The 197,023-nt window shown below is 69.8% G+C and carries 184 protein-coding genes, 1 tRNA gene and 1 pseudogene; 98 read left to right on the top strand and 88 right to left on the bottom strand.

The window, feature by feature from the left end; all coding sequences use genetic code 11:
- From JI739_RS21840 to JI739_RS21830, 3 genes are all read left to right on the top strand, one after another.
- Positions 1-467: hypothetical protein (locus JI739_RS21840; protein WP_201686121.1), on the top strand; the 467-nt coding region annotated here is incomplete at its 5' end.
- A gap of 10 nt (positions 468-477) precedes the next feature.
- Positions 478-858, top strand: coding sequence for a hypothetical protein (locus JI739_RS21835; RefSeq protein WP_201686120.1), 381 nt, complete (start codon positions 478-480; stop codon positions 856-858).
- 79 nt (positions 859-937) lie between these two features.
- Positions 938-1,702 (top strand): hypothetical protein, encoded by a 765-nt coding sequence (locus tag JI739_RS21830; RefSeq protein ID WP_201686119.1) that lies wholly within the window; start codon positions 938-940, stop codon positions 1,700-1,702.
- A gap of 148 nt (positions 1,703-1,850) precedes the next feature.
- On the opposite strand, the gene JI739_RS21825 is transcribed toward JI739_RS21830, so the two are convergent.
- The 4 genes from JI739_RS21825 to JI739_RS21810 are packed head-to-tail and all read right to left on the bottom strand — an operon-like array spanning position 1,851 to position 4,808.
- Positions 1,851-2,774 carry an AEC family transporter gene (locus JI739_RS21825; RefSeq protein WP_201686118.1) on the bottom strand — a complete coding sequence of 308 codons (924 nt, stop codon included), beginning with the start codon at positions 2,772-2,774 and terminating at the stop codon, positions 1,851-1,853.
- A 33-nt stretch (positions 2,775-2,807) separates the two neighbouring features.
- On the bottom strand, positions 2,808-3,827 hold the full coding sequence (ku, locus tag JI739_RS21820) for a non-homologous end joining protein Ku (RefSeq protein ID WP_201686117.1): 1,020 nt from the start codon (positions 3,825-3,827) through the stop codon (positions 2,808-2,810).
- Positions 3,820-4,605: a non-homologous end joining protein Ku gene (gene ku, locus JI739_RS21815; RefSeq protein ID WP_201686116.1), complete on the bottom strand. Its 786-nt coding sequence runs from the start codon at positions 4,603-4,605 to the stop codon at positions 3,820-3,822. Before ku (JI739_RS21815) ends, ku (JI739_RS21820) begins: the two co-directional genes overlap by 8 nt.
- Positions 4,602-4,808 (bottom strand): hypothetical protein, encoded by a 207-nt coding sequence (locus JI739_RS21810; protein WP_201686115.1) that lies wholly within the window; start codon positions 4,806-4,808, stop codon positions 4,602-4,604. Before JI739_RS21810 ends, ku (JI739_RS21815) begins: the two co-directional genes overlap by 4 nt.
- Positions 4,809-4,975: 167 nt before the next feature.
- On the opposite strand from JI739_RS21810, the gene JI739_RS21805 reads away from it, so the two are divergent.
- Positions 4,976-5,482, top strand: coding sequence for a GAF domain-containing protein (locus tag JI739_RS21805; RefSeq protein ID WP_201686114.1), 507 nt, complete (start codon positions 4,976-4,978; stop codon positions 5,480-5,482).
- 82 nt (positions 5,483-5,564) lie between these two features.
- Here JI739_RS21805 and JI739_RS21800 read toward each other — a convergent pair whose 3' ends face one another.
- On the bottom strand, positions 5,565-6,488 hold the full coding sequence (locus JI739_RS21800) for a LysR family transcriptional regulator (protein WP_201686113.1): 924 nt from the start codon (positions 6,486-6,488) through the stop codon (positions 5,565-5,567).
- A gap of 72 nt (positions 6,489-6,560) precedes the next feature.
- Here JI739_RS21800 and JI739_RS21795 point away from each other — a divergent pair, with 72 nt between their 5' ends.
- The 3 genes from JI739_RS21795 to JI739_RS21785 all read left to right on the top strand — a co-directional run bounded on the left by JI739_RS21795 (position 6,561) and on the right by JI739_RS21785 (position 10,113).
- Complete coding sequence (locus JI739_RS21795; protein ID WP_201686112.1) at positions 6,561-8,180, top strand: FAD-dependent monooxygenase; 1,620 nt, start codon at positions 6,561-6,563, stop codon at positions 8,178-8,180.
- 67 nt (positions 8,181-8,247) lie between these two features.
- Positions 8,248-8,631 carry an aspartate 1-decarboxylase gene (gene panD, locus JI739_RS21790; RefSeq protein WP_201686111.1) on the top strand — a complete coding sequence of 128 codons (384 nt, stop codon included), beginning with the start codon at positions 8,248-8,250 and terminating at the stop codon, positions 8,629-8,631.
- 54 nt (positions 8,632-8,685) lie between these two features.
- Positions 8,686-10,113 carry a mannose-1-phosphate guanylyltransferase/mannose-6-phosphate isomerase gene (locus tag JI739_RS21785; RefSeq protein WP_201686110.1) on the top strand — a complete coding sequence of 476 codons (1,428 nt, stop codon included), beginning with the start codon at positions 8,686-8,688 and terminating at the stop codon, positions 10,111-10,113.
- Here JI739_RS21785 and JI739_RS21780 read toward each other — a convergent pair.
- Positions 10,110-10,589, bottom strand: a complete 480-nt coding sequence (locus JI739_RS21780) for a MarR family winged helix-turn-helix transcriptional regulator (protein ID WP_201686109.1) — start codon at positions 10,587-10,589, stop codon at positions 10,110-10,112. The genes JI739_RS21785 and JI739_RS21780 overlap by 4 nt on opposite strands.
- Positions 10,590-10,714: 125 nt before the next feature.
- Here JI739_RS21780 and JI739_RS21775 point away from each other — a divergent pair, with 125 nt between their 5' ends.
- The 3 genes from JI739_RS21775 to JI739_RS21765 are packed head-to-tail and all read left to right on the top strand — an operon-like array spanning position 10,715 to position 13,713.
- Positions 10,715-11,869, top strand: coding sequence for a Rieske 2Fe-2S domain-containing protein (locus tag JI739_RS21775; RefSeq protein ID WP_201686108.1), 1,155 nt, complete (start codon positions 10,715-10,717; stop codon positions 11,867-11,869).
- Between the two features lie 33 nt (positions 11,870-11,902).
- Positions 11,903-12,712, top strand: a complete 810-nt coding sequence (locus tag JI739_RS21770; RefSeq protein ID WP_201686107.1) for an SDR family NAD(P)-dependent oxidoreductase — start codon at positions 11,903-11,905, stop codon at positions 12,710-12,712.
- A gap of 26 nt (positions 12,713-12,738) precedes the next feature.
- Complete coding sequence (locus tag JI739_RS21765; RefSeq protein ID WP_201686106.1) at positions 12,739-13,713, top strand: Bug family tripartite tricarboxylate transporter substrate binding protein; 975 nt, start codon at positions 12,739-12,741, stop codon at positions 13,711-13,713.
- Here JI739_RS21765 and JI739_RS21760 read toward each other — a convergent pair.
- On the bottom strand, positions 13,700-14,878 hold the full coding sequence (locus JI739_RS21760) for an FAD-dependent oxidoreductase (RefSeq protein ID WP_201686105.1): 1,179 nt from the start codon (positions 14,876-14,878) through the stop codon (positions 13,700-13,702). The two genes, JI739_RS21765 and JI739_RS21760, sit on opposite strands and share 14 nt — an antisense overlap.
- A gap of 165 nt (positions 14,879-15,043) precedes the next feature.
- Between JI739_RS21760 and JI739_RS21755 the strand changes: the two genes are divergently transcribed.
- Positions 15,044-16,135 carry a hypothetical protein gene (locus tag JI739_RS21755; protein ID WP_201686104.1) on the top strand — a complete coding sequence of 364 codons (1,092 nt, stop codon included), beginning with the start codon at positions 15,044-15,046 and terminating at the stop codon, positions 16,133-16,135.
- Between the two features lie 157 nt (positions 16,136-16,292).
- Positions 16,293-17,078, top strand: coding sequence for an SGNH/GDSL hydrolase family protein (locus tag JI739_RS21750; RefSeq protein ID WP_236589952.1), 786 nt, complete (start codon positions 16,293-16,295; stop codon positions 17,076-17,078).
- Here JI739_RS21750 and opgC read toward each other — a convergent pair.
- The 6 genes from opgC to JI739_RS21720 form a co-directional block, all read right to left on the bottom strand.
- The gene (gene opgC, locus JI739_RS21745) at positions 17,047-18,198 is read right to left on the bottom strand and encodes an OpgC domain-containing protein (protein ID WP_201686103.1); all 1,152 of its coding nucleotides are present in this window, start codon (positions 18,196-18,198) and stop codon (positions 17,047-17,049) included. The genes JI739_RS21750 and opgC overlap by 32 nt on opposite strands.
- A 79-nt stretch (positions 18,199-18,277) precedes the next feature.
- Positions 18,278-19,654: an alkaline phosphatase PhoX gene (locus JI739_RS21740; protein WP_201686102.1), complete on the bottom strand. Its 1,377-nt coding sequence runs from the start codon at positions 19,652-19,654 to the stop codon at positions 18,278-18,280.
- A 437-nt stretch (positions 19,655-20,091) separates the two neighbouring features.
- A complete protein-coding gene (locus JI739_RS21735) occupies positions 20,092-21,054 on the bottom strand; it encodes a D-2-hydroxyacid dehydrogenase (RefSeq protein ID WP_201686101.1) in 963 nt (320 codons plus the stop codon).
- A gap of 2 nt (positions 21,055-21,056) precedes the next feature.
- Positions 21,057-22,256 carry a mandelate racemase/muconate lactonizing enzyme family protein gene (locus tag JI739_RS21730; protein ID WP_201686100.1) on the bottom strand — a complete coding sequence of 400 codons (1,200 nt, stop codon included), beginning with the start codon at positions 22,254-22,256 and terminating at the stop codon, positions 21,057-21,059.
- A gap of 1 nt (position 22,257) precedes the next feature.
- A complete protein-coding gene (locus tag JI739_RS21725) occupies positions 22,258-23,217 on the bottom strand; it encodes a tripartite tricarboxylate transporter substrate binding protein (RefSeq protein WP_201686099.1) in 960 nt (319 codons plus the stop codon).
- A 12-nt stretch (positions 23,218-23,229) separates the two neighbouring features.
- Positions 23,230-24,579, bottom strand: coding sequence for an aromatic ring-hydroxylating oxygenase subunit alpha (locus JI739_RS21720; RefSeq protein WP_201686098.1), 1,350 nt, complete (start codon positions 24,577-24,579; stop codon positions 23,230-23,232).
- Positions 24,580-24,635: 56 nt separating this feature from the next.
- Here JI739_RS21720 and JI739_RS21715 point away from each other — a divergent pair, with 56 nt between their 5' ends.
- Entirely contained in the window at positions 24,636-25,244 is a 609-nt protein-coding gene (locus tag JI739_RS21715) for a MarR family winged helix-turn-helix transcriptional regulator (RefSeq protein ID WP_201686097.1), read from the top strand.
- A gap of 49 nt (positions 25,245-25,293) precedes the next feature.
- Here the strand turns inward: JI739_RS21715 and JI739_RS21710 are convergent, their stop codons facing one another.
- The gene (locus JI739_RS21710) at positions 25,294-25,812 is read right to left on the bottom strand and encodes an aromatic-ring-hydroxylating dioxygenase subunit beta (protein ID WP_201686096.1); all 519 of its coding nucleotides are present in this window, start codon (positions 25,810-25,812) and stop codon (positions 25,294-25,296) included.
- The gene (locus JI739_RS21705) at positions 25,809-26,711 is read right to left on the bottom strand and encodes a TauD/TfdA dioxygenase family protein (protein WP_201686095.1); all 903 of its coding nucleotides are present in this window, start codon (positions 26,709-26,711) and stop codon (positions 25,809-25,811) included. The genes JI739_RS21710 and JI739_RS21705 overlap by 4 nt, the downstream gene beginning before the upstream one ends.
- Before the next feature lie 165 nt (positions 26,712-26,876).
- On the opposite strand from JI739_RS21705, the gene JI739_RS21700 reads away from it, so the two are divergent.
- The 3 genes from JI739_RS21700 (at position 26,877) to nadE (ending at position 30,407) form a co-directional block, all read left to right on the top strand.
- Positions 26,877-28,466: a sulfatase family protein gene (locus JI739_RS21700; RefSeq protein ID WP_201686094.1), complete on the top strand. Its 1,590-nt coding sequence runs from the start codon at positions 26,877-26,879 to the stop codon at positions 28,464-28,466.
- Positions 28,467-28,484: 18 nt separating this feature from the next.
- The gene (locus tag JI739_RS21695) at positions 28,485-29,471 is read left to right on the top strand and encodes a Bug family tripartite tricarboxylate transporter substrate binding protein (RefSeq protein ID WP_201686093.1); all 987 of its coding nucleotides are present in this window, start codon (positions 28,485-28,487) and stop codon (positions 29,469-29,471) included.
- Between the two features lie 114 nt (positions 29,472-29,585).
- Positions 29,586-30,407, top strand: coding sequence for an NAD(+) synthase (gene nadE, locus JI739_RS21690; RefSeq protein ID WP_201686137.1), 822 nt, complete (start codon positions 29,586-29,588; stop codon positions 30,405-30,407).
- A 171-nt stretch (positions 30,408-30,578) separates the two neighbouring features.
- Here the strand turns inward: nadE and JI739_RS21685 are convergent, their stop codons facing one another.
- The 3 genes from JI739_RS21685 to JI739_RS21675 are packed head-to-tail and all read right to left on the bottom strand — an operon-like array spanning position 30,579 to position 32,220.
- A complete protein-coding gene (locus tag JI739_RS21685; RefSeq protein ID WP_201686092.1) occupies positions 30,579-31,133 on the bottom strand; it encodes a hypothetical protein in 555 nt (184 codons plus the stop codon).
- Between the two features lie 23 nt (positions 31,134-31,156).
- Positions 31,157-31,729, bottom strand: a complete 573-nt coding sequence (locus JI739_RS21680) for a hypothetical protein (protein WP_201686091.1) — start codon at positions 31,727-31,729, stop codon at positions 31,157-31,159.
- An 11-nt stretch (positions 31,730-31,740) separates the two neighbouring features.
- Positions 31,741-32,220 carry a tetratricopeptide repeat protein gene (locus tag JI739_RS21675; RefSeq protein WP_201686090.1) on the bottom strand — a complete coding sequence of 160 codons (480 nt, stop codon included), beginning with the start codon at positions 32,218-32,220 and terminating at the stop codon, positions 31,741-31,743.
- A gap of 170 nt (positions 32,221-32,390) precedes the next feature.
- Here JI739_RS21675 and JI739_RS21670 point away from each other — a divergent pair, with 170 nt between their 5' ends.
- The 13 genes from JI739_RS21670 to JI739_RS21610 all read left to right on the top strand — a co-directional run bounded on the left by JI739_RS21670 (position 32,391) and on the right by JI739_RS21610 (position 45,340).
- On the top strand, positions 32,391-33,629 hold the full coding sequence (locus tag JI739_RS21670) for an MFS transporter (RefSeq protein ID WP_201686089.1): 1,239 nt from the start codon (positions 32,391-32,393) through the stop codon (positions 33,627-33,629).
- 85 nt (positions 33,630-33,714) lie between these two features.
- A complete protein-coding gene (cysK, locus tag JI739_RS21665) occupies positions 33,715-34,635 on the top strand; it encodes a cysteine synthase A (protein ID WP_201686088.1) in 921 nt (306 codons plus the stop codon).
- A 174-nt stretch (positions 34,636-34,809) separates the two neighbouring features.
- On the top strand, positions 34,810-36,009 hold the full coding sequence (locus JI739_RS21660; protein ID WP_236589951.1) for a cytochrome P450: 1,200 nt from the start codon (positions 34,810-34,812) through the stop codon (positions 36,007-36,009).
- Positions 36,006-36,335: a 2Fe-2S iron-sulfur cluster-binding protein gene (locus tag JI739_RS21655; RefSeq protein WP_201686086.1), complete on the top strand. Its 330-nt coding sequence runs from the start codon at positions 36,006-36,008 to the stop codon at positions 36,333-36,335. Before JI739_RS21660 ends, JI739_RS21655 begins: the two co-directional genes overlap by 4 nt.
- Entirely contained in the window at positions 36,332-36,892 is a 561-nt protein-coding gene (locus JI739_RS21650) for a MarR family winged helix-turn-helix transcriptional regulator (RefSeq protein ID WP_201686085.1), read from the top strand. Before JI739_RS21655 ends, JI739_RS21650 begins: the two co-directional genes overlap by 4 nt.
- A complete protein-coding gene (locus JI739_RS21645) occupies positions 36,889-38,571 on the top strand; it encodes a dihydroxyacetone kinase family protein (RefSeq protein ID WP_201686084.1) in 1,683 nt (560 codons plus the stop codon). Before JI739_RS21650 ends, JI739_RS21645 begins: the two co-directional genes overlap by 4 nt.
- A gap of 48 nt (positions 38,572-38,619) precedes the next feature.
- On the top strand, positions 38,620-39,621 hold the full coding sequence (locus tag JI739_RS21640; protein ID WP_201686083.1) for a Bug family tripartite tricarboxylate transporter substrate binding protein: 1,002 nt from the start codon (positions 38,620-38,622) through the stop codon (positions 39,619-39,621).
- Between the two features lie 152 nt (positions 39,622-39,773).
- Positions 39,774-40,709, top strand: coding sequence for an alpha/beta fold hydrolase (locus JI739_RS21635; protein ID WP_201686082.1), 936 nt, complete (start codon positions 39,774-39,776; stop codon positions 40,707-40,709).
- A complete protein-coding gene (locus tag JI739_RS21630) occupies positions 40,706-41,578 on the top strand; it encodes an alpha/beta fold hydrolase (protein WP_201686081.1) in 873 nt (290 codons plus the stop codon). The genes JI739_RS21635 and JI739_RS21630 overlap by 4 nt, the downstream gene beginning before the upstream one ends.
- 18 nt (positions 41,579-41,596) lie before the next feature.
- Positions 41,597-42,457, top strand: a complete 861-nt coding sequence (locus JI739_RS21625; protein ID WP_201686080.1) for a polysaccharide deacetylase family protein — start codon at positions 41,597-41,599, stop codon at positions 42,455-42,457.
- Between the two features lie 37 nt (positions 42,458-42,494).
- Complete coding sequence (dctP, locus tag JI739_RS21620; protein WP_201686079.1) at positions 42,495-43,523, top strand: TRAP transporter substrate-binding protein DctP; 1,029 nt, start codon at positions 42,495-42,497, stop codon at positions 43,521-43,523.
- The gene (locus JI739_RS21615) at positions 43,524-44,039 is read left to right on the top strand and encodes a TRAP transporter small permease (protein WP_201686078.1); all 516 of its coding nucleotides are present in this window, start codon (positions 43,524-43,526) and stop codon (positions 44,037-44,039) included.
- Entirely contained in the window at positions 44,036-45,340 is a 1,305-nt protein-coding gene (locus tag JI739_RS21610; protein ID WP_201686077.1) for a TRAP transporter large permease, read from the top strand. Before JI739_RS21615 ends, JI739_RS21610 begins: the two co-directional genes overlap by 4 nt.
- Positions 45,341-45,418: 78 nt before the next feature.
- Here the strand turns inward: JI739_RS21610 and JI739_RS21605 are convergent, their stop codons facing one another.
- Positions 45,419-46,408: an ABC transporter substrate-binding protein gene (locus JI739_RS21605; RefSeq protein ID WP_201686076.1), complete on the bottom strand. Its 990-nt coding sequence runs from the start codon at positions 46,406-46,408 to the stop codon at positions 45,419-45,421.
- Between the two features lie 17 nt (positions 46,409-46,425).
- The gene (locus JI739_RS21600; RefSeq protein WP_201686075.1) at positions 46,426-47,745 is read right to left on the bottom strand and encodes a Rieske 2Fe-2S domain-containing protein; all 1,320 of its coding nucleotides are present in this window, start codon (positions 47,743-47,745) and stop codon (positions 46,426-46,428) included.
- A gap of 205 nt (positions 47,746-47,950) precedes the next feature.
- Here JI739_RS21600 and JI739_RS21595 point away from each other — a divergent pair, with 205 nt between their 5' ends.
- The 7 genes from JI739_RS21595 (at position 47,951) to JI739_RS21565 (ending at position 57,123) form a co-directional block, all read left to right on the top strand.
- Complete coding sequence (locus JI739_RS21595) at positions 47,951-48,442, top strand: HAD family hydrolase (RefSeq protein ID WP_201686074.1); 492 nt, start codon at positions 47,951-47,953, stop codon at positions 48,440-48,442.
- A gap of 156 nt (positions 48,443-48,598) precedes the next feature.
- Entirely contained in the window at positions 48,599-49,660 is a 1,062-nt protein-coding gene (locus JI739_RS21590) for a glycosyltransferase family 2 protein (RefSeq protein WP_201686073.1), read from the top strand.
- A 19-nt stretch (positions 49,661-49,679) separates the two neighbouring features.
- Entirely contained in the window at positions 49,680-51,176 is a 1,497-nt protein-coding gene (locus tag JI739_RS21585) for a glycosyltransferase family protein (protein ID WP_201686072.1), read from the top strand.
- A 5-nt stretch (positions 51,177-51,181) separates the two neighbouring features.
- Complete coding sequence (locus tag JI739_RS21580) at positions 51,182-51,574, top strand: GtrA family protein (RefSeq protein WP_201686071.1); 393 nt, start codon at positions 51,182-51,184, stop codon at positions 51,572-51,574.
- Between the two features lie 325 nt (positions 51,575-51,899).
- Positions 51,900-52,847, top strand: a complete 948-nt coding sequence (locus JI739_RS21575) for a hypothetical protein (protein WP_236589950.1) — start codon at positions 51,900-51,902, stop codon at positions 52,845-52,847.
- 471 nt (positions 52,848-53,318) lie between these two features.
- Positions 53,319-54,485: a hypothetical protein gene (locus JI739_RS21570; RefSeq protein WP_201686069.1), complete on the top strand. Its 1,167-nt coding sequence runs from the start codon at positions 53,319-53,321 to the stop codon at positions 54,483-54,485.
- Positions 54,486-54,702: 217 nt separating this feature from the next.
- On the top strand, positions 54,703-57,123 hold the full coding sequence (locus JI739_RS21565) for a hypothetical protein (protein WP_201686068.1): 2,421 nt from the start codon (positions 54,703-54,705) through the stop codon (positions 57,121-57,123).
- A 49-nt stretch (positions 57,124-57,172) separates the two neighbouring features.
- Here JI739_RS21565 and JI739_RS21560 read toward each other — a convergent pair whose 3' ends face one another.
- Positions 57,173-57,652 carry a hypothetical protein gene (locus JI739_RS21560; protein ID WP_201686067.1) on the bottom strand — a complete coding sequence of 160 codons (480 nt, stop codon included), beginning with the start codon at positions 57,650-57,652 and terminating at the stop codon, positions 57,173-57,175.
- Positions 57,653-57,961: 309 nt separating this feature from the next.
- Here JI739_RS21560 and JI739_RS24790 point away from each other — a divergent pair, with 309 nt between their 5' ends.
- Positions 57,962-59,389, top strand: a complete 1,428-nt coding sequence (locus JI739_RS24790; protein WP_201686066.1) for a sensor histidine kinase — start codon at positions 57,962-57,964, stop codon at positions 59,387-59,389.
- Here JI739_RS24790 and JI739_RS21550 read toward each other — a convergent pair.
- From JI739_RS21550 to pcp, 7 genes are all read right to left on the bottom strand, one after another.
- Positions 59,368-59,961: a response regulator transcription factor gene (locus JI739_RS21550; protein WP_201686136.1), complete on the bottom strand. Its 594-nt coding sequence runs from the start codon at positions 59,959-59,961 to the stop codon at positions 59,368-59,370. The two genes, JI739_RS24790 and JI739_RS21550, sit on opposite strands and share 22 nt — an antisense overlap.
- A 101-nt stretch (positions 59,962-60,062) precedes the next feature.
- A complete protein-coding gene (locus JI739_RS21545) occupies positions 60,063-61,352 on the bottom strand; it encodes a tryptophan--tRNA ligase (protein WP_201686065.1) in 1,290 nt (429 codons plus the stop codon).
- Positions 61,352-62,029 carry a site-2 protease family protein gene (locus JI739_RS21540; protein ID WP_435531634.1) on the bottom strand — a complete coding sequence of 226 codons (678 nt, stop codon included), beginning with the start codon at positions 62,027-62,029 and terminating at the stop codon, positions 61,352-61,354. Before JI739_RS21540 ends, JI739_RS21545 begins: the two co-directional genes overlap by 1 nt.
- 8 nt (positions 62,030-62,037) lie before the next feature.
- Entirely contained in the window at positions 62,038-62,676 is a 639-nt protein-coding gene (locus JI739_RS21535) for an L-threonylcarbamoyladenylate synthase (RefSeq protein WP_201686063.1), read from the bottom strand.
- Between the two features lie 10 nt (positions 62,677-62,686).
- Positions 62,687-63,607 carry a DMT family transporter gene (locus JI739_RS21530; RefSeq protein ID WP_354003781.1) on the bottom strand — a complete coding sequence of 307 codons (921 nt, stop codon included), beginning with the start codon at positions 63,605-63,607 and terminating at the stop codon, positions 62,687-62,689.
- Positions 63,604-64,452, bottom strand: a complete 849-nt coding sequence (locus JI739_RS21525) for a 3',5'-nucleoside bisphosphate phosphatase (protein WP_435531632.1) — start codon at positions 64,450-64,452, stop codon at positions 63,604-63,606. Before JI739_RS21525 ends, JI739_RS21530 begins: the two co-directional genes overlap by 4 nt.
- A gap of 20 nt (positions 64,453-64,472) precedes the next feature.
- Positions 64,473-65,138, bottom strand: a complete 666-nt coding sequence (gene pcp, locus JI739_RS21520; RefSeq protein WP_201686062.1) for a pyroglutamyl-peptidase I — start codon at positions 65,136-65,138, stop codon at positions 64,473-64,475.
- Between the two features lie 166 nt (positions 65,139-65,304).
- Here pcp and JI739_RS24610 point away from each other — a divergent pair.
- Positions 65,305-65,517, top strand: a pseudogene (locus tag JI739_RS24610) (neutral zinc metallopeptidase); the annotation flags it as partial.
- A 196-nt stretch (positions 65,518-65,713) separates the two neighbouring features.
- On the top strand, positions 65,714-67,069 hold the full coding sequence (locus JI739_RS21510) for a DEAD/DEAH box helicase (protein ID WP_201686132.1): 1,356 nt from the start codon (positions 65,714-65,716) through the stop codon (positions 67,067-67,069).
- Positions 67,070-67,091: 22 nt separating this feature from the next.
- Here the strand turns inward: JI739_RS21510 and JI739_RS21505 are convergent, their stop codons facing one another.
- Positions 67,092-67,934: a symmetrical bis(5'-nucleosyl)-tetraphosphatase gene (locus JI739_RS21505; RefSeq protein ID WP_201686061.1), complete on the bottom strand. Its 843-nt coding sequence runs from the start codon at positions 67,932-67,934 to the stop codon at positions 67,092-67,094.
- 27 nt (positions 67,935-67,961) lie between these two features.
- Between JI739_RS21505 and JI739_RS21500 the strand changes: the two genes are divergently transcribed.
- A complete protein-coding gene (locus JI739_RS21500; RefSeq protein ID WP_201686060.1) occupies positions 67,962-69,275 on the top strand; it encodes a hemolysin family protein in 1,314 nt (437 codons plus the stop codon).
- A gap of 1 nt (position 69,276) precedes the next feature.
- Here the strand turns inward: JI739_RS21500 and JI739_RS21495 are convergent, their stop codons facing one another.
- Positions 69,277-70,374 (bottom strand): glycoside hydrolase family 5 protein, encoded by a 1,098-nt coding sequence (locus JI739_RS21495; protein WP_201686059.1) that lies wholly within the window; start codon positions 70,372-70,374, stop codon positions 69,277-69,279.
- 132 nt (positions 70,375-70,506) lie between these two features.
- The gene (locus tag JI739_RS21490; RefSeq protein ID WP_236589949.1) at positions 70,507-72,168 is read right to left on the bottom strand and encodes a hypothetical protein; all 1,662 of its coding nucleotides are present in this window, start codon (positions 72,166-72,168) and stop codon (positions 70,507-70,509) included.
- Positions 72,169-72,291: 123 nt separating this feature from the next.
- Here JI739_RS21490 and JI739_RS21485 point away from each other — a divergent pair, with 123 nt between their 5' ends.
- Genes JI739_RS21485 through JI739_RS21440 form a run of 10 tightly spaced genes read left to right on the top strand, consistent with a single transcriptional unit; the run spans position 72,292 to position 81,838 of the window.
- Positions 72,292-73,836: an acetolactate synthase large subunit gene (locus tag JI739_RS21485; protein ID WP_236589948.1), complete on the top strand. Its 1,545-nt coding sequence runs from the start codon at positions 72,292-72,294 to the stop codon at positions 73,834-73,836.
- 17 nt (positions 73,837-73,853) lie between these two features.
- The gene (locus JI739_RS21480) at positions 73,854-74,648 is read left to right on the top strand and encodes an SDR family NAD(P)-dependent oxidoreductase (protein WP_201686056.1); all 795 of its coding nucleotides are present in this window, start codon (positions 73,854-73,856) and stop codon (positions 74,646-74,648) included.
- A gap of 14 nt (positions 74,649-74,662) precedes the next feature.
- Complete coding sequence (locus tag JI739_RS21475) at positions 74,663-75,700, top strand: WD40/YVTN/BNR-like repeat-containing protein (protein ID WP_201686055.1); 1,038 nt, start codon at positions 74,663-74,665, stop codon at positions 75,698-75,700.
- Between the two features lie 7 nt (positions 75,701-75,707).
- Positions 75,708-76,175, top strand: coding sequence for a VOC family protein (locus tag JI739_RS21470; protein WP_201686054.1), 468 nt, complete (start codon positions 75,708-75,710; stop codon positions 76,173-76,175).
- 11 nt (positions 76,176-76,186) lie between these two features.
- Complete coding sequence (locus JI739_RS21465; RefSeq protein ID WP_201686053.1) at positions 76,187-76,789, top strand: amino acid synthesis family protein; 603 nt, start codon at positions 76,187-76,189, stop codon at positions 76,787-76,789.
- On the top strand, positions 76,786-77,652 hold the full coding sequence (locus JI739_RS21460; RefSeq protein ID WP_435531631.1) for an alpha/beta fold hydrolase: 867 nt from the start codon (positions 76,786-76,788) through the stop codon (positions 77,650-77,652). Before JI739_RS21465 ends, JI739_RS21460 begins: the two co-directional genes overlap by 4 nt.
- Positions 77,642-77,938 carry an NIPSNAP family protein gene (locus tag JI739_RS21455; protein ID WP_201686052.1) on the top strand — a complete coding sequence of 99 codons (297 nt, stop codon included), beginning with the start codon at positions 77,642-77,644 and terminating at the stop codon, positions 77,936-77,938. Before JI739_RS21460 ends, JI739_RS21455 begins: the two co-directional genes overlap by 11 nt.
- A gap of 11 nt (positions 77,939-77,949) precedes the next feature.
- A complete protein-coding gene (locus JI739_RS21450; RefSeq protein ID WP_201686051.1) occupies positions 77,950-79,620 on the top strand; it encodes a bifunctional 3-(3-hydroxy-phenyl)propionate/3-hydroxycinnamic acid hydroxylase in 1,671 nt (556 codons plus the stop codon).
- On the top strand, positions 79,605-80,960 hold the full coding sequence (locus JI739_RS21445) for an NAD-dependent succinate-semialdehyde dehydrogenase (protein WP_201686050.1): 1,356 nt from the start codon (positions 79,605-79,607) through the stop codon (positions 80,958-80,960). Before JI739_RS21450 ends, JI739_RS21445 begins: the two co-directional genes overlap by 16 nt.
- 5 nt (positions 80,961-80,965) lie before the next feature.
- Positions 80,966-81,838, top strand: coding sequence for an alpha/beta fold hydrolase (locus tag JI739_RS21440; protein WP_201686049.1), 873 nt, complete (start codon positions 80,966-80,968; stop codon positions 81,836-81,838).
- Positions 81,839-82,749: 911 nt separating this feature from the next.
- On the opposite strand, the gene JI739_RS21435 is transcribed toward JI739_RS21440, so the two are convergent.
- From JI739_RS21435 to JI739_RS21425, 3 genes are all read right to left on the bottom strand, one after another.
- The gene (locus JI739_RS21435; protein WP_201686048.1) at positions 82,750-83,259 is read right to left on the bottom strand and encodes an IS110 family transposase; all 510 of its coding nucleotides are present in this window, start codon (positions 83,257-83,259) and stop codon (positions 82,750-82,752) included.
- Positions 83,260-84,293: 1,034 nt separating this feature from the next.
- Positions 84,294-85,874: a sulfatase-like hydrolase/transferase gene (locus tag JI739_RS21430; protein WP_201686047.1), complete on the bottom strand. Its 1,581-nt coding sequence runs from the start codon at positions 85,872-85,874 to the stop codon at positions 84,294-84,296.
- Positions 85,875-85,876: 2 nt separating this feature from the next.
- Positions 85,877-87,526, bottom strand: coding sequence for a thiamine pyrophosphate-binding protein (locus JI739_RS21425; RefSeq protein WP_201686046.1), 1,650 nt, complete (start codon positions 87,524-87,526; stop codon positions 85,877-85,879).
- A 150-nt stretch (positions 87,527-87,676) separates the two neighbouring features.
- Here JI739_RS21425 and JI739_RS21420 point away from each other — a divergent pair, with 150 nt between their 5' ends.
- From JI739_RS21420 to JI739_RS21410, 3 genes are read left to right on the top strand one after another with little or no spacing between them, the layout of a single operon-like run.
- Positions 87,677-88,417, top strand: a complete 741-nt coding sequence (locus JI739_RS21420) for an IclR family transcriptional regulator (protein WP_201686045.1) — start codon at positions 87,677-87,679, stop codon at positions 88,415-88,417.
- 48 nt (positions 88,418-88,465) lie between these two features.
- Complete coding sequence (locus JI739_RS21415; RefSeq protein WP_201686044.1) at positions 88,466-89,437, top strand: Bug family tripartite tricarboxylate transporter substrate binding protein; 972 nt, start codon at positions 88,466-88,468, stop codon at positions 89,435-89,437.
- A complete protein-coding gene (locus JI739_RS21410) occupies positions 89,430-90,872 on the top strand; it encodes a sulfatase family protein (protein WP_201686043.1) in 1,443 nt (480 codons plus the stop codon). Before JI739_RS21415 ends, JI739_RS21410 begins: the two co-directional genes overlap by 8 nt.
- Before the next feature lie 3 nt (positions 90,873-90,875).
- On the opposite strand, the gene JI739_RS21405 is transcribed toward JI739_RS21410, so the two are convergent.
- Positions 90,876-91,274 (bottom strand): VanZ family protein, encoded by a 399-nt coding sequence (locus JI739_RS21405; protein WP_201686042.1) that lies wholly within the window; start codon positions 91,272-91,274, stop codon positions 90,876-90,878.
- Positions 91,275-91,334: 60 nt separating this feature from the next.
- Here JI739_RS21405 and JI739_RS21400 point away from each other — a divergent pair, with 60 nt between their 5' ends.
- Positions 91,335-91,763, top strand: coding sequence for an NUDIX domain-containing protein (locus JI739_RS21400; RefSeq protein ID WP_201686041.1), 429 nt, complete (start codon positions 91,335-91,337; stop codon positions 91,761-91,763).
- A 9-nt stretch (positions 91,764-91,772) separates the two neighbouring features.
- Here JI739_RS21400 and JI739_RS21395 read toward each other — a convergent pair whose 3' ends face one another.
- Positions 91,773-92,342, bottom strand: a complete 570-nt coding sequence (locus tag JI739_RS21395) for a carboxymuconolactone decarboxylase family protein (RefSeq protein ID WP_201686040.1) — start codon at positions 92,340-92,342, stop codon at positions 91,773-91,775.
- A gap of 46 nt (positions 92,343-92,388) precedes the next feature.
- Positions 92,389-93,711, bottom strand: coding sequence for a hypothetical protein (locus JI739_RS21390; RefSeq protein WP_201686139.1), 1,323 nt, complete (start codon positions 93,709-93,711; stop codon positions 92,389-92,391).
- 169 nt (positions 93,712-93,880) lie between these two features.
- Here JI739_RS21390 and JI739_RS21385 point away from each other — a divergent pair, with 169 nt between their 5' ends.
- Positions 93,881-94,291, top strand: coding sequence for a carboxymuconolactone decarboxylase family protein (locus JI739_RS21385; protein ID WP_201686039.1), 411 nt, complete (start codon positions 93,881-93,883; stop codon positions 94,289-94,291).
- A 27-nt stretch (positions 94,292-94,318) separates the two neighbouring features.
- Here the strand turns inward: JI739_RS21385 and JI739_RS21380 are convergent, their stop codons facing one another.
- Genes JI739_RS21380 through JI739_RS21365 form a run of 4 tightly spaced genes read right to left on the bottom strand, consistent with a single transcriptional unit; the run spans position 94,319 to position 98,527 of the window.
- The gene (locus tag JI739_RS21380) at positions 94,319-95,029 is read right to left on the bottom strand and encodes a DUF2894 domain-containing protein (RefSeq protein ID WP_201686038.1); all 711 of its coding nucleotides are present in this window, start codon (positions 95,027-95,029) and stop codon (positions 94,319-94,321) included.
- Positions 95,026-95,667, bottom strand: coding sequence for an OmpA family protein (locus tag JI739_RS21375; RefSeq protein WP_201686037.1), 642 nt, complete (start codon positions 95,665-95,667; stop codon positions 95,026-95,028). Before JI739_RS21375 ends, JI739_RS21380 begins: the two co-directional genes overlap by 4 nt.
- Complete coding sequence (locus JI739_RS21370; protein WP_201686036.1) at positions 95,664-97,835, bottom strand: DUF802 domain-containing protein; 2,172 nt, start codon at positions 97,833-97,835, stop codon at positions 95,664-95,666. The genes JI739_RS21375 and JI739_RS21370 overlap by 4 nt, the downstream gene beginning before the upstream one ends.
- Positions 97,832-98,527, bottom strand: a complete 696-nt coding sequence (locus tag JI739_RS21365; RefSeq protein WP_201686035.1) for a DUF3348 family protein — start codon at positions 98,525-98,527, stop codon at positions 97,832-97,834. Before JI739_RS21365 ends, JI739_RS21370 begins: the two co-directional genes overlap by 4 nt.
- Positions 98,528-98,991: 464 nt before the next feature.
- On the opposite strand from JI739_RS21365, the gene JI739_RS21360 reads away from it, so the two are divergent.
- On the top strand, positions 98,992-99,402 hold the full coding sequence (locus JI739_RS21360) for a hypothetical protein (RefSeq protein WP_201686034.1): 411 nt from the start codon (positions 98,992-98,994) through the stop codon (positions 99,400-99,402).
- Between the two features lie 22 nt (positions 99,403-99,424).
- Here the strand turns inward: JI739_RS21360 and JI739_RS21355 are convergent, their stop codons facing one another.
- Positions 99,425-100,339 carry a TauD/TfdA dioxygenase family protein gene (locus JI739_RS21355; protein WP_201686033.1) on the bottom strand — a complete coding sequence of 305 codons (915 nt, stop codon included), beginning with the start codon at positions 100,337-100,339 and terminating at the stop codon, positions 99,425-99,427.
- Between the two features lie 591 nt (positions 100,340-100,930).
- On the opposite strand from JI739_RS21355, the gene JI739_RS21350 reads away from it, so the two are divergent.
- Entirely contained in the window at positions 100,931-102,370 is a 1,440-nt protein-coding gene (locus JI739_RS21350; protein ID WP_201686032.1) for a DUF4116 domain-containing protein, read from the top strand.
- A gap of 74 nt (positions 102,371-102,444) precedes the next feature.
- Here JI739_RS21350 and JI739_RS21345 read toward each other — a convergent pair whose 3' ends face one another.
- Both JI739_RS21345 and JI739_RS21340 read right to left on the bottom strand, forming a co-directional pair.
- Positions 102,445-103,413 carry a Bug family tripartite tricarboxylate transporter substrate binding protein gene (locus JI739_RS21345; RefSeq protein ID WP_201686031.1) on the bottom strand — a complete coding sequence of 323 codons (969 nt, stop codon included), beginning with the start codon at positions 103,411-103,413 and terminating at the stop codon, positions 102,445-102,447.
- Between the two features lie 25 nt (positions 103,414-103,438).
- Positions 103,439-104,563 (bottom strand): FAD-dependent oxidoreductase, encoded by a 1,125-nt coding sequence (locus tag JI739_RS21340; protein WP_201686030.1) that lies wholly within the window; start codon positions 104,561-104,563, stop codon positions 103,439-103,441.
- A gap of 145 nt (positions 104,564-104,708) precedes the next feature.
- Here JI739_RS21340 and JI739_RS21335 point away from each other — a divergent pair, with 145 nt between their 5' ends.
- From JI739_RS21335 to JI739_RS21290, 10 genes are all read left to right on the top strand, one after another.
- Complete coding sequence (locus JI739_RS21335; protein WP_354003778.1) at positions 104,709-105,914, top strand: alpha/beta hydrolase family protein; 1,206 nt, start codon at positions 104,709-104,711, stop codon at positions 105,912-105,914.
- Between the two features lie 158 nt (positions 105,915-106,072).
- Positions 106,073-106,408 (top strand): subunit of meta cleavage enzyme, encoded by a 336-nt coding sequence (locus JI739_RS21330; RefSeq protein WP_201686028.1) that lies wholly within the window; start codon positions 106,073-106,075, stop codon positions 106,406-106,408.
- Positions 106,401-107,237 (top strand): DODA-type extradiol aromatic ring-opening family dioxygenase, encoded by an 837-nt coding sequence (locus tag JI739_RS21325; RefSeq protein ID WP_201686027.1) that lies wholly within the window; start codon positions 106,401-106,403, stop codon positions 107,235-107,237. The genes JI739_RS21330 and JI739_RS21325 overlap by 8 nt, the downstream gene beginning before the upstream one ends.
- Positions 107,234-108,025, top strand: coding sequence for an alpha/beta fold hydrolase (locus JI739_RS21320; RefSeq protein ID WP_201686026.1), 792 nt, complete (start codon positions 107,234-107,236; stop codon positions 108,023-108,025). The genes JI739_RS21325 and JI739_RS21320 overlap by 4 nt, the downstream gene beginning before the upstream one ends.
- Before the next feature lie 51 nt (positions 108,026-108,076).
- Complete coding sequence (locus tag JI739_RS21315; RefSeq protein ID WP_201686025.1) at positions 108,077-109,045, top strand: helix-turn-helix domain-containing protein; 969 nt, start codon at positions 108,077-108,079, stop codon at positions 109,043-109,045.
- Between the two features lie 400 nt (positions 109,046-109,445).
- Positions 109,446-114,038: a MupA/Atu3671 family FMN-dependent luciferase-like monooxygenase gene (locus JI739_RS21310; protein WP_201686024.1), complete on the top strand. Its 4,593-nt coding sequence runs from the start codon at positions 109,446-109,448 to the stop codon at positions 114,036-114,038.
- Positions 114,039-114,074: 36 nt separating this feature from the next.
- A complete protein-coding gene (locus JI739_RS21305) occupies positions 114,075-120,440 on the top strand; it encodes a type I polyketide synthase (protein WP_201686023.1) in 6,366 nt (2,121 codons plus the stop codon).
- Positions 120,441-121,005: 565 nt separating this feature from the next.
- Positions 121,006-123,543: an ABC transporter permease gene (locus JI739_RS21300; protein WP_201686022.1), complete on the top strand. Its 2,538-nt coding sequence runs from the start codon at positions 121,006-121,008 to the stop codon at positions 123,541-123,543.
- A 71-nt stretch (positions 123,544-123,614) separates the two neighbouring features.
- Positions 123,615-123,992, top strand: a complete 378-nt coding sequence (locus JI739_RS21295) for an antitoxin Xre/MbcA/ParS toxin-binding domain-containing protein (RefSeq protein WP_201686021.1) — start codon at positions 123,615-123,617, stop codon at positions 123,990-123,992.
- The gene (locus tag JI739_RS21290; RefSeq protein WP_201686020.1) at positions 123,989-124,690 is read left to right on the top strand and encodes an RES family NAD+ phosphorylase; all 702 of its coding nucleotides are present in this window, start codon (positions 123,989-123,991) and stop codon (positions 124,688-124,690) included. The genes JI739_RS21295 and JI739_RS21290 overlap by 4 nt, the downstream gene beginning before the upstream one ends.
- A gap of 8 nt (positions 124,691-124,698) precedes the next feature.
- Here JI739_RS21290 and mtgA read toward each other — a convergent pair whose 3' ends face one another.
- Genes mtgA through JI739_RS21265 form a run of 5 tightly spaced genes read right to left on the bottom strand, consistent with a single transcriptional unit; the run spans position 124,699 to position 129,817 of the window.
- Positions 124,699-125,436 carry a monofunctional biosynthetic peptidoglycan transglycosylase gene (mtgA, locus tag JI739_RS21285; protein ID WP_201686019.1) on the bottom strand — a complete coding sequence of 246 codons (738 nt, stop codon included), beginning with the start codon at positions 125,434-125,436 and terminating at the stop codon, positions 124,699-124,701.
- Positions 125,433-126,287: a shikimate dehydrogenase gene (gene aroE, locus JI739_RS21280; RefSeq protein ID WP_236589947.1), complete on the bottom strand. Its 855-nt coding sequence runs from the start codon at positions 126,285-126,287 to the stop codon at positions 125,433-125,435. Before aroE ends, mtgA begins: the two co-directional genes overlap by 4 nt.
- 12 nt (positions 126,288-126,299) lie before the next feature.
- Complete coding sequence (locus tag JI739_RS21275; protein ID WP_201686018.1) at positions 126,300-127,154, bottom strand: energy transducer TonB; 855 nt, start codon at positions 127,152-127,154, stop codon at positions 126,300-126,302.
- The gene (locus tag JI739_RS21270) at positions 127,151-129,196 is read right to left on the bottom strand and encodes a ribonuclease catalytic domain-containing protein (RefSeq protein ID WP_201686017.1); all 2,046 of its coding nucleotides are present in this window, start codon (positions 129,194-129,196) and stop codon (positions 127,151-127,153) included. Before JI739_RS21270 ends, JI739_RS21275 begins: the two co-directional genes overlap by 4 nt.
- A gap of 12 nt (positions 129,197-129,208) precedes the next feature.
- Positions 129,209-129,817, bottom strand: a complete 609-nt coding sequence (locus JI739_RS21265) for a YqiA/YcfP family alpha/beta fold hydrolase (RefSeq protein ID WP_201686016.1) — start codon at positions 129,815-129,817, stop codon at positions 129,209-129,211.
- A gap of 35 nt (positions 129,818-129,852) precedes the next feature.
- On the opposite strand from JI739_RS21265, the gene rodA reads away from it, so the two are divergent.
- From rodA to JI739_RS21250, 3 genes are all read left to right on the top strand, one after another.
- Positions 129,853-131,007 (top strand): rod shape-determining protein RodA, encoded by a 1,155-nt coding sequence (gene rodA, locus JI739_RS21260; RefSeq protein ID WP_201686015.1) that lies wholly within the window; start codon positions 129,853-129,855, stop codon positions 131,005-131,007.
- Positions 131,008-131,102: 95 nt separating this feature from the next.
- Positions 131,103-132,566, top strand: a complete 1,464-nt coding sequence (gene tldD, locus JI739_RS21255) for a metalloprotease TldD (RefSeq protein ID WP_201686014.1) — start codon at positions 131,103-131,105, stop codon at positions 132,564-132,566.
- Between the two features lie 211 nt (positions 132,567-132,777).
- Complete coding sequence (locus tag JI739_RS21250; RefSeq protein ID WP_201686013.1) at positions 132,778-133,899, top strand: 3-deoxy-7-phosphoheptulonate synthase; 1,122 nt, start codon at positions 132,778-132,780, stop codon at positions 133,897-133,899.
- Positions 133,900-133,912: 13 nt separating this feature from the next.
- Here JI739_RS21250 and mpl read toward each other — a convergent pair whose 3' ends face one another.
- A complete protein-coding gene (gene mpl / locus JI739_RS21245) occupies positions 133,913-135,283 on the bottom strand; it encodes a UDP-N-acetylmuramate:L-alanyl-gamma-D-glutamyl-meso-diaminopimelate ligase (protein WP_201686012.1) in 1,371 nt (456 codons plus the stop codon).
- Positions 135,284-135,357: 74 nt separating this feature from the next.
- Here mpl and JI739_RS21240 point away from each other — a divergent pair, with 74 nt between their 5' ends.
- The 7 genes from JI739_RS21240 (at position 135,358) to JI739_RS21210 (ending at position 141,532) form a co-directional block, all read left to right on the top strand.
- The gene (locus JI739_RS21240) at positions 135,358-135,963 is read left to right on the top strand and encodes a hypothetical protein (protein ID WP_201686011.1); all 606 of its coding nucleotides are present in this window, start codon (positions 135,358-135,360) and stop codon (positions 135,961-135,963) included.
- Positions 135,950-136,489 (top strand): TlpA family protein disulfide reductase, encoded by a 540-nt coding sequence (locus JI739_RS21235; RefSeq protein ID WP_201686010.1) that lies wholly within the window; start codon positions 135,950-135,952, stop codon positions 136,487-136,489. The genes JI739_RS21240 and JI739_RS21235 overlap by 14 nt, the downstream gene beginning before the upstream one ends.
- Before the next feature lie 79 nt (positions 136,490-136,568).
- Positions 136,569-137,021 (top strand): acetyl-CoA carboxylase biotin carboxyl carrier protein, encoded by a 453-nt coding sequence (gene accB / locus JI739_RS21230; RefSeq protein WP_201686009.1) that lies wholly within the window; start codon positions 136,569-136,571, stop codon positions 137,019-137,021.
- 7 nt (positions 137,022-137,028) lie between these two features.
- A complete protein-coding gene (accC, locus tag JI739_RS21225; protein WP_201686008.1) occupies positions 137,029-138,378 on the top strand; it encodes an acetyl-CoA carboxylase biotin carboxylase subunit in 1,350 nt (449 codons plus the stop codon).
- Between the two features lie 98 nt (positions 138,379-138,476).
- Positions 138,477-139,388 (top strand): 50S ribosomal protein L11 methyltransferase, encoded by a 912-nt coding sequence (gene prmA, locus JI739_RS21220; protein ID WP_201686129.1) that lies wholly within the window; start codon positions 138,477-138,479, stop codon positions 139,386-139,388.
- A 57-nt stretch (positions 139,389-139,445) separates the two neighbouring features.
- Positions 139,446-140,579: a zinc-ribbon and DUF3426 domain-containing protein gene (locus JI739_RS24900; RefSeq protein ID WP_201686007.1), complete on the top strand. Its 1,134-nt coding sequence runs from the start codon at positions 139,446-139,448 to the stop codon at positions 140,577-140,579.
- Between the two features lie 59 nt (positions 140,580-140,638).
- A complete protein-coding gene (locus JI739_RS21210) occupies positions 140,639-141,532 on the top strand; it encodes a carbohydrate kinase family protein (RefSeq protein WP_201686006.1) in 894 nt (297 codons plus the stop codon).
- Positions 141,533-141,817: 285 nt separating this feature from the next.
- Here the strand turns inward: JI739_RS21210 and JI739_RS21205 are convergent, their stop codons facing one another.
- The 9 genes from JI739_RS21205 to JI739_RS21165 all read right to left on the bottom strand — a co-directional run bounded on the left by JI739_RS21205 (position 141,818) and on the right by JI739_RS21165 (position 154,018).
- A complete protein-coding gene (locus tag JI739_RS21205; protein WP_201686005.1) occupies positions 141,818-142,828 on the bottom strand; it encodes a branched-chain amino acid ABC transporter permease in 1,011 nt (336 codons plus the stop codon).
- Positions 142,828-143,712: a branched-chain amino acid ABC transporter permease gene (locus tag JI739_RS21200; protein WP_236589946.1), complete on the bottom strand. Its 885-nt coding sequence runs from the start codon at positions 143,710-143,712 to the stop codon at positions 142,828-142,830. Before JI739_RS21200 ends, JI739_RS21205 begins: the two co-directional genes overlap by 1 nt.
- 155 nt (positions 143,713-143,867) lie before the next feature.
- On the bottom strand, positions 143,868-145,073 hold the full coding sequence (locus tag JI739_RS21195; RefSeq protein ID WP_201686004.1) for an ABC transporter substrate-binding protein: 1,206 nt from the start codon (positions 145,071-145,073) through the stop codon (positions 143,868-143,870).
- A 44-nt stretch (positions 145,074-145,117) separates the two neighbouring features.
- On the bottom strand, positions 145,118-145,825 hold the full coding sequence (locus tag JI739_RS21190; RefSeq protein ID WP_201686003.1) for an ABC transporter ATP-binding protein: 708 nt from the start codon (positions 145,823-145,825) through the stop codon (positions 145,118-145,120).
- Positions 145,825-146,598 (bottom strand): ABC transporter ATP-binding protein, encoded by a 774-nt coding sequence (locus tag JI739_RS21185; RefSeq protein WP_201686002.1) that lies wholly within the window; start codon positions 146,596-146,598, stop codon positions 145,825-145,827. The genes JI739_RS21190 and JI739_RS21185 overlap by 1 nt, the downstream gene beginning before the upstream one ends.
- Positions 146,599-146,727: 129 nt before the next feature.
- Positions 146,728-150,024: a fused isobutyryl-CoA mutase/GTPase IcmF gene (gene icmF, locus JI739_RS21180; RefSeq protein ID WP_201686001.1), complete on the bottom strand. Its 3,297-nt coding sequence runs from the start codon at positions 150,022-150,024 to the stop codon at positions 146,728-146,730.
- Positions 150,025-150,163: 139 nt separating this feature from the next.
- On the bottom strand, positions 150,164-152,182 hold the full coding sequence (locus JI739_RS21175) for a TRAP transporter large permease (protein WP_201686000.1): 2,019 nt from the start codon (positions 152,180-152,182) through the stop codon (positions 150,164-150,166).
- The gene (locus tag JI739_RS21170) at positions 152,179-152,796 is read right to left on the bottom strand and encodes a TRAP transporter small permease subunit (RefSeq protein WP_201685999.1); all 618 of its coding nucleotides are present in this window, start codon (positions 152,794-152,796) and stop codon (positions 152,179-152,181) included. The genes JI739_RS21175 and JI739_RS21170 overlap by 4 nt, the downstream gene beginning before the upstream one ends.
- A 100-nt stretch (positions 152,797-152,896) precedes the next feature.
- A complete protein-coding gene (locus tag JI739_RS21165; RefSeq protein ID WP_201685998.1) occupies positions 152,897-154,018 on the bottom strand; it encodes a TRAP transporter substrate-binding protein in 1,122 nt (373 codons plus the stop codon).
- 158 nt (positions 154,019-154,176) lie between these two features.
- Between JI739_RS21165 and JI739_RS21160 the strand changes: the two genes are divergently transcribed.
- Genes JI739_RS21160 through JI739_RS21145 form a run of 4 tightly spaced genes read left to right on the top strand, consistent with a single transcriptional unit; the run spans position 154,177 to position 157,196 of the window.
- Complete coding sequence (locus JI739_RS21160; RefSeq protein ID WP_201685997.1) at positions 154,177-154,599, top strand: rhodanese-like domain-containing protein; 423 nt, start codon at positions 154,177-154,179, stop codon at positions 154,597-154,599.
- 19 nt (positions 154,600-154,618) lie between these two features.
- Positions 154,619-155,848: a bifunctional glutamate N-acetyltransferase/amino-acid acetyltransferase ArgJ gene (gene argJ / locus JI739_RS21155; RefSeq protein WP_201685996.1), complete on the top strand. Its 1,230-nt coding sequence runs from the start codon at positions 154,619-154,621 to the stop codon at positions 155,846-155,848.
- On the top strand, positions 155,845-156,711 hold the full coding sequence (locus JI739_RS21150) for an ATP-binding protein (RefSeq protein WP_201685995.1): 867 nt from the start codon (positions 155,845-155,847) through the stop codon (positions 156,709-156,711). The genes argJ and JI739_RS21150 overlap by 4 nt, the downstream gene beginning before the upstream one ends.
- Positions 156,708-157,196 (top strand): NUDIX domain-containing protein, encoded by a 489-nt coding sequence (locus tag JI739_RS21145; protein ID WP_435531630.1) that lies wholly within the window; start codon positions 156,708-156,710, stop codon positions 157,194-157,196. Before JI739_RS21150 ends, JI739_RS21145 begins: the two co-directional genes overlap by 4 nt.
- Positions 157,197-157,276: 80 nt before the next feature.
- Here JI739_RS21145 and JI739_RS21140 read toward each other — a convergent pair whose 3' ends face one another.
- The 8 genes from JI739_RS21140 to JI739_RS21105 all read right to left on the bottom strand — a co-directional run bounded on the left by JI739_RS21140 (position 157,277) and on the right by JI739_RS21105 (position 164,028).
- On the bottom strand, positions 157,277-157,489 hold the full coding sequence (locus JI739_RS21140; RefSeq protein WP_201685994.1) for a DNA gyrase inhibitor YacG: 213 nt from the start codon (positions 157,487-157,489) through the stop codon (positions 157,277-157,279).
- Positions 157,490-157,502: 13 nt separating this feature from the next.
- Positions 157,503-158,258, bottom strand: a complete 756-nt coding sequence (gene zapD, locus JI739_RS21135) for a cell division protein ZapD (protein ID WP_201685993.1) — start codon at positions 158,256-158,258, stop codon at positions 157,503-157,505.
- 10 nt (positions 158,259-158,268) lie between these two features.
- Positions 158,269-158,868 (bottom strand): dephospho-CoA kinase, encoded by a 600-nt coding sequence (gene coaE, locus JI739_RS21130; RefSeq protein WP_201685992.1) that lies wholly within the window; start codon positions 158,866-158,868, stop codon positions 158,269-158,271.
- 12 nt (positions 158,869-158,880) lie between these two features.
- Complete coding sequence (locus JI739_RS21125) at positions 158,881-159,720, bottom strand: prepilin peptidase (protein WP_201685991.1); 840 nt, start codon at positions 159,718-159,720, stop codon at positions 158,881-158,883.
- Entirely contained in the window at positions 159,720-160,937 is a 1,218-nt protein-coding gene (locus JI739_RS21120; RefSeq protein WP_201685990.1) for a type II secretion system F family protein, read from the bottom strand. Before JI739_RS21120 ends, JI739_RS21125 begins: the two co-directional genes overlap by 1 nt.
- A gap of 38 nt (positions 160,938-160,975) precedes the next feature.
- Positions 160,976-162,712, bottom strand: a complete 1,737-nt coding sequence (gene pilB / locus JI739_RS21115) for a type IV-A pilus assembly ATPase PilB (RefSeq protein ID WP_201685989.1) — start codon at positions 162,710-162,712, stop codon at positions 160,976-160,978.
- A 273-nt stretch (positions 162,713-162,985) separates the two neighbouring features.
- A tRNA-Pro gene (locus JI739_RS21110) sits at positions 162,986-163,062 on the bottom strand.
- Positions 163,063-163,098: 36 nt separating this feature from the next.
- Positions 163,099-164,028 carry a polyprenyl synthetase family protein gene (locus tag JI739_RS21105; protein ID WP_236589955.1) on the bottom strand — a complete coding sequence of 310 codons (930 nt, stop codon included), beginning with the start codon at positions 164,026-164,028 and terminating at the stop codon, positions 163,099-163,101.
- Positions 164,029-164,222: 194 nt separating this feature from the next.
- Here JI739_RS21105 and rplU point away from each other — a divergent pair, with 194 nt between their 5' ends.
- The 4 genes from rplU (at position 164,223) to proB (ending at position 167,179) form a co-directional block, all read left to right on the top strand.
- Positions 164,223-164,534, top strand: a complete 312-nt coding sequence (gene rplU, locus JI739_RS21100; protein ID WP_201685988.1) for a 50S ribosomal protein L21 — start codon at positions 164,223-164,225, stop codon at positions 164,532-164,534.
- 9 nt (positions 164,535-164,543) lie between these two features.
- Positions 164,544-164,804, top strand: coding sequence for a 50S ribosomal protein L27 (gene rpmA / locus JI739_RS21095; protein WP_201685987.1), 261 nt, complete (start codon positions 164,544-164,546; stop codon positions 164,802-164,804).
- Positions 164,805-164,916: 112 nt separating this feature from the next.
- A complete protein-coding gene (gene cgtA, locus JI739_RS21090; RefSeq protein ID WP_201685986.1) occupies positions 164,917-165,987 on the top strand; it encodes an Obg family GTPase CgtA in 1,071 nt (356 codons plus the stop codon).
- A 34-nt stretch (positions 165,988-166,021) separates the two neighbouring features.
- The gene (proB, locus tag JI739_RS21085; protein ID WP_201685985.1) at positions 166,022-167,179 is read left to right on the top strand and encodes a glutamate 5-kinase; all 1,158 of its coding nucleotides are present in this window, start codon (positions 166,022-166,024) and stop codon (positions 167,177-167,179) included.
- 32 nt (positions 167,180-167,211) lie between these two features.
- On the opposite strand, the gene JI739_RS21080 is transcribed toward proB, so the two are convergent.
- Positions 167,212-167,856, bottom strand: coding sequence for an RNA pyrophosphohydrolase (locus tag JI739_RS21080; RefSeq protein WP_201685984.1), 645 nt, complete (start codon positions 167,854-167,856; stop codon positions 167,212-167,214).
- A gap of 95 nt (positions 167,857-167,951) precedes the next feature.
- On the opposite strand from JI739_RS21080, the gene JI739_RS21075 reads away from it, so the two are divergent.
- Complete coding sequence (locus JI739_RS21075) at positions 167,952-169,697, top strand: proline--tRNA ligase (RefSeq protein WP_201685983.1); 1,746 nt, start codon at positions 167,952-167,954, stop codon at positions 169,695-169,697.
- Between the two features lie 29 nt (positions 169,698-169,726).
- Entirely contained in the window at positions 169,727-170,320 is a 594-nt protein-coding gene (locus tag JI739_RS21070; protein ID WP_201686125.1) for a lytic transglycosylase domain-containing protein, read from the top strand.
- A gap of 21 nt (positions 170,321-170,341) precedes the next feature.
- Here JI739_RS21070 and JI739_RS21065 read toward each other — a convergent pair whose 3' ends face one another.
- From JI739_RS21065 to hemA, 5 genes are all read right to left on the bottom strand, one after another.
- Positions 170,342-171,340 carry an AAA family ATPase gene (locus JI739_RS21065; RefSeq protein WP_201685982.1) on the bottom strand — a complete coding sequence of 333 codons (999 nt, stop codon included), beginning with the start codon at positions 171,338-171,340 and terminating at the stop codon, positions 170,342-170,344.
- Between the two features lie 233 nt (positions 171,341-171,573).
- Entirely contained in the window at positions 171,574-171,903 is a 330-nt protein-coding gene (gene grxD, locus JI739_RS21060; RefSeq protein WP_201685981.1) for a Grx4 family monothiol glutaredoxin, read from the bottom strand.
- A gap of 55 nt (positions 171,904-171,958) precedes the next feature.
- Positions 171,959-172,792: a peptide chain release factor N(5)-glutamine methyltransferase gene (gene prmC / locus JI739_RS21055; protein WP_201686124.1), complete on the bottom strand. Its 834-nt coding sequence runs from the start codon at positions 172,790-172,792 to the stop codon at positions 171,959-171,961.
- On the bottom strand, positions 172,792-173,874 hold the full coding sequence (gene prfA / locus JI739_RS21050) for a peptide chain release factor 1 (RefSeq protein WP_201685980.1): 1,083 nt from the start codon (positions 173,872-173,874) through the stop codon (positions 172,792-172,794). The genes prmC and prfA overlap by 1 nt, the downstream gene beginning before the upstream one ends.
- Positions 173,875-173,977: 103 nt before the next feature.
- Entirely contained in the window at positions 173,978-175,249 is a 1,272-nt protein-coding gene (gene hemA, locus JI739_RS21045; protein ID WP_201685979.1) for a glutamyl-tRNA reductase, read from the bottom strand.
- 61 nt (positions 175,250-175,310) lie between these two features.
- Here hemA and JI739_RS21040 point away from each other — a divergent pair, with 61 nt between their 5' ends.
- From JI739_RS21040 to queF, 4 genes are read left to right on the top strand one after another with little or no spacing between them, the layout of a single operon-like run.
- Entirely contained in the window at positions 175,311-175,592 is a 282-nt protein-coding gene (locus tag JI739_RS21040) for a hypothetical protein (RefSeq protein WP_201685978.1), read from the top strand.
- A gap of 21 nt (positions 175,593-175,613) precedes the next feature.
- Positions 175,614-176,396 (top strand): peroxide stress protein YaaA, encoded by a 783-nt coding sequence (gene yaaA, locus JI739_RS21035; RefSeq protein WP_201685977.1) that lies wholly within the window; start codon positions 175,614-175,616, stop codon positions 176,394-176,396.
- Positions 176,397-176,398: 2 nt separating this feature from the next.
- Positions 176,399-177,256, top strand: a complete 858-nt coding sequence (locus tag JI739_RS21030; RefSeq protein WP_201685976.1) for a 2OG-Fe(II) oxygenase — start codon at positions 176,399-176,401, stop codon at positions 177,254-177,256.
- Between the two features lie 31 nt (positions 177,257-177,287).
- Positions 177,288-178,139: an NADPH-dependent 7-cyano-7-deazaguanine reductase QueF gene (queF, locus tag JI739_RS21025; RefSeq protein WP_201685975.1), complete on the top strand. Its 852-nt coding sequence runs from the start codon at positions 177,288-177,290 to the stop codon at positions 178,137-178,139.
- 58 nt (positions 178,140-178,197) lie between these two features.
- Here queF and JI739_RS21020 read toward each other — a convergent pair whose 3' ends face one another.
- The 6 genes from JI739_RS21020 to JI739_RS20995 are packed head-to-tail and all read right to left on the bottom strand — an operon-like array spanning position 178,198 to position 184,448.
- Positions 178,198-181,395, bottom strand: a complete 3,198-nt coding sequence (locus JI739_RS21020) for a pilus assembly protein (RefSeq protein WP_201685974.1) — start codon at positions 181,393-181,395, stop codon at positions 178,198-178,200.
- Between the two features lie 10 nt (positions 181,396-181,405).
- Entirely contained in the window at positions 181,406-181,972 is a 567-nt protein-coding gene (locus JI739_RS21015) for a PilX N-terminal domain-containing pilus assembly protein (protein WP_201685973.1), read from the bottom strand.
- Positions 181,969-183,021, bottom strand: a complete 1,053-nt coding sequence (locus JI739_RS21010; protein ID WP_201685972.1) for a PilW family protein — start codon at positions 183,019-183,021, stop codon at positions 181,969-181,971. The genes JI739_RS21015 and JI739_RS21010 overlap by 4 nt, the downstream gene beginning before the upstream one ends.
- A complete protein-coding gene (locus tag JI739_RS21005) occupies positions 183,018-183,563 on the bottom strand; it encodes a type IV pilus modification PilV family protein (RefSeq protein WP_201685971.1) in 546 nt (181 codons plus the stop codon). Before JI739_RS21005 ends, JI739_RS21010 begins: the two co-directional genes overlap by 4 nt.
- Complete coding sequence (locus JI739_RS21000; RefSeq protein WP_236589944.1) at positions 183,560-184,024, bottom strand: GspH/FimT family pseudopilin; 465 nt, start codon at positions 184,022-184,024, stop codon at positions 183,560-183,562. Before JI739_RS21000 ends, JI739_RS21005 begins: the two co-directional genes overlap by 4 nt.
- Positions 184,025-184,028: 4 nt before the next feature.
- Entirely contained in the window at positions 184,029-184,448 is a 420-nt protein-coding gene (locus JI739_RS20995; RefSeq protein ID WP_201685970.1) for a type IV pilin protein, read from the bottom strand.
- 282 nt (positions 184,449-184,730) lie between these two features.
- Here JI739_RS20995 and JI739_RS20990 point away from each other — a divergent pair, with 282 nt between their 5' ends.
- Together JI739_RS20990 and JI739_RS20985 are read left to right on the top strand one after the other, a co-directional pair.
- Positions 184,731-185,126: a response regulator gene (locus JI739_RS20990; RefSeq protein WP_236589943.1), complete on the top strand. Its 396-nt coding sequence runs from the start codon at positions 184,731-184,733 to the stop codon at positions 185,124-185,126.
- A 24-nt stretch (positions 185,127-185,150) separates the two neighbouring features.
- Complete coding sequence (locus JI739_RS20985; RefSeq protein WP_201685968.1) at positions 185,151-185,942, top strand: helix-turn-helix domain-containing protein; 792 nt, start codon at positions 185,151-185,153, stop codon at positions 185,940-185,942.
- A 131-nt stretch (positions 185,943-186,073) separates the two neighbouring features.
- Here the strand turns inward: JI739_RS20985 and JI739_RS20980 are convergent, their stop codons facing one another.
- Complete coding sequence (locus JI739_RS20980; RefSeq protein ID WP_201685967.1) at positions 186,074-188,122, bottom strand: amylo-alpha-1,6-glucosidase; 2,049 nt, start codon at positions 188,120-188,122, stop codon at positions 186,074-186,076.
- 88 nt (positions 188,123-188,210) lie between these two features.
- Between JI739_RS20980 and JI739_RS20975 the strand changes: the two genes are divergently transcribed.
- Together JI739_RS20975 and JI739_RS20970 are read left to right on the top strand one after the other, a co-directional pair.
- Entirely contained in the window at positions 188,211-189,464 is a 1,254-nt protein-coding gene (locus JI739_RS20975) for an MFS transporter (RefSeq protein ID WP_354003777.1), read from the top strand.
- Positions 189,461-190,087 carry a class I SAM-dependent methyltransferase gene (locus JI739_RS20970; RefSeq protein WP_201685965.1) on the top strand — a complete coding sequence of 209 codons (627 nt, stop codon included), beginning with the start codon at positions 189,461-189,463 and terminating at the stop codon, positions 190,085-190,087. Before JI739_RS20975 ends, JI739_RS20970 begins: the two co-directional genes overlap by 4 nt.
- A gap of 8 nt (positions 190,088-190,095) precedes the next feature.
- On the opposite strand, the gene JI739_RS20965 is transcribed toward JI739_RS20970, so the two are convergent.
- The 6 genes from JI739_RS20965 to JI739_RS20940 form a co-directional block, all read right to left on the bottom strand.
- Positions 190,096-190,290 carry a hypothetical protein gene (locus JI739_RS20965; protein WP_201685964.1) on the bottom strand — a complete coding sequence of 65 codons (195 nt, stop codon included), beginning with the start codon at positions 190,288-190,290 and terminating at the stop codon, positions 190,096-190,098.
- Positions 190,287-190,826 carry a dTDP-4-dehydrorhamnose 3,5-epimerase gene (rfbC, locus tag JI739_RS20960; RefSeq protein ID WP_201685963.1) on the bottom strand — a complete coding sequence of 180 codons (540 nt, stop codon included), beginning with the start codon at positions 190,824-190,826 and terminating at the stop codon, positions 190,287-190,289. Before rfbC ends, JI739_RS20965 begins: the two co-directional genes overlap by 4 nt.
- Entirely contained in the window at positions 190,823-191,713 is an 891-nt protein-coding gene (gene rfbA, locus JI739_RS20955) for a glucose-1-phosphate thymidylyltransferase RfbA (protein ID WP_201685962.1), read from the bottom strand. The genes rfbC and rfbA overlap by 4 nt, the downstream gene beginning before the upstream one ends.
- Positions 191,710-192,624, bottom strand: coding sequence for a dTDP-4-dehydrorhamnose reductase (gene rfbD / locus JI739_RS20950; RefSeq protein WP_201685961.1), 915 nt, complete (start codon positions 192,622-192,624; stop codon positions 191,710-191,712). Before rfbD ends, rfbA begins: the two co-directional genes overlap by 4 nt.
- Entirely contained in the window at positions 192,621-193,685 is a 1,065-nt protein-coding gene (rfbB, locus tag JI739_RS20945) for a dTDP-glucose 4,6-dehydratase (RefSeq protein WP_201685960.1), read from the bottom strand. Before rfbB ends, rfbD begins: the two co-directional genes overlap by 4 nt.
- Before the next feature lie 84 nt (positions 193,686-193,769).
- Positions 193,770-193,991 carry a hypothetical protein gene (locus tag JI739_RS20940; protein WP_201685959.1) on the bottom strand — a complete coding sequence of 74 codons (222 nt, stop codon included), beginning with the start codon at positions 193,989-193,991 and terminating at the stop codon, positions 193,770-193,772.
- 159 nt (positions 193,992-194,150) lie between these two features.
- Here JI739_RS20940 and JI739_RS20935 point away from each other — a divergent pair, with 159 nt between their 5' ends.
- A complete protein-coding gene (locus JI739_RS20935; protein ID WP_201685958.1) occupies positions 194,151-194,570 on the top strand; it encodes a hypothetical protein in 420 nt (139 codons plus the stop codon).
- Between the two features lie 35 nt (positions 194,571-194,605).
- Here the strand turns inward: JI739_RS20935 and JI739_RS20930 are convergent, their stop codons facing one another.
- Positions 194,606-195,391: a WecB/TagA/CpsF family glycosyltransferase gene (locus tag JI739_RS20930; protein WP_201685957.1), complete on the bottom strand. Its 786-nt coding sequence runs from the start codon at positions 195,389-195,391 to the stop codon at positions 194,606-194,608.
- A 197-nt stretch (positions 195,392-195,588) separates the two neighbouring features.
- Here JI739_RS20930 and JI739_RS20925 point away from each other — a divergent pair, with 197 nt between their 5' ends.
- Positions 195,589-195,780 carry a hypothetical protein gene (locus tag JI739_RS20925; protein ID WP_201685956.1) on the top strand — a complete coding sequence of 64 codons (192 nt, stop codon included), beginning with the start codon at positions 195,589-195,591 and terminating at the stop codon, positions 195,778-195,780.
- Positions 195,781-195,801: 21 nt separating this feature from the next.
- On the opposite strand, the gene JI739_RS20920 is transcribed toward JI739_RS20925, so the two are convergent.
- Positions 195,802-196,611 carry an alpha/beta fold hydrolase gene (locus JI739_RS20920; protein ID WP_201685955.1) on the bottom strand — a complete coding sequence of 270 codons (810 nt, stop codon included), beginning with the start codon at positions 196,609-196,611 and terminating at the stop codon, positions 195,802-195,804.
- 271 nt (positions 196,612-196,882) lie between these two features.
- On the opposite strand from JI739_RS20920, the gene JI739_RS20915 reads away from it, so the two are divergent.
- Positions 196,883-197,023, top strand: a 141-nt coding sequence (locus JI739_RS20915) for an FAD-dependent oxidoreductase (protein ID WP_435531633.1), incomplete at its 3' end; no start/stop codon positions are given.

The raw sequence follows: 197,023 nt of genomic DNA, 5'->3' as shown, positions 1-197,023 counted from the left end.
ATGAGGTGACGATTCACGAGTCGCCCATTGCGGTGGAGGGGTGGAGCGGGGCGGGGTTGACCGTCATTGATCCGCAGACGGGGGCGGGGGGGTATTTGATTGAGGGTGGGGCGCGGGGTGGGTGGCTGATAGTTGCTTTTGTAATAGCGGTCCTAGTGTTGGCAGGATTTGTACTCGTGAGCTTACTTATGGCTGGAATGATTGGGTTGCCCGGTTTTCTGATTGGAATGGTTGGGCTGGTTGGCGCTTACATAGATCTCCTCTCCGAACTTGCTAAGGTAGAAAGCGCTGACGACTTCAATAGACTTCTGAGTCTCACGGCACTTCGAGGTTTTTCCTCGCTGGTTTTAATGGGGATAGGCGCTGCCTTCTATGCGTCTCTGCAGTCGGTCGCAGGTTTGAGTCAGCTTACGCCGTTTTCTTTACTAAACGCAGCGCTCTTGTTGATGACTGGCTGGTTTATTTGAAGGAATCGCAATGGGTGCGAAATATCTTATATCGTCATTCTCGATCTTCCTCCTTGCGGAGCTAGGCTGGGCAGCGAGCATTTCTGGTGGATCGCGGATCAATTCAATGCTGATGCGCCTTGCGCTTTCCGTGGTTTGTCCCTTCGCCATAATGATTTCTGGTTTTGACCAACTTAATTTTGTCTGGATTGCGGGCATGATGGCGCTGTATTTGGCCCTCTTGCCGATAACTAACATCTGGGCAGTCGGCGTCATTGCCAAGCGCGGCAAAGAAGGTCTGTGGGAGCTTCCTTGGTTAGATCCCGAAAGGTGGCCGGTACGCACCGCGATTGCAATTATTTCGTTGTACTGGGGTGCGGTTATCTATCTCATCAGTGTGGTCCGAGGATAGGTCGTAAGCAGTCTGAATACGTGGCATCAGCGCCGATCCGGCCGCGCTGCAATCAGGCGATACCCAGACCATCGGCGCCTTGAGCGGAGAACAACTCTCGGGCGACCTGCTCACCGCCATGGCCTGGAGCTGGTTCACCGCTGCCCAGGCCCACGGCCAACTGGCCCAGCGCACGGCCGGCATGGTCGAAGTGCCGGCAATGTCGTACGGCCTGGTGCACGCGGTGGTGCAACCGGTGGTCAGCTGGGGCGTGGTGCGTCAGGTGAGCTTCCCGGGCGTGAACGTGGACATCGGGCACTACCGACTGCTGGCATGGTCACGTGACCACGACGAAAGCCGCTGGGTCGCCTACAACCGCCTGCGCGGCCAAGCGTTGAGCGCGCTGGAACATGCGGTGCCCGAGGCGTTCTTCAGCGACCCGGCGCAATGCAATCGGGTGGGGGTGGCACGTTCCAATCCGGCCTTGCCGGCGTGCCCCGAGGGCGTCTCAGCCGTGAAGGCGCTGGCGATTGCGGCGCAGGCGGGGCAGAAGGTGTTCACCATCACCGGGCAGGTGTATGCGAACAACCCGGGCATCGTGCGGCAGTTCCTCGGGCAACACAGTCCCGACACGCAAGACCGGGTGCAGCAGGCGCTGGATGCGGGGTATGAGGTGACGATTCACGAGTCGCCCATTGCGGTGGAGGGGTGGAGCGGGGCGGGGTTGACCGTCACGGCGCGGCCACCGCTGCCGTCCCCTCGGCGCGCCAGCACCGCTTCACCTACCGCCTGCACGATGGCGAGCGCATCCTGCTCACCTACACCGAAAAAACCAGCCAGCTCGCCGCCCGGCGCCTCAGCCTGAGCTATGCCCCGGCCACGCAGGCCGACGCAGACCTCATTGCCAGCTACCTGCCTGCCCCGCGCGCCGATGGCACCCCGATGTAGCCCGGCGAGCTGCCCACCAGCTGAAGCCCCGGCTCGGCGCAATGCCATCGGATGGGGATTGCTGGTCACCCCCTCGGCAGCAGCGACAGCGCCGTCGTCACCGACACCAGCGCCAGCAGCGTCGATAGCGCCACCGCCGCCGTGACCTGTTCGTCGGCCACCTTGTAGCGCTTGGCCAGGATGAACACGTTGGCACCGGTGGGCAGGCAGGCGGCGACGACCATCACCGCGAAGGGCAGGCCCGAGAGACCGGCCGCCAGGCCGACGGCCAGCACCAGCAGCGGGTGCACCACCGTCTTGAGCAGGGCCAGCGTGAGCGCGCCGCGCCATTGATCGCCCACGCGGATGCTGGCCAGCGACACGCCCACCATCAGCAGGGACAGCGGCCCCACGGCCTGCGACAGCAGGCGCAGCGAGGTGTCGATCAGTTCCGGCAAGGCCCAGCCGGTCTGGCCCCAGGCCAGGCCCGCCAGGATGGGCAGCGGCACCGGGTGGATGATGGAGCTGCGGACCGCCTGCAGCACGGCGCGTGCCGGGTGTCCGGCCCTGGAGGCACCGGGCGCGAGTTCCAGCGCCAGGGTGCCGGCGGTCAGCAGCACCACCGCGTGCAGCGTGATCAGGGCCAGCAGGTGCGCCAGGCCGGCCGGTCCGTAGACGAAGGTGACCACGGGCACGCCGACCAGGAAAGTGTTGCTGAAGCTGGCGGTGAGACCCTGCATGGCCGACTCGCGTGTCCAGCCGCGCACCAGCAGCGTGGACAGCATCAGCACCAGACTGGCCGCGAAATAGACGACCAGCGGCGCCAGCGCCACCTGCGCCGGCTGCACGCCGCTCATGGTGCGGAAGAACAAGGCCGGCGCCAGCACCAGGAACACGAGGTTGGACAGGTCCACCAGTCCTTCGGCCCGGATCAGGCGAAGCTTGCCGCTGGCATAGCCGATGGCGGTGAGCAGGATGACCGGAAACAGCGCGGAGAGAACGGGGAGCATGGGGTCGCCACTGTACCCAGCCCCGGTCGGGGTTCAGCCGCGGCGTCGCGCGCGCTTCGGTTGCAGGGCCTCGAGCAGTTGCGCCTTGTTCATGCGGCTGCGTCCGGGCAGCTGCCGTTCGGCGGCCATGCGGTACAGCTCCTCGCGGGTCTTGTCCGCCAGCGACCCGGTGGGCGCGGGCGGTGCGGGAGGGCTCTCGGTCCTCGCGGCCTTGGCGGGCGCCTCCCCGGACCGGCCCGCCAGGCTGCGCCGCAGCAGTTGCACCAGGTCGACCACCTTCGCTGCGCCGCCCTCGTCCGCGTCCGCGTCCGCGTCCTCGGCAGCCGGCGCGTCCTCCACCACGTCGCGTCCCTGGCGCGCCTTGCGCTGGGCCAGGGCCTGCAGGGCCTCGGCCTCGCGGTCTTCCAGCTCGTGCAGGTCCAGGCGCTTCTCGATGAGCGCGCCGACCTCGCGGGCGAAGGCATCGAGCAGCTTGCGCGGCGGCTCGACGGGGGCCGGCAGCCCCACCGCCTCGGGCGTGCGCAGTTCGTCGAAGGTGCGCAGCGTTTCGGCCCGCAGCACGCCGCCCTCGGCGATCAGGGCGACCAGGTACTCGTGGCTGCGCATCACCAGGCGGCCGATGCCCACCTTGCCGCTGCGTTCCATGGTCTGCGCGAGCAGGGTGTAGGCCTTGCCCGAGCGCGCGGCGGGCGCGAGGAAGTAGGGCCGCACGAAGTAGGCCGGCGCGATCTGCGCCAGCGGGACGAAGCGGTGCAGGTCGATGTCGCGCGAGGTCTCGGGAGCGGCCGAGGCGAACTCCTCGTCGGTGACCACCACCAGGCGGCCGTCGTCGGTCTCGTAGCCCCGGACGATCTCGTTCCTGGACAGCGGCTTGCCGTCGGACTCGCGCGTGTATTGCCGGCCCAGCGGATGGCCCTGGGCGTCGACCAGCTTCAGGGCTTTCTGGCGCGGGCGCGCCGCCGCGTAGAAGTCGACCGGGATGCTCACCAGGCCGAAGGTGATGGTGCCGGACCAGAAGGATCGCACCGGCGCAGGAGCGGTGGCTTCAGGCAACGCGCCGCTCCCGGTGGGCGGCCAGGCTGGCCCGCAGTGCATCGGCCAGGTCGGTGCCGGAGGCGCGCTCGCGCGGCTTGAAGGGCTTGACCTTGTCGCCCTGCGCCTTGGCGGCGACCAAGGCACGCAGGCGCTCGCGGTGCTCGTTGGGCCAGGCCTGGGGTTCGAACTCGCCGGAGATCGACTCCACCAGCTGCATCGCCAGCTTGAGCTCGGCCTCGGACGGCGCGCGCGAGCGCGCCGGCTCGATGGCGGGCATGGCGAGCACCTGCTCGCTGCGGCGCAGCGTCACCAGGGCCAGGTGGTCGCCGGACGCGAGCAGCGCCCCCAGGTAGCGCTTCTTGCGCATGACCCAGCGGGCGATGCCGTGCACCTGCTGCCGGGCCACGGCGCGTGCCAAGGCGAAGTAGGGCTGGTCGGCGTCCTCGTCGGGGCCGAGCCAGTAAGGGCGGTCGAACCAGGGGTCGGCCAGCAGCCCGGCCGGAACGAAGCGGCACAGGTGGATCTCGCGGCTGGCCGGCGGCACCAGCGACTCCAGCTCGTCGGGCTGCAGGATCACGGCGCGGTCGCCGTCGATCGGAAAGGCCTTGCGCTGCTCCTCCCTGGGGACCTCGGTGCCGGTGTCCTTGCGCACGATGCGCTGGTGCACCGGGGCCTGGCCCTGGCGCGACAGCAGCTTGAAGTGCACGGCCTGGTCTTCCACCGCCGAATACATCTTGACCGGCACTTCGTGCGGGCCGAGCAGGATGCGGCCCTTCCAGATCGCCCGCGCCGTCATCGGTCCCGCGCCTCCTCGCCCGACGGACTGCAGTCCCTCTCATGCGCCGCATGGCAATGGGCGCAGCTGGGCGAGTCGCAGGCGCCGCAGCGGCGCTCGGTTTCCAGGTGGTAGAGCTGGCCGCAGTGCGGACATTCCTCGGTGCCGCCGTGCAGCCACCAGGGCGGCGCATCGGCAACGGACGGGCGATCGTGCTCGGCCATTCGGGCTTGCCTTTCGACGATGGACAGGACACAAGCGTGTCATTCCAGCACGAGCCCGGCGAGCCGTGGGGAGCTTGCCCGGGCGACGGGTTGAAGTGGGGAGGGCATGGTGCTAAACCCGCGCGATGAGTGCTGTACTTCCCCCGCCCCCCGAACGTGAGCAACGGTTGAGCGAGATCGCTCGCGGCATCGAGACCAGCGTGCGCGAGCGCGACCCGCGCCGGCTGACGGGGTTCTTGTGCGAAGTGCGCGAGGTGCTCGGCATGGACGTGGTGTTCGCGTCCCAGCTGGTGGGCGACCGCCGCGTGTTCCGCTGCGTCAGCGCGGCAGGGCCCTTCGACGTGGCGGTGGCGCCCGGGCTGTCGGATGCGCTGATCGATACCTATTGCCGGCTCATCATCGAAGGCCGCATTCCGGCGATCGTGCACGACTCGTCCGTGCGGCCCGAGCTGGTGGCGCTGGAGGTCACCCGAAGGTTGCGGATCGCCGCCTACATCGGCGTGCCCATCGTGCTGGCGGACGGCAGCGTGTTCGGCACGCTGTGCTGCATCAGCCATTCACCGCGCCGCGACCTGGTGGACAGCGACACGGCGGCGCTCCGGCTGATCGCGCAGGCGATCGCCGGCAGCGTGGTGGATGGGCAGATCGCGGGCGGGATCTGGGGAGCCATCTGACCCCCCGAGGCGGCCCGGCGAAGCCGGTTCCGTGGTGGCACTGGAGGGGGCCACTTCGACGACACACCCGCAGGGCGGCAGGTCATGACGTGAGCCTCGTCGCCGCCTGCCGGACGGCTGCGATGAAATCGGCCGCCGCCGGCTTGGGGGGATGGCCTCGGCGGGTGACCAGGTGCAGCTCGATCTGGACCATGGGTTCGCGCAGCAGGGCGACGTCGAGTTGCTGGCGCAGGCATTCGGCCAGCGCGAAGGACGGAATGACGGCGTGGCCGGCGCCGGCGCGGACCATGCCGATGATGGTGCCGATGAGGTTGACGCGCGGGCGGTCTTCGTGGGGACGGCCGCTGCGGGCGAGCTGCTTTTCGATCAGGGCCTGGATGGGGTTGTCCGGCGGCAGGCTGACCAGCGGCAGGCCGGCGAGGCTGCTCCAGGGCTGGCTGGGCTGCAGGCCGCTCGCGCCCGGGCGGGGCGGGCCGATGCGCATGAGCCGGAACTTGCACAGGGGCTGGCGCACGAGGCCGCTGGCGGGCTTGACGAAGAAGCCCAGGCCGAGGTCGGCCTCGCCTTCCAGCACGCGGCCGCGCACCGCGCCGACGTCGACATCGGCCAGCTGCACGCGCACCTGCGGATGGCTGCGGGCGAAGGCCTGCAGCACCTCGGGCAGCAGGCTGGCCGCGACCATCGGCGTGGCGGCGACATGAAGCCGCGAACGCACGGCCGCCTCGGTGCCGCCGATCACGGCCTGCAGCGTGCGCAGCTCGCCGACGATGCGCTCGGCCACCGGCTGCAGGCGCCGGCCCGCGTCGGTCAGGCTCACCGAACGCGTGGTGCGCTCGAACAAGCGGGCGCCCAGCTGGTCCTCCAGCTCCTTGACCAGCATGCTCATGCCCGAGGGCGACAGGTGCACCTGCTCGGCCGCCTTGGCGAAGCTCTGCAGCCGCGTGACCTCCAGGAAGGCCAGCAGCTGCCGGGTGCTGACATTGATCAATTTGATTGAAGAGTTCATCAGAATGTTCCGTTTGATCAACGGCTTCGGGGTTGCTGTAATTCTGGGTCAACCGAACACGGGGCGAGAACAATGGACACGAACAGTCGAGAGGGCGCGGCGCTGGACGCCGAGGTGGTGATCGTCGGCGGCGGCCCGGTGGGCATGGGCCTGGCCATCGAGCTGGGCCAGCGCGGCGTGCGCTGCGTGGTGGTGGAGCGTCACGCGAAGCCGCAGCCCATTCCCAAGGGCCAGAACCTCACCCAGCGCACCATGGAGCACTTCCACTTCTGGGGTGCCGAACAGGCCCTGCGGGCAGCGCGCACCATCCCGCCGGAGTACGGCATCGGCGGCCTCACCGCCTATGGCACGCTGCTGGGCCCGCATACCTACGACTGGCTGCAGCGCGACCTGGTCAAGTCCTACTACTACACCGCCAACGAACGACTGCCGCAGTACGCCACCGAGGCCGTGCTGCGCAGCCGCGTCGCCGAGCTGCCGGCGGTGCAGGCGCTGGTTGGCTGGAGCGCGCAGGCCGTGTCGCAGGACGCCGATGGCGTGACGATCACCGTGGCCGAGCGCGGCGGCGCGGGCCGGCGCGTGCTGCGGGCGGCCTATGCGGTGGGCTGCGATGGGGCGCGCTCGCTGGTGCGCGAGCAGGCGGGCATCACCCAGACCCGCACCGACCACGACCGCGTGATGGTGCTGCTGGTGTTCCGCTCGCGCGAGCTTCACGAACTGCTGGCCCGCTTCCCCGGCAAGTCCTACTACAACGTGCTGCAGCCCCAGCTGGAGGGCTACTGGAAGTTCTTCGGCCGCGTGGACCTGGGCAGCACCTGGTTCTTCCACGCGCCGGTGCCGCCCGGCACCACCGCCGACAACTTCGATTTCGTGGCCTACCTGCACGAGGCGGTGGGCGCGAGCTTCGACGTGGAGTTCGAGCACATCGGCTTCTGGGACCTGCGCTTCATGCTGGCCGACAGCTACCGCAAGGGCCGGGTCTTCGTGGCCGGCGACGCCGCGCACAGCCACCCGCCCTACGGCGGCTACGGCGTGAACTCGGGCCTGGAGGACGCGCGCAACCTGGGCTGGAAGCTCGCGGCCACGCTGCAGGGCTGGGGCGGCCCGGGCCTGCTGGACTCGTACGACGCCGAGCGGCGGCCCGTGTTCGGTTCCACCATCCGCGACTTCATCGCCCGCTCCATCGAGTCGGACAAGCAGTTCCTGGCCAGCCACGATCCCGCGCGAGATCCGGCGGGCTTCGAGCAGGCCTGGCAGGCCCGTGCCCAGGGCGCGGTGGGCGAGGTGCATTCCTTCGAGCCGAACTACGAAGGCTCGCCCGTGGTGTGGCCGGGGGCGGGCGAAGGCCGCAGCTGCAGTGCGGTCGGTTCGCACCGCTTCGAAGCCCGCGCCGGCCACCACCTGGCGCCGGCCGTGCTCGGCACCACGCGCAACGTGTTCGAGGAGCTGGGCCACGGCTTCACGCTGATGGCCTTCGGCGCCGATCCGTCCGCGGTGCAGGCCTTCCATGACGCGGCCGCGAAGATGGGCCTGCCCCTCACCGTGGTCAGCGATGCCTTCGAGGGCGAGCCCGCCCGCTACGAGGCGCGGCTGGTGCTGGTGCGGCCCGACCAGTTCGTGGCCTGGGCCGGTCGTGAGCCGACGCTGGACGCGGACCAGGCCGAGGCGGTGCTGCGGCTGGCCCGGGGATGAGGCCCGCGGGCTGACCCTAGAATTGCCGCGCTGCAACATGCATACGCCCATTCCAGGAAGCCAGCCCGTGTTCCGAACCCTGCTCAAGTCCAAGATCCACCGCGTGGCCGTCACCCACTGCGAACTGCACTACGAGGGCTCCTGCGCCATCGATGAAGACCTGATGGAGGCGTCCAACATCGTGGAGAACGAGCAGATCCACGTCTGGAACGTCGACAACGGCGAGCGTTTCGTCACCTATGCCATCAAGGGCCAGCGCGGCAGCGGAATGATCTCCGTCAACGGCTCGGCCGCACGCCGGGCGGCGGTGGGCGACCTGCTCATCATCGCGTCCTTCGCCCAGGTGCACGAGGACCAGGTGGCCGCCCACAAGCCCGAGCTCGTGTTCGTGGACGAGGCCAACCGCCGCATCGGCCAGCGGCAGTTCGTGCCCACCCAGCAGCTGACCTGACCCCCGCGGACGCGGGCGCGGCGTCACAATGGCCGCGAACAGGAATCCTTCCGCATGGATCCCATCACACCGGTCGTGTTGTGCGGCGGCTCGGGCACCCGGCTCTGGCCGCTGTCCCGCCGCACCTTCCCCAAGCAGTTCGTCCCGATGGTCGGGGGGCGCAGCCTGCTGAGGCTTACGCTCGAGCGCCTGAGCCGGTTCAGCCGGGTGCAGGCCATCGTTTCCGGCGAGGAGCACCGCTTCCTGGTCACCGATGCGATGGCCGAGGCCGGCACCTCGGGCGACCTGATCCTGGAGCCGGCTCCGCGCAACACCGCGGCCGCCATGGCGCTGGCGGCGCTGCACCTGGGCGAGGACGATCGCCTGCTGCTGTTCTGTCCGGCCGACCACCATATCCAGGACGCCGCCGCCTTCGAGCAGGCGGTGCGCCGCGGCGCACCGGCGGCGCGGGCCGGATCGGTGGTGACCCTGGGCGTGAACCCGAGCTTTCCGGCCACCGGCTACGGCTACATCGAGCCCGGCGAGGAGGCCTTGCCGGGCGAGGGCGTGCGCCGGGTACGGCGTTTCATCGAGAAGCCCGACCGCGCCACCGCCGAGCGCCTGCTGCTGGCCGGCGGCGTGCTCTGGAACGCGGGCGTGTTCCTGTGCCGTGCCGACGTGCTGGTGGCGGCGCTCGAGCGGCATGCGCCGGACATCCTGCAGGCCTGCCGCGCGGCCATGGCCGCCAGCACCGCCGAGGATGCGCCATCAGGCAGCGGTTGCTTCATCCGCCCGGAGGCCAGTTCCTTCGAGGCTTGCCGCAGCGAAAGCATCGATTTCGCCGTCATGGAAAAGCTCGACTCCGTGGGCATGGTGCCGTTCGCGGGTGCCTGGTCCGACGTGGGCAGCTGGAACTCGGTGGCCGAACTCACGCCGGCCGACGACTGCGGCAACCGCGTCGTCGGCAACGGGCTGGTGCAGGCGGCGCAGGGCACCTACGTGCACGCCCCCTACCGCACGGTGGTGGCGCTGGGCACGCGCGACCTGCTGATCATCGACACCGCCGACGCGGTGCTGGTGGCCGACCGCTCGATGGCCGAACAGGTGAAGGACGTGGTGGCCCGCCTCGACGGCGCCGCGCGCTCCGAGGTGGTGAGCCACCGCAAGGTGGCGCGCCCCTGGGGCTGGTACGACAGCGTCGATGCCGGCGAGCGCTTCCAGGTCAAGCGCATCGGGGTCAAGCCCGGGGCCTCGCTCAGCCTGCAGATGCACCACCACCGGGCCGAGCACTGGGTGGTGGTGCGCGGCACGGCCGAGGTCACCTGCGGGGACAGGTCCTTCCTGCTGACGGAGAACCAGTCCACCTACATCCCCATCGGCGTGCGCCATCGCCTGCGCAACCCGGGGAAGGTGGAACTCGAGCTGATCGAGGTGCAGTCGGGGAGCTACCTGGGCGAGGACGACATCGTTCGTTACCAGGACAGCTACGGGCGGGCGGCCTAGCGCCGCCGTGTTCCGCGCGAATACCAGCGGTTGTTCACCCCCACCAGCTTGGACAGCAGCCGCAGCAGCTGCTCGCGTTCGCGCGCGGTGAGCGGGTGCAGGATCTGTTGCTGGGCCCGTTCGACGGCCGGCTGCACCTGCTCCAGCAAGGCCTGGCCCTGCGCGCTGAGGGTCAGGCGCCGGTGCCGCCCATCCACCCGGCGCTGCAGCAGCCCCCGTTGTTCCAGCCGGACCACCACGTCGCCCAGCGTGGAGCCGTCGAGCGCGACCCGCTCGCCGAGTTCGTTCTGGTCGATGTCGGGGTGCAGCAGCGTGGCTTCGAGGATCGCGTACTGCTGCGGGGTGAGCTTGTGGCCGGCGGTGATCGGCTCGAAGCAGTTGGTGGTCTTCTGCTTGGCGCGGCGGATCAGGTAGCCGGGCATGTCCTGCAGGTCGGGCGGCAGGCGGTCGGCGGGCATCGGTTCGTGGGTGGTCATGGTGGTGCGCAGCGCCACTGTAAACGGCGTCCGCAATAGTCCGTGTACGGCCTGTGACGTCCTTGCACATCAAGGGTTTACGCTGAATCGTGGTCCAGTTTCAACTCCTATAGTGGGCGGGTTCCGTGCCCTCTTTCCACCTGCCCATGGACCTCTCCGACGCGACCCGCGAGCTGGCGCCGCTGCTGCCGGCCGGCCTGCCCGACGGGCTGCCCCACTACTGGTACCCGCTGCTGCAAAGCGAGGAGTTGCCGGCCGACCGGCCGGTGGGCGCGCTGGCGCTGGGACAGCGGCTGTCGCTCTGGCGCGATGGCGCCGGCCAGCCGCAGGCGGTGCAGGACCGCTGCCCGCATCGCAGCATCAAGCTGTCGGTGGGGCGGGTGCTCGACGGCGAGCTGCAGTGCCTGATGCACGGCCTGCGCTTCGACGGCCAGGGTCGCTGCACCCTGGTGCCCTGGGAATCCGGGCGCTCGCGCCTGCACGACCGGCTGGCGGTGCAGGCGTATCCGGCCCGTGAGCTGGGCGGCTATGTCTGGGTCTACCTCGGCGACGCCGATCGCTTCCCGCCGCCGCCGCTCGAGACGCAGGTGCCCGAGGAACTGCTGCAGCCCGACCAGTACCTCTGCATCCGCCTGCCCACCTCGATCTGGAAGGCCAACTGGCTGCCGGCCATCGACGGCAGCGACGGCTTCCATGCGGTGGTGATGCACACCGATTCGCAGGCCGTGCACCGCGCCGAGCGCGCCCCGGGCAGCACCGAGGTGCCCCTGGAGGACCGGCGCGTGAAGATCATCAAGACCTCGCACGGCATCCGCGGCGTCTCGGTCGACCTGCAGGGGCGGCCGTTGAACCATGGCCACTTCGACGTCGACGTGAAGGGCCAGCGCTTCAACCTGCCCTGCCTCACCTCCAACCCCATCAAGCCCGCGCCCGGTGCCGCGCCCTATGTTTCCCGCCTGTGGCAGTTTCCGCAGGACCGAGGGCACACGCAGGTGGTGCGCTACCTGGCCTGGCGCGCCGGCACCGAGGCGGAGCGGGCCGAGGCCCGGCGCGTGTTCGAGGTCGTCGCGCGCCAGCGGCTGGAGCAGGTCAACCTCGAAGACGCCTTCGCGGCCGAGGCCATGGGCGACGTGGTCGAGGCCAGGGCCAGGGAAGTCCTGATGACGCCTGACGAAGACGTGGTGAAGGTGCGGCGCCTGCTGAACGACGCGTACCTGCAGCCGCTGACCACCGGCAAGCGCCTGGACAACCCGCCCGGCGCGCTGGCATTTCCCATGTAGCCCACGTCGCCGAAGGAAGCACCTGGAGACCTGATGAACCCACCTGAATCCGCCGCCGTTCCTTCGCGCCCGCCGCGCCTGCAGGGGCGCAGGGCACTGGTCACGGGTGCGGCCGGCGGCATCGGCCAGGCCATCTCGCGCCTGTTCCTGGCCGAGGGCGCCAAGCTGGTGCTGGTGGATCGCGACGCGGCCGCCCTGCGGCTTGCGGCGCAGGCGCTGGGTGGCGGGGTGTCCGTGCTGCCGCTGGACCTGGCCGACGCCGGCGCATTGCCCCGGGTGGCGGACCACCTGAAGGAAACCGGCGACCGGCTGGACATCCTGGTCAACAACGCCGCCGTGCGCGAATACCACCGGCTGGCCGATGCCGATGCGGCGTCGTGGCAGCGCATCCTGGCGGTGAACCTGGTGGGGGCGCAGCTGCTCACGGCCCAGGTGCTGCCTTGGCTGCGGCGCAGCGGCCGTGGGGCGGTGGTCAACGTGTCCTCGGCCTTCGGCATCGTGGGTCGCGCCGGCATGGGCCAGTACGACGCCACCAAGGCGGCGCTGGTGGCCGCCACCCGCGTGCTGGCGATCGAGGAGGCGCGCCACGGCGTGCGCGCCAACGCGGTGTGCCCGGGCTCGGTGCTGACCGGCTTCACGCTGTCGCGTGCGGCGGCACGCGGCCTGAGCGAGCCCGAACTGCGCGAACGCGGCTTCGTGCCCGCGCCCATCGCGCGCTGGGGCGAGCCGCAGGAGATCGCCGCGCCGGTGCTGTGGCTGGCGTCGGACGAAGCGTCCTTCATCACCGGGGCGGTGCTGCCGGTGGATGGCGGGCTCTCTGCCGCGGCCCAGCGCATCGCCTGACCCCCCCGGACCCCTCGAGGAACCCCATGAACCGCAAGCAAGCCCTCGCCACCCTGATCGCCCTCGCGCTGCCCTGGACCGCCCTGGCCCAGGGCACCGAGCCCAACTTCCCCACCAAGGCCATCACCATCGTCGTGCCCTTCCCCCCGGGCGGCAGCCCCGACGTGCTGGCGCGCGTCATCGGCGACAAGCTGTCGGCGCGCTGGGGCCAGCCGGTGGTGGTGGAGAACCGGCCCGGCGCCAGCGGCGTCACCGGGGCCCAGCACGTGATGCGGGCCACCCCCGATGGCCACACGCTGCTGATGACGCCCAACACCTTCGTGCTGGCGCCGCTGGTGATGTCGGCGCAGGCGGCCAACTACGACCCGCAGGCCGACTTCGCCCCGGTGGCCTTGCCCTCCAAGACGGTGCTGGTGCTGGCGGCGCACCCCAGGCTGGGTGTGAAGAACATGGCCGAGCTGGTGCGCCTGGGCAAGGACAGGCCGATCACCTACACGGGCTCGGGCAACGGTTCGCCCCAGCACATCGCCGGCGAGATGCTGCGGCAGGCGGCCGGCCTGAACCTCACCTTCGTGCCGCACCGGGGCCTGGCGCCGGCGCTGGCCGATACCGTGGCCGGGCACATCGACCTGGTGTTCGTGCCCTACGGCGCGGCGGCCGGCCACCTCAAGGGCGGAGCCCTGGTGGGCCTGGGCACGCTGGACGAGGAGCCGCAGGCGGCCACGCCCGGGCTGCAGCCCCTGGCGCGCCAGGGCTACCCCGACCTGGTGGTGAGCGTGTGGTCCGGCCTGTTCGCGCCGAAGGGCACGCCGCCGGCGGTGATCGCCCGGCTCGACCGCGAGATCAAGGCCGTGCTGCAGATGCCCGACGTGCGCGCGCGCCTGGAACAGTCGGGGCAGATCATCACGGCCGGCGGTCCCGAGGAGCTGGCCGGCGCCGTCAAGCGGGACCTCGCCAGCTTCACGCCCATCGTGCGGGCGAACCGCATCAAGGCGGAGTAGGGCGCTCGGCCGCGGCGGCTGGATCGAGCCGCGCCAGTTCGGCGTAGAAGCCGTCCACGGCCCGCTGGCCGCCCTCCACCAGCGAGCGCAGGTTGGCTTCGTGGGCCTCGGCCTGGGCGCCCGACTCGCCCACGCGGCGCGACACGTCCTGCACGAACCGGCACACCGGCGCGCGCAGTTCGCCGAAGGTGCGCAAGGCGGTGTCGACCGGGCCGCCGGCGAGCAGCCGGCCCAGCACCACCGCGTCCTGCACGGCCATCGCGCCGCCTTGTCCCATGAACGGGGTGGAGGCGTGCGCGGCGTCGCCGATCAGGACCACGCGGCCCTGGTGCCAGGGCAGCGGCATCACGATTTCCTCGACGGCCGTGTAGAGCACCTCGGCGTCGTCGGCGCCGGTCAACTGCTCGAGGAAAGGCCGGGCCGGTCCGCCGAACCCGGCGAAGCGCTCGTGCATGGTCCGTGGCCAGTCGGCCGGGTCGAAACGCGCGTGGCGGCTCTCGGGCAGGGTGCCGAACAGGTACAACCGGTCGGCCGAGATGGGCATGATCCCCAGCCGCTTGCCCGGCGCCATGAGCATGATCTTGTCGACCAGCCCGGGCGGGCGCCGGTGCACGCTGCGCCAGACGCCGAAGCCCGAATAAGCCGGCTGCACCTGCGGCCACAGCAGGGCGCGCACGCCCGAGCGGATGCCATCGGCGCCGATCACCAGGTCGAAGCTGCGCGTGCTGTCGTCGGACAGGCGCACCTGCACGCGCCCCGGCTCCGGCTGGTCCAGCGCCTGCACGGTGGTGCCCAGCCGCACCGGCACGCCCAGCCGCTCCAGCCGTGCCGACAGCACGCGGTGCATCTCGGCCCGCTTGATGCCCAGGATGGCCGGGATGCCGGGCGCCGGCGAGGGGTAGCGGGTGGTGGTGATGGGGCTGCCGTCGGCCTGCAGGTAGCTGTTGCGCCCCTCGGGCACCACGAAGCCGGCGGCGGTGAGCTCCTCCATCACGCCCAGCTCGCGGAACTGGGCCAGGCCGTTGCCGTAGACGAAGATGCCCGAGCTCTGGAAGGCCCAGCGCGGCTGGCGCTCGACGACGGTGACGCAGCAGCCCGAGCGGGCCAGGGACAAGGCGGCGCAGCAGCCGGCGATGCCGGCACCCACGATCAGGACTTCATGCATGGGCCGATTGTCGGGGTGGCGGCGAGCCGCTGATCACGCAGGCGTGGCCCGGGCAGGGCGGTCGCCGCGAGGGGCTGAACTGTATGAAGTGAAAGGACGAGTAAACCGGGTCCCTGCCGCTGCAGGGCCTGGCCTAGGCTGTGATTCGTTCGATCGAGGCCTGCCATGCACCATCGTCATCGACCCACGCTCGTCGCCCTGGCCGTGTCCAGCCTGCTTGCTGCCTGCGGTGGAGGCGGTGGCGGCGGCGGCGATCCCGCCGGTGAGGGGATCGCCTCCGGCGACCTCGCCGCCCGCAGTGCGGCCGAAGGTTTCTGGCCTGGGCGCACGGCCAGCGGCGGCTGGGCCGACGTGCTCGTGCTGGAAGACGGCAGCACCTGGGGCGTGTTGGCCGACGCCGTCCAGATCACCGGGGCCTTGCAGGGCCGCAGCGCGATGTCGCTCGGGCGCTTCAGTGCGGTGGTGACCGAGTACGACTTCGCCGCCGGCACGGCGCCCGTGGTCGAGTACACCGGAGCCGCCGAGCCGCGGGCCCGGATCGATGCGACGGCGCCGGGCGGGCGCGGCCTGCTGCTGGGCTATGACGCCAACTACGAGCGGGCCGCGTCCGCCGCCGAGCTCGCCGGCCGCTATGCGCTCGACCAGCGGACGGTGCTGGCCATCAGCTCGGGCGGGGCCTTCAACTGGATCGCCTCCGACAACTGCGTGCTCAGCGGGCAGGCCGTGCCGCGCGCCTCCGGCCGCAACGCGTTCAACCTGGCACTGAGCTATGCCGGCTCCGGCTGCCCGCATCCGAACGGCACCCGGGTCCAGGGGGTGGCCTACCTCGACACCCGGAACTCACCGGCCCGGCTGGTCTCGCTGGCCCTGCGGCAGGACCGGGTCGTCGGCTTCGTGTCGCGCGCCGTGCGGCTGCAGGATGCGAGCGCACCGGCACCGGCACCGGCACCTGCACCGGCACCGGCACCGGCACCGGCGCCTGCGCCTGCGCCTGCTCCTTCGCCTGCGCCTGCTCCTTCGCCAGCGCCAGCGCCAGCGCCAGCGCCAGCACCTGCTCCATCACCGGCCCCAGCTCCGGCGCCGGCACCCGTTCCGCCGATCACCGACGACATCCGCATCTCGGCCGGGCATTACCCGCCACCTGGCAGTTGCCGCATCTGGGTGCTGGGGCTGGCGCCGGGCCGGCAGGCGCCGTCGGGCGACTGTGCCGTGCTGGAGCAACAGGTGCCGGAAGGCGCGGTGCTCATTCGCGGTTGACGCGCACTGCGCGAGCGCGCCAGGTTCCCGGGCGCCGCGAAAGGACGCTTGCGGCGGCGCTTGAAGTCCGTCCCGCCTGCCACAAGAATGCGGCCTGCGAAGCTGCGCCTGATCAGGTGCGGCTTCGTGCTTGTTGGACCACCTGCCCACCACTGCCTTGCACATCCGATCCGCCGTCGCCGCTTTCCGATTCGCGCTGTTCGCCGCCCTGCTGGTCCTGGCGGCTGGCGCGCAGGCCCAGGTTGCCGCCGCTTTCCCCGACACCGTGCCCACCGGGGCTGGCCGCTGGCACGACGCGCTGGCCGAGTTCGCCAAGGCCGACCGCGAGCGGCCGCCTGGCGAGGGCGGCGTACTCTTCGTCGGCAGCTCGTCCATCCGGCTTTGGCCGCAATTGCCGCAGGCCTTCAGCCATGTGCCCCTGGTGATCAACCGCGGTTTCGGCGGCTCCACCATGTCCGACTGCCACGAGCTGGTGCGACAGCTGGTGTTGCAGTACCGGCCGCGCCAGGTGCTGGTCTATGCCGGCGAGAACGACCTGGCGCAGGGGCGCACGCCGCAGCAGGTGCTGGCGAGCTTCCAGGCGTTCGCGCAGGCGGTGCGCAGCGAGCTGCCGGGCGTGCGCATCGGCTACATCTCCATCAAGCCCAGTCCGCTGCACCAGCGACTGCTGCCGCAGGTGCGCGAGGCCAATCGCTTGCTGGCGTCCTACATGGGGCAGTTGCCCAACGCCGAGTTCGTGGATGTCTTCACCGCCATGATCGACGCCTCGGGCCATCCGCGCCCCGAGCTGTTCGGGCCGGACCGCCTGCACATGAACGAGGCCGGTTACGCCGTCTGGCGCAGCGCCTTGCTCCACCGGGTCGGCACGTTCGACGCGGCCCCGGTGGCGGCACCCGCGCCACCGGCCGGCGCTACGGAAGCTTCCGTCGCGGCCATGCCCTGAAACCGCGCGGGCCCGGCTCGCGCGGCGGCCGGCGTTCGAACCAGAGGGTGAGCCGTCCGGCCGCATACAGGCTGGCCAGTGCGATCGCCAGCAGGGGCAGGTCCACCGACCAGGGGCGGCGCAACTCGGCGCCGAACAGGCTCAGCACCAGCAGCACCACCACCAGGTGGGCACAGAACACGGCCAGCGACGCCGAACCGAGGGTCTCCAGCACGCGCATGCGCGGCAGGTGGGCCGCGAGCCAGGGACCGAAGCGCAGCAGCAGCACGGTGAGGGCGGCCAGGTTCAGCAGCCGCAACGGCCCGAGCTGCCACTTGTCGAACCAGAGGTTGAGCGCCTCGTTGGCGCCGAAGGGTGCCTGCCCCACCCCATGCCGCCAGGCCAGGCCGACCGTCGCGACCACGGCGGCCAACGCGATCACCGATGCCGGCAGCCGCAGCGAGGGCGGGCTCGGCTGGTGGCGGGACGCCCCGAGCCACAGCCCCACGATCCAGATCAGTTGCCAGGCGAAACTGTTGAAGGCGCCGGCCTCGGCGTAGGGCACCGGCATGTGGGTGATGGCGGCGCCGACCTGGTACAGCCAGTGGGCCACGCCGAACTGGGCCAGCAGCCACAGCATGGCGCTCGACGCCAGCACCAGTCCCCAGCCGGCCTGCAGCGCCAGCGGAAACGCCAGCGGGCTGAGCAGCATGAACACCACGTACATGGGCAGGATGTCCAGCAGCGGCGGCTGGTAGATCAGCAGCAGCCCACCGGCCAGGGCGGCGCGCGGGTGCTGCAGGTAGTAGGACATCAGGTTCTTGACCGCCGGCTCGTCCACGCGGATGCCGATCAGCGCGATGACGGTGAACAGGAACAGCAGCAGGGCCGCGTGGCAGGCATAGACCAGCAAGGCGCGGCGCCAGAAGGCGCGACGCATGGTGTCGATGCCCTTCTCCACGGCCAGCCGGCCGTACACCAGGCCGGCCATGTACCCGGACAACAGCACGAACCCTTCGGCGGCCGAGACGTAGCCGAAGGGCTGGCCGAACGGGTTGGTCAGGCGCGTGGGCAGGTGCGTGAGCGTCATCAGCACCAGCATCAGCCCACGCAGGGCATCGATCTCCCAGCGGCGTTGCATGGGGGTGGCATCCAGGAAGCGGGTGGGCCGCGGGACGCCGAGCATACCCGCCGCCAGCTGGCGGCGGGGGGGCGGCGCGTCAGCGCTGGCCCTTGCGCCAGGGGCCTTCGATCACCAGCGTGATGCCCGGGCTCTGCATGTTCACGAACATGAAGCGGCCGTTGTGCGAGAAGCAGCCGCCGCAGAACTCACTGCCGTTGAGCACGTTCTCGGCCACGCGGAACAGCACGCCGTTGCTGCCCACGCCGACGATGTTGTTGCCGTTGCTGCCGTCCTCGTACATGTAGAGCCGGCCATCCGGGCCGATGGTGATGTTGTCGGGGGCGTGCAGCATGCTGGCGTCGGTGGACTCCACCACCAGCTTCAGCGTCTGCCGGGCCGGGTCATAGGCCCATACCTGGCCGGCGCCGATGTCGCCGCCGTTGGTGCAGCAGAAGTAGACCAGGCCGTCGGCATACCAGGCGCCTTCGCCGCGCGAGAACATGGCGGCACCCTGCCGCTGGCCCTGCGCCCGGGTGCTGTTGGCGAACACGTTGTCGATCGGATCGGGGTTCTCGATCTCGACCCAGTCCACCGTGATCGGCTGGTTGAGGCGGCCGAGGAAGCCGGTCCTGGTCGCCACCGCGGTGGTCGAGCCCTGGATGCGCAGCGCCTCCAGGCGGCCGCCCTCGAGCAGGTGGCCGGGGCGGTTCGGCACGTAGCGGTAGAACAGGCTGTCGCCGGTGTCCTCGGTCTGGTAGACGATGCCGGTGGCCGGATCGACCGCCGTGGCCTCGTGGTTGAAGCGGCCCATGCCCAGGATGGGTTGCGCCTGTACCGGGCCGTTGGCCAGGGCCGGCACTTCGAACACGTAGCCGTGGCGCTGCTGGTAGCCCGAGCCGGTGCCGCTGGCCAGGGAGGTGCTCTCCTCGCAGGTGAGCCAGCTGTTCCAGGGGGTGGGGCCGCCGGCGCAGTTGTTGTTGGTGCCGCCCAGCGAGGCGAAGTGGCGCAGCAGGCGGCCTTCGTCGTCCAGCACCAGGTGGGTGGTGCCGCCGTTGGCCCAGGTGTCGTACTTGTAGCCGTCGGCCACCTTCACGCCGTCGGCGTTCCCGTACTTGGATTCGCGGTTGCTCAGTTCGTGGTTGCGCACCAGCACCGTGGTGCCGTCGGGGCCGCGCAAGCAAGCCATGCCGTCATGGTCGCCGGGCACCAAGCTGCCGTCGCTCATGGTCTGGCCCGTGAGCGAGATGGCCCGGTAGCGGAACTCCGGCGGCAGCGAAATCAGCGGGCGCCCGCGCAGGTCGCCGAAGGCACCGGTCAGTTCGTCGGTGTTCAGCGGCAGGGCGGGCGCCAGCGCGCCGAAGCCGGGGCCGAAGGAGGGCGCGGCCACGGCGGCGCGGGCATAGAAGGCCGACAGCGGCGCGATCATCGCGCTGCCACCGACGAATTTCATGAAGTTGCGGCGGGAAGAGGTCATTCGGTTTCTCGTGTTCGGTTGATGGAACACCTGGTCGGACGACGCTCTGGCTAGGCAGCTGGCGAGCGCCTGCGTGGCCAGGCGTTCGCGACGATAGGGAGCGGATGTGTCAGCGCTGTGAGGGTGGCGTGTCAGTGGCGTGACATGGGATGGCGTCCCCGTTCGCCAGGCTCCTCTCCCCCGTTCGCCAGGCTCCTCTCCCCCGTTCGCCAGGCTCCTCTCCCCCGTTCGCCCTGAGCCCGTCGAAGGGCCCTTGCAACAATGTTTCCGGAGACGCTTCCTTGTACCGATTTCTGTAGCGATCGCGGCGTTGCCGGGTCTCGCCCCGGTGGGCGAGTTCTTCCTTTTTCTGAGGAACCTGGAAAAAGGCGACTCCACTGTCAGCGTTTATCGGCGCATCCTGGCCCGGCACGCGCGCTCCGCGGCCCGTTGCTTCTTCACTGCACCTGGTTCAGCAGCGCCTCGCCCGCCAGCAGCCGTCGTGCGTTCTCCGCCGCGCCCGTGGCCAGCCGCTCCAGGCTGGCCAGGCTGCCGCCGCCGGCGACGTGCGGCGAGATGATGAGGTTGGGGCAGGACCACAGCGGGTCGTCCGCCGGCAGCGGCTCGGGGCTGGTGACGTCGAGCGCGGCGCCGCCGATGCGGCCGGCGGCCAGCGCCGCGTGCAGGGCCGGCTGGTCCACCAGGCCGCCGCGGGCCACGTTCACGATCAAGGCCGTGCGCTTGCACAGGGCCAGCGTGCGCTGGTTGACCAGGCCGGCCGTCTCGGGCGTGAGCGCGGCCGCGAGCACGATGGCGTCGGCGCGTGGCAGCAGTTCGTCGAGCCGGTCCATGCCGTGCACCGATTCCACCAGCGGGTCGGGACGCGGTGTGCGCGTCACGGCCTGCACCCGCATGCCGAAGGCGGTGGCCCGGCGCGCGAGCTCGCGGCCGATGTGGCCCAGGCCGACGATGAGCAGCTTGGCGCCCTCGAGCGACTGCAGTGGCCCACCCAGGGACCGGTCCCACACGCGCGCCGCCTTCTGCGTGCCCATGTCGGGAATGCGGCGCGTGAGTGCCAGCAGCAGGGCCATGGCGTGCTCGGCGACCGTGGGAGACACGCCGCCCGCGGCCCAGGTGACCGCCAGCTGCGGCGGAATGCCGACTTCCTCGAATCCCTCGCGGCCGGCGGTGATGAAGTGGACCCAGCGGAGCAGGGCGCCCGGCTGCTGGAGCGTCTGCAGGATCTGGCGCGCCTCGGCCACCGGGGCGTCGGGCGTCACCAGGCCCTGCGCGCCGGGTAGGGCCTCCAGCACTTGCGGCAGCGTCTCGGCCACCACCAGCTGGACGCCCTCCACCGCCTGAAGCCGTGCGATCAGTTGCGCCTTGGCCAGCCCGCTGCGGGCCCAGAAAATCACCTTCATGCTCATTGCCATCCCGGCTGTTGCGGCGGGTGCGCGCGCACCGCCTCTTCGTTGACTTCGGTACCCCAGCCCGGGGCATCGGACAGCAGCAGCGACCCGTTCTCCACCACGGGCGCCACGGTGACCAGCTCGTCCTTCCAGGGCACGTCGTCCACCTCGATCTCAAGAATGCGGAAGTTGGGGATGGCCGCGCCCAGGTGCGCGTTGATCATGGTGTACAGGTGGCCGCAGAAGTTGTGCGGCGCCACGTTGACCTGGTACGCCTCGGCCATCGCGGCGATTTTCACCGACTCGAGCAGGCCGTTCCAGGGCGCGTCGACGATGGCCACGTCCATCGCGTATTGCTCGAGGAAAGGCCGGTAGGCCCGCCGGCCGTGCAGCGCCTCGCACGAGCCGATCGGCGTGCGGGTGGACGCGCGCACCAGCGACAAGGCCTTGGCGTCGTAGCTGTCCATCTCCAGCCAGGTCAGGTCCAGGTGCTCCAGGTCCTGCGCCACGCGCAGCAGGCCTTCGGTGCGCAGGCTGAAGTTGAGGTCGATCAACAGGCCGGTGTCGGGTCCGGCGCCGTCGCGGAAGGCCTCCATCAGTTCGACGATGGCGCGGCGCGCGCGCCGGTCGGGGTTGTGGGCGAACTCGGTCGGGTTGGGCGAGAAGCCCGCATCGAGCATGGTCACCGTGCCCTTGTCGAACACCATGGGGTTGGTCTTGAGCGCGCGATAGCCGCGCTCCACCACGTGCTTGCCCAGCGCGCGGATGTCGTCCAGCGTGCGCAGCGGCGGCGTGCCGATGACTTGCTCGAACAGCTTGGGCGCGCGTGCGCGGAACGAGCCGCAGTGCGACCAGTACAGCGGCAGCGTGCGCCGATAGGGACCGCCGAAGAGGGCGTATACCGGGATGCCCAGCGCCTTGGCCTTGATGTCCAGGCACGCGTTCTCGATGGCGGCGATGGCCTGCGCGTTCAACCCGCCCTCGGTGATGCGGGTCATGGTGGACAGCTTGGTGCTCAGGCGACCCACCTCGCGCGGGTCCTCGCCCAGCGACGACGCCGCGAGCTTGCGGATCACGTCGGTGAGGCCGCGGCTCCAGTAGTTCTCGTAGTACTCGGACCAGCCGGTCACGCCTTCGTCGGTGCTGACCTTGACGAAGCTCAGCACGCGCCAGCCGCCGTCGGCGTGCAGGGTCTCGATGCTCTTGATGCGCACCTTACTTGGCCTGCAGGTTGGCGGCTTCCACCATGGAACGCGCGGTCTTGTCCGTCTCGCGGGCCCAGGCCGCGTACTCGGCGGGTGTGCGGTACCAGCGTTCTTTCTTCAGGTCGTCCAGGATGCGCACCATGCCGGGCTCGTCGAGCGCCTTGGCGAAGGCGGCGTGCAGGCGCTGCACGATCTCGGGCGGCATGCCCTTGGGGCCGACGATGCCCAGCGTGCTGGAGGCGGTGTCGAAGCCCTTGGCCTTGGCCGTGGGCACGTTCTTCATGTAGGGGGCGGGCTCTTCGTTGAACTGCATCAGGTAGCGCGCCTTGCCGCCCTGCACCTGGGTGTAGTTGCCGCCAGCCAGGTCGACCGACATCATCACCTCGCCGGCCAGCAGGGCGCGGACCACTTCGGCCGTGCCCTTGTACGGCACGTGCGTGGCCTGGATGCCCAGCTTGCGGAACAGGTTCTCGGCCACCAGGTGCATGGTGGTGGCCACGCCCGGCGTGGCATAGGTCAGGCGGCCGGGGTTGGCCTTGCCGAAGGCGACGACCTCTTCGATGGTCTTGAAGGGCGAGCCCTCGGGCACGTGCACCGCCAGCGCGTCGGAAGTCACGCCGATGATGTAGGTGAAGTCGGTGGGCGCGCTCCAGTCCACCTTGTTCAGGTACGGGTAGAACAGCAGCGAGGCCGAGAACATGGAGATGGTGTAGCCGTCGGGGGCCGCGGTCTTGGACATGGCGGCGGGCGCCATCGAGCCGCCGGCACCGGGGCGGTTGACCACCACCAGCGGCTGGCCCAGTTCCTTTCCGGCGCGGTCGGCGAAGGCGCGCATCAGCGTGTCGGCCGGGCCGGCGGTGAAGGGCACGATGAAGGTGATGGGCCGCGACGGGTAGGTGTCGGCCAGGGCCGCGGAGGCCGCCGCCAGGCACAGCCAGGCGGCCATGATCGATGCGAGGAATCGTTTCAAGATTTGTCTCCTTTAGGGTCGTTGCAAAAGGCGCAGCCATTCCCGATAGCCGGAATGCAGGCACGTCTCACCACCGAACGCCATGTCGCCGGCCTTGGCATCCACGGCATCGATCTCCAGGGTCGTGGCCAGCTGCCACGGATCCACCTTCGGCGGCACCACCGGCTGGCCCAGCCCGCGCAGGTGGCCTTCGGTCCAGCCGGCGCCCAGGGCGCGTTGCCCGCCGTGCGACAGCTCGAACATGCGGTTGTCGTCGGCCGTGGCCATGCCGCTGGGGTTGAAGAAGTCCTCGTACTGGCGGATGCGCGCACGACGCGATTCGCGCGATTCGCCGATGGGTGCCAGGCACCACGAGCGCATCTCGGTGCGGTCCACCGCGAGCGGGTTCCACAAGCGCAGTTGAAGCGAGTGCACGTCGATCAGCTGCAGGTTGGGGAAGATCGTGAGGTTGCGGTTCATCTGCATCCACTTGAACGCGCGCTCGCCCACCTTGGCGCGCACCTGCTCGGCACGCGCCGGGTCCTGCAGGAAGGGGCGGATGACGCGCAGCGAATTGCGGTTGCCCCACATCACCGCATGGCCACGCTCGAAGCTGAAGGTGCCCTGGTCCAGCGTCTCGTCGGGCACCCAGCGCTCGCCGGCCTCGGGCGGCTGGTGGGCCACGCGGCGGCGCAGCACGTCCATGTAGGACGCGTGCGTGGAGGCGAAGTGGTAGTAGTCCAGCCCGTTCTCCATCTGGAATTTCCAGTTGGCCTCGAAGGTGTAGGTGATCGATCCCGGCACCAGCTCGAAGCCCTCGGGCGCCTGGTCCAGCACCAGGTCGAGGAACCAGCGTGCCTCGCCGAGGTGCTGCTCCAGCGAAGGCACGTCGGCGCAGGCGCTGGCGAACAGCAGGCCGCGGTACTCGGCGAAGCGCGGCAGCGGCACCAGGCCATGGTCGGACTCGCGGTCGAAGGCCTCGGGGTACTGGCCTTCGTCGCGGGCCGGCAGGTGCACGCAGCGGCCGCCGGCGTCGAAGGCCCAGCCGTGGTAGCGGCACACGTGCACCTTCTGCGTGCCGGCGCGCTGCGTGGCCAGCAGCGCCCCACGGTGGCGGCAGCTGTTGAAGAAGGCGTGCAGGCGCCCGCCCTCGTCGCGCGTGACCAGCACGGGCTGGCGCCCGAGTTGCGCGGTGAAGTAGTCGAAGGGCCGCGGCGCCTGCGAGGCCAGGCCGATGAAGACCCAGGTGCCCTCGAACACCCGCGCCATCTCCAGCTCGAAGAGGCGCGGGTCGGTGTAGGCGCTGCGGTGCACGCGGAACAGGCCATCGGCCGGGCGGTCGTCCAGCAGGCCCGACAGCTCGGGTGTGCTCTGGCTTGTCATGTCGGTGGCTCTCGCATCACGTGTCCGATCAAAAGGGTGCGGCTTAGAATTCCCGCATGAGTTCAGTCGACGAGCGTCCAGCCAGCCATGAGGCGCGCCTGATCGCCACGTCGATGGGCCTCGACGAGCACGTGCCCACGCTCGCGTCCATCCTGGCCAACCGCTTGCGCCGCGTTGCCAGCCGCTACTACCTGCGGCAGTTCGACATGGGCATCGTCGAGTGGCGCGTCGTGCTGTGCCTGGGTGCCAACCCCGGCATCACCGCGATCGAGATCAGCCACATCACCGACATCAACAAGGCGGCCATCAGCCGGTCCATGACCGAACTCGAGCGGCGCGGCTGGGTGCGCATCGCGCCCAAGGAAGGCAACAGCCGTCACAAGCTGATCCGGCTCACGGCCGAGGGTGAAGCCTTGTGCAAGCGGCTCAGTGCGGCCGTGGCCGAGCGGCATCGCCTGCTGGTGAGCCCGCTGACGCCGGAGGAAACCCGCATGCTGATCTCGCTGATGCAGCGGCTGATCGACCACACGCAGGAGTACGAGCGCCTGGCCTTCGGGCCCGACGCCGCGCCGGTGCTGCAGGAGGTGCGCAGCGCGCGCGCGGCCAAGCGCGGCAAGGCCGGTGCGCGGGGCGGCGAGGTGGTCAAGCATGCGAAGCGGCCCTGAAGCCGTGTCGCGCGCTCGACGCGTGTGAAGGGTTCATCGGGGGCCGCTTTCAAAGGCAGTAGATGTCCAGCAACGTGGGCACGCGGTCATTGACCAGCGTGACCTGCTTGCAGCGGATGCGCGGCGCGTCGTCCGGCGCGAAGCCGATGCGAAATTGGTAGCGGCCGAACAGCGTGTGCTCGGCCTGCGTGCGCGTGTCCAGCGTCCGCACGCTCCAGTTGGCCCGCACCTGCACCTCGTCATCGCCCTGGGCGCGTGCCGTCACATGGCTCAGGAAGTGCACCGTGCGCATCAGCGGCATGGCGACCACGCTCTTCTGGGAGCGGATGCGGCGCACCCGTTCCTCGAGCGCGGCGCGCGACTCGTGGTAGATCAGCGAGAGCTGCGTGTCGGGGTCGCTGGCGAGCTCGCCGTTGTCCAGCCAGGCTGGCACCCAGAACACTGCCCGCGGATCGTAGAGGTCGAGCCAGGCGTCCCAGTCGCGATCGTCCAGTGCCACGCCTTCGCGCTGCACCAGGTCGATCGCGGCCTGCAGCCGTGGATCGGCGCTCGTGGACGAGGCACTCATGCGCCTTCCTCGGCGCGCTCCAGCTGCTCCAGCGTGTTGGCGTGCTCGGAAACGGTGGTGCGATGCAGGACGCGCTGGTAGGTCAGGTCGTCGTAGGGCAGGGCGCGGTGCATGGTGCAGCGGTTGTCCCACATCACCAGGTCGTGCAGCGTCCAGCTGTGGCCCCACACGAAGCGCGGCTGCGTGGCGAATTCCATCAGCTCGGCCAGCAGGGCGCGGCCTTCCCCGAGCGGCCAGCCCACCACGTGCGAGGCGTGCGAGGCCAGGTACAGCGTCTTGCGACCCGAACCGGGGTGCACCCGCACCAGCCGCTGGCGCACCGGCGGCAGGCGCTTGTTCAGTTCGGGGTCGATCTCGGTGTAGCCCACCAGTTCGCGGGAGCGGGCGATGCTGTGCTCGACCACCAGGCCGTCGATGCGCGCCTTCATGCCCGGGGGCAAGGCGTCGTAGGCCGCGCGCAGGTCGGTGAATTCGGTGCCGCCGCCTTCGGGCGGCGGGTCGGAGCGCGCCGACAGCAGCGAGCACAGCGCGGGCACGTGCTTGAACGAGCTGTCGGTGTGCCACAGCCGGTTGCCCAGGTTGAACAGGCGCTTGAGGCTGTTGGGGTCCCACAGCTTGCCGTCGGCGTCGAGGTTGGACATGTCGCTGATGTGGCCCTGCAGGCGCGAGCGGTCCTTGCGGCCGTAGCTCTCGAGCGGCTCCAGCGGGCCGAAGCGCTGGCTGAACGCGACCTGCTGCTCGTCGGTGACGTCCTGGCCCGGGAAGAGCAGGACGGCGTAGCGGCCGAAGGCCGCGTTCACTTCGTCGAACACGGGCTCGGGTACCCGCTCGCGCAAATCGATGCCGCGCACCTCGGCGGCAAACAGCGGATGCAGGGGGGTGATCTGGATGGCGGGCACGGCGATGTCTCCTGAGCCGCGCCAGCGCGGGCGGGCCTTTCGCGAGCGCAGTTTAGCCGCGTGAGTTGAGTTGTCAACTCAGCGGAGTCCGGGAAGTCCCCCTGTGGCCCCGCGCCGATGGCCGATAGATTGGCCGCTTCCGCCTGACCAGAAGACCCGATCGCATTGCCAGACGCTCGAACGCCCCCCACCCGCCGCCCCAACTTCCTGCTGTTCATCACGGACCAGCAGCGGGCCGACCATCTCGGCGCCTATGGCAACCCGGTCGTGCGCACGCCCCACCTCGACCGGCTGGCCGCCGGCGGCTGGCAGGCCGATCGCTGCCACGTGGCCTCGCCCATCTGCATGCCCAACCGGGGCTCATTGATGACGGGGCGCATGCCCTCGGTGCATGGCGCGCGGCACAACGGCATTCCCCTGCCGCTGGACGCCCGCACCTTCGTCGAGCGCTTGCGCGAAGAAGGCTGGCGCACCGCGCTGGTGGGCAAGTCGCACCTGCAGAACATCACCGGCTTTCCCGCGCAGTACCCGCGGGCCGATGCGCCGCCCACGCGCGGCGAGGCCCGGCGCCAGCCGGCGGGCCGCTACGACCAGGAGCGTGAGCCGAGCTGGGACGGCGATCCCGCGTTCGAGCTCGACCTGCCGTTCTACGGCTTCGAATCGGTCGACCTGGTGATCAACCATGGCGACACGGCCGGTGGCCACTACCGACGCTGGCTGCAGCGCGAGCACCCCGGGGTCGCGGCAGTGGTCGGCCCCGAGCACGCCATCCCCACGCCCGAGTTCGAGCTGTCACGCTGCCGGCAGGCCTGGCGCACGCGCGTGCCCGAAGAGCTCAGCACCACCTCGTTCGTGGCGATGCGCACCCGCGAGCGCCTGTCGCGGTTCGCGGCCGGCGGACAGCCCTTCTTCGTGCAGTGCTCCTTTCCCGACCCGCACCACCCGTTCACGCCGCCCGGGCGCTTCTGGGACATGTACCGGCCCGAAGACATGACCCTGCCGCCGAGCTTCCACATGGCGCGCAGCGGGCCCATGCCGCACCTCGACTGGATGCACGCCGAGCGCGACCAGGGCAAGGCGGTCAAGCATTCGCCGGCGATGTTCGCCGCCAACGAGCGCGAGGTGCGCGAGGCGCTGGCGCTGAACTACGGCTCCATCGCGCACATCGACGAAGCCATCGGCAGCGTGCTGCGGCACCTGGAATCGCTGGGCCTGGAGCAGGACACGGTGGTGATCTTCACCAGCGACCATGGCGACTATTTCGGCGACCACCAGTTGCTGTGGAAAGGCCCGCTGCACTACCAGGGCCTGACGCGCGTGCCGCTGATCTGGCACGACCCCGATGCAGCGCTGGCCGGCCGTTCGTCGCAGCTGTGCTCCACCATCGACCTGGCGCCCACCATCCTCGCGCGCGCCGGCTGCACCCCCTACAACGGCATCCAGGGCCGCTCGCTGCTCGATCGACAGGCCCCGCCGCGACAGGCTCTGCTGATCGAGGAGGAAGGCCAGCGCGTGATGTTCGGTTTTCCGGGGCGCACCCGCATGCGCACGCTGCAGACCGAACGCCATCGCCTGAGCATCTACGCCGGCGCCGAGTGGGGCGAGCTGTACGACCTGCACGACGACCCGCACGAGAGCCGCAACCTCTGGGACGACGCCGGCCACGCGACGCTGCGGCACGAACTGCTGCACCAGCTGTCGCGGCTGATGATCGAGGCCGCCGACGAGAGCCCCAGCCCCACCGCACTGGCCTGACACACAAGGAGACGACCCATGGCACACGCCACACGATCCACCACCCGGCGCTGGTTCGCCGGCGCCGCACTGGCCTTGCTCGGCGCCTCGGCCTGGGCCCAGGCGCCCGGAAACTACCCGTCGCGGCCGATCCGCTTCGTCGTCAACTTCCCGGCCGGTGGTCCGCTGGACATCATCGCCCGGCAGGTGGCCAACAAGCTCGAAGGCGAATGGAAGCAGCCCGTCACGGTGGAGAACGCGACGGGTGCCGCCGGTGCCATCGGCGCCAACAAGGTGGCGCAGGCCGAGCCCGATGGCTATACCGTGCTCCTGAGCATCGACGCCCCCTTCACCAGCTCGGCCGCACTCAGCCCCAAGACGGCGCCGAACTGGGACAGCTTCAAGCCCGTGGGGCAACTGGGCGTGACCGGCCTGACCTTGGCCGTGCACCCCTCGCTGGGCGTGAACAGCCTGGCGGAGCTGGTCGCTCGCGGCAAGCAGCAGCCGGTGACCTTCTCCACCGCCGGCATCGGCAGCCCGGGCCACTTCATGTCGCTGATGATCGGCGAGGCCACCGGCATGAAGGTCACGCCGGTCCACTACCGCGGCAACGCGCCGGCGGTGCTGGCGCTGGTGTCGGGCGAAGTGCAGGCGGGTGCGCTGGCCAGCACGGGCCTGCTGCCGCACCTGAAAGACCACAAGATCAAGGGACTCGGGGTGGTGAGCGGCCAGCGCTCGGCCCTGCTGCCCGAGCTCAAGACCATGGGCGAACTGGGCTATCCCAAGCTGCAGCTCGAGTCGAGGTTCGTCGCCTTCGTGCCGGCGCGCACCCCGGACGCCATCGTGTCCCAGCTCTACAAGGGCATCAGCGACGCCATGAACGCCCCCGGCGCGCAAGAGCGCTGGAAGTCCCTGGACATCGTGCCGACCACGCAAGCCGGCCCCGAGATGGCGGCCACCCTGCAAGCTGCCCGGTCGCAGTTCGAGGCCACGGTGAAGTCGGCCGGCCTGAAGCCCGAGCAGTGAGCGGCGGCGGCCCTGGAGCCGCTTGCGGCGTGCCGCGCACGCGTGCCGACCCGGGGTGGGCGGGCTGATCTTCTGGTAGCTTCGCGTGCACCGTCCTTCGTGCCCACCTCGACCATGCCCGACGACTTCTCCTCCGAACGCATCGCCGCCGAACTCGGCGTCACTCCCGCCTTCGACGCCGCCACCGAAGCCAGGCGCCGCATCGAGTTCCTCGCCCGCTACCTGGCCGATGCCGGGCTGGACACGCTGGTGCTGGGCATCAGTGGCGGCGTCGACTCGACCACCACGGGCAGGTTGTGCCAGCTGGCCGTCGAACAACTGCGCGCGGCCGGCCGCAGTGCGCGCTTCATCGCCATGCGCCTGCCCTACGGCGAGCAGCGCGACGAGGCCGATGCCCAGCTGGCGCTGCGGTTCATCCGGCCCGACGAGACGCTCACGGTGGACATCCGCCCCGCCGTGCAAGGCATGGCCGCTGCGCTGCAGGCCGGCGAGCTGCGCTATGACCACGCCGCACAGGAGGACTTCGTGCTGGGCAACATCAAGGCGCGCCAGCGCATGATCGCGCAGTACGCCGTGGCCGGCGCCCGGCGCGGCCTGGTGGTCGGCACCGACCACGCGGCCGAAGCCGTGATGGGTTTCTTCACCAAGCACGGCGATGGCGCCTGCGACATCGCGCCGCTCACCGGGCTGAACAAGCGCCGGGTGCGCGCGATCGCCGCCCACCTGGGTGCGCCGGAGACGCTGGTGCACAAGGTGCCCACCGCCGACCTCGAGGAGCTGCGGCCGCAACTGCCCGATGAGGCGGCCTATGGCGTGAGCTACGGTCAGATCGACGACTTCCTGGAAGGCAGGCCGGTCGCCCCGGATGCCGTGGCCACGATCCGCCGCTTCTACATGGCCAGCCGGCACAAGCGGTCGTTGCCGGAACATCCGTAAGCCCCGAAGCGGCCTGTCGGCCGAGCCCCCTGAATCCCCCCGGAGGGCGCCACCAGCGGCCGGGCCAAGCCCGTTCCGCGGTGGCCCTGAAAGGGGCAGCGCCTGCGGCGGCTGCCCTCGGAGGGCACGCGCCGGGTGCGTCGCTTTAAGCCTGAATAGGCGCGCGGCTTTCTACAAGCCGACGGCTAGTCCCGAATGGGCGAGCGCGCTGACGCCCGCGAGCATGAACGGCGATAGCCAGCCGATGCCCTGGAGCGCGTTGACTTCACCCGCCCGATGAGGGTCGGCGTCAGTCGGCAGGGACAGCACGGAGCCCTGGCGCGAATCGACCTGGGAGATGGCGCTCGACAGGGCCACGATGGCACGCCCGGTTTCCGTTCGAACCTCGGGGCCCGGGCCGGGTCGGGAGGGCTCGGGGAAGACGGCTCGCAGTTCTTCCTGGAACTCGCTGCAGAACGCGTCGAATGCCGGCTCGGGCGTCGTCGAGCTGCCTTGTTGCCCGGCCCACTCTTCCTTCTTCTGGTTCACCAGCGCGGTTGCCGCCTGGTCACGCGCCTGGAAAGCCGGATGGGCGCGACTTGTGGCATGGACCTGGTACAGCTTGGACAGGCCGGTGGCGGCATCGGTGGCGGCTCGTGGCAGGGTCGTCAGGAGCATGGCCGCTTCGTGTGGCAGCGCCATGGCCAGGCCGGCCACGGCCAATCCGATGCCGGACAGCGCGCTCACACCCTTCGCCACCCGCTTGGCCGTCACGTCGCTGCTGCCCGCCGCCGTGCACAGGCGATGAACCAGGTTGCCGACGAAGTCGGCCCCATGGGCAGCGGCGCGGCGGGGATGTCTTGACGGGCGCGTTGCCGGTCGATCCAGGCACAGGCGCAGTCGCCGATGAGAACGGCGCTGCGCACCGACGCGATGACGAGGAACGGGGTGGCCGCGCCCGCGGTGAACACCGTGAGCGCCGCCGCGGCCGCCACGGTCAGCAGCGACAGGGCGGTCGGCAGCAATTTGGCGAGGAAGGTCGACTTGCGCAGGTTGACACCCGCCTTCTCGGCGTCGGCCTGCTTGGCGGCCCAGTCCTTGAGCAGCTTGATCGTCTCCGGGCGCGAACTGGGGGTCGTCGCCAGGCCCGCCCCCTGGGCCTGGGCTCGGGCCGCGGCTTCCAGGGCGTGCGCCTTGTCCGCGTTGGCGGGCGCATCGTCTGGCGCGGCATTTCGAAAGCTCGCAGGAGCCCATGCCTGCCTGGGGGTGGCCCTCGCCGGCGCGGCGTGACACTCGGCATGGCCCCCCGCGACGGGCGGCAGGCTGGAGGCGGCGATGGTCATGCCCATGCCCCTCACGCCCCTTCGGCCGTGACCTGGTCCAGGCGCGCCTGGGCCGCGTCGCGCACCTCGGCATGTGCGGGCGACAGCCATGACAGCTTGATCGCGGTCTCGAAAGCGTCGCGGGCCGCGTCGAGGTCGCCCATGGCACCCAGGCACTCGCCGGCACGGTAGGCGCACAGGGCATCGGTGGCATCCGAGACCAAGGCCTGCGCGAAGAAGCGCCCGGCCGCCTCCCACTGCCCCAGTTGCTGCAGCGTGTGCGCCAGCCCCACCTGGTAGCGTCGCTCCCAGGGGTCGTGCTGGACGAGGAAGGCCCAGCGCTCCATCGCCTCGTCGTAGCGGCCGGCCGCATGATCGCCGCCAGCCAGTAACTCGATGGCTTCCAGCTGTTCACCGGTGATGCCCGCCACCTGCGCGGGCGTGACCCCGTGGTAGAGGAACGCGTCGAGCCGTCCCTCGGGGGTGCTGATGTCCAGCTGCTGCGCATTCATTGACCAGCCTCCTGCCCCGTGCGTGTGGACGAGTCAGCTTGGTGACAGCATCTGGCGAGCGGTTCCGACGGGCGCGGCCGGGGAGGCCGGCGTCGGGTCCGGGCGCCGCGCTTGGTTCACAATCCGCCGCCCGGCCGCACCGCAGCCGCCCGGTCCCTGAAGTACCCGAGATGTCCCAGCCTCCCGCGCCCTCGACCCTGTCGCCCCTCCAGCACCCGGCCTTCCGGCTGTTGCTGGTCACCAGCCTGGCGGCCAACACCGGCAATGCCATCCAGGTCGTGGGGGCGGCGTGGCTGATGGCCTCGCTCGATGGGCGCGCCGCGATGGTCGGCCTGGTGCAGACCGCGGTCGCGCTGCCGATGATGCTGCTGGCCATCGTGGCCGGTGCGGTGGCCGACGTGTACGACCGGCGCGCCGTGATGCGCCTGGCGCTGGCCGGCACCGCGGGGGTGTCGGGGGCGCTGGCGCTGCTGACCCTGCTCGGGCTGACCACGCCGTGGCTGCTGGTGGGCCTGACCTTCGCCGTCGGCCTGGGCTTCGCCTTCTATTCGCCGGCGGCGCAGGCCACGCTGCCGCGCGTGGTGCCGCGCCACGAACTGGCCGGCGCCGCCACGCTGAACATCCTCGGGTTCAACGTGGCCCGCACCGCCGGGCCGGCGCTGGGCGGGCTGATGGTGGCCGCCGGCGGGCCGGTTGCGTCCTTCGCCGGCAATGCCCTGGCCTGTGCCGTGGGCCTGCTCGTGATCGGGCTGTGGCGCCCCCAGGAGCCCGCGCCCGCCCACCAGCGGCCACCACGCGCCATCGCCCGGGCTCTGGCCGAGGGCCTGCGCTGCGTGCGTGACAGCGGCCCGCTGCGCACCACGGTCACGCGGGCCGCGGCGTTCATGCTGGCCGGCACCGCCGCCTGGGCGCTGATGCCGCTGGTCGCGCGCGACCTGGTCGGCGGCGGTGCGCGCCAGTTCGGCTACCTGTTGGGTGCGATGGGGCTGGGCGCGGTGGTCGGCGCGCTGGCCAGCGCGCAGGTGCGCAAGCGCCTGAGCAGCGAGCACATCATCCGCTGGGCCGGCGTGGTCTACGGGCTGGCCTGCCTGGTGGTGGCGGCCCGCCCCGGCTTCGCGGCCAGTTTCGTCGCCCTGACCATCGGCGGCGCCGCCTGGGTCCAGGCGCTGGCCGGATTCAACGTGGCGGGGCAGCTATGGGCACCGCCGGGACTGGTGGGCCGCGTCACCGCGACGGTGAGCACGGCCATCTACGCCGGCATGTCCATCGGCGCCTGGGCCTGGGGCCACGTGGCCGAAGCCTTCGGCATCGGGGCCTGCATCGCGGCCTCGGGAGCGGCCATGGTGGCCATGGCGGGCCTGGGCCTGCTGCTGCCCCTGCCGCGGCACGAGGACGCGCCCGCCCACTGAAGCAGGTCGGCTGCGGTAAGGTCGGTGCCCGGTGCGCAGGTCCGCGCCCGACCATGAACCTTTGTGACAAGCAGGAAAAAGACACATGAAAGCCTCAAGCGTCCTGGAGACCATCGGCCGCACGCCGCACGTCCGCATCAACAAGCTGTTCGGCGGCAGCCATGAAGTCTGGGTCAAGTCCGAGCGGGCCAACCCGGGCGGCTCGATCAAGGACCGCATCGCGCTGGCGATGGTCGAGGACGCCGAACGCCGCGGGCTGCTGCGCCCGGGCGGCACCATCATCGAGCCGACCTCGGGCAACACCGGCATCGGCCTGGCCATCGTGGCCGCCGTCAAGGGCTACCCGCTGGTGCTGGTCATGCCCGACAGCATGTCGGTCGAACGCCGGCAGCTGATGCTGGCCTACGGCGCCCGCTTCGACCTCACGCCGCGCGAGAAGGGCATGAAGGGCGCCATCGCCCGGGCCCGGGAACTCGCCGAGCAGACGCCCGGCGCCTGGATCCCGCAGCAGTTCGAGAACGCCGCCAACGTCGACGTCCACGAGCGCACCACCGCGCGCGAGATCCTGGAGGACTTCCCCGAAGGGCTGGACGTGCTGGTCACCGGCGTGGGCACCGGCGGCCACATCACCGGCTGCGCCCGGGTGCTCAAGAAGGCGTGGCCGAAGCTGCAGGTCTTCGCCGTCGAGCCCACGGCATCGCCGGTGCTCTCCGGCGGCGCGCCCGCGCCGCACCCCATCCAGGGCATCGGCGCCGGCTTCGTGCCGCCCGTCATGGACACCAGCCTGCTGGACGGCGTGATCCAGGTCGACGCCGAACCGGCCCGCGAAATGGCCCGGCGCTCGGCCCGCGAAGAGGGCCTCCTGGTCGGCATCTCCTCCGGCGCCACGCTGGCCGCCATCGCCCAGAAGCTGCCCGAGCTGCCGGCCGGCTCGCGCATCCTGGGCTTCAACTACGACACCGGCGAGCGCTACCTGTCGGTCGAGGGCTTCCTGCCCCGCGCCTGAGCGCGCCGCCTCGCGCCCGCCGGCTGCGCACCGGCCGGCTGCGGGTTTGTCCCTAATCGCCCGACAAGCCCCCGGTCCTAGACTGCCCGCGAAGTTGCAAATGCAACCAGTTATCCAGTTGAACTAAAGCCGCGCGTGTTCCGGGGGCAGCTCGGGCGCCGCGCAGGGATGCCGATGACCGAACCCAAGACCCACACGCCGACGCTGGACGTCGACCCGTTCTCCATGGCGTCGCTGCTCGACCCGGTCGCCTGCGACACCGCCGTGCGCGAGGCGGCCCCGGCCGTCTGGCTCCCGAAGTACGGCTTCTGGGCGGTGGGGCGGCACCAGCACGTGTCGGCCATCTTCAAGGACTGGGAGCGCTTCTCCTCGGCCGCCGGCACCGGGCTGACCCACACGAAGCGCGAGACCCCCTGGCGCAAGCAGAGCGTCATCCTGGAGGCCGACCCGCCCCAGCACACGCGCACCCGCACCGTGCTCTCGCGCATCCTCTCGCCGGTGGCCATGCGCCAGCTGCGCGAGGACTTCCAGGCCAGGGCCGACGCGCTGGTCGACGCGCTGGTCGAGCGCGGCCGCTTCGATGGCGCCGAGGACCTGGCCACCGCGTTCGCCATGCAGGTCATGCCCGACGCGGTGGGCCTGCCGCAGGAAGGGCGCGAGCACCTGCTGCCCTACGCCCACATCAACTTCAACGCCATGGGCCCGAAGAACGAGCTGTACGAGCAGGCCGTGGCGGCCGCCGGTGACGCGCCGGCCTACGTGCAGCGGCAGATGAAGCGCGAGAACCTGCTGCCCGAAGGCTTCGGCGCGCAGATCTATGCCGCCATGGACGCCGGCCAGCTCGAGCAGGAAGAGGCCGAGTTGCTGGTGCGCGTCTTCCTCACCGCCGCTTTGGACACCACCATCTACGGCATCAGCCTGGCGCTGCATGCCTTCGCGCTGCATCCGCCGCAGTGGCAGCACCTGCTGGACGATCCGTCGCTCGCGCGCTCGGCCTTCGACGAGGTGCTGCGCTACACCGCCCCCAGCCCCTTCATCGGCCGCACCACCACCTGCGAGGTCGACCTCGACGGCGTGAAGCTGGGCGCCGACGAGAAGGTGCTGCTGTTCGTGGCCGCCGCCAACCGCGACCCGCGCCAGTGGGAGCGCCCCGACGTGTTCGACGTGCGGCGCAAGGCCCTGGGCCACATGGCCTTCGGCGTCGGCATCCACGGCTGCGTGGGCCAGATGATCGCCAGGCTCGAGGCCGAGGTGGTCTTCAACGCGCTGATCCGCCGCGTCAAGGGCTTCGAGCTCGATGGCGAGCCCACGCCCCGCCCCACCAACTGGCTGCGCGGCTTCGCCAGCCTGCCGATCCGGGTGCGGCCGCGATGAACGGGGTGAACCTCACCTACCGCCTGCCCGACGGCACCGAGCGCACGCTGCGGGTGCCTGCCGGCACCAGCGCCATGCGCGCCGCGGTGGACGCCGGGCTGCCCGGCATCGTCGGCGAATGCGGCGGCTCCATGATGTGCGCCACCTGCCACGTGTACGTGGAGGGGGCAGGGCGCGGCGACCTCGAAGGGCCTTCCGAGCAGGAGCTCGCCATGCTCGATTTCACCGCCGCCGAGCGCCGCCCCCACAGCCGCCTGGGCTGCCAGTTGCCGGCCTCGCCGGCGCTCGAAGGGCTGGTGCTGGTCCTGCCCGAATGCCAGGCATGACACGCGAAATCGCCGCCCCCGTGATCCATCCACGCCTGGATGGCGACCAGTACGTGCCGGCGCTGCTGGGCGTGGTGAACAACCGCCTGGTCTCCGGCGCCTCGGCGCTGTACCTGCGCCACTTCGGCGTCGGCGTCAACGAGTGGCAGGTGCTGTCCGTGCTGTCCAACACGCCCGCCAGCGCCACCGCCCACATCTGCAAGACCGTGGCCATGCACAAGACCGTGGCCAGCCGCAGCCTGCGCGAGCTGGAAGCCAAGGGCCTGGTGCGCATCGAGCGCGTCGACGGCCAGCGCGTGATGTCGCTCACCGATCGCGGCCAGGTGCTGCACGACCAGATCGCCCACGTCGCGCTCGAACGCGAGCGCCGCCTGCTGGCCTGCTTCGACGGTGCCGAGCAGGCCCAGCTGCGCGAGCTGCTGCGCCGCATGCGCACGCAGCTCGACGCGGTCGATGCCTGGACACCGGCCATCGCCGCGCAGGCCACCGGACCGGCCGCGAAGCGCGCCGGCAACAACACCCCCTCCCGCCGCCGCGAGGCGGCCGAGCTCCCATGAAGAAACTGCTGAACGACATCCGCGCCGTCGTGCCGGAGATGCTGGAAGGACTGGCGATGCTGCACCCGGGCATCGCGCTGCTGCAGGGACATGACGTCGCCCTGCGCGCCGACGTCGAGGCGCTCAAGGCGCGCGGCGAGGTGGCCCTGGTCTGCGGCGGCGGCTCCGGCCACGAGCCGGCCCACGCCGGCTACGTCGGCCCCGGCATGCTCACCGCCGCCGTGGCCGGCGAGGTCTTCACCTCGCCCTCGACCGACGCCGTGCTGGAAGCCATCGAGGCGGTGGCCGGCCCTGGCGGCGTGCTGCTGATCGTCAAGAACTACACGGGCGACCGCCTCAACTTCGGCCTGGCGGCCGAGATCGCCCGCAGCCGCGGCCATGCGGTGGAGATGGTGGTGGTGGACGACGATGCCGCGCTCGCCGCCGGTGGCGCCCACGCCGGACGCCGCGGCATCGCCGGCACGGTGCTGGTGCACAAGGTGGCCGGCGCCGCCGCGGCGCGCGGCGAGTCGCTGGCGCAGGTCCGGCGGGCGGCGCTGGACGCCATCGCATCGCTCGCCTCCATGGGCGTCGCGCTGGGCGCCTGCACCGTGCCGGCCGCCGGCGGCCCCGGCTTCCAGCTGGGGCCGCGGGAGGTCGAGCTGGGCCTGGGCATCCACGGCGAGGCGGGTGCCCGGCGCGTGCCGCTGCAAGGCGCCGACGCGCTGGTGCGCTCGCTGCTCGACACGCTGCTGGCCGACCGTGCGCTGCGGTCCGGCGAACGCGTGGCCCTGCTCGTGAACAACCTGGGTGGTACCCCGGCGCAGGAACTCGCCATCGTGGCCCGCGCCGCCATCGCCCGCCTGCACGCCATGGGCCTGCGCGTCGAGCGGGCCTGGTGCGGCACCTTCCTCACCGCGCTGGAGATGCCGGGCGTGTCACTCTCGCTCATGCGCCTCAACGACGGCCGGCTGGCCGCGCTCGACGCGCCCACCACCGCCCCGGCGTGGCCGGCCGCGCACCTGGGCCCGGTCCGCACCGAACCCCTGCGACTGCCCGCGCATCACGCCTCGCCGGTCGCCAGCCACGTGGTGGGCAGCCAGCCGGACGCAGCCTTGGCCGCCGCCTTGCGGGCCGTGGCCCAGATGCTCGAGGAGGCCGAGCCCGAGCTCACCCGGCTCGACCAGCAGGTGGGCGACGGGGACCTGGGCATCAGCCTGGCCCGGGGCGCCAGGGCGCTGCGCGAGAGCCTGCCCGGTTACCCGCTGGACGACCTGCCGGCGACGCTGCGCGCGCTCTCGGCCACCCTGCGCCGGGTGCTCGGTGGCACCTCCGGCCCGCTGTACGCCATCGGCTTGCTGTGCGCGGCGGCCTCGCTGGACATCCGGCCGCGTGATGTGGGCGCGGCGCTGCAGGCCGCGGCCGATGGCATCGCCGGCGTGGGCGGCGCGCGCGAGGGCGACTGCACCATGCTCGACGCCCTGTACCCGGCCGTCCGTGCCGCACAGGGCTGCGAGGCGCCGCTGCGGGCCCTGGCCCAGGCGGCCCGCGCTGCCCAGGAAGGCGCGCAGGCCACGGCCGGCAAGGTGGCCCGCCAGGGCCGCGCCAGCTACCTGGGCGAGCGCGGCCGTCCCCACATGGACCCGGGCGCGCGCGCGCTGGCGCTGTGGCTCGAGGCGCTCGCGCGGCACCTGGCCTGACGTTCCGTTTTCTTTCCCCACCACCACAAGCACACACAGGAGATGAACATGTCCGCCTTCAACATGCTGCGGCGTGCCGCCGGCCGCCTCGGCCTGCTGGTCGCCGCGACCGCGCTGGTCGCCGGTGCGCCGGCCCATGCGCAGGAGTTCCCGGTCAAGGGCAAGCCGATCCGCATCGTCGTGTCCTTCCCGCCGGGCGCCGGTCCGGACGCCATGGCCCGCGTGCTCATCCCCAAGCTGCAGGAACAGCTGGGCGTGCCGGTTGTCATCGACAACCGTCCCGGCGCGGGCACCCTGGTGTCGGCCAACGAGGTGATGAAGTCGGCGCCGGACGGCCACACCATCTTCTTCAGCGCGTCGTCCACCATGGCGCAGGCGCCGCACACGCTCAAGATGGCCACCTACGACCCGGTCACCGCCTTCACGCCCATCACGCTGGGCGCCAAGGGTCCGCTGGTGGTCATCGTCAACAGCGCCCTGGGCATCAACAACATCCAGGAACTGATCGCCTGGGGCAAGGCCAATCCCGGCAAGCTGAGCTATGGCTCCTTCGGCGTCGGCACCTCCTCGCACATCTTCGGCCAGGTGTTCGCCAGGAACACCGGCCTGCCGATGGAGCACGTGCCCTACAAGGGCGGCGCCGAGATGTCGGCCGACCTGACCGAAGGCCGCCTGCCCATGGCCTTCGACGCCGCGCCCGCCGCCATGACCACCGCCAAGACCGGCAAGGCCAGGATCATCGCCGTGGCCGCGCCCCAGCGCAGCCCCTTCCTGCCGGGCGTGCCCACCGTGGTCGAGCAGGGCGTCAAGGACCTGGACATCACCAGTTTCCTGGGCTGGTTCGGCCCCCCCGGCATGAAGCCCGAGGTGGTCAACAAGCTCAACGCCGCGCTGCGCGCCGCCATCTCCCAGCCGGAGGTCTCGGCCAACTACAACGTCACCGCCTACACCGCCGAAACATCCACGCCGCAGGAACTGGCCGAGGAGGTCAAGCGCTCCTATGCGGCGTGGGGCGCGCTGGTGCGCACCGCCGGCATCGAAAAGCAGTAAGCCTGGCCCGGCAGCAGGTGCCGGGTGTCAGTCGAACCCTCTCTAGGGTCAACCCTGGCCTGAGCCAGGGTTGCCGTCCATATACTTTTATCCCTAAGAACGCGACGGGTCGCGGCTCCCCTGCGGGCCCGCCCGGCCTCGCAGGAGACAAGGTGACGGCTCCCCATGAGACAAACGGGCTGGCGCGCTCCGCGCCCATGCCCGAGCCCCGGACCATCGACGTGGACGGGGTGCAGACCCGCTATTACGACTGCGGCAGCGGCCCCGAGACCGTGGTGCTGGTCTACGGCGGCAACTTCGGCAGCGCCGACTCGGCCTCCAGCGCCTGGGTCTGGAGCCTGGCCATCGCCGGGCTCTCGCGCAGGCACCGCGTGATCGCCTTCGACAAGCTCGGCCAGGGCTTCACCGACGCCCCGCTGCGCGACGAGGACTACACCATGGGCGCGGTGGTGCGGCACGCCATGGCGCTGTGCCGCCGGCTCGACCTGCCGCCCTTCCACGTGGTGGGCCATTCGCGCGGCGGCTTCGCGGCCACCCGCATGGCGCTGGAGATGCCCGAGTCCATCCGCTCGCTCACCATCTGCAGCAGCGGCACGCTGAGCACCGGCGTCGGCCTCAACGAGGTCGTGCTGGCCATGCCCCCGTACCCCAGCGGCACCCGCGAGGCCGCGCGCTGGGTCTACCAGCAATACTGCGCCCGGCCCGAGGCGGTGGACGATGAATGGGTGGATGCGGTCATGGCCGTGCTCGCCAATCCGGTCTACCAGGCCGGTATGCGCAAGTACGCGGGCGAGGGCTTGGGCGTGAAACTCTTCATCCCCGACCTGGCCCGCATGAAGCGCGAGACGCTCACCTGGATCGGCGAGGGCCGCCTGCAGCGCCCGGTGCAGATGATCTGGGGTGCCAACGACCGCACCGTGCCCGTCGAGCGCGGCCTGGAGATGTTCGAAGCCATCGCCGCGCACGACCGCAAGGCCGGCTTCCACGTCATCAACGACGCGGGCCACTTCACCTTCCGCGAGCACCCCGAGCGCTTCGTTGCGCTGGTGGACAGCTTCATCGACCTTCACGGCTTCGCAAGCGCATGACGAGCACCGCATCGACCCCGGGCGCCGGGCGCGCGCCGGTCCTGTTCCTGCAATCGGGGGTTCCCGGCGTCACGCCGTATGCCGGCGGCCCCCACCTGTGGGGCCGCGCCCTCGACCTGCTGCGCGGCCGCCGCGCCCTCACGCTGGACCTGCCCGGCTGCGGCGCCGCCGATGCGGGCGAACAGGTGCCCACCGTGGAGGCCATGGCCGCCCACGTGGTCGACGCCATCGGCCGGCAGCAGCTGGGGCGCGTGCACCTGGTGGGGCACGACGTCGGCGCCCTGGTGGCGCTGGTGGTGGCGATGGACCATCCGCAGCTGCTGGCCTCGGTCGGCCTGGTGGCCAGCTGGTGGGCCGCGCCCAGCGGCGACGGCGTCGAGAACTTCACGCTGCGCCACCCGCCGCAGCCCCTGTGGTCCGCCGCCTCGCAGCGCTGGGCGCTGGAGCGCCTGTCGTACAGCCACCTGCAAGTGGACGACGAACTGGTCGCGCAATGCGAGCGCGCGGCGCAGCAGCCGGCCCACCGCTCGGCCATCGCGGCGATGGCCGGCGACGGCTATGCGCGCCAGTTCGCGGGCAGCGCCACCCGCGCCAAGTTCCGCTTCTTCCAGCTGGCGCGCGGCGAAGGGCTGCAGGTGCCGGTGCAGGTGATCGCTGGCATGCAGGACCCGCTGGTCGGCACCGCCCACATGCTCAGCCTGTTCCGCATCGCGGGCGACAAGCAGCCGCTGGCCCAGTTCCACATCGTCAACCGCGCGGGCTCCTTCCCCTTCCGCGAACAGCCCGAGGAATTCATGCGCGTCGTCCAGGCCTTCGTCGACGGACTGGAAACCGAACAAGCGAACCTGGCCGCGGCTGCCGCAGCCTGAACCCGAGGGATGCCCACGATGAAGAACACCACCCGCTATCCACGCGACTGGCAGTGGCCCGGCGACGCGAAGATCTGCGTCTCCGTGAACATGGCCTTCGAGGACTTCCTGCGCGCCAGCCAGGTCACGCTGGAGAAGACGTCCAACAAGATCGACCACTTCTCCCTGAGCTACTCCGACTACGGCTGGAAGTCCGGCGTGTACCGCATCCTCGACCTGCTCGACGAAGTGGGCATCAAGGCCAGCGTCTCGACCAACGGCCTGGCCGCCGAACGCCACCCCGAGATCGTGCGCCTGGTGGCCGACGCCGGCCACGAGGTGAACGCGCATGCCTGGGCCAACGACCAGCTGATGCGCGACGACGACCCCGACGCCGAACTGGCCGAGATCCGCCGCTGCACCCAGGTGCTGACCCAGGCGACCGGCGGCACGCGCCCGGTGGGGTGGGTCAGCCCGGGCAGCGCCGGCTCGGCCAATACGCTGGGCTTCCTGAAGGCCGAGGGCTACCTCTGGAACGGCGACGACGCCAGCGACGACCTGCCCTTCCTGAAGGACACGCCGCATGGACCGATGGTGATCACGCCGCGCGTGAACATCTTCCACAACGACTACGCGATGTGGATCCAGGGCAAGAACCCGCCGCAGGTGATCTGGGACGGCTTCAAGGACACCTTCGACGAGCTGTACCGCGAAGGCGAGCGCGGCTCGCCCAAGTGGACCGAGCTCACGCTGCACTTCCACATGGCCGGCCGGCCCACGCTCATTCCCACCGTGCGCAAGTGCCTGCAATACGCCAGGCAGCACGAGGGCGTGTGGTTCGCGCGCAAGCGCGACATCGCCGAGCACGCCCTCAAGCGGCTCGGTGGCGCCAAGGCCTGAGCGACCACCTCTGCGTCCACTCCCGAAGGAAACCGAAATGAGAAGACAAGTCCTCAAAGTGCTGGCCGGCTGCCTGCTGGCGGGCGCCTCGCTCGGCACGTTCGCGCAGCAGCAGCAGCCCATCAAGCTCAAGTTCGCCTGGTTCTCGCCCGACCGCGAGCGCCTGTTCCTCACGGTGGTCAAGCCCTTCGCCGAGAACATCAAGAAAGAAACCAACGGCCAGGTCGAGATCGAGCTCTATCCCAACGGTGCCCTGGGCCGCGCACCGCAGCAGCAGGCGCAGATGGTGCTGGACGGCGTGGCCGACTTCGCCATGGTGGTGCCCACGTTCACGCCCGGCCGCTTTCCCGAAAGCGAGGTCCTCGAATCGGCCGGCCTGTTCCGCGACCTGGCCGAAGGCACGCGCGTGTTCACCAAGCTGGTGTCGTCCGGCGTGATCAAGGACTACGACCAGTTCGTGCCCATCGCCGTGTGGTCCACGCCGCCCTTCAGCATCCACACCAACTTCCCGGTGAACTCGCTGAACGACCTCAAGGGCAAGCGCATTCGCGGCTCCGGCGTGCTGCAGCTCGAGGCGCTCAAGGGCCTGGGCATGAACACCGTGGGCATGGCGCCGACCGAGGTGGCCGAGGCCATCGGCCGCCGCACCATCGACGGGACCATCTCGCAGCCGGCGGTGGTGTTCGACTTCGGGCTGGACCGCGTCACCTCGCACGACTACTTCATTCGCCTGGGCATCACGCCGCTGACGGTGATGATGAACAAGGCCAAGTTCGACAGCCTGCCGCCCAACGCACAGGCGGCCATCAGGAAGTACGGCCTGGACTGGATGGCCAGGACCTACATCGAATCCATGGTCCCCTACAACGCCTCGCTGGTCGAGCGCATGGAGAAGGATCCCAAGCGCAAGGTCACCCGGCCCACGCCGGCCGAGGAGGCGCAGGTGCAGAAGGTCTTCGACGAGGTGCGTGCCGGCTGGGTGGCCAAGAGCCCGCGCAACGCCGAGATCTACAAGGCGGTGACCGAGGAGATCCGCAAGGACCGCGCCCAGCACGGGGCGAAGTAGGTGCGGCTGGATCGGCTGGAGCGAGCGGCCTTCATCGGTGCCAAGGCCCTGTCGGTCGTCGGGCTTGGCGGGCTGTGCCTGCTGGCCGTGATGACGCTGGCCGACGGCCTGGGCCGCTGGCTGTTCAACACCTCGATCGAAGGCGTGCGTGACATGGGCGGCCTGGTCATCGCGGTGGCCGTGGCCAGCTGCCTGCCCATGGGGCTGATCGAGCGCGGCCACATCGGCGTGCGGCTGTGGGCCAGCCTGGGGCCGCGCTGGGGTCGCGCGATGGACACGCTCGCATCGGTCGTGGTGCTGGGGGTCATGATGGCCATGGCCTGGCAGCTGCAGTCCTATGCGGACAAGCTCGCGCGGGCGCGCGAGACCACCTGGGTGCTGCAGATTCCCGCAGCGCCCTTCTGGTGGGTGGTCGCGCTCATCCTGTGGGCCGCGGTGGCGGTGCAGGCGGTGGTGGTGCTGACCGACTTCGCGCGACCCGCCGGCGCCGTCCGGCACGCGCCGCATCATTCATGAGTCCGCTGGAAATCGGCGGCCTGGGCATTGCCGCGCTGTTCGCGTTGATCGTGCTGCACGTGCCGATCGGCTTCGCCATGCTGATCGTCGGCGTCGGTGGCCTGGCCCTGCAGACCAGCTGGGGACCCGCCTTCACGCTCATCGCCACCGAGACGTCCAACACCTTGAGCAGCGTGGACATCGCCACCGTGCCGCTGTTCATCCTGATGGGCACCTTCGCCGCCATCGCCGGCTTCCCGAAAGACCTGTACGAGGCGGCCGGCGCTTTCCTGGGCCACCGGCGCGGCGGCCTGGCCTACGCCACCATGGGCGGCTGCGCGGCCTTCGGCGTGGTGTGCGGCTCGTCCACCGCCACGGCCGCCACTTTCGGCAAGGCGGCGCTGCCGGAGATGCGCGCGCGCGGCTATTCGCCCGCCTTCGCCACCGGCACCATCGCCGCCGGCGGGGCGCTCAAGTCGCTCATCCCGCCCTCGGTGGTGATGATCCTGTACTGCATCGCCACCAAGGTCTTCATCTTCGACCTGTTCACCGCGGCCATCGTGCCCGCCCTGCTGGCCATCGCAATCAACCTGGCGGTGATCACCGTGCTCACCCGGCTGAACCCGCACGGCGCGCCCGTCGTCGAGCGCGCCAGCTGGGCCGGGCGGCGCCAGGCCCTGCGCCGTGCCATGCCGGCACTGCTGCTGATGCTGGCGGTGTTCGGCGGGCTCTACAGCGGCATCTTCACCGTGAACGAGGCGGCATCGGTGGCGGCGGTGCTGGCCCTGCTGTGCACGGTGCTGCGGCGCCGGCTCACCTGGCACAAGCTGCTGGAGGGGTTGCGCGAATCGGCCAGCGCCACGGCCATGCTGTACATGATCCTGATCGGCGCGCTGGTCTTCACCTACTTCATCTCGTACGCGCGCATTCCCGAAGCCTTGGCCGCGGCGGTGGAGGCGCTCACGCTGCCGCCGGTGGCGGTGATCTTCGTGATGATCTTCATCTACATCGTGCTGGGCGCGGTGTTCGACGAGATCTCGGCCATGCTGATCACGCTGCCCTTCGTGCTGCCCATCGTCACCGGCTTCGGCTACGACCCGGTGTGGTGGGGGATCATCAACGTGGTGGTGGTGGAGCTGGGCATGATCATCCCGCCCATCGGCATCATCGTGTTCATCCTGCACGGCATGGCGCCGGACATCCCGATGCGCACCATCTTCAAGGGGGTCGCGCCTTTTGTCATCGCGGACCTGTTGCTGCTGGCGGTGCTGGTGCTGTTCCCGTCGATTTCGTTGTGGCTGCCGAGGGTGCTGGCGGGATGAGGCGCTCTCGCGCTGAGCCTGCGCCTCCCGGCGCGGGCCTCTCGGTCGGCGGGGGAAGCGAGGCCGGCCCTGCGCCTCCTAGATGCTGTAGCTCTCGTACGTCGACGGATGGAACAGCTCTTCCACCGCCATCTTGCGCGCCGACAGTCCCTGCGCATGGTGGTGGTGCACCAGGGCCTCCAGTGTACGGCGGCTGGCCTCCACGCCATACGCCCAGTAGTCCTCGCCCAGCGTCTCGCGCGCGGACTTGAGCTGCTCTTCGACGAAGGGCAGCGTGACCTTGGTGGCCGAGGTGTCGGCCAGCAGCTCGAGCGCCTTGGCCTTGGACTCGTTGAAGGCCTTGAACAGGGCCGCCGGCAGCCAGCGGTGCTGCTCGGCCAGCTCCTTGCGGATGCCCACGATGTGCATGATCGGGAAGATGCCCGTGCGCTTGTAGTAGTCCTTGGCCACCGCCGTGGGATCGTCGAACAGCCAGGCCACGTCGGGGTTGCGCGCGGCCGCGCCACTCGGCGGACGCGGGGCGATGAAGCCGTCGATGTCGCCCTGGTCGATCAGCTGCGAGATGGTCGTGCCCTCGGGCGCGCTCTCGATCTTCACGCCAGGCGGCAGGTCCAGCTTGATCTTCTCGGGGCGGCCCGGGGTGTCGATGCCGCCGCGCACCCAGGTCACGTGCTCGGGGTTGATGCCGTAGTCGTCCTTCAGCAGGGCGCGGGCCCAGACGATGGCCGTGAGCTGGTACTCGGGGATGCCGATGCGGCGCCCCTTCAGGTCCTCGGGCTTCTTGATGCGGTCCTTGCGCACGTAGATGGACGTGTGGCGGAAGGCGCGCGACAGGAACACCGGAATGCCCACATACGGCGAGTCGCCGCGCGAGTGCTTGACCAGGTAGCTGGAGAACGACAACTCCGTCACGTCGAAGTCGCGGCTGCGCATGGCCCGGAAGAACATCTCTTCGGGGCTCAGCAGCATGTACACAGGGTCGCAGCCGTCCACTTGCACACGCCCGTCGAACAGGGCGCGGGTGCGGTCGTAGTCGCCCATGGCGACGGAGATGGGGAGTTTGCTCATGGTGTGGTTGTGGGACTTCAGGCCTTCACGAGGTACGCATCGTCGTTCTGGGTCGCTTCCTGCGCCCCAGGCCACACATAACGCGCATCGAACTGGCGCCAGTCGGTGGTCTTGGGAATCACGCTCTGGTAGGCGCAGACCGATTTCGGAATCGCCAGGTCGCCGGTGCCGATGGCGGGCGCGCCACCCTGGAAGGCCTGCACCGACTCGATCATCTGCTTGCGGAACTCCACCACCGCCAGGTCGCTGGCGCCCAGGCGCTCGTGGGTGCGGTCGGCGATCGGGCCCATGGTCAGCCACATGGCGATGTCCTGGTTGGGGAAGCCCTTGATGCCGGTGAAGTTGCCGGCCTTCATGGCGTTGCGATCCTGCCAGAAGCGGTTCTCGTAATTGCGCAGCGGCCGGTAGTAGGCGTCCAGGTCCACGCCCACGGTCTGGCCCAGGAACTTGCGCCAGGTCTCGGTCTCGGGCGTCTGCGCCGGGTGGCCCCAGGCGATGAAATAGAAGCAGGTCGTGGTGTCGTCGGCCGGGATGTTGACGTTGGCCACGTTGTACAGGTTGTTGGGCGGGATCAGCACCGTCCAGGGCGCGACGAACACCGTGCTGCGGATGTACTCGTGCGTCTGCGCGTTGAAGATCGGCCGGCGGATGGCGGCGTAGCGGAAGCCGTAGCCGGCGCGCTGCACCTGCAGGCGCGGTGCCTTGTCGGTGGAAGGGCGCAGCCAGCTCTTGTCGGTGGCCTCGGCCGCCTGCACGCGCGCCGGCACCATGTCCGAGCTGTGCAGGCTGGAGCTGTGCGCGGAGTCGATGGCGCCTTCCAGGATCTGCGCCCAGTTCACCGGCAGCACGGCCTTGACGATGGACACGCGCGTCTCCGCCGTGGGCGCCCAGGGCGGCGGCTCGAACTCGGGCATGGCCTCCTTCTCGCCCATCCAGGCCCAGACCAGGCCGGCCCATTCCTTGGTGGGATAGGCCTTGTGCTTGGTCTTCTCGGCCAGGCCGCTGGCGGCGGGCTCGGAAACCATCTCCAGCACGTTGCCGTTCACGTCCATCTTCCAGCCGTGGTACAGGCAGCGCAGGCCGCCTTCCTCGTTGCGGCCGAACAGCAGCGAGACGCGGCGGTGCGGACACTGCTCGTCCAGCACGCCCACGTTGCCCTCGCTGTCACGGAAGACCACCAGGTCTTCACCCAGGATGCGAGCCTTGACCGGCGTGCCGTCGGCTTCGGCCACCTCTTCGCTCAGGCAGATGGGAATCCAGTGGCGACGCATCAGCTGGCCCATGGGGGCGCCGTTCTCGACGCGGCACAGCAGATCGTTTTCCTCGGCAGTGATCATGGAAGGTCTCCTATGAGGGGGGAGCGTTGGTGGGAGGCAGGCAGTCGAATTTACTTTGAGGGCTAAGTATATTGGAATCCTGGTTTTCCCGTTCCTCCTGGACCTTGGCGCTTCCTGCCGTGCTGGTCTGCCAGCCGGGGCCGACAGCGCCGGCCCGCGCGCGCCGATGCCGGGCGCCGTGGGCGCGGCCCACAATCGCCTCCGTATGGACAAGCGCCAGCTGTACCTGGACTGCGACGGCGTGCTCGCGGACTTCGACCGCGGCGCGCGCGAGCTGCTGGGCATGCCGGCCCCCGACTATCAGCGCCGATTCGGCCCCGCCCGCTTCTGGAAGCGACTGGCCCTGGCGCCGGACTTCTATGGCCAACTGCCCTTGATGCCCGACGTCACGGAGCTGTTCGAGGCGGTGCGCCACCTCGACCCCGTCATCCTGACCGGGCTGCCGCGCGGCAACTGGGCCGCGCCGCAGAAGCTGCGCTGGGCGGCCGAGCACTTTCCGGGCACGCGCATCCTGACCTGCATGGCCGTGGACAAGCGCCAACACTGCGTGCCGGGCGACGTGCTGGTGGACGACACGTTGCGCCACCGCCACCTGTGGGAGGAGGCCGGCGGTGTGTTCGTGGAGCACCACAGTGCCGCGCGGTCGCTGGCGGAACTGGCGCGCTGGTTCCCGCTGGAGCGGTCGGTCCCGCGCTGATGAGCCGCACCTGACCGAAGCTGCAACCTCATGCGGTAGCCCGAACGAGCCACCGCCCGTTGCCCCTTTTTACATCCGTCACGCCTAGCATTCCTCCTGACGTTCGCCGCGCGGACCGTTTTCACGTGCGGCCACCGAAACATGGGGAGTTGATTGATGAGTCAGGCGTTTTCCGATCTCGACATTGCGGTGCTGATCCCTTGCTACAACGAGGAAGCCGCGATCGGCCGCGTGGTGCGCGGGTTCCGCGAGGCCCTGCCCAACGCGCGCATCCACGTCTACGACAACAACTCCACCGACCGCACCGTGGAGATCGCGCGGCGCGAGGGCGCGATCGTGGGCTACGAGCCTTTCCCGGGCAAAGGCAACGTGATGCGCCGCATGTTCAGCGACATCGACGCCGACCTTTACGTGCTGGTCGATGGCGACGACACCTACGACCCTTCGTCGGCGCCGCAGATGATCGAGCTGCTGCTCGATCGCCAGCTCGACATGGTCAACGGCGCCCGCGTCACCGAGGTGAAGGAGGCCTACCGCTTCGGCCACCGCTTCGGCAACCGGCTGCTCACCGGCCTGGTGCAGGTGATCTTCGGCAAGCAGTTCAACGACATGCTCTCGGGCTACCGCGTGTTCTCGCGCCGCTTCGTCAAGTCGTTCCCGGCGGTGTCCAGCGGCTTCGAGATCGAGACCGAACTCACCGTGCACGCGCTGGAGCTGCGCATGAAGACGGCCGAGGTGCCCACCCGCTACAAGGAGCGCCCGCCCGGCTCGGCGTCCAAGCTCAACACCATCCGCGACGGCATCCGCATCCTGCGCATGATCGGCCTGCTGGTGAAGGAGGAACGGCCGCTGGCCTTCTTCAGCTCGGCCTTCGCCTTGCTGGCCCTGATGTCGGTGGCCCTGGCCGTGCCCATCGTGCTGGAGTACATGCAGACCGGCCTGGTGCCGCGGCTGCCGACGGCGGTGCTGTCGGTCGGCATCATGCTGGTGGGCTTCCTGTCCATGGTCTGCGGCCTGGTGCTCGACACGGTCACGCATAGCCGACGCGAGATCAAGCGCCTGCACTACCTGGAGATCCCCGCGCCCTGCTGGCCACCCAGCGCCTGCGTGCAGGGCATGAAACCCGATCCGCAGGGACGCGGCCTGGCGATGGGGCGCATGCCCCCGCCCGAAGCCGAAACCGCGCCCCTGGTGCGCCCCACCCTCGTCAAGTCCTGACGCGCGGCGGGGTGGTCCGATGAGCGCCGACGCCTCCTCCGCTTCCGCGCAGCTCGCCGGCGGCCACTGGTCTGCACGACGGCCGCTGGCCTCCGGGCGATTGCTGCTGCCGCTGTTCGTGCTGGGCCTGTTCGCCTTCAACCTGCTGCTGCACTACCCGGGGCAGATGAACAACGACTCCATCGGCCAGATGGAGCAGGCCGCCACCGGCCGCTACACCGACTGGCACCCGCCGGTCATGGCCTGGCTGTGGTCGCTGCTGCTGCCGATTGCCAAGGGCCCGGCGCCCATGCTGGTGCTGCACCTGCTGGTGTACTGGGCCGGCGTGGGCCTGCTGGCCGACGGCCTGCGCCGCGCCGGCCATCCGGCGCTGGCCTGGCTGGTCGCCGCCTGTGGCGCCTTCCCGCCCTTCCTGTACCTGAACGCGGTCATCACCAAGGACGCGGGCATCACCGCCGCCTGGATGGGCGCGGTGGGCCTGGTGGCCTGGTGGCGGCTGCAGGACCGCCGCCTGCCGCTGGGAGTGGTGATTGCCGCCGTCGCCCTGCTGGCCTACGGCACGCTGGTGCGCGCCAACGCGGTATTCGCCATCGGCGCGCTGGCGCTCTGGGCCTTCAGCGTGCGGCGCCAGCCGGGGGCGGTGCGCCTGGTCGTCGCCTCGGTGCTGTGCGCGTTGCTGGCGCTGCCGGCTTCGGCCTGGGTCAACCGCCACGTGTTCCAGGCCGAGCCCACCCATGCGGTGTTCTCGCTCTTCCTGTTCGACCTGAACGGTATCGCCGCCCACCGCAACGATCCGTCGCTGCTCGAGCCCCGCGCCACGCTCACGCCGGCCGAACTGCAGGCCTGCTACACGCCGTACTGGTGGGATTCGCTCAGCCCCTGGGGCCGCTGCGGCAGCCGCGTGAACAAGCCGGCCGGCGACACCTACGTCACCGAGCCCGAGGGCATCGAGCGCCAGTGGCTGGCCACCATCGCGCAGAACCCGGGTGCGTGGCTGGCGCACCGGCTCAAGCACTTCAACTCGTCGCTGCTGTTCCTGATTCCGCGCATGCACATCCGCTTCACGCCCGAATACATCGCGGACGGCCAGTGGCAGCCGTCGCAGCAGGTGAGCGAGCGGCAGGTGCGCTGGGACCTGCTGCGCAAGAACCCCGCGAGCTGGCCGGTCGTGTGGCTGGTCTGGGGCGCCTTCCTGGCCGGGTGGCTCGCCAGGACGCCGGGCCCCTTCGCCTGCGAAGGCACGCCCGGCACCGCCCGGCGCACGCTGGCCCTGGCCCTGTGCCTCTCGGCGCTGGCCTATTCGGGCGCGTACCTGGTCATCGGCGTGGCCACCGACATGCGCTACCACTACTGGTCGCTGCTGGCCCTGCTGCTGGCCACGGCGGTCACCCTGCCGCAGTGGTGGCAGCACCTGCGCCAGCGCTCGCCGCTGCTCGTGGCCGGCGTGGCCGGCGTGGTGCTGGTCACGGCGCTGGGCACGGCGGCCCGCCTGGCCGACTGGCGGGGTCTGTTCTGAACACCATGACGATCCTGCCGCCCTGGCTGCGTTTCGCGGTGGTCGGCACCGTCGGCTTCGTCGTCGACGCCGGCGTGCTGCTGGGGCTGATCGAGGCCTTCGGCGCGCACCCGGTGCTGGCCCGCGGCATCTCGGTGCCGGTGGCGGTGTGGGCCACCTGGTACCTCAATCGCCGCTTCACCTTCGAGGCGCGCGGCGACGCCTGGGGCAGCTTCCTGCGCTACGTGGTCGTGAGCCTGGGCGGCGCAGGGGTCAACGTGGCCACCTACGCCGCGCTCATGTTCTCCTCGTCCACCTTCGCCACCCGCCCCCTGGCGGCGCTGGCCGTCGCCTCGGTGGTGGCCCTGGTCTTCAACTACCTGGGAAGCAAGCACTTCGCGTTCCGGCGGCGGGTGTGAATCCTGACAGGAACTGATCCTTATCGTCAGCTACTCATCAGGCTCGTTGGGTGGTCTTGGTGCTGTGCGGCGATAGATGCCGTGAGGGGCTGAAGAACGTCACCTTTCAACGGGGAAAGGGATCGTCATGGATATCGTCTCAGGTGCGCTTCGGGCTTTCGAGACAGTCACGAACTCTCGATCACCGGCGCAGCGACCAGGTTCCGGCGAACAAGCGAGCTGGCAGCACAGGACCGTTGCGGACGGGCGCGGTCTCGATCACCCTCACCGCCCTGCCGGGTCCGCCGGCCTGAGCCAGGAAGGGCCATCCGTCCGAAGCCGCCCGGTGCAGGTCAGTTCCCCGGACAGTGCCAAGGCCAGCTTCTTGCGCACTGCAACGCCGACGATGGCAGACGAGCCAGGCGTCGACCTGCCAACGCTGGAGTTGCGCACCCAGCCGGCTCACCCGAAGGAAATCGTTCCGACGCCGCCCGTTTCATCGGCCCAGGACCTGCCTGCCGTCGACTCCGAGGTCAGCTCGCCTCACGCCAAGACAGAGGAGTCGCCGTTTGACATCAGGCCCAGTGTGGTGCGCCGGCCGCTACCGAAGGTGGACTTCGACCGGGTCGCGCACCGCGGCGCCGCTATGCGACTGGGTTTCGGCGGTATCAAGGCCGTGCCTCTGCGGACGCTTGATGTGTCTGCGGAAATCCGTCGCGATGAGGCCTTCCGTGCGCGCTACACGGTGACCCAGAACAAAATCGAAGTGAAAAAGTCGGGCTCCCCGAAGCTCAATTTCGTGCGAAATGCGGCGGTGGGTTACTACTACCTGAACAAGTTGGCGGCAAGTTACGCCCTTCACCCGCTCACGTATCTCGGCATGCGTGAGCGGGTGCGACAGGCGATGGAACAGCCGCCGCTTGTCTTCGCCAACTGGTTGGCTGCTGTCCATGAGAACGTGGCATCCAGCGCGATAGGTGACCACTCTATGGTGAATGTCGAACGGGCCATTCGTGAAGGGGCTCGACGACTGAATCCCGGAAGCCCCCCAGGGGACGCGGCCGTCAAGCGTGCTGTCGTGGCTTGGTTCAAGGACGAGGCGGCAAGCCTGCGCGAGAGCATCGCAGCCAACAAGCTCACATCTGGAGACGTGCGCGCCAGGATGGGGCCGATCATTAGCCCGTTGCCGCAGGACCAAGCAAGTTTCGACAAGCTGGTCGCAAACGTCCGGCCCTACGCAGCCTTGGCCACGAAGGGGGTCGTCGGCGCCACGGTTGCCAGGCTTTTCTCATGACCGGCCTGCATGTCCACCCACCTGGTCCCTCGATCGCCGCTTCACCTTCGAGGCGCGCGGCGACGCCAGGGGCAGCTTCCTGCGCTGCGTGCTGGTGAGCCTGGGCGGCGCAGGGTCAACGTGGCCACCTGTGCCGCGTCCATGTTCTCCTCGCCACCCGGCCCCTGGAGGCGCTGGCCGTCGCCTCGGTGGTGGCGCTGGTCTTCAACGACCTGGGAAGCAAGCACTTCGCCTTCCGGCGGCGGGCTTGAAGTTCTGCGCGATGCGCGTGGAACCGATGAGCGGCGTCAGCTACTTATCAGGCTCGTTGGGTGGTCTTGGTCTAGCTCTGTCCGAGGCCGCTGCAGCGAAGACCCCCGCGAGCCGGCCGGTGCTGTCCTCTGGTCTGGGGTGACCCCTGGCCCTCAGGCTCGCGAGGACGCCAGGCCCATCACGACGACGGTGCTGTCGCAGGTGACCAGGAGAGTGCGCATGGAAGCTGGCAGGTTGAGTCCATCGGCGGATCGAACGCAGACAACCCATGACGACGGTGCGGCGCGGGAAGTGCGAAGCGCGCCGACGACCTGGGGCGCCAGAACGGTGCAGTGGCTCAAGAACGCGGTGGTTCGTTCCTATCGGGACGTCGCCAGCGCCGTGCCATTGCGCTTGGGTGAACTGCGGAACAAGGCCCAGTCCGCCCTAAGCGCCATCCGCCTGACCGCAGGCGAAGCACGCGCCAGCGTGCACAGGTTCCGGCAGGAAATGCGCCTTGGCGCCTCGCGAAATCTTCAAGATCTCAATGCGGACTTCGCCGCACGTCAGGCCGCCGAGTTGGACACGGCGCCCAAGGACGCGGAGATCGCTTCGAGCAGCGGCCCCCATGCCGACGGTCTCCGCGACGACAGTTCGTTCGACACGCTGAACGCGCAGGTCCAGAAAAAGATCCAGGACGGCGGGGCAGTCAAACGCTTCTATTTCAGGAACAAGGTACAGGAGCTGAACCTGCATGCGAGTGGCGACGCTTCGCGGCAAGAACAGGTTGCGCATTCCAAGGCGATGCTGGCTGCGCGTCGATTGGAGACGCTGAAATCCGAGTCGCTGGAAAATGGCTTCTCAGACTTCCACAGCCTCAAGCTTGTATCCGACGAGCTGGATGCCATTCACCAAGTCGGGGGCGAAGATCTTTCAGGCGAAGTCGCGAGTTTCAAGGCCGAGGTCATGGGCTCATTGCTGAGTTCTATGCAATCGCGTCAGCCAAGTGCCCGTGAGTGGCGCACATGGACAGGAGAGATAGCGGAACTGGCCGAGGCCTCGAAGAAGACATATCCGTCAGCGGCCGGTGAATTCGAGATGATCGCTTCTCGAATTCGCACCCATCCAGCGGCTATTGAAGGACAAGTTGCAAGCCCCGTGGATCGAGGTGGCGAGATTGCCAACGGTGTGCGGCAGGATCTCCTGCTCTTTGCCTCCGGGAACGACGCCGCCAAGCAGAGGGAAAAGTTGCTGTACGACCTTCGAAGATCCGAGTTGCCCTTCACAAGGGTGATGGATATCTGCCGCGGCGCATTGAGCGATCCGTCGCTGCAAGTAGAAGCCCGCGAACGATTGGAGTCTCTCGCTGCCGAGTTGTCGGCCCGGGGGGCGCGTGCTGATCCCTAGGACTAGCAGCGTCACCGGTGTGAAGCTCGCTGTGCGCAGGGGAGCCTCCTCGACGAGCCGGTGCTTCACCTGACATGAATTCCCCCCGCGAGCCGGCCGGTGAAGTATTCGGTCTCGGGTGACCCCTGGCCCTCAGGCTCGCGAGGATGCCAGGCCCAGTTGCGAAGACGTGCCGCTTTGCTGGCGCGTTCCGAAGTTAAGTACAGGGGGATGGGCCATGGATCTGCTTTCCGGTTTGTCGCGTGGTGCGCCCGATTCCGGCGGGGCTGCTGCCAAAAATGAGCAACCGCCGGCCGGGCAGCTGAATGGCCGAACGGTGCGGGTTGCCCATGGCCAGCTCGACCGGGCCCTTCCTGCCGCACGACAGCACGGGGAGGCGGCGGTGGATGCCGGCGGCGAGCCGTCCCCACGCATCACCGAGCGAACGGTCAAGTTGCCGACACCCGGGTGGATGCAAGAGTGGCGCGATGAACGGGAGACGCGGCGCATCACGCGCGGAATGCCGGAGCCGTTACGACGGGAAGTGGTCCAGGTACGCCAGTTCACGACGGAGTTGCGGCAGGTTGCAAAGCAGCTGACCGCTACGCCGGCAGTGCGCAATTGGGGCAGAGGGCGACCCGAGAGTTCGACCGCGCGTGCCGCGCGGATCGATGAACTGGCCGCGCGTCATGCGATGGCCCTGCAGGAGAAGCATGGCGGTGCGGTGGATGTCCCGGCCCTGCGGCGCTTGCTGTGCCAGGCATGGCGCGACCCGACGGTGCTGGCATTCCTGGACGACAAGCCCCTGGCACTCATGCAGCAGCAGCAATGGCTGCCCGGCGTGCCGCTTGAACAGGCGAGTCACGCCCAGCGCCTGAACGCGGTGGTGAAGGCGTCCGTGCAGGCCTCCTCGTTCGCCGACGTCGCGTTCGCCGTGCAGCGCACGCCGGGCACGCGGCTCGAGGTTGACGCTGAAGGGAGGTTCGTTGCCATGTCGCCCCTGGTCTTGGATCAAGGTGTACGGGAGGTGGGCGCGCGGGAGGTTGATGCGATTGAAGCAAACACGGCACGCCTGGAGTCGCTCTACGAGCTCAGCTTCACGAGATCCAGGATGCCGGTGCTCGCGTTGAAAAAAGACTGGGACCAGCAAGTGAGTGCGGGCGAGCGCGAGGCGAACCGTGCAGCGAACCGCCCCGTGGCGCAGGCTTTCCTGCGCTGGGCCGAGGAGTCTCGGTGGAGCCCGAATCTGCTTGCGCAATGCCAGTTCATGTTGCACGAGCAGTACCTGCACCAGCCGCCTGAGGTGTTCGCGAATATCTTGATCAGGATGGACCCGAGAACCGATTCTTCGCTGCCTTGGCATGACGCCGCGGCCGTAATGACCAAGGCGTTCAAACGACGGGCGCCAGCAGGCGCCGATCAGGGTCGAACGGTCGACGCTGCCATGAAGCTGTGGTACCGCGATCAGCATGGCAAAGCCCAGGCGCGACTGCAGGCGGTCCGGGCCCAGGTTGCCGATGATGTGCACGCCGCATCCGGAGGCCAAGACCCGCAGGGTTCGGAAGCGACGCAATCACGGCATCACGTGGCGCTCGCACCCGCACTCAAACAGGTCATCACCGAGTTGGACGGCGAGATTCCTGGACTCACCGGATCGAGTTCTGCGGACGAGGTCGACGCAGCCGTCCAGCGCTTCACGCCCTACGTGGAGCAGGCGTTGTCGCTGGGTGCTGAAAAAGCCGCCCCGGTGATCGAACCCTTCATTCCTGAGCAGGCGCAAGCGCAGGAGGAGGGATTGGATGCGACTCCCGGGCTGCTGCCGGTGGTCGAGGATGCGGTGGATCGGACGGTTGGTCTACAAAAGTCGCTCCACAACTTGTGCGGAAAGGACCTCCGCGGTGAGGAGGCGTATCTCCTGCAGAACGAGCAGGGCGAGGGCTTGAAAGGCTTGCTGGCCCATCCCCTGAAGTCGGCCCAGGACGCCGACGAGTTCATCGCCAAGGAGCTCGCAGCCCTCACGGCGTCGATGCGCTTCGACGGTCCGACGACCAGGCGGGAGGGGCAGGCTCGTTCAATGGCGATTCGGCGGATCCGGGACGGCTTGGATGCGGACAGGCTCAAGGGCGCTTTCAGCTCAGGCGGTTTCAGTGGCGCTCAGAAGACGCAGATCGATGGCTCCTTGGGCAAGCTGCGGCTTGCCCTCACCCGTGCGGAGAGGCGCGCGTGGGTCGGGCAACCCGCGCCAGCCGCGAACGCCGGTCTGGACCCGGCGCAGGCGAGCCAGGCACGGCCATGGCTGAACGGTCATATCCAGTCCCTTCGACACGCCGCGCAGGACATCGCCAACGCGGCGCAGACGGCTGCGAGATTGCCCGCGGATGCCTCGATCCGGCGCGATGCCCAGCTCGACACGCTGGCGGCCCGAAAATCGGCGGAAATCCAGTCCGCCTATGGACTCGGGGACGCGGATGCCCAGCAGCTGAGTCGCGCCCTGTCGAAAGCAGCGCGCTCACCGGAATTGTTCGACCAGTTGGGCGACGAGCCCCTTCGCGCCGTGCTCGTCCACCAGGAGGAGCAAGACCGTCCGATCAGAGAGGTGCCCGCCGGCGTGTACCTGAATGCCATCGTTCAGGACTTGCTGCGCAAAAGCCTGTCCTGAAAGACTGAGGTGCCGCGGCACGCGCACCGCCTCCGCTCGGGGCGGACACCTAGGCCGTCCCTTCTTCCACCGGCTGCCGTTCTTCCCCCGTCACCCGCTTGAGCTTCTCCGTCACCCGCTCCACCGTCACCAGATACTCCCGCCACAGCGCCATGAAGCGCTCGTCGTGGTCCGACTCCAGCCAGGCCTCGGGATCGTCGATACGCAGCCGGTGCTGCGCGACCAGGAAGTTCTCGATGCGGCGGTCGATCTCCAGCACCTCGGCCAGCTCGGAGGCCAGCCGCGGGAACCAGCGGCCTTGCACGCGACGGGCCTGCCGCAAGGCGGCGTCGGCTTCTTCGCGCCGAAGTTCCAATTCGATGCGGCTGCGCTGCGCCGCGACCCAGACCGAGTGGCGGGCCAGGGCTTCGGCCAAGGCCAGGGCCTGCTCGCGTCGGCGCAGGGTGCGGGTGATCAGCCCGCTGGCGATGGCCACCAGCAACAGGCCGACGGACAGCCAAAGGACGTAGTAGGCAAGGGTGGAGGACATGGTGCGTGACGCGTCGCTCAGGCGGCCTTGCGTGGCGGGGCTGCCTTGGGGATGTGCACCAGGCCGAACGTGATGGCGCCTTCCCGCATCGTGTGCGTGGAGGTCTTGGCCATGCCGGGGGTGTCTGCCATCGCCGGCAAGTGTTGCCAATCGTGACGGCCGGGCTTGTGGGACGCGGCCCGCGCGACCTGTCAGCGCGGGGCTACAGGCCCTTCGAGCGCGACCGTGCCTAAGAGCCGGCGCGCGGCGCTGCGTGCACGTGCACCCCCGGGGGGCCTGGCGGCCGAGGCCCTAGACTCGAGGGCCCGCATGAGCCCCACCTTCAAGTCCGACACCGTCGCCGCGCCACGCGCCACTGCCGAAGCCCAATGGGTGGAGGCCGAACTCGTGCGGACCCTGATGAGCACCGTGCGTTCGACCAAGCTGACGTCGATGCTGCTGGTGCCGCTGTACCTGGCGCTGCTCTGGGGCGAGACACGCACGGTCCCGCTGGCCCTGTGGGCCGTGGTGGCGATCCTCGTGCTCGGAGCCCGTGCGCAGGTGGCGCACCACTACGTCCAGTATTTCTCGGGTGCCGCACCGCAGCGCTTGCTGGCGTTCTATGGCCGGGTGCGGCTGCTGTGGGCGGCCAGCGCCGCGGTGTGGGGAGCGACCGTCTGGCTGTTCTTCGACACGGCCTCCCTGGCCAGCCAGTTCATCGCCTGGCTGTTGTTGGCGGGCATCGCGATGTTCGCGGTCAACGGCCTGGCCAGCCACCTGCAGACCGTGCGCCTGTACGTCAACGTGCTGGTGGGGTTCGCGCTGGGTTGGGTGGCCTGGTGGGCGGTGGTCGAGCTTCGCCTGCAGGGGCCGTACTACCACTTCTGGCTGATGGCCCTGCTGGTGCTCTTCTGGCAGGTGCTGCACCAGGCCGCGCAGCGCCTGCATCGCACCCATCGGCGCAACTTCGAGCTGCAGTACCGCAACATCCAGTTGATCAGTTCACTCACCCGCCAGACCCAGGCGGCGCTCGACGCGGTGGAAATCAAGAACCGGTTCCTGGCCAGCGCGACGCATGACATCCGCCAGCCGGTGCATGCGCTGGGGCTGTATGCGGACTGGCTGGCCAATGAGCCCGAGCTGGTGCGTGAGCTGGCGCCCAAGATCGTCGAGTCGACCAAGGCCATCAACACCCTGTTCGACTCGCTGTTCGACCTGGTGCGGCTGGACAGCGGCAAGATCCGGCTGCAGATCGAGGACATCTCGATGACCCAGCTGTTCTCCGAACTGGAGGTGCAGTACCGGCCGGTGGCCTTGGCCAAGGGGTTGGAGTTCCGCATGCGCCCGGCCAGCGGCATGGTGCGCTCGGACCTGCTGCTGCTCAAGCGCCTGGTGGGCAACCTGGTGTCCAACGCCATCAAGTACACCGAGCGCGGCGGGGTGCTGGTCGCGGTGCGGCACCGGGCGGGCAAGCCGTGCATCGAGGTCTGGGATACCGGCGTGGGCATCGCGCCGGTGCACCAGCGTGACATCTTCCGGGAGTTCTACAAGGTGCCCATCCACGCGGGCACCGAAGACGGCTTCGGCCTGGGCCTGTACATCGTGGGCCGGCTCTCGCACATCCTGGGTCACCCGGTGGAGCTGGCCTCGCGCGTGGGCCGGGGCACCATGTTCAGGGTGCTGCTCAAGCCGACCGACGCCGACGAGGCGGCCAGCCGGGCGAGCACCGCGATCGATCAGCTGGCCAGGAGGCCGTGAACACGCGCGTAGTGGATGGTCTGGGTGCGGCTCTTGACGCCGAGCCGGCGGAACAGCCGCCACAGGTGCACCTTGACCGTGTGTTCGCTGATGCCGAGTTCATCGGCGATCTCGCGGTTGGACAAGCCACGGTCCAGCATGACGATGAGCTGCTTCTGGCGCTTGGACAGCTTGTTGTCGGTGGGCGCGAGTTCTTCGAACTGGCCGTCGGCCGCCATGAGGGCGCGCAGCGCGCTGCCGATCTCGCTGGCCCCGGAGGACTTCTCGATGTAGATGTCGGCGCCGGCATCGATGCAGATTTCCTCGGCGTCTGCGGCGGGGGACGCCGAGATCACCGCCAGCGGTGTGCCGGGAAAGAGGTTCTTGATCTCGTGCACGCCGGAGGTGCCGGTGGTGTCCGGCAGCTTCAGGTCGAGGCAGATGAGGTCGGGGGCGCCGTGCTGGCGGACCGCCGCATCGAGGCCGCCGATGCGGTCGAGCTCGACGACGTTGGCACCGGGGCGGAGCCGACGCAGCAACATCACGACGGCCTCGCGCATCAGCGGATGGTCGTCAATGACGTACAGGTTCATGGGGGTGCTGGTGGTCGCGGGGGTCTTCGTCGGCTGCATGATGGGTTGTAGGGCTTTCAATACCTGCGAACGGTTTATAGCAGAGGCACTTCCGGTACCCGCTAGGCCGACTGACTGAATTGCGACAGCGCCTGAGTCACTTCTTCTGATGTAACGCCTTCGGGTCGCTGGAGCTGCATTTGAAATCCTTCGGTATTCCCCTGGCGCAATCGGGCGATTGCATGGCCCGCGTCACGCGGCGATGCGAAGCCCGTGCTCTGCAGGAGCAGGCGGCCTGAAGCGTCGACCAGCTTGAAGTAGTGCAGGCCGTCGGCTTCGCGGTACTGCTTGAAGCTGGGCAGGGCAGCCTTGTCCTTGCGCGCGGGCCCGGCCTGGGCGCGCGCACCGAGGTCGCGCAGGCCGACCGCCTGGCGCAGGCGGCCCATGAAGGGCGTGGCGAGGCTGCGCGCCTTGTCGGCCCCGCCACGCAGGATGCGCTCGACCTCTTCGGGGTTGTCGACCAGCGAGTGGTAGCGCTCGCGCATGGGCGCGATCTCGTGGTCGATCCGCTCGAACAACTGCTGCTTGGCTTCGCCCCAGGCAATGCCTTGCGCGTAGGCGCGGCGCATCGCATCGGTCTCTTCCGGGGTAGCGAAGGCCTGGTAGATCTGGAACAGCGCCGAGCCTTCGGTGTCCTTGGGCTCCCCCGGCGCGCGAGAGTCGGTGACGATGTTCAGGATCTGCCGGCGCAGTTGTTCCGGCGGTGCGAACAAGGCGATGGTGTTGTCGTAGCTCTTGCTCATCTTGCGGCCGTCCAGCCCCGGGAGCGTGGCGACCGATTCGTCGATGGCCGCCTCGGGCAAGGTGAAGTGGGCGCCGTACAGATGGTTGAAGCTCTGCGCGATGTCGCGCGCCATCTCGATGTGCTGGATCTGGTCGCGGCCGACGGGAATGCGTTGCGCGTTGAACAGGATGATGTCGGCGGCCATCAGCACCGGGTACATGAAGAGCCCGGCGGTCACGTCGGCATCGGGGTCGCGCCCGTCGGCCAGGTTCTTGTCCTGCGATGCCTTGTAGGCGTGCGCCCGGTTGAGCAAACCCTTGCCGGTCACGCAGGTCAGCAGCCAGGTCAGCTCGGGAATTTCGGGGATGTCGGACTGGCGGTAGAAGGTGACGCGCTCGGGATCGAGCCCGGCGGCCAACCAGCAGGCGGCGATCTCCAGGGTGGAGCGCTGCACGCGGGCCGGCTCGTCGCACTTGATGAGCGCATGGAAGTCGGCCAGGAAGTAGAAGTTCTCCGTGCCGGCGCGGCGGCTGGCCTGGACGGCCGGCCGGATGGCCCCGACATAGTTGCCCAGGTGGGGCGTGCCGGTGGTGGTGATGCCGGTGAGGAAGCGGACGGGAGCGTTCATCAGGGAAGAAGGGCCGTGAGCGGGGAAATCAGGACGGACAGGCTGCTGTAGCCGAACGCGAGCAGGGGCCGCAGCCACCAGGTGCCCAGCACGCCGGCGACCACCAGGGCCAGCACGATGAAGATGCCGAAGGGCTCGATGCGGGACACCATCTGTGCCTGCCGCCAGGGAAGCAGCCCCACCAGCACCCGGCCTCCGTCCAGGGGCGGCAGCGGAAAGAGGTTGAACGCCCACAACAGCAGGTTGACCAGCACGCCGGCCTGGCACATCTTCAGGAAGAAGCGCTCGTCGACGCCGAAGCCCACCAGCAGGGCGAAGCCCAGCGCCCACAGCAGGGCCTGGATGAAGTTGGAGGCAGGCCCGGCCAGGGCCACCAGCACCATGTCGCGCTTGGGCCGGCGCAGCTGGCCGAAGTTCACCGGCACCGGCTTGGCGTAGCCGAACAGGAAGGCGCCCGAGGTCAGGAAATAGAGCATCAACGGCATCAGCACCGTGCCCACCGGATCGACGTGCGGGATGGGGTTGAGGGTGACGCGGCCCAGGTTGTAGGCGGTGTTGTCGCCCAGGTAGCGAGCCACGTATCCGTGCGACGCTTCGTGCACGGTGATCGCGAACAGGACCGGCAGCGCGTAGATCAGGACGTTCTGGACGAGGGTGTTGAGTTCCACCCGCGGGATTGTCTCATTCAGCCCAGGCCCAGGACCGCCAGCTCGCCCCGTCCCTGGCGGACCACCTCGGGTTCGCCGCCGCTCCACATCGGCGTGAGGTCGATGACGGTGGTCGGCAGCGAGCTGCAGGCGCCGGCGTCGATCACGCCATCGATCTGTTTTTCATAACGCAGGCGGATCTCCTCGGGCTCGTTCAGCGGATGCTGCTCGCCGCGCGGGATGAGCGTGGTGGCCAGCAGCGGCGCGCCATGCAGCTCCAGCAGCTGCTGCAGCACGGGGTGCTCCGGCACGCGCAGGCCGATGGTCTTGCGCTGGGGGTGGCTCAGGCGACGCGGCACCTCGCGCGTGGCCTCCAGGATGAAGGTGAAGGGCCCCGGCGTGGCGGCCTTGAGCATGCGGTACTGGCGGTTGTCCACGCGGGCGTAGTGCGCCACCGCGCTGAGGTCGGCGCACAGCAGGGTCAGGTGGTGCTTGTCGCCCACGCCGCGCAGCTGGCGCAGCCGGTCGGCGCAGGCCTTGTCGTCCAGGTGGCACACCAGCGCATAGCTGGAATCGGTGGGCACCGCCAGGATGCCGGCGCGCTCCAGCAGGGCGCTGGCCTGGCGCAGCAGGCGCGGCTGCGGGTTATCCGGGTGGACCTCGAAGTATTGGGCCATGCCGGCAGTATCAGGCCTGCCTCGCCGGCACGGGGGCGAGACGCGCGCGCATCTCCTGCACGCTGAGCCAGGCCCCGGTCATGCCGCAGGCGGCGATCAGGGCCATGCCCAGCATCGACCAGCCGTCCGGCACGTGCCCGAACACCAGCCAGCCGGCCAGCATGGCGAAGCCGATCTGTACGTACACATAGGGCATCAGCGTGCTGGCCGGGGCGCGCTGGAAGGCGCCGATGAACAGCAGGTGGCCCACCGTCGAGAGCGCGCCCATGCCGGCCATCAGCAGCCACAGCCAGGGCGACGCGAGCGGGGCCCAGGCCAGCGGGACGGCCAGCGAAGTCGCCAGCACCCCGACCCAGCTCGTGTAGAAGTGCATCGTGAACGGGTCTTCGGTGCGGGCCATCCGGCTGGTCAGCAGCTGGAAGCCGCAGCTGAAGGCCACCTGCAGCAGCGGCAGCACCATCACCCAGCCGAACGCCGATCCGCCCGGGCGGATGATGACCAGCGTGCCGGCGAAACCGCCGGCCACCAGCAACCAGCGCAGTGGCGAGACGCGCTCCTTCAGCACGGTGGCCCCCAGCAGGGTCACCAGCAGGGGCGTGATCATGATGATGGCCGTCAGCTCGCCCACCGGCATGTACAGCAGGCTCCAGAACACGAAGACGCTGCCGCCCAGCAGCATCAGCCCGCGCAGCAGATGGAAGCCCGGCTGGCGGGTGCGTAGCAGCGTGCGCCCGCGCAGCGGCAGCGCGACCGCGCTGATGGCCACGGCCTGCGCCACGTAACGCCCCCAGATCGCCATCACCACCGGCACGCCCGACACCACCAGCACCTTGCCCGCCGTGTCGTTGCTGGCGAAGAACAGGCAGGCCAGCATCAGCAAGGCGATGCCGGCCAGCACCCGGCGCTGGCCGAGGGGCGCCGGGAGGGTCACTGGATGCGGTCGGCCAGCAGGTCCCACACCGGCCGCAGGTCGCGCGGCAGGTCGGGCAGCCGACCGAGGTCGGTGTGGCTTTCGTCGGGGCTGTGGAAGTCGCTGCCGCGGGAGGCGGCCAGGCCCCATTCACGCGCGGCGTCGGCATAGCGCTCGGCATCGGCCGCGCTGTGGCTGCCGGTCACCACCTCGACGGCCCCGCCGCCGTGCCCCTTGAAATCCGTGAAGAGCGCGAATTCCTCGTTGGCGCTGAAGCCGTAACGCGCCGGATGCGCGATCACCGCCTGGCCACCCGCCCGGGTGATCCAGGTGACGGCATCTTTCAGCGTGGCCCAGCGGTGCGGCACGAAGCCCGGCTTGCCCTCGGTGAGGTAGCGCCGGAACACCTCGCCGGTGTCGCGGCACACGCCCGATTCGACCAGGAACCGCGCGAAGTGGGTGCGCGAGATCAGCTCGGGGTTGCCCACGTAGCGCAGCGCGCCGTCATACGCGCCGTGGATGCCGACCTTGGCCAGCTGCTCGGCCATCTCGCGCGCCCGCAGCTCGCGCCCGCCCCGGGTGGCGCGCAGCCCCTGGCGGATCGTGTCGTCGTCCGCGTCGAAGCCCAGGCCGACGATGTGGACGGTGCGGTCGAGGTAGGTGACCGAGATCTCGCACCCGGTGAGGTAGCGCAGGCCGTTGGCCTGCGCCGCCGTCCGGGCGCGCTCTTGCCCGCCCAGTTCGTCGTGGTCGGTCAGCGACCACAGCTCCACGCCGTTGCCGGCCGCGCGTGCGGCGAGTTGCTCGGGCGAGAGCGTGCCGTCGGACACGACGGAGTGGCAGTGGAGATCGGCGTTCAGGGTCACGGAACCGATCTTAAGGGGGCTCAATCGAGGGCGCCGGCCGCCAGCTCGATGTCCTGCCGCGTTCGCAGGGCGCAGGCGATGGCGATGTCCAGCCCCTGCACGATGCGCTCGAGCGGCATCGAGGGTTCGCCCTGGGTGGGCAGCCAGGGCACATGCACGAAGCCGCCGCGCACCCCGTCACCCTCCTGCGCGAGCGCGTGCATGAGGCCGTAGAAGACGTGGTTGCAGACGAAGGTGCCCGCGGTCTGCGACACCTCGGCCGGCAGGCCGGCCGAGCGCAAGGCCTGCAGCATGGCCTTGAGCGGCAGGCTGGCGAAATACGCGGCGGGGCCGCCGGGCACCACCGGCCGATCGATCGGGCGGGCGCCCCGGTTGTCGGGAATGCGCGCATCGTCGAGGTTGATCGCCACCCGCTCCAGCGACATCGCGGCGCGCCCGCCGGCCTGGCCGCACGCCAGCACCAGCGACGGCCGGTGTTGCTCGAGGGCCTCGCGCAGCAGGCGCAGCGATTCGCCGAAGGCCGTGGGCAGGATGCTCGCCAGCACCCGGTGCCCGGCGATCTCGCGGCCGTGCAGAGCCATGGCGGCCAGGGCGCTGGGGTTCTCGGCCGCGCCTGCGAAGGCGTCGAATCCGGTTACCAACACGACCGGTTCGCGGCCCCTGCCGATCTCGGGTTTGCCTCGCATGCAGGCAATGTAGCGGCTGTGGACAAGGTGGGCGCTGGGAAGGCAATCGGCAGTCGGACGATGTCGAGGACCACCGCTCCAGCGGCGGTGGCGGCGGCTTTCACGTGGGAGGGCGCGGCATCAGCATCGGCGCCATCGTGGGGGCGCTCATCGGCGGTGCGGGCGGGCACGCCAGGTCGCGGAGCAGGGCGACGGGGCCGACGCCCTGAACGCGGCCGCGCGCATCGGCGACGACGCGTTGCAGCCGACCGGTGGCGGCGCCGTCGTGCCCGAATCCTTCACTCATGGGACCAGCCGCCAGCCCAGCAGGGGGTTCGACGCGGGCCTGCGCACGGGCGGCGTGCGGGCCTGCGACACCTTCGCCCCGGGCGCGGCCTGAGGTCTCTGCCCGCGGGTGTCGCCGGCCCGTCGCGAGGCGGTGCGACAATGCGCGGTTGATGACCACAGACCCCGTGTCCCTGGCCGGCTCGCAAGACGATGCCGCCCGCGAGTTGGCCGCGTTCCCTGCCGACACCCCGATCGACTCCTTCTCCAGGCTCGGCCTGGCCGAGCCGCTGGCGCGTGCCGTGGCCGAGATGGGCTACGAGTCCATGACGCCCATCCAGGCGCAGGCCATCCCGGTGGTGCTGACCGGCCGCGACGTGATGGGCGCGGCCCAGACGGGCACCGGGAAGACGGCGGCGTTTTCGCTGCCGCTGCTGCAGCGCCTGCTCAAGCACGAGAACACCTCCACCTCCCCGGCGCGGCATCCGGTGCGGGCCCTGGTGCTGCTGCCCACGCGGGAGCTGGCCGACCAGGTGGCCCAGCAGGTCAAGCTCTACGCCAAGTACACCAGCCTGCGCAGCGCCGTGGTGTTCGGCGGCATGGACATGAAGCCTCAGACGCTGGAGCTCAAGCGCGGCGTCGAGGTGCTGGTGGCCACGCCGGGCCGCCTGCTCGACCACATCGAGGCCAAGAACGCGGTGCTCAACCAGGTCGAGTACGTGGTGCTGGACGAGGCCGACCGCATGCTCGACATCGGCTTCCTGCCCGACCTGCAGCGCATCCTGTCCTACCTGCCCAAGCAGCGCACCACGCTGCTGTTCTCGGCCACCTTCTCGCCCGAAATCAAGCGGCTGGCCAACAGCTACCTCAACGATCCCGTCACCATCGAGGTGGCCCGGCCCAACGAGACCGCTTCCACGGTCGAGCAGCATTTCTACAGCGTGCTCGACGACGACAAGCGGCGCGCGTTGCGCCAGATCGTGCGCCAGCGCGGCATCACCCAGGCCTTCGTGTTCGTCAACAGCAAGCTGGGCTGTGCGCGGCTCGCCCGTTCGCTCGAGCGCGACGGCCTGCGCACGACCGCGCTGCACGGCGACAAGAGCCAGGACGAACGCCTGAAGGCGCTGGCGGCGTTCAAGGCCGGCGAGGTCGACCTGCTGGTGGCCACCGATGTCGCCGCGCGTGGGCTCGACATCAAGGATGTGCCGGCGGTGTTCAACTTCGACGTGCCCTTCAATGCCGAAGACTACGTGCACCGCATCGGGCGCACCGGCCGTGCCGGGGCCTCCGGCCTGGCCGTGACCTTCGTCTCGGCCACCGACGGGCGCCTGGTGGCCGATCTCGAGAAGCTGCTCAAGAAGAAGGTCGAACTCGAGGCGGTGGAGTTCGAGGAAGACCGCCCGCGCGGCCGCATCAACGACGGCCGCCGCACCTGGCGCGACCATGGGGAAACCGGCGACCCGCGCGACCTGCTCGATGCGCCTCGTGACCGCCGGCCGCCCCGGCCGGCGCCCGCGCCGCGCGATCCGTTCTTCGAGAAGCCCTACGAGCCGCCGACGGTCACCGAGCCGCCGCCGTGGGAGAGCGCCGCCCGTTCGCCCGCCAGCCGCGTGTCGGCCAACATCAAGACCAAACGCAAACTGCCTGCGCTGTTCCGCTCGTCCTGAAGCAGCTGCAGGGCGCAGGCTTTCAAGCCATCGGCCCAGGGACCTGCGCCTGCTCGCAGGGCACCTGGATCAGCTCGTGGCGTAGCGGATCGGTCTCGTGAAGGCGCAGCGCGCTCAGGCAGCCGCCCCAGACGCAGCCGCTGTCCAGCGCCAGCAGGTCGGGACGCAGCACCACGCCCAGGGTGGACCAGTGGCCGACGGCCATGCAGATGTCTGCCGTGCGCCGGCCCGGCACGGTGAACCACGGCATGCCGCCTTCCGGCGCCTGGTCCGGCGCTCCTGAAGCCTTGAGCAGCATGGTGCCGTCGGCGGTGCAAAAGCGCAGCCGGGTCAACGCGTTCACCACCACCCGCAGCCGGGCCGTGCCCGTGAGCGTGTCGCTCCAGCGTGCCGGCTCGTTGCCGAACATCTGCGACAGGAAGGCATCGGCGTCGGATGCGCGCAGGGCGCTTTCGACCTCGCCAGCGAGCCGCATCACCTGGTCGGCGTCCCAGCTGGGCAGCACGCCGGCGTGCACCATCAACAGGCCGTGCGCGCGAAGGGCCAGCGGCCGGTGCCGCAGCCAGTCGAGCAGGGCCTCGCGGTCGGGTGCGCGCAGCACGGGGTCGAGGGTGTCGAGCGGGTGGGGCGTGCGATGCCCATGCGCCACGGCCAGCAGGCTCAGGTCGTGGTTGCCCAGCAGGCAGCGAGCGGCATCGCCATGGTCCATCAGCCGGCGCATCACCGCGGCCGACTGCGGGCCGCGATTGACCAGGTCGCCCAGCACGAACAGGGTGTCGCGACTCGGCGAAAAGCCGATGGTGTCGAGCAGGCGACCCAGCGGCTCGTCGCAGCCCTGCACATCGCCGATCAGGTAGAGTGCCATGCTCCGATTCTCCCCCCTCTCCCCTGCATGGAAATCCTGCTGATCGCGGTCTTGACGCTGCTCAATGGCGTCTTCGCGATGTCCGAGCTGGCGCTGGCCTCCAGCCGCAAGGCGCGCCTCACCCCCCTGGCCGCGGAGGGTGATCCCGGCGCAAAGGCCGCGCTGCAGCTGATCGACCAGCCGACGCAGTTCCTCTCCACGGTGCAGGTCGGCATCACCTCCATCGGCGTCCTCAACGGCATCGTCGGGCAGGCCGCATTCAGCGCGGACCTGGCCGCCTGGATGGCCGGCCTGGGTCTGTCCGAAGGTGCCTCCGACATCCTGGCCACCGTGCTGGTGGTGGCCATCATCACCTACGTCACCATCATCTTCGGCGAGCTGGTGCCCAAGCGCATCGGCCAGCTGTACCCGGAGACCATCACGCGTTGGGTGGCACGGCCGATGGCCTGGCTGGCGAGCGGGGCCAAGCCTTTCGTCTGGGCCCTGTCGGCATCGACGCAGGCCATGCTCAAGCTGTTGCGCATCGACACCGACCAGCCGCGCGCCATCACCGAGGAGGAAATCGCGCACAGCCTGGCCGAAGGCGTGGATGCCGGCCTGATCGAGCAGCACGAGCGGCAGATGGTGCAGAACCTGTTCCACCTCGACGAGCGCCGGCTCACCTCGCTGATGATTCCGCGCTCCGAGATCGAGTGGCTCGACGCGAACCTCTCGGTGGCCGAGTGCCTGCAGCGCGCCGGGCGCGAGGACGGGCACTCCTGGTACCCCGTGTGCCGCGGCTCGCTGGACCATGTGCTCGGCGTGGTCAGCATCTCCAAGCTGCTGGCGCTCGGGCCGCAGCACGAGGGGCCGGTGTCCGCGCACGTCGTGCCGGCCACCTTCCTGCCCGAGACGCTCAGCGGCATGGAACTGCTGGAGCAGTTCCGGCTGCGGGTTTCCCGGCTGGTGCTGGTGGTGGACGAATACGGCGTGGTGCAGGGCATGATGACCCCGCTCGACCTGCTCGAGGGCATCACCGGCGAACTGACGCCGGTCGAGAGCACCGAGGCCTGGGCCACGCGCCGCGACGACGGCTCCTGGTTGCTGGACGGCACCATGCCGGTGGCCGAACTGAAGGCGCGGCTGGCCATCCGCGAGCTGCCGGACGAGGAGCGGGGCCGTTACAACACCCTGGCCGGCCTGCTGATGTCGGAGTCGGGCACCCTGCCCGCGGTGGGCGAGCGCATCGAGTGCGCCGGCTGGAGCTTCGAAGTGGTCGACCTCGACGGCAAGCGCATCGACAAGGTGCTCGCCGTGTTCGTGCCGCCGCCCGCGCCACCGCCGACCAGCAGCGACGAGTAATTCAGTCCAGCAGCGCCTGGCGCAGCGGTTCGACCCAGCCCCTGGTCTCGGCCGACCACACCCCGAAGTCCGAGCTGAAGGACCACCAGGTCCAGCCGATGCCGCGGCGCTCGGCTTCGTCGCGCATGTGGCGGGCCCAGGCGGCGCGCGATGCGCCGTCGGCCTCGTGGAACACGCCGAACTCGCCCAGGTGCATCGGCACCCCGTGTTCGCGGTTCCAGCGGCTCGCGCGCTCCATCACCTCGGTCATGGTGCGTCGCTGGCCGGCATCGCAGCAGGCGATGCCCTTGGGCATGGGCTGCGGACGCCAGGTCACGCCCTGGTGGGTGAAATCGAAGGGGTCGTACAGGTGCACCGGCACGATGAGGTTGCGGTCCTTCGGCAGTCGCAATCGAGGCAGCTCGCGCACGTGGTTGTAGCCGCCGGGGCCGATCATCACGGCCCGATCGGGATTGCTCTCGCGCACCACCGCCAGGGCCTGCGCTGCCAGCCGGTTCCAGGGCTCGCCGTCGAGGCGCCCGTTGGGCTCGTTGAGCAGCTCGAAGACCAGCCGGTTCGGCCGATCCTTGTAGCGCTGCGCGATCTGCCGCCACAGGTTGATGAAGCGGGCCTCCACCACGGCGGGCTCGACCCGGAACTCGTGCCGGTGCAGGTCATCGCCGGACAGCTGGTTGTAGTGGTGGACGTTCAGGATCACGTACACGCCGCGCGCGAGCAGCGCATCCACGGCCTGGTCGACTCGGCGCGCGAAGGCTTCGTCGATGGTGGCGTCGGCACTTCGCGCTGCGTGGTTGCTCCACCGCACCGGCAGGCGCACGGTGCGGAAGTTGCGCGCCGCCAGGTCGATGTAGGCGGGTTCGAGCTTCAGGCCCCAGTCGCCTTCGCGCGGAGCCTCCAGCATGTTGCCCAGGTTGATGCCGCGGCCCAGCGCATGGGCCAGCTCGCATGTCGCTGGGGTCACCTGGCGGCAGTCCTGCCGGCCGGACGGGGTTTCGACCGAACGTGAGCTGCCGTTGGCCAGGCCCACGCCCAAGGCGATGGCCAGCACCAGCAATCCCAAAATGGCGGCGGCGAGGCCGCCGCGACGACTCAGGCGCATCGGCCTTCCTCCCGGCATGGTCACGGCCCATTGTTGGGGCAGTGGCCCTGGCGCGGCAGGCTCACGCAGGTAACCGGATGCAAATGTGCGGGCGCTGCGGGGCCACGCCTGTGCGCAACGCGCCTGATCCGCTCAACGTATCGCGATGGAGGGCTGCTGCGTCCACCCCGCTGGTGATGCGACCGGCGGTTGCCAGACCAGCGCCTGCGCCCCGCTCTGGATGCGAATTTCATCGTTATTGGCCGTCAAGCCGAACCAGACCGGCGTCGCCTGCACCAGGAGGTCGAACATCTCGACCTTGTTCGCGCTCACGGTGAGGTTCTCGCCAGCGGCACCTTGGCTGATGAGTACTTGAACGCCCTGTAGAAAGAACTCGGTGAGGAGGCTCGGATTGCCTTCAAGTCGGGACATCTCCAAGGAGTCACTGGACAAGATGATCGATTCGGCGCCCGGGGTCGTCTTCACCGACAGGCGCACCACACCGCCGTACGTGCGAACCGGCGAGTCGGGTAACGTGTCCTTGGCCAGAAGCCGATGCAGTGTGATCGCGAAATCGATCTCCTCAGGCCGAACCCCGGTGACCACCACCCCGAACCTGCCATTGAAGATCAGGCCCGGGTACTGAAGACAATCCCGAGCCTCGACCGTGAAGCTGGACACGGTCCCCGTGGCCCAGGCGGTTCCGGCGATGTTGCAAACACTGCCGCTGCCGTTGTTGGCCAACTGCGTCAGGGCCATTTCGATCAGGGGCAACAGGCGGTCCAGGCGGAGGTCGTCCGCGAGCTCCTGGCCGCGGCGGATCAGCGTCTCGCGGTTGCCGTCGGTCACGACCAGCGGTTGTGGGGGGGACGCCAGCCGCTCCAGATCCGCGAAGGTGATGGGCGCCAAGCTTGCGAACGCGCCGTCTCCCTGGGCGTCCAGGTAAGGCGTGAGGAGCGACTCGTTGCCGGAAGGCAGGATCACCTGGGAGGCCAGACCGGTCAGGATCACCGTACCGTCGCCTTCGCCCGCGATTTCGATCTGAATACGGAAGCTCTGCGTTCCGCCGAGGTCAGGATCATCCTGCACCACCAGCAGGCCATCCAGGCTACCGCCATACCGGTAGTTCAGCAGTTGCGCGTCGCGAGTTCGGCCGCGATAAACCGATCTCATCTTTAATTGGCGGCCTGTGACGGTCATCAAGCTTCTGCCGGCCGCGCTGATCTGCATGTCGCCGTTGACGAGCCTCGAGCCGTCGCGCGTCTTGACCAACAGGTCCTCGAAGTCCGCGCGCATGACCTGATAGGCAAACCCCGTGCCGGAGCTTAGCTCGGTGATCAGCTCCATGGCGATCGAACCGTTCAACACCTCGTCGGACTGGTCCAGCGCGCAATTCGTGGCCGTGAACCGGCGCATCCTGTCCGACTCCGCCACCAGCCGGATGCTTCCGCTTTCGCACTTGATGAAATCCCTGAATTCGTCGTGTTCCTTGGTCACGAGGCCGGTTTCCATTCTGTAAAGGCGCTCAAGCAGGCTGCGCAGCCCGGACAAAGCAGCCGGTCCCGCCGACTTGGTTTCGGTCGGCTCGAGGCGGCCGCCGAAGACAGCCAGAACGGATGGCCCACGGATGCCCTCGACCACCAGCTTGGCGTGAACGATGGCCGCCTGGTAGTTGGCTTCGGTCAACTTCAGCGTCGGTTCCGCCGAGCCCGATCCGCCGCCACAGCCGGCCAGTCCCAATCCCGCCGCCAGCGCCACCCCCATGACCAGGTTGCGCCCCCCGGTCCAGGGTCGACAAAAGGCGTACAAGCTCACCATGACAATTCCTTTCGATTTACTGAATGGCCAAATTTAGCTCTGCAGTGCTACTCAAGCAATCTTTTTAATCAGTTGCCAGATTCTCAAAAATTGATAAAGTGGCCATCAAAGGAATTGCCCATGACCACTGGAGCCCACGCCCTGCTCGACGCCCTGCATGCGCAGGGGGTGGCGGTCTGCTTCGCCAACCCCGGAACGACCGAGCTGGACCTGGTTCGCGCGGCCGAGGAGGGCACGGGCATGCGGTTCGTGCTGGGCATGCAGGAGAACGTGTGCACCGGCGCGGCCGACGGCTGGGGGCGCATGAGCGGGCGTCCGGCGGCCACGCTGCTGCACCTGGGGCCGGGGCTGGCCAACGGCATCGCCAACCTGCACAACGCGCGGCGCGCCCGCACGCCGGTGGTGAACGTGGTGGGCGACCACACCAGCTGGCACCTGCCGTACGACGCGCCGCTGGCCAGCGACATCGATTCGCTGGCGCGACCGGTGTCGGCGTGGGTCCACCGCATCGACAGGCCTGCCGATGCCGCGCCCGCCGCCCGCGAGGCGGTGCGCCAGGCCGTGATGGGCGGCGGCGTGGCGACGCTGATCTTTCCCGCCGACCACCAGGCCGCATCCACCCCGGCCGACGCACCCGTCCCGACGGCCGAGGCCGGCATGCCGCCGCCCTCGGCCTGGGACCCGGCGGGCGTGGACCGCGCCTTGCGCGCGTCCCGCAGGCCGCTCTTCCTGCTCGGTGGCGTCGGCGAGCACGGTGCGCTCAGCGCACGCGGCCAGCGGGCGGTCGCGCGGCTGCTGTCGGTCACGGGCGGAACGGCCTATGCCGAAACCTTCCCGGCGCGGGCCGAACGTGGCGGTGGCCTGCCGGCCTTCGACCGGCTGCCGTACTTTCCGGAGCCGGCCCGCGCGGCGCTCGATGCGGCCGACCTGGTCGTGCGGGTCGGCGCGCTGCCGCCCATCACGTACTTCGGCTACCAAGGGCACCCCAGCGAACTGGTGGGGGCGGACCGCCTGCTGTGCGTGTGCGAACCGGGCGAAGACGCGGCCACGCGCCTGGAGGAGCTGGCCGACCGCATGGAAGCGCCGCCCTACCTGGAGCCGGCCCTGTCGTTGCCGCCCGTGGAGCCCGGCGCGCTCACGCCGCCGCGCATCGCGGCCACCGTCGCCGCGGCGCTGCCCGAGGGCGCCATCGTCTCGGTCGAAGGCGGCACCTGCGGCTATCCCTTCTACGCCGCCTCGGCCGGCGCGGCCCGCCACACCACGCTGACCAACACCGGCGGCGCCATCGGGCAGGGCCTGCCCGTGGCCCTGGGCGCGGCCCTGGCCTGCCCGGGCCGGCCGGTCATCGCGCTGCTGTCCGACGGCAGCACGCAGTACACCGTGCAGACCCTCTGGACGCTGGCGCACGAGGGCCTGCCGGTGGTGGCGCTGATCGCGGCCAACCACCAGTACGCCATCCTGCGCAACGAACTGCGGCGCGGCGGCGAGCTCGGCCCGCGGGCGCAGGCGCTCACCAGCCTGGACGCACCCCGCGTCGACTGGGTCTCGCTGGCGCGCGGCTACGGCGTGGCCGCCACCCGCGCCGCCACCACCGCCGAACTCGACGCGCAGCTGCGCGCGGCGCTCGCCACGCGGGCGCCGGCCCTGATCGAAATGTCTCTTTGACAAGAAGGAAGCAAGCCATGGACCTCAGACTCGAGGGCAAGGTCGCGGTGGTCACCGGCGGCAGCCTGGGCATCGGCCGCGCCATCACCGAAGCGCTGGCCGCCGAGGGCGTGCGCGTGGCCATCGTCGCGCGCAGCCGGGCCACGCTGGAGCGCGCCGCCGCCGAGATCAGCGAGGCCAGCGGCACGCCCGTGTTCGCCGCGCCCGCAGACGTGGCCAGCACCGAGCAGGTCGAGGCCATGATGCGCGAGGTCGAAGAGCGATTCGGCCGCATCGACATCCTGGTCAACGGCGCGGCCCATCCGGGCGGCCTGGTGCGCAGCGCCATCGAAGAGGCCGACCCCGAGGGCCTGCTGCAGGACATCGACATCAAGGTCGTGGGCTACATGCGCTGCGCCAAGGCCGCCGCCGCAGCCATGAAGCGCAACGGCTGGGGTCGCATCATCAACATCGGCGGCCTCACCGGCCGTGGCAGCAAGCAGCTCTCGGGCCTGCGCAACGTCGCCATCTGCCACATGACCAAGGTGCTGTCCGACCAGCTCGGCCCGCACGGCATCACCGTCAACGTGATCCATCCCGGCGTGGTCGAGACCCCGCACATCCGCGAGCTGTACGAGAAAGAGGCCAGGCTGCAGGGCCTGAGCGTGCAGGAGGTCGAGGCCAACTACGCCCGGGCCACGCCGATACGGCGCGTGCTGCAGCCGGCCGAGATCGCCGACGTGGCGCTGTTCCTCGCCTCCGACCGGGCCGCCGCCATCACCGGCGAATCCATCGGCGTGGACGGCGGCATCACCCGCGGCATCTTCCTGTGAGCCGGGGGCACGCCATGCAGGGAACCCTACTCGTCGCCACCGCCGGCCAAGGCATTCTGCGCAGCGCCGACGACGGCGCCAGCTGGCACCGCCTGGGCCTGAAGGAAGCGATCGAATTCGACGGCGTGGTCCGCAGCCTGGCGGTCGATCCGCGCGACCCCACGCGCGTGTTCGCCGGGGCCGACTGCGGCATCTGCCTGAGCACCGACGGCGGCGCGCACTTCGGCCGGCTGGAGTCGCCGGCCAACGACATGACCGTCTGGGCGCTGGCCATCGATCCGTCCGACCCGCGCCATGTCTTCGCCGGCACCGGCGCGCCGCAGCGCGCGGCCATGTTCCATTCGGCCGACGGTGGCAACACCTGGCGACGCCTGGGCGTGGAGTTGCCCGAGTTCTGCCGCGGCGTGAACCGGCCGCGCATCCTGTCCATCTGCATCGACCCGGACAACGGCCGCGATGTCTGGTTCGGGGTGGAGGAGGGTGGCGCCTGGCGCAGCCGCGACCGCGGCGAAAGCTGGGAGCGCGTGGACACCGAAGGCAGTGGCATCGGCAGCAGCGACATCCATGCCATCGCCGTGCTGCCCGCCGGGCCGGGCGGCGGCAAGTGCCAGCTCGTGCTCACCGTCAACAGCGTCCACACCAGCGTCGACGATGGGCGCACCTGGTCGGGAGTGCCCTCGCGCGCGCGCTTCGACGGCATGTACTACACCCGCACGGTGCAGCCGCTGCCGGGCGACGCCGACACGCTGCTCATCGCGATCGGCGACGGCACGCCCGGCACGCGCAGCCGCATCTACCGCTCCACCGACCGCGGTGCCACCTGGACTCCGAGCGTGCTGCACACCGCGCCCAACTCCACCTTCTGGGCCTTCGGGGCGCATGCGTCCGATCCGGCGCTGCTGTTCGCCGGCACCAAGTACGGCCACCTGTTCCGATCCACGGACGGCGGCCGCAGCTGGTTCAAGGAGTGGCGCGACTTCAGCGAAATCACCGCCGTCGCCTGGACGCCGTTCTCCGCGCCCGTCACGGCGCATCCCCAATCCATCGACTGAGGCGCCCATGGAAACCCGCCCGCGCATCCGCCGCACCCATATCGCGCTGTTCGTGAAGGACCCCTTCGCCTCGGCCCCCTGGTACGAGGACGTGCTGGGCATGCAGGTCACCGCCACGGGGCCGCACTGGGTCTTCCTGTCGTTCGGGCAGAAGCACCACGACATCGCCCTGATCCGCGCCGAGCCGGCCCCTGCCGGCACCGACCCGCGTGGCCCGGTCAACATGCAGCACTACGGCCTGGAGATCGAGGGCGACGAGGACGAGTTGCGGCGCCTGTACGGCATGTTGCTGCGCCGGAAGGTGCCCGTGGTCAAGACCACCGACCACAAGGTCGGCCTGGGCCTTTACTTCACCGACCCCGACGGCCACCGCTTCGAGTTCTTCTGCGAGACCGTGCACGACGACGAAGAGGGCAAGCGCCTGCTGCACGAGTACGACGCCCCCAGCGACCCCTACGACCTGAAGCCTCTTTGAAAGGCCGCCCCATGAAGACACCCAACTTCGGCCCTTTCCATATCCGCAAGTGGTACCTGCAGGTCGAGGACACGCTGGCCAACGAGTCGGGCGTGGCGGCCGATGGCGAGCCGGTGCGAAAGATCGTCATCGCCGCCGCGGTGCACAACCCGTATGCCGGCCGCTTCGAGCCCGACCTCTCGGGCTTCATCGAGCCCTCGCCCGCCCTGGGCGCCGAGTTCGGCCGGCGCATCCGCGAGGCCGCGGCCGGCGCCGCGATCCACAGCTACGGCAAGGCCTGCCTGGTGGGCGTCGACGGCGAGTACGAACACGGCAACGCCTTGCTCACCAACCCCGCGGCCAACCCGGTGCGCGAAGCCGTGGGTGGCGGCAAGTCGTGGGTGCCCTCCACCGGCAAGCGCGGCGGACCGGGCACGCCCATCGACATCCCGTTGGCGCACAAGGACGCGCTGTATGTGCGCTCGCACTACGACACCGTCACCGCCACCTTCAACGATGCGCCCAACCGCGACGAGCTGCTGGTCATCTGGGCCTTCGCCACGCGTGGGCGATTGCATGCGCGCCTCGGCGGCTTGCGCGCCTCGGAAATCAAAGGCCAGGACGGCCTGGTGTGACCGACCTTCGCCGCGACTACTTCCTGCCGGTCGACGACCTGCGCCTGCACGTCACCGAGTGGGGCGATGCGGCCGCGCAGCCCATCGTCATGCTGCACGGCATCCGCGGCTATGCCGAAACCTTCGCGGGCATCGCCGCCGCCCTGCAGCCGGGCTACCGCGTGATCGCCTACGACCAGCGCGGACGCGGCCGCAGCGACTGGGACCCGCGGCGCCGCTACGACACGCCCGCCTACGTCGGCGACCTCGAAGCCGTCGTGGCGCAGCTGGGGCTCGATCGATTCGACTTGCTGGGCCACTCCATGGGCGGCATCAACGCCATCGTGTACGCGGCGCGGCATCCCGCGCGCGTGGGCCGGCTGGTCATCGAGGAGGCCGGCCCCGGCGCCTTCGAACACTCGGCCGGTGCGCGGCGCATCCAGGCCGAGCTGCGCAGCACGCCGGCCTCGTTCGACAGCTGGGAGCAGGCCACCGCCTTCATGCGGATGCTGCGCCCCACGGTGACCGAAGCCGCACGCGAGCAGCGGCTGCGGTCCATGCTCAAGCCGGCTCCGGACGGCGGCTTCACCTGGCGCTACGACCACGCCGGCATCGCCGCCACCCGGCTGGCGCCCGACCCGGCCAAGGTGATCGACCTGCAGCCGCTGGTGGCCGGGCTGGACTGTCCCGCGCTGCTGGTGTTCGGCGATCGCTCGGACTACATGCAGCCGGCCATCGTCGAGCGCATGGGCGCGCTGAACCCGCGCCTTCGCTTGGCGCGGATCGCCGGCGCCGGCCATTACGTGCACGACGACAACCCGGCGGACTTCTGCGCCGCCGTGCGCTCATTCCTGCAGGAAACGGAGGACCCGCATGCTCGTTGAAATGCGCACCTACAGCTTCGGCCCCGGGGGCGCCGCCGACTACCTCAAGGCCTACAACGGCCGCCCGCGCCAGCTGCAGTCCGAAATCCTGGGCCGCCTGCTCGGGCTGTACCAGAGCGAGGTCGGCGAGCTGAACCAGCTGGTCTTCCTGTGGGGCTTCGACTCGCACGACGAACGCGACCGGCGCCGCCGCGCCCTGATGGCCGACGCCGAGTTCGCCGAGTTCCGTCGTGGCACGCGCCACCTGGTGCTGCGCCAGGAGAACCGGCTGCTATCCGCGGCCTGAGCGGACCCGCCATGGCCATGCTCGAAGTTCCGGTGCTGGTGGTGGGCGCCGGGCCCGTGGGGGCCACGATTGCCAACCTGCTGGGGGTCTACGGCGTGCGCACGCTGGTCGTCGATCGCAGCCCGCAGATCCTGGACTACCCGCGCGCCGTGGGCCTGGACGACGAGGCCATGCGCACCTTCCAGGCCGCGGGCCTGGCCGACGCGATGCTGCGCGACATGATCCAGAACGTGCCGATGCGCATGGTCTCGGCCACGGGCGAGTGCTTCGCCGAGATCCTGCCCAGCACGCAGGAGTTCGGCTGGTTCCGCCGCAACCTGTTTTCGCAGCCGCTGGGCGAGCGCGTGCTGCGGCAGGGGCTGCAGCGCTTCGAGCACGTCGAACTGCGCCTCGGCCAGGAGCTGGTGGGATTGCGGCAGGACGACCATGGCGTGGACGCCGTGCTGCGGCTGGACGACGGTGACACCCAGCTGGTGCGCGCGAAGTACCTGCTGGCGGCCGATGGCGGCCGCAGCACCGTGCGCGACCTGCTGCAAGTGCCCTACGACGGCAAGACGCATCCGCGCAAGTGGGTGGTGATCGAGTGCGACAACGACCCGCTGGACGCGCCCTACACCGCGCTGCACTGCGACCCGCACCGGCCCTATGTCTGCCTGCGGCTGCCCTATGGCCTGCGCCGCTGGGAATTCATGCTGTACCCCGGCGAGGACGGCGAGCAGATGCTCCAGCCCGACAAGGTGCGCGAGCTGTTGTCGCGGCACGTGCCCGACCCGTCGGCGCTGAACGTGATCCGTGCCCGCGTCTACACCCACAACTCGCGCGTGGCCCGCCGCTTCGTCTCGCACCGCGTCTGCCTGGCCGGCGACGCCGCGCACATCACGCCGCCCTGGATCGGCCAGGGGCTGAATGCCGGCCTGCGCGATGCCTTCAACCTGGCCTGGAAGGTGGCCTGGATCCTCGACGGCCGTCTCGACGCCCGCGTGCTGGAGAGCTACCAGCTGGAGCGCCACACCCATGCCAAGGCCATGATCGAACTGGCCGACCTGTTCGGCGCGGTGCTCTCCATCACCCAGCCGGCCACGGCCTGGCTGCGTGACCGCCTGCTGCTGGCGTTGCGCCACGTGCCGGCGCTGCGGGACTATGTCCTGCAGATGAAATTCAAGCCCATGCCGCGCTTCACCGAGGGTGTGGTGCTGAATGCGTCGGGACCGCGCGCCGACCGCGTGGGCCGCATGTTCATCCAGCCCCGGGTCGAATGCGAGGACGGCCGGGTGCTGCGGCTCGACGACGTGCTGGGCCCGGGCTTCGCCCTGCTCACCTGGCAGCGCGAGCTGGTGTCGGGCGGTCCACCCGCCCTGCGGCAGCGGCTCGCCGCGCTGGACGCGCAAGTGGTGACCGCCACCCGCGGCCGCAGCGTGCAATCGATGCGCCTGAAGGCTGCGCCGCCGCCCGACGTGCGGCTGATCGAGGACTACGAGAACGCGCTGCACTTCTGGTTCCAGCGCGCCGGGGCCGACTGGGTGCTGCTGCGCCCGGACCGCTATGTCGCGGCCCTGGGCACGGCCGACGAGCTGCCCCTGTGCATCGAAGCGTTCTGCCACGCCTTCGCCCCGCCTGCGGCCACCGCTGTGCCCGAAGCCGTCACGCAGCCCCTGAAAGACCCCGCATGTACACCGACCTGAGCCTCTACATCGACGGCGAGTTCATCGGCAGCGACGCCAGCCGCACCAGCCGCGCCGTCCACAACCCGGCCACCTTCGACCTGCTGGGCCGGCTTCCGCTGGCCACGGCGGCCGACCTGGACCGGGCACTGGCGGCGGCGCAGCGCGCCTTCGCCGGCTGGCGCCGCAGCTCGCCACTGGAGCGCTCCGCCGTGCTGCGCCAGGTGGCCGCGCTGGCGCGCGAGCGGGCCGAGGCCATCGGCCGCGACATCACCCTGGACAACGGCAAGCCGCTGGCCGAGGCGGTGCAGGAGGTGGCGGGCAGCGCCGAGCAGGCCGAGTGGCACGCCGAGGAGTGCCGCCGCATCTACGGCCGCGTGGTGCCTCCGCGCAGGCCCGAGGTGCGCCAGCTGGTGCTGCGCGAACCCGTGGGCGTTTGCGCCGCCTTCAGCCCCTGGAACTTCCCCTTCAACCAGGCCATCCGCAAGATCGCCGCCGCGGTCGGCGCCGGCTGCACGGTGATCATCAAGGGCCCCGAGGAGTCGCCCAGCGGCGTGGTCCACCTGGCGCGCCTGTTCCACGAGGCCGGCCTGCCGCCGGGGGTGCTCAACGTGGTCTGGGGCGTGCCGCCCGAGGTGTCGCGCCACCTGATCGAATCGCCCATCGTGCGCAAGGTGTCCTTCACCGGCTCGGTGCCGGTGGGCAAGCAGCTGGCGGCCATGGCCGGCGCGCACATGAAGCGCATGACGCTGGAGCTGGGCGGCCACTCACCCGTGCTGGTGTTCGACGACGCCGACGTCGAGCGCGCGGCCGAGATGCTGGCGCGCTTCATCGACCGCTTCACCGAGGTGCTGGCCGCCACGCGGGTGGGCAACGGTCTGCAGGCCGGCGTGCAGATGGGACCGCTGGTCCACGAGCGGCGCGTGGCCAGCATGCGGGATCTGGTGGCCGATGCGCGCCAGCGCGGTGGCCGCGTGCTCGCCGGTGGCGACACCCTGGCCGGTCCCGGCCACTTCTTCGCGCCGACCGTGCTGGTCGACCTGCCGGACGAGGCGCAGGTCATGCGCGAGGAGCCCTTCGGCCCGGTGGCGCCGGTGGTGCGCTTCAGGGACGTGGACGAAGTCCTGCGCCGGGCCAACAGCCTGCCTTTCGGCCTCGCGTCCTACGTGTTCACCGAGTCGCTCAAGACTGCGGCGGCGGTGTCCGACGGGCTGGAGGCGGGCATGGTCAACATCAACCACTTCGGCATGGCCCCGGCCGAGTTGCCTTTCGGCGGTGTGAAGGACAGCGGCATCGGCAGCGAGGGCGGCAGCGAGACCTTCGATGGCTATCTCGTGACCAAGATGGTCACGCAGGTCTGAACGGCATGCCCTTCATCGAGCGGCCCTGCGGTTCGATCTTCTACCGGCAGGAGGGCTCGGGATCGCGGGCGCTGGTGTTCGTGCACGGGGCGCTGTGCGACCACACCGACTGGAACCCCCAGCTGGACCACTTCGCCGCGCGCGGCTGGCAGGTGCTGGCGCCCGACCTGAAGGGGCACGGGCAGTCCAGCCGCACGCCGGGAGGCATCGGCGTCGAAGCGTTCTCGCGCGACCTGCAGGCATTGATCGAGCACCTGGGCCTGGAGCGCGTGGTGCTGGTGGGGCACAGCATGGGTTGCCGGGTGGTGCTGCAGACGTGGAGCGATTTGGGCGATCGGGTGGCGGGCGTGGTGCTCGTCGATGGGGCCTACCTGGCGTCGGGCCTGTTGCCACCGGACGCGGACCGCGAAGTGCTGGCGCGGCAGGCGAGCGAGCGGGCCGAGGCGCTGTACCGGCAGGTCGAGCCGGCGGTGCGCGCGCGGCGCGGCTTCGGGCAGATGTTCTTCGATCCGCGCTTTGACCGCGAACGTGACGCGGCGATCGAACGCGCGGCCTCGCTCCCGCCGCATGTCGCACGCGAGCTGATGCCCGATTTCGCAGCCTGGGACCTGCGGCACATGGAACCGGTGTTGGCGCGGCTGGACGTGCCGGTGCTGGCGGTCGCCTGCACCTGGATGGACAGCGGGCACGAGCGGCGTCCACTGGCCGAGGGGGTGGACACGCCCTGGCTGCAGGCGCTGCGCCAGCATGTGCCGCAGGCGACGGTGCTGCGCTGGTTCGGCGGCGGTCACTTCCCGATGATCGAGCAGCCGCAGCGGGTGAATGGAGTGATCGAGGCTTGGATGGAGGAGTGGGGGATGGGTCGTGGCTCGTCTTGAACGTTGTTGGCTGGCTCGCCCGAGCCTTCTCCCGTCCGTTCGCCCTGAGCCTTCTCCCGTCCGTTCGCCGTGAGCCTTCTCCCGTCCGTTCGCCCCGAGCCTTGTCCCGTCCGTTCCCCCTGAGCCTTGTCCCGTCCGTTCCCCCCGAGCCCTCTCCCGTCCGTTCGCCCTGAGCTTGTCGAAGGGCCTCTGAAGGGGTGTTGCCGGAGAAGACTTCCTTAAAGTGATTCCTGTAGCGTTCGCTGCAAGCCGGGTCTCGCCCCGGCGGGCGACCGACTTTCTTTTGCTTCGCCAAAAGAAAGTCGGCAAAGAAAAGGCGACCCTACTGTCTGCGACCCCGGCGCTGCGCGCCGGGGCGACCTGCGCCGAAGGCCTCGGGCCGGGGTCCGCGCAAACTCGGCCCTGCGGGCCTCAGACACGCGCGGCCCTTGATCCGGCCCGAGACCTCCGGCGCAGGCGCAGCCACAAGGGCTTCGGAATTCAACACGGCCTGCGGCCGTGTCCTTCGTTGGGGTGGGTACACCGACGCTTCTTCGCTCGCAGTGCCCCCATCCAGGCCGAGCGCAGCGATGGCCCGGGACGAAAATCCCCTGTGGCTGCGCCGAGGAGCGCAGGACGGCGGGGAAAAAGAAGCGCAGATGTTTGAGCCCCGCAGGGGCGAGTTTCTGCGCTTCCCCCGCCGTCCGAGCACCGCAGGTTGCCCTCGGCGCCCGCAGGGCGTCGAGGGACGCAGACAGTGGGGTCGCCTTTTCTTTGGTCACTTTCTTTTGGCGAAGCAAAAGAAAGTGACTCGCCCGCCGGGGCGAGACCCGGCTTGCAACGATTGCTACAAAACCCGGTTCAAAGAGGTGTTCTCCGACGATACCTTCTCAGGGGCCCTTCGACAGGCTCAGGGCGAACGGAGGGGCGGCTCAGGGCGAACGGAGGGGCGGCTCAGGGCGAACGGAGTGGGGCGGCTCAGGGCGAACGGAGTGGGACTGCTTCAGCGCGGTTCGTTGCTTTTGGACCAGCGTGCGCTCACGCAGCAGTGCATCCAGGCTCTCCTGCGGCTGCGTCAAAGGGCGCCACGTGCGCAGCTGGTCGTGCTCACGCTGTACGAAGCGCGCGATCACCCGCGCGTCCAGCCGATCGGTCTTTCCTCGCTGGCCAAGGCCCTGGGCGTACCGCTTGATGTCCCGAGGATTGAGCACGAACACGGCCACTCCATGCGCATGGGCCAGACGGGCCAGCTCCCGGTGATACGCCCCGGTCGACTCCAAGCCGAGGAAGCTGCCTGCCGGCACGGACCTCAGCCACTTCGTGATGGCCTTGGCCTGGTTGTCGATGCGGTGCACCTGCTGGCTGCCGTGCAATGAAATGTCCAGGTGCGCCGAGGCGACGTCCACCCCGAAGAACTGGGCTTTCTGCGGATCCTCATTCATTGTCAAAATGCCGGGGCCGGAGTGGGGCTCTTGCAGCGGCGTCAGCTTGCAAAAATCGGCGCTCGTTCCTTTGGAACGGCGCTAGGTTCCTAATCGACGCTCGGTGCCAGAGTGGGGCTTTCACTCAATGTGTCGGTCGAACGGGCTTTGTTCGCCGATGCCTGTCGATGTCCCTCCACTCCGGCACCTTGCTCCTTTCTTGATGGTTCGTTGTCGAGCTACGAACCATACAAGCCTGTCGAAGGGCCCCTGAGAAGGTGTTGCCGGAGAACACTCTTTGAACCAGGTTTTGTAGCAGTCGTGGCAAGCCGGGTCTCACCCCGGCGGGCGACCGACTTTCTTTTGCTTCGCCAAAGGAAAGTCGGCAAAGAAAAGGCGACCCTGCTGTCTGCGACCCCGGCCCGAGGCCTTCGGCGCAGGCGCAGCCACAAGGGCTTCGGAAATCAACACGGCCTGCGGCCGTGTCCTTCGTTGGGGTGGGTACACCGACGCCTCTTCGCTCGCAGTGCCCCCATCCAGGCCGAGCGCAGCGATGGCCCGGGACGAAAATCCCCTGTGGCTGCGCCGAGGAGCGCAGGGCGGCGGGGAAAAAGAAGCGCAGATGTTTGAGCCCCGCAGGGGCGAGTTTCTGCGCTTCCCCCGCCGTCCGAGCACCGCAGGTTGCCCTCGGCGCCCGCAGGGCGTCGAGGGACGCAGACAGTGGGGTCGCCTTTTCTTTGGTCACTTTCTTTCGGCGAAGCAAAAGAAAGTGACTCGCCCGCCGGGGCGAGACCCGGCTTGCAACGATTGCTACGAAACCCGGTTCAAAGAGGTGTTCTCCGACGATACCTTCTCAGGGGCCCTTCGACAGGCTCAGGGCGAACGGAGGGGCGGCTCAGGGCGAACGGAGTGGGGCGGGCTCAGGGCGAACGGAGTGGGGCGGGCTCAGGGCGAACGGAGTGGGGCGGGCTCAGGGCGAACGGAGTGGGGCGGGCTCAGGGCGAACGGAGTGGGGCGGTTCAGGGTGAACCTCACCCGCGGCCGGTGCGACCGCCTCACCACCGCCCAATCAATATCCCCATCATCCGTTCGTGCGCATGCGTGCGCTCGAGCACCTGTTGTGACGACTCCGTGGTGCGGCGCCGGCTGCTCGCCAGCCAGCGCAGCAGGTCCTCCCGCATCGCGCGGCGCACCGGCTCCAGGCCCGGGTCGGTGCCCAGGTCGTGCAGCTCCTGCGGGTCCTCTTGCAGGTCGAAGAGCTGGCTGCGGTAGCCCTCCCACCAGATGTACTTGTAGCGCTCCCCGCGGACCATGAAGCCGTTGCATTCCTGCGGCCCCCGGCCGAGGAAGGTGCGGGCTTCGCGGTAGGCGTAGTCCAGGTGGCCGAACACCTGGCTGCGCCACTCCCCGGGTTGCCCGCCCCGTAGCAGGGGCAGCAGCGAACGGCCTTCCACCCGGTGCTCCTGCGAGGGCAGCCCCAGGAAATCCAGCACCGTCGGAACCACGTCGATGCACTCCACCATCGCCTCGCTGGCCGTGCCCCGGCTCGCGCGCGCCGCAGCCGACGGGTCGCTCACGATCAGCGGGATGCGCATCACCGGTTCGAAGAAATACTCCTTCTCGCCCAGCCAGTGGTCGCCCGCCAGGTCGCCGTGGTCGGAGGTGAAGACGATCAAGGTGTCGTCCAGCCGGCCGAGCTGCTCCAGCCGGTCCAGCAGGCGGCCCAGCTCGTCGTCGATCTGCTTGACCAGTCCCATGTACACCGGCCGGATCGCGTCGACCACGTGGTCCTGTGCGAAGCACTCCGATTCCTCCAGCCGCTGGTAGGCGCCGAACACCGGATGCGGGTCGACCCGCTCGTGGTCCGCGCGCACCGGGCGCGGCGCGTCGGCGGCGCCGTACAGGGTGTGGTAAGGCGCCGGCGCCTTGTAAGGCCAATGCGGCTTGATGTAGCTCAGGTGCAGCGCCCAGGGCGTGTCACCCTGTTGCTCGATGAACCCGATCGCGCGCGAGGTGAGGTAGGCGGTCTCGGAATCGGCCGCCGCCACGCGCGCGGCCAAGGGGGCATTGCGCATGTACCAGCCGCTCGCGAACTGGCCGTCCGCGCCGGTCGAGCCGATCACGTAGTCGGTCCACGGTGTCGGGCCTTTGTAGCCCTGGTCGATCAGGTACCGGCGATAGGGGCTGTCCGCTGCCGGCTCGAAGTGTCCGTCGTAGCGCTCCACCGGCGTGAAGCCGCCCTCGTCCAGCAGGCGGCGCTGCTCCGGGTCCGGACGCAGGCGGCGCAGGCGGGCGGCGTCGGGCACGAAGTGGGTCTTGCCCAGCAGGTGCAGGGGCCGGCCGGCCTCGGCCAGGTAGTCGCCCAGCGTGAGCTCGTCCAGCGGAAGCGGCACGCGGTTCCAGGTGACGCGGTGAGAGATGGGATAGCGGCCGGTGTAGAACGAGGTGCGCGAAGGGCCGCACACCCCCGAGGTGACGAAGGCGCGGTCGAAGCGCAGGCCGCGTGCGGCGATGCGGTCGATGTTCGGGGTCTGCAGCACGCCGCCATAGCAGGAGAGGTAGTCCGGCCGCAGCTGGTCGCACATGATGAACAGCACGTTGCGGCTGCCCGGCTGGCGGATGTCTGCTGTCTGCATGATCAGATGCGCGGGCCGGAGAAGGGCCGCGCGAAGGGACCGATCGCGTCCATGTCGAACTCCACCAGCGTGGCCGGCGCCGGGCTGGCCAAGGCCTCGCGCAACTGCGCGCCCAGCCGGTCCAGGCTGGCGATGCGGGTGTAGGCGTAGCCGTGGGCCTTGGCCAGCAGGCCGAAGTCGGGCGTGTGCAGGTCGGCGTAGAAGCGGCGGCCACCGAACTGCTCATCGGCCAGGTTGCGCAGGATGCCGTAGCCCTTGTCGTTCATCACCAGCAGCACGACGCCGGTGTTTTCCTGCACGGCGGTGGGCAGTTCCGCGGCGTTGAGCATGAGGCCGCCGTCGCCCACCAGCACCAGCGTGCGGCGCCCCGGTGTGCCGACCGCCGCGCCGATGGCCATGGACAGTCCCTGGCCGATGCCGCCGCCCGAGGCATGGGCCGATTGGCGCGGCTCGAACAGCCTGAACAGGCGGTGGCCCCAGGTGCTGCTGGAGATGGTCATGTCGCGCACCCAGTTGAACCCGGTGCCGGCGGCCGCCTGCAGCTCGTCGCACACCGCGGCGTAGCGCCCCAGGTTCTCACGCATCTGGGCCTCGGCCGCGGCGCGGGCGGCGCGCAGGTCGGCGTGGAAGCCCGGGTCGGTGCGCAGGCGGCCCTCCAGCCGGTCGGCCAGGGCGTCCAGGGCCAGCGCCGCGTCGGCGCAGACGAAGGCCTCGCTGGCGTAGCCGCGGCCCTCGGCCTGCGGGTCGACGTCGATGCGAAAGCGCCGCTCGGGCAGCGCCAGCGTGTGCCGGGCGGTCTCGGGCACCCGCAGCTTGGACCCCGCCACGAGCAAGGCATCGCACCCGGCGTACAGACGCGCGATGGGCGGCTGCAGGTTGAAGGCGCCCAGGGTGCGCGGATCGTCCTCGGGCACCACGCCCCGGCCCTGGATGGTGGTCACCGCGCCGAAGCCGAGGTCGAGCAGGCGTCGCGCACCGCTGCCAGCGTGGCGGGCGCCGCCGCCCAGCCACAGCAAAGGCCGCCGGGCCGAGGCCAGCGCATCGGCGAGCCGGTCGATGTCGGCGGCATCCGGCCGCGGCACGGTCACGGCCAGCGGGCGGATCGAACCAGGCGGGCGCGACACACGGGCGCCTTGCAGGTCGATGGGGATCTCCACGCTCACCGGCCCGCAAGGCGGCGTCATCGCCACGCGCAGCGCCTCGCGCAGGGTGCCCAGCGCGGTGTCGGCCGACCAGACCCGGAACGCCGCCTTGCCCGCCGCGCCGAGCATGGCGCGCTGGTCCTTGGCTTCGTGAACGTCGCCCCAGCCCCGGTCCAGGTAATCGAGGTTCACCTGTCCGGTGATGTGCAACAGCGGCGTGCCGGCGGTCTGGGCCTCGATCAGCGCGCCGCAGGCGTTGCCGGCCCCGGCGCCGGTGCTGGTCACCGCCACGCCGACACGGCCCGTGACCCGCGCATGCCCGTCGGCCATGTTCACCGCGCCGGCCTCGCCGCGCGCGCACACGTAGCGGGTCTTGCCCAGCCGGTGGATGGCCTCGAGCAGCGGCAGGTTGTGCACGGACAGCACGCCGAAGACGGCCTCGACGCCGGCGGCGTCGAGCAGCCGGGCCAGCAGGTCGCCCACCGTGGGCAGCAGCGGTTCTGAAGTCATCGGAAGGTCTTTCGCAGGGAAGCCATGGCCGGGAATGTAGCGAATTCCCTGAAAAGATTCCACTTTCTCAGATTCCGAGAATGAGCTAGCATGGCGGCAACCTTGTGCGTAGCCCCTACAGTTGCGCCGCTACTCACAAGGACAGGACGGATGGCAAGCGGACTCACGAAGGCGGTAAGCGTGCTCGATGCTTTTTCGGATGGCTCACCCGTGCTCAGCGCCGAGCAGATCTGCGCGCGGGGCGGCTACGCCACGGCCACGGGCTATCGCTACATCCGCGACATGTGCGAGGCCGGCTTGCTGGTGCGGCTGCCGCAGGGCTACGCGCCCGGGCCGCGGATCATCGAGTGGGACTACATGATCCGCGCCAACGACCCGCTGCTGCGCAACAGCCACGACCTGGTGTCGCGGCTGGTGGCCGACACCGGGCTGGAGCTGCTGCTCAGCCAGCTTTACGGCGACCGCATCGTCAACGTGTACTACGAGCACAGCGCCTCCAACGAGCCGCTGGAGCTGGGCCGAGGCCGGGTGATGCCGCTGTTCCGGGGGTCCACCTCGCGCGTGATCCTGGCGGAGATGCCGCAGCGGCAGTTGCGCCGCTTGTACGAGGCCCACAAGGACGATGCGGACCTGCAGGCGATCGGCGACTCCTGGAAGTCCTTCAGCCGGGCGCTGGACGAGGTGCGCGAACAAGGGCACGTGGTCTCGACCGGCCAGCTGCACCCCGACAAGACCGGCATCTCGGCACCGGTCTTCGGCGTGCAGAACCACATCCTGGGCAGCCTCACCCTGATCGGCTCCACCTCGCGCTTCGGCGCGCTGCGCGAAGACTACGTGGTGGCCTGCGTGAAGGACGCGGCCCAGGAGATCACCCGGCGCATCGCCGGATAGCCGCCCGGCGAGTCGCCGGTCCATCGAGTGCAAACGCAAGGAGCTTCCATGACCATGAATCGGCGTCTCGTCCTGCAGTCCCTGGCCCTGTCGGGCCTGTCGGCCCATGCGGCCCAGGCTTTCGCGCAGGGTGGCGTCCTGAAGATCCTGGTGGGGTTTCCGCCCAGCGGGCTGCCCGACCAGGTGGCCCGGGCCCTGGCCGATCCGCTCGGCCGGGCGCTGGGTGTGGCAGGCGTGGTGGAGAACCGGCCCGGCGCCAACGGACGCATCGCCGCGCAGGCGGTCAAGAACGCGCAGCCCGACGGCAAGACCCTGCTGGTGGTGCCGGCCTCGGGCATGGTGCACCTGCCGCACGTCTACAACAACCTGGGCTACGACCCGTTCACCGACTTCACGCCGGTGGCGCAGCTGGTGGAAAACGACTTCGCCATCGCCATCAGCCCCAAGGTGCCAGCCACCACGCTGCGCGAGTTCATCGAGTGGGCGCGCCAGCACCCGGACCAGGCCACCTTCGGTTCGCCGGGGCAGGGGTCGTCGCCGCACTTCATGGGCGTGACCCTGGCCAAGGCGGTGGATGCGCCGCTCAAGCACGTGCCTTATCGGGGCAGCAACTTCGCCGTGGGCGATGTCTCGGGCGGGCACGTGACGGCCATGATCGCGGCCTCGACCTTCGTGGCCAATGCCCACAAGGCGGGGCAGGTGCGCATGCTGGCCAGCACGGGGGCGAAGCGGCTGGCGGCCACGCCGGACGTGCCGACATTCACCGAGCTGGGCATTGCCAACCTCCATCTGTCGGAGGGCACCTGGCTGATGGCGCCGGCGCGCACGCCAGCCGATGTGGTGGACAAGCTCGGCGCGGCGGCGCTCGCCGCGGTGAGGTCGCCCGAGATGATGAACGTGATCAAGGACCAGGCGCAGCCGGCACCGCTCGGGCCGGCGCAGCTGTCGCGGCTGATGCGCGAGGAGTACGAGCGGCGCGGCGCCGGCATCCGCGCGGCCGGGTTCAGCATCAATGGATGACCGGCGAGCGCCCTTCCGGCAGGTCGTCCTGATCTGCTCGGACGAGCACGATCCGCGGCACAGCGGCTTCGGCGGCAGCACGCTGGTGAAGACGCCGCACCTGGACCGCCTGGCGGCGCAGGGTGCGCAGTTCACCCGCTGCTGGACGCCCAGCCCCCTTTGCGTGCCGGCGCGGGCCAGCCTGGCCACCGGCCTGTGGGTGCACCAGCACCGCTGCTGGGACAACGCCATCGCCTACGACGGCGGGCTGCCTTCCTGGGGGCACCGCCTGCGGGCCGCCGGCATCCGCGTGGAGTCGATCGGCAAGCTGCATTACCGCGACGCCCAGGCCGACACCGGCTTCGACCGCCAGCACGAGCCCATGCACCTGGCCGAAGGCAAGGGACAGGTCTGGGGCAGCGTGCGCGATCCGCTGCCCGAGGTGGGCGGCGGCGCACCCCTGTTCAAGCGCATGGGGGCGGGCGAGTCCGACTACAACCGTTTCGACCGGCGCGTGGCCCAGAAGGCCGCCGACTGGATCGCGGCGCGTGGCCGCGAGGGCGATGCCGCGCCGGCCGCGCTGTTCGTGGGCCTGGTGGCGCCGCACTTCCCGCTGGTGGTGCCGCAGCCCTATCTCGACCTGTACCCGCCGGACAGCCTGCCGATGCCGAAGCTGCGCCCGCAGGACGGCTACACCCGGCATCCCTGGGTGGAGCGCCTGGCCAACTACAACCGGCTCGACGAGCAACTGGGCAGCGACGCGCAACGGCGGCTGGCCATGGCCTGCTACTTCGGGCTGGTGAGCTTCATGGACGAACAGGTCGGCCGAGTCCTGCGGGCGATCGACGAATCCGGCATGGCCGAGGACACCCTGGTGCTGTACTTCAGCGACCACGGTGACAACCTCGGCGCGCGCGGGCTGTGGAACAAGTCGGTGCTGTACCGCGAATCGACGGCGGTGCCCATGCTGCTTCGCGGCCGCGGCATTGCCGCGCGCGCCGTGCAGACGCCGGCCAGCCTGGTCGACGTGTTCCCCACGGTGTTGCAGGCGCTGGGCGTGGAGCCGCCCGCGGAGCTGCCGGGGCGGTCCCTGCTGGACCAGCTGGAGCGCCCCGACCCCCATCGCTGCGTGCTCAGCGAATACCACGCCATCGGCTCGCCCACGGGCGCTTTCATGCTGGCCGCGGGCGACTGGAAGCTGCACGAGTACGTGGGCTACCCGCCCGAACTGTTCGACCTGGCGAACGACCCGCAGGAACTGCACGACCTGGCCGCCTCGCCCGCGCATGCCGGCGTGCTGCGCGAACTGCAGGCCGTGCTGCGCGAGCGGCTCGATCCGCTGCGGGTGGACCGGCTCGCCAAGGACGACCAGAACCGGCTGGTGCAGGCCAGCGGCGGCCGCGAGGCCGCCCTGGCGATCGGCCGCATCGGGGCCACGCCGGCACCGCGCGGCTGAGGGTCAGCCGGGCCGACGGGCCGGGGCCTCGCTGGCACGCAACCAGAGCAGCCGCCCGAGCAGGGCGCCGCCCAGGTCGATCAGCACGTCGCGCAGGGCTGGATGCCGACCCGGCACCAGCGTCTGCAGGGACTCGGTCGCCAGTGCCAGCAGCAGGGCCAGCAAGAGGGCGCGCCAGGTGCCCGCCCGCCCGCGGCCGAACACGGGCGAAGCCGCGAGCACGCCGAACAGGATGACATGCGCCAGCGCGGGCCAGGGCAGCTCGCTGCCCAGGGCGGCATGGGCGCTGTCCTTGAGGGCGGCGGGCATCAGCGTGCCGATGAAGATCAGGATCGCCGTGGTGGCGAGCACCAGCAGCGGCGGAAGGCGCGGCGGCACGCGGGCTGCTTCGAACAAGGGCATGGCGTGATTGTCCCGTCGCCAGGGGCTCGCGCGGGGCGGCGGCGCGGAACAATGCGGGCCATGGCTTCGGTGATTTCCTGCGGCGTGCTCATCGTGAACGAACGTGACGAGTTGCTGCTGGCCCATGTCACCGGCCAGCGTCAGTGGGACATCCCCAAGGGCCTGCCGGATGCGTCCGAGACGCCGCGCCAGGCGGCCGTGCGCGAGGTGCTGGAGGAAACCGGCATCACGCTGCGTGCCGACGAGCTGGAGGACCTGGGCGTGTTCGCCTACCTGCCGCGCAAGGCGCTGCACCTGTTTCGCGCCGCGCGTGGTTCGGCCATGCTGGAGCTGTCCACGTGCCGCTGCAGCAGCCAGTTCCGCACGCGCTGGGGCAAGACCCTGCCCGAGGTCGACGCCTTCCGCTGGGCCCGACGCGAAGAGATCGGCGAGTTGTGCATTCCCCGCTTGGCGCAAGTGCTGCGGCAGGCCTGGCCGCCGAGTGGTTGAACGGGTGGCTCAGCAGTCGGGCATCGGCGGCAGCGGCGCGGCCGCACTCGCGGGCACCTCGGTGCGCGCGCCGTTCATGACCATCGATAGCAGGGTGTAGTAGCCATTGATCCCCAGCAGGTCGACCACGCCCTGCTCACCGAAAAGCGCCACGGCGCGCGCCCAGGTGGCATCGCTCACGCTGCGGTTGCGGTGCAGCTCGGTGGAGAACGCCACCACGACGGCTTCATCCTCGGGCAAGCCGTCGGGCTGTCGGCCTTCCGCGATGGCCGCGATGGTGGCGGGCGCCACGCCCTCGCGCTGCGCGATGGGCGCGTGGATGGCCCACTCGACTTGCTGCGACCACTGCCGCGCCGTCACCAGGATGGCCAGCTCCGACAACCGCAGCGACAGGGCGCTGCGGTAGCGCAGGTACTCGCCCATCCGCTGCGCATGGCCCATGAACTCGGGGCTGCGCAGCAAGGGGACGAAGGGCGAGAGGAGGGCGCCGCGAGGGCCGCGGATGACCTCGTCGGCTTCGCGGCGCTGCGATTCGGTCCATTCGGCGGGCGGGATGGGGGGAAGGCGATCGGGCTTCATGGTCGCGCATTGTGCGCGGCCATGTGACGGGCCCCTGCGGCGTCCGTCATTCGATGGGGGCAGGCGCCGGCGGCGGCGGCGGCGGCTCGGGTGCGGGTGCGGGCTCTGGCGCCGGGGCAGGCGGGGCCGGCGGCGGCGGCTCGGGAGCGGGCGCGGGTGCAGGCGCGGGAGCGGGTGCGGGCTCTGGCGCCGGGGCGGGCGGAGCCGGCGGCGGCGGCTCGGGAGCGGGCGCGGGAGCGGGTGCGGGCTCTGGCGCCGGGGCGGGCGGGGCCGGCGGCGGCTCGGGTGCAGGTGCAGGTGCAGGTGCAGGTGCAGGTGCAGGCGCAGGCGCAGGTGCAGGCGCAGGCGCAGGCGCAGGTGCAGGCGCAGGCGCAGGCGCAGGCGCAGGCGCAGGCGCAGGCGCAGGCGGCGGCGGTGGCGGCGGTGGCGGCGGCGGTGGCGGCGGCGGTGGCGGCGGCGGTGGCGGTGGCGGTGGCGGTGGTGGTGGTGGCGGTGGCGGCGGCGGCGGCGGCGGCGGCGGCGGTGGTGGCGGCGGTGGCGGCGGTTCAGGCGCAGGCGCAGGCGCAGGCGGCGCCACGGGCGCGGGCGTCGGCGGGGCACCGCCACCTTCGTCTCCGGTGCTCGTCGCCTGCTTCGCAGCGCGGGAGTAGAAGCCGATCTGCCGGTCGTCGCGCAAGGCCAGCGCCACCAGCCGGTTCGGCTCGGTCTTGCGGTCGAGATACGCCACGCCGGTCAACCGGGTGCCATCAGGGTGGCCGAAGCAGGTGGTGCCGGTGTAGGTCAGCGACAGGTCGAACACGTTGCGACCGGTGGGCCGGGGGCTGGCCGTGCCGTCGAGTCGGCAGCTGGGTGATGCGACCCACTGGAACACGCCGGCGCTGTCGATGGTGACCACCGTGCTGCCGCTGAGGGCGTAGGTGCCTGCCACGGCCGAGGTGCTCGCCGGTTGCTCGTAATGGGGGTCGTAGGACAGCAGCAGGCGGGGCCCGTCGGGGGCACCGGCATCGATCGTGGACCGTGGCGAATAGCCTCCGGCGTAGGCCAGCAGGCGCCATTGGTCGGTGACGAAGGAGTAGTCGGTCAGGCGTGCGCTGAAGCTCGAGCCGACCGCGTCGCTGATGCCCTGCAGCGCGCCGCGGATCTCCACCGTGTTCACATAGACGCCCCAGGTGCTGCCGTCTTCCAGCACCACCAGGTCCACCCGGTGTCCGGCCGAGTCCTGCCCGGCCCAGATGCCCTCGGGCGCGGTACGCAGGCTGGTGGAGACGGCATCGCCGCCCCCCTCGCCCCCACCCCCGCCACCGCCGCAGCCGGCGGAAAGCAGCGTGGCGACGACGAAAGTGGTTCGAAGGGGAATCTGGTAACGCACGGCAACTCCTGAGGGAGCGTCCAGGGTAGGCGCGCAGGCTCAGGCGCAGTCGGGGCGCTTACACCTGATTGCAGGTGTGACGCGCTCGACCATTGCATTCATCGGCGTCCATGGGGTGCGTGTTTCAATGCGGCGGACATTCTTTCCAACCGACCCCGAGGAGACTTGCATGAGCGACCGCAACGCTTTTCCCGCCCCTGGCGAAAGCCGCCTGTTCGACGAGGGCCTGGCCCGCCGCAAGGCGGTGCTGGGCGAGGCTTATGTGCAGCAGGCGATCGAGGGCGCCGACGATTTCAACCGTCCGCTGCAGCAACTGACCACGGAGTGGTGCTGGGGCGAAACCTGGGGCAACGAGGCCCTGCCCCTGAACATCCGCAGCATGCTGAACATCGCCATGCTCACGGCCCTCAACCGTCCGCACGAGCTCAAGCTGCACGTGCGCGGCGCCCTGAACAACGGCGTCACCGTGGAGCAGATCCAGGCGGTGCTGCTGCAGGCGGCGATCTACTGCGGCCTGCCTGCGGCGATCGACGCCACGCGCACGGCGCGCGAGGTGTTGAAGGAGGCAGGCGCCATCTGAGAAGCTCTTGAGTCGCCCGCCGAGCCTTCAGCGCTTGCGGCCGGAGCGCCCCTTGCGGGCCGCCGGCTTTCCCCCCGCTGGCGGCACGTGCCGCTGGCGCGCGTCCTCGAGCCACTGCAGCGACTCCACGTGCAGCAGGAAGTGGCGCAGGTACTCCGGTGAGAGTTCGCGCATCAGCGCCAGCGACTGCAGCACCAGCGCGTGCGAGTTGAGCGGGCCGGCATTGGCCGGTCGCCGTGACGCCGCGCGTTCGACCTGGGCCTGGGCGCGGCTGCGTGTCCAGTCCTGGCGGAAGCGCTGCACGCTGGCCAGTTCGGGGCGCTGCGAAGGGGAGCGCGGATCGGCCTCATCGGTCGCACGCACTTGTCGGATGTACTGGTTCAGTTCCTGAAGCGGTGCGCCGGCGCGCGAGCTGGCCTGGGCGTCTTGCAGCAGGCGCAGCAGGGCCCGCGTGTCACCGGCCGCGCGCAAGCGCCGCGCCTCGCGCGCCAGCAAGGTCCCGTGCGCCGACAGCCGCGCGGCGGTGTCGTCGGCCTGCTGCCGCGCCGCGCCCACCCGATGCGTGAAGTCTTGCAACGCATCCTGCAGTCGCTGGTCCAGCAGGCCCCGGACCGCCGGCGAAGGCTGCTCGTCGATTCGCCGTGCCAGGGCCTCCAGGTAGCGCCAGCGCACCGGATCGACGCGCCAGCCGCCGCTCGCCCGCAGGGGTTCCAGGCGTTCGGCGGCGGTGCGGCTCATGGCTTGGCCGGGCTGGCGCGCGGCACCGGCGCCATCTCGACCCGGCGATTGAGCGACCGGCCCTGTTCGCTGGCGTTGCTGGCCACCGGCTGCTCGGGCCCGAAGGCGGCGGCGAACACCTGCTCCCGGGGCATGCCCTCGTCGATGAGCGCGCGGGTCACGGTCAGCGCGCGCTGCGCCGACAGCTCCAGGTTGTCGGCGTAGCGGGCGTTGCCCTCGCGGATCGGCCGGTCGTCGGTGAAGCCGCTGACCATCAGCATCTCGCGCCGCTCGCCCAGGTAGGCCTGCAGCGCCGGCACCAGGCTCTTGAGCAACTGCCGCCCCTCGGAGCGAAGCTCGTCGGAGTTGACCGGGAACAGCACGCTGCCGCTGATGCCGATGCGGCCTTCGTGCAGCGTGATGCGGCCCGCGGCCAGCGGCACGGCCAAGGCCTTTTCCAGCGCCACGCGGCGCTGCTCCTCGATGCGCCGCTTGGCGATCTCCGATTCGAGGCTGGCGACCAGGTCCATCTGCACCACCAGCACGCCCACCAGCACCAGCACGAAGGCACCGAGCAGTCCCGACATGAGGTCGCCGAATACCTCCCAGACGGGCGCGACGGCTGCGCCGCCGACTTCGCCGTCGTCCAGCGCGCTCACGCCGGGTCTCCTTCGAGCAGGGCCACGGGCTGGGCCTGCAGCTTGCGCAGGTTCTCCACCAGGCCCTGTTGCGAGGCGATGCTCAGGTCGATCACCTCGCGCGCCTGGGCCACGTAGTAGGCCAGTTGCTCGTCGCTGCGCGCGGTGGAGCGGGTGAGCGAGCCCTCGATGCGCTGCAGGTTCTCCAGCAGCTTGTCGTTGGCCGACTGGAACAGGGCCACGCCGTGGTTGAAGGCTTCGCCCAGGCTGCCCAGTTCGAGGGCACCGGCGGCCAGGTGGGCCGAGGCTTCGGCCGACTGCGCACCCTGCGCCTGCAGCGTCTGGGTGAATCGTTCGCCCGCCTGCTCGAGCACCGCCGAGGCCGAGGCCAGCAGCGCCTCGGTGGCGGCACGCTGGCCACCGGAGGCCTGTTCGACCGACTGCAGCAGCGCGTCGAGCCGCTGCAGCAGCTGGTTGCGCTCCTGCAGCGCCAGGTTGTCGCGCTCGGCCACGCGGCCCATCTCTTCCCGCAGCCGCACGATCACGTCGGCCGCGGCCTGTGGGACTTCGGAGGCGGTCTGCAGCAGCCGGTTCAGCGGGGCTTCCAGTGCGGTACCCAGGTTGGCCAGGTGGCCGGCCACGGCGGCCTGCAGGGCGTCCAGCCGCGCCACGGCGGCCTGGCCGCGCTCGGCCTCGTCGTGGCGCAGCGCCGTCCACTGGCGGTCCCAGGACACGGTGAGTTCGTCCATGCGGCGGGCCTGCTCCAGCGTCCAGCGCGCCTCCGCTTCACTGCGCGCGCGCACCAGCTCGCCGGTGTCGCGCAGCAGTTGCGCGGCCTGCTCGATGCTGCGGGCGGCCTGGGCGCCGGCGTGCTCGGCGACTTCGGTGGCCGTTTGCTCCAGCGCGCAGGTCAATGCCTGCTGGCGCCCGGCCGCCTGTTCGCTGGCAAGTTGCCATTGCCGCACCAGCTCGGCCTGCAGATCCTGCATGGACTGCGCCAGGGCCTGCAGGCGCTGCTGCTCGGCGCCGGCCTGTTCGGCCTGCGCGCGGGCGCCCTGGGCCGCGATCTCGGCCAGCAGCGCCTGGCCGAGATCGTGGGCCCGCTCGGTGAAGCCGGCCAGGGACTGGCGCAGCGACGCTGCCAGCTCGTCGCTGGTGCGCGCGTGCGCCTGTAGCGCGGCGGACCACTGCGCCGACACCTCGCGTGCACTGCCGGCGAAGCGCTCGGCCAGCTGGCTCGCCTGCGCCGCCGCCGTGTCGGCCAGGCCGGCCTGCAATTGGCGCGACGAGGCTTCGATGCGCGCCATGGCGGTTTCCACCACGGGTGTGATGCTGTCGCCGGCGGCACGCGCGCCGGCCGCCAGGCTGTCGCGCAGCGAAGCGCCGACCGAGTCGGCCAGCCTGGTGTAGGCGACCGTGACGTCCTGGTGGAAGTGCGACTGGCGCTCGGCCAGGCGGTCATCGAGCAGCTGGCTGCGCTCTTCGAGCCGCGTCATCAGCGCGTCCAGACGGTCCACCACCGCGGGCAGGGACTGGGCCTGCGCCTGCAGCGCGCGGTAGGTCTCCTGCCGCTGGTGCACCAGTGAGTACGGGCGCAGGTCGGTGGCGATGCGCTGATCCAGCTCGCGAGCGAGCTGCAGGCGTTCGCGCCGGCACAGGGCCGACATCAGGCCCAGCATGGCCGACGCGGCAACGCCCGCGACCGAAGTGCCGAAGGCCAGGCCAAGGCCGCGGATGGGCTCGGCCAACGCCGAGCGCACGGCCTGCAGGTCGGTCGAGCCCTCCAGCGCGAACACCGCCCCCTTGAACGTGACCACCATGCCCAGGAAGGTGCCCAGCATGCCCAGCATGACGAGCAGCCCGGCAAGGTAAGGGGCCAGGGCTGGTCCGGGCAGCGCGACGCGCTCGCCCTCGATGCGGCCGCGCACCACGCCGCGCAGCGACGCCGGCACGGCCTGCAGCCAGTCGCCGAGGTTGGCAGGTGGCTGCGGCGGCTTGGCCAGCGCCGCGGCCAGGCCGGCGCTCGCGCGGCGGAAGCGCGTCAGCTCCCAGGCACCCGCCAGGTACACCCCGCCGATCACAACCGTCATGGCCAGTGCCAGCGCATGGGTGCCGACAAAACCCCAGCCGACCCACAGCAGGGCCGTCAATCCGATCGCAAAGGCTGCGGCCATCGAGCGTTTGGTCATCTTTGATTCGTCGTCCGTTCGTTGTTGCACGCGGCCACCAGCCCGGCCACCGGCTCCAGCCGCAGGTCGACTTCCGCCAGCAGGACCTGGCGCCAGTCGGTATCGAAGCGCATCAGCCAGCCGTCCGGCTCGCGCCAGCGGTCGGGTTCATCGGCCGCATGCGCCTGCTGCAGTTGGTCGAAGCGCCGCTCCAGCAACTGGACCGCGGCGGGCAGCAAGGCCTGCTCCTGCGCTTCGGTCACCGCTTCCAGCACCGCGTCCAGCTCCGCCAGCCGCCGCAGGGTCGCGGGGCCGGCGGCCAGCACCGCGCGGGCATGTTCCCGCAGGGGCCGCACCATCTGCTCCATGCGCCGTTGCAGGGCCAGGTGGCGCTGCCGATAGGGGGCGTAGCTGGCTTCGTCCACCAGCGCATCGGCTGGCCGGGCCTGTGCGATCGCATGGGCCAAGGCACCGCGGGTGCGCTGCAGCGACTCGGTCAGGGCCTGGGCCTGCTGGGGCCGGATACGCCCGCCGGCGTCCGCGTGGCGCCTGGCCGACTGGTGCACGCCCTGCAGGTCGATCGCCTGGAAGGTGTCCAGCCACAGGCTGAGCCGTTCGGCGAAATCCATGCCCGGGCCCGGGCCGTCCAGGGGCGTCCACTCGCCTAGGAGGCGAACCAGGCCCGAACTGCTGAAGCTGCTGCGCAAATCCATCCCTTGGCACCGTGTGATGCGATCCGTCCCGGCGGCCAGCGCCGGGCCCCGATTAGAAACGATCCGGATGAGCCGACCCGGAACGCAGCCGCCGCCATTCCTGCACGGGTGCCTCAGCGGAACCAGCGGGTGCCGGCGTTGCCAGCGCGCCGCAGTTTCCGGACGTTTTCCCGCGTCAGGTGTTCAGGATTCCGGAGCCCCGTCGAGGCTCGCCGCCGGTGCGACCCGGTGCGACCGAAGCGGCGTGGGCGGCGAGGGGGCTGCTGTCAGCGCGGCCGGCCGTTGCCGCAGTCCCCATTGAACCGAAGTCGTCTCCAGGATCCGGCGCACGGTGTTCTCGGGTGTCATGGCCGCGATGGTCGACACGTCTGGTTGCAAGCGTGTGACGCGGCCGGGGTCCTCGTTCAGTTTCAGTTCATCTGCGCGCGCGCACGATGACGTCCATTGAAACCGAGGAGCCATCCATGAACCGACTCTCGCCCACACGATCGCTGCTGCTGGCTGCCGCCGCGTTGGCCAGCCTGGCCATGGCGAGCGCCGCCCACGCCCGCTCGGATGTGCACTTTTCCATCGGCATCAACGCGCCGCTGCCGTACGTCGTGCATCCGGCGCCGGTGTACGTGCAGCCGGCGCCGGTGTACGTGCATCCGGCGCCGGTCTATGTCCAGCCTCGGCCGGTGTACGTGCAGCCGGCGCCTGTCTACGCGTATCCCCAGCCCATTTACTACGACCGCCCGCAGCATTGGGTGCCGCCTGGTCACCGCCACGGCCACGGCCACGGCCATCGTGGCCATCGAGGCGGCTGGGGCGATGCCGATCGGGATGGGGTGCCGAATCGTTACGACCGGGCACCGCACGACCGGCACTGGCGCTAGAGGCAATGACAGGGGTCAGGTGCTAGCCCCGCGACGGTCGCGCCCCAGCGACCGTCACCCGCGTCAGGTACCTGTCCCGTCCCGCGTAGTCCGGAATGGCCTTGTGCATGGTGCAGCGGTTGTCCCAGACCAGCACCTGGTCGTTGTGCCAGCGGGCGCGGCAGGTGAAGTCGAAACGTGCGCAGTGTTCCAGCAGGTAGGCCAGGATGGGCGCGCTCTCCTCCACCGTCAGGCCCTCGAAGCGCTGCGAGTAGGTCTTGTTGACGTATAGGAACTTGCGGCCGCTGAGGGCGTGGGTGCACACCAGCGGGTGCACCATCTCGCGGTCGCCTTCCTCCACGCTCAGGTCGGTGCGGGCGGCCGAGGTGTTGTAGCGGCGGTTCTGCGCCTGGTAGACCGAGCCGAAGATGCGGGTGGCGCTGTGCACCACGTTCAGCGGCTCGACCAGCGCCTTGTACGCCGGAGACAGCGCCTCGTAGGCCGCGTACATGCTCATGAAGCCGGTGTCCCCGCCGTAGGGCGGCACGTCCACCGCGCGCATCACCACGGCGGCGGGCGGTGTCTCCATGTAGGTGCTGTCTGCGTGCCAGTTTTCGCCGATGACCCGGCCGGTGTCGCTGGCCAGGCGCCGGATGATCTGCACCTCGGGATAGCCCTCCACGCCGTGCAGCTGCGGCACCCGCGTCACCTCGCCGAACATCCGGCTGAACGCCAGGTGCTGCTCGTGCGAGATCGCCTGCCCGGGGAACAGGACCACCTGGTGATCGACGAAGGCCTGCCGGACCTCCGCCCACACGGGCGGCGCCAGCGGCGCGCGCAGGTCCAGGCCGGTGATCTCGGCGCCGAGCACGCCGGTGAGCGGCGCCACGCGGATGTGGCGGTAATCGCGCGGGTGCACCAGCACCGGGTGCGCGTCGAAGGAAGAGGTGGTGGCCATCGCAGGTCTCCTTGGGGCGTCAATGTCCTGACTGTAGGCCACCCCTCCGTCGGTGACCGAACAGCCGGAAGTAGGCCTGGCTTCAGCGGGGTGCCCGAGTCCGAGCCCGGACGGAACCCGTGTGCATGAGCCGCCACCCAGGCGAGCTTGACGTGGTGGCAACACCCGCCGGCGTCCCATCAAGTCAGCCCAGGAGTCTGCCTCTGCCTGAGGTCAGCAACCGCCGGTCCAACCCGCTCCGGAAATCTTTCCATGAAGCCCACCAAGCGTTTCCCTTTCGCCCCCGGTCCCCGGACCGAAACGCCGCCTGAATCGAAGAGCGCGGGCGGGCCCAAGCATTCCCGGCGGCGCGCAGGCGCAGGGGCTTCGAGTGCGATGGATGGGCCGGCCACTTCGGTTCGCGGCCGTGCGGTCGCTTCGGTGGGCTCGTCACTAGCCCCTGCGGCGGGCACGCCCCCCAGCAGGGCGTCGCAGGGCGCGGGGGCTGGCGAAACCCCTGCGCAAGCGCAGCCCCCCGGCACCCCCGACGCGCAACCGGCGACCTGTTCGGAAGCGGTGGAGGGCATCGGGGCCCTTCCCGACAAGCTGTTGATGCTGATCGCCTGCCAGGCCGGCGAGGGCTTCTACACGGTTCGCGACACCCTGGCCGAGTTGCTGGTTGCGAGAGGGGAGACTCGCGAAGCGGCGCAGGCAGCGGTTGGCAGCAAGGCGGTCACGCGCGAACTGCTGGACCAGAACCCCTGCTGGTTCGCCGACGTCCCCAGGGACCTTTGTGAGCCGGCGCCCTACATCCTGCCGGGGGTCACCCGCAACGGCCTGCTGCTGGAGAGGGTGCGGCGTGACGAGAAGGAGCATGCGGTGTGCCTGGCAGCCGTCCGCAACAATGGCCTGGCGCTGCAATTCGTGCACCCCACCCGACGCTATCGCGACATCTGCCTGGCCGCGGTGCGCAACAACGGGCTGGCCATGGAGTGGGTGCCGCCCGATCTGTGCACGGCCGAGATGTACCTGGCAGCCGTTGCCAAGGGATGGCCGATCGCTTCCGTTCCGCAGAAGTTCATCAGCAAGGCGATGTATCTCGCCGCTGTCGCGCATGACCACGCGGTCCTGGCGAGCGTCAAGCCAGACTGGCTCGATGCCGAGATGTACCTGAGCGCCATTCGCGGCTGCGGAAAAGCGCTGTTGGACGTGCCCCAGCATGAACGAACCGACGAGATGTACCGTGCCGCCGTCGACACCTGGGGCATGGGTTTGCCGGTCGTTCCGCCCCGCTTGCGCGACAAGCCGGTGTGCCTGGCGGCAGTTCGCGACAACCCCCTGGCCATCCGGCGCGTTCCGGACGCTCTTCAAGGCGATCCCGACATCGTGCGGGCCTATCGGGAGCCGATGCTGGCTCTTCTGCGCGAGAACGGCTCGCAGTTGATCTTTCTCCCCCGGCACCTGCGTGACATGGAGATGTGCGTCACGGCCGTCCGCAGCAAGGCTTCGGCCGTGAGCTCTGTCCCCAAGGAGCTGGTGGACGACGTTTCTCGCGCAGTCGGCCCGGCGCAGCCATCGGAGCCCGCCAGCCGCACTGAACCGACCGATAAGGTCGAGTGCGTGGTCGGTCCATCCGGGCTTTCGGAGTACCCACTCAGCCCTGAGGAATACCTGGCTCGCGCGGCGGATCCAGGCGCCGACTTCCCTCGGTTTCATCTGGTGCCGCGCAGCTACTACGAGCTACCCGGCTTCCTTGCCGAGATGGTGCTGCGCAGGCCTGAACTCCTTTGGGAAATGCCGGAACACCGGCGCCAACCCGATGTGTGCCTGGTGGCGGTGCGGCGCAATGGCCTGCTGCTGCAACACGTGCCGCCCGAACGCAAGACCGACGCCATCTGCGTGGCGGCCCTGCTGGAAAACCCAGGCGCCGACGCGTTCCTGCCGCGGGAGCGGGACCTGTCGGCGTTTTACCAGGCCTTCGATCAGGCGCTCATGGCCCAGATGGAGAGCGACGACGCGTCTTCGGCGGCTTCCCTGCACGGCGCCGACTGAGCGGCTCGTCGCCGGCTGGGTTCAGCGCCACGCGCTGCTCCCTGCCCCGGGCGAACGCCCGTGAGCGGCGTGCGTTACTCCACCTTCGTCCCCGTCTCCTTCACCACCCGGTCCCACTTGCGCAGCTCCTTCTGCACCAGGGCCGAGAAGGCATCGCCGGACATCGTGCCGGCCTCGAAGCCGACGTTGGCCAGCTTCTCCTTCACGTCCGGGGCGGCCGCCACCGCGCCCAGCTCTTCGCGCAGGCGGGCGATGACCGGCTGCGGCGTGCCGGCCGGCACCCAGATGCCCACCCAGGAGTCGTCCTCGAATCCGGTGAAGCCCGCCTCGGCGATGGTGGGCACGTTGGGCACGGCGGCGCTGCGCCTGGCGCTGGTGACCGCCAGGCCGACCAGCCGGCCTGACTTGATCAGCGGCACCGCCGGGGGCAAGGCGGCGCTGCCGATCTCGACTTCGCCGCTCAACACCCCCTGCATCAGCGGCGGAATGCCCTTGTAGGGCACGTGCGTGACCTCGGTCCTGGCCAGGACCTTGAACAGGTAATCGGCCGACAGCTGCGGCGTGGTGCCGAAGCCGGGCGAGCCGTAGCGCACGGTCTGGCCGGCTTTCACGCGGTCCACCGCGTCCTTGAGCGTGCGGATGCCGCTGTTCGGCGTGGTCACCAGGATGTTGGGCGCGGTGGCCAGCAACGCCACGGGGATCAGGTCCTTCTCGGCGTCGTAGCCGGTGTTCCGGTACAGGTAGGGCGTGACCGCGTAGGCGGTCGAGCTCACCAGCACGTTGTAGCCATCGGGCGCCGACTTGGCCGCGGCCTGGATGGACAGCAGCGAACCCGCGCCGGCGCGGTTATCCACCACCACCGGCTGGCCCCAGGTCTCGCCGAGCTTCTGCGCGAAGATGCGGCCCACCACGTCCTGCGGGCTGCCGGTGGAGGCGGTGATGAAGCGCACCGGCTTGCTCGGATAGCTCTGGGCGGCGGCCAGGCCGGTGGTAAGCGCGAAGGCGGCGATGCCGGCCAGGCGGGTGAGGCGGGGGATGTGCATTCGGGGTCTCCAGTGGTTGTCTCGATCAGATGGGGCGGGCCAGCGCCCGCAGCGATTCCTCGACCAGGCGGGTCTGTTCCTCCACCGGCGCGCGGCCCTGCTCGCGGCGGCCGATTTCCAGTGAGTTCGACACCACCAGGCGGCAGCGCTCGTAGCGCCGGTGCATGAAGCCGGCGAAGGCCTGCGCCACCTCCGGCTCGCGCGCCAGTTCGTCGGCCAGCACCAGCGCGTCCTCCACCGCCATGCCGGCGCCCGAGGCGAGCTGGGGCGTGGTGGGATGGGCGGCATCGCCGATCAGCAGGCAGCGCCCGCGGTGCCAGGGCGGGGGCAGCTCGAAGGCCTCCAGCGGCCGCAGCACGATGCCCGAGTCGGGGCCGATGCGCTCCCGGATCTCGGCCAGGATGCCGCCGTATCCCTGCAGCAGGCGCCGCAGTTCGGCCGCGAGCGCCTGGTCGCCCATCACTGGCCGGCGCGGCGTGGTCTCCAGCAGGAACAGGTACATCTGTTCGCCCGAGACCGGCGTCAGGCCCACCTTCACGGCGCCGCCCAGGAAGAAGTGGCGGCGCTGCATCCAGCCCGGGCGCGGGGCCACCAGGCGCCAGACGGACTGGCCGGTGTACGCCGGCGCCGGTGCGTCGGGAAACAGCAGCCGGCGCACGCGCGAGAACAGGCCGTCGGCGCCGACCACCGCGTCGTAGGTCGCCTGCGTGCCGTCGCTGAAGGTGGCGCGCACGCCGTCGTCGTGTTCATCCAGCGCGTCCACCGTGATCCCCAGGCGCACGCGGGCGCCCGAAGCCAGGGTGCGCGAGGACAGGATGCGGTGCAGGGCCGGACGCATGATTCCGCCGGTCGACGGCAGGTCCGCGCCTTCGGCCGGGGCAGTGGGCAAGACCTGCAGTGGCCGGCCCGACGTATCGCACACCTGGATGCCGTGGCCGCCCCAGCCCTGCGCCAGCACCTCGTCCAGCACGCCCAGCGCCTGCAAGGCGCGGAAGGTGGCGCCAGTGATCGTGATGCCGGCACCGTACACGCGCCACTGCGGGTCCAGGTCGATGAGGTCGATGGCATGCCCTTGCCGGCCCAGCGCAAGGGCTGCCGACATGCCGCCGATGCCGCCGCCCACCACCAGCACCTGCTTGGAACGATTCATGCCACGCATTAGCGCCCGCCGGGGCTGGCCGCGTCAACGCGCCGGGGCAGCCAGCGCCGGCTGGATCAAATCCGGCCGCCGGCTGGATCAAATCGCACCGGGGGGCGGCCCTTAGCATCGATCGACACCCATGCAGGAGAGCGACGTGAGCGAATCGATCAACGTGAGCGGTCGGCCCAAGACCCTCCAGGAGGCCAAGGCCTGGATGCTGGCGCGGCTGGCCAGCCGCACCCATCCCATGAACGCCCTGCCGCTGGACGAAGGGTCCGCCTGGATAGCAGCCCTGCCCGGCCTCGACGGCGAATCCTGGGGCGGCTGGTGGGGCGGCCTGGGCGATGGCGTGATGCGGCAGGCCAGCGAGGCCGCCCGCGCTGGCGATCCGGAGCGCGCCGGCGCGCTGTACCTCAAGGCCAGCGGCCTGTACTTCATGGGGCGCTTTCCCTGCCCCAACCACCCGGCCAAGGAGCGCTGCGCCGTCGCCGAGCGCGAGGCGTACCTGGCGGCGTCGCAGGCCTGGCCCAGCCCCATCGAGCGGGTGGCCATTCCCTTCGCCGGGCGAGAAGGCGAGGGCGGCCAGGTGGTGATGCTGGTGCGCCGGCCCGAGGGCGTGGCGCGGCCGCCGGTGGTGCTGATGTGGGGCGGCGTCGACGCGTGCAAGGAGCAGATGACCGCGGCCTGCGATGCGCTGCTGGCGCAGGGCGTAGCCACGGTGGCCATGGACAACGCCGGCACTGGCGAATCGCCGGTGCGCGGCGTGCCGGATGCCGAGCGATCCTTCCTGGCCGCCATGGACTGGATCGCCGCGCAGCCCGACTGGCAGGGCGATCGCATCGGCCTGCTGGGCCGCTCCTTCGGCGGCTACTGGGCCACCAAGCTCGCGCACCTGGTGCCGCAGCGCATCGCCGGTGCCGTCAACTGGGGTGGCGGCGCCCACCACATGTTCCAGCCCGAATGGGTGGAGGCCTCGCGCTATCCGGACAGCTACCTCATGGACCTGGTGGAAACGCGCCAGCGCATGCTGGGCGCCCAGAACGATGCCGAGTACGTGGCTTTCTTCAAGCGCCTGTCGCTGCTGGACCAGGGCCTGCTCGACCAGCCCTGCGCGCCGCTGCTGCTGGTCAACGGCAAGGATGACCGCCAGTGCCCGGTGGCCGACATCCACCTGCTGATCGAGAGCGGCTGGCCCAAGAGCGTGCGCCTGTTCCCCGGCGGGCACATGGGCCTGACGCCGCGCACCCTGCCCACCATCGTCGAATGGCTGGTGAGCTCGATGACCCCCCCGAAGCCGCCTGGCGGCCGCTCCCCCCCAGGGGGCGCAACCAGCGGCCCGGCAAAGCCGGTTCCGCGGTAGCCGCTGGAGGGGCCGCTTCGACAGGCTCAGGACAGGCCCTTCGACGGGCTCAGGACAGGCCCTTCGACGGGCTCAGGACAGGCCCTTCGACACGCTCAGGACAGGCCGGCCGCTGCGCGGCGGCTTCTTTGCAATCACGCTATGGAGAGCTCACTGACATGACCATGCGTAACTGGCGGCAGGACATGCCCACCACCGAGGCCTACTGGATGAACCGCATCCTGTTCGACGTGCACCACCAGGCCAGCCACCTGGCGCGCTACAAGGCCGGTCCCGACGCCTACATGGCCGAGGTGCCGCTGCCGCCGGACCTGAAGGCGGCCATCCGCGACAACGACATCGCCGCCATGTACCTGGCCGGCGTCAACCCCTACCTGCTGCGCGCCCACTGCCTGGGCCTGCACATCCCCGAGCCGGTGTTCCTCGAGGGGATGCGCGAGGCCGGCCGCCGGCAGGAACAGGAGCAACAACCCAAGGAGCCGCACCGTGGCTGAACTCGTCGGCATCTTCGCGGCCAGCCACACGCCGGTCATGCTCAACTTTCCGGACGCCATTCCCGATGCGGACCGCGAAACCATCTTCGCGTCCTTCCAGTCGCTGGGCGACGCGCTGCGGCGCACCGAGCCCGACACGGTCGTCGTGATCTCGGACGACCACGTCCACAACTTCTTCCTGGACAACTTCCCGGCCTTCTGCATCGGCGCGGCCGCCAGCTATGCCACGCCGGTCGAGCACTGGCTCAAGGCCGATCGCCAGGTGCTGGCCGGCGACGGCGAACTGGGCGCGCACCTGCTGGGTGAGGCGCTGCGCGGCGGCTTCGATCCCTCGTTCTCGATGGAGCTGACCCTGGACCATGGCGTGCTCACGCCGCTGCACCTGGCCGGGCTGGCCGGGGCCACGCGGCTGGTGCCGCTGTTGATCAACTGCGTGCAGCCGCCGCTTCCCACCATGGCCCGCTGCCTGCAGTGGGGCCGCCTGCTGCGCGAGGCCATCGCGAGCTTCGCCGGGCCGGCCGGCCGGGTCGCCATCCTGGCTACCGGTGGCATCAGCCACGACATCGCCACCCCGCGCATGGGCGCCGTGAACGAAGGCTTTGACCGCGAGTTCCTGCGCCTGCTGCAAGCGGGCGACGAGGCGGCGCTGGTGCGCTACGCCACCGATCACGTCAACGAGGCCGGCAACGGCGCCGAGGAGATCCGCACCTGGCTGGTGGCGCATGGAGCGGCCGGCGGTGGGCGCTTCGAGCCGCTGTTCTACAAGGCCGTCGCCAACTGGTACACGGGCATTGGCCTGGGGCGCTGGCACGTGGGGAATCGCGAATGAGCCTGGCTTGTCGCATCCAGGGCCCGGTCGATGCGCCGGCCGTGGTCCTGCTGCACGCCATCGCCACCCACGGCGCGATCTGGCAGGCGCAAGCGGCGGTGTGGTCCCGCCGCTTGCGGGTGGCGTGCATCGACCTGCCCGGGCACGGCGACAGCGCCGACCCGGACGGCCCGCTGACCCTGGCCGACTACGCCCGGCAGGTGGCCGACACGATGGACGCGCATGGCATCGCCGACGCGGCCCTGGTGGGCCTGTCGCTGGGCGGCATGGTGGCCCAGGCCTTCGCGCTGGACCACCCGGCCAGCACCCGTGCCCTGGTGCTGGCCCACACCAGTGCCCGCACCGACGCGGCGGTGCGCGAGCTGTGGTCGGCGCGCCTGGCGCAGGCCGAAGCCGACGGGTTGGCGGCGCAGGTCGCGCCCACGCTGGCGCGCTGGTTCACCCGCGGCTTCGCGGCCGCCTCGCCGCTGACGCTGCAGGGGGTGGCGGCGCAGATCCGCAGGACTTCGCTGCCCGGCTATGCCGCGGCCGTGGGGGCCATCCAGGCGCTCGATCACCTGGAGCGCCTGCCGAGCTTGCGCGTGCCCACGCTGGTGGTGGCCGGAGCCCGGGATTCGGCCGTGCCGCCTGCCGTCGCCCGGCAACTGGCCGAGGCCATCCCCGATGCGCGCCTGCTGGTGCTGCCCGACGCGGCCCACCTGGGCCCGGTGGAGCAACCCGTCGTCTTCACCGAAAGCGTGGGCGCCTTCCTGCTGGAGGTGATGGCCTCCGGGATATCCCGGGCCTGAGTCGGCCGTCTTTCACCCGATGCTCTCGGGGTCCCGCAGGGACGCCACCCGATGAGCCGCCTGCACCAATTCACCACCGCCGGGCATGCGCCGGCCCGCAACCCTGACCTGTTCCGCGAGCAGATGGCGCGCTTGTTCTCGGTCGGGTTGGCCATCAGCTCGCCCGACCAGCCGTTCCACACCCAGGTGATGGGCTACAGCGGGCGCCACCTGCGCTTCGCGGCCCTGCGCTTCACCCCGCACACCACCTCGTCCACCCATGTCGGCCAGCGTGATTCGCGGCTGCTGCTGTCCATGCACAAGGAGGGCGTGGCCGTGGTGCAGCAGGACGGCCGCGAAAGCCGCATCGAGCCCGGCGACATGTTCCTGATCGACCCCGCGCGGCCCTTCTCGATCGAGGCGGGCGAGGTCGTGGCGCACTCGGTCTACCTCGAGCCCGGCGTGCTGCGCAGCGTGGTGCCCGAGCTGGACACGCTCACCGCCCGCGCCATCCGCAGCACCGAGGGCGCGGGCGCGGTGTTCCGCGGCCTGCTCGATGCCCTCTTCGCACAGGCCGACCGCCTGCAGGAGCCGGCGGCCGACCGCATGGCCGATGCGCTGTCGCACGCGCTGTCGGCCGCGCTGTGCAGCCTGGACGGCGACCAGCCGCCGACCACCCGCCTGCGCGCCATGCACCGGCAGCGCATCCTGCGCTACCTGCGCGAGAACCTGCGCAACCACGACCTCGACGCGGCCCAGGTGGCCGCCGCGGTCCAGCTCTCCACGCGTTACGTGTACGAGCTGTTCGAGCAAGACGGCCAGCCGCTGATGAAGTGGATCTGGTCCAGCCGCCTCGAGCGCTGCCGCAACGACCTGGCTTCGCCGGCGCTGGCCTCGCGCGCCATCGGCGAGATCGCGTACTTCTGGGGCTTCAACGACGTGGCCCATTTCAGCCGGGCCTTCCGGCAGCGGTTCGGGACATCGCCGCGCGCGTTCCGGGCGGGGCACGAGCGGCTGGCTGCGGGCGGCACGTCGAGCTGAGCGGCGCCGGCGGGGACCGCCCCACGGCTGCGCACCACGGTCGAGCTGCCTCCGCGCACGTGTAGGTAAGCGCCGAATGTTTTTGTAATCGGCGCCGTTACGTCGGGATCTGAGCCATTCGCCCACCCACGGCCCGGCTTGGCCGTAGCAAGATGGAAGTTCAGCAGGCAATGAAATGCCTGCCTTCCTTCCGATCAGTGCAGATGCGAAACAACCGGTGTGGAAACTTTCCGCGAGAGTGCCCGGGGGCCTATGTCCATAGCCCGTTCGGGCTCGCCCGCACCGTCCTGATCGTGCTTCCAATAGGAACCGGATGCGAGCGTCTTCACGCCGCGGTCGAACCGCGGGCTGCGGGGAGCGCAGCGTGACGACCATGTATCAATTTCTTGCGAGACGTTGAATGTTCAAACCCTCCTGTGCAGTATTCGTGGGCGACGGCACCCTCCTGATCCGGTGTGCGCAGGCGTATCGCAGCGAAGGCCACCAGATCGCGGCCGTGGCGAGCGCCGATCCGGCGATCCTCGAATGGGCCCGGCAACAAGGCATCACGGCCGAGGCCATCACCGGCGGTGCGCCGCGCCTCGAAGGCATCGCCTTCGACCACCTGTTCAGCGTCGCGTGGCTGCACGTGCTGCCTGAAGACCTGGTCAGGCGCGCCGGCAAGCTCGCGCTCAATTTCCACGACGGCCCGCTGCCGCGTTACGCGGGCCTGAACGCCACCGCGTGGGCCTTGATGGCCGGCGAGCGCCAGCACGGCGTGACCTGGCACGAGATGACGGCGAAGGTCGATGAAGGCCGCATCGCCTGCCAGACGCTGTTCGAGCTGTCGCCCGACGAGACCGCGTTCAGCCTCAACGCCCGCTGCTACGAAGCGGGCTTCCAGGCGTTCTGCAGCCTGCTGCCGGGCATCGCCAGCGGTGACCTCGCGCTGCAGCCGCAGCAGGGCGAACGCAGCTACTTCGGCCGCCACCATCGGCCGCCGGAATTGGCCACGCTCGACTTCAGCCGGCCATCCGCCGAACTGCACGCGCTGGGCCGCGGCCTGGCCTTCGGCAACTACGCCAACCCGCTGGCACTGTGCAAGGTCTGGCTGGGAGGGGACGAGCTGCTGCTGGTTCGCGGCACACGCCTGCCCGGCACGCGCACGGCGGCCACGCCGGGCACGGTGCTGGACGTGCAGGGCGATCGCCTGCGCGTGGCCACCGCCGACGGTGACCTGGTGCTCGAAGGCTGCTGCCGGCCCGATGGCAGCGCGCCCGGGGCCGAGCTGCGGCCTGGGCTGGTGCTGCCGGCGCTGGACGCGTCGCGCCGCCAGCAACTGAACGAGCGCGCGCCGCGGCTGGCGCGCGGTGAGGTGTTCTGGCGCGAGGCGCTCGCCCAGGTGCGCCCGCTGCAACTGCCGTACCCCTTGCACACGCCCTCGACCGAAGACCGCGCCGACGCGCCGCGCGTGCTGCGGCTGGAGGCGGTGGACCGCGGACCCGCCACGCTGGCCGCCTTCGCCGCCTGGCTGGCCGCCTTGAGTGGCCAGGACCAGGTCTCGCTGGCCTATGCCGACGCCGCGCTGGCAGACGCATCCCTGGGTATCGAGGCGTGGGCCAGTGCCCGCGTGCCGGTCACGCTGGCGGCGCAACCGGCGGCGACCGTGGCCCAGGCCTGCGCGAGCGCCGAATCGGTGCTGGCACAGGCCCGGCAAGCGGGGCCGCTGACCCGGGACCTGCGGCTGCGCGCGGGTGCGCAGCCTCAGGCGCAACTGCCATCCGTCGGCCTGTCGCTGGGCGGCGCCGGCACCGGCAGCCCCCTGCTGCTCGAACTGCGCGCCGGCCAGCCCGGGCAGCCGCTCGAGCTGCACGTGGATGCCCGCGCCTTCTCCAACCCGGTGGCCCAGCTGATGGCGCGCCATCTCGATGCCTGGCTGCAGGCCTTCGCCCGGGCCGATGGCAGTGTGCGCGTGGGCGACCTCGGCCTGCTGCCGCCGCACGAGGCTGCGCAGGTCGACGCCAGCAATGACGGCACCGCCGTCGCGGTGGACCTGAGCCAGCCGGTGCATGGACAAATCGTGCAGGCCGCGGCCGCCAAGCCCGACGCCGAGGCCCTGCGCTGGGACGACCAGGCCCTCACGCGGGGCGAGCTGCACGCGCGCAGCGACGCGCTGGCCCGGGTGCTGGGCGAGCGCGGCGTGCGGCCGGGCGACGCGGTGGGCGTGTGCCTGGAGCGCAGCCTCGACCTGGTGGTGTCCGTGCTGGCCATCCTCAAGGCCGGCGCCGCCTACCTGCCGCTGGACCCCGAGTACCCGCGCGAGCGCCTGCGCTACATGGTGGCCGACTCCGCGACCCGCCTGGTGGTGTGCCGGGCGGAACAGGCGGCGATGCTGGACCTGCCGCCCGCGCAGGCGGTGTCGCCCGACGCCGCGCCGGCATCGCCCGGCACGCCGTTGCCGGCGGTGCGCGCCGACAGCACCGCCTACCTGATCTACACCTCCGGCTCCACCGGCCAGCCCAAGGGCGTGATGGTCACGCATGCGAACGTGCTGAATTTCTTCGCCGGCATGGATCGCCGCGTACCGCGCGACGAGGGCTCGCGCTGGCTGGCGGTCACCAGCCTGTCCTTCGACATCTCGGTGCTGGAGCTGCTGTGGACGCTCTCGCGCGGCGTGCCGGTGGTGCTGTATTCCAGCGCCTCCGCGCAGGCGCAGGCCAGCGGCCCAGACTTCAGCCTGTTCTATTTCTCCAGCGACGAATCGGCCGCCGACACCGCCGACCGCTACCGCCTGCTGATGGAGGGCGCGCGCTTCGCCGACGAGAACGGCTTCGCCGCCGTGTGGACACCCGAGCGCCATTTCCACGCCTTCGGCGGCCTGTATCCCAACCCGATGGTGGCCAGCGCCGCCATCGCCGCCATCACGCGGCGCGTGCAGATCCGCGCCGGCAGCTGCGTGCTGCCGCTGCACCACCCGGCCCGCGTGGCCGAGGACTGGTCGCTGGTGGACAACCTCTCGCGCGGCCGCGTGGGCGTGTCCTTCGCCGCGGGCTGGCAGCCCAATGATTTCGTGCTGGCACCGCAGAACTTCGCCAACCGCAAGCAGCTGATGCTCGATGGCATCGACACGGTGCGGCGCCTGTGGTCCGGTGAGACGGTGGAATTCCCCGGCCACGACGGCAAGCCGGTGGCCGTGCGCACGCTGCCGCGCCCGGTGCAGCGGCAGTTGCCGATGTGGCTCACCGCCGCCTCCAACCCCGAGACCTTCCAGCAGGCCGGCGAGAAGGGCTGCAACGTGCTGACCCACCTGCTGGGGCAGACGGTTGAAGACGTGGCGCAGAAGGTGGCGGTGTACCGCGAGGCCTGGCGCAAGGCCGGCCATTCGGGCCAAGGGCAGGTGACGCTCATGCTGCACACCTTCGTCGGCCCCGACGAGGAGCAGGTGCGCGAGATCGCGCGCGGCCCGATGAAGACCTACCTGCGCAGCTCGGTCGACCTGATCCGCCAGGCCGCCTGGAGCTTCCCGACCTTCGTGCAGCGCGGCGCCGCCGCCGGCCGCACGCCGCTGGAAGTGATGCAGGAGCAGCCGCTGACCGATGCCGAGATGGACGCGCTGCTGGACCACGCGTTCTCGCGCTACTGGAACACCAGCGCCCTGATCGGCACGCCCGAGCGCTGCCTGGCCATGGTGCAGAAGCTGCAGGACGCGGGCGTGAACGAGATCGCCTGCCTGATCGACTTCGGCATCGCCACCGACACCGTGCTGTCGCAGCTGCATGACCTGCGGCGGCTGATGCAGCTGGCGCAGCAGCCGCGCCGCGCCCCCATGAGCGTGGCCACCCAGCTGGCGCGCCACGGCATCACCCACCTGCAGTGCACGCCGTCCATGGCGACCATGCTGGTGGCCGACGCCGAGGGCAGGGCCGGTCTGTCCAAGCTCTCGGCCCTGCTGGTCGGCGGCGAGGCGCTGCCGCTGCCCCTGGCCACGCAGCTGCGCGAGCTGGTGCCCGGCAAGCTGCTGAACATGTACGGCCCGACCGAGACCACGGTGTGGTCCAGCTGCGCCGACCTGGCGCAGATCGGCGAGCTGGTGCCGCTGGGCGAGCCCATCGCCAACACCCGGCTGCACGTGCGCAACGCCTGGGGCCAGGAGTGCCCGGCGCTGGTGCCCGGCGAGCTGCTGATCGGCGGCGACGGCGTCACCCGCGGCTACCTGAACCGGCCCGAGCTGAATGCCGAGCGCTTCATCGCCGACGAGCGCCATCCGGGCCAACGGCTCTATCGCACCGGTGACCTGGTGCGCCGACATCCCGATGGCCGGCTGGAGTTCCTGGGCCGGCTGGACCACCAGGTCAAGATCCGCGGCCACCGGATCGAGCTGGGCGAGATCGAGAACACGCTGGCCAGCCAGCCGGGCGTGCGCGAAGCCGTGGTGATCGCGCGCCAGGACACCGCGGGGGAAGCCTTCCTGGTGGGCTACGTCACCGCCGCCGCCGGCCAGCCCGCTCCCGATGCCGACACCCTGCGCCGCGCGCTGGCCGAGCGCCTGCCCGACATCATGGTGCCCCGGCTGATCTCGGTGCGCGCGAGCTTTCCGCTCACGCCCAACGGCAAGATCGACCGCAAGGCCCTGGCCCAGGCGGCCGCGCCGGCCACGGGCGCGCCGGCCGCACCGGCGGCGCCGACGCCCGCCGCGAGCGCCGCTCCCCACGATCCGCTGGAGCAGACCGTCGCCGGCATCTGGTGCCAGGTGCTGGGCCTGCCCGAGGTCGGCCGCGAGAGCAACTTCTTCGACCTGGGCGGGCACTCGCTCCTGGTGATCCAGGTGCAGCGGCGCCTGAAGGAGGCGGTGGGGCAGGAGGTGTCCATCACCGACATGTTCCGCCTGACCACGGTGGCGGCCATCGCCGGGCACCTGCGCGGCGGCGGCGACACCCGCGACACAGCGGTCAATGAGGGACTGAGCCGCGCCCAGGCGCGCCGGGCCCTGCGTTCGCAGGCACGGACGGCCTGAAGACCAGAGAGACCAGAGAGAACAGAGGGAGGACTGATGACCGAGACGACGCTGCCGCCGGGTGACCTGTCGGGGCAGATTGCCATCGTCGGGATGGCCGGGCGCTTCCCCGGCGCCCGCAACCCCGCCGAGCTGTGGCGCCTGCTGCGCGACGGGCGCGAGGCCACCGAATGGCCCGGCGACGACGAGCTGCGCGCGGCCGGCGTCACCGACGCCGAGCTGGCCGATCCCAATTACGTGCGCGCCACGCTGCCGCTGCCGGACATGGAGATGTTCGACGCCGGCTTCTTCGGCTTCAGCAAGCGCGACGCGGCGGTGCTCGACCCGCAGCACCGCCACTTCCTGGAGTGCTGCTGGGAGGCGCTGGAAGACGCCGGCCACGTGCCCGAGCGCTTCGACGGCGCCATCGGCGTGTTCGGCGGCTGCGGCATGCAGACCTACATGGCCTACAACCTGCTCACCAACGCGCCGCTGCTGCAGTCGATGGGCCTGTTCCTGCTGCGGCATACCGGCAACGACAAGGACTTCCTCACCACGCGCGTGTCCTACCTGCTGGACCTGAAGGGGCCCAGCATCGGCATCCAGACCGCCTGTTCCACCTCGCTGGTGGCGGTGCACGTGGCCGCGCAGAGCCTGCTCTCGGGCGAGTGCGACATGGCCCTGGCCGGCGGCGCCAGCATCGACCTGCCGCACCGGCGCGGCTACCGCTTCGCCGAAGGCGAGATCCTGTCGCCCGACGGCCACTGCCGCGCCTTCGACGACGAGGCCGCGGGCACCCTGTTCGGCAGCGGCGCCGGCGTGGTGGTGCTGCGGCGCCTGGCCGACGCCATCCGCGACGGAGACCACGTCTACGGCGTGATCCGCGGCTCGGCCGTCAACAACGACGGCAGCGGCAAGGCCGGCTACCTGGCGCCCAGCGTGGACGGCCAGGCCAGCGCCGCCGTCGAAGCCCTGGCCGTGGCCGACATCGAGCCGGCCAGCGTCTCCTACGTCGAGGCGCACGGCACCGGCACCCCCGTCGGCGACCCGATCGAGGTGGCGGCGCTGACCCAGGCCTACGGCGCCGCCGGGCCCGGCGCGCTGGGGCTGGGATCGATCAAGACCAACATCGGCCACCTGGACACGGCGGCCGGCGTGGCGTCCCTCATCAAGGTGCTGCTGGCCCTGCGCCACGGCATGCTGCCGGCCACGCTGAACTTCCGCCGCGCCAACAGCCGCTTCGACGCCGCGCGCATGCCTTTCCGCGTGCAGGACCAGGCCCAGCCCTGGCCGGCCGGCTCCAAGCCGCGCCGGGCCGGCGTCAACTCGCTCGGCGTGGGCGGCACCAACGCGCACGTGATCGTCGAGGAGCCGCCGCGCATCGCGCGTGGATCCGGCGACGGTCCCGAGTGGCAGGTGTTCACCCTGTCGGCGCGCACCGAGACCTCGCTGAAGGCGCTGCGCGGGAAGTGGCAGGCCTTCCTGGCCGAGCCGCCGCCCGGGTTCGACCTGGCCGACGCGGCCTACACCACGCAGGAGGGCCGGCGCGCCTTCCCGCACCGCATGAGCGTGGTGGCGCGCGACCTGGCCGGGCTGCAGGCGGCGCTGGCGGCGCCACCCGGCTCGCGCGGTGGCGCCGTGGCTGGCCAGGCCGGCAAGAGCGCGCCCCCGGTGGTCTTCCTGTTCCCCGGCGGTGGTGCGCACTTCCCCGGCGCCGGCAGCGACCTGCAGCGCTATCCCGCCTTCCGCGACGCGGTCGACGAGTGCCTGCGGGCGCTGCCGCCCGGTGCGCCCGCGACCATCCGCGAGCGGCTGTTCGAGCCGGCGCAGGGTGACGGCCCGTCCTGGCTGGAGGCGCCGGCCAGCGGCATCCCGGCGTTGTTCATCCTGGAGTACGCGCTGGGCCGGCTCTGGCAGTCCTGGGGCGTTCAGCCGGCGGCCATGATCGGCCACAGCGCCGGCGAATACGCCGCCGCCTGCCTGGCGGGCATGCTGTCGCTGCCCGACGCGCTCAACATCGTGGTGCTGCGCGGCCGCCTGTTCGAGCAGGCACCGGCCGGCGGCATGCTCTCGGTGGACCTGGCCGAGGACGCGCTGCGCCCGCTGGTCGAGGAGTTCGGGCTGGACCTGGCGGCCGTCAACGGGCCCGACCTGTGCCTGGTGTCGGGCGCCCGCGAAGCGCTGGCCGCGCTGCAGGCGCGCCTGGCGGCGCAGGGCGTGGAGGCGCGCCGGCTGCGCATCGACGTGGCCGCGCATTCGCGCCTGCTGGACGGCATCATCGACAGCTTCCGCGCCGGCCTGCAGTCGGTGGGCCAGCGCTCGCCGTCGGTGCCGGTGATGTCCAGCCTGACCGGCGAATGGATCACGCCCCAGCAGTCGGTGGACGCCGAGTACTGGGTGCGCCACCTGCGCCAGCCGGTGCGCTTTGCCGAGGGCCTGCGCCGCATCCTCTCGGAGCTTCCTGATGCGGTGCTGCTGGAAGTGGGCCCCGGCCAGGGCCTGGGTTCGCTGGCCCGCCTGAACGGCGCCGGCGCCCGCCAGGCCGTGCTGTCCTCCACCCGCAAGCCCGATGAGCCCGAGGCCGACCTGCCGGTGATGCTGCGCAGCGCCGGCGCGCTGTGGGGCCGCGGCATCGAGATGGCCTGGCCGGCGCTGCGCGGGCCGGCTGCCCGCCGCCGCACGCCGCTGCCCACCTACGCCTTCGATCACGAGCGGCACTGGATCGAGCCGGGCCGCGTCACCCTGGCCGAGACCGCGCCGGCGGGCACGGCGCCCGCGGCCGGTGATTCGCTGCAGCGCCTGCCGCGCATGGACGACTGGTTCCACGCCGGTGGCTGGCAACCCGTGCCCTTGCCCACGTCCGCCGCTGCGGCCGAGGGGCCCTGGCTGGTGGTCGGCAGCGGCGGCGCGCTGGGCGCGGCCCTGCTGCGCGCACTGTCGGCGCAGGGCGGCGCCGTGGTCGCCGCCTCGCACGGCGCCGCCTTCGGCCGCCGCGACGCCACGCATTACGAGGTGAACCCCGACGAGCCCGGCGACTTCGTGCAGTTGTTCGAGCACCTGGAGCGCGACCAGATGCTGCCTCGGCAGATCGTCCACCTGGGCGCGCTCGATGCGTCCGGCGCCGAAGGCGACTACGCCACCGTGCGTCGGGGCGGCTTCGACAGCCCGGTGCTGCTCGCCCGCGCGCTGCAGCAACTGGACATCGATCGGCCCATCCAGCTGACGCTGGTCTCGGCCGGCAGCCAGGCACCGGCGGGCGGCCGGGTGCTGGCGCCGCAGCAGGCGCTGGCGATGGGGCCGGTGCGGGTCATCCCGCGCGAGCTGCCGCAGGTGCGCACCCGGCTGGTGGACCTGGATCCGGCGGTCAATGCGTCCGACTCCGCCGCCCAGCTGCTGTCGGAAGTGGCAGCCGCTGCCCCCGGCGACCTGAGCGCCTGGCGCCAGGGCCAGCGCTGGCAGCCGCAGGCCAGCCGGCCGGCGGTGCAGGGCGGTGCCGGTGCGCGGCTGCGGGAGGGCGGGGTGTACCTCATCACGGGCGGCCTGGGCGGCATCGGCCTGGAGCTGGCCGAGTTCCTGGCCCGCCGCTACGGGGCTCGCCTCGCGCTGGTCAGCCGGCGCCAGGCGCCGCCGCGGGCCGACTGGGCGGCACGGTCCGCGAACAAGAACGGTTCTTCCGCGGCCAGGCTGGCAGGCCGCCTGGCGGCCATCGAGCAGGCGGGCGGCCAGGTGCGCTGCTTCAGCGCCGACGCCACCGACCGCGCCCGCATGGCGCAGGTGCTGGCCGATTGCCGGCGCGAGTGGGGTGCGCTCGACGGCGTGTTCCATGCGGCCGGCGAGCTGGCCGACGGGCCGCTGGGCAGCAAGCCCATCGGCGACATGCACCGCCTGATGGCGGCCAAGGCCGAGAGCGCGCAGGTGCTGCACGAGCTGCTGCCGCCGGGCGAGCTGGGGCTGTTCGCGGTGTTCTCGTCCACCAGCGTCGAACTCGGCCCGCCGGGCCAGGTGGACTATGTCGCGGCCAACGCGATGCTGGAGGCGCTGGCCCTGTCGCGGCCCGACGGCCTGGTGCTGCGCTGGGGCGTGTGGGCGGACATCGGCATGGCGGCGCGCGCCGCAGGCCAGGGTGAGTTGCAGGCGCCGGCCGGCGAGGTGGTCCATCCCCTGCTGGGCGTGCGCGCCGATGCCGAGGGCGCGGTGGTGTTCGAGGCGGTGTACGACCCGGCCTCCCTGTGGGTGCTGGACGAGCACCGGGTGGCCGGACACCCCGTGCTGCCGGGCACGGCCTACATCGAGATCGCGCGCGCCGCCTTCGCGGCGCTGCAGCCGGGCCAGCCGCTGGAGCTTCGCTCGCTGTCCTTCGAGGAGGCCATGAGCTTCGACGCGGCGCCGCGCCGCGTTCAGGTGCGGCTGCGGCCCGACGGCGAAGGCCACGAATTCCTGGTGCGCAGCCGCGCCGCCGGGGACGCCGGCTGGACCGAGCACGTGCACGCGGCCCTGGCCGGTGCGACCGAGCCGGTGGCCGCGGGCGGGCCGGTCGCCGGCCCGTGGCAGCCCGGGCGTGCGCCCCAGGCGCGCAGCCCGGTGCTGGCCTTCGGCCCGCGCTGGGGCAACCTCGCGCGCATGCGCCTGGCGCAGCGTTCCGCGGTGGCCGAGCTCGAGTTGCCGGCCGGCTTCGAGGGCGACCTGCAGGCCTGGGCCTGCCACCCGGCCCTGGTCGACATGGCGGCCACGTTCGGCCTGCACCTGCTCGAAGAAGCCGAGCGCGAGCAGCGCCTGTGGGTGCCCGTGTCGGTGGACCGCATTCGCCTGTCCGCGCCCTTGCCCCGGGCCTTCACCAGCCGGGTCGAGCTGCAGGGCCGTCCCGGCCACGGCATGGCCTCGTTCGACGTGCAACTGCACGGCCCCGACGGATCGCCGCTGGCGAGCTTCGAGGGCTTCACCCTGCGTGCCATCGACCCGGCGGTGCTGTCGCTGCCGCGCAAGGCCGCTGCCACCCCGCGGCCCGGCGGGCTGGCCGAGGCCATGCGCGCCTGCGGCATCCGCGCGCAGGACGCACCGGCCGTGTTCGAGCGGGTGCTCGCCACGCCGGGCGCGGTGCTGACGGTGTCGTCGCTGGACCTGGCCCAGGTCGGCCGTGCATTGCAGGCGCCGGCCCGCCGGACGACCGCGTCGGCGTCCCCGTCCGCGCCATCCGGCGCGGCGGACGGCGAAGGCGGCTCGCTCACGGCGATGGAACAGGCGCTGGCCCAGGTCTGGCGCGAGCTGCTGGGGGTGGAGCAGATCGGTCGCGACGACGACTTCTTCGCCCTCGGCGGCCATTCACTGGTGGCGGTGCGACTGTTCGCGCGCATCCGCAAGCAGTTCGGCGCCGACCTGCCGCTGGCCACGCTGTTCGAGGCGCCCACGCTCGGCCGGCTGGCCGCCCTGGTTGCTGAAGCCCGGCCCGAGCAGGCATCGGCCCTGGAGGCGCAAGCCCGCCCCGCGACGGCCGCGCCGGCCCCCGAGGCCGCGGCGCGCACGGCAGCTCCATCGAACGTGATCCCGCTGGGCAAGCGGGCCTGGTCGCCGCTGGTGGAGATCTGCAAGGGCCAGCCGGATCGCCGGCCGTTGTTCTGCGTGCATGGCGCGGGCGGCAACGTGCTCAATTTCAAGCTGATCTCCGACCGGGTGGGCAGCGACCAGCCTTTCTTCGGCCTGCAGGCGCAGGGCGTGGACGGGCGGCTGCCGCCACTGGAGACGATCGAGGCCATGGCCACCCAGTACGTTCAGGCCATCCGAGCGGTCAAGCCCGAGGGGCCATACCGCCTGGCCGGCTACTCGGGCGGCGGCCTCATCGCCTACGAGATGGCGCAGCAGCTGCGCGCCGAGGGGGTTGAGATCGAGCTGCTGCTGATGATCGACACCCTCTCGCCCGAGGCCGCGCGCGAGCCGGTGCCCTTCCTGCGGCGCTTCTGGCTCATGCGCAAGTGGTCGCTGAAGTTCCTGATGGATTGGCCCGCCCGCCGCCGCCGCGGCCGCGAGATGGAGGTGCGCTACACCCAGGCGCTGGAGCGGCTGGCCCGTGGCGAGCCGTTGCCGCCGGAGCTGGTGGACTTCCACCTGTTCCGCAACTTCGTGCAGGCGCAAGCCCGCTACGAGGCGCAGGCCTATCCCCATGAGGTGGTGCTGTTCAGGGCTCGCGACAGTGAGAACCAGTACCTGCAGGCCGGCGAGCGCCTGGGCTGGGAGCGGCACGTGAGCGGGCCCATGCGGGTGTTGCGCATCGACGGGTCGCACTTCTCGATGATGAGCGAGCCGGGGCTGACGCAGCTGGCCGAGGGCATCCGCGACGAGATGGCGCGGCTGGACACGGGCGTGTTGCCCAAGCGCAAGCCGCAGCGGGTGGGAGGGGTGCGGGGCTGGCTGAAGCTGCTGGCGCGGTAGGGCCTGTGGCCGGGCAGAGCTCCCGCGGTCTTGTCTCCTCGGTTCGCCCCGAGCTTGCCCTTCCCCCGTTCACCCTGAGCTTGTCGAAGGGCCCGCGCCCCCCATCCGTTCACCCTGAGCTTGCCGAAGGGCCCGCGCCCCCCATCCGTTCGCCCTGAGCTTGTCGAAGGGCCCGAGGCACGGTGCTGCCGGAGTAAGTCTCACTGAATCAGTTTTTGTAGCAGTCGCCGCGTGTCGGGATTTCGCCCCGGCGGGCGAGTCCCTTTCTTTGTCTCGCCAAAGAAAGGAACCAAAGAAAGGCGACCCCACTGTCTGCGTCCCTCGACGCCCTGCGGGCGCCGAGGGCAACCTGCGGTGCTCGGACGGCGGGGGAAGCGCAGAAACTCGCCCCTGCGGGGCTCAGACAGTCTGCGCTTCTTTTTCCCCGCCGCCCTGCGCTCCTCGGCGCAGCCACAGGGGATTTTCTTCACGGGCCATCGCTGCGCTCGGCCCCGCACTCGGCGCGTATTGCGGTCGCAAGACCTTGATTCCGGCCGCCGCCCTGCCTTGCGGTATGTTCCCGCGCATGACCGCCGTACCCCACCTTCCTCCCCGTTTCTGGCATCTGGGCTGGCGCACCCTCTGGCGTGACCTGCGCGCCGGCGAGCTGCGGCTGGTGATCGTGGCGGTGATGCTCGCGGTGGCGGCACTCACCGCGGTCGGCTTCTTCGCCGACCGGCTCAAGGGCGGGCTGGAGCGTGACGCTCGCCAGCTCATCGGCGGCGACGCGGTCGTGTCCAGCGACCAGCCGGCGCCTGCCGCGTTCGCCGGCAAGGCGGCCGAACTGGGCTTGCAGGCCGTGCGCACCCTCAACTTCCCCACCATGGCGCGCGCACCCGATGCGCAGGGCGGCGCGGCGCGGCTGGTGGCGCTGAAGGCGGTGGCACCCGGGTATCCGCTGCGCGGCCGTCTGCAGACGGCGCCGGCGCCTGGCGCGCCGGCCGAGCCGACCCGGGATATCCCGGCGCCGGGTGAGGCCTGGGTCGATCCGGGGCTGCTCGACGCGCTGTCGCTGAAGGTCGGCGATCCGCTGCTGCTGGGCGACGCCCAGCTGCGCATCGGCCGCGTGATCCTGGTCGAACCCGACCGGGGGGCCGGCTTCATGAGCTTCGCGCCGCGCGTGATGCTCAATGAAGCCGACCTGGCGGCCACGGCCCTGGTGCAGCCGGCCAGCCGCGTGCGTTACCGGCTGGCGGTGGCGGGCGCCGACCCGTCCGTCGACCGCTTCGTCGAGTGGGCCGGGCAGCAGCTGGAATCGGGCGAGCAGCGCGGCATGCGGCTGGAGGCGCTGCAGTCCGGCCGGCCGGAGATGAGCCAGACGATGGACCGGGCCGAGAAATTCCTCAACCTGGTGGCGCTGCTGGCGGCGCTGCTCAGTGCGGTGGCGGTGGCGCTGGCCGCGCGCGGTTTCGCCAACCGGCACCTCAACGACTGCGCCATGCTGCGCGTGCTGGGCTTGAGCCAGCGCAGCATCGCCTGGGCCTATGCCACCGAGTTCGCGCTGGTCGGCCTGGCCGCCAGCCTGCTGGGCGTGGCGCTGGGCTTCGCGGTGCATTTCGTCTTCGTGCTGCTGCTGGCGGGCCTGGTCGAGACGGCGCTGCCGGCGCCGGGCTTGTGGCCGGCGGCCTTCGGCCTGGGCATGGGGCTGACCCTGCTGTTCGCGTTCGGCCTGCCGCCGGTGCTGCAACTGGCGCGGGTGCCACCGCTGCGGGTGATCCGGCGCGACCTGGGGGGACTCAAGCCGGCGTCGGCCGCGGTGCTGGGCGTGGGCGTGGTGGGCTTCGCCGTGCTGCTGCTGGCCGCCAGCAGCGACCTGAAGCTGGGTGGGATCGCGGTGGGCGGTTTCGCCGGCGCGGTGCTGCTGTTCGCCGGCCTGAGCTGGGTGGCGGTGAAGCTGCTGCGGGTGGCGGTGAACGAAAACACCGCGCCGCGCTGGCTGGTGCTGGCCACCCGACAGATCTCGGCCCGGCCGGCCTACGCGGTGGTGCAGGTGAGCGCGCTGGCCGTGGGGCTGTTGGCGCTGGTGCTGTTGGTGCTGCTGCGCACGGACCTCGTGGCCAGCTGGCGCGCGGCCACGCCGCCCGATGCGCCGAACCGGTTCGTGATCAACGTGATGCCCGAGCAGGAGCAGGCTTTCCGGCAGACGCTGCGCGAGGGTGGCGTCTCGCGCCTCGACTGGTATCCGATGTTCCGCGGGCGGCTGGTGGCGGTGAACGACCAGGCGGTCTCGGTCGACGACTTCGGCGAGGACCGGGCGCGCCGGCTGGTGGACCGCGAGTTCAACCTGTCGCACAGCGCCGAGCAGCCGCCGCACAACCAGATCGTGGCCGGGCGCTGGCAGCCGGAGGAGGCCGGGGCGGTGAGCGTGGAGGAGGGACTGGCCGAGACGCTGGGCCTGAAGCTGGGCGACGTGCTGCGCTTCGACATCGGCGGCATGACGTCCGAAGCCCGCATCACCTCGCTGCGCAAGGTGGACTGGGGATCGATGCGGGCCAATTTCTTCGTGATGTACCCGCTGAGCCGAATGTCCGACGTGCCGGTCACCTACATGGGCTCGTACCGCGCGCCCGACCGGCCCGGCTTCGACAACGCGCTGGTGAGGGCCTTTCCCAACGTCACCAATGTCGACATGACCGCCACCATCATGCAGGTGCAGGGCGTGCTGGACCAGGTGATCCGCGCCGTCGAGTTCCTGTTCGGGTTCACGCTGGCCGCCGGGCTGGTGGTGCTGTTCGCGGCCGTTACGGCCACCCGCGAGGAGCGGGCGCGCGAGTTCGCGATCATGCGGGCGGTCGGCGCGCGCGGCTCGCTGCTGCGGCAGGTGCAGCGGGCGGAGCTGGCGGGGGTCGGGCTGCTGGCCGGCTTCCTGGCCAGCCTGGTGGCTACGGGCGTGGGCTGGGCGCTGGCGTATTTCGTGTTCGACTTCACCTGGCGCGCCTCGCCCTGGGTGCCGCTGCTGGGCACCCTGGCCGGGGCGGTCCTGGCGCTGGCAGCAGGCTGGTGGGGCCTGCGCGAGGTGCTCCGGCGGCCGGTGGTGGCGACGCTGCGGCAGGCGGCGGAGTGAGGTTGCGCCGTACCAGGGTACGCAATCCTTGAGAAAATCAGGCAAGATCTTTCTATAGAAAGGGGTTGCCCATGAAGCCTCAAGCCGCTCCGCAGGTCGTCGCCCCCGAGTTCGTCCTGGCCAAAGCCACGACCCGTGCCGCTGAACTGCTGGGCCTGTCGGGCGCGGCACTGGGCCGTGTCATCGGGATGAGCGAGCCCACCGTCTCGCGCATGGTTCACGGACTGCGCGGGATCGACCCGCATTCGAAACAGGGCCAGCTCTCGCTGCTGCTGGTTCGCGTTTACCGCTCGCTCGATGCCCTGGTGGGGACCAACGGGCAGCAGCGCATGGCCTGGATGCGCAGCTACAACCAGGCCCTGGGTGGCGTGCCCGCAGCGCTGATCGAGCGCCCCGAGGGCCTGGTCGCCACCCTCGATTACCTCGATGGCATGCGCGCTCCCGCATGACCGCAACCCGGTGGACTCCCGACTGGTTCGACCAGGGCGTCGCGCGCCAGTCCATGGTGGCCTGGCGGGGCGTGGAAGCCCAGCATGTGCTGTCCACGACGCGGCTGGTCGATGACCTGCACGAGCACGAGGTTCTCGAAGGCATGCTGGAAGCGAGCAAGCCACCGGCCCCGGTGATGCGGGGGCACAAGCATTACCTGATCTACACCCCGTTCCGGTACCGGCCCAGGCACCCCAGCCGGTTCAGGCGGGCTGGCTCGCGCGGGCAGTGGTACGGGGCCGAGGAGCTTTACGCGGCCTGCGCCGAGGTCGCGTACTGGCGGCATCGCTTCGTGATGGACAGCCAGGGCCTGGCCGATGAAGACGTCCTGACCGCGCACACCTTCTTCCAGGGGGCGATCGACGGCGTGGCGATCGACCTGACGGTGCCTCCGTGGGTCGGCGCGCGGGATGCCTGGACGCTCGACCAGGACTACACCCACACCCATGCGGTTGCCGAGGCGGCGGCCGAGCGGCGGGTGCAGTGGATCCGCTACGAATCGGTGCGTGCACCCGGCCGTCGCTGCGCGGCGGTGCTGGACGTGGAAGCCGTCGACCTCGTGGCCAACGGCACCACGCAGCAGACCTGGCAGTGCAAGGCCAACCGCGCCACGGTCATGATGCTGCACGACCAGGATCGCCACAGCTGGACGTTCTGAAACCGGTCTTACGGCAGTTCGGCCGCCCTCATCCGCCCCACGATCACGTTCGCCCGGTTGGCCAGGTAGGCCGAGTTCGGCACCTTCTCGAAGTAGCGCGGCCGCGGCAGCATCACGGCCAGCCGCGCGGCCTCGTAGGGCGTGAGGCGGTCCGCGCCCTTGCGCCAGTAGTGCCGGGCGGCGGCTTCGGCGCCGAACACGCCTTCGCCCCATTCGACGCTGTTGAGGTAGATCTCCAGGATGCGTTCCTTGCCCAGCAGCTGCTCCAGCGCCAGGGTGAGCACCATCTCCTGGGCTTTGCGCAGCAGGGTGCGCTCGCCCGAGAGCAGCAGGTTCTTGGCCAGCTGCTGGCTGATGGTGGAGCCGCCGACGATGCGCGGCGGCCGGGCCCGGCCGGGGCGAGCTTGCGCCAGGCGGGCGGCGCGTTCCTCGGCCTGCGCATTGCGCTCCCAGGCTTTCTCGATGGCTTCCCAGTCCAGCCCGTCGTGGTTGGCGAAGCCGTCGTCCTCGGCGGCCACCACCGCGCGCTTGAGGTGCGGGGAGATGCGCTCGTACGGCACCCATTGCTGGCGCCAGCGCAGGCGCTGGTTGCCGGTGGCGAGGCGCCAGGCTTCGGAGCGCTGGAAGCTGGTGGACTGCGGATCGACCAGCGCCATCAGCGCGATGCGGCCGACGAAGAACAGCTGCAGCCCCAGGAAGGCCACGACCGCCAACAGCAGCCAGCGCCGCAGCGGCTTCCAGTTCATGCGCCGGCTGGCGCCAGCAGCTGGCGCAGCTCGTGCAGCACCTGGGCGGCTGGCGGACGCAGGCCGCGCCAGATGGAGAAGGACTCGGCCGCCTGTTCGACCAGCATGCCCAGCCCGTCGCGGGGCACGCCGCCATGGCGCCGCGCCCAGTCGAGGAAACCCTGGGCGGCGGGGCCGTACATCATGTCGATGGCGAGTCCGCCCTCGCGCAGCACGCGGCCGGACACCGGCACCGCGTCGCCACCGAGGCTGCTGGCGGTGCCGTTGATGACGATGTCGTGTGGCCGGTCCACCGCGTCCAGGGGCAGGGCGTCGAGCCGCACGCCACGGCGTGCGGCGAGGTCCTGGTGGCGCGTGACCAGCAGCTGGGCGTTGGCCAGGGTGCGGTTGGTGACGGTGAGCCGCGCCGGGTTGGCTTCGATCAGCGGACCCAGCACGCCCGCGGCCGCGCCGCCGGCGCCGACCAGCAGCACGTGGGCGCCGGCGAGGTTCACGCCCGCGTGGTGCTCGATGTCGCGCACCAGGCCCACGCCGTCGGTGTTGTCCCCGCGTGGCGGGGCTTGCGGCCCGTCGAAGACCAGGGTGTTGCAGGCACCGGCCAACTCGGCGCGGGCACTGAGCTCGCCCGCGCACAGCGCGGCGGCCTCGAACTTGAACGGCACGGTGACGTTGCAGCCGCGACCGCCGGCTCCACGAAAGGCATGCACCGCATCGGGGAAGCCGTCGGCCGGCACCAGCAGGGCGCGGTACTCGAGCGACTGGCCGGTCAGTTCGGCGAAGCGGGCGTGGATCCAGGGCGAGCGGCTGTGGGCCACCGGGTTGCCCATCACGGCATAGGAGTCAGGCGCCATGGAAAGTCTGTCCTAACGGTTCGACAGCTGGGTCTCCAGCGTTTCCTCGCGGGTGAATCGAAAGCGCGAAACCACCACGATCTGGTCGGCCCGCGCGCGCATGCCGCCGTTGAACGAGCCGAAAGGGCTGGCAGCCCGGGCGATACCGATGGCCCGGCGATCGAGCGTGCCGTTGCCGGAGCTTTGCACCACCTCGGCGGCCAGCATGCGGCCGTCGTGGTTGACGGTGAGCAGCATGGTGAGTTCGCCGTAGAGCTTCTGGCCGGCCAGCTCGGGGAAGTCGCGGGTGCCGCGGTCTTCGATGCGGCGGCGCAGCGCGTCGTAGTAGACGGCGTACACCTCTTCGCGGGTGGACGGGCTCACGTAGCGCTTCTTGGGCCGCGCGTTTTCTTCGTTGATGCGGCGCTCGATCTCGGCCAGCAGCTGCAGCAGCTGGCGCCGCTTTTCCTCGCGGGCCTGGGCCGTGGCGTCGCGTGCGTCGCGGCGCGGATCGGCCGGGGGCAGGGCGGCCAGCATGCGGTGCACCTGCGTGAGCAGCTGGGTCTGCTGGTCCTGCATGGCTTCGACCTTGGCATGCGCGTCCTCGGAGGCGTCGCCCACCGCGGACAGGGCCGAGGGCGGCAGTGGCGAGGTGGCCCGGCCTCGCTCGGCTTCGCCGCCGCCGGCCAACGCGAACTGCGCGATGGCCTGGGCCTTCTCGGGGCGCTCGCTGCTGCGGGCGTTGACCAGCACCACTTCGAGGGGCGTGTCCTGGAACACGCGGTTGAACGCCTCGGGATCGACGATGCGCACGGTGAGCAGGGCCGCGTGGACGGCCAGCGACACGCCCAGGGCGATCTGCAGGGTGCTCAGCTGCTTGAGGTTCACGGAGCGGGATTATCCGTGGCGCCCGGCTCCTCGCTGAGGTCGACGGCGATGGCGAGGGGGCCGGCCACCGTTTCTTCTTCCGCACTGTCGTCCGGCGCCGACACGGGGGCCGCCTCGGCCTGCAGCCGTTCGGTCACGGTGCCGTGCACGTCGAGGGCGATCTCGTCGATGTCGCCCAGCTTCACCCGCACGCGGCTGCCGCGGGGCAGGTCGGACGCGCCCATCACCGGCAGCACCAGCGGCAGTTCGTCGGCGCGCACCAGTCCTTCCTTGATGACGGAGGCGGTGAGTTCGGTGAGGCCCTGCTGCTTGAGGTATTTGAGCGTCCAGAAGCGCTCCATGCCGGCCTGGTAGCCGTTGTAGGCGCTGTAGGCCGCATCGAAGCCGGAGATGATGGAGAACAGCTCGGCGTCCTTCGGCTTGAAGGGCGCCACCAGCGCCGCGGTGCGGCCATGGCGTGCGGCCGCGATGATCTGCCACTGGTTCACCAGGTCGGTGTAGCGGCGCAGGGGCGAGGTGCTCCAGGCGTAGCACTTGACGCCGATGCCGGCGTGGGGCGCCGCCTTGGTGCCCATGCGCACCTTCACGCCCGGGGCCAGGCTGGCCTGGCTGCGGTAGATGGCCGGCACGCCCAGCTCGGCCAGCCATTGGCCCCAGCTGCTGTTGGCCAGGATCATGGCCTCGGCCACGATCAGGTCCAGCGGCGCGCCGCGCCGGCGCACCGTGATGGCCACGGTCTCGTCGCCGCGCGGCTCGTCGTGCACGCCCTCCAGGCGGAAGTTGTAGTCGGGCCGGGTGAAAGTCTCGGGCTTGCCGCGCACCACCTCGCGCTGCGCCTTCAGGTGGCGAGCCAGGCGGTACAAAAAGGACAGCGGCTCGCGCAGGCGGGCGACTTCCTCGGCGGCATCGTTGTGGTGGCTTTCCGCGTCCTGCAGCCACGCCTCGGTGATGACGTCGTCGAGCCGGTCATGGCGCAGGTTCAGGGCCACGCGCACGCGCTCCAGGCGCGTTTCGGTGGATGTCACCGACAAGGTCGGTTCGTCGAAGGTGACGTAGAGCGAGACCGCCGGGCAGTCGCGCCCGGCTTCGAGCGTGTACGCCTGCACCACGTCGTCGGGCAGCATGGTGATCTTGTGCCCCGGCATGTACACCGTGGACAGCCGCTGGCGCGCGATCTGGTCGAGCGGACTGGCCGGCTTGAGGGCCAGGCCGGGTGCGGCGATGTGGATGCCCACGGTGACGCTGCCCGAGCCCAGGCCCTGCACCGACAGCGCGTCGTCGATCTCGGTGGTGCTGGAGTCGTCGATGGACCAGGCCTCGGCCGGCGCGAGCGGCAGTTCCTCGGCAACGGCCGGCACGGCCACCGGGGGGAAGCCCGTCCCTTTGGGGAAATAGTCGAACAGGAAGCGCTTCCAGTGGAACTGGTAGGGCGACTCGATCGCCCCGGCCTTCTGCAGCAGCGCCAGCGGGGCCAGGTGCGTGTGGCGCGCGGCCTCGACCACCGCCTTGTATTCCGGCGCGTTCTTGTCGGGCTTGAACAGGATGCGAAAGAGCTGCTCGCGCACGGCCGGCGGGCAGCTGCCGGCGGACAGCTCGGCGGCCCAGGCATCGATCTGGGCCTGCACCTGCTTTTTCTTCTCGATGGCGGCCAGGGCCTGCTGCACGATCTCGGCCGGCGCCTTGCGGAACCGCCCCTTGCCGGCACGCCGGAAATAGTGGGGCGCCTCGAACAGCCGAAACAGGGCGGCGACCTGCTGCGCCACGTCGGCCTTGTCGCTGAAGTAATCGCGGGCCAGGTCGGCGAAGCCGAATTCCTCGTCGGGCGCGAACTCCCAGGCGAGGTCGAGTTCGATCTCCTGGGCGATGGTCTGCGCCTGGGTCACCAGCTCGGCCGGCTGTGGCTTGTCGAACCGGATCAGGGCGCTGGTCGCCTTGACCTTCACGCGCTTGCCGGAGTCCAGCTCCACCTGAACGGACGCGTCGGCTTCGGACAGGATGCGGCCGGCCTGGAACTTTCCGGCTTCTTCGAACAATAGAAACATCGCCGGATTGTCTCAGGCCGGCTCCAGCCCCAGGAAGCCCAGCACCTCCCCGAGGTGGGCCTGTTCGAAGTCCGACAGCGCGTGGTCGCCGCCTTCGAGCAGCTTGATGCGGGCGCCGGCGTAGCGGGCGCTCATCTCGCGCCAATCCAGCACCTCGTCGCCCTTGGCGATCACCGCGAAATAGTTCGCAGGATGAGCGAGCGATGGGACTTCCATCCCGCGCAGCTCGTCGACATGGCGCGCCTCGAAGCGAAAGAGCGTGCCGGGATCGTGCCAGGCGGCCTGCTCCCCGATCTGGCTGGCCAGGTCGCGCGCGGGATGGACCGCGGGATTGAGCAGCACCGCGCGGCAGCCGCGAGCCTCGGCCAGGACGGTGGCGTAGAAGCCGCCGAGCGAAGAACCGATCACGCCCATGGTCGCCGCCGGCCAGTCGGACGTGCCCTGGCGCAGCATGGCCATCGCTTCGCGCGGGGAGGGCGGCAGTTGCGGGCACCACCAGCGCTGCAAGGGGGCGTGCAGGCGCGGCACCTGTTGCGCCACCAGCATCGCCTTGGCCGAAAGAGGCGAGGAGCGGAATCCGTGCAGGTACAGCAGGTGGGTGACCGGGTCGGATGGGCTCATGGGGTCATGATGCCCGAGGCGATAATCGCGCCCCTATGTCAGCCGTGTTCGAGAAGCCCCCGCTGTGGCGCCGCACCCTGCCCCTGCTGCAGGGGTTCGACGGGCCCTTGGCCTTCGCGGTGTTCCTGCTGGCGTGCGCCGGGCTGGTGGCGATGTTCTCCTCGGGGTTCGATCACGGCACCCGGTTCGTGGACCACGGCCGCAACATGCTGATCGCCGGCTTCGTGATGTTCGTGGTGGCCCAGGTGCCACCGCAGCGGCTGATGTCGCTGGCCGTTCCGCTGTACGTGCTGGGGGTGTCGCTGCTGGTGGCGGTGGCGCTGTTCGGCATCACCAAGAAAGGGGCCCGGCGCTGGATCAACCTGGGGGTGGTGATCCAGCCCAGCGAGATCCTCAAGATCGCCACGCCGCTGATGCTGGCCTGGTGGTTCCAGAAGCGGGAAGGGCACCTGCGGCCCTTCGATTTCGCCGTGGCTTTCGCGCTGCTGCTGTTGCCCGTGGGCCTCATCATGAAGCAGCCCGACCTGGGCACCTCGCTGCTGGTGGGCGCGGCCGGGCTGGCGGTGATCTTCTTCGCCGGCCTTCCGTGGCGCCTGATCCTGCCGCCGGTCGCGCTCGCGGTGGTGGGCATCCTGCTGGTGGTCCTCTTCGAGCCGCAACTGTGTGCCGCGGGCAATCGCTGGCCCGTACTGCACGACTACCAGCAGCAGCGCATTTGCACCTTGCTCGACCCGTTCAAGGATCCACTCGGCAAGGGCTTCCACATCATCCAGGGCATGATCGCCATCGGCTCGGGCGGCCTGTTCGGCAAGGGCTTCATGCAGGGCACGCAAACGCACCTGGAGTTCATTCCCGAGCGCACGACCGATTTCATCTTTGCGGCCTTCTCGGAGGAATTCGGACTGGTCGGCAACCTGCTGCTCATCGCCGGCTTCGTCTTCCTGATCCTGCGCGGGCTGGCGATCGCGCTCGAGGCGTCGACGCTGTTCTCGCGCCTGCTGGCCGGTTCGGTGACCCTGATTTTCTTCACGTACGCCTTCGTGAACATGGGCATGGTCAGCGGCATCCTGCCGGTGGTGGGCGTGCCGCTGCCCTTCATCAGCTACGGCGGCACCGCCATGGTCACGCTCGGGCTCGCGCTCGGCATCCTGATGTCGGTGGCCAAGGCCCGGCGATTGGTGCAGAGCTAGCCTTCGGCTGCTCATAGGGAATACCAGACGTCTCCCGCTGTTCTTCCGTTCTCCCTGCCCCCTAAGCCCGAAGCCCTAGTCCCTAGAATGCCCCAATGATTTCCCGCGAACCCACTCTCGAACGGCTGGAGACCGCCCGGCGCATGCTGCTGGAGCCCTTCGGCCTGGATGAAACCCACCTGCTGCGGGCATTGGCCGAAATCGCCGCGCACCAGATCGATGACGCCGACCTGTACTTCCAGTACACGCGGTCGGAGGGTTGGAGCCTGGAGGAGGGGATCGTCAAGACCGGCAGCTTCAGCATCGACCAGGGGGTGGGCGTGCGGGCGGTCAGTGGCGAGAAGACCGCCTTCGCCTATTCGGACGACATCTCCGAGGCCTCGCTGCTCGATGCCGCGCGCACCGTGCGCACCATCTCGGCGGCCCGTCGCGGCGGCCGGGTCAAGGTGCCCTCGCGCAAGGTGGCCTCCAGTCGCTCCCTCTACGAGGGGCTCGACCCGATCGCCACGCTGGACAGCACGGAGAAGGTCCAGTTGCTGGAAAGAGCGGAGAAGCTGGCGCGCGCCAAGGACCCGCGCATCGTGCAGGTCATGGCCGGCCTGGCCAGCGAATGGGACGTTGTGCTGGTGGCGCGGGCCGACGGCACGGTGGCCGCCGACGTGCGCCCGCTGGTGCGGATGTCGCTGACCGTCATTGCCGAGCAGAACGGCCGCCGCGAGGTCGGCTCCTTCGGTGGCGGTGGCCGCTTCGGGCTGGGTTATTTCAGCGACGAGGTGGTCACCGAGTACGTGGACGCCGCCTGCCGCGCCGCCCTGACCAACCTCGAGTCGCGCCCCGCCCCGGCTGGCGAGATGACCGTGGTGCTGGGCTCGGGCTGGCCGGGCATCCTGCTGCACGAGGCCATCGGCCACGGCCTGGAAGGCGACTTCAACCGCAAGGGCTCGAGCGCGTTCTCGGGCCGCATCGGCAAACGCGTGGCGGCCAAGGGCGTCACGGTGCTCGACGACGGCACCATCTCCGACCGGCGCGGCTCGCTCAACATCGACGACGAGGGCAATGCCAGCCAGCGCAACGTGCTGATCGAAGACGGCATCCTGCGCGGCTACATCCAGGATTCGCTCAACGCCCGCCTGATGGGCGTGGCGCCCACCGGCAACGGTCGCCGCGAAAGCTATGCGCACGTGCCGATGCCGCGCATGACCAACACCTACATGCTGGGAGGCGAGAAGTCCCCGGACGAGATCGTGGCCAGCATCAAGAAGGGCCTGTACGCCACCAACTTCGGCGGCGGCCAGGTCGACATCACCTCGGGCAAGTTCGTGTTCTCGGCCAGCGAGGCCTTCTGGGTCGAGAACGGCAAGATCCAGTACCCCGTGAAGGGCGCGACCATCGTCGGCAACGGTCCCGATGCACTGACCCGCGTCACCATGATCGGCGACGACATGCGGCTGGATTCGGGCGTGGGCACCTGTGGCAAGGAAGGCCAGAGCGTGCCGGTCGGCGTCGGCCAACCCACGCTGCGCATCGACGGCCTGACCGTGGGCGGCACCGGCGGCTGAGAAAAGAGCGTTCTTACCCTGTGCTACATTTGCCGCCGATGCCCCGCAGCCGCTTTTTCTTTTTTGGCTACTTTTGGTTTTTCTCCAGCCCCGGCGGCCGAGAGATCTGCGCGTAGCCCCAGACAAGAAGCGCAAGAAATCCCGAGAAGACCGCCGGACCCCCGGCGGTTTTTTTTCGCCCACCGTCCAGAAACCCAGCAAGGAGCGATCGATGTCCGTCAATTCCCAACCCGCCGGCGATGACTGGCGTCCGCACCCCGTCGACAAGACCAGCCGCACCGACGACGAACGCATCAAGGACATCACCGTGCTGCCGCCGCCCGAGCACCTGATCCGCTTCTTCCCCATCCGGGGTACGGCGGTCGAGCAGCTCATCACGGATACGCGCCGTCGCATCCACGACATCATGGCCGGCACCGCCGACCGGCTGCTGGTGATCATCGGACCCTGCTCCATCCACGATCCCAATGCCGCCCTCGAGTACGCCCGGCGGCTCAAGCCGGTGCGCGAGCAGCACCGTGACACGCTCGAGATCGTCATGCGGGTCTACTTCGAGAAGCCGCGTACGACCGTCGGCTGGAAGGGGCTGATCAACGACCCCTACCTGGACGAGAGCTTCCGCATCGACGAAGGCCTGCGCATCGCGCGGCAGCTGCTGATCGAGATCAACCGCCTGGGCCTGCCCGCGGGCAGCGAGTTCCTCGACGTCATCTCGCCGCAGTACATCGGCGACCTGATTTCCTGGGGCGCGATCGGCGCCCGCACGACCGAGAGCCAGGTGCACCGCGAACTGGCCTCGGGGCTGTCGGCGCCCATCGGCTTCAAGAACGGCACCGATGGCAACATCCGCATCGCCACCGACGCCATCCAGGCGGCCGCCCGCGGCCACCACTTCCTGTCGGTTCACAAGAATGGCCAGGTCGCGATCGTGCAGACCGAGGGCAACCGCGATTGCCACCTGATCCTGCGCGGCGGCAAGGCGCCCAATTACGACGCGCAAAGCGTCGCCACGGCGTGCCGCGAGCTCGAAGCCGCCGGCCTGCCGCCCCGGCTGATGGTCGACTGCAGCCACGCCAACAGCAGCAAGCAGCATGAGCGCCAGCTCGAGGTGGCGCGCGACATCGCCGGGCAGCTGGCGGGCGGCTCGCGCCAGGTGTTCGGCGTGATGATCGAGAGCCACCTGAACGCCGGCGCGCAGAAGTTCACGCCCGGCAAGGACGATCCGTCGGCGCTGGCCTTCGGCAAGAGCATCACCGATGCCTGCCTGGGCTGGGACGATTCGCTTCAGGCGCTGTCGGTGCTCTCCGATGCGGTGAAGGCGCGGCGCGGCTGATCGAGGTGGCGGCTCAAGCGGCGAGCGTTTCCAGCAGCTTGCCGTGGATGCCGCCAAAGCCGCCGTTGCTCATGCACAGCACCTGGTCGCCGGGGCGGGCGACGGCCCGGACCTGGGCCACCAGGTCGGCGACGGTGCCGGCCACCCGAGCCCGCTCGCCCATCGGCGCCAGCGCTTCGGCCGGGTCCCAGCCCAGTCCGCCGCTGTGGCAGAAGGCGAGGTCCGCCTGCTCCAGGCTCCAGGGCAGCTGGGCCTTCATGGTGCCCAGCTTCATGGTGTTGCTGCGGGGCTCGAACACGGCCAGGATGCGCTGGCCGGGCTGCAGCCGGCGACGCAGCCCATCGACCGTCGTGCGGATCGCCGTGGGGTGGTGGGCGAAGTCGTCGTACACGGCGATGCCGCGCACGGTGCCGCGCAGCTCCATGCGGCGGCGCACGTTACGGAAACTGCCCAACGCCTCGGCGGCGTGTTCGACCGGCACGCCCACATGATCGGCCGCTGCCGCAGCGGCCAGTGCATTGAGCTGGTTGTGCACGCCGCCCAGCTCCCAGCGCACCTGTCCCCGTGGCTCTCCGCGCTCCAGGATCTGGAACGATTCGGGTTCGCCGCGCGCACTGAAGTCGCTCACCGCGGCGCCGAAGCTGCGCACCTCGCTCCAGCAGCCGGCATGCAGCACCCGGGCCAGGCTCTCCTCCAGCCCGTTGACCACCACCCGGCCGCTGGCCGGCACCGTCCGCAGCAGGTGGTGGAACTGGCGCTCGATGGCGGCCAGGTCGTCGAAGATGTCGGCGTGGTCGAACTCCAGGTTGTTCAGGATGGCGGTTCGCGGCCGGTAATGGACGAACTTGCTGCGCTTGTCGAAGAAGGCGGTGTCGTACTCGTCGGCTTCGATGACGAAGCAGGAGCCGCTGCCCAGGCGTGCCGAGACGCCGAAGTCCACGGGCACGCCGCCGACCAGGAATCCGGGCTGCAAGCCGGCACGCTCCAGGATCCACGCCAGCATCGACGTGGTCGTCGTCTTGCCGTGCGTGCCCGCGACGGCCAGCACGTGCCGGCCCTGCAGCACGTGCTCCGACAGCCACTGCGGACCGCTGGTGTAGCGCTGGCCGGCGTCCAGGATCGCCTCCATCAGCGGGAACTTGGGTGAACCGTCGGGCAGGCGGGCGCGCGAAACGACGTTGCCCACCACCCAGACATCAGGCGCCAGGCTCATCTGGTCGTCCCCGAAGCCTTCGATCAGGTCGATGCCCAGCGCGCGCAGCTGGTCGCTCATGGGTGGGTAGACGCCGGCGTCGCAGCCGGTGACGCGGTGCCCGGCCTCGCGGGCGAGGGCCGCCAGGCCGCCCATGAAGGTGCCGCAGATGCCCAGGATGTGGATATGCATGGGCGCGGATTATGGAGGGGCTCCCGGCCCAGGCCCGCCGCGCGGCGGCATCGATCAGGGGACAATCCAGGTCCATGGAAAGCCTGAAGAACGAGATCGCCGCGACGGCCGCCCGGCTGGTCGTGGAGGAAGGGCTGGAGTGGGGCCCGGCCAAGCGGCGGGCGGTGCGGCAGATGGGGCTGGGCCCGCGCACCGCGCTGCCGGACAACGACGCGCTCGAGGACGCGGTGCGCGAATACCTGCAGTTGTTCTGCGCCGATACCCAACCCGCAGAACTGGCGGCGCTGCGCCGGCTGGCCGCCAGCTGGATGGAGCGCCTGGCGCCGTTCCGCCCCCACCTGTGTGGCGCGGTGTGGCACGGCACGGCGACGCGGCTGTCCGACATCTACCTGCAGTTGTTCTGCGACGACCCCAAGTCCGCCGAAATGGCCCTGATCGATCGTGGCGTGGACTACGAACCGCGCACCGTGCCGGGATTCACCGGCGAGCCGGTGGAGGCGCTCAGCCTGTCCAGCCGCTGCCCGGAATTGGGCGAGAACATCGGCGTGCACCTGCTCATCCACGATCACGACGACCTGCGGGGGGCCTTGCGGCCCGATGCGCGCGGGCGCCGGCCGCGGGGCAACCTGGACGACTTGCGCGCCCGCATGGCCGAGGAGGAGAGCCATGGCGCGCGCTGAGACCCGCCGCACGCTGCTGCTCGCTGGTGCGGGTGGGGTCGCGCTCCTGGCAGGCGGCGCCGTGGGCTGGAAGCGCTGGTCCGTCGGGACCGGTCAGGACGCGGTGCCGGCGGACTTCTGGACTCGCCGCTTCGAGGCACCGGCTGGCGGCATGCTGGACATGTCGAGCTTGCGCGGCAAACACCTGCTGGTGAACTTCTGGGCCACCTGGTGCCCGCCCTGCGTCGAAGAGATGCCGCTGCTCGATCGGTTCAGGAGTGAGCACGCCGGCAGCGGCTGGGAAGTGGTGGGCTTGGCGGTCGACCAAGCCCCGGCGGTACGAAAGTTCCTGTCCCGTACCCCGGTGAGTTTCCCCATTGGCCTGGCCGGCCTGGAAGGCACCGAGCTCGGCCGGACTTTCGGCAACCAGCACGGGGGTCTCCCGTTCACGGTCCTGGTGGGGCCGGACGGCCGGGTTCTGCAACGTAGAATCGGCCAGCTTTCGGCCGAGGAACTGTCCCGTTGGCGGGCACAAGCGTCGGTCTGACAATAGAAAAAGAACGCAATAAAGCGTAAGTAGCGGTGAATTGCGGTACATTCGCCGCTTTTCGTGCCTCGGAGCTCTCATGGACTTGCGCAAACTGAAGACGTTGATCGACCTCGTGTCCGAATCGAACGTCTCCGAACTGGAAATCACCGAGGCCGAGGGCAAGGTGCGGATCGTCAAGGGTCAGCCGCCGGTCTTCCAGATGCCCCCGCAGACCGTGCAGCTGGCGCAGCCCGCTCCCGCGGTCGCCGCGCCGCAGGCCGCTGCCGCGCCGGCACCAGCCCCCGAGGCGCCGGCCGGCCACACGGTCAAGTCGCCCATGGTGGGTACCTTCTATCGGTCGTCCAGCCCGGGCGCCAAGCCGTTCGTCGAGGTGGGCACCGCCGTCAAGGCGGGTGAGACGATCTGCATCATCGAGGCGATGAAGATCCTCAACGAGATCGAGGCCGACAAGGGCGGCACCATCACGCGGATCCTCTGCGAGAACGGACAACCGGTCGAGTATGGCCAGCCGCTTTTCGTGATCGAGTAAGCGGCCGATGTTCAAGAAGATCCTGATCGCCAACCGGGGCGAGATCGCACTGCGGATCCAGCGGGCCTGCCGCGAGTTGGGTGTCAAGGCCGTCATGGTCTATTCCGAGGCGGACCGCGAAGCCAAGTACGTCAAGCTGGCCGAGGAGGCCGTGTGCATCGGCCCGGCGCCCTCGCCGCAGAGCTACCTCAACATGCCCGCCATCATCTCGGCGGCGGAAGTGACCGACGCCGAGGCCATCCACCCCGGCTACGGCTTCCTGTCCGAGAACGCCGACTTTGCCGAGCGGGTCGAGAAAAGCGGTTTCCAGTTCATCGGCCCTTCCCCCGAGTCCATCCGGATCATGGGCGACAAGGTCTCGGCCAAGCAGGCCATGATCAAGGCCGGCGTGCCCTGTGTGCCGGGCTCGGAAGGCGAGTTGCCGGACGATCCTGCGCAGATCCGCCGCATCGCCCGCACCATCGGCTACCCGGTGATCATCAAGGCCGCCGGCGGCGGCGGCGGGCGCGGCATGCGCGTGGTGCACACCGAGGCCGCGCTGGTCAATGCGGTGCAGATGACCCGGGCCGAGGCGGGCGCCGCCTTCGGCAACCCGGCCGTTTACATGGAGAAGTTCCTCCAGAACCCCCGGCACATCGAGATCCAGGTGCTGGCCGACAAGCACCGCAACGCCGTCTACCTCGGCGAGCGTGACTGTTCCATGCAGCGGCGCCACCAGAAGATCATCGAGGAGGGGCCGGCGCCGGGCATTCCGCGCAAGCTGATCGACCGCATCGGCGAGCGCTGCGTCGCCGCCTGCAAGAAGATCGGCTACCGCGGGGCCGGCACCTTCGAGTTCCTGTACGAGAACGGCGAGTTCTATTTCATCGAGATGAACACGCGCGTGCAGGTCGAGCACCCGGTGACCGAGCTGATCACCGGCGTGGACATCGTCAAGACCCAGATCCAGGTGGCCGCCGGCGAGAAGCTGCCCTTTGCCCAGCGCGACATCCACATCCGCGGCCACGCGATCGAGTGCCGCGTGAATGCCGAGGATCCGTACAAGTTCGTGCCATCGCCGGGCCGCATCACCCAGTGGCATGCGCCGGGCGGTCCTGGCGTGCGGGTGGACTCGCATGTCTACAACAATTACTTCGTGCCGCCCAACTACGACTCCATGATCGGCAAGATCATCGTGCACGGGGACACCCGCGAGCAGGCCCTCGCCCGCATGCGCACGGCGCTGCTCGAGACGGTTGTCGAAGGCATCCAGACCAACATCGCCCTGCACCGCGAGTTGATGGTCGACGCCAAGTTCATGGCCGGCGGCACCAACATCCACTATCTCGAGGACTGGCTGGCGCATCACAAGCGCTAAGCCGTGAGAATTGCTGCGCGCGCCGGTTGCGATCCTCGAAGCAGCCTCGGCGCGCTCGCGACGATCCGTCCACACCCACTGAAGCGCTGACGATGCCCCTGTTCGAACTCAGCCTGCTGGCCCCGGAAGAGCGCATCGAAGCGCTGGGCGAGGCGCTCGATGCGCTGGACGCCCTGAGCGTGTCGGTGGAAGACGCCGACGCCCACACCGAGTCCGAACAGGCGCTGTTCGGTGAACCCGGGCTGCCGCCACCCAAGGAAGGCTGGCAGCGCTCGCGCGTGCTGGCGCTGTTTGCCGCCGAACCCGCGGCCAGCGAGGCGGCGCGCCTGCTGCAGGCGCAGGACTTCTTCGAGGGTTGCCGCGTGCTGGGCGTGCACGAGGTGCCCGAGCAGGACTGGGTGCGCCTGACGCAGTCGCAGTTCGCGCCCGTCGAGATCACGCCCGCATTCTGGATCGTGCCCACCTGGCACGAACCGCCCGCGCAGGCCGCCCAGGTGATCCGGCTCGACCCGGGCCTGGCCTTCGGCACCGGCACCCATCCCACCACGCGCATGTGCCTGCGCTGGATCGCCGGGCACGGCATGGGCGGGCAGCGGGTGCTGGACTACGGCTGCGGCTCCGGCATCCTGGCCATTGGCGCGGCGAAGTTCGGCGCGCGCGGGGTCGATGCGGTGGACATCGACGAAGCCGCCGTGCGCTCGACACAGGACAACGCCCAGGCCAACGGCGTGGTGCTGCAGGCGGGGCTGCCCGAACTGGCGTCGGGCCGCTACGACACCGTGCTGGCGAACATCCTGGCCACGCCCCTGAAGGTGCTGGCGCCGCTGCTGTGCAGCCACGTCGCGCCCGGCGGGGCGTTGGTGCTGGCCGGCATCCTCGAGCGGCAGGCCGATGAGTTGAAGGCGGCTTACGCGAGCGGGTGCGAGCTCGAGGTCGTCGACTCCCAGGAAGGTTGGGTGCTCATGTCCGCGCGATTCCCGGCGGCCGTGCCTGAGCGCGTTTCCGGCTGATCCGGCGGCCTAGAATCGGCCGCAGATGAGAGCCGCTCCCTCACCCCAGCTCGCGCCGTGATCACCCATTGCACGGCTTGCGGAACCTACTTTCGGGTCGTCGCCGATCAGCTGAAGATCGCCGACGGCTGGGTTCGTTGCGGCCAGTGCGGCGAAGTGTTCGACGCCCATGCGCACCTGGAGCAGCCGTCCACCGACCGGCCCGCCGCGCCCGCAGCGACCGCACCCGGCGCGCTCTCGCAGCCGGCGCCCCTGCCGACCGCCGCAAGCGTCGACGATCCGAAGTCGCACGCGCTGGACCTGTTGCTGGACGACCTGGGGACCATTCCCCATGCAGCATCCACCGGGTCACCGGTGGCGGCCGAGCCTGCCGAGCCTGCCGAGCCTGCGGCCGCGCCTCCTCGAACCACCGAGGCCGCGCAGGCCGCGCCATCCGCTCAGGCTGCGGCCCCCGCGACCCCGCTCGCCGCACCGGCAACGCCGCAGCTGGCACCGGGCGCCGACGCCGACGCCGACGCCGGTCAGGCCCCCGCGAAGGCGGCAGCGGCAGAGCCGGCCTGGTATGCCGAGTTCAAGCAATCCTTGCCTGCCGATCACGCGCTCGATGCCGCGGAGGGCAGCCCGGCCGATCCCGCTGGTGACCTCATGGTGGCGCCGGCCCTGGACCGGGTCGGCTTCGTTCGCCAGGCGCGCAACCGTGAGTTCTGGCAGAGCGGTCTGGTACGTGCCTTGTTGACCGCCGTGGCCAGCGTCCTCGTGCTCCTGCTGGTGATGCAGGTGCTGGTGCATCAGCGGGATCGGCTGGCGGCCCGGCAGCCGCAACTGCGTCCCTTGCTTGAATGGTTGTGCGTGCCCATCGGCTGCGCGGTCCGGCCGGTGCGGCAGGTCGACGCCGTCGCCATCGAGGGTTCGTCCTTCAATCGGGTGGGCCCCACGGTCTACCGGCTGGTGTTTTCGGTGCGGAACCAGGCCGACACGCCGATCGCCATGCCCTGGTTCGAGATCACGCTGAGCGACCCGAACGAGCAGCCCCTGGTGCGCCGGGTGCTCTCGCCGGCCGACCTGGGGCTGCGCGAGCCCGCCGTGCTGGGAGCCCGGGCCGATTGGTCGGCCTCGCTGGACCTCGATTTGGCACTGGACCCGGCGACGGCTCGCGTCGCGGGCTATCGGTTGCTCGCCTTCTATCCCTAGGGGCGTGCGGCGCAACGCACACCCTCCCGCTTCTTCTGACCGTTCTATAGGCGCTTCACATGGCAGCACTGATTTGCGGCTCGCTCGCATTCGACACCATCATGAATTTCGAGGGGCGCTTTTCGCAGCAGATCCTCCCGCACCAGCTGCACATCCTGAACGTGTCGTTCCTGGTGCCTTCGCTGCGGCGCGACTTCGGCGGGTGCGCCGGCAACATCGCCTATGCCCTCAAGCAGCTGGGCGGCGAGCCGCTGCCCATGGCCACGGTGGGCACCGATGGCCAGGAGTACATCGATCGGCTGGCCGGCCTGGGCATCTCCACCGAGTTCGTGCGCCGGATCGACGACAGCTACACGGCGCAGGCCATGATCATGACCGACCTGGACAACAACCAGATCACGGCTTTCCACCCCGGCGCGATGATGCAGGCGCATGCCACCCGAATCGAGGCGAGGCCGGACATCCGCCTGGGCATCATCTCGCCCGACGGGCGCGACGCGATGCTGCAGCACGCCGAGCAGTTCCAGGCCGCCGGCATCCCCTTCGTGTTCGATCCCGGCCAGGGCCTGCCCATGTTCGACGGGCCCGAACTGGCCCGGTTCGTCGAGCAGGCCGAGTGGGTCACGGTCAACGACTACGAAGGCAAGATGCTGTGCGAGCGCACCGGCTGGAGCCCCGCCGACATCTCGCGCCGCGTGCGAGGCCTGGTGGTGACGCTGGGTGCCGAAGGTTGCGAAGTCTGGATCGATGGCCAGAAGGAGCATGTGCCGGGCGTGGCCGCCGAGCAGGTGGTCGATCCCACCGGCTGCGGTGATGCATGGCGCGGGGCGCTGCTGCATGGGCTGGAGCAGGGCTGGTCGCTGGCGCGCTGCGCCGAGCTGGGCAACCGGGTGGGCGCCATCAAGGTCGCGAGTCGCGGGCCGCAGAATTGGGTCCCCCCCGAAGCGGCCTAGCGGCCGCCTCCCCCCAGGGGGCGCCACCTGCGGCCCGGCGAAGCCGGTTCCGCGGTGGCACTGGAGGGGCCGGCCGCTGCGCGGCGGCGATTGGCGAGGCCGCCCCCCCCCCCCGGGGCGGCACCTGCGGCCCGGCGAAGCCGGTTCCGCCGGTGGCACTGGAGGGGCCGGCCGCTGCGCGGCGGCCTTGGCGAGGCCGCCCTCCCGGGGCGGCACCTGCGGCCCGGCGAAGCCGGTTCCGCGGCGGCACTGGAGGGGCCGGCCGCTGCGCGGCGGCCTTGGGGTTTAGGAGACGCCGACTCGGTGTTCGCCAGGCCCGGGCGTTTCGCTATTCGCGGCCCCGGTCTTGGCGGTGCGCGCGACGCGGCGATCCCGCCAGGCCAGCCACTCGCCGACGATGCCCTTGCGGAAGGCGAGGACGCACAGCACGAAGATGGCGCCGATGATCACCGTGACCCAGGCGCCCACCTTGTCGGCCAGCATGTTCTGCAACGCGATCACCATGCCGGCGCCCAGGACCGGGCCGAAGAAGGTGCCGACGCCGCCGAGCAGGCTCATGAGGATGACTTCGCCCGACATCGACCAATGCACGTCGGACAAGGTGGCGAAACCCATGACGAGGGTCTTGAGGGCGCCTGCCAGCCCCGACAGCGCGGCGGAGAGCACGAATGCGAGCAGCTTGTAGCGGTCGACCTCGTAGCCCAGCGAGATCGCGCGCGGTTCGTTCTCGCGGATCATCTTGAGCACCTGGCCAAAAGGCGAGTTGACGATGCGCATGATGCCCAGGAAGCAGCCGACGACCACCGCCAGCACCAGGTAGTACAAAGTCAGGTCGGACTGCAGCGACAGCAGTCCGAACAGCGCGCCGCGCGGCACGCCCTGCAGGCCGTCTTCGCCGCCGGTGAAAGGCGCCTGCAGGCAGACGAAGAACACCATCTGCGCCAGCGCCAGGGTGACCATGGCGAAGTAGATGCCCTGGCGCCGGATGGCGATGCCGCCGACGAGCGCCCCCAGCAGTGCGGCTGCCACCATGCCGGCCAGCACGCCGGCTTCGGGCGTCCAGCCTTGCGACCTGATGAACCAGCCGGTGACGTAGGCGGCGCCACCGAAGAACGCCGCATGGCCGAAGGACAGCAGCCCGGTGAAGCCGAGCAGCAGGTTGAAGGCGCAGGCGAAGAGGGCGAAGCACAGGAGCTTCATCAGGAAGATGGGGTACAGCCCGATGAAGGGGGCAGCCAGCGCCAGTACCGCCACCGCCAGGTAGGCGAGCCCGAATACCTTGTGAGTCTTGCCCATCACGCCTCCTTGCCGAACAGGCCGGCGGGCCGAATCATCAGGACGATGGCCATGATGACGAAGACCACCACATTGGAAGCCTCGGGATAGAACACGCGGGTGAAGCCCTCGACGACGCCGAGTCCCAGGCCGGTGATCACCGACCCCAGGATGGAGCCCATGCCGCCGATCACCACCACCGCGAACACCACGATGATGAGGTTGGAGCCCATGAGGGGCGTGACCTGCACGATGGGCGCCGCCAGTACGCCGGCGAAGGCGGCCAGGGCGCAGCCGGCCCCGTAGGTGAGCATCACCATCCGTGGCACGTTGACCCCGAACGCCTGCACCAGCCGCGCGTTCTCGGTGCCCGCCCGCAGGTAGGCCCCCAGCCGGGTGCGCTCGATCAGGAACCAGGTGCCCAGGCAGACGACGAGCGAGGCGAGCACGACCCAGGCGCGGTAGTTGGGCAGGATCATGAAGCCGAGGTTGGTGGCGCCCGACAGCGCGTCGGGCACCGGGTAGGACTGGCCGGAGACGCCGAAGCGCTCGCGGAACAGCCCTTCGAAGATGAGGGCCAGACCGAAGGTCAGCAGCAGCCCGTACAGCGGATCGAGCCCGTACAGGCGTCGCAGCATGGTCCGCTCGATGAGAACGCCGATCGCTCCGACGACCAGCGGCGCGACGATCAGCGCCAGCCAGTAGTTGATCCCGAAGCTGTCCAGGGCGATCCAGGCAACGAACGCACCCATCATGTACAGCGCGCCATGCGCGAAGTTCACGATGTCGAGAAGGCCGAAGATCACCGCCAGCCCCAGGCTGAGGATGGCGTAGAAGGCCCCGTTCACAAGGCCCAGCATGAGCTGGCCGAGGAAGGCCTGGTGGGGGATACCGAAGAGTTCCAAGGGGCTGGCTAGGGGTTTGGGCCTAGGGGATAGGGATAAGGGAATGGAGTCCGTGTACGAACAGGTCCCCAAGGAAGGAGCAAGGCAGGAGGCAAGAGCCAGGGAGGCGGCCACTCCGGCCCGCTTGTCTCCCCTCGCCCTTGGCCCCTAATCGCTTATTTCTTGACTAACGCGCACTTGCTCTCGGCCAGCGAGGTGAAGGCCTGGGCGCCCGGCACCTTGGTCACGAGCTTGTAGTAGTCCCAGGGCTTGGTCGATTCCTTCTGGCCCTTGACCTGGAACAGCGACATGTCGTGGATCATGCGGCCGTCCGCGCGCACGCTGCCCTTGGTGTAGAAGTCGTTGACGGGGGCCTTCTTGATCTGCGCCATCACCTTGTCGGCATCGGTGGTGCCGGCGGCCTGCACGGCCTTCAGGTAGGTGGTGACCGCCGAGTAGTCGGCCGCCTGCAGGCTGGAGGGCATGCGCTTGTACTGGGTGAAGAAGCGTTGGGCGAACTTGCGGCTGGCTTCGTCCTGGTCCCAGTACCAGCTGTCGGCCAGTTGCAGGCCTTCGGTGTTGTTCAGCCCCAGGCTGTGGACCTCGTTGATGAACACCAGCAGGCCGGCCACCTTCATGCTCTTGTTGATGCCGAACTCGCGCGCGGCGCGCATGGCGTTGGTGAAGTCGCCGCCGGCATTGGCCAAGGCCAGGATGTCGGCCTTGGAGCCCTGCGCCTGCAGCAGGAAGGACGAGAAGTCCGAGGCGTTCAGCGGATGCCGCACGGTGCCCACGACCGTGCCGCCATTGGCCTTGACGACGTTGGCCGCATCGCCCTCCAGCGAGTGGCCGAACGCGTAGTCGGCGGTCAGGAAGAACCAGCGCTTGTTGCCGGCCTTCACCAGCGCGGTGCCGGCCACCTTGGCCAGGGCCACGGTGTCGTAGGCGTAGTGCACCGTGTAGGGCGTGCAGTCCTCGTTGGTCAGGCGGGCCGATCCGGCGCCGATCACGAAGAACGGGCGCTTCTTCTCGCTGGCGACCTTGGCCATGGCCAGGGCCGTGCCGGAGTTGGTGCCGCTCACCAGCATGCTCAGGCCGTTGTTGTCGATCCATTCGCGCGCCTTGCTGCTGGCGACGTCGGCCTTGTTCTGGTGGTCGGCCGTGAGCACCTCGATCGGGCGGTTCAGCACCTTGCCCCCGAAGTCCTGCACCGCCCACTTGACCATCTCGCCGCCAGCCGGGCCGTCGATGTCGGCGTACAGGCTGGACATGTCGGTGATGAAGCCGATGCGCACCGGCTGGTTGGCGGGTGCCTGCTGCGCCAGGGCAGCGCCGCTGCCGAGGGCGACGGCGAGGGCGGCGGCGATTGTGGTGGGTTTCATCGAGGTCTCCTTGGTGTGTGTGATGACGGGGTGCGGCGCGGCGATCAGACGCCGAGGTATTCGTGGACGATGGCGGTGTTGGCCAGCAGCTCGTCGCGGGCGAACTCGCGGACGATGCGGCCGTGCTCCATGACGTAGAACCGGTCGGCCAGAGGCGCTGCGAATCGAAAGTTCTGCTCGACGAGCACGATGGTGTAGCCCTTGGCGCGCAGCGTGCGGATGGTCTCGGCCAGCTTCTGCACGATGACGGGTGCCAGGCCTTCGGAGATTTCGTCCAGCAGCAGCAGCCGCGCGCCGGTGCGCAGGATGCGGGCCACGGCCAGCATCTGCTGCTCGCCGCCGGACAGGCGCGTGCCGGGGCTGTTGGCGCGCTCCTTCAGGTTGGGGAACATCTCGTAGATCTCGGCCACGCTCATGCCCTCGCTGCCCACCGCGGGGGGCAGCATCAGGTTCTCCTGGGCCGACAGGCTGGCGAAGATGCCGCGTTCCTCGGGGCAGTAACCCACCCCCAGGCGTGCGATGCGATGAGGCGGCAGCCCGATGGCCTCCTGGCCGCGGAGGCGGATGGAGCCGGTGCGGCGGCCGGTCAGGCCGACGATGGCGCGCATGGTGGTGGTGCGGCCGGCGCCGTTGCGGCCCAGCAGCGAGACCACTTCGCCTTCGTTGACCACCAGGTTGACCCCGTGCAGCACATGCGATTCGCCGTACCACGCGTGGAGGTTGTCGATGCGCAGGAGTTCGTTGGCGGCCATCAGTGCGCTCCCTGCAGCTCGGTGTCGGCGGAGCCCATGTAGGCCTCGATCACCTGCGGGTTGCGCGACACCTCCTCGTAAGGTCCGTCGGCGATCACGGCGCCGCGTTGCAGCACGGTGATGCGGTCGGCGATGGAGGACACCACGTTCATGTTGTGCTCCACCATGAGGATGGTGCGGCCGGCCGAAACCTTCTTGATGAGCTGGGTGACGCGGCCGACATCTTCGTGGCCCATGCCCTGCGTGGGTTCGTCCAGCAGCATCAGCTCGGGCTCCAGGGCCATGGTGGTGGCCAGTTCGAGCGCGCGCTTGCGCCCGTACGGCAGGTTGACCGTGAGTTCGTCGGCGAAGTCTTCCAGGCCCACCTGCACCAGCAGTTCGCGTGCCCGCTCGTGCAGCGGATGCAGCGACGATTCGGCCCGCCAGAAGTGGAACGAGGTGCCCAGTCCGCGCTGCAATGCGGCGCGCACGTTCTCCAGCACGGTCATGTGCGGGAACACGGCGGAGATCTGGAACGACCGGACGATGCCGCGCCGCGCCGTCTGTGCCGGCTTCTCGTGGGTGATGTCTTCGCCCTTGAACAGGATGCGCCCGCGCGTGGGCTGCAGGAATTTGGTCAGCAGGTTGAAGTAGGTGGTCTTGCCCGCGCCGTTGGGGCCGATCAGGGCGTGGATGTCGCCGCGGCGGACCTGCAGGTCGACCTCGTTGACGGCGACGAAGCCCTTGAACTCCTTGGTGAGGCCCTGGGTCTCCAGGATGTAGTCATTAGCCAATGCGCAATCCGCCTCTTGTTCTTCGCGGGTGGGTTCCGCGGGGTGGCCCGGAGTCTAGCCACCGTGGGTATGCGGCCGTACGGGGGGAACACCTTAGGTGGTTGTCCGGGGCATGGGGCAGGCGACCGATCACATGGTGCGCCGGTATTGGCCGCCCACCTCGAACAGGGCCTGCGTGATCTGGCCGAGCGAGCACATCCGTACGGCATCCATCAGGGCCTCGAACACGTTGCCGTCGTCGATCACCACCTGCTGCAGCCGACGCAGCATGGCCGGTGCCGCGTCGGCGTGGCGCTGGTGGAAGGCCGCCAGCCGTCGCAGCTGGCTTTGCTTTTCCTCCTCGGTGGAGCGGGCGAGTTCGATCCGCGGCGGCGCCGCCCCGCCTCCGGGCGGTCGGAAGGTGTTCACGCCGACGATGGGCAGCTCGCCCGTGTGCTTGAGCGTCTCGTAGTGCAGGCTTTCGTCCTGGATGCGCCCGCGCTGGTAGCCGGTCTCCATGGCCCCGAGCACCCCGCCACGCTCGGCGATGCGCTCGAAATCGGCGAGCACGGCTTCCTCGACGAGCTCGGTCAATTCCTCGATGACGAAGGCGCCCTGGTTCGGGTTCTCGTTCCTGGCCAGCCCCCACTCACGGTTGATGATCAGCTGGATGGCCATGGCCCGGCGCACGCTGTCTTCGGTGGGCGTGGTGATGGCCTCGTCGAAGGCGTTGGTGTGCAGGCTGTTGCAGTTGTCGTAGACCGCGATCAGCGCCTGCAGGGTGGTGCGGATGTCGTTGAACTGGATCTCCTGCGCGTGCAGGCTGCGCCCCGAAGTCTGGACGTGGTACTTGAGCTTCTGGCTGCGCTCGTTGGCGCCGTATTTTTCTTTCATCGCCACGGCCCAGATGCGGCGCGCGACGCGGCCGATGACCGTGTATTCGGGGTCCATGCCGTTGCTGAAGAAGAAGCTCAGGTTGGGCGCGAAGTCGTCGATGTGCATGCCACGCGCCAGGTAGGCCTCGACGAAGGTGAAGCCGTTGGACAGCGTGAAGGCCAGCTGCGAGATCGGGTTGGCCCCGGCCTCGGCGATGTGGTAGCCGGAGATCGACGCCGAGTAGAAGTTGCGCACGTCGTGCTGCACGAAATACGCCTGGATGTCTCCCATGACCTTGAGGCTGAACTCGGTGGAGAAGATGCAGGTGTTCTGGCCCTGGTCCTCCTTCAGGATGTCGGCCTGCACGGTGCCGCGCACATGGGCCAGCACCCAGGCGCGCAGCTCGGCGGCCTCGGCCCCGGTGGGTTCGCGTCCGTTCTCGGTCCTGAAGCGATCCAGCCGCTGGTCGATGGCCGTGTTCATGAACATCGCCAGGATGGTGGGCGCCGGGCCGTTGATGGTCATGGACACCGACGTGTCGGGCGCGCACAGGTCGAAGCCCGCATACAGCACCTTCAGGTCGTCGAGCGTGGCGATCGACACGCCCGAGTTGCCGACCTTGCCGTAGATGTCGGGGCGGGGGTCGGGGTCGTGGCCGTACAGCGTGACCGAGTCGAACGCGGTGGACAGCCGCTTGGCCGGCATGCCGGCCGAGAGAAGGTGGAAGCGGCGGTTGGTGCGGAAGGCGTCGCCCTCGCCGGCGAACATGCGCGTGGGATCCTCGTTCTCGCGCTTGAAGGGGAAGGTGCCGGCGGTGTACGGGTAGCTGCCCGGCACGTTCTCCAGCATGAGCCACCGCAGGATCTCGCCATGGTCTTCGAAGGAAGGCAGCATCACCTTGCGGATGGCCGTGCCCGAGAGCGTGCGTGTGGTGAGCGCCGTGCGGATCTCGCGGCCGCGGATGGTCATCACGAACTCGTCGCCGGCATAGGCCTGCCGAAGGGCGGGCCAGTGGGCGAGCAGCTCGCCGGCGTCGGCGTCGAGCCTCGCCTCGCGACCCTGCGCCAGGTCCAGGGCGGCCTCGGCGGCGGGCGCGCGTCCCGGCTTGTCGACCTTGAGCATCTCGGCGGCGGCGCGCAATTGCTGGACCTCCCGCGCCAGGCGGGCCTGGGCGCGGGCGCGCTGCTTGTACTGGCGCACGGTATCGGCGATCTCCGCCAGGTGGCGGCTGCGTGCCGATGGAATGACCGGCGCCTGCTGCGTGCTGTGGCGCACCGTGGTGCGGGGCAGGCGGCCGGGTTCGGCCAGGTCCATGCCGAGCTCGGCGAGCCGCGGCTTCAGCGCCTGGTACAGCGCCGTCACGCCATCGTCGTTGAAGCGGGCCGCCATGGTGCCGAACACCGGCATCCGCTCGGGCGGCGTGCCCCAGTCCTCGCGATTGCGCTGCACCTGCTTGGCCACGTCACGCAGGGCGTCGGCCCCGCCCTTGCGGTCGAACTTGTTGATGGCCACGAACTCGGCGAAGTCGAGCATGTCGATCTTCTCGAGTTGGCTGGCCGCCCCGAACTCGGGTGTCATGACGTACAGCGGAACGTCCACGTGCGGCACGATGGCCGCGTCGCCCTGGCCGATGCCCGAGGTCTCGACGATCACCAGGTCGAAGCCCGCCGCCTTGCAGGCCGTGATGGCGTGCGGCAGCGCGGCCGCGATCTCGCTGCCGGCGTCGCGCGTCGCCATGCTGCGCATGAACACGCGGGCCTGGCCGCGCCAGGGGCCGATGGCGTTCATGCGGATGCGGTCGCCCAGCAGCGCGCCACCGCTCTTGCGGCGCGAGGGGTCGATGGAGAGGATGGCGATGCGCGGGCGGTCGTCCTGGTCCAGCCGCAGCCGGCGCACGAGTTCATCGGTCAGCGACGACTTGCCGGCGCCGCCGGTGCCGGTGATGCCCAGCACCGGCGCACGGCGAGAGGCGGCTTCGCTGCGCAAGCTGTCCAGCAGATGGTCGGGGGCGCGCCCGTTCTCCAGTGCCGTGATGAGCTGCGCCAGCGCCCGCCAGGCGCCGGCCCCATGCCCCTGGATCGCCGACACCTCCCGCGGTGCGTGGTCGCCCAGGTCGCGGTCGCAGCGCATGAGCATCTCGCCGATCATGCCGTGCAGCCCCATGCGCTGCCCGTCCTCGGGGCTGTAGATGCGGGCCACGCCGTAGGCCTGCAGCTGGTCGATCTCGGCCGGGATGATGACGCCGCCGCCGCCGCCGAACACCTGGATGTGAGAGCCGCCACGTTCGCGCAGCAGGTCGATCATGTACTTGAAGTATTCGAGGTGCCCGCCCTGGTAGGAGCTGACCGCGATGCCCTGGGCGTCTTCCTGCAGCGCGGCGGTGACGACCTCGTCGACGCTGCGGTTGTGCCCCAGGTGGATCACCTCCGCACCCATGGACTGCAGGATGCGCCGCATGATGTTGATGGCCGCGTCGTGCCCGTCGAACAGGCTGGCGGCCGTGACGAAGCGCAGCTTGTGCGTGGGCCGGTACGTGGCCAGGGCCTTGAACTCGGCGGACAGGTCGGTCATTGCGGGGCTCCCTCGGAAGCCTGCGACCTTAAGTGACGTTTACGTCAACGTCAAACGGGCGAGGGGGCGAGGGGGGGGTGAAGGGCGAGGCCAACGCCCCACGCCCCACGCGCCCGGATAGCCCCGCCCCGACGCCTAGTCACCGCGAATACAGCACCTCGGGCAGCCAGAGGCCGATGGCCGGGAACATGTAGAGGAGGAAGATCGCGACGATCTGGATGCCCATGAACGGCAGCATGCCCAGGAAGATCTGGTTGAGCGTCACGTGCGGTGGGCTCACGCCCTTCAGGTAGAACGCCGACATCGCCACCGGTGGGCTCAGGAAGGCGGTCTGCAGGTTCAGCGCCACCAGCAGGCCGAAGAACAGCGGATTGACCCCGAAGTTGTCCAGCAGCGGAATGAAGATGGGCATGAAGATCACGATGATCTCGGTCCACTCCAGCGGCCAGCCAAGGACGAAGATGATCACCTGGGAGAGCAGCAGGAACTGCACCTGCGACAGATTGAGCGACAGGACCCAGCGCTCCACCAGTTCCTGCCCGCCCAGCAAGGCGAAGGCGGCCGAGAAGATGGCCGAGCCGACGAACAGCCAGCACACCATGGCCGAGGTCTTGGCCGTGAGGAACACGCTCTCCTTGACCACCTGGGTGGTGAGCGCCCGATAGCCGATGGCGAGCAGGAAGCCACCGAGGGCGCCCACCGCCGCCGCCTCGGTGGGCGTGGCCAGCCCCAGCACGATCGAGCCCAGCACGGCAAGGATCAGGATCACCAGCGGAAAGAAACTGGTGAGCAGCATCTTGAAGACTTCCAGCCTCGCGAAGCTGAGCAGTCCGTAGAACACGGCCAGCAACAGGGCGCCGATCGCCAGCGCGATCCAGAAGCCGCGCGGGGCCTCGCGCGCCTGGGGCGCCTCGTTGTCGGATCCGGTATCGGCGGCAGGAGCGGCGCCGGGAGGCTCGGTCACCGACGGCGCGGCGCCCGGTGGCTCGGCCAGGCCGGGTGCGGTGGTCTCGGCCGAACCGCCTGCGGTGGGCGGCTCGGCCAGACCGGAGGATGCGCCCTCGGCCGGCGGCTCGGCCAAGCCGCCGGCAGTGCTGGGTTCGGCCAGTCCGCCGGCGCCGGGTGGCTCGGGCAGGCGGCTTTGGGAGCCCCGCAGCGCCGTCGGGCCTCCCCCCATCTGCACCAGGCCCTCGAATGATTCCTCGGCGGCCAGGGGGGCGGTGAAGCCCCGCCAGCTCCAGCTGGCCAGTGCTGCGAACAGGAGCAGCGGAACGACCACGATGGCGAGCTGGCCGAGCAGATAAGGCGCGGGAACGCCGGCGTTGGCGGGCCCCTTCAGTGCGGCCAGCAGGCCACTGACCGCGTGCCGCTCGCCGGTCGGGGAGGTGATGCGCTGGGTCAGGGGCGGCAGCGGCACGCGCCGCTCTTCGGCCGACAGCGGAGGTGCCATCGAAGGCTTGAGCTTGGCCACAATGATCACGTACAGCACGTACAGGCCGGCCAGCATCAGCCCGGGAAAGAAAGCACCGGCGTACAACTGCACCACCGAGACGCCGGCGGTCGCACCGTAGACGATCAGCAGCACCGAGGGCGGGATCAGGATGCCCAGGCAGCCGCCGGCGGTGATCGAGCCGGCCGTCAGGCGCACGCTGTAGCCGGCCTTGAGCATGGCCGGCATGGCCAGCAGCCCCATCAGGGTGACCACGGCGCCCACGATGCCGGTGGCGGTGGCGAACACGGCGCAGGTGACCAGGGTGGCCACGGCCAGGGCGCCAGGCAGCCGCGAGAGTGCCAGGTGCACACTGCGAAAGAGCTTCTCGATCAGGTTGGCGCGCTCGACCAGGTAGCCCATGAAGACGAACAGCGGGATGGAGATGAGCACGTCGTTGCTCATGACCCGGAAGGCTGCCTGCACCATCAAGTCGAGCGTGAGGCCGGTGTTCCGTTCGTAGGCCAGCCAGGTGAAGATCATGCCCATGCCCATCAGGGTGAAGGCCGTGGGAAAGCCCAGCATGATGGCGACGACGACCAGGCTGAGCATCAGCAGCCCGATGTGGCCGCTCTCGATGCGATCGACGCTGACCAGCATGACCAGGACGGCCGCCACGATCAACCCCATCAGGGTGAATCCGAACCAGAGTTCCTTGCGTACTTTCACAGCTTCCCCTCCGACTCCGCGGGCGGTGCCACGAGCGGCTTGCCCGGTTCGTTCTGTCCCACCATGGTTTTGATCTTGTCCACGTCGACTTCGACGACGTCGTCGCCGCGGCTGGGCCATTGCCCCTTCCGGATGCAGATCACGCAACGCGCGATCTCGACAAAGCCTTGAAGGAGCAGCAGCAGCCCGGCGATTGGAATCACGAGCTTGAAGGGGTAGATCGGAATCGGGTCGGCGTTGAAGGTGTGTTCGCGGATGGCGTACGAGTCGGTGAAGTAGGTCCACCCCGCCCAGGTGAGCGCGACGATGCCGGGCAGGAAGAACAGCAGGTAGAGCACCAGGTCCACCGAGGCCTGCGTGCGGGGCTGGAAGAAGCCGTACAGCACGTCGCCGCGCACGTGCCCGTTCTTGGCCAAGGTGTAGGCGCCCGCCATCATGAACAGCGCGCCGTACAACATGATCTGCACGTCGAACATCCAGCCGTGGGGCTTGTTCAGCACGTAGCGCGAGAACACCTCCCACGACACCAGTGCGGTGAGCACCACGATCGCCCAGGCGAACAGCTTGCCCACCCAGGTCGACAGCCGATCGACCGCCAGCAGCAGTTTCTGCATTCCTCGTCCCCTCCTGGCCGGCCTTCGGCCAACAAAAAGGGCGGTCGCCTGGCGACCGCCCTGTGACCGCAACGGATGCGGCGCTCAGACGGTTGACTGATCAGCTCTTTTTCGGCTGTTGGCCGAAGTAGCGGTTGTAGGCCATGCGGTAATCGACCATGTAGTCGAAGTGCCACTGACCGACCCGCCGCGCGAACTGGCGTTGCGAATCGAGCACCTTCTTGAAGAACGGGTTCTCCTGCGCCTTCTTGGCCGTGACCTTGTCCCAGGCATCGAGCTGGGCGCGCAGGATGCTGTCCGGCGTCTTGTAGAAGTTGACCTTGTCCTTGGTGCGCAGCTCTTCGTAGTCCTGCGAGTTGCGGGCCGCGGCCTTCCAGGCGAAGTCGGCGGAGGACGCCTGCACGGCGTAATCGATGATGGACTTGAGCTCCTGCGGCAGCGAGTTGAGCTTGGTGCGGTTGAACAGGATCTCGAATTGTTCGCCGGACTGGTGGAAGCTCTGCAGCATGCAGTTCTTGGCCACGTCGGGGAAGCCCAGGATGCGGTCGGAGCTGGCGTTGTTAAATTCGGCTGCATCGAGCAGGCCACGATCCAGGGCCGGCACGATTTCGCCGCCAGGCAGCGGGTTGACCGCGGCGCCCATCTCGGTGAAGACGTCCACGGCCAGGCCGACGGTGCGGAACTTCAGGCCCTTCATCTGGGCGACGTTGGAGATGGGCTTGCGGAACCATCCCAGCGGCTGGGTGGGCATGGCGCCGTACAGGTAGGAGACGACGTCCATGTTGATGGACTTGTAGATCTCCTCGAGCAGGGCCTTGCCGCCGCCGTAGTAGTGCCAGGCCAGCACCAGCTCGGGGTTCATGCCGAAGGCGGGGCCCGAGCCCCAGAGGGCCAGGGCGGAGTTCTTGCCGTAGTGATAGGCCACCACGCCGTGGCCGCCGTCGAGGGTGCCCTTGTTGACGGCCTCGAGCAGCTGGAAGGCGGGGACCACGGCGCCGGCCGGCAGCACCTCGATCTTCAGCCGGGTGCCCGCCATGTCGTTGACCTTCTTGGCGAAGTCGTTGGCGAACTCGTGGAAGATGTCCTTGGCCGGCCAGGTGCTCTGGAAGCGCAAGGTGGTCGTCTGTGCGACGGCCACCATGGGTGCCGACATGGCACCTGCGGCAACCGCAGCGCCCTTGAGGACGTTGCGGCGACGGGTCGATTTCGGCTGCTGGGTCATGGCATGTCTCCGTATCGTTTGTGGGTGACCCCCCACTGTCGCGCCTTGCCGAGTGTCGGCACAACGGGGTTTCCACCAAAGAACCCGAACTGCGCGAACCGGGGTCGGCGGTGGGCGGATCAGCGAGCCGGTCCGCCCGCGCTGGCAAAATCCCGGCGATGACCGCCGACCCTGATCCGATCCGGCCCGCAGATGGCTACGCCGGCGATGTGACGCCGCAGACCGCCTATGACTGGTGGCGCTCGGGCGAAGGGGTGGTGATCGACATCCGCAGCGACGCCGAGCGCGAGTGGGTGGGATTCGTGCCCGGCGCGCCGGCGGTGGCCTGGAAGCAGTGGCCCGGCATGGCACCCAACCCCGAGTTCGACGAGCAGCTGCGGGCCGCGGTGCCGCCAGGCCGCAAGGCGCTGCTGCTGTGCCGCAGCGGCGTGAGGTCGATCGCCGCGGCCCGCCGGGCGACCGAGCTGGGCCTGGAGGCCTACAACATCCTGGAAGGTTTCGAGGGCGACCGCGACGAGCACGGCCATCGCGGTACCCGCGGCGGCTGGCGCCACCGCGGCTTGCCCTGGGGCCAGAACTGAAGATCACAAGAGAACCCACATGCCCGTGAACCTGCCCGCGCCACGCGCGGATGAACTCCTGCCCGTGCCGGGCGTCACCATCGGCGTGGCCGAAGCCGGGGTGCGCAAGCCGGGCCGCAAGGACTTGACGGTGTTGCTGCTCGAGCCGGGCGCCACGGTAGGCGCGGTGTTCACGCGCAACCGCTTTTGCGCGGCCCCGGTGCTGGTGTGCCGCGACCACCTGGCCAGCGGCCAGGAGATCCGGGCCCTGGTGGTCAACACCGGCAACGCGAATGCCGGCACCGGCGACGACGGCCTGGTGCGCGCGCGGGCCACCTGCATCGCCCTGGCGCGGCACCTGGACCTCGCTCCCGAACAGGTGCTGCCGTTTTCAACCGGCGTGATCATGGAGCCGCTGCCGCTGGAACGCATCGAAGCCGGCCTGCCCGCCGCGTTGGCAGACGCGCAGCCGGCGCACTGGCTGCGCGCGGCGGAGGGCATCATGACCACCGACACCGTGGCCAAGGCATTCAGCCGCCAGGTGGTGATCGAGGGGCGCACGGTCACGATCACCGGCATCAGCAAGGGCGCCGGCATGATCCGGCCCAACATGGCCACGATGCTGGGTTTCCTGGCCACCGATGCCAACGTCGCCCCGGGCCTGATGAACCAGCTGGCGACCGCGCTGGCCGAAGGCTCGTTCAACCGCGTCACCGTCGACGGCGACACCTCCACCAACGATTCCTTCGTCGTGGTCGCGACCGGCCAGGCTGGACACGGGCGCATCGCGTCGATGGACAGCGAGCCCGGCCGGCTGTTGTTCGAGGCGCTGCTGGACGTGTCGCGTCGCCTGGCCCAGGCGATCGTGCGCGACGGCGAAGGGGCGACCAAGTTCATCACCGTGCGGGTGGAGGGCGGCCGTACCGGCGCCGAATGCCGCCAGGTGGCCTACGCCATCGCGCATTCGCCGCTGGTCAAGACGGCGTTCTTCGCCAGCGATCCCAACCTTGGGCGCATCCTTGCGGCGGTGGGCTATGCCGGCATCGACGAGCTCGATCCGGGCCTCATCGACCTGTACCTGGACGACGTGCATGTGGCGGTGCGCGGAGGGCGCAACCCCGCGTACCGCGAGGAGGACGGACAGCGCGTGATGAAGCAGGCCGAGATCACGGTGCGCGTGGCGCTGGGCCGCGGCGATGCCGTCGACACCGTCTGGACGTGCGACTTCAGCCACGAGTACGTGACCATCAACGCCGACTACCGCTCATGACCGACCGACTCGAGCGCCTGATGGCGCAAGCCGAGCGCCTGCTCGCGCGCATCGAATCCGTGCTGCCTCAGCCCCTGTCCGCACCCGACTGGACGGCCAGCGTGGCCTGGCGCTATCGCAAGCGGTCCACCGGCCACGGCACGTTGGAGCCGGTGAAGCACGTGGCGGGCATCCGGCTGCACGAACTGCGCGAGATCGGAGCCCAGAAAGAGAAGATCCAGCGCAACACCCTGCAGTTCGTGCAGGGGCAGCCGGCCAACAACGTGCTGCTCACCGGCGCGCGCGGCACGGGCAAGTCGTCGTTGATCAAGGCCTGCCTCAACGAATACAGCGGCCAGGGCCTGCGGCTGATCGAAGTGGACAAGGCCGACCTGGTGGACCTGCCCGACCTGGTCGACGTGGTGGCCGAGCGGCCCGAGCGCTTCATCGTGTTCTGCGACGACCTGAGCTTCGAGGAAGGAGAGCCCGGCTACAAGGCCTTGAAGTCCATCCTGGACGGGTCGGTGGCGGCGGCCACGCCCAACGTGCTGATCTATGCCACCAGCAACCGCCGGCACCTGCTGCCCGAGTACATGAAGGAGAACCTGAGCTACACCCACACCGAGGACGGCGAGGTGCATCCGGGTGAGGTGGTCGAGGAAAAGATCTCGCTGTCGGAGCGCTTCGGGCTCTGGGTGAGTTTCTACCCGTTCAGTCAGGACGAGTACCTCACCATCGTCGGCCAGTGGCTGTCCGCCTTCGGCATCGACGCGGTCCGCATCGACGCCGCGCGGCCGGAGGCGCTGGTCTGGGCCCTCGAGCGAGGCTCGCGCTCGGGGCGGGTGGCCTACCAGTTCGCGCGCGACTTCGCGGGCCGACAGTGAATCAGAAAGGCCCGGTGCTGGTGGCCGACGGCCATCGTCCGCGCGAAGGCGGGGCCGATCGCAAGCCGGTCGAAGTGGCCGTGGGCGTACTGGTGCGCCCGGATGGCCGTTTCCTGCTCACCTCGCGGCCGCCGGGCAAGGTGTACGCAGGCTACTGGGAGTTTCCGGGGGGCAAGCTCGAAGCCGGCGAGAGCGTCGAGCAGGCTCTGCGGCGCGAGCTGCGCGAGGAGATCGACGTGGTGATCGGCGCCGTGCAGCCCTGGCGCACCGAACGGGTCGACTACCCGCACGCGCTGGTCCACCTGAACTTCTGCAAGGTCTTCGACTGGTCGGGCGAGTTGCACATGCACGAGGGCCAGCAGTTCGCCTGGGAAGACCTGCCGGTGCGGTCCGCGCCGGTGTTGCCCGGCACGGTCCCCGTGCTGCAGTGGCTGGCCGCCGAGCGGGGCTTTGCCGGCCAGACGCATGGTTGGGAGAAGGGATGAGGAGTTGGGGGTTGGGAAAGAAGGCTCTGGCTGTTAACCAAGCCCCAGCACCTGGGCCCTGGTCCTAGCCCCTGGTCTGCTCACTGCAACCGTGGATCGCCGAACGGCTGATCGTCCGCCGGCGCTTCGCTCTCCACGCGAAAGCTTTCGCTCGCCCAGGCGCCCAGGTCCAGGTTCTTGCAGCGCTCGCTGCAGAACGGCCGGAAGGGGTTGGACGGTGCGTAGATGCTCTTGCCGCCACATCGGGGGCAGCTGACGATGCGCGGCTTGGCGCCACTTTCCTGCTGGCTCATGGAACGCTTTGAATCAGGAGCAGAGCGTGAGTTCGAACGGGACGCTATCGGAACTGGCGTGCAGGCGTTCGCCGGGTTCGTGCTTCATCAGTCGCACCGAGACCATCAGTCGATTGCCGCTGATTTCCGGCACGAGGTTCAGTTCGGGTTCGATCCGCAGGCGCAGCAGCTGGAACGTGCGGCCCGGCGGCAGGGCCTGCTGCAACTGGCCGTTGGTGGTCATGACCTTCTGCGGCGAGCCGGAGTCACGCAGCAGTTTCATCAGCACATGGATGGACTCGGCCAGTGCGCCGAGGGTGGATGACCAGCGCGCCAGGTCGGCCTGGCGCCGGGCAGGCTCGAACTGCTGCCAGGCGTAGTAGCCCGGCAGGTCGAACTCGCAGGTGCCGCCGGGGATGCCGATGCGGCTGCGGATGCTCATGAGCCACTCGTTGTCGGTGAGCGACTGGCCGGCCTTGCCCGGTTGCTTGTTCAGCGCATCGAAACAGCCGTCGAGCTGCGCGATCACCTGGTCCAGCACCGCCTCGGATATGGCCGGGTTGCCGCGGAACGCGGCCAGGCCCATCTTGTGCTTTTCCAGGTCCTTCATCACGTCGGACTTGAGGTCGGCGCGCGCGGCCACGTCCATGATTTCGAACAAGGTATGCAGCGCGAAGTGATGATCGACCGGGTGTTCGCGCGGCACCAGGAGCGCCAGACGCCTGAACAGATATTCCAGGCGCAGGTACGTCCGGATGCGTTCGTTGAACGGGTATTCGTAGAGGATCACGGCGGCGCCATCATAGCCCGAAGGATTTTGCGGCCTGGGCCACCAGCTCCCGCAGCTCTTCGAGCGTGATGCGCTCATTGCAGATGACGAGGTCGGCCGCCGCCAGGCGCAGCGCACGCGGGGCCTGGGCGGCGATGATCGACTGCACCTGTGCGTGCGAAAGGCCGCTGCGTGCCATCACCCGGTCCACCTGGACCTGCACGTCGCAGTCGACGACCAGCACCCGATCGACCTCGCTGCGCCAGTGGCCGGACTCGACCAGCAGCGGGATGTCCAGGACGGCGCAGCGCCGTCCCGCCTGCTGCGCCTGTTCGATCTCATGCCTGATGCGGGCGCCCACCAGCGGATGGATGATGGATTCGAGCTGCTTGCGGGCCGCCGGATGGGCATAGACGTGTGCGCGCATGCGGTCGCGGTCCAGGCTGCCATCCGGCGCGATGAACGCATCGCCGAAGCTCTGGCGAACCGCGGGTATGGCGGCCCCGCCGATGGCCGTGAGGCCGCGGGAGATCGCGTCGGCGTCGATCACGGCCGCGCCGTGGTCGGCCAGCATCGCCAGCACGGTGCTCTTGCCGCTTCCGATGCCGCCGGTGAGGCCGATACGCAGCATGGAAGGGTGGACTCAGAGCCCGATGGCCCGCAGCACGGCGTCGGGTCCGAGGGCCATGGCAGTCAGGCCGGCCAGCGCAAGGAAGGGGCCGAAGGGGACATAGCCGCCTTCGCGCAGGCCGCTGGTCAGCTTCAGGGCAATGCCCACCACCGCCCCGATGAGCGACGCCATCAGGATCATCGGCACCAACGCCTGCCAGCCGAACCAGGCGCCCAGCGCCGCGAACAGCTTGAAGTCGCCGTAGCCCATGCCTTCCTTGCCCGTTGCCAGCTTGAACGCGTGGTAGACGAGCCAGAGCGATAGGTAACCGGCCACCGCGCCCCAGAGGGCATCGTCGAGTCGGACGGCCGTCCACTGCAGTGCCGCGGCGATGAGGCCCCCCCACAACAGCGGCAGCGTGATGTCGTCCGGCAGCAGCGTGGTGTCCCAGTCGATCAGCGCCAATGCCAGCAGGGCGGCTGCGAACCCGCACCAGGCCGCCGCAGTGGGCGTGAAGCCCCAGCGCCACGCGGCGAAGCCGAAGAGGGCGGCCGTGGCCAGCTCGACGGCGGGATAGCGCAGCGCGATGCGGGACCTGCACTGGGAGCAGCGCCCGCGCAGGGCGAGATAGCTGAGGACAGGAATGTTTTCCCACCAGCGGATCGCATGCCCGCAGTGCGGGCAGGCCGAGCGCGGGCGCATCAGGTCGTATGGCGCAGCGGCCGGTACCGGCTGGCCCGACAACTCGGCGCACTCGGCCGCCCACTGGCGCTCCATCATGCGCGGCAGGCGGTGGATGACCACGTTCAGGAAACTGCCGACCAGCAAGCCCATCACCGCGGCCAGCGCGGCATCGAAGGCGGCCAAGGGCATCAGACCACGGCACCCAGCTTGAAGATGGGCAGGTACATCGAGACGACGATGCCGCCGATGATGGTGCCCAGGAACACGATGATGATCGGCTCCATCAGGCTGGACAGGCCGGCGACCATGTCGTCCACCTCGGCTTCGTAGAAGTCGGCGGCCTTGCCGAGCATGTGGTCGAGCGAGCCGGATTCTTCGCCGATGGCGGACATCTGCAGCACCATCGAAGGAAAGACGTTCGCATTGGTCATGGCCATGGTCAGGCTGGTGCCGGTGGAGACCTCCTGCTGGATTCTCTCGGTGGCCGTGGAGTAGACCGAGTTGCCCGACGCGCCGCCTACCGAGTCGAGCGCCTCGACCAGCGGCACGCCGGCAGCGAACATGGTCGAGAGGGTGCGCGTCCAGCGGGCCACGACCGACTTCAGCACCAGGTCGCCGAAGACCGGCAGGCGCAGCATCATGCGGTCGACGAAGTGCTGCACTTTCTCACTGCGTTTCCAGGCCTGCAGCCCGAAATAGAAACCCGCACCCATGCCACCGAAGATGGCCCACCAATAGTCGGTGAAGAACTCGCTCATCGCGATGACGAAGAGCGTGGGCGCGGGCAGGTCGGCGCCAAAGGAAGTGAACACGTCCTTGAAGGCCGGGATCACGAAGATCATGATCACGGAGACCACGACGAATGCCACGGCGACCACGGCGACCGGGTACATCAGCGCCGACTTGATCTTGGACTTGATCGTCTCGGTCTTCTCCATGTACGTGGCCAGCCGGTCGAGCAGCGATTCCAGGATACCGGCGGCCTCGCCCGCCTCGACCAGGTTGCAGTACAGCGGGCTGAAGTGCTGCGGAAACTTGCGGAACGCAGCCGACAGCGAGGTGCCGGTCTCCACGTCGGAGCGGATATCGGCCAGCATGCGCGTGACGCTGCCGTTGGGATTGCCGCGGCCGACGATGTCGAACGCCTGCAGCAGCGGCACACCGGCCTTCATCATGGTGGCCAGCTGTCGCGTGAACACGGCGATGTCCTTGGGGCGAATTCGCTGTCCGCGGCGCATCCGCCGCTTGCGGATCTTCAGTGGCGTGACGCCCTGCCGGCGCAGGGCGGCCTGCACCTGGTTCTCGCCGGCGGCCCGCGACTCGCCGCGCACTTGCTTGCCATTGCGGTCGCGACCTTCCCATTCGAAGACGAACTCGGTGATCTTGTTTGCTGTTGCCGTCGCCATCCGGGGCTGCTCCTGGGCTTGTCGCTGCTAGCGTTGTTCTAGAGATTGGTGCAGTTGATCACTTCTTCCAGCGAAGTGATCCCCTGCTTGACCTTGTGCAGCCCCGACTGGCGCAGGCTTCGCACGCCTTCGCTCTCGGCCTGCGCGGCGATCTCCAGGGTGTTGCCATCGCGCAGGATGATCCGCTGGATCTCCTCGCTGACCGGCATCACCTGGTAGATGCCGACCCGGCCCTTGTAGCCGTTGCTGCAGGCCGAGCATCCGACGGGGCGGTAAGGCATCCAGCTGCCGTCGATTTCCTCTTCGCGGAAGCCGGCGTCGATCAGGGCTTCGGTGGGCACGTCCACCGGCTCCTTGCAGTTGGGGCAAAGCCGGCGAGCAAGGCGCTGTGCCGTGATCAGCACCACGCTGGAAGCGATGTTGAAGGCCGCCACGCCCATGTTGCGCAGGCGCACCAGGGTGGCGGGTGCATCGTTGGTGTGCAGCGTGGACATGACCATGTGGCCGGTCTGTGCCGCCTTGAGGGCAATGTCGGCTGTCTCCAGGTCGCGGATTTCGCCGACCATGATGATGTCCGGGTCCTGGCGCAGGAAAGCGCGAAGGGCCGAGGCGAACGTCAGGCCGGCTTTGTCGTTGACGTTGACCTGGTTCACCCCGGGCAGGTTGATTTCCGCCGGGTCTTCGGCCGTGGAAATATTGACCCCGGGCTGATTCAGCAGGTTCAGGCAGGTGTACAGCGACACCGTCTTGCCCGATCCGGTCGGGCCGGTGACCAGCACCATGCCGTAGGGCTTGCGGATCGCGTCCAGCAGCCTGGCCTTCTCTTCGGGCTCGTAGCCCAGGGCTTCGATGCCCATGCGGGCGCTGCTCGGATCCAGGATACGGATCACCACCTTTTCACCGAACAGCGTGGGCAGGGTGCTGACCCGGAAATCGATCACGCGCTCCGGGCCGATCTTGAGCTTCATGCGCCCGTCCTGCGGCACCCGCTTCTCGGCGATGTCCATGCGCGAGATCACCTTGATGCGCGAGGCGAGCTTGTCCTTGACGGCGACGGGCGGTGCGGCAATCTCGCGCAACTCACCGTCGATCCGGAAGCGGACGCGATAGCTGTGCTCGAACGGCTCGAAGTGCAGATCGGACGCGCGCATGTTGATCGCGTCGAGCAGCATCTTGTGCAGAAACTTGACCACCGGCGCGTCGTCGACTTCGGACGAGCTCTTCTCGTCGTCATCGCCGCCCGCGGATTCCATCGATGCTTCGTCGAACTGGAAGTCCTCGCCGATGATGTTGTCCATCGACTCGGTCGCCGTGGTGGCGTTCGCCTCCACCAGCCGGGAGAGCTTGTCGTATTCGGCAATGACCCAGTCGACCCCCATCTGGGTGGCGAACTTGATCTTCTCGGCAGCTTGCTGGTCCGACGGATCGGCCGTCGCGACGGTGAGTCGGTTGCTGCGTTTGGCCAGGACCACCACCCGGAAATCGGAGCAGATCTTGGTGTCCAGCAAGCCCTTGGGCAGTCGCTGCGGATCGACAGCCTCCAGGTCCAGCAGGGGCGCGCCGTAGGCCAGCGACATGGTGTGCGCCAGATCGAAGGCAGAGACGGCGCCCGAGCCGGTCAGCTCTGCGATGAAGCTGGTCCGATGGACCTGCGCCTTGCGGTACAGATCGACCGCGGCCTTTTGATCTAGTTTTCCGGCCGAGATGAGTGCACGAGCCAGGCCGGGCAGGGCGACATTCGCGGCTTCGGCGTGTGGGAATTCAACGGCTGCCATCGGCAAGACTTTCGTGCCAGGGCGCGGCACCGGACCAAGGGGAAAAACGGTGGCCGATCATCGCCGAAAGGCTCTTCAGTGTAAATCGCGGCCCCTACCTTGCGGCGCTGTGGCAACGAAGATGCGACGAAGATGGCGATGCGGGCGGGGGGGGGGCGTAAAGGCGGGGCGTGGAGCGCCGCGCAATGACTTGGTACGGTGACTTTCGCAGCGCCAGGACGGCCGCCGCGTTGCGGGTGGACCATTGGCATTGGACGGTCCGTGCAAGAAATCTGGTCGGGGTGAGAGGATTCGAACCTCCGGCCTCTACGTCCCGAACGTAGCGCTCTACCAGGCTAAGCTACACCCCGATGGCTACTCTCGGATGACGCAAGCGACTTGATTGCTCAATGCCTGCGCCCGAGTAGCGAAGACGGCAATTGTAGCAAACCTTCGCTGTGCTCATTCCGGGGCAGATGCCACAGGCAATCGATGGCCCTCTGCGCTTCCTGGGCCGCGGCGTCGCGCGCGACCTCCAGCGCGCCGGTATTGCGCACGATGCCGACGATGGCCTGCAGGTCGTCGACCGACCCATTCTCGATGGCGCGCCGCACAATGGCGCGGTCAGCCTCGGAGCCGCGATGCATGGCTGCGATCAAGGGCAGGGTGGCCTTGCCTTCGCGCAGGTCGTCGCCCAGGTTCTTGCCCATTTCCGTGGCGTCGCCGTCGTAGTCGAGCACGTCGTCGATCACCTGGAAAGCGGTGCCGAGTGCCTGGCCGTACTCGGCGCATGCTTGCTCGACCTCCGGGGTGCTGCCGGCGAGCACCGCCGCCAGTCGTGTACTGGCCTCGAAGAGCTTCGCCGTCTTGGAGCGGATGACGCGCAGGTAGCCCGCCTCGTCGATCGACGCGTCATGCATGTTCATCAACTGCAGCACTTCCCCCTCGGCGATCACGTTGGTCGCCTCGGCGAGGATCTCCATCACGCGCATGTTCCCGGCATCGAGCATCATCTGGAAGGCGCGCGAATAGAGGAAATCGCCGACCAGCACGCTCGCCGCATTGCCGAATTGCTGGTTGGCCGTCGGTCGGCCGCGGCGCAAGGTGGAGTCGTCCACGACGTCGTCGTGCAGCAGCGTCGCGGTGTGGATGAACTCCACCACGGCGGCCAGGTTGAAGCGCTGGTCGCCGCGGTAGCCGAGTGCACCGCTGACCAGGAGCAGCAGGGCCGGCCGCAGTCGCTTGCCGCCTGCCGAGATGATGTAGCGCGAGACTTCGCCCACCAGAGGCACGCCAGAAGCGAGGCGGCTTTCGATCACGGCATCCACCCCGCGCATGTCATCGGCGATCAATGCGAGTGCGGAAGTGGTGCTGGGCGAAGAGGTCAAGATCGAGCGGAAAAGTTCGCGCGATTATAGGGATGGGCCTTGCGCCCCAATGGCTCAGCAGCAGGCCAAAACGATGCGCATGCTATAGTCGCGGGCTCACTTGGGAAATCCGTCCCGAGTGGGTATCTCTCAAGAGGTCTTTCATGTACGCGGTCATAAAAACCGGTGGCAAGCAGTATCGCGTTGCTTCCGGCGAAAAAATTAAAGTAGAACAGATTGCTGCGGACGTAGGCCAGGAGATCGTGATCGACCAGGTGCTGGCTGTCGGAAACGGCAGTGAGCTCAAGGTTGGAACTCCCCTGGTGTCCGGTGCGTCTGTGAAGGCTACCGTGCTGTCGCACGGCAAGCACGACAAGATCCGCATCTTCAAGATGCGTCGACGCAAGCACTACCAGAAGCGCCAGGGGCATCGCCAGCAGTTCACCGAACTGCAAATCGGCGCCATTGCCGCTTAAGGAGCAAACATGGCACAGAAAAAAGGCGGCGGCTCTACGCGAAACGGGCGCGATTCCAAGCCCAAGATGCTCGGCGTGAAAGCCTTCGGCGGCGAGCTCATCAGCGCAGGTTCGATCATCGTTCGCCAGCGCGGCACCAAGTTCCATCCCGGAACCAACGTGGGCATCGGCAAAGACCACACCTTGTTCGCCCTGGTCGATGGCCAGGTGTCCTTCTCCGTCAAGGGTGGGCTGAACAAGCACATGGTGAACATCACGCCGGTGGCCTGATCCCAGGCGTGCCCGGCACGAAGGCCCTGCGAATCTCGCAGGGCTTTTTTGTTGAGGCTCGCATTTCGTGCAGCGCGCAGGCGCCGCGCTTCACCCTCCCTAGAATCCCCGCATGAAGTTCGTTGACGAAGCCTATATCGACGTCGCTGCCGGCGACGGCGGCAACGGCTGCGTGTCGTTCCGCCATGAAAAGTACAAGGAGTTCGGCGGGCCCAACGGCGGGGATGGAGGACGCGGTGGGCATGTGTTCGCAATCGCGGATCCCAACCTCAATACCCTGGTCGACTACCGTTACTCGAGGCGCCATGAAGCCCAGCGCGGCCAGCATGGCATGGGATCGGACATGTTCGGCGCCGCCGGCTCCGACGTCACCCTGAAGATGCCGGTGGGCACCATCATCAGCGACGCCGAGACCGGTGAGGTGCTGTTCGAATTGCTGCGCCCAGGTGAGGTCATCATGATCGCCAAGGGTGGCGACGGTGGCTTCGGCAACATGCGCTTCAAGAGTGCCATCAACCGGGCGCCGCGGCAAAAGACACCTGGCTGGCCGGGTGAGCGCCGCAACCTGAAGCTCGAACTCAAGGTGTTGGCCGATGTCGGCTTGCTGGGTATGCCCAACGCGGGCAAGTCCACGCTCATCGCCGCAATCTCCAACGCGCGCCCCAAGATCGCCGACTACCCCTTCACGACACTGCATCCCAACCTGGGCGTGGTGCGCGTCGGCCCCGAGCAGAGCTTCGTGGTGGCCGACGTTCCTGGCCTGATCGAAGGCGCCGCTGAAGGAGCCGGTCTGGGGCACCAGTTCCTGAGGCATCTGCAGCGCACACGCCTGCTGCTGCACCTGGTCGACATGGCGCCATTCGACGAAGACGTCGATCCGGTGGAGCAGGCCAAGGCCATCGTGCTGGAGCTCAAGAAATACGACAAGCAGCTGTATGAGAAGCCGCGGTGGCTGGTCCTGAACAAGATCGACATGATCCCGGCCGAGGAGCGCGCCGCGCGTATCAAGGATTTCATCAAGCGCATGCGCTACAAGGGGCCGGTGTTCCAGATTTCAGCACTGACGCGCGAAGGTTGTGACGAACTGGTGAAGTCCGTTTACCAGCACGTGCGCGAACAGCAGCTGGCCGAGCAACCGCACGTGGAGACCGATCCGCGATTTGCGGGTGAGCCGCCAACCTGATCCTCACCCGCCAGTCGGCTCCAGCGGCTCGAACATGACTTCAGCTATTCCGGATAAAACCCATACGGCCGGCGCCCAATTGCTGCGTTCGGCGCGCCGCATCGTCGTCAAGGTCGGCTCCAGCCTGGTGACCAATGAAGGTCGCGGTCTCGACGAGCAGGCCATCGGTGAGTGGTGCCGGCAGCTGGCGGTTCTGTGCTCGCAGGGGCGAGAGCTCATCATGGTGTCCAGCGGCGCCATCGCCGAAGGCATGAAGCGCCTGGGCTGGAGCGCCAGGCCCCATGAGCTTCATGAACTGCAGGCCGCGGCCGCCGTCGGGCAAATGGGCCTTGCGCACATCTACGAAACCAAGCTTCGAGAGCACGGGCTCGGCTCGGCCCAGGTGCTGCTCACGCACGCCGACCTGGCCGACCGGGAGCGTTACCTGAACGCCCGCTCGACCTTGCTCACATTGCTGGGCTTGGGTGTGCTGCCGGTGATCAACGAGAACGACACCGTCGTCAACGACGAGATCAAGTTCGGCGACAACGACACGCTCGGCGCCTTGGTCGCCAACTTGATCGAGGCGGACGTGCTGGTCATCCTCACCGATCAACTCGGCCTGTACACGGCCGATCCCCGCAAGGACCCGGCCGCCGAGTTCGTGCATGAAGCCCACGCCGGCGACCCGGCCCTGGAGGCGATGGCGGGCGGTGCCGGCTCCAGCATCGGCAAGGGTGGAATGATCACCAAGATCCTCGCGGCCAAACGCGCGGCACGTTCGGGTGCGTCGACGGTCATCGCCTGGGGTCGCGAGCCCGACGCGTTGCTGCGCCTGTTCGACGGCGACCTGGTGGGCACGCTGCTGGTCGCCCCGACCCAGAAGAGCCAGGCACGCAAGCGCTGGATCGCCGATCACCTCCAACTGCGGGGGGCGGTGACGGTGGACGATGGGGCCGCCGCGCGGCTGCGCCAGGACGGCAAGAGCCTGCTGCCGATCGGCATGGTGGCCGTCGAGGGAGAGTTTTCCCGCGGCGATGTCATCGCCGTGCGCGACGCGGCGGGTGTCGAGGTCGCGCGCGGACTGGCCAACTATGCGAGCGCGGAAGCGCGTCTTCTGTGCCGCAGGGCGTCGACCGAGATCGAGAAGCTCCTGGGCTATGTGGCGGAACCCGAGATGATCGATCGAACCAACCTGGTGCTGACCCGCTGAAGGGCGGGCCGGCGCCGCAAGGCGCCAGGCGGCTAGCCGGTGCGCTGGGATCCGCGCACCCTCTGGTGCAAGCCGGCCTGCGGGTCCGGTTCGAAGGTGGCGCCGGGCGGCAGTTCGAACTCCATGGGCGCCGTGAACGCCGCAGCACTTGCCTCGTCGCGTCCTCGCACGCCGCCACGCAGGTAGCGGTTTCGATGGTGCTCGTTGCGGGGAATGAACCGGGCAAGCTCGGTCAGCGCCATTTCATACACACCGCGCTTGAACTCCACCACCACGTCGAGCGGCACCCAGTAATCGTTCCAGCGCCAGGCGTCGAACTCAGGATGGTTGGTGGCACGCAGGTTGAGGTTCCAGTCCTGCCCCATCAACTGCAACAGATACCAGATCTGTTTCTGGCCCTTGTAGTGGCCGCGCGCGTCGCGGCGAATGTAGCGATCCGGCACTTCGTAGCGCAACCAGTCACGGGTGCGGGCGATGATGCGCACATGCTCGGGCCGGAGGCCCACCTCTTCATGGAGTTCCCGGTACATCGCCTGCTCGGGCGTTTCGCCCCGATCGATGCCGCCTTGGGGGAACTGCCAGCTGTGGGTGCGTATGCGCTTGCCCCAGAACACCTGGTTTTTCTGATTGAGCAGGATGATGCCGACGTTGGGCCTGAAGCCGTCGCGGTCAAGCATAATCAAACCCCATTCTTGAACTGAGTTCATTATGCACGCCGCCACCGGCGCCAGCCAAATGACTCGGCCGTTTACCTCCCCCCGTTTCCCCTCTGATGAAAGCGTCCCAGTTCCTCATTTCCACGTTGAAGGAAGCGCCTGCCGATGCCGAGGTGGTGAGCCATCGATTGATGACTCGCGCCGGCATGATCAAGAAGCTGGGGGCGGGCATCTACACCTACATGCCCATGGGCCTTCGGGTCATCCGCAAGGTGGAGGCGATCGTGCGCGAGGAGATGAACCGCGCAGGGGCCATCGAGTGCACCATGCCGGTCGTGCAGCCGGCCGAGCTGTGGCAGGAGACCGGCCGCTTCGAAAAGATGGGCCCCGAGCTGCTGCGCATCAAGGACCGGCACGAGCGTGACTTCATCGTGCAACCCACCAGCGAAGAGGTGGTCACCGACATCGCCCGCCAGGAGTTCCGCAGCTACAAGCAGCTGCCGCGAAACCTCTACCAGATTCAGACCAAGTTCCGCGATGAGCGGCGACCCCGGTTCGGCTTGATGCGTGGGCGTGAATTCATCATGAAGGACGCCTACAGCTTCGACCGCGACGCCGCGTCGGCCAAGGCGAGCTACGAGCGCATGGCGCAGGCTTACCGCCGCATCTTCGACCGCTTCGGCCTGCGTTATCGCGCCGTGGCTGCCGACAGCGGCGCCATCGGCGGCGACCTCTCCGAGGAATTCCAGGTGATCGCGGCAACCGGTGAAGACGCCATCGTCTACTGCCCCGACAGCGACTACGCGGCCAACCTGGAAAAGGCCGAGGCGCTCGCGCCGCGCAGCGATCGTCCGGCCGCATGCGCCGCCTTGGTGCGTACCCCCACTCCCGGCAAGAGCACCTGCCCCGATGTGGCGCAGCTGTTGGGCGTGCCCCTGGCCACCACGGTCAAGTCCATCGTGCTCGCCACCGACCGCCTCGATGGCGCTGGGCAGGTCGCCGGCACGCAGATCTGGCTGCTGCTGCTGCGCGGCGACCACGACATGAACGAAGTCAAGGTCGCCAAGCTGCCCGGCCTGGACGCGGGTTTCCGGTTTGCCACGGCGCCCGAGATCGTCGAGCACTTCGGCGCCAAACCCGGGTACCTGGGGCCGGTGGGCTTGAAGCGGCCGGTGCAGGTGGTCGCCGATCGGGATGTCGCGGTGATGGCCGACTGGATCTGCGGCGCCAACGAAGAAGACTTCCACCTCACCGGCGTCAACTGGGGCCGCGACCTGCCCGAGCCGGCTGTGGTGGCGGACATCCGCAATGTGATCGAAGGCGACCCGTCGCCCGATGGCAAGGGGCCGTTGGCGATCGAGCGCGGCATCGAGGTGGGGCATGTGTTCTACCTCGGCACCAAGTACAGCCGGGCCATGAATGCCACGTTCCTCGACGAAGCCGGCAAGCCGCAGTTCATGGAGATGGGCTGCTACGGCATCGGCATCACCCGCCTGCCGGCCGCCGCCATCGAACAGAACCACGACGAGCGCGGAATCATCTGGCCCGATGCCATCGCACCCTTTACCGTCGTCATTTGCCCCATCGGCATGGACCGCAGTGCTGCCGTGCGCGAAGCCGCCGAAACGCTGCACGACCGCCTCGCCGCCTCCGGCGTGGACGTGCTGCTCGACGATCGTGGCGAGCGCCCCGGAGCGATGTTCGCCGACTGGGAACTCATCGGCGTTCCCCATCGCGTGGTCATCTCCGACCGCGGCCTGGGCGAAGGCCAGCTCGAATACCAGCATCGGCGCGACAGCGCCGCCACCAAGGTGGCCGCGTCCGGCATCGTGGACTTTCTGCAAAACCGCCTGAAGCCGTGATCTCGCGCAGGGGCTGGCTGCTGCGTGCGATGCCGGGCCTTGGGCTGCTGCCCTGGTCCGGTGTGGTTCGCGCTGGCCAGCTCGAAGAACCGCTGGCCGATTCGGTGCGCTCGGCCCTGAGTTCGGCCATCGCCAATGCCGCGCCGCCGGTGCCCGAATTCGCCAGCACCGAAGCCCGGTTGACGTATCTGCGCTGGCTGCAGGCCATGAGCGCTCGGCTGTATCGTCGCAAGGGCGATTTCAACGAGCGGCGTGAATTCCTGCAGACCGTCTGGTACGAGAGCCGCCGCGCCGGCCTGGACACGCAGCTGGTGCTGGGCCTGATCCAGGTCGAGAGCGCGTTTCGCAAGTTCGCGGTGAGCGTGGCCGGGGCCCGCGGCTACATGCAGGTCATGCCCTTCTGGAGCCGCCTCATCGGGGACGGCGATCCGGCACGGCTGTTCCACATGCAGACCAACCTGCGCTTTGGCTGCGTCATCCTTCGGCACTACGTCGACCGCGAGCGCGGTGACCTGTTCCTGGCCCTCGGCCGCTACAACGGCAGCCGTGGCAAGCCGACCTACCCCAATGCCGTCTTCGCGGCCGCCCAGCAGTGGGCCTGGCGGGACGCCCGCACCGGTTGAGGCACGGCCGCCGCGACCGGCCTACTGCAGGAAGCCGATGCGGGTCTTGCCGCTGCCCGGCCTGGGAACGTCATCGGGACTGACCTCGCCACGGCCATCCAGGCGCGCATTGCCGAACCCGGTCATCAACGCGCGCCGCATCTCCCGTGGCGGCATCTCGGCCAGCACATCGAGCAGCTCCGACGAGGGCTCCGGATCGAAGCGCTGGCCCCACCCGTGGTCGAGCCGGATCGACACGTACAGGTTGCGCGCGATCTGCCGGGCGGCGTCCACGTCCGGCGGGTCGATCTCGAACACATTCATGCGGTTGAGGATGGGCTCCGGAATGGCGCGCTCGTCATTGGCCGTCATGATCCAGATGACCTGGCTGGCGTCGATGGCCACCTCGGCGAACTCGTCCATGAAGGCGCCGGCCGTGTCGTGCTCCAGCAGGCCGTACAGCGCGCCCAGCGGATCGTATTGCGCCTCGGCGGCCGCCTTGTCGACCTCGTCGACCACGATCACCGGATTGGCGTACTGCCCGTCCACGATCGACTCGAACACCTTGCCGGGCTTGGCCCCCTTCCATTGTGAGGAGGCGCCCGACAGCAGCCAGCCAGCCGTCATGGAGCTCATGGGCACCAGGCACATGCCGGTGCCCAGCAGGTCGGCCAGCTTGCGCGCGAAGTGGGTCTTGCCGATGCCGGGCGGGCCCAGCAGCAGCATGGGCGTGACCTCCAGGCCATCGCGGCAGTCCTGGGAGAGGGCGACATGGCGCTTGACGTCGTCGAGCGCCTCGGTGAAGTTGGGCAGCTGCTCGTAGAGCTGGCTCATGTCCGGGACGGCACTGGGCTTGACCTGGAAGCGTTCGGGTCCCCGCTCCAGCATGCGCTCGTAGGTGGTGCGCAAGTTCTCGTGTTCACGTGGAGGCAGCTTGCAGAGCTTGCGCTCGACATCCTCGGGTCGGAAGACCCGGCGAACACTGGCAATGGGCAGGCGAAAGCTCGAGGCATCGCAGGGCACCAGCGGGTTGGTCGACATCCACACCTCCTGCTCATGGGGACGTCTTCATTCCAGCATGGAGCGTGCCAGCTCCGCAATCCGGGGAAGCTCAAAAGCACGTCGGTATTTTTCCCACATGCTGTGCCCCCGAAGCGCCTTCGGCGCCTCCCCGAAGGGGGCCACCCGTGGCCCGGCAAAGCCGGTTCCGCGGTGGGCCTGGAAGGGCCGGTCGCGGTGCAGTGGTCTCGCGCGGCGCCCGGCCGGCTCTTGGGCTACGGGGTGCCCGGTGCTTTCAGCACCTGGTGGAGTTCGCCGCTCTCGTACATCTCCATCATGATGTCCGAGCCGCCGATGAACTCGCCGCGCACGTACAGCTGGGGAATGGTGGGCCAGCTGCTGTATTCCTTGATGCCTTGCCGGATGGCATCGTCTTCCAGCACGTTCACGGTGGTGACATTGCGCGGGTCGACGCCGCAGGCCTTGAGGATCTGGATGGCTCGGCCGGAGAAGCCGCACATCGGGAAGCTGGCATTGCCCTTCATGAACAGCAGGACTTCGCTGTTCTTCACGAGTTGGTCGATGCGTTGCTGGGTGTCGTTCATACGTGATCCTCAATGGCTCGGGCGCGCGCTGCGGCGAACCGGGGATTATCGGTCTTCAGGCATTCCACTGTCCGCCGCTGCAGCGTTCGATGCCGGCCAGGTCGCGCCGGCTCGTCACCTGCGTGAACCCGCGCGCGCGCAGCAGTTCCCGCACCGCTTCGGCCTGGTTCCAGCCGTGCTCCAGCAGCAGCCAGCCGCCGCGCGCCAGGTGCTCCGGCGCGGCCGCGACGATGCCGCGGATGTCGCGCAGCCCGTCGGGACCGGAGACCAGGGCCTGGAGCGGTTCGTGGGCCAGCGCGGCCAGATGCGGATCCTCGTCTTCCACGTACGGCGGGTTGCTCACCACCAGCTGCCAGTCGCTTCCTGCGCCCTCGAGCCAGTCCGCCTGGGCGACCCGGACCTCGAGGCCCAGCCGTGCCGCGTTGCCGCTTGCGACCTCGACCGCCTCGGCACTTCGGTCCACCGCCTGCACCCACGCGTCCGGCCGCCGGTGCTTGATGGCCAGCGCGATCGCGCCACTGCCGGTGCCCAGGTCGATCACGCGCGGGGCCGCCCATCCGGACAGCACCTCCAGGCTCCACTCGACCAGCGTCTCCGTATCGGGCCGCGGCACCAGCACGCGAGCGTCCACCTGCAGCGGCAAGCCGAAGAACTCCTTGCGGCCCAGGAGGTAGGCCGCGGGCTCGCCCCGCGATCGTCGCGCGCACAGCGCCTCGAACGCGGCGTGCGCCGGCGCCGCCACCGGGTCGCCATCGTGCGCGATCAGCCACGCGCGATCCTGCGGGTCACGCCCGAGCGCCCGCAGCAGCAGCAGTTGCGCGTCCAGCCGATCCACCCCGCGTGTGGCAGCTTCACGCAGCAGCCCCGCCACGGTGGCCAGGCCCTCGATCAAGCGCGCGCCTCCAGCTCGGCCAGTTGCTCGGCCTTGCGTGCCAGCAGCAGGCCCTCCACCAACTCGTCCAGCTCACCTTCCATCACCGCGCCCAGCTTGTACAAGGTGAGGTTGATGCGGTGGTCCGTCACGCGGCCCTGCGGGAAGTTGTAGGTGCGGATGCGGTCGCTGCGGTCGCCACTGCCGATCAGCCCCTTCCGCGTCGCTGCCTCGCGCGCCGCTCGTTCGGCCCGCTCGGCCTCCTGGATGCGGGCCGCCAGCACCTGCAGCGCCTTGGCCTTGTTGCGGTGCTGCGAGCGGTCGTCCTGGCACTCGGCCACGATGCCGGTGGGCAGGTGGGTCACGCGCACGGCCGAGTCGGTCTTGTTGATGTGCTGGCCGCCGGCGCCCGAGGCGCGGAAGGTGTCGATGCGCAGGTCCGCCGGATTGATCTGCACCGCCTGCGCCTCGTCCGGTTCGGCCAGTGCGGCCACCGTGCAGGCGCTGGTGTGGATGCGCCCCTGCGTCTCCGTGGCTGGCACCCGCTGCACCCGGTGGCCGCCCGACTCGAACTTCAGCCGCCCGTAGGCGCCGTCGCCCACCACGCGCACCACCACCTCCTTGAACCCGCCCACCTCGCCATCGCTCTGGCTCACCAGTTCGCAACGCCAGCCCTGGCGCTCGGCGTAGCGGGTGTACATGCGCAGCAGGTCGCCGGCGAAGAGGGCCGACTCGTCGCCGCCCGTGCCGGCTCGGATCTCCAGGAAGGCGTTGCGCACGTCGTCGGGGTCGCGCGGCAGCAGCAACTGTTGCAAGCGGTCCTCGAGCGCGGGCAGCTCGGACTCGAGGGTCGCGACCTCGTCGCGCGCCATGTCGGCCATGTCCGGGTCCGCCAGCAACTCGCGCGCCTCGGCCAGGTCGGCCTCGCGACGGCGGTACTGCTCGAACAACTGGGCGACCTCGCTCACCTCCGCGTGTTCGCGGGTGAGGTCACGCAGGCGCTCCATGTCCTGGGCCATCTCCGGCTGCTGCAGGAAAAAGTCGAGCTCCTGCAGGCGGACGGGGTAGCGCTCGAGTTGCTGGCGGAGGAAGGGTTTCATGGCGTTGGAGCTGGCCGAAGGCCGTTGACCGGAGCAAGCGCCGAGCGTCGGCGCGGGTGCCGAACGGCCCCGGCCGCACGGCGCAGCGAAGCGGCGAGCGCCGCTAACGCTCCTTGCGCAGGAAGAAATGCTGGATGGCGTTGCCCGCGCGCTCACGGGCCTCGGCGTTGCCCGCGTGCAGTTCGGCCAAGGGGCCGTGCAGCATCTTCTGCGTCAGCCCGCGCGAGAGCGCCTCCATCACGGCGTCGACGTCCTCCCCGCGGGCCAGCGCCCGGCGGGCGCGGGCCAGTTCGACGGCGCGCCACTCGTCGGTCTGCGCATGCAGTTGGCGGATCAGGGGCACGCTCTGGCGCTGGTCCATCCAGTGCAGGAAGCTCTGCACGCCGGCATCGACGATCGCCTCGGCCTGTTCCACCGCGGCTTGCCGGTGCGCCTGGCCGGTCTGCACCACATGCGCCAGGTCGTCGACCGTGTAGAGGTACACGTCTTCGAGCGCTTTCACCTCGGGTTCGATGTCGCGAGGCACCGCCAGGTCGACCATGAACATGGGCCGGTGCCGGCGCAACTTGAGCGCCCGCTCCACCGCGCCCAGGCCGATGATGGGCAGCTGCGAAGCGGTCGAGCTGATCACCGCATCGAACTCGTGCAGCCGGCCCGGCAGGTCGGCCAGGCGCATCACCTCGCCGCCGAAACGCGAAGCCAGTTTCTCGCCCCGCTCGAGCGTGCGATTGGCGATGGCGATCGACTGCGGGTTGCGCGCGGCGAAGTGGGTGGCCGCCAGTTCGATCATCTCGCCAGCGCCCACGAACAGCACGCGAATGCGGCTCAGGTCTTCGAAGAGCTGGCCAGCCAGCCGCACCGCCGCGGCCGACATGCTGATCGAATGCGCGCCGATCTCGGTGGCGGTGCGCACCTCCTTGGCCACCGCGAAAGAGCGCTGGAACAACTGGTTGAGCGTGGAGCCCAGGGCGCCTGCTTCGTCGGCCACGCGCACCGCGTCCTTCAGCTGGCCCAGGATCTGCGCCTCGCCCAGCACCATCGAGTCGAGGCCGCTGGCCACCCGGAAAGCGTGCCGTGCCGCGCCGGCATCTTGCAGCACATAGGCATGCGATCGCAGCAGCGCCGGCGACACGCCGCCCGACTGCGCAAGCCACTCCACCGTGGGTTCCAGCACCTGGCCGTGGGCGGCGCAGTAGATCTCGGTGCGGTTGCAGGTGGACAGGATGGCGGCCTCGGCCTGCTCGCCTGCGCGCTGCTGCAGGCAATCGCGCAGCGCCAGCAGGGTGGGGGCGATCTGGTCGATGGCGAACGCGAAACGACCGCGCAGATCGAGCGGCGCGGTCGTGTGGTTGATGCCGAGGGCCCAGACTGCCATGGCTGAATTATAAAATTCGCATCTCCCCCCAAGGCGGCGCTGCCGCACGAACCCCCAAGACATGGGTTTTCTCGACCTGCTCCTGCATCTGTCGGGCTTTGTCGCCCCCGCCCTGGCCCTGGCCCTGCTCATGCCCACGGCCTCGCGCTGGCTGCTGAGGTTGCAGCCCGTGCGCGCCATGCGCTGGTGGGTGCAGGCGGGCATCGGCTTCGCGGTCGGCGTGGTGGTGCTGCTGGGCGGCCTATGGGTCTTCGGGCGCGACGGCAAGATGGCCACCTATGCGGCCCTCGTGGGGGTCATGGCCACCCTGCAGTGGCTGATGGCCGGTGGCTGGCGCCGCTGAGGAAGCTTCGATAATCGCGGCATGCTGTTCCTGCTGTCGCCGGCCAAGTCGCTGGATTACGAAACACCTGTTCCTTCCGAACTGCCCCATACGCTCCCGCGCTTCACGCCGCGCTCCGAACAGCTGATCGGCGTGCTGCGTCGCAAGAGCCCGCCGGAGATCGCCTCGCTGATGAGCCTGAGCGACAGCCTCGCGGCCCTGAACGCGGCCCGCTACGAGGCTTGGTCCCCTCGCTTCTCGGCACGCAACTCGCGCCAGGCGGTGCTGGCCTTCAACGGTGACGTGTACGACGGCCTGGCCGCACGCAGCCTGGCCTTGGCCGACCTCGAGTGGGCCCAGCAGCACGTGGCCATCCTCAGCGGTCTCTACGGCGTGCTGCGGCCGCTCGACTGGATGCAACCCTATCGGCTGGAGATGGGCACCACGCTCGCCGTCGATGGCGCTTCCAATCTCTACCAGTTCTGGGGGCCGCAGATCGCGCAGTGCCTCAACCAGCAGCTGGCCGCGGACAAGACGCCGGTGGTGGTGAACCTCGCCTCGCAGGAGTACTTCAAGGCGGTGGACCGCAAGGTGCTCAAAGCCCGAGTGATCGAGTGCGTCTTCGAGGACTGGAAGTCGGGCCAGTACAAGATCATCAGCTTCTTCGCCAAGAAGGCGCGGGGTCTCATGGCCCGCTACGCCATCCGGCACCGCGTGCTCACGCCGCGCCAGCTCGAAGGCTTCGACCTCGACGGGTACGGGTTCGACGCGGCCGCGTCCGACCCGGACCGCCTGGTGTTCCGCAGAAGATTGGAGACAGATTGAGCATGACTGCCACCACCCAGCACATCACCCCCGAGCTGCGCACCTGGATCATCGCCCAGGCCCAGGCCGGCCAGCCGGCCGAGGCCGTCCTGAAGGCCATGAAGGCGTCCGGCTGGAACGAGGACGTCGCCATCGAGGCGATGGAGAGCACGCTGCGCGGCCACCTCGAACAGCAGGCCGCGGCCAACGGCTTGCCGCCCGCGGTGGCCGTGCCCGAGCCGGGCGTGGCGGAGTCGCCGCTCTACCTCGACGCGGGCGACCGGCGCGTGACCGTGCTGCAGACCATGAACAACCCGCGCGTGGTGGTCTTCGGCGACCTGCTGTCCGACGAGGAGTGCGACGAGCTGATCGGGCTGGCCCGGCCGCGCCTGGCCCGCTCGCTCACCGTGGCCACCAAGACCGGCGGCGAGGAAGTCAACGACGACCGCACCAGCAACGGCATGTTCTTCCAGCGCGGCGAAAACCCGCTGGTCACGCGCATCGAGGCGAGGCTGGCGCGCCTGGTCAACTGGCCGGTCGAAAACGGCGAGGGCCTGCAGATCCTGCAGTACCGCCCGGGCGCCGAATACAAGCCGCACTACGACTACTTCGACCCCGTCGAGCCCGGCACGCCCACCATCCTCAAGCGGGGAGGGCAGCGGGTGGCCACCATCGTCATGTACCTGTCCGAGCCCGAGAAGGGCGGCGGCACCACCTTTCCCGACGTGCAGCTGGAGGTGGCTCCCAAGCGCGGGCATGCCGTGTTCTTCAGCTACGAGCGGCCGCACCCGTCCACGCGCACCCTGCACGGCGGGGCGCCGGTGATCGCCGGTGAAAAGTGGATCGCCACCAAGTGGCTGCGCGAGAGAAGGTTCGAATGACCCATTGGCGCCTGTGCGCGCCCGCCCTGCCATGAACCATTCCCCCGAGCAGTCCCTGCTGGGCAAGCCGGCCCCGCAGGTGGACCGCTACGACCCATCGCTGCTGTACCCCCTGCCGCGCGCCACCAAGCGCGCCGAGCTCGGCCTGGCCGAAGGCCGGCTGCCCTTCTTCGGCGCCGACCTCTGGACCGCGTTCGAGCTGTCCTGGCTCACCCCTCGCGGCAAGCCGCAGGTGGCGCTCGCGCACATCACCATCCCTTGCGAGACGCCGCACATCGTCGAGAGCAAGTCGTTCAAGCTCTACCTCAACAGCTTCGGCCACATGGCCTTCGCGTCGGCCGACGAGGTGCGCGAGCGCATCCGCGCCGACGTGAGCGAAGCCGTCTGGCGCGGCGCGCCTTCATCGTCCTCGGTCGGCGTGCGCCTGCTGTTGCCCGACAGCTTCGAGCGTGAGCAGGTGCGGGAGCTGGAGGGCGTGAACCTGGACCGCCTGGACATCGAGTGCAGCCACTACACCCCCGCGCCTGAGTTGCTCACCGCCGCGTTCGACGAGCAGCCGGTGCAAGAGGTGCTGGTGAGCAACCTGCTCAAGAGCAATTGCCTGGTCACCGGCCAGCCCGACTGGGGCAGCGTGCAGATCCGCTACAGCGGCCCGCAGATCGACCAGGGCCAGCTGCTGCGCTACCTGGTGAGCTTTCGCAACCACCACGAATTCCACGAGCAGTGCGTCGAGCGCATCTTCATGGACATCCGCACGCGCTGCCGGCCGGTCAAGCTCTCCGTGTATGCGCGCTACACGCGGCGCGGCGGGCTGGACATCAATCCGTTTCGCACCAGCCATCCGGGGGCGTTGCCGGCCCATGTGCGCACGGCGCGGCAGTAGCGGTGGGCCGCTGGCCAGGGACTGCCAGCGACCTTTGCAGCGCGTGCGTCGGAACCGCTCAGCGTGAGCGCTCCTGGAACCAGTACTTCCGCGAGCGCGTGGGCTTGATCGGCGGGTTGAGCTTGCCGCCCTCGATCGCCGAACGCTTGGGATTGGGCGCGCCGATGATGAAGGGCACGGTGCGGGTGAACTGCTGGCCCGCCGTGTCGCCGCGCTGCGAGGTGTAGGTCACCGTCACCAGTCCGCTGACCGGACTGGGTGGCAGGCCGCCGCCCAGGAACTCCATCGAGTCGAACGCCTTGCAGTACAGCGGCGCCGCGTAGGCCTTGGCCACCCCCAGGCTGCCATTGCAGGTACTGCCGCTGGCGCTGGAAGGCTGGTTGGTGCCGAAGTAGGTCATGCCGCCGGCGGTGGTCGCTGCGTTCACCACCTTCTCGCCGGTGGCCAGCGAGATGTAGCAGCCTGCCGGCGCGTTGGCCGTGTCGGTGCCCACCACACCCAGGTCGCTGGGTTTGACCGTGGTCGGCAGGGGGCTGGGCGCACCCTTGACCGTGTTGTTGTCGAACAGCGTGAAGAAGCGATCGCTGCCGGTGGTCTGCAGTGGCTTCTCGCGGTCTCCGGAGCCGACCAGCACGATCGCCTTGCCCTTGCTCATCACCACGTCGGGTGCGTAGAAGAACTTGCGCGGGTTGGTCGTGTCGCCCAGTTGGGCGATGGGGAAGATGCCCCACCTGGTGCGGTCGTTGCCCGCGCTCGACTCGAAGTACAGCCGGTAGACGTTCCCGCCGGTGTCGGCCGCATAGGCGCGGTCCACATAGCCGTCGTTGTCGGCGTCGATCAGGGTCACGTCCCCTGGCACGCTGCGGGTGGTCGGGAGCTTGGCGATGTAGGTGCCGTCCAGGGCGTCGATGACATAGATGTAGTTGCCCATGGTGACGGTGCCGGGCGTGGCGGCGTCCTCGGCGGGTGCGTCGTAGCCGCCGCCCATGATCAGCACCGGGCGAACCGCATCGCTGCCTCCCGACTGGCCCTTCAGCGCCGCCCAAGCGGCTTCGGTGTAGCCCTTCAGCCGCGCCGGACGGGCTTCCGACCAGGTCTGGCCCAACTCGGCGAAAGATCCGCTGTCGGTCACCTTGAACAGGAACTTGGGTGCGGTCGGCGTGGTGACGTCGAAGGCGTAGAGCTGGCGGCCGCCCCGGCGCATGCCGGCGTAGATGATGACCTGCTCGGTGTCGCCGTTGCTGTTGTACTTCTGGTAGACCGTGATGGGGCCGTCGAAGAAGTAATCGCGCGGGGTGGGCGCCGTCGCGTTGGGGTCGGTCGGCATCGAGGTGGTGGACAGCCGGATGTCGGGCGAGTTGGTGCGCAGGCGGTTCAGGTGCCCGAACTTCTCCTGCGGGATGAAGCTCCAGAGTTCCTTGCCGCCGCCATCGTTGACGTGGTCCTGCGACCCGTCCACGGCACGCAGCGTGCCGTCATTGGCGCCATAGAACACCACGACGCCCGTGGTGCCGCCGTAGTTCACCACCGCTGGCCTCGAATGCAGCACGTCGCCATGGATGCTGGGGCGCACGGTGGTGGGGCTGCCAGGCCCGTACTCGGGACTGGTGCCGTTGACGAGGTAGTTGTCCTTGCCACGAACCCACTCGATGAGTGCGTTCTTTTCGGTCACGCTGGCCAGCAGGCTCATGCCGAACGAGCTGAGCGTCAGTCCGAGGTTGGAGGTATCGAATCGCGTGGCGCTGCTCGATCCCAGCACCGTCCCCGGGGCGCAGCCGACGCAGGTCAGCACGTTCCGCTGCGCGCGCAGCGTGTCCGACGAGAAGTCCTCGCGCAGGCGCTGGGCGGCACCGCCCTTCTCGACGGCGAAGCCGTCCGGCGCATCCGACGGCGAGATGTTGAGGTAGGCCGGCTGGTTCTTCCAGAAGTCGCTGGAGGTCGTCCAGAACGAGGTGGCCGTGCGGGAGATGAAACCGCTGTCCCCGATCGCCTCGGCCTTGTTGGCGTCCACCAGGCTCAAGGTGTTGGTGAGGTCGTTGTAGCCGAACTGGTACTGCTTCAGGTTGCCGTTCCAGCGCGGGCGGGCCAGGCCGTCGGGCCGGAACATGCCGATGAACACCTGGTTCAGGTAGGTGCCACGCGAGTTCACGCTCACCGGCAGGCTGGCCGAGGCGAACACGCTGTCCACCGACTGGATCTGGTTGAAGATGGTCGACAGCGCGATGGCCAGCTGCTTGCCGTCGTCCACCGAGGCGTCCACCTTGAAGTACTCCCCGCCGCTCTGGCCCGCCATGCTGCTCAGGGCCGCCGACCAGGCCCTGCCCTGTACGTTGGTGTCGGGATTGACGTCGATGGTGAAGGTGGTGATGGCCTGGGGCGTCATCTTCATGAAGCGCGCCCACTCGTCGCCCCAGTTCGATTCCTGGTTGGACGGTGTCAGGCCGGTGATGGGATAGTCCTTGGGCTTGGCCATCCCCCGGGTCGGGTGGGCATAGGCCGCGTCGAGCGCCGCCTTCGCATCCGAGTCCTCGCCGCTGGAAGGCGGGCCGTTGCTGATGAAGATGATGTAGTTGCGCGCGCAGCTGTTTGCCGACAGGGGGCTCTGGTACTGCGTGGACCCGGAGCTGCCGAATGCGTGCCGGCTGCTCGTCGTGCTCGGAAATCCGTACACGGCGTGCGACGCCGTGCGCGTGGCGGGGTACTTGTTGTCGGCGTAGGCGTTGCCGCTGTAGTCGCGCTTTTTCTCGATGGAGCCGCGCAGGGCGGTGAGGCCGGCGTAGTAGGTGTAGGCCTCGGCCATGGCCATGCCCACCTTCGCTGCGCTGCCCTTGTCGCCGGTCTCGTCGAGCGCCCCCAGCAGGTTGGACAGCCGCTTCTTGTAGGTCGTGCCGCTCGAATCCGTGGCGTCGAGATCGCGGATGGCCGCGCGCACGTAGCCGCCGCTGCTGCTGCTGCTCTCCTCGCCGGCCAGCATCAGGCCGATGCGAAAGCGCGTGGCGTCCAGGTTGTCGATGGACTTGGAAATCGTGCTCTGTTCCAGCTGGAACTTGGTCCGGTTGCCGATGCCGGTCTGGACCGTGCTGCTCCAGTTGGCCGAGTTGTCCCACACCAGCAGCACGTTGGGCCGCTCCTTCACCTGCGGCGGCAGGCTGTAGATGTCGATGTCGCTGGCCCACTGCGAAGAGGCAGGGGCAGACGCCAGCGCCGTGAACAGCGCGGCGAACACCCAGGAGCTTTGTTTGATCAGTCGGAGCATGGAAGAAGCCTCACTTGCAGTTGTCGGCCGCGTTGCCTTCGAGCACCCGCACGCCCACCCCCTGTTGAATGGCCACGCTGGCCCCCGTGCGGGTGTCGGTCACCGTGGCGCGCAGGTCCCATTCGGTGTTGGCGCACAGCGAGGTGTCGGCCTGCCATTGGGGCGAACCGATGGGAATGCCCGGGTTGGTCACCGAGCTGGACGTCATGCAGGCCCGGTCGTCTTCGTTGTCGGGGTTCAGCTCGCCGTTGCGGATGTTGCGATAGCGGTAGCAGGCAGGCTGGGCCATGGCCACGGTGACCTGGCTGTTGTCCGTGCCGTCGAGCTTCACCACCACCGGCGTGTTGGCCACGGTGATCGGCTCCTCGGCGAACAGGGTCGAGCTGATCGTCTGCTCGATCGCCACCTGGGCCGCGGCCACCGCCTCCTGGCGCACCTGCGAGTTGCCCACCACCCGCAGGTTGGTGCTCGAGCTGTTGAACGCGTTGATCGCGAAGAGGCTCAGCAGGATCAGGAAGATCAGCGCGACGACCAGCGTGGCGCCGGATTGGTGCTTCATGAGAGGGGGTCGGGTCATGGCTTCTCCCGCAGTCCGGCCGGCGTCTGCAGGCGGAAGGTGCCGGCGTAGGCGCGGCGCTTGAAGTTCTGGATGGCGGCCGCGGGCTGGAACTCGTAGAGGGCGGTGCCCTTCAGGCCGGCGGCGTACTTGCGTGCTTCGGAGTAGCCCAGCGAAGGCTCCAGCGCCCGCGAGACCAGGCTCACGCGCACCGCCATGACGTGCGTCCAGTTCTTGGCCGCCGCCGCGGCCACGTGGGTGCCGTCCGCGTCCGCGTTCAGGCCGTACCACTCGTCGGGGGCACCGTCGTTGCCGGCCGTGTCGAACCCGTAGTCGAAGCCGATCTGCTCGATGCCCTCGGCAATCGGGGTGATGCGGAAGCCGGTGGGGGTGAGCTCGGACAGCGTGAGCGTGGGGATGCCGTCGCCCGTGCCCGAGCAGTCGCTGCAATTGGCGATGTAGTAGATGCGCGAGAGGAAGCGCCGCACGGTGTTGGTGTTGGCGCTGCGGTCGCGCAGGGTGAAGCTGGCCGTGCTGGTCGACGCCACGTAGGTGTCGGTGTTGTCGGGCACGTAGTGCGACGCCTGCAGGTACAGCGTGCCGGCCGTCGCCGCCGCCGCCGCCACCGCCGGCGGGTCCAGCCGCCGCAGCACCAGCGCCGGCGTGCCGATCCGGTGGTTGGGCAGGCAGGCCGGCAGTGCCTGGGCCTCCTGCGAGGTCAGGCCCTGCACCGGGAAGGGCAGCGTCGGCGTGGCCTTGCCGCTCATGGTCACCAGTGCCGCCGTCAGCTGCGCCATGGTCAGGCACGGCGAGGCGGGTGCCTCGCGCGCGGTCGCGGGCAGGGTGCCGTAGAACCCGGCCATGGCCAGGTCCTGCCCCAGCCACTCCATCGCGTAGCGGCCGTTCTCGATGTGGCGCACGCTGCGCTCCAGCTCGTTGGACGAGCGGCTGGCGTTGCCGAACATCAGGGCCAGGCCGGCCACCAGGATCATCCCGATGGTCAGTCCGACCATCACCTCCACCAGGCTCAGCCCGCGCTGGTGGCGCATGGATCCGGCGACGGCGCTCATAGCAGCGTCCCGAAGCGCACCACCGTGCTGACACCGCGCCGCAGCGCCTCGGAGCCGGCCGGGAACTTGTCCTTGGCGCAGTCCACGTTCGATTCGGCGCTCTTCTGCACGCCCTGCCAGACCAGGGAGATCTGGTAGGTGTTCGGCTGCAGCGGCGCCAGGCTGGTGATGCAGCCGAAGGCGTAGGTGACGGCGCCCACGCTCGTGGTGCCCGACTTCTCGGCCGCACCGGCGATCAGGGCGGCCCATTCGCAGCGGTCGCGTTCGGCGACCGTGGGCTTGACCGTGCAGTCCTCGTTGTCCTTGGCCGGGATTTCGGCGGCCACGTACGAGGCTGCCTGGGCCCGGTTGATCAACATGCGCTGTTCCATGTCCTTGAGCAACTGCAGTGCCTGGGCGCGCTGGTAGCCCTCGAGGTTGAGCACCGCGGTGCGCGCCTGCAGGCCGACGAAGCCCAACGCGCCGAAGGCGATGATCAGCATGGCGATCAGGGCCTCCATCAGGGCCCCGCCGCGTTGCGTGTGTCGGGTGGGATGGTTCATGGGCATGCCGTGGTGCTGGACTTGGGGCGGCCGGAGGGGTCGAGCGTGATGCAGCGATAGCGGCCATGGCCGTCGCTGAACCCGAAGGACGTCGCGGCCGCGGTGCGTCCGTCGATGTCGAAGGTGAGGTTGGCGGGTGCCTTGGTGACCGTGACGCCCTCCAGCGACTTGCGCTGGCCGAAGGCGGTGCCGTCGCTGACCAGGGTGATGGACCAGCCCTGCGACCAGGCGTTGGCCGCCGGCGGCGCGATGCGCACCTGCGCGCCTCGCTTGAGGGCTTCGCTGCGGGCCAGGGTGAGGTCGGACACCAGGTCGTACGACACGGAGCGCAGCCGCTGCGCCGCCAGCAGGCGTTGCATGGCCGGCGCGGCCAGCGCCGCCAGCAGCGCCAGCAGCGCGACCACCGTGAGCAGTTCGATCAGCGTGAAGCCCTGGGAGCGGGAAATGGACCGCTTGGTCATGGCCTCACCAGCAGGTGGCCGGCGTCTTCACGCCGGTGTTCGCGATGGTCAGCGGCTTGCAGGTGTCGCGGTCCTGCGCGCCCTGCGGCGTGGCGGTGATCGTGAAGGTGGGCGCCACGCCGGCCGCCGGCACCGGCGCGTCGAACACGAGCGTGTAGTTGGCCGCCACCGAGTTGGGGATGTTCAGGCCGCCCGTGCCGGCCTTCAGCTCGGCCTCGGTCGCGTACCGCCGGGTATCCAGCAGCCACTGCTGCTGCCGGCTGGCCGCGTCCATCAGCACCTGCTGGGCCTCGGCGCGCCGGGACTTCAGCACGTGGGCGGTGTACGACGGATAGGCCACCGACACCAGGATGGCCACCACCGCCACGGTGATCAGCAGCTCGATGAGGGTGAAGCCGCGGCTGGGGCGGCGCGGGAAGTTCATGGGTGGCCTCTGAAATCCTTGCGGTCTGCTGACGAGTTGTCAGGCTCGACCATAGGCCGTCAGCCGAACCCAGGCTCAGCCGTCCGACAGGCGGCTCAGCCGCACTGACAAGCGGTAACAAATGCGGTCCTAAGACTTCATGGCCGCCTGCCGATCCTTAGGCGTCTAGGAATCGTCTGAGCCTTTCTAGGCCGATCCCCGTTGCGGTTCCGGACGATTCCGAGCCCCCGATTCAGCCGCCGCCGATGGGCGCAGCAAGGGCTGGCGGGCACAGTCATGCCCATGGTCCCGAACCCCTCCCTCCGAGTCTTCCTGGCCGACGACTCGAGCCTGATCCGCTCCCGGCTGGCGACGCTGCTGGGCGGCCACCAGATGCAGGTGGTGGGCGAAGCCGCCACGCCGCAGGCCTGCATAGCCGGCATCCTGGCCGCCCATCCGCAGGTGGTGGTGCTCGACGTGCAGCTCGAAGGCGGCACCGGCCTGCAGGTGCTGCGCGCGGTGCGCCAGGCCGCTCCCGACATCGCCTTCGTCGTCTTCAGCAACAACGCCGGCCCTGCCTACCGCAAGCGCTATCTCGGCGAAGGCGCGGCCGGTTTCCTCGACAAGAGCAGCGAACTCGAGAGCCTGCCCGTCGCCATCGCCCAGGCCGGCAACGCCGGACACCTGCAAGCCCACTGAATTTCCCTTCCAGAGCCCCACGCCATGAACGTCCAAGCCCCCACCGCCCTCGTCCGTCTTGCCCGTGACGCTGCCGCCGCGCCCTCGGACCGACCTGCTGCCGGAGCCGCCGCGCTCAAGACCCAGTGCTCGTCCTGCCACCTGCGCGACCTGTGCCTGCCCTGCGGGCTGGGCCTGCCCGAGGTGGCCCGCCTGGATGGCCTGGGCTTCGGCCGCCGCAAGGTCAAGGCAGGCGAGGAGCTCTACAGGGGCGGGGACCGTTTCCAGTACGTGCACGCGGTGCGCTCCGGCACCTTCAAGTCCAGCCTGATGCTCTCCGACGGACGCGAGCAGGTCTCGGGCTTCCACATGGCCGGCGAACTGATGGGCCTGGACGGCCTGGCCAACGGCCGCCACGCCAGCACCGCCACCGCGCTGGAAGACGCCGAGGTCTGCGCCATTCCCTACGTGCACCTGAACGAGCTCGCCACCGGCAGCAGCGAGATGCAGCTGGTCATGGCCCGGCTGATGTCGCGCGAGATCGTGCGCGAACACAGCCTGATGATGCTGCTGGGCAGCATGAACGCCGAAGAGCGCGTGGCCGCCTTCCTGATCAACCTGTCGCAGCGCATGAAGGCGCGCGGCTACTCGCCCAGCGAATTCCACCTGCGCATGTCCCGCGCCGAAATCGGCAGCTACCTGGGCATGAAGCTCGAAACCGTGAGCCGCACCTTCTCGGCCTTCCAGCAGCAGCGCCTGCTGGAGGTGGACAAGCGGCACATCCGCATCGTCGACCTGGAGGGCCTGATGCGGGCGTTCCAGCCACAGGTGCATTGACCCCCCCCGAAGCGGCCTGGCGGCCGCCTCCCCCCCAGGGGGGCGCCACCAGCGGCCCGGCAAAGCCGGTTCCGCGGTGGCACTGGAACGGCGTACCGCTGCGCGGTCGCCTGTGATTTTCCGCGCTTGCGTCAGGCTTCTGCCTTTGCGAAACGCAGCGCCAGGCGCAGCGCTTCGGCGACGCTCCAGGCCTGGGCGATGCAGCCGCGGGCGGTGTAGGGGGCCTCGGCGTCGAAGATTTCGCTGATGAAGCCGATGCCGGCTTCCTGGCGCAGGTGCTGCTCGAAGCCGCGCAGGAGGTGCTGCACGGGTGCCGGGTCTTGCGGGTGCGCCTTGAGCCAGGCGTCGGCGAAGGGGCCGGCCAGCCAGCCCCAGACGGTGCCCTGGTGGTAGGCGGCGTCGCGGGCGCGCAGGTCGCCGTCGTAGCGCGCCTGGTAGGCGGGATGGGCGGGTGCCAGTGAACGCAGCCCGACCGGCGTGAGCAATTCGCGCCGGGCCACGGCCATGACCGACGCCCAGCGCGAGGGCTCCAGCACCGGATGGGGCAGGGCGATGGCCAGCAACATGTTGGGCCGGATCGCCGGGTCGTCGCCCTGCTCGCCGTCGACCACGTCGAACAGGCCGCCGGTGGCCGGGTTCCAGAAGCGCTGGTTGAACGACGTGCACAGCCGCGTGGCGTGGTGCTCCATCTCCTGCGCCCCCCCGCCGTCGCCGGCCTGCTCCAGCCACTGCTGCATCAGGCGCAGCGCGTTGTGCAGCAGCGCATTGAGCTCCACGGCCTTGCCGCGCCGCGGCGTCACCACCCAGCCGTCCACCTTGGCGTCCATCCAGGTCAGCTGGTAGCCGGGCGCCCCCTGGGTCAGCAGGCCGTCGGCCGGATCGACGCCGATGCCGAAGCGGGTGCCGCGCAGGTGGTGCCGCACGATGTCGCGCAGCACGGGCAGCGTGCGCTCCAGCAGCGACCGGTCACCGCTGGCCGCCAGGTAGCGGTCGATGGCATGGAAGAACCACAGGGTGGCATCGGCCGTGTGATAGAGCCCCTCGTTGGCGCCGTCCGGAAACAGGTTGGGGATCAGGCCGTCCTTCACGTGATGGGCGAAGGTGCGCAGCACCCAGGCGGCCTCGGCATGGCGGCCGGTGGCCAGCGCCAGCCCCTCCAGGCTGATCATGGTGTCGCGGCCCCAGTCGGTGAACCAGTGATAGCCGGCGATCACGGTGCGGGCCTGCTCGCCCTCGGCCTGCGCCCGCGCCGCATCGGCCTGCCGGCCCGACGGCGCGACGATGAAGGCGTCCGCCGCCAGCACCAGGTCGGCCGCCAGGCCGTGGCGGGCACGCGGATCGGCCTGCGCCAGGAGGCGCTCGCGCCGCTCCCGCTCGACCTGCAGCGCCTCGCCGGGCGGCTGCGCCTGCAGCGTCTCCCAGGATTCGGTCGACGCCACCAGGGCGCAGGCCTGCTGCGTACCCAGCGTCACGCCGAACCGGCCGGGGCTCCAGAGGGCGCCCTGCGCCGGATAGCCGCGCGCCGCCTCCAGGCGCAAGTGCTGCGGGATCACGCGCCCGCCGTCGAGCACCAGGTGAGCCGGCCGCCCCAGCACCCGCAGCCGCAGCGGCGGGAAGGCGTCGCCCGCGGCGGGGTGCACCTCCGCCCGCTCGCCCTGCACCTGCAGCAGGTAGTCGCCCGGTTCGGCGGCCACCGGCGCTTCCAGCGCGCGCAGGTGCAGCCGTGGCTCCAGCTCCAGCCGGGCGCCTGGCCCCGCGACCAGCTCGTAGTGGATGTGCACGCTGTTCTGTCCGTGCGGCAGCAGCACCCGCTTGTCCAGCACGGTGTCGCCGCACCGGTAGCGCCAGACCGGCAGGCCCAGCTCCAGCCGGAACTCGAACAGCGCGTCGGGCAGCACCGGCGCGCGTCCCGCGGTTTCCTCGCCGCACAGGTCCACGCAACGCCCGTCCGACAGCCACAGGCGCTCGCCGACGTGGGCCAGCATCACCGCGCGCCCCAGTGGCGCCGGCAAGGCAGCGACCAGCAGGCCGTGGTAGCGCCGGGTGTTGACGCCGGGCAGCGTGCCGCTGGCGAAGCCGCCCAGCCCATTGCCGACCAGCCACTCCTGCGACAGCAGGCGGTCGGGCGACTCGGCCGTAAGGCTGATCGGCAGGCAGATGAGCGGGTGCGGGTCAGCCAACGCAGGGTCCTTTCCAGTCGGGCGGACGATTCTTGCACCCGCGCGCGCGCCCGTGGCCGGTGGTGAACAGGCCCTAACATCCCCGCCGGTGCCCCATTCCGACGACGACTTTTCCAGCCTGCTCAGGCAGCGCGAGTTCCTGCGCCTGTGGTGCGCCCGCGTGCTGGCCGGCGCCGCCACCCAGATGACCATGGTGGCGGCCGCCTGGCAGATGTACAACCTCACGAACAGCGCCTGGGACCTCGGGCTGGTGGGCTTGCTGCAGTTCCTGCCGGTGCTGTGCTTCACCCTGCCGGCCGGGCACCTGGCCGACCGGCACCACCGGGCCCGGCTGATCGCAGGGGCCCAGTTCATCCAGCTCCTGGCGGCGGCCGTGCTGCTGGTCGCCAGCGGCCGCGGCCTGGTCAGCCGCGAGCTGCTGTTCGGCGTGTCGCTGCTCCTGGGTGCCGCCCGCACCTTCCAGATGCCGGCCCAGCAGGCGCTGGTGCCCAGCCTGGTGCCGCCCCACCTGCTGGCGCGGGCCATGGCCATGAGCTCCTCGGGAAACCAGGTGGCGGTGATCGGCGGGCCCGCCGCCGCGGGGCTGCTGTTCCTGCAGACGGGCATCACGGTGTACGCCGCCGCGGTGCTGATGCTGGCGGGCGCCATCGCCGCCGTCCTGCGCCTGTCCGACGACCGCGGCCCCGGCCACGCGCGGCCCGACTGGCAAGAGATGCTGGCGGGCCTGCGCTTCGTCTGGCGGCGCCAGGTGCTGCTGGGTGCGGTGTCGCTGGACCTGATGGCCGTGCTGTTCGGCGGCGCCACCGCGCTGCTGCCGATCTATGCCAAGGACATCCTGCACGTCGGCGCCTCCGGACTGGGCGCGCTGCGGGCGGCCCCGGCGGTGGGGGCGCTCGTGGTGGCCCTGCTGCTCACGCGCTTTCCCGTCCGCACCCGGGTCGGCGCGCTGCTGCTGTGGTCGGTCGCGGCCTACGGCTTGTGCATGCTGGTGTTCGGCGTCTCCACCTCGTTCGCCCTTTCGATGGTGGCGCTCGCGCTGTCCGGTGGCGCCGACATGGTGAGCGTGGTGGTACGCCAGACGCTGGTGCAGTCCGAGACCCCGCCGGACATGCGCGGCCGGGTGGGGGCCGTCAACTCCATGTTCATTGGCGCCAGCAACCAGCTCGGTGAGTTCGAGTCCGGTGCCACGGCGGCCCTGCTCGGCCCCGTGGGTTCGGTGGTGCTGGGTGGCGGCGCCACGCTGCTCATCGTGGCCGGTTGGACCCGGCTCTTTCCTGGCCTGGCCCGGCGCGACCGCTATTTGGAAGACGCGCTGCCCGGCGTTTCCCGGAGTTCCACATGACCGCCTCCCCCAACTGGTACGAGCGCCTCGTCCTGCCGCACCTGCTGGACATCGGCTGCGGGCTGGCGCCCTTCGCCGACAAGCGGCAACTGCTGGTGCCTGGCGCACGCGGACGGGTGCTGGAGGTCGGCATCGGGACCGGGCTGAACCTGCCGCTGTACGAACGCCGGCAGGTCCACGCCCTGGTCGGGGTGGACCCGGCGGGCCAGCTGCAGGCCAAGGCGCTGCGGCGCAACCGGGCCGCGGGCCTGCCGCTGGAGCTTCGCCCCGGCTCGGCCGAGGCCATGCCCTTCGCCAGCGACTCGTTCGACACCGTGGTGTGCACCTGGACCCTGTGCAGCATCCCCGATCCCGCCGCTGCCCTGGCCGAGATGCACCGGGTGCTGCGCCCCGACGGTCGCCTGCTGCTGGCCGAACACGGCCTGGCGCCCGACGCGGCGGTGGCGCGCTGGCAGGCGCGGCTGGAGCCCGCCTGGTCGCGGGTGGCGGGCGGCTGCCACCTGACGCGCGACGTGCCGCGCCTGCTGGCGCAGGCGGGCTTCGCCTCGCAGCTGCAGGCGGGCTACATCACGCGGCCGAAGTGGGTGGGGTTCAACGTGTGGGGCGAGGCGCGCAAGGCCTGAGAAACGCTTCAGCGCTGGATGCGGTCCCGCAGCCACCGCAGCACCAGTAGCAGCCCCATGCCGGCCAGTCCGCCCTGGGCGTACGCCAGCAGCGACTTGTCCATGCTCCCGGCAGGCAGCACCGACGGCAGCAACAGGCCCACCGCGATCAGCGCCAGGCCCAGCAGCAGCTGGCCCCACCGGGGTGAACGGGGAGCGTTCATGGCGCGTCCCCCAGCGCGAGCCCCGCCTGGTCCTTGGGCGAGAGGATGGGCGAGCGCCCCTGCAGGGGCCACTCGATGCCGATGTCGGGATCGTCCCAGGCGATGCAGCGCTCGTGCTGCGGCGCGTAGTAGTCGGTGGTCTTGTAAAGCACCTCGGCGCACCCGGAGGTCACCAGGAACCCGTGGCCGAAGCCCGGCGGGATCCAGAGCTGGCGGTGGTCGTCGGCGGACAGCTCCACGCCCACCCAGCGGCCGAACCGGGGCGAGCCGCGGCGCAGGTCGACGGCCACGTCGAACACCGCGCCCGCCACCACCCGCACCAGCTTGCCCTGCGGCTGCTGCACCTGGAAATGGATGCCGCGCAGCACGTCACGCGTCGAGCGTGAATGGTTGTCCTGCACGAACGCGGCCGTGATGCCGGTGGCTTCGGCGAAGGCGCGGGCGTTGTAGCTTTCGAAGAAGAAGCCGCGGTCGTCGCTGAACACGCGCGGCTCGATCAGCAGCACCTCGGGCAGGGCGGTGGGCGTGACCTTCATGCCGCCGGCCCTTTCTCGGCCAGCACCCGCAGCAGGTATTGCCCGTAGCCGTTCTGCACCATGGGCGCGGCCAGGCGCTCCAGGTCGTCGTCGGAGATGAGGCCGGCGCGCCAGGCGATCTCCTCGGGACAGGCGATCTTCAGCCCCTGCCGGTGTTCCAGCGTGGCGATGAACTGGCTGGCCTGCAGCAGGCTGTCGTGCGTGCCGGTGTCCAGCCAGGCATAGCCGCGCTGCATGATGCGCACCGACAGCTGGCCGCGATCGAGATACGCCTGGTTCACCGCCGTGATCTCCAGCTCGCCCCGGGCGCTGGGCCGGATGTCGCGGGCGATGTCCACCACCTGGCGGTCGTAGAAATACAGGCCCGTCACCGCGTACGAGCTGCGCGGCCGTGCCGGCTTCTCCTCGATGCTGGTGGCGCGCCCGTTCGCATCGAAGGCCACCACGCCATAGCGCTGCGGATCCTGCACGTGATAGGCGAACACGGTCGCGCCCTCGGGTTGCGCGTCGGCCTCGTCCAGCCGCGTGGCCAGGTCGTGGCCGTAGAAGATGTTGTCGCCCAGCACCAGCGCGCTGGGCGAGCCGCCGACGAAATCGGCGCCGATCAGGAAGGCCTGCGCCAGTCCCTCGGGCCGGGGCTGCACCGCGTAGGCGATATGCAGCCCCCACTGCGAGCCGTCTCCCAGCAGCTGCTGGAAGCGTGGTGTGTCCTGCGGCGTGCTGATCACGAGGATGTCGCGGATGCCCGCGAGCATCAGAGTGGTCAGCGGGTAATAGACCATCGGCTTGTCGTACACCGGCAGCAGCTGCTTGCTGATGGCGAGGGTCGCCGGGTGCAGCCGCGTGCCGGAGCCGCCGGCCAGGATGATGCCTTTGCGTGATGTCATGCAGGTGAGGACTCGGGTGGGACCAGTTCCGCCAAGGCGCGCAGCACGCCGTGTTGCCAGGGTGGCGGCGCCAGGTCGAAGGCATCGCGCAGGCGGCTCGTGTCCAGGCGCGAGTTGAGGGGCCGGCGCGCCGGCGTCGGAAAGGCGTCGCTGGTCACCGGCTCCACGCCGTCGGGCCGGGCGCGCAGCGCCAGGCCCAGGCCGAGGGCCGCGTCCAGCACCAGGCGCGCGTAGCCGTTCCAGCTGGTCTCGCCGGCCGCGGCGGCGTGGTACAGGCCGGCCCTGGCGGGGTCGGCCAGGGTGGCGCGGATCGCGTGCGCGGTGAGGTCGGCCAGCAGGTCGGCGCCGGTCGGCGCGCCGACCTGGTCGTCCACCACGCGCAGCCGCTCGCGCTCGGCGGCCAGCCGCAGCATCGTCTTCATGAAGTTGCCGCCGCGCGTGCCATAGACCCAGCTGGTGCGCAGGATCAGGTGGCGGTCCCACTCGGCGGCGATGCGCCGTTCGCCGTCGAGCTTGGTACGGCCATAGGCATTGAGCGGGCCGGTCGCATCGGTTTCGCGCCACGGCCGGCTGCCGCTGCCGTCGAACACGTAGTCGGTGGAGTAGTGCACCAGCAGGGCGCCGCATTCGCGTGCGGCGCGGGCCAGCTCGCCGGGTGCGAGGGCGTTCACCCGATGCGCGGCCTCGGCGTCGGACTCGGCCCGGTCCACCGCGGTGTAGGCCGCGGCGTTCACGATCACTTGCGGGCCGACCTGGCGGACGAGGGGAAGCAGCGTATCCGGCCGTTCCAGGTCGGCCACCGGGTTGCCGGGTGCGGTCCGGGCGGGCATCACGAGCTCGCCCAAGGGGGCCAGGCTGCGCTGCAGCTCCCAGCCGACCTGGCCGGAGGCGCCGAGCAGGAGGATCTTCACGCGGCCCCCCCGTACTGCAGGGCCACCCACTGCCGGTACTCGCCGCTTTGCACATGGGCCACCCAGTCGGGGTGGTCCAGGTACCACTGCACCGTCTTGCGGATCCCGCTCTCGAAGGTTTCCGCGGGCCGCCAGCCCAGTTCGCGCTCGATGCGGCCGGCGTCGATGGCGTAGCGCCGGTCATGGCCCCGGCGGTCCTGCACGTACGCGAGCTGCTCCAGGTAAGACCCGCCACCGGCGCGCGGCCGCAGTTCGTCGAGCAGGCGGCAGATGGTGTGCACGATCTCGATATTGGGCTTCTCGTTCCAGCCGCCGATGTTGTAGGTCTGGCCCGGCACGCCGGCTTCGAGCACGCGGCGCACGGCGCTGCAGTGGTCGTGCACGTACAGCCAGTCGCGCACGTTCAGGCCATCGCCGTAGACGGGCAGCGGCATGCCCGCGAGGGCGTTGACGACCATCAGCGGAACGAGCTTTTCGGGGAACTGGAACGGCCCGTAGTTGTTGGAGCAGTGGGTGGTGAGCACCGGCAGGCCATAGGTGTGGTGCCAGGCCCGCACCAGGTGGTCGCTGCCGGCCTTGCTGGCCGAATACGGGCTGTTGGGCGCGTAGCCGTGCGACTCGGTGAACGCGGCGTCGTGTTCGCCCAGCGATCCGTACACCTCGTCGGTCGACACGTGCAGGAACCGGAAGGCGCCCTTTTCAGCGGGCGCGAGGCCTTCCCAATAGCGGCGCGTGGCGTCCAGCAGCCGGAAGGTGCCCACCACGTTGGTCTGGATGAATTCGCCCGGCCCGTGGATGGAGCGGTCCACGTGCGATTCGGCCGCGAAGTTCAGCACCGCGCGCGGCCGGTGCCGCGCCAGCAGCTGCTCCACCAGCTCGCCGTCGGCGATGTCGCCGCGCACGAACAGGTGCCGCGCGTCGCCTTGCAGGCTGGAGAGGGTCTCGAGGTTGCCGGCATAGGTGAGCTTGTCCAGGTTCAGCAATGGCTCGTCGTGGTCGCGGAACCACTCGAGCACGAAATTGGCGCCGATGAATCCGGCGCCACCGGTCAGGAAGATCATGGGTAGGGGCGTGTCTGGGCAGGGCTCGCCGGCATTCTGCCTGCACCCGTACCGCCGCCGCCGCCCCGGCCCGGGGTGAACCGCTCAGGTGTCGCCGCGGCGTCGGCCGGCTGGCGTGGGATCGGTGGACGGGCCGCCCGACGTGGCGCCGGTGAACCGGTCCGCGCGGCGCTGCGATGGCCGCTCCAGCGGCCGATATACGTGCGAGACCAGGCGTTGCAGGCGGCCGGGGCGTCGGGCGAGTTCGAGCACCGCTTGCGGGTCGATCAGGTAATCAAATGGATTGCAAACATGCGCGTCCGACATGGCACCAGAAATTGAAACGATCGGGAGACCACGGTAGGGGTTCCGCAGCAGCCTGGCTGTAGGACGGTATTGATGCCTTGTCAGTGGCGGCCGATCCGCGTCCATCGGTGAAAGACTGCTTTAAAGTCCACCTTTTCGTGGTTTTGCTGCCGTCATCGCATGAGAAATTTCGCCGTCCTCGTCGCCCTTGCCGTCGTGCTGTCCGCCTGCGGCGGCGGCGGCGGCAACCCCGGCCAGTGCCTGGGCAGCCCCGCCTATTGCGCCGAACATGCCAGCGGTTCCTCCGGTGGCGGCGGCACCGACGGGGGCTTGACCGATGCCGTCTTCACCCGCAGCGGCACGGGCGACACGGTGTTCGACCTGCCCACCGGCGTGAGTCGTCTTCGCATCGAGGCAAGCTACGGAGGCTCGGTCTCCAACTTCATCGTGCAGGTCGACAACAACCTGGTCGTGAACGTCCTGATCGGCGAAAGCCAGGACAGCACCACCTTCAGCGGCACCTACGCCGTCGAAGGGGGCGCGCAACTTGCCATCACGAACTCGACCGGCGTCGCCTGGACCATGACCGAGGTGCGCTGACCGGAGCGTGCCGGCCGCGTCCGACGGCGGCTGGGTCAGCGGCCGGCGGGCGCCAGCCGCAGGCGCTCGATGGCGGACTGCCCGAACAGGCGCAGGGCGAAGGGCAGGTCTTCCAGCACGTAGCGGCGGAACAGGCGCTGCGGCTCCTGGAACAAGCGGTGCAGCCATTCCAGCCCCAGTTGCTGCATCCAGCCCGGCGCCCGGCGCTGGTGCCCCGACACGAAGCTCAGGCTGACGCCGATGCCGATCCAGCAGGCGTTCGGCAACTCGTGCCGCAAGGCCTGGATGACGCGCTCCTGCTTGGGCGAGCCCATGCCCACCAGCACGATGTCCGGCCGGGCCGCCCGCAGCCGCGTGGCGATGTTGTCCAGTTGCAGCGGTGTCGGCGTCGCATCCACCCGTGGCGTGATGAGGCCGGCGATCTCCAGGCCAGGAGATTCCGCGCGCAGCCGCTCGGCGGCGGCGCGGGCGGCCTCCGGATCGCCGCCGAGCAGGAACACGCTGCGCTGCTCGCGGGCGGCGCGGCGGCACAAGGGCGACACCAGCGACGCCCCGGCCACCCGTTCGGGCAGCGGCGTGCCCCGCAGCCAGCTGGCCCAGACCAGCGGCATTCCGTCCGCCACCCGCACATCGGCCCCGGCGTACAGCGCGCGCGATGACTCATCGGTCACGAAGCGGCGCAGGAAGTCCAGGTTGGCCGTGATGAGCCAGGTGCCTCGTCCGGTGCCCAGGCGGCCGAAGATCAGGTCCAGCAGCTCATGGCTGCGCAGGGATGCGATCGGCATCCCCACGAGCTCGACAGTTTCGTGAGAGTCGGTCATGCCGCGCATCCTCATGGAAAACCCGGATGAGAAGCAGCTGAGCCGTGGTATGGATTGGAACGAGGTGTGTCCGGACCGGCTCGAGCCGACACCCGTGCCTGACCTGGGGCAAGGCGGGGCGACACCCGTGCCCCGGCGTGCGGAGCCCTTGAGGCGCATCAAGCCCCGGCGCCGGCGGCTCCGCTGGAATGTTCCTCATGAACTCCGTCACCTGGGCGCTTCAATGCGCCTCCCAGTGTGTCCAGGCCGCGTCCGTGCGTCGCCAGGGCGTCCGCCCCTCGCCGTGTGACCTGATGGCCATTGCCCAGCTGGAGCAGGCGGCGATCCGCTGGATCGGCATCGCGCAGCGCCGCCTGCAGTACGCGCGGGGTGGCATCCCGCCGATCTAGATGCGTCTTGCCGGCGGGCGGTCAAAGCGCCTCGAAGTGCCGCACCAGCGCCGCGTTGAACGCGGCTGGCTGCTCCACGTTGGGCAGGTGCCCGGCGTCCTCGATCACCTCCAGGCGTGCGCCCGGCACCAGGGCTTGCAAGTCGCGCATGGCTTGCGGCAGGGGGCCGTCGTCGGCACCCACGATGAAGGTGGTGGGCACGCGGATCTCGCCCACGCGCCGCAGGTGGTCCAGCTGCTGGATGGCGCGGGCGCAGCCGACGAAGCCGTCCACCTGGGTTTGCGCGATCGCCTGCTCGAGCGAGCGGACGACCTCGGGCGCGCGGGCGATGAAAGCCGGGCCGAACCAGCGCTCCAGGGTCACCCGGGCCAGGCTGGCGCAGCCTTGTGCCTGCGCGGCGGTGATGCGCTCGTCCCACATGCCGGTCATCGCGGGCGGGGTGTCGGCACGGGCATCGCAGATGCACAGGCTGCGCAGCCGCTCGCCGTGTTCGATGCCCAGTGCGAAGCCGGTCATGCCGCCGAGCGACAGCCCCACGTAGTGCGCGCGTTCGACGCCGAACGCGTCGAGCACCCGCAGCGTGTCGGCCGCCAGGTCCTCGGTGCGGTAGGGCGGGGCGGCGGCGTCCGACTGGCCATGGCCCCGCGTGTCCAGGCACAGCACCTGGTAGCCGCGGCTCGCCAGCAGCCGGGCCTGGTCGTCCCACATGCGGCTGGACGCCAGGATCGAGTGGTTCATCACGACCGCCGGCGCGGCCGGGTCGCCCCATTGGTGCACGGCCAGCCGGCAGGCGGGGCCGTCGATGAAATGCAGGCGGGAAGGATCACCCATGCTTGGAATCCGGTTGTGGTGGAAGCGGGATTTTCTGCCCCGGCGCCGCCCTGGCGGCATTCATAAGCAATGCCGATCGAGTCAGCGAAAGTTTGAGCTTCCGCATCCATGGGCGGGCTCGTACAGTGCCAGCCGCTGAAGTGAAAGACCACCCCGAAGCGCCTTCGGCGCCTCCCCTCGAGGGGGCGCCGCCAGCGGCCCGGTAAAGCCGGTGCCGTGGTGGCCCGCGGTTGCTGGGTCTGCTTTCATGCGGTGACGCGCAGCATCATGGATGACGAATAGGAAACATATGCGGGTGGTGGTGATCGGTGCGGGAATCGGGGGCCTGACGGCGGCCCTGGCGCTCATGCGCCGGGGTTTCGAGGTGCAGGTGCTGGAGCAGGCGCGCGAGCTGCGCGAAGTGGGCGCGGGC

This window comes from Ramlibacter aurantiacus (assembly GCF_016722895.1).
Lineage (GTDB): Bacteria > Pseudomonadota > Gammaproteobacteria > Burkholderiales > Burkholderiaceae_C > Ramlibacter > Ramlibacter aurantiacus.
This window is presented reverse-complemented; position numbering and strand designations above follow the sequence as displayed.

Coding starts and splice junctions, on each gene's coding strand:
- JI739_RS21835 (WP_201686120.1), top strand. CDS start 478: ATGGGTGCGAAATATCTTATATCGTCATTCTCGATCTTCCTCCTTGCG.
- JI739_RS21825 (WP_201686118.1), bottom strand. CDS start 2,774: ATGCTCCCCGTTCTCTCCGCGCTGTTTCCGGTCATCCTGCTCACCGCC.
- ku (WP_201686116.1), bottom strand. CDS start 4,605: ATGACGGCGCGGGCGATCTGGAAGGGCCGCATCCTGCTCGGCCCGCAC.
- JI739_RS21810 (WP_201686115.1), bottom strand. CDS start 4,808: ATGGCCGAGCACGATCGCCCGTCCGTTGCCGATGCGCCGCCCTGGTGG.
- JI739_RS21800 (WP_201686113.1), bottom strand. CDS start 6,488: ATGAACTCTTCAATCAAATTGATCAATGTCAGCACCCGGCAGCTGCTG.
- JI739_RS21795 (WP_201686112.1), top strand. CDS start 6,561: ATGGACACGAACAGTCGAGAGGGCGCGGCGCTGGACGCCGAGGTGGTG.
- JI739_RS21785 (WP_201686110.1), top strand. CDS start 8,686: ATGGATCCCATCACACCGGTCGTGTTGTGCGGCGGCTCGGGCACCCGG.
- JI739_RS21780 (WP_201686109.1), bottom strand. CDS start 10,589: ATGACCACCCACGAACCGATGCCCGCCGACCGCCTGCCGCCCGACCTG.
- JI739_RS21770 (WP_201686107.1), top strand. CDS start 11,903: ATGAACCCACCTGAATCCGCCGCCGTTCCTTCGCGCCCGCCGCGCCTG.
- JI739_RS21765 (WP_201686106.1), top strand. CDS start 12,739: ATGAACCGCAAGCAAGCCCTCGCCACCCTGATCGCCCTCGCGCTGCCC.
- JI739_RS21760 (WP_201686105.1), bottom strand. CDS start 14,878: ATGCATGAAGTCCTGATCGTGGGTGCCGGCATCGCCGGCTGCTGCGCC.
- JI739_RS21755 (WP_201686104.1), top strand. CDS start 15,044: ATGCACCATCGTCATCGACCCACGCTCGTCGCCCTGGCCGTGTCCAGC.
- opgC (WP_201686103.1), bottom strand. CDS start 18,198: ATGCAACGCCGCTGGGAGATCGATGCCCTGCGTGGGCTGATGCTGGTG.
- JI739_RS21740 (WP_201686102.1), bottom strand. CDS start 19,654: ATGACCTCTTCCCGCCGCAACTTCATGAAATTCGTCGGTGGCAGCGCG.
- JI739_RS21735 (WP_201686101.1), bottom strand. CDS start 21,054: ATGAAGGTGATTTTCTGGGCCCGCAGCGGGCTGGCCAAGGCGCAACTG.
- JI739_RS21720 (WP_201686098.1), bottom strand. CDS start 24,579: ATGACAAGCCAGAGCACACCCGAGCTGTCGGGCCTGCTGGACGACCGC.
- JI739_RS21715 (WP_201686097.1), top strand. CDS start 24,636: ATGAGTTCAGTCGACGAGCGTCCAGCCAGCCATGAGGCGCGCCTGATC.
- JI739_RS21710 (WP_201686096.1), bottom strand. CDS start 25,812: ATGAGTGCCTCGTCCACGAGCGCCGATCCACGGCTGCAGGCCGCGATC.
- JI739_RS21695 (WP_201686093.1), top strand. CDS start 28,485: ATGGCACACGCCACACGATCCACCACCCGGCGCTGGTTCGCCGGCGCC.
- nadE (WP_201686137.1), top strand. CDS start 29,586: ATGCCCGACGACTTCTCCTCCGAACGCATCGCCGCCGAACTCGGCGTC.
- JI739_RS21680 (WP_201686091.1), bottom strand. CDS start 31,729: ATGACCATCGCCGCCTCCAGCCTGCCGCCCGTCGCGGGGGGCCATGCC.
- JI739_RS21675 (WP_201686090.1), bottom strand. CDS start 32,220: ATGAATGCGCAGCAGCTGGACATCAGCACCCCCGAGGGACGGCTCGAC.
- JI739_RS21670 (WP_201686089.1), top strand. CDS start 32,391: ATGTCCCAGCCTCCCGCGCCCTCGACCCTGTCGCCCCTCCAGCACCCG.
- cysK (WP_201686088.1), top strand. CDS start 33,715: ATGAAAGCCTCAAGCGTCCTGGAGACCATCGGCCGCACGCCGCACGTC.
- JI739_RS21660 (WP_236589951.1), top strand. CDS start 34,810: ATGACCGAACCCAAGACCCACACGCCGACGCTGGACGTCGACCCGTTC.
- JI739_RS21655 (WP_201686086.1), top strand. CDS start 36,006: ATGAACGGGGTGAACCTCACCTACCGCCTGCCCGACGGCACCGAGCGC.
- JI739_RS21650 (WP_201686085.1), top strand. CDS start 36,332: ATGACACGCGAAATCGCCGCCCCCGTGATCCATCCACGCCTGGATGGC.
- JI739_RS21645 (WP_201686084.1), top strand. CDS start 36,889: ATGAAGAAACTGCTGAACGACATCCGCGCCGTCGTGCCGGAGATGCTG.
- JI739_RS21640 (WP_201686083.1), top strand. CDS start 38,620: ATGTCCGCCTTCAACATGCTGCGGCGTGCCGCCGGCCGCCTCGGCCTG.
- JI739_RS21630 (WP_201686081.1), top strand. CDS start 40,706: ATGACGAGCACCGCATCGACCCCGGGCGCCGGGCGCGCGCCGGTCCTG.
- JI739_RS21625 (WP_201686080.1), top strand. CDS start 41,597: ATGAAGAACACCACCCGCTATCCACGCGACTGGCAGTGGCCCGGCGAC.
- dctP (WP_201686079.1), top strand. CDS start 42,495: ATGAGAAGACAAGTCCTCAAAGTGCTGGCCGGCTGCCTGCTGGCGGGC.
- JI739_RS21610 (WP_201686077.1), top strand. CDS start 44,036: ATGAGTCCGCTGGAAATCGGCGGCCTGGGCATTGCCGCGCTGTTCGCG.
- JI739_RS21605 (WP_201686076.1), bottom strand. CDS start 46,408: ATGAGCAAACTCCCCATCTCCGTCGCCATGGGCGACTACGACCGCACC.
- JI739_RS21600 (WP_201686075.1), bottom strand. CDS start 47,745: ATGATCACTGCCGAGGAAAACGATCTGCTGTGCCGCGTCGAGAACGGC.
- JI739_RS21595 (WP_201686074.1), top strand. CDS start 47,951: ATGGACAAGCGCCAGCTGTACCTGGACTGCGACGGCGTGCTCGCGGAC.
- JI739_RS21590 (WP_201686073.1), top strand. CDS start 48,599: ATGAGTCAGGCGTTTTCCGATCTCGACATTGCGGTGCTGATCCCTTGC.
- JI739_RS21585 (WP_201686072.1), top strand. CDS start 49,680: ATGAGCGCCGACGCCTCCTCCGCTTCCGCGCAGCTCGCCGGCGGCCAC.
- JI739_RS21580 (WP_201686071.1), top strand. CDS start 51,182: ATGACGATCCTGCCGCCCTGGCTGCGTTTCGCGGTGGTCGGCACCGTC.
- JI739_RS21570 (WP_201686069.1), top strand. CDS start 53,319: ATGGAAGCTGGCAGGTTGAGTCCATCGGCGGATCGAACGCAGACAACC.
- JI739_RS21565 (WP_201686068.1), top strand. CDS start 54,703: ATGGATCTGCTTTCCGGTTTGTCGCGTGGTGCGCCCGATTCCGGCGGG.
- JI739_RS21560 (WP_201686067.1), bottom strand. CDS start 57,652: ATGTCCTCCACCCTTGCCTACTACGTCCTTTGGCTGTCCGTCGGCCTG.
- JI739_RS24790 (WP_201686066.1), top strand. CDS start 57,962: ATGAGCCCCACCTTCAAGTCCGACACCGTCGCCGCGCCACGCGCCACT.
- JI739_RS21550 (WP_201686136.1), bottom strand. CDS start 59,961: ATGAACCTGTACGTCATTGACGACCATCCGCTGATGCGCGAGGCCGTC.
- JI739_RS21545 (WP_201686065.1), bottom strand. CDS start 61,352: ATGAACGCTCCCGTCCGCTTCCTCACCGGCATCACCACCACCGGCACG.
- JI739_RS21535 (WP_201686063.1), bottom strand. CDS start 62,676: ATGGCCCAATACTTCGAGGTCCACCCGGATAACCCGCAGCCGCGCCTG.
- pcp (WP_201686062.1), bottom strand. CDS start 65,138: ATGCGAGGCAAACCCGAGATCGGCAGGGGCCGCGAACCGGTCGTGTTG.
- JI739_RS21510 (WP_201686132.1), top strand. CDS start 65,714: ATGGGCTACGAGTCCATGACGCCCATCCAGGCGCAGGCCATCCCGGTG.
- JI739_RS21505 (WP_201686061.1), bottom strand. CDS start 67,934: ATGGCACTCTACCTGATCGGCGATGTGCAGGGCTGCGACGAGCCGCTG.
- JI739_RS21500 (WP_201686060.1), top strand. CDS start 67,962: ATGGAAATCCTGCTGATCGCGGTCTTGACGCTGCTCAATGGCGTCTTC.
- JI739_RS21495 (WP_201686059.1), bottom strand. CDS start 70,374: ATGCGCCTGAGTCGTCGCGGCGGCCTCGCCGCCGCCATTTTGGGATTG.
- JI739_RS21485 (WP_236589948.1), top strand. CDS start 72,292: ATGACCACTGGAGCCCACGCCCTGCTCGACGCCCTGCATGCGCAGGGG.
- JI739_RS21480 (WP_201686056.1), top strand. CDS start 73,854: ATGGACCTCAGACTCGAGGGCAAGGTCGCGGTGGTCACCGGCGGCAGC.
- JI739_RS21475 (WP_201686055.1), top strand. CDS start 74,663: ATGCAGGGAACCCTACTCGTCGCCACCGCCGGCCAAGGCATTCTGCGC.
- JI739_RS21470 (WP_201686054.1), top strand. CDS start 75,708: ATGGAAACCCGCCCGCGCATCCGCCGCACCCATATCGCGCTGTTCGTG.
- JI739_RS21465 (WP_201686053.1), top strand. CDS start 76,187: ATGAAGACACCCAACTTCGGCCCTTTCCATATCCGCAAGTGGTACCTG.
- JI739_RS21455 (WP_201686052.1), top strand. CDS start 77,642: ATGCTCGTTGAAATGCGCACCTACAGCTTCGGCCCCGGGGGCGCCGCC.
- JI739_RS21450 (WP_201686051.1), top strand. CDS start 77,950: ATGGCCATGCTCGAAGTTCCGGTGCTGGTGGTGGGCGCCGGGCCCGTG.
- JI739_RS21445 (WP_201686050.1), top strand. CDS start 79,605: ATGTACACCGACCTGAGCCTCTACATCGACGGCGAGTTCATCGGCAGC.
- JI739_RS21440 (WP_201686049.1), top strand. CDS start 80,966: ATGCCCTTCATCGAGCGGCCCTGCGGTTCGATCTTCTACCGGCAGGAG.
- JI739_RS21435 (WP_201686048.1), bottom strand. CDS start 83,259: ATGAATGAGGATCCGCAGAAAGCCCAGTTCTTCGGGGTGGACGTCGCC.
- JI739_RS21430 (WP_201686047.1), bottom strand. CDS start 85,874: ATGCAGACAGCAGACATCCGCCAGCCGGGCAGCCGCAACGTGCTGTTC.
- JI739_RS21425 (WP_201686046.1), bottom strand. CDS start 87,526: ATGACTTCAGAACCGCTGCTGCCCACGGTGGGCGACCTGCTGGCCCGG.
- JI739_RS21420 (WP_201686045.1), top strand. CDS start 87,677: ATGGCAAGCGGACTCACGAAGGCGGTAAGCGTGCTCGATGCTTTTTCG.
- JI739_RS21415 (WP_201686044.1), top strand. CDS start 88,466: ATGACCATGAATCGGCGTCTCGTCCTGCAGTCCCTGGCCCTGTCGGGC.
- JI739_RS21410 (WP_201686043.1), top strand. CDS start 89,430: ATGGATGACCGGCGAGCGCCCTTCCGGCAGGTCGTCCTGATCTGCTCG.
- JI739_RS21405 (WP_201686042.1), bottom strand. CDS start 91,274: ATGCCCTTGTTCGAAGCAGCCCGCGTGCCGCCGCGCCTTCCGCCGCTG.
- JI739_RS21400 (WP_201686041.1), top strand. CDS start 91,335: ATGGCTTCGGTGATTTCCTGCGGCGTGCTCATCGTGAACGAACGTGAC.
- JI739_RS21395 (WP_201686040.1), bottom strand. CDS start 92,342: ATGAAGCCCGATCGCCTTCCCCCCATCCCGCCCGCCGAATGGACCGAA.
- JI739_RS21385 (WP_201686039.1), top strand. CDS start 93,881: ATGAGCGACCGCAACGCTTTTCCCGCCCCTGGCGAAAGCCGCCTGTTC.
- JI739_RS21380 (WP_201686038.1), bottom strand. CDS start 95,029: ATGAGCCGCACCGCCGCCGAACGCCTGGAACCCCTGCGGGCGAGCGGC.
- JI739_RS21370 (WP_201686036.1), bottom strand. CDS start 97,835: ATGACCAAACGCTCGATGGCCGCAGCCTTTGCGATCGGATTGACGGCC.
- JI739_RS21365 (WP_201686035.1), bottom strand. CDS start 98,527: ATGGATTTGCGCAGCAGCTTCAGCAGTTCGGGCCTGGTTCGCCTCCTA.
- JI739_RS21360 (WP_201686034.1), top strand. CDS start 98,992: ATGAACCGACTCTCGCCCACACGATCGCTGCTGCTGGCTGCCGCCGCG.
- JI739_RS21355 (WP_201686033.1), bottom strand. CDS start 100,339: ATGGCCACCACCTCTTCCTTCGACGCGCACCCGGTGCTGGTGCACCCG.
- JI739_RS21350 (WP_201686032.1), top strand. CDS start 100,931: ATGCTGATCGCCTGCCAGGCCGGCGAGGGCTTCTACACGGTTCGCGAC.
- JI739_RS21345 (WP_201686031.1), bottom strand. CDS start 103,413: ATGCACATCCCCCGCCTCACCCGCCTGGCCGGCATCGCCGCCTTCGCG.
- JI739_RS21340 (WP_201686030.1), bottom strand. CDS start 104,563: ATGAATCGTTCCAAGCAGGTGCTGGTGGTGGGCGGCGGCATCGGCGGC.
- JI739_RS21330 (WP_201686028.1), top strand. CDS start 106,073: ATGACCATGCGTAACTGGCGGCAGGACATGCCCACCACCGAGGCCTAC.
- JI739_RS21320 (WP_201686026.1), top strand. CDS start 107,234: ATGAGCCTGGCTTGTCGCATCCAGGGCCCGGTCGATGCGCCGGCCGTG.
- JI739_RS21315 (WP_201686025.1), top strand. CDS start 108,077: ATGAGCCGCCTGCACCAATTCACCACCGCCGGGCATGCGCCGGCCCGC.
- JI739_RS21310 (WP_201686024.1), top strand. CDS start 109,446: ATGTTCAAACCCTCCTGTGCAGTATTCGTGGGCGACGGCACCCTCCTG.
- JI739_RS21305 (WP_201686023.1), top strand. CDS start 114,075: ATGACCGAGACGACGCTGCCGCCGGGTGACCTGTCGGGGCAGATTGCC.
- JI739_RS21300 (WP_201686022.1), top strand. CDS start 121,006: ATGACCGCCGTACCCCACCTTCCTCCCCGTTTCTGGCATCTGGGCTGG.
- JI739_RS21295 (WP_201686021.1), top strand. CDS start 123,615: ATGAAGCCTCAAGCCGCTCCGCAGGTCGTCGCCCCCGAGTTCGTCCTG.
- JI739_RS21290 (WP_201686020.1), top strand. CDS start 123,989: ATGACCGCAACCCGGTGGACTCCCGACTGGTTCGACCAGGGCGTCGCG.
- mtgA (WP_201686019.1), bottom strand. CDS start 125,436: ATGAACTGGAAGCCGCTGCGGCGCTGGCTGCTGTTGGCGGTCGTGGCC.
- aroE (WP_236589947.1), bottom strand. CDS start 126,287: ATGGCGCCTGACTCCTATGCCGTGATGGGCAACCCGGTGGCCCACAGC.
- JI739_RS21270 (WP_201686017.1), bottom strand. CDS start 129,196: ATGTTTCTATTGTTCGAAGAAGCCGGAAAGTTCCAGGCCGGCCGCATC.
- JI739_RS21265 (WP_201686016.1), bottom strand. CDS start 129,817: ATGAGCCCATCCGACCCGGTCACCCACCTGCTGTACCTGCACGGATTC.
- rodA (WP_201686015.1), top strand. CDS start 129,853: ATGTCAGCCGTGTTCGAGAAGCCCCCGCTGTGGCGCCGCACCCTGCCC.
- tldD (WP_201686014.1), top strand. CDS start 131,103: ATGATTTCCCGCGAACCCACTCTCGAACGGCTGGAGACCGCCCGGCGC.
- JI739_RS21250 (WP_201686013.1), top strand. CDS start 132,778: ATGTCCGTCAATTCCCAACCCGCCGGCGATGACTGGCGTCCGCACCCC.
- mpl (WP_201686012.1), bottom strand. CDS start 135,283: ATGCATATCCACATCCTGGGCATCTGCGGCACCTTCATGGGCGGCCTG.
- JI739_RS21240 (WP_201686011.1), top strand. CDS start 135,358: ATGGAAAGCCTGAAGAACGAGATCGCCGCGACGGCCGCCCGGCTGGTC.
- JI739_RS21235 (WP_201686010.1), top strand. CDS start 135,950: ATGGCGCGCGCTGAGACCCGCCGCACGCTGCTGCTCGCTGGTGCGGGT.
- accB (WP_201686009.1), top strand. CDS start 136,569: ATGGACTTGCGCAAACTGAAGACGTTGATCGACCTCGTGTCCGAATCG.
- accC (WP_201686008.1), top strand. CDS start 137,029: ATGTTCAAGAAGATCCTGATCGCCAACCGGGGCGAGATCGCACTGCGG.
- JI739_RS21210 (WP_201686006.1), top strand. CDS start 140,639: ATGGCAGCACTGATTTGCGGCTCGCTCGCATTCGACACCATCATGAAT.
- JI739_RS21205 (WP_201686005.1), bottom strand. CDS start 142,828: ATGGGCAAGACTCACAAGGTATTCGGGCTCGCCTACCTGGCGGTGGCG.
- JI739_RS21195 (WP_201686004.1), bottom strand. CDS start 145,073: ATGAAACCCACCACAATCGCCGCCGCCCTCGCCGTCGCCCTCGGCAGC.
- JI739_RS21190 (WP_201686003.1), bottom strand. CDS start 145,825: ATGGCCGCCAACGAACTCCTGCGCATCGACAACCTCCACGCGTGGTAC.
- icmF (WP_201686001.1), bottom strand. CDS start 150,024: ATGACCGACCTGTCCGCCGAGTTCAAGGCCCTGGCCACGTACCGGCCC.
- JI739_RS21170 (WP_201685999.1), bottom strand. CDS start 152,796: ATGCAGAAACTGCTGCTGGCGGTCGATCGGCTGTCGACCTGGGTGGGC.
- JI739_RS21165 (WP_201685998.1), bottom strand. CDS start 154,018: ATGACCCAGCAGCCGAAATCGACCCGTCGCCGCAACGTCCTCAAGGGC.
- JI739_RS21160 (WP_201685997.1), top strand. CDS start 154,177: ATGACCGCCGACCCTGATCCGATCCGGCCCGCAGATGGCTACGCCGGC.
- argJ (WP_201685996.1), top strand. CDS start 154,619: ATGCCCGTGAACCTGCCCGCGCCACGCGCGGATGAACTCCTGCCCGTG.
- JI739_RS21150 (WP_201685995.1), top strand. CDS start 155,845: ATGACCGACCGACTCGAGCGCCTGATGGCGCAAGCCGAGCGCCTGCTC.
- JI739_RS21140 (WP_201685994.1), bottom strand. CDS start 157,489: ATGAGCCAGCAGGAAAGTGGCGCCAAGCCGCGCATCGTCAGCTGCCCC.
- coaE (WP_201685992.1), bottom strand. CDS start 158,868: ATGCTGCGTATCGGCCTCACCGGCGGCATCGGAAGCGGCAAGAGCACC.
- JI739_RS21125 (WP_201685991.1), bottom strand. CDS start 159,720: ATGCCCTTGGCCGCCTTCGATGCCGCGCTGGCCGCGGTGATGGGCTTG.
- JI739_RS21120 (WP_201685990.1), bottom strand. CDS start 160,937: ATGGCGACGGCAACAGCAAACAAGATCACCGAGTTCGTCTTCGAATGG.
- pilB (WP_201685989.1), bottom strand. CDS start 162,712: ATGGCAGCCGTTGAATTCCCACACGCCGAAGCCGCGAATGTCGCCCTG.
- JI739_RS21105 (WP_236589955.1), bottom strand. CDS start 164,028: ATGCGCGGGGTGGATGCCGTGATCGAAAGCCGCCTCGCTTCTGGCGTG.
- rplU (WP_201685988.1), top strand. CDS start 164,223: ATGTACGCGGTCATAAAAACCGGTGGCAAGCAGTATCGCGTTGCTTCC.
- rpmA (WP_201685987.1), top strand. CDS start 164,544: ATGGCACAGAAAAAAGGCGGCGGCTCTACGCGAAACGGGCGCGATTCC.
- cgtA (WP_201685986.1), top strand. CDS start 164,917: ATGAAGTTCGTTGACGAAGCCTATATCGACGTCGCTGCCGGCGACGGC.
- proB (WP_201685985.1), top strand. CDS start 166,022: ATGACTTCAGCTATTCCGGATAAAACCCATACGGCCGGCGCCCAATTG.
- JI739_RS21080 (WP_201685984.1), bottom strand. CDS start 167,856: ATGCTTGACCGCGACGGCTTCAGGCCCAACGTCGGCATCATCCTGCTC.
- JI739_RS21075 (WP_201685983.1), top strand. CDS start 167,952: ATGAAAGCGTCCCAGTTCCTCATTTCCACGTTGAAGGAAGCGCCTGCC.
- JI739_RS21070 (WP_201686125.1), top strand. CDS start 169,727: ATGCCGGGCCTTGGGCTGCTGCCCTGGTCCGGTGTGGTTCGCGCTGGC.
- JI739_RS21065 (WP_201685982.1), bottom strand. CDS start 171,340: ATGTCGACCAACCCGCTGGTGCCCTGCGATGCCTCGAGCTTTCGCCTG.
- grxD (WP_201685981.1), bottom strand. CDS start 171,903: ATGAACGACACCCAGCAACGCATCGACCAACTCGTGAAGAACAGCGAA.
- prfA (WP_201685980.1), bottom strand. CDS start 173,874: ATGAAACCCTTCCTCCGCCAGCAACTCGAGCGCTACCCCGTCCGCCTG.
- hemA (WP_201685979.1), bottom strand. CDS start 175,249: ATGGCAGTCTGGGCCCTCGGCATCAACCACACGACCGCGCCGCTCGAT.
- JI739_RS21040 (WP_201685978.1), top strand. CDS start 175,311: ATGGGTTTTCTCGACCTGCTCCTGCATCTGTCGGGCTTTGTCGCCCCC.
- yaaA (WP_201685977.1), top strand. CDS start 175,614: ATGCTGTTCCTGCTGTCGCCGGCCAAGTCGCTGGATTACGAAACACCT.
- JI739_RS21030 (WP_201685976.1), top strand. CDS start 176,399: ATGACTGCCACCACCCAGCACATCACCCCCGAGCTGCGCACCTGGATC.
- queF (WP_201685975.1), top strand. CDS start 177,288: ATGAACCATTCCCCCGAGCAGTCCCTGCTGGGCAAGCCGGCCCCGCAG.
- JI739_RS21020 (WP_201685974.1), bottom strand. CDS start 181,395: ATGCTCCGACTGATCAAACAAAGCTCCTGGGTGTTCGCCGCGCTGTTC.
- JI739_RS21015 (WP_201685973.1), bottom strand. CDS start 181,972: ATGACCCGACCCCCTCTCATGAAGCACCAATCCGGCGCCACGCTGGTC.
- JI739_RS21010 (WP_201685972.1), bottom strand. CDS start 183,021: ATGAGCGCCGTCGCCGGATCCATGCGCCACCAGCGCGGGCTGAGCCTG.
- JI739_RS21005 (WP_201685971.1), bottom strand. CDS start 183,563: ATGAACCATCCCACCCGACACACGCAACGCGGCGGGGCCCTGATGGAG.
- JI739_RS21000 (WP_236589944.1), bottom strand. CDS start 184,024: ATGACCAAGCGGTCCATTTCCCGCTCCCAGGGCTTCACGCTGATCGAA.
- JI739_RS20995 (WP_201685970.1), bottom strand. CDS start 184,448: ATGAACTTCCCGCGCCGCCCCAGCCGCGGCTTCACCCTCATCGAGCTG.
- JI739_RS20990 (WP_236589943.1), top strand. CDS start 184,731: ATGGTCCCGAACCCCTCCCTCCGAGTCTTCCTGGCCGACGACTCGAGC.
- JI739_RS20985 (WP_201685968.1), top strand. CDS start 185,151: ATGAACGTCCAAGCCCCCACCGCCCTCGTCCGTCTTGCCCGTGACGCT.
- JI739_RS20970 (WP_201685965.1), top strand. CDS start 189,461: ATGACCGCCTCCCCCAACTGGTACGAGCGCCTCGTCCTGCCGCACCTG.
- JI739_RS20965 (WP_201685964.1), bottom strand. CDS start 190,290: ATGAACGCTCCCCGTTCACCCCGGTGGGGCCAGCTGCTGCTGGGCCTG.
- rfbC (WP_201685963.1), bottom strand. CDS start 190,826: ATGAAGGTCACGCCCACCGCCCTGCCCGAGGTGCTGCTGATCGAGCCG.
- rfbA (WP_201685962.1), bottom strand. CDS start 191,713: ATGACATCACGCAAAGGCATCATCCTGGCCGGCGGCTCCGGCACGCGG.
- rfbB (WP_201685960.1), bottom strand. CDS start 193,685: ATGATCTTCCTGACCGGTGGCGCCGGATTCATCGGCGCCAATTTCGTG.
- JI739_RS20940 (WP_201685959.1), bottom strand. CDS start 193,991: ATGTCGGACGCGCATGTTTGCAATCCATTTGATTACCTGATCGACCCG.
- JI739_RS20935 (WP_201685958.1), top strand. CDS start 194,151: ATGAGAAATTTCGCCGTCCTCGTCGCCCTTGCCGTCGTGCTGTCCGCC.
- JI739_RS20930 (WP_201685957.1), bottom strand. CDS start 195,391: ATGACCGACTCTCACGAAACTGTCGAGCTCGTGGGGATGCCGATCGCA.
- JI739_RS20925 (WP_201685956.1), top strand. CDS start 195,589: ATGAACTCCGTCACCTGGGCGCTTCAATGCGCCTCCCAGTGTGTCCAG.
- JI739_RS20920 (WP_201685955.1), bottom strand. CDS start 196,611: ATGGGTGATCCTTCCCGCCTGCATTTCATCGACGGCCCCGCCTGCCGG.